The sequence below is a fragment of the Janthinobacterium sp. TPC_1 genome (genome assembly GCF_056037845.1).
The window spans coordinates 1,882,389-2,113,074 of sequence record NZ_CP195157.1; the positions used below are offsets into that span (position 1 = coordinate 1,882,389).

173 protein-coding genes, 5 tRNA genes, 40 pseudogenes and 2 riboswitches (2 of these 220 only partly in view) are annotated in these 230,686 nt (G+C 62.0%); of the genes and pseudogenes, 160 read left to right on the plus strand and 58 right to left on the minus strand.

Features of this window, described 5'->3' with window-relative positions; translation table 11 throughout:
- The 4 genes and pseudogenes from gspE to ACQVLG_RS09240 form a co-directional block, all read left to right on the plus strand.
- Nucleotides 1-205: pseudogene (gene gspE, locus ACQVLG_RS09225) on the plus strand (type II secretion system ATPase GspE) (it extends 1,222 nt beyond the left edge of the window).
- Nucleotides 206-215: 10 nt separating this feature from the next.
- A pseudogene (gspF, locus tag ACQVLG_RS09230) lies at nucleotides 216-1,441 on the plus strand (type II secretion system inner membrane protein GspF).
- A gap of 19 nt (nucleotides 1,442-1,460) precedes the next feature.
- Nucleotides 1,461-2,021 carry a type II secretion system protein N gene (locus ACQVLG_RS09235; protein ID WP_230540273.1) on the plus strand — a complete coding sequence of 187 codons (561 nt, stop codon included), beginning with the start codon at nucleotides 1,461-1,463 and terminating at the stop codon, nucleotides 2,019-2,021.
- Between the two features lie 58 nt (nucleotides 2,022-2,079).
- Nucleotides 2,080-3,447 carry a patatin-like phospholipase family protein gene (locus ACQVLG_RS09240; protein ID WP_474294135.1) on the plus strand — a complete coding sequence of 456 codons (1,368 nt, stop codon included), beginning with the start codon at nucleotides 2,080-2,082 and terminating at the stop codon, nucleotides 3,445-3,447.
- Between the two features lie 862 nt (nucleotides 3,448-4,309).
- Here the strand turns inward: ACQVLG_RS09240 and ACQVLG_RS09245 are convergent.
- Nucleotides 4,310-5,095 (minus strand): helix-turn-helix domain-containing protein, encoded by a 786-nt coding sequence (locus ACQVLG_RS09245; protein ID WP_230540275.1) that lies wholly within the window; start codon nucleotides 5,093-5,095, stop codon nucleotides 4,310-4,312.
- 167 nt (nucleotides 5,096-5,262) lie between these two features.
- On the opposite strand from ACQVLG_RS09245, the gene ACQVLG_RS09250 reads away from it, so the two are divergent.
- Nucleotides 5,263-5,877, plus strand: a complete 615-nt coding sequence (locus ACQVLG_RS09250) for an outer membrane protein (RefSeq protein WP_474294137.1) — start codon at nucleotides 5,263-5,265, stop codon at nucleotides 5,875-5,877.
- A 67-nt stretch (nucleotides 5,878-5,944) separates the two neighbouring features.
- On the opposite strand, the gene ACQVLG_RS09255 is transcribed toward ACQVLG_RS09250, so the two are convergent.
- From ACQVLG_RS09255 to ACQVLG_RS09290, 8 genes and pseudogenes are all read right to left on the minus strand, one after another.
- A complete protein-coding gene (locus ACQVLG_RS09255; protein ID WP_034753063.1) occupies nucleotides 5,945-6,139 on the minus strand; it encodes a hypothetical protein in 195 nt (64 codons plus the stop codon).
- A gap of 15 nt (nucleotides 6,140-6,154) precedes the next feature.
- Nucleotides 6,155-7,510 (minus strand): ATP-dependent protease ATPase subunit HslU, encoded by a 1,356-nt coding sequence (gene hslU, locus ACQVLG_RS09260; protein WP_329958059.1) that lies wholly within the window; start codon nucleotides 7,508-7,510, stop codon nucleotides 6,155-6,157.
- 46 nt (nucleotides 7,511-7,556) lie between these two features.
- Nucleotides 7,557-8,093, minus strand: a complete 537-nt coding sequence (gene hslV, locus ACQVLG_RS09265; RefSeq protein ID WP_010394217.1) for an ATP-dependent protease subunit HslV — start codon at nucleotides 8,091-8,093, stop codon at nucleotides 7,557-7,559.
- A gap of 222 nt (nucleotides 8,094-8,315) precedes the next feature.
- Nucleotides 8,316-8,769 (minus strand): annotated as a pseudogene (dksA, locus tag ACQVLG_RS09270) (RNA polymerase-binding protein DksA).
- Between the two features lie 482 nt (nucleotides 8,770-9,251).
- Nucleotides 9,252-10,340, minus strand: coding sequence for a CobW family GTP-binding protein (locus ACQVLG_RS09275; protein WP_474294140.1), 1,089 nt, complete (start codon nucleotides 10,338-10,340; stop codon nucleotides 9,252-9,254).
- Between the two features lie 137 nt (nucleotides 10,341-10,477).
- A pseudogene (locus ACQVLG_RS09280) lies at nucleotides 10,478-11,424 on the minus strand (tyrosine recombinase XerC).
- Between the two features lie 7 nt (nucleotides 11,425-11,431).
- Entirely contained in the window at nucleotides 11,432-12,109 is a 678-nt protein-coding gene (locus tag ACQVLG_RS09285) for a DUF484 family protein (RefSeq protein ID WP_230540281.1), read from the minus strand.
- A 179-nt stretch (nucleotides 12,110-12,288) separates the two neighbouring features.
- On the minus strand, nucleotides 12,289-13,323 hold the full coding sequence (locus ACQVLG_RS09290; RefSeq protein WP_230540282.1) for a porin: 1,035 nt from the start codon (nucleotides 13,321-13,323) through the stop codon (nucleotides 12,289-12,291).
- Between the two features lie 415 nt (nucleotides 13,324-13,738).
- Here ACQVLG_RS09290 and ACQVLG_RS09295 point away from each other — a divergent pair, with 415 nt between their 5' ends.
- Nucleotides 13,739-15,250 carry a tetratricopeptide repeat protein gene (locus ACQVLG_RS09295; RefSeq protein WP_474294143.1) on the plus strand — a complete coding sequence of 504 codons (1,512 nt, stop codon included), beginning with the start codon at nucleotides 13,739-13,741 and terminating at the stop codon, nucleotides 15,248-15,250.
- Between the two features lie 8 nt (nucleotides 15,251-15,258).
- Here ACQVLG_RS09295 and dapF read toward each other — a convergent pair whose 3' ends face one another.
- The 3 genes from dapF to ACQVLG_RS09310 are packed head-to-tail and all read right to left on the minus strand — an operon-like array spanning nucleotide 15,259 to nucleotide 17,875.
- Nucleotides 15,259-16,122 carry a diaminopimelate epimerase gene (gene dapF, locus ACQVLG_RS09300; protein ID WP_230540284.1) on the minus strand — a complete coding sequence of 288 codons (864 nt, stop codon included), beginning with the start codon at nucleotides 16,120-16,122 and terminating at the stop codon, nucleotides 15,259-15,261.
- 11 nt (nucleotides 16,123-16,133) lie between these two features.
- A complete protein-coding gene (locus ACQVLG_RS09305) occupies nucleotides 16,134-17,009 on the minus strand; it encodes an LpxL/LpxP family acyltransferase (protein WP_230540285.1) in 876 nt (291 codons plus the stop codon).
- Nucleotides 17,006-17,875, minus strand: coding sequence for a lysophospholipid acyltransferase family protein (locus ACQVLG_RS09310; RefSeq protein ID WP_474294146.1), 870 nt, complete (start codon nucleotides 17,873-17,875; stop codon nucleotides 17,006-17,008). The genes ACQVLG_RS09305 and ACQVLG_RS09310 overlap by 4 nt, the downstream gene beginning before the upstream one ends.
- A 188-nt stretch (nucleotides 17,876-18,063) precedes the next feature.
- On the opposite strand from ACQVLG_RS09310, the gene metK reads away from it, so the two are divergent.
- From metK to metF, 4 genes and pseudogenes are all read left to right on the plus strand, one after another.
- On the plus strand, nucleotides 18,064-19,230 hold the full coding sequence (metK, locus tag ACQVLG_RS09315; protein WP_474294148.1) for a methionine adenosyltransferase: 1,167 nt from the start codon (nucleotides 18,064-18,066) through the stop codon (nucleotides 19,228-19,230).
- A 122-nt stretch (nucleotides 19,231-19,352) separates the two neighbouring features.
- Nucleotides 19,353-19,421: riboswitch (S-adenosyl-L-homocysteine riboswitch) on the plus strand.
- 24 nt (nucleotides 19,422-19,445) lie between these two features.
- A pseudogene (ahcY, locus tag ACQVLG_RS09320) lies at nucleotides 19,446-20,869 on the plus strand (adenosylhomocysteinase).
- Nucleotides 20,870-20,950: 81 nt separating this feature from the next.
- Complete coding sequence (locus ACQVLG_RS09325; protein ID WP_034783534.1) at nucleotides 20,951-21,307, plus strand: phage holin family protein; 357 nt, start codon at nucleotides 20,951-20,953, stop codon at nucleotides 21,305-21,307.
- Nucleotides 21,294-22,124, plus strand: a complete 831-nt coding sequence (metF, locus tag ACQVLG_RS09330) for a methylenetetrahydrofolate reductase [NAD(P)H] (RefSeq protein WP_474294150.1) — start codon at nucleotides 21,294-21,296, stop codon at nucleotides 22,122-22,124. Before ACQVLG_RS09325 ends, metF begins: the two co-directional genes overlap by 14 nt.
- Nucleotides 22,125-22,138: 14 nt before the next feature.
- On the opposite strand, the gene ACQVLG_RS09335 is transcribed toward metF, so the two are convergent.
- Complete coding sequence (locus ACQVLG_RS09335) at nucleotides 22,139-22,666, minus strand: 5-formyltetrahydrofolate cyclo-ligase (RefSeq protein ID WP_474294152.1); 528 nt, start codon at nucleotides 22,664-22,666, stop codon at nucleotides 22,139-22,141.
- A gap of 104 nt (nucleotides 22,667-22,770) precedes the next feature.
- Here ACQVLG_RS09335 and ACQVLG_RS09340 point away from each other — a divergent pair.
- From ACQVLG_RS09340 to ACQVLG_RS09355, 4 genes and pseudogenes are all read left to right on the plus strand, one after another.
- Nucleotides 22,771-24,755, plus strand: a pseudogene (locus tag ACQVLG_RS09340) (lytic transglycosylase domain-containing protein).
- Nucleotides 24,756-24,777: 22 nt separating this feature from the next.
- Entirely contained in the window at nucleotides 24,778-25,494 is a 717-nt protein-coding gene (locus ACQVLG_RS09345; protein WP_230540290.1) for a glutathione S-transferase family protein, read from the plus strand.
- Nucleotides 25,495-25,506: 12 nt separating this feature from the next.
- Nucleotides 25,507-26,604, plus strand: a pseudogene (locus ACQVLG_RS09350) (tRNA nucleotidyltransferase/poly(A) polymerase-related protein).
- An 87-nt stretch (nucleotides 26,605-26,691) separates the two neighbouring features.
- Entirely contained in the window at nucleotides 26,692-27,402 is a 711-nt protein-coding gene (locus ACQVLG_RS09355) for a GNAT family N-acetyltransferase (RefSeq protein ID WP_230540292.1), read from the plus strand.
- On the opposite strand, the gene ACQVLG_RS09360 is transcribed toward ACQVLG_RS09355, so the two are convergent.
- Nucleotides 27,403-27,927, minus strand: coding sequence for an Lrp/AsnC family transcriptional regulator (locus ACQVLG_RS09360; RefSeq protein WP_034753092.1), 525 nt, complete (start codon nucleotides 27,925-27,927; stop codon nucleotides 27,403-27,405).
- 125 nt (nucleotides 27,928-28,052) lie between these two features.
- Between ACQVLG_RS09360 and hppD the strand changes: the two genes are divergently transcribed.
- From hppD to kefC, 16 genes and pseudogenes are all read left to right on the plus strand, one after another.
- The gene (gene hppD / locus ACQVLG_RS09365; protein WP_230540293.1) at nucleotides 28,053-29,180 is read left to right on the plus strand and encodes a 4-hydroxyphenylpyruvate dioxygenase; all 1,128 of its coding nucleotides are present in this window, start codon (nucleotides 28,053-28,055) and stop codon (nucleotides 29,178-29,180) included.
- A gap of 195 nt (nucleotides 29,181-29,375) precedes the next feature.
- Nucleotides 29,376-32,968, plus strand: a pseudogene (locus ACQVLG_RS09370) (indolepyruvate ferredoxin oxidoreductase family protein).
- 124 nt (nucleotides 32,969-33,092) lie between these two features.
- The gene (locus ACQVLG_RS09375; protein WP_474294155.1) at nucleotides 33,093-34,253 is read left to right on the plus strand and encodes a S41 family peptidase; all 1,161 of its coding nucleotides are present in this window, start codon (nucleotides 33,093-33,095) and stop codon (nucleotides 34,251-34,253) included.
- Nucleotides 34,223-34,591: a hypothetical protein gene (locus tag ACQVLG_RS09380; RefSeq protein ID WP_474294157.1), complete on the plus strand. Its 369-nt coding sequence runs from the start codon at nucleotides 34,223-34,225 to the stop codon at nucleotides 34,589-34,591. Before ACQVLG_RS09375 ends, ACQVLG_RS09380 begins: the two co-directional genes overlap by 31 nt.
- Before the next feature lie 163 nt (nucleotides 34,592-34,754).
- A complete protein-coding gene (locus ACQVLG_RS09385) occupies nucleotides 34,755-35,981 on the plus strand; it encodes a TonB-dependent receptor plug domain-containing protein (protein WP_474294159.1) in 1,227 nt (408 codons plus the stop codon).
- Nucleotides 35,890-37,476 (plus strand): TonB-dependent receptor, encoded by a 1,587-nt coding sequence (locus ACQVLG_RS09390; RefSeq protein WP_474295591.1) that lies wholly within the window; start codon nucleotides 35,890-35,892, stop codon nucleotides 37,474-37,476. The genes ACQVLG_RS09385 and ACQVLG_RS09390 overlap by 92 nt, the downstream gene beginning before the upstream one ends.
- Nucleotides 37,477-37,603: 127 nt before the next feature.
- The gene (locus tag ACQVLG_RS09395) at nucleotides 37,604-38,737 is read left to right on the plus strand and encodes a M14 family metallopeptidase (RefSeq protein WP_474294160.1); all 1,134 of its coding nucleotides are present in this window, start codon (nucleotides 37,604-37,606) and stop codon (nucleotides 38,735-38,737) included.
- A complete protein-coding gene (locus tag ACQVLG_RS09400; protein WP_474294162.1) occupies nucleotides 38,683-39,180 on the plus strand; it encodes a hypothetical protein in 498 nt (165 codons plus the stop codon). Before ACQVLG_RS09395 ends, ACQVLG_RS09400 begins: the two co-directional genes overlap by 55 nt.
- A 17-nt stretch (nucleotides 39,181-39,197) precedes the next feature.
- Nucleotides 39,198-39,434: a hypothetical protein gene (locus ACQVLG_RS09405; protein ID WP_474294164.1), complete on the plus strand. Its 237-nt coding sequence runs from the start codon at nucleotides 39,198-39,200 to the stop codon at nucleotides 39,432-39,434.
- Between the two features lie 125 nt (nucleotides 39,435-39,559).
- A complete protein-coding gene (locus ACQVLG_RS09410) occupies nucleotides 39,560-40,645 on the plus strand; it encodes an ankyrin repeat domain-containing protein (protein WP_474294166.1) in 1,086 nt (361 codons plus the stop codon).
- Nucleotides 40,646-40,754: 109 nt separating this feature from the next.
- Nucleotides 40,755-41,912: pseudogene (locus tag ACQVLG_RS09415) on the plus strand (MGDG synthase family glycosyltransferase).
- A pseudogene (locus tag ACQVLG_RS09420) lies at nucleotides 41,909-42,393 on the plus strand (hypothetical protein). Before ACQVLG_RS09415 ends, ACQVLG_RS09420 begins: the two co-directional pseudogenes overlap by 4 nt.
- Nucleotides 42,390-42,974, plus strand: a complete 585-nt coding sequence (locus ACQVLG_RS09425) for a dual specificity protein phosphatase family protein (protein ID WP_474294168.1) — start codon at nucleotides 42,390-42,392, stop codon at nucleotides 42,972-42,974. The pseudogene ACQVLG_RS09420 and the gene ACQVLG_RS09425 overlap by 4 nt, the downstream one beginning before the upstream one ends.
- A complete protein-coding gene (locus tag ACQVLG_RS09430; protein ID WP_474294170.1) occupies nucleotides 42,971-43,276 on the plus strand; it encodes an SRPBCC family protein in 306 nt (101 codons plus the stop codon). The genes ACQVLG_RS09425 and ACQVLG_RS09430 overlap by 4 nt, the downstream gene beginning before the upstream one ends.
- Nucleotides 43,277-43,278: 2 nt before the next feature.
- The gene (locus tag ACQVLG_RS09435; RefSeq protein WP_474294172.1) at nucleotides 43,279-43,554 is read left to right on the plus strand and encodes a hypothetical protein; all 276 of its coding nucleotides are present in this window, start codon (nucleotides 43,279-43,281) and stop codon (nucleotides 43,552-43,554) included.
- 84 nt (nucleotides 43,555-43,638) lie between these two features.
- Nucleotides 43,639-45,462 carry a glutathione-regulated potassium-efflux system protein KefC gene (kefC, locus tag ACQVLG_RS09440; RefSeq protein ID WP_474294174.1) on the plus strand — a complete coding sequence of 608 codons (1,824 nt, stop codon included), beginning with the start codon at nucleotides 43,639-43,641 and terminating at the stop codon, nucleotides 45,460-45,462.
- 19 nt (nucleotides 45,463-45,481) lie between these two features.
- Here the strand turns inward: kefC and ACQVLG_RS09445 are convergent, their stop codons facing one another.
- The 5 genes from ACQVLG_RS09445 to ACQVLG_RS09465 all read right to left on the minus strand — a co-directional run bounded on the left by ACQVLG_RS09445 (nucleotide 45,482) and on the right by ACQVLG_RS09465 (nucleotide 49,764).
- Nucleotides 45,482-45,634 (minus strand): hypothetical protein, encoded by a 153-nt coding sequence (locus ACQVLG_RS09445; RefSeq protein ID WP_474294176.1) that lies wholly within the window; start codon nucleotides 45,632-45,634, stop codon nucleotides 45,482-45,484.
- A gap of 2 nt (nucleotides 45,635-45,636) precedes the next feature.
- Nucleotides 45,637-47,361: a M3 family oligoendopeptidase gene (locus tag ACQVLG_RS09450; protein WP_474294178.1), complete on the minus strand. Its 1,725-nt coding sequence runs from the start codon at nucleotides 47,359-47,361 to the stop codon at nucleotides 45,637-45,639.
- Nucleotides 47,362-47,555: 194 nt separating this feature from the next.
- The gene (ttcA, locus tag ACQVLG_RS09455) at nucleotides 47,556-48,518 is read right to left on the minus strand and encodes a tRNA 2-thiocytidine(32) synthetase TtcA (protein ID WP_474295593.1); all 963 of its coding nucleotides are present in this window, start codon (nucleotides 48,516-48,518) and stop codon (nucleotides 47,556-47,558) included.
- A 5-nt stretch (nucleotides 48,519-48,523) separates the two neighbouring features.
- On the minus strand, nucleotides 48,524-48,922 hold the full coding sequence (locus tag ACQVLG_RS09460) for a dihydroneopterin aldolase (RefSeq protein WP_230540306.1): 399 nt from the start codon (nucleotides 48,920-48,922) through the stop codon (nucleotides 48,524-48,526).
- Nucleotides 48,923-48,975: 53 nt separating this feature from the next.
- The gene (locus tag ACQVLG_RS09465; RefSeq protein ID WP_474294180.1) at nucleotides 48,976-49,764 is read right to left on the minus strand and encodes an SDR family oxidoreductase; all 789 of its coding nucleotides are present in this window, start codon (nucleotides 49,762-49,764) and stop codon (nucleotides 48,976-48,978) included.
- Nucleotides 49,765-49,838: 74 nt separating this feature from the next.
- On the opposite strand from ACQVLG_RS09465, the gene ACQVLG_RS09470 reads away from it, so the two are divergent.
- The 17 genes and pseudogenes from ACQVLG_RS09470 to rpoC all read left to right on the plus strand — a co-directional run bounded on the left by ACQVLG_RS09470 (nucleotide 49,839) and on the right by rpoC (nucleotide 69,954).
- A complete protein-coding gene (locus tag ACQVLG_RS09470; protein ID WP_474294182.1) occupies nucleotides 49,839-50,990 on the plus strand; it encodes a class I SAM-dependent methyltransferase in 1,152 nt (383 codons plus the stop codon).
- Nucleotides 50,991-51,139: 149 nt separating this feature from the next.
- Nucleotides 51,140-52,231, plus strand: coding sequence for a J domain-containing protein (locus tag ACQVLG_RS09475; protein WP_474294184.1), 1,092 nt, complete (start codon nucleotides 51,140-51,142; stop codon nucleotides 52,229-52,231).
- A 63-nt stretch (nucleotides 52,232-52,294) separates the two neighbouring features.
- Nucleotides 52,295-53,890 (plus strand): DUF3369 domain-containing protein, encoded by a 1,596-nt coding sequence (locus ACQVLG_RS09480; RefSeq protein ID WP_230540310.1) that lies wholly within the window; start codon nucleotides 52,295-52,297, stop codon nucleotides 53,888-53,890.
- Between the two features lie 133 nt (nucleotides 53,891-54,023).
- Nucleotides 54,024-55,673: a response regulator gene (locus ACQVLG_RS09485; protein ID WP_474294187.1), complete on the plus strand. Its 1,650-nt coding sequence runs from the start codon at nucleotides 54,024-54,026 to the stop codon at nucleotides 55,671-55,673.
- Nucleotides 55,674-55,905: 232 nt separating this feature from the next.
- Nucleotides 55,906-55,990 (plus strand) — tRNA-Tyr (locus ACQVLG_RS09490).
- A gap of 60 nt (nucleotides 55,991-56,050) precedes the next feature.
- A tRNA-Gly gene (locus tag ACQVLG_RS09495) sits at nucleotides 56,051-56,124 on the plus strand.
- Nucleotides 56,125-56,167: 43 nt separating this feature from the next.
- Nucleotides 56,168-56,242, plus strand: a tRNA-Thr gene (locus tag ACQVLG_RS09500).
- Between the two features lie 88 nt (nucleotides 56,243-56,330).
- Nucleotides 56,331-57,521, plus strand: coding sequence for an elongation factor Tu (gene tuf / locus ACQVLG_RS09505; RefSeq protein ID WP_077398776.1), 1,191 nt, complete (start codon nucleotides 56,331-56,333; stop codon nucleotides 57,519-57,521).
- 66 nt (nucleotides 57,522-57,587) lie between these two features.
- Nucleotides 57,588-57,663 (plus strand) — tRNA-Trp (locus ACQVLG_RS09510).
- Between the two features lie 32 nt (nucleotides 57,664-57,695).
- A complete protein-coding gene (gene secE / locus ACQVLG_RS09515; RefSeq protein ID WP_010394308.1) occupies nucleotides 57,696-58,079 on the plus strand; it encodes a preprotein translocase subunit SecE in 384 nt (127 codons plus the stop codon).
- Complete coding sequence (gene nusG / locus ACQVLG_RS09520; protein WP_034753130.1) at nucleotides 58,079-58,705, plus strand: transcription termination/antitermination protein NusG; 627 nt, start codon at nucleotides 58,079-58,081, stop codon at nucleotides 58,703-58,705. Before secE ends, nusG begins: the two co-directional genes overlap by 1 nt.
- 114 nt (nucleotides 58,706-58,819) lie before the next feature.
- Nucleotides 58,820-59,254, plus strand: coding sequence for a 50S ribosomal protein L11 (gene rplK, locus ACQVLG_RS09525; RefSeq protein ID WP_034753131.1), 435 nt, complete (start codon nucleotides 58,820-58,822; stop codon nucleotides 59,252-59,254).
- The gene (gene rplA / locus ACQVLG_RS09530) at nucleotides 59,254-59,949 is read left to right on the plus strand and encodes a 50S ribosomal protein L1 (protein ID WP_034753134.1); all 696 of its coding nucleotides are present in this window, start codon (nucleotides 59,254-59,256) and stop codon (nucleotides 59,947-59,949) included. The genes rplK and rplA overlap by 1 nt, the downstream gene beginning before the upstream one ends.
- 320 nt (nucleotides 59,950-60,269) lie before the next feature.
- On the plus strand, nucleotides 60,270-60,842 hold the full coding sequence (gene rplJ, locus ACQVLG_RS09535) for a 50S ribosomal protein L10 (RefSeq protein ID WP_474294191.1): 573 nt from the start codon (nucleotides 60,270-60,272) through the stop codon (nucleotides 60,840-60,842).
- A 33-nt stretch (nucleotides 60,843-60,875) separates the two neighbouring features.
- Nucleotides 60,876-61,247, plus strand: a complete 372-nt coding sequence (gene rplL, locus ACQVLG_RS09540; protein ID WP_070223390.1) for a 50S ribosomal protein L7/L12 — start codon at nucleotides 60,876-60,878, stop codon at nucleotides 61,245-61,247.
- Between the two features lie 241 nt (nucleotides 61,248-61,488).
- Nucleotides 61,489-65,600 (plus strand): annotated as a pseudogene (gene rpoB / locus ACQVLG_RS09545) (DNA-directed RNA polymerase subunit beta).
- Between the two features lie 112 nt (nucleotides 65,601-65,712).
- A pseudogene (gene rpoC / locus ACQVLG_RS09550) lies at nucleotides 65,713-69,954 on the plus strand (DNA-directed RNA polymerase subunit beta').
- A 70-nt stretch (nucleotides 69,955-70,024) separates the two neighbouring features.
- Here the strand turns inward: rpoC and ACQVLG_RS09555 are convergent.
- Entirely contained in the window at nucleotides 70,025-71,470 is a 1,446-nt protein-coding gene (locus ACQVLG_RS09555) for an FAD-dependent oxidoreductase (RefSeq protein ID WP_474294193.1), read from the minus strand.
- Nucleotides 71,471-71,544: 74 nt separating this feature from the next.
- Here ACQVLG_RS09555 and ACQVLG_RS09560 point away from each other — a divergent pair, with 74 nt between their 5' ends.
- The 3 genes from ACQVLG_RS09560 (at nucleotide 71,545) to ACQVLG_RS09570 (ending at nucleotide 74,016) form a co-directional block, all read left to right on the plus strand.
- Complete coding sequence (locus ACQVLG_RS09560; RefSeq protein ID WP_268994090.1) at nucleotides 71,545-72,195, plus strand: TetR/AcrR family transcriptional regulator C-terminal domain-containing protein; 651 nt, start codon at nucleotides 71,545-71,547, stop codon at nucleotides 72,193-72,195.
- A gap of 203 nt (nucleotides 72,196-72,398) precedes the next feature.
- Entirely contained in the window at nucleotides 72,399-73,100 is a 702-nt protein-coding gene (locus ACQVLG_RS09565) for an ArsR family transcriptional regulator (protein WP_230542351.1), read from the plus strand.
- Nucleotides 73,101-73,176: 76 nt separating this feature from the next.
- On the plus strand, nucleotides 73,177-74,016 hold the full coding sequence (locus ACQVLG_RS09570; RefSeq protein ID WP_230542357.1) for an HDOD domain-containing protein: 840 nt from the start codon (nucleotides 73,177-73,179) through the stop codon (nucleotides 74,014-74,016).
- A gap of 71 nt (nucleotides 74,017-74,087) precedes the next feature.
- On the opposite strand, the pseudogene ACQVLG_RS09575 reads toward ACQVLG_RS09570, so the two are convergent.
- The 4 genes and pseudogenes from ACQVLG_RS09575 to ACQVLG_RS09590 all read right to left on the minus strand — a co-directional run bounded on the left by ACQVLG_RS09575 (nucleotide 74,088) and on the right by ACQVLG_RS09590 (nucleotide 78,686).
- Nucleotides 74,088-75,916 (minus strand): annotated as a pseudogene (locus tag ACQVLG_RS09575) (DUF885 domain-containing protein).
- Between the two features lie 223 nt (nucleotides 75,917-76,139).
- Nucleotides 76,140-77,153 carry a M48 family metallopeptidase gene (locus ACQVLG_RS09580; RefSeq protein WP_474294196.1) on the minus strand — a complete coding sequence of 338 codons (1,014 nt, stop codon included), beginning with the start codon at nucleotides 77,151-77,153 and terminating at the stop codon, nucleotides 76,140-76,142.
- Entirely contained in the window at nucleotides 77,150-78,316 is a 1,167-nt protein-coding gene (locus ACQVLG_RS09585) for an HPP family protein (RefSeq protein ID WP_474294198.1), read from the minus strand. The genes ACQVLG_RS09580 and ACQVLG_RS09585 overlap by 4 nt, the downstream gene beginning before the upstream one ends.
- A 79-nt stretch (nucleotides 78,317-78,395) precedes the next feature.
- Nucleotides 78,396-78,686, minus strand: coding sequence for a DUF3349 domain-containing protein (locus tag ACQVLG_RS09590; RefSeq protein WP_474295595.1), 291 nt, complete (start codon nucleotides 78,684-78,686; stop codon nucleotides 78,396-78,398).
- Between the two features lie 165 nt (nucleotides 78,687-78,851).
- Here ACQVLG_RS09590 and ACQVLG_RS09595 point away from each other — a divergent pair, with 165 nt between their 5' ends.
- Nucleotides 78,852-79,364: a thioredoxin family protein gene (locus ACQVLG_RS09595; protein WP_474294200.1), complete on the plus strand. Its 513-nt coding sequence runs from the start codon at nucleotides 78,852-78,854 to the stop codon at nucleotides 79,362-79,364.
- 5 nt (nucleotides 79,365-79,369) lie between these two features.
- Here ACQVLG_RS09595 and ACQVLG_RS09600 read toward each other — a convergent pair whose 3' ends face one another.
- Both ACQVLG_RS09600 and ACQVLG_RS09605 read right to left on the minus strand, forming a co-directional pair.
- Nucleotides 79,370-81,394, minus strand: coding sequence for a methyl-accepting chemotaxis protein (locus ACQVLG_RS09600; RefSeq protein ID WP_474294202.1), 2,025 nt, complete (start codon nucleotides 81,392-81,394; stop codon nucleotides 79,370-79,372).
- A gap of 197 nt (nucleotides 81,395-81,591) precedes the next feature.
- Nucleotides 81,592-82,089, minus strand: a complete 498-nt coding sequence (locus ACQVLG_RS09605) for an Lrp/AsnC family transcriptional regulator (protein ID WP_230542345.1) — start codon at nucleotides 82,087-82,089, stop codon at nucleotides 81,592-81,594.
- 167 nt (nucleotides 82,090-82,256) lie between these two features.
- Between ACQVLG_RS09605 and ACQVLG_RS09610 the strand changes: the two genes are divergently transcribed.
- Complete coding sequence (locus tag ACQVLG_RS09610; protein WP_474294204.1) at nucleotides 82,257-84,296, plus strand: aminotransferase class V-fold PLP-dependent enzyme; 2,040 nt, start codon at nucleotides 82,257-82,259, stop codon at nucleotides 84,294-84,296.
- Nucleotides 84,297-84,690: 394 nt separating this feature from the next.
- Nucleotides 84,691-93,317 (plus strand): annotated as a pseudogene (locus ACQVLG_RS09615) (glycoside hydrolase family 94 protein).
- On the opposite strand, the gene ACQVLG_RS09620 reads toward ACQVLG_RS09615, so the two are convergent.
- Nucleotides 93,314-93,517, minus strand: coding sequence for a hypothetical protein (locus ACQVLG_RS09620; RefSeq protein WP_230542343.1), 204 nt, complete (start codon nucleotides 93,515-93,517; stop codon nucleotides 93,314-93,316). The pseudogene ACQVLG_RS09615 and the gene ACQVLG_RS09620 overlap by 4 nt on opposite strands.
- Nucleotides 93,518-93,630: 113 nt before the next feature.
- Nucleotides 93,631-94,206: a TMEM165/GDT1 family protein gene (locus tag ACQVLG_RS09625; protein WP_474294207.1), complete on the minus strand. Its 576-nt coding sequence runs from the start codon at nucleotides 94,204-94,206 to the stop codon at nucleotides 93,631-93,633.
- A gap of 21 nt (nucleotides 94,207-94,227) precedes the next feature.
- Nucleotides 94,228-94,397: riboswitch (yybP-ykoY riboswitch) on the minus strand.
- A gap of 145 nt (nucleotides 94,398-94,542) precedes the next feature.
- Here ACQVLG_RS09625 and ACQVLG_RS09630 point away from each other — a divergent pair.
- From ACQVLG_RS09630 to ACQVLG_RS09640, 3 genes are all read left to right on the plus strand, one after another.
- On the plus strand, nucleotides 94,543-96,942 hold the full coding sequence (locus ACQVLG_RS09630; RefSeq protein WP_474294209.1) for a M1 family metallopeptidase: 2,400 nt from the start codon (nucleotides 94,543-94,545) through the stop codon (nucleotides 96,940-96,942).
- A 118-nt stretch (nucleotides 96,943-97,060) separates the two neighbouring features.
- Nucleotides 97,061-98,920, plus strand: a complete 1,860-nt coding sequence (locus ACQVLG_RS09635; RefSeq protein WP_474294211.1) for a M1 family metallopeptidase — start codon at nucleotides 97,061-97,063, stop codon at nucleotides 98,918-98,920.
- 22 nt (nucleotides 98,921-98,942) lie between these two features.
- Complete coding sequence (locus ACQVLG_RS09640) at nucleotides 98,943-100,580, plus strand: serine hydrolase (protein ID WP_474294213.1); 1,638 nt, start codon at nucleotides 98,943-98,945, stop codon at nucleotides 100,578-100,580.
- Between the two features lie 45 nt (nucleotides 100,581-100,625).
- Here ACQVLG_RS09640 and ACQVLG_RS09645 read toward each other — a convergent pair whose 3' ends face one another.
- Nucleotides 100,626-101,453: a class I SAM-dependent methyltransferase gene (locus ACQVLG_RS09645; protein WP_474294215.1), complete on the minus strand. Its 828-nt coding sequence runs from the start codon at nucleotides 101,451-101,453 to the stop codon at nucleotides 100,626-100,628.
- Between the two features lie 88 nt (nucleotides 101,454-101,541).
- Nucleotides 101,542-102,198: a pyridoxamine 5'-phosphate oxidase family protein gene (locus tag ACQVLG_RS09650; protein ID WP_230542335.1), complete on the minus strand. Its 657-nt coding sequence runs from the start codon at nucleotides 102,196-102,198 to the stop codon at nucleotides 101,542-101,544.
- Between the two features lie 105 nt (nucleotides 102,199-102,303).
- Between ACQVLG_RS09650 and pdxR the strand changes: the two genes are divergently transcribed.
- Nucleotides 102,304-103,809 carry a MocR-like pyridoxine biosynthesis transcription factor PdxR gene (gene pdxR, locus ACQVLG_RS09655; protein WP_474294218.1) on the plus strand — a complete coding sequence of 502 codons (1,506 nt, stop codon included), beginning with the start codon at nucleotides 102,304-102,306 and terminating at the stop codon, nucleotides 103,807-103,809.
- Between the two features lie 31 nt (nucleotides 103,810-103,840).
- On the plus strand, nucleotides 103,841-104,449 hold the full coding sequence (locus ACQVLG_RS09660; protein ID WP_474294220.1) for a hypothetical protein: 609 nt from the start codon (nucleotides 103,841-103,843) through the stop codon (nucleotides 104,447-104,449).
- 29 nt (nucleotides 104,450-104,478) lie between these two features.
- Here ACQVLG_RS09660 and ACQVLG_RS09665 read toward each other — a convergent pair whose 3' ends face one another.
- The 9 genes from ACQVLG_RS09665 to ACQVLG_RS09705 all read right to left on the minus strand — a co-directional run bounded on the left by ACQVLG_RS09665 (nucleotide 104,479) and on the right by ACQVLG_RS09705 (nucleotide 113,403).
- Nucleotides 104,479-105,258 (minus strand): spermine/spermidine synthase domain-containing protein, encoded by a 780-nt coding sequence (locus tag ACQVLG_RS09665; RefSeq protein ID WP_230542332.1) that lies wholly within the window; start codon nucleotides 105,256-105,258, stop codon nucleotides 104,479-104,481.
- Between the two features lie 59 nt (nucleotides 105,259-105,317).
- Nucleotides 105,318-105,842, minus strand: a complete 525-nt coding sequence (locus ACQVLG_RS09670) for an FxDxF family PEP-CTERM protein (RefSeq protein WP_230542331.1) — start codon at nucleotides 105,840-105,842, stop codon at nucleotides 105,318-105,320.
- A 238-nt stretch (nucleotides 105,843-106,080) separates the two neighbouring features.
- Nucleotides 106,081-107,397: a sensor histidine kinase gene (locus ACQVLG_RS09675; protein WP_474294223.1), complete on the minus strand. Its 1,317-nt coding sequence runs from the start codon at nucleotides 107,395-107,397 to the stop codon at nucleotides 106,081-106,083.
- 14 nt (nucleotides 107,398-107,411) lie between these two features.
- Nucleotides 107,412-108,758 (minus strand): sigma-54-dependent transcriptional regulator, encoded by a 1,347-nt coding sequence (locus tag ACQVLG_RS09680; RefSeq protein ID WP_474294225.1) that lies wholly within the window; start codon nucleotides 108,756-108,758, stop codon nucleotides 107,412-107,414.
- Between the two features lie 28 nt (nucleotides 108,759-108,786).
- Nucleotides 108,787-109,698, minus strand: coding sequence for an ABC transporter permease (locus ACQVLG_RS09685; RefSeq protein ID WP_474294227.1), 912 nt, complete (start codon nucleotides 109,696-109,698; stop codon nucleotides 108,787-108,789).
- Nucleotides 109,629-110,027 (minus strand): hypothetical protein, encoded by a 399-nt coding sequence (locus ACQVLG_RS09690; RefSeq protein WP_474294229.1) that lies wholly within the window; start codon nucleotides 110,025-110,027, stop codon nucleotides 109,629-109,631. Before ACQVLG_RS09690 ends, ACQVLG_RS09685 begins: the two co-directional genes overlap by 70 nt.
- A 28-nt stretch (nucleotides 110,028-110,055) precedes the next feature.
- Nucleotides 110,056-111,378 carry an ABC transporter permease gene (locus ACQVLG_RS09695; RefSeq protein WP_230542327.1) on the minus strand — a complete coding sequence of 441 codons (1,323 nt, stop codon included), beginning with the start codon at nucleotides 111,376-111,378 and terminating at the stop codon, nucleotides 110,056-110,058.
- Nucleotides 111,379-111,387: 9 nt separating this feature from the next.
- Complete coding sequence (locus ACQVLG_RS09700; protein WP_474294232.1) at nucleotides 111,388-112,104, minus strand: ABC transporter ATP-binding protein; 717 nt, start codon at nucleotides 112,102-112,104, stop codon at nucleotides 111,388-111,390.
- 33 nt (nucleotides 112,105-112,137) lie between these two features.
- A complete protein-coding gene (locus tag ACQVLG_RS09705) occupies nucleotides 112,138-113,403 on the minus strand; it encodes an efflux RND transporter periplasmic adaptor subunit (protein ID WP_474294234.1) in 1,266 nt (421 codons plus the stop codon).
- Between the two features lie 222 nt (nucleotides 113,404-113,625).
- On the opposite strand from ACQVLG_RS09705, the gene ACQVLG_RS09710 reads away from it, so the two are divergent.
- From ACQVLG_RS09710 to ACQVLG_RS09720, 3 genes are read left to right on the plus strand one after another with little or no spacing between them, the layout of a single operon-like run.
- Nucleotides 113,626-114,309, plus strand: a complete 684-nt coding sequence (locus ACQVLG_RS09710) for a hypothetical protein (protein WP_474294236.1) — start codon at nucleotides 113,626-113,628, stop codon at nucleotides 114,307-114,309.
- Nucleotides 114,192-114,878 (plus strand): hypothetical protein, encoded by a 687-nt coding sequence (locus ACQVLG_RS09715; protein ID WP_474294238.1) that lies wholly within the window; start codon nucleotides 114,192-114,194, stop codon nucleotides 114,876-114,878. Before ACQVLG_RS09710 ends, ACQVLG_RS09715 begins: the two co-directional genes overlap by 118 nt.
- Complete coding sequence (locus ACQVLG_RS09720; RefSeq protein WP_474294240.1) at nucleotides 114,869-115,219, plus strand: P-loop NTPase family protein; 351 nt, start codon at nucleotides 114,869-114,871, stop codon at nucleotides 115,217-115,219. Before ACQVLG_RS09715 ends, ACQVLG_RS09720 begins: the two co-directional genes overlap by 10 nt.
- A gap of 9 nt (nucleotides 115,220-115,228) precedes the next feature.
- Here ACQVLG_RS09720 and ACQVLG_RS09725 read toward each other — a convergent pair whose 3' ends face one another.
- Nucleotides 115,229-117,142, minus strand: a complete 1,914-nt coding sequence (locus ACQVLG_RS09725) for a phosphoethanolamine transferase (protein WP_474294242.1) — start codon at nucleotides 117,140-117,142, stop codon at nucleotides 115,229-115,231.
- Nucleotides 117,143-117,567: 425 nt separating this feature from the next.
- Here ACQVLG_RS09725 and rpsL point away from each other — a divergent pair, with 425 nt between their 5' ends.
- From rpsL to dsbD, 39 genes and pseudogenes are all read left to right on the plus strand, one after another.
- A complete protein-coding gene (gene rpsL, locus ACQVLG_RS09730; RefSeq protein WP_010394376.1) occupies nucleotides 117,568-117,951 on the plus strand; it encodes a 30S ribosomal protein S12 in 384 nt (127 codons plus the stop codon).
- A 152-nt stretch (nucleotides 117,952-118,103) separates the two neighbouring features.
- The gene (rpsG, locus tag ACQVLG_RS09735) at nucleotides 118,104-118,577 is read left to right on the plus strand and encodes a 30S ribosomal protein S7 (protein WP_474294244.1); all 474 of its coding nucleotides are present in this window, start codon (nucleotides 118,104-118,106) and stop codon (nucleotides 118,575-118,577) included.
- Between the two features lie 108 nt (nucleotides 118,578-118,685).
- A pseudogene (fusA, locus tag ACQVLG_RS09740) lies at nucleotides 118,686-120,790 on the plus strand (elongation factor G).
- 72 nt (nucleotides 120,791-120,862) lie between these two features.
- Nucleotides 120,863-122,052: pseudogene (gene tuf / locus ACQVLG_RS09745) on the plus strand (elongation factor Tu).
- A gap of 179 nt (nucleotides 122,053-122,231) precedes the next feature.
- Nucleotides 122,232-122,549 (plus strand): 30S ribosomal protein S10, encoded by a 318-nt coding sequence (gene rpsJ, locus ACQVLG_RS09750; protein ID WP_010394389.1) that lies wholly within the window; start codon nucleotides 122,232-122,234, stop codon nucleotides 122,547-122,549.
- 144 nt (nucleotides 122,550-122,693) lie between these two features.
- The gene (locus tag ACQVLG_RS09755; RefSeq protein WP_474294247.1) at nucleotides 122,694-123,539 is read left to right on the plus strand and encodes a DUF817 domain-containing protein; all 846 of its coding nucleotides are present in this window, start codon (nucleotides 122,694-122,696) and stop codon (nucleotides 123,537-123,539) included.
- A 137-nt stretch (nucleotides 123,540-123,676) separates the two neighbouring features.
- Nucleotides 123,677-124,419: pseudogene (gene creB / locus ACQVLG_RS09760) on the plus strand (two-component system response regulator CreB).
- Nucleotides 124,416-125,837: a two-component system sensor histidine kinase CreC gene (creC, locus tag ACQVLG_RS09765; protein WP_474294249.1), complete on the plus strand. Its 1,422-nt coding sequence runs from the start codon at nucleotides 124,416-124,418 to the stop codon at nucleotides 125,835-125,837. The pseudogene creB and the gene creC overlap by 4 nt, the downstream one beginning before the upstream one ends.
- Before the next feature lie 86 nt (nucleotides 125,838-125,923).
- Entirely contained in the window at nucleotides 125,924-127,312 is a 1,389-nt protein-coding gene (gene creD, locus ACQVLG_RS09770; protein WP_474294251.1) for a cell envelope integrity protein CreD, read from the plus strand.
- Between the two features lie 221 nt (nucleotides 127,313-127,533).
- A complete protein-coding gene (locus ACQVLG_RS09775) occupies nucleotides 127,534-127,920 on the plus strand; it encodes a hypothetical protein (protein ID WP_474294253.1) in 387 nt (128 codons plus the stop codon).
- A gap of 174 nt (nucleotides 127,921-128,094) precedes the next feature.
- Nucleotides 128,095-128,750, plus strand: a pseudogene (gene rplC / locus ACQVLG_RS09780) (50S ribosomal protein L3).
- A 3-nt stretch (nucleotides 128,751-128,753) separates the two neighbouring features.
- Entirely contained in the window at nucleotides 128,754-129,374 is a 621-nt protein-coding gene (rplD, locus tag ACQVLG_RS09785) for a 50S ribosomal protein L4 (protein WP_034753197.1), read from the plus strand.
- On the plus strand, nucleotides 129,371-129,688 hold the full coding sequence (gene rplW, locus ACQVLG_RS09790) for a 50S ribosomal protein L23 (protein ID WP_010394398.1): 318 nt from the start codon (nucleotides 129,371-129,373) through the stop codon (nucleotides 129,686-129,688). The genes rplD and rplW overlap by 4 nt, the downstream gene beginning before the upstream one ends.
- A pseudogene (gene rplB / locus ACQVLG_RS09795) lies at nucleotides 129,688-130,514 on the plus strand (50S ribosomal protein L2). Before rplW ends, rplB begins: the two are co-directional and overlap by 1 nt.
- Before the next feature lie 10 nt (nucleotides 130,515-130,524).
- Nucleotides 130,525-130,800, plus strand: a complete 276-nt coding sequence (rpsS, locus tag ACQVLG_RS09800; RefSeq protein ID WP_008444295.1) for a 30S ribosomal protein S19 — start codon at nucleotides 130,525-130,527, stop codon at nucleotides 130,798-130,800.
- The gene (gene rplV, locus ACQVLG_RS09805) at nucleotides 130,797-131,129 is read left to right on the plus strand and encodes a 50S ribosomal protein L22 (protein ID WP_170840583.1); all 333 of its coding nucleotides are present in this window, start codon (nucleotides 130,797-130,799) and stop codon (nucleotides 131,127-131,129) included. The genes rpsS and rplV overlap by 4 nt, the downstream gene beginning before the upstream one ends.
- A gap of 9 nt (nucleotides 131,130-131,138) precedes the next feature.
- A pseudogene (gene rpsC / locus ACQVLG_RS09810) lies at nucleotides 131,139-131,961 on the plus strand (30S ribosomal protein S3).
- Nucleotides 131,962-131,963: 2 nt separating this feature from the next.
- Complete coding sequence (gene rplP / locus ACQVLG_RS09815; RefSeq protein ID WP_034753201.1) at nucleotides 131,964-132,383, plus strand: 50S ribosomal protein L16; 420 nt, start codon at nucleotides 131,964-131,966, stop codon at nucleotides 132,381-132,383.
- Nucleotides 132,384-132,395: 12 nt separating this feature from the next.
- Entirely contained in the window at nucleotides 132,396-132,587 is a 192-nt protein-coding gene (gene rpmC / locus ACQVLG_RS09820) for a 50S ribosomal protein L29 (RefSeq protein ID WP_010394412.1), read from the plus strand.
- Nucleotides 132,584-132,856, plus strand: a complete 273-nt coding sequence (gene rpsQ / locus ACQVLG_RS09825; protein ID WP_010394415.1) for a 30S ribosomal protein S17 — start codon at nucleotides 132,584-132,586, stop codon at nucleotides 132,854-132,856. Before rpmC ends, rpsQ begins: the two co-directional genes overlap by 4 nt.
- A 253-nt stretch (nucleotides 132,857-133,109) precedes the next feature.
- Nucleotides 133,110-133,478 (plus strand): 50S ribosomal protein L14, encoded by a 369-nt coding sequence (gene rplN / locus ACQVLG_RS09830; protein WP_008444317.1) that lies wholly within the window; start codon nucleotides 133,110-133,112, stop codon nucleotides 133,476-133,478.
- Between the two features lie 9 nt (nucleotides 133,479-133,487).
- Nucleotides 133,488-133,802, plus strand: a complete 315-nt coding sequence (rplX, locus tag ACQVLG_RS09835; RefSeq protein ID WP_034753204.1) for a 50S ribosomal protein L24 — start codon at nucleotides 133,488-133,490, stop codon at nucleotides 133,800-133,802.
- A gap of 6 nt (nucleotides 133,803-133,808) precedes the next feature.
- Nucleotides 133,809-134,348 carry a 50S ribosomal protein L5 gene (gene rplE / locus ACQVLG_RS09840; protein WP_010394421.1) on the plus strand — a complete coding sequence of 180 codons (540 nt, stop codon included), beginning with the start codon at nucleotides 133,809-133,811 and terminating at the stop codon, nucleotides 134,346-134,348.
- 2 nt (nucleotides 134,349-134,350) lie between these two features.
- A complete protein-coding gene (gene rpsN, locus ACQVLG_RS09845; RefSeq protein WP_010394423.1) occupies nucleotides 134,351-134,656 on the plus strand; it encodes a 30S ribosomal protein S14 in 306 nt (101 codons plus the stop codon).
- A 14-nt stretch (nucleotides 134,657-134,670) separates the two neighbouring features.
- The gene (gene rpsH / locus ACQVLG_RS09850) at nucleotides 134,671-135,066 is read left to right on the plus strand and encodes a 30S ribosomal protein S8 (RefSeq protein ID WP_034753208.1); all 396 of its coding nucleotides are present in this window, start codon (nucleotides 134,671-134,673) and stop codon (nucleotides 135,064-135,066) included.
- Between the two features lie 10 nt (nucleotides 135,067-135,076).
- Nucleotides 135,077-135,610: a 50S ribosomal protein L6 gene (rplF, locus tag ACQVLG_RS09855; protein WP_034778281.1), complete on the plus strand. Its 534-nt coding sequence runs from the start codon at nucleotides 135,077-135,079 to the stop codon at nucleotides 135,608-135,610.
- A 13-nt stretch (nucleotides 135,611-135,623) separates the two neighbouring features.
- Nucleotides 135,624-135,985 (plus strand): annotated as a pseudogene (gene rplR, locus ACQVLG_RS09860) (50S ribosomal protein L18).
- 9 nt (nucleotides 135,986-135,994) lie between these two features.
- A complete protein-coding gene (gene rpsE, locus ACQVLG_RS09865; RefSeq protein ID WP_010394433.1) occupies nucleotides 135,995-136,513 on the plus strand; it encodes a 30S ribosomal protein S5 in 519 nt (172 codons plus the stop codon).
- 10 nt (nucleotides 136,514-136,523) lie between these two features.
- A complete protein-coding gene (gene rpmD / locus ACQVLG_RS09870) occupies nucleotides 136,524-136,703 on the plus strand; it encodes a 50S ribosomal protein L30 (protein WP_010394435.1) in 180 nt (59 codons plus the stop codon).
- Nucleotides 136,704-136,733: 30 nt separating this feature from the next.
- Nucleotides 136,734-137,165 (plus strand): 50S ribosomal protein L15, encoded by a 432-nt coding sequence (rplO, locus tag ACQVLG_RS09875; protein ID WP_034753211.1) that lies wholly within the window; start codon nucleotides 136,734-136,736, stop codon nucleotides 137,163-137,165.
- A gap of 32 nt (nucleotides 137,166-137,197) precedes the next feature.
- Nucleotides 137,198-138,534: pseudogene (secY, locus tag ACQVLG_RS09880) on the plus strand (preprotein translocase subunit SecY).
- Nucleotides 138,535-138,552: 18 nt separating this feature from the next.
- Nucleotides 138,553-138,771: a translation initiation factor IF-1 gene (infA, locus tag ACQVLG_RS09885; RefSeq protein WP_005663428.1), complete on the plus strand. Its 219-nt coding sequence runs from the start codon at nucleotides 138,553-138,555 to the stop codon at nucleotides 138,769-138,771.
- 42 nt (nucleotides 138,772-138,813) lie between these two features.
- Nucleotides 138,814-138,927 carry a 50S ribosomal protein L36 gene (rpmJ, locus tag ACQVLG_RS09890; RefSeq protein WP_010394471.1) on the plus strand — a complete coding sequence of 38 codons (114 nt, stop codon included), beginning with the start codon at nucleotides 138,814-138,816 and terminating at the stop codon, nucleotides 138,925-138,927.
- Nucleotides 138,928-138,941: 14 nt separating this feature from the next.
- Entirely contained in the window at nucleotides 138,942-139,307 is a 366-nt protein-coding gene (rpsM, locus tag ACQVLG_RS09895) for a 30S ribosomal protein S13 (protein WP_046681666.1), read from the plus strand.
- A gap of 17 nt (nucleotides 139,308-139,324) precedes the next feature.
- On the plus strand, nucleotides 139,325-139,729 hold the full coding sequence (gene rpsK, locus ACQVLG_RS09900) for a 30S ribosomal protein S11 (protein WP_010394475.1): 405 nt from the start codon (nucleotides 139,325-139,327) through the stop codon (nucleotides 139,727-139,729).
- Between the two features lie 258 nt (nucleotides 139,730-139,987).
- Nucleotides 139,988-140,610, plus strand: a pseudogene (gene rpsD, locus ACQVLG_RS09905) (30S ribosomal protein S4).
- Nucleotides 140,611-140,722: 112 nt separating this feature from the next.
- Nucleotides 140,723-141,699, plus strand: a pseudogene (locus ACQVLG_RS09910) (DNA-directed RNA polymerase subunit alpha).
- A gap of 138 nt (nucleotides 141,700-141,837) precedes the next feature.
- Entirely contained in the window at nucleotides 141,838-142,230 is a 393-nt protein-coding gene (gene rplQ / locus ACQVLG_RS09915; RefSeq protein WP_034753219.1) for a 50S ribosomal protein L17, read from the plus strand.
- Between the two features lie 245 nt (nucleotides 142,231-142,475).
- Nucleotides 142,476-144,342, plus strand: a pseudogene (gene dsbD, locus ACQVLG_RS09920) (protein-disulfide reductase DsbD).
- Nucleotides 144,343-144,413: 71 nt separating this feature from the next.
- Here the strand turns inward: dsbD and ACQVLG_RS09925 are convergent.
- The gene (locus tag ACQVLG_RS09925; RefSeq protein WP_474294263.1) at nucleotides 144,414-144,947 is read right to left on the minus strand and encodes a Spy/CpxP family protein refolding chaperone; all 534 of its coding nucleotides are present in this window, start codon (nucleotides 144,945-144,947) and stop codon (nucleotides 144,414-144,416) included.
- Nucleotides 144,948-145,133: 186 nt separating this feature from the next.
- Here ACQVLG_RS09925 and ACQVLG_RS09930 point away from each other — a divergent pair.
- The 5 genes and pseudogenes from ACQVLG_RS09930 to ACQVLG_RS09950 all read left to right on the plus strand — a co-directional run bounded on the left by ACQVLG_RS09930 (nucleotide 145,134) and on the right by ACQVLG_RS09950 (nucleotide 152,762).
- Nucleotides 145,134-145,864: pseudogene (locus ACQVLG_RS09930) on the plus strand (response regulator).
- Complete coding sequence (locus ACQVLG_RS09935; protein ID WP_230541250.1) at nucleotides 145,861-147,219, plus strand: ATP-binding protein; 1,359 nt, start codon at nucleotides 145,861-145,863, stop codon at nucleotides 147,217-147,219. Before ACQVLG_RS09930 ends, ACQVLG_RS09935 begins: the two are co-directional and overlap by 4 nt.
- 87 nt (nucleotides 147,220-147,306) lie before the next feature.
- A pseudogene (locus ACQVLG_RS09940) lies at nucleotides 147,307-148,410 on the plus strand (efflux RND transporter periplasmic adaptor subunit); the annotation flags it as partial.
- 69 nt (nucleotides 148,411-148,479) lie between these two features.
- On the plus strand, nucleotides 148,480-151,590 hold the full coding sequence (locus tag ACQVLG_RS09945; RefSeq protein ID WP_474295597.1) for an efflux RND transporter permease subunit: 3,111 nt from the start codon (nucleotides 148,480-148,482) through the stop codon (nucleotides 151,588-151,590).
- 353 nt (nucleotides 151,591-151,943) lie between these two features.
- Nucleotides 151,944-152,762, plus strand: a complete 819-nt coding sequence (locus ACQVLG_RS09950) for a hypothetical protein (protein WP_474294265.1) — start codon at nucleotides 151,944-151,946, stop codon at nucleotides 152,760-152,762.
- A gap of 69 nt (nucleotides 152,763-152,831) precedes the next feature.
- On the opposite strand, the gene yihA is transcribed toward ACQVLG_RS09950, so the two are convergent.
- Complete coding sequence (yihA, locus tag ACQVLG_RS09955; RefSeq protein ID WP_230541254.1) at nucleotides 152,832-153,569, minus strand: ribosome biogenesis GTP-binding protein YihA/YsxC; 738 nt, start codon at nucleotides 153,567-153,569, stop codon at nucleotides 152,832-152,834.
- Nucleotides 153,570-153,755: 186 nt separating this feature from the next.
- Here yihA and ACQVLG_RS09960 point away from each other — a divergent pair.
- The 5 genes and pseudogenes from ACQVLG_RS09960 (at nucleotide 153,756) to ACQVLG_RS09980 (ending at nucleotide 159,644) form a co-directional block, all read left to right on the plus strand.
- A pseudogene (locus tag ACQVLG_RS09960) lies at nucleotides 153,756-154,425 on the plus strand (c-type cytochrome).
- A 185-nt stretch (nucleotides 154,426-154,610) separates the two neighbouring features.
- Nucleotides 154,611-156,715: pseudogene (locus ACQVLG_RS09965) on the plus strand (cytochrome c biogenesis protein ResB).
- Between the two features lie 64 nt (nucleotides 156,716-156,779).
- Nucleotides 156,780-157,930 (plus strand): annotated as a pseudogene (gene ccsB, locus ACQVLG_RS09970) (c-type cytochrome biogenesis protein CcsB).
- Between the two features lie 72 nt (nucleotides 157,931-158,002).
- Nucleotides 158,003-158,981, plus strand: a pseudogene (gene msrP / locus ACQVLG_RS09975) (protein-methionine-sulfoxide reductase catalytic subunit MsrP).
- Between the two features lie 9 nt (nucleotides 158,982-158,990).
- Nucleotides 158,991-159,644: a protein-methionine-sulfoxide reductase heme-binding subunit MsrQ gene (locus ACQVLG_RS09980; RefSeq protein WP_474294268.1), complete on the plus strand. Its 654-nt coding sequence runs from the start codon at nucleotides 158,991-158,993 to the stop codon at nucleotides 159,642-159,644.
- 13 nt (nucleotides 159,645-159,657) lie between these two features.
- On the opposite strand, the gene lptM is transcribed toward ACQVLG_RS09980, so the two are convergent.
- Complete coding sequence (gene lptM / locus ACQVLG_RS09985) at nucleotides 159,658-159,864, minus strand: LPS translocon maturation chaperone LptM (RefSeq protein ID WP_474294270.1); 207 nt, start codon at nucleotides 159,862-159,864, stop codon at nucleotides 159,658-159,660.
- On the opposite strand from lptM, the gene cyaY reads away from it, so the two are divergent.
- The gene (gene cyaY, locus ACQVLG_RS09990; protein ID WP_092802037.1) at nucleotides 159,863-160,192 is read left to right on the plus strand and encodes an iron donor protein CyaY; all 330 of its coding nucleotides are present in this window, start codon (nucleotides 159,863-159,865) and stop codon (nucleotides 160,190-160,192) included. The two genes, lptM and cyaY, sit on opposite strands and share 2 nt — an antisense overlap.
- Before the next feature lie 5 nt (nucleotides 160,193-160,197).
- Here cyaY and ACQVLG_RS09995 read toward each other — a convergent pair whose 3' ends face one another.
- Entirely contained in the window at nucleotides 160,198-162,609 is a 2,412-nt protein-coding gene (locus tag ACQVLG_RS09995) for a penicillin-binding protein 1A (RefSeq protein WP_474294272.1), read from the minus strand.
- 302 nt (nucleotides 162,610-162,911) lie between these two features.
- Between ACQVLG_RS09995 and ACQVLG_RS10000 the strand changes: the two genes are divergently transcribed.
- From ACQVLG_RS10000 to ACQVLG_RS10060, 13 genes and pseudogenes are all read left to right on the plus strand, one after another.
- On the plus strand, nucleotides 162,912-163,052 hold the full coding sequence (locus ACQVLG_RS10000; RefSeq protein WP_474294274.1) for a hypothetical protein: 141 nt from the start codon (nucleotides 162,912-162,914) through the stop codon (nucleotides 163,050-163,052).
- Nucleotides 163,052-163,144: pseudogene (locus ACQVLG_RS10005) on the plus strand (hypothetical protein); the annotation flags it as partial. The gene ACQVLG_RS10000 and the pseudogene ACQVLG_RS10005, both read left to right, overlap by 1 nt.
- Nucleotides 163,145-163,175: 31 nt before the next feature.
- Nucleotides 163,176-163,544, plus strand: coding sequence for a pilus assembly protein PilM (gene pilM, locus ACQVLG_RS10010; protein ID WP_474294276.1), 369 nt, complete (start codon nucleotides 163,176-163,178; stop codon nucleotides 163,542-163,544).
- Nucleotides 163,541-164,101 (plus strand): PilN domain-containing protein, encoded by a 561-nt coding sequence (locus ACQVLG_RS10015; RefSeq protein WP_474294278.1) that lies wholly within the window; start codon nucleotides 163,541-163,543, stop codon nucleotides 164,099-164,101. The genes pilM and ACQVLG_RS10015 overlap by 4 nt, the downstream gene beginning before the upstream one ends.
- A gap of 15 nt (nucleotides 164,102-164,116) precedes the next feature.
- Nucleotides 164,117-165,148 (plus strand): pilus assembly protein PilP, encoded by a 1,032-nt coding sequence (locus tag ACQVLG_RS10020; RefSeq protein ID WP_474294280.1) that lies wholly within the window; start codon nucleotides 164,117-164,119, stop codon nucleotides 165,146-165,148.
- A 92-nt stretch (nucleotides 165,149-165,240) separates the two neighbouring features.
- Nucleotides 165,241-166,566, plus strand: a pseudogene (locus ACQVLG_RS10025) (type IV pilus secretin PilQ); the annotation flags it as partial.
- 112 nt (nucleotides 166,567-166,678) lie between these two features.
- Nucleotides 166,679-168,247 carry an Ig-like domain-containing protein gene (locus ACQVLG_RS10030; protein WP_474294282.1) on the plus strand — a complete coding sequence of 523 codons (1,569 nt, stop codon included), beginning with the start codon at nucleotides 166,679-166,681 and terminating at the stop codon, nucleotides 168,245-168,247.
- A gap of 413 nt (nucleotides 168,248-168,660) precedes the next feature.
- On the plus strand, nucleotides 168,661-170,280 hold the full coding sequence (gene aroKB / locus ACQVLG_RS10035) for a bifunctional shikimate kinase/3-dehydroquinate synthase AroKB (RefSeq protein ID WP_474294284.1): 1,620 nt from the start codon (nucleotides 168,661-168,663) through the stop codon (nucleotides 170,278-170,280).
- Between the two features lies 1 nt (nucleotide 170,281).
- Nucleotides 170,282-171,418 (plus strand): deoxyguanosinetriphosphate triphosphohydrolase, encoded by a 1,137-nt coding sequence (locus ACQVLG_RS10040; protein WP_474294286.1) that lies wholly within the window; start codon nucleotides 170,282-170,284, stop codon nucleotides 171,416-171,418.
- A 145-nt stretch (nucleotides 171,419-171,563) separates the two neighbouring features.
- Nucleotides 171,564-172,274 carry a sulfate reduction electron transfer complex DsrMKJOP subunit DsrO gene (gene dsrO, locus ACQVLG_RS10045; protein ID WP_086139026.1) on the plus strand — a complete coding sequence of 237 codons (711 nt, stop codon included), beginning with the start codon at nucleotides 171,564-171,566 and terminating at the stop codon, nucleotides 172,272-172,274.
- Nucleotides 172,275-172,277: 3 nt separating this feature from the next.
- Nucleotides 172,278-173,402 carry an NrfD/PsrC family molybdoenzyme membrane anchor subunit gene (gene nrfD, locus ACQVLG_RS10050; protein ID WP_474294288.1) on the plus strand — a complete coding sequence of 375 codons (1,125 nt, stop codon included), beginning with the start codon at nucleotides 172,278-172,280 and terminating at the stop codon, nucleotides 173,400-173,402.
- On the plus strand, nucleotides 173,399-173,854 hold the full coding sequence (locus tag ACQVLG_RS10055) for a hypothetical protein (RefSeq protein ID WP_474294290.1): 456 nt from the start codon (nucleotides 173,399-173,401) through the stop codon (nucleotides 173,852-173,854). The genes nrfD and ACQVLG_RS10055 overlap by 4 nt, the downstream gene beginning before the upstream one ends.
- A complete protein-coding gene (locus tag ACQVLG_RS10060) occupies nucleotides 173,746-176,622 on the plus strand; it encodes a molybdopterin dinucleotide binding domain-containing protein (protein WP_474294292.1) in 2,877 nt (958 codons plus the stop codon). The genes ACQVLG_RS10055 and ACQVLG_RS10060 overlap by 109 nt, the downstream gene beginning before the upstream one ends.
- Here ACQVLG_RS10060 and ACQVLG_RS10065 read toward each other — a convergent pair.
- The 6 genes from ACQVLG_RS10065 to mutM are packed head-to-tail and all read right to left on the minus strand — an operon-like array spanning nucleotide 176,619 to nucleotide 182,998.
- Nucleotides 176,619-177,242, minus strand: coding sequence for a response regulator transcription factor (locus ACQVLG_RS10065; RefSeq protein ID WP_070292342.1), 624 nt, complete (start codon nucleotides 177,240-177,242; stop codon nucleotides 176,619-176,621). The genes ACQVLG_RS10060 and ACQVLG_RS10065 overlap by 4 nt on opposite strands.
- Entirely contained in the window at nucleotides 177,239-178,672 is a 1,434-nt protein-coding gene (locus tag ACQVLG_RS10070; protein WP_474294294.1) for a sensor histidine kinase, read from the minus strand. The genes ACQVLG_RS10065 and ACQVLG_RS10070 overlap by 4 nt, the downstream gene beginning before the upstream one ends.
- Nucleotides 178,618-179,040 carry a hypothetical protein gene (locus ACQVLG_RS10075; protein ID WP_474294296.1) on the minus strand — a complete coding sequence of 141 codons (423 nt, stop codon included), beginning with the start codon at nucleotides 179,038-179,040 and terminating at the stop codon, nucleotides 178,618-178,620. The genes ACQVLG_RS10070 and ACQVLG_RS10075 overlap by 55 nt, the downstream gene beginning before the upstream one ends.
- Nucleotides 179,040-180,203: an A/G-specific adenine glycosylase gene (gene mutY / locus ACQVLG_RS10080; protein WP_474294298.1), complete on the minus strand. Its 1,164-nt coding sequence runs from the start codon at nucleotides 180,201-180,203 to the stop codon at nucleotides 179,040-179,042. Before mutY ends, ACQVLG_RS10075 begins: the two co-directional genes overlap by 1 nt.
- Nucleotides 180,204-180,237: 34 nt before the next feature.
- The gene (locus tag ACQVLG_RS10085; RefSeq protein WP_474294300.1) at nucleotides 180,238-182,139 is read right to left on the minus strand and encodes a dynamin family protein; all 1,902 of its coding nucleotides are present in this window, start codon (nucleotides 182,137-182,139) and stop codon (nucleotides 180,238-180,240) included.
- A gap of 22 nt (nucleotides 182,140-182,161) precedes the next feature.
- Nucleotides 182,162-182,998: a bifunctional DNA-formamidopyrimidine glycosylase/DNA-(apurinic or apyrimidinic site) lyase gene (gene mutM, locus ACQVLG_RS10090; protein WP_474294302.1), complete on the minus strand. Its 837-nt coding sequence runs from the start codon at nucleotides 182,996-182,998 to the stop codon at nucleotides 182,162-182,164.
- 167 nt (nucleotides 182,999-183,165) lie between these two features.
- On the opposite strand from mutM, the pseudogene ACQVLG_RS10095 reads away from it, so the two are divergent.
- From ACQVLG_RS10095 to ACQVLG_RS10195, 21 genes and pseudogenes are all read left to right on the plus strand, one after another.
- A pseudogene (locus ACQVLG_RS10095) lies at nucleotides 183,166-184,926 on the plus strand (tetratricopeptide repeat protein).
- Nucleotides 184,927-184,987: 61 nt separating this feature from the next.
- Nucleotides 184,988-185,638: an outer membrane lipoprotein LolB gene (locus ACQVLG_RS10100; protein ID WP_474294304.1), complete on the plus strand. Its 651-nt coding sequence runs from the start codon at nucleotides 184,988-184,990 to the stop codon at nucleotides 185,636-185,638.
- A pseudogene (gene ispE, locus ACQVLG_RS10105) lies at nucleotides 185,635-186,518 on the plus strand (4-(cytidine 5'-diphospho)-2-C-methyl-D-erythritol kinase). The gene ACQVLG_RS10100 and the pseudogene ispE overlap by 4 nt, the downstream one beginning before the upstream one ends.
- A gap of 78 nt (nucleotides 186,519-186,596) precedes the next feature.
- Nucleotides 186,597-186,673, plus strand: a tRNA-Gln gene (locus ACQVLG_RS10110).
- 151 nt (nucleotides 186,674-186,824) lie between these two features.
- Nucleotides 186,825-187,775, plus strand: coding sequence for a ribose-phosphate pyrophosphokinase (locus ACQVLG_RS10115; RefSeq protein ID WP_034753270.1), 951 nt, complete (start codon nucleotides 186,825-186,827; stop codon nucleotides 187,773-187,775).
- Between the two features lie 164 nt (nucleotides 187,776-187,939).
- Nucleotides 187,940-188,549, plus strand: a pseudogene (locus ACQVLG_RS10120) (50S ribosomal protein L25/general stress protein Ctc).
- 114 nt (nucleotides 188,550-188,663) lie between these two features.
- The gene (gene pth, locus ACQVLG_RS10125; protein ID WP_076565268.1) at nucleotides 188,664-189,248 is read left to right on the plus strand and encodes an aminoacyl-tRNA hydrolase; all 585 of its coding nucleotides are present in this window, start codon (nucleotides 188,664-188,666) and stop codon (nucleotides 189,246-189,248) included.
- Nucleotides 189,249-189,464: 216 nt separating this feature from the next.
- Nucleotides 189,465-190,556: a redox-regulated ATPase YchF gene (gene ychF, locus ACQVLG_RS10130; protein WP_086145737.1), complete on the plus strand. Its 1,092-nt coding sequence runs from the start codon at nucleotides 189,465-189,467 to the stop codon at nucleotides 190,554-190,556.
- A gap of 110 nt (nucleotides 190,557-190,666) precedes the next feature.
- The gene (locus ACQVLG_RS10135; RefSeq protein ID WP_474294307.1) at nucleotides 190,667-191,590 is read left to right on the plus strand and encodes a glycosyltransferase family 2 protein; all 924 of its coding nucleotides are present in this window, start codon (nucleotides 190,667-190,669) and stop codon (nucleotides 191,588-191,590) included.
- 100 nt (nucleotides 191,591-191,690) lie between these two features.
- Complete coding sequence (locus ACQVLG_RS10140) at nucleotides 191,691-192,197, plus strand: dTDP-4-dehydrorhamnose 3,5-epimerase family protein (RefSeq protein ID WP_474294309.1); 507 nt, start codon at nucleotides 191,691-191,693, stop codon at nucleotides 192,195-192,197.
- Between the two features lie 21 nt (nucleotides 192,198-192,218).
- Nucleotides 192,219-193,631, plus strand: a complete 1,413-nt coding sequence (locus ACQVLG_RS10145; protein WP_474294311.1) for a lipopolysaccharide biosynthesis protein — start codon at nucleotides 192,219-192,221, stop codon at nucleotides 193,629-193,631.
- A 109-nt stretch (nucleotides 193,632-193,740) separates the two neighbouring features.
- Nucleotides 193,741-194,262: a sigma-70 family RNA polymerase sigma factor gene (locus ACQVLG_RS10150; RefSeq protein WP_474294313.1), complete on the plus strand. Its 522-nt coding sequence runs from the start codon at nucleotides 193,741-193,743 to the stop codon at nucleotides 194,260-194,262.
- 51 nt (nucleotides 194,263-194,313) lie between these two features.
- Nucleotides 194,314-195,246 carry a FecR domain-containing protein gene (locus ACQVLG_RS10155; RefSeq protein WP_474295599.1) on the plus strand — a complete coding sequence of 311 codons (933 nt, stop codon included), beginning with the start codon at nucleotides 194,314-194,316 and terminating at the stop codon, nucleotides 195,244-195,246.
- A 180-nt stretch (nucleotides 195,247-195,426) separates the two neighbouring features.
- Entirely contained in the window at nucleotides 195,427-197,115 is a 1,689-nt protein-coding gene (locus ACQVLG_RS10160; RefSeq protein ID WP_474294315.1) for an ABC transporter ATP-binding protein, read from the plus strand.
- Nucleotides 197,109-198,882: pseudogene (locus tag ACQVLG_RS10165) on the plus strand (ABC transporter ATP-binding protein). Before ACQVLG_RS10160 ends, ACQVLG_RS10165 begins: the two are co-directional and overlap by 7 nt.
- A 16-nt stretch (nucleotides 198,883-198,898) precedes the next feature.
- Complete coding sequence (locus tag ACQVLG_RS10170) at nucleotides 198,899-199,855, plus strand: ABC transporter permease (protein ID WP_474295601.1); 957 nt, start codon at nucleotides 198,899-198,901, stop codon at nucleotides 199,853-199,855.
- Nucleotides 199,852-200,802, plus strand: a complete 951-nt coding sequence (locus ACQVLG_RS10175) for an iron chelate uptake ABC transporter family permease subunit (RefSeq protein WP_474294317.1) — start codon at nucleotides 199,852-199,854, stop codon at nucleotides 200,800-200,802. Before ACQVLG_RS10170 ends, ACQVLG_RS10175 begins: the two co-directional genes overlap by 4 nt.
- A complete protein-coding gene (locus ACQVLG_RS10180; RefSeq protein WP_474294319.1) occupies nucleotides 200,799-201,569 on the plus strand; it encodes an iron ABC transporter ATP-binding protein in 771 nt (256 codons plus the stop codon). The genes ACQVLG_RS10175 and ACQVLG_RS10180 overlap by 4 nt, the downstream gene beginning before the upstream one ends.
- A gap of 1 nt (nucleotide 201,570) precedes the next feature.
- The gene (locus tag ACQVLG_RS10185; protein ID WP_474294321.1) at nucleotides 201,571-202,545 is read left to right on the plus strand and encodes a siderophore ABC transporter substrate-binding protein; all 975 of its coding nucleotides are present in this window, start codon (nucleotides 201,571-201,573) and stop codon (nucleotides 202,543-202,545) included.
- A 104-nt stretch (nucleotides 202,546-202,649) separates the two neighbouring features.
- On the plus strand, nucleotides 202,650-205,097 hold the full coding sequence (locus ACQVLG_RS10190) for a TonB-dependent siderophore receptor (protein ID WP_474294323.1): 2,448 nt from the start codon (nucleotides 202,650-202,652) through the stop codon (nucleotides 205,095-205,097).
- Nucleotides 205,098-205,393: 296 nt separating this feature from the next.
- Nucleotides 205,394-206,074 (plus strand): class I SAM-dependent methyltransferase, encoded by a 681-nt coding sequence (locus ACQVLG_RS10195; RefSeq protein WP_474294325.1) that lies wholly within the window; start codon nucleotides 205,394-205,396, stop codon nucleotides 206,072-206,074.
- A gap of 193 nt (nucleotides 206,075-206,267) precedes the next feature.
- Here ACQVLG_RS10195 and ACQVLG_RS10200 read toward each other — a convergent pair whose 3' ends face one another.
- Together ACQVLG_RS10200 and ACQVLG_RS10205 are read right to left on the minus strand one after the other, a co-directional pair.
- Entirely contained in the window at nucleotides 206,268-207,098 is an 831-nt protein-coding gene (locus ACQVLG_RS10200; protein WP_474294327.1) for a MipA/OmpV family protein, read from the minus strand.
- A gap of 15 nt (nucleotides 207,099-207,113) precedes the next feature.
- On the minus strand, nucleotides 207,114-207,608 hold the full coding sequence (locus ACQVLG_RS10205; protein WP_474294329.1) for a hypothetical protein: 495 nt from the start codon (nucleotides 207,606-207,608) through the stop codon (nucleotides 207,114-207,116).
- Between the two features lie 187 nt (nucleotides 207,609-207,795).
- On the opposite strand from ACQVLG_RS10205, the gene ACQVLG_RS10210 reads away from it, so the two are divergent.
- The 3 genes from ACQVLG_RS10210 (at nucleotide 207,796) to ACQVLG_RS10220 (ending at nucleotide 211,004) form a co-directional block, all read left to right on the plus strand.
- The gene (locus tag ACQVLG_RS10210; RefSeq protein WP_230541438.1) at nucleotides 207,796-208,836 is read left to right on the plus strand and encodes a type II asparaginase; all 1,041 of its coding nucleotides are present in this window, start codon (nucleotides 207,796-207,798) and stop codon (nucleotides 208,834-208,836) included.
- A gap of 121 nt (nucleotides 208,837-208,957) precedes the next feature.
- The gene (locus ACQVLG_RS10215) at nucleotides 208,958-209,809 is read left to right on the plus strand and encodes an MOSC domain-containing protein (RefSeq protein ID WP_230541289.1); all 852 of its coding nucleotides are present in this window, start codon (nucleotides 208,958-208,960) and stop codon (nucleotides 209,807-209,809) included.
- Between the two features lie 34 nt (nucleotides 209,810-209,843).
- Nucleotides 209,844-211,004 carry a GGDEF domain-containing protein gene (locus tag ACQVLG_RS10220; RefSeq protein ID WP_474294331.1) on the plus strand — a complete coding sequence of 387 codons (1,161 nt, stop codon included), beginning with the start codon at nucleotides 209,844-209,846 and terminating at the stop codon, nucleotides 211,002-211,004.
- Here ACQVLG_RS10220 and ACQVLG_RS10225 read toward each other — a convergent pair.
- Nucleotides 211,005-212,989, minus strand: a pseudogene (locus tag ACQVLG_RS10225) (cation:proton antiporter domain-containing protein).
- A 108-nt stretch (nucleotides 212,990-213,097) separates the two neighbouring features.
- Here ACQVLG_RS10225 and ACQVLG_RS10230 point away from each other — a divergent pair.
- The 8 genes from ACQVLG_RS10230 to ACQVLG_RS10265 all read left to right on the plus strand — a co-directional run bounded on the left by ACQVLG_RS10230 (nucleotide 213,098) and on the right by ACQVLG_RS10265 (nucleotide 219,788).
- Complete coding sequence (locus ACQVLG_RS10230) at nucleotides 213,098-214,108, plus strand: KpsF/GutQ family sugar-phosphate isomerase (protein ID WP_474294333.1); 1,011 nt, start codon at nucleotides 213,098-213,100, stop codon at nucleotides 214,106-214,108.
- Nucleotides 214,108-214,641, plus strand: coding sequence for a KdsC family phosphatase (locus ACQVLG_RS10235; protein WP_070221654.1), 534 nt, complete (start codon nucleotides 214,108-214,110; stop codon nucleotides 214,639-214,641). Before ACQVLG_RS10230 ends, ACQVLG_RS10235 begins: the two co-directional genes overlap by 1 nt.
- A 45-nt stretch (nucleotides 214,642-214,686) precedes the next feature.
- The gene (gene lptC / locus ACQVLG_RS10240) at nucleotides 214,687-215,298 is read left to right on the plus strand and encodes an LPS export ABC transporter periplasmic protein LptC (protein WP_230541293.1); all 612 of its coding nucleotides are present in this window, start codon (nucleotides 214,687-214,689) and stop codon (nucleotides 215,296-215,298) included.
- A gap of 25 nt (nucleotides 215,299-215,323) precedes the next feature.
- Complete coding sequence (gene lptA, locus ACQVLG_RS10245; protein WP_230541294.1) at nucleotides 215,324-215,905, plus strand: lipopolysaccharide transport periplasmic protein LptA; 582 nt, start codon at nucleotides 215,324-215,326, stop codon at nucleotides 215,903-215,905.
- On the plus strand, nucleotides 215,905-216,660 hold the full coding sequence (gene lptB / locus ACQVLG_RS10250; RefSeq protein ID WP_034753325.1) for an LPS export ABC transporter ATP-binding protein: 756 nt from the start codon (nucleotides 215,905-215,907) through the stop codon (nucleotides 216,658-216,660). Before lptA ends, lptB begins: the two co-directional genes overlap by 1 nt.
- A gap of 4 nt (nucleotides 216,661-216,664) precedes the next feature.
- Nucleotides 216,665-218,143 carry an RNA polymerase factor sigma-54 gene (locus ACQVLG_RS10255; RefSeq protein WP_474294336.1) on the plus strand — a complete coding sequence of 493 codons (1,479 nt, stop codon included), beginning with the start codon at nucleotides 216,665-216,667 and terminating at the stop codon, nucleotides 218,141-218,143.
- Between the two features lie 69 nt (nucleotides 218,144-218,212).
- A complete protein-coding gene (gene hpf, locus ACQVLG_RS10260; protein WP_035824124.1) occupies nucleotides 218,213-218,575 on the plus strand; it encodes a ribosome hibernation-promoting factor, HPF/YfiA family in 363 nt (120 codons plus the stop codon).
- Between the two features lie 127 nt (nucleotides 218,576-218,702).
- A complete protein-coding gene (locus ACQVLG_RS10265; RefSeq protein ID WP_474294339.1) occupies nucleotides 218,703-219,788 on the plus strand; it encodes a 3-hydroxyisobutyryl-CoA hydrolase in 1,086 nt (361 codons plus the stop codon).
- Here ACQVLG_RS10265 and rapZ read toward each other — a convergent pair whose 3' ends face one another.
- From rapZ to ilvA, 5 genes and pseudogenes are all read right to left on the minus strand, one after another.
- On the minus strand, nucleotides 219,789-220,652 hold the full coding sequence (rapZ, locus tag ACQVLG_RS10270) for an RNase adapter RapZ (protein ID WP_139092210.1): 864 nt from the start codon (nucleotides 220,650-220,652) through the stop codon (nucleotides 219,789-219,791).
- Nucleotides 220,653-220,936: 284 nt separating this feature from the next.
- Nucleotides 220,937-221,872, minus strand: coding sequence for an HPr(Ser) kinase/phosphatase (gene hprK, locus ACQVLG_RS10275; RefSeq protein WP_034753337.1), 936 nt, complete (start codon nucleotides 221,870-221,872; stop codon nucleotides 220,937-220,939).
- A 36-nt stretch (nucleotides 221,873-221,908) separates the two neighbouring features.
- Nucleotides 221,909-222,391: a PTS sugar transporter subunit IIA gene (locus tag ACQVLG_RS10280; RefSeq protein ID WP_034753339.1), complete on the minus strand. Its 483-nt coding sequence runs from the start codon at nucleotides 222,389-222,391 to the stop codon at nucleotides 221,909-221,911.
- A 343-nt stretch (nucleotides 222,392-222,734) separates the two neighbouring features.
- Nucleotides 222,735-223,578, minus strand: a pseudogene (queF, locus tag ACQVLG_RS10285) (NADPH-dependent 7-cyano-7-deazaguanine reductase QueF).
- A gap of 78 nt (nucleotides 223,579-223,656) precedes the next feature.
- Entirely contained in the window at nucleotides 223,657-225,192 is a 1,536-nt protein-coding gene (ilvA, locus tag ACQVLG_RS10290) for a threonine ammonia-lyase, biosynthetic (protein WP_230541297.1), read from the minus strand.
- A 201-nt stretch (nucleotides 225,193-225,393) separates the two neighbouring features.
- Here ilvA and ACQVLG_RS10295 point away from each other — a divergent pair, with 201 nt between their 5' ends.
- From ACQVLG_RS10295 to ACQVLG_RS10310, 4 genes and pseudogenes are all read left to right on the plus strand, one after another.
- Complete coding sequence (locus ACQVLG_RS10295) at nucleotides 225,394-225,885, plus strand: YqaA family protein (protein ID WP_092718393.1); 492 nt, start codon at nucleotides 225,394-225,396, stop codon at nucleotides 225,883-225,885.
- A gap of 257 nt (nucleotides 225,886-226,142) precedes the next feature.
- Nucleotides 226,143-230,185: pseudogene (locus ACQVLG_RS10300) on the plus strand (DUF3683 domain-containing protein).
- Nucleotides 230,182-230,634 (plus strand): HIT family protein, encoded by a 453-nt coding sequence (locus tag ACQVLG_RS10305; RefSeq protein WP_474294342.1) that lies wholly within the window; start codon nucleotides 230,182-230,184, stop codon nucleotides 230,632-230,634. Before ACQVLG_RS10300 ends, ACQVLG_RS10305 begins: the two are co-directional and overlap by 4 nt.
- 9 nt (nucleotides 230,635-230,643) lie before the next feature.
- Nucleotides 230,644-230,686 carry the start of a gamma-butyrobetaine hydroxylase family protein gene (locus ACQVLG_RS10310; protein ID WP_474294344.1) on the plus strand. It continues 407 nt past the right edge of the window, so only the first 43 of its 450 coding nucleotides appear in the window; the start codon lies at nucleotides 230,644-230,646; its stop codon lies beyond the right edge, outside the window.

Sequence of the window (230,686 nt, forward strand, 5' to 3'; positions counted from 1 at the left end):
GGGCTACCAGGGGCGCGTCGGCGTGTACGAGTTGCTGCGCACGACGGAGCAGATCCGCGCGCAGATCCACAACCGGGCGTCGGAGGCGGAAGTGCGCGCCGCGGCCCTGCAGGACGGCATGACGAGCATGCGCGACGACGGCGAACGCTGGCTGCGCGACGGCACCACCACGCAAGCCGAGTTGCTGCGCGTGACCAAAGACTAGGCCCGCCACCATGCCCGCATTCCGCTATGAAGCCGTCGACGCCCAGGGGGCTACCCGCAAGGGCGTGCTCAATGCCGACAGTCCCCGTTCCGCGCGCGCCGAATTGCGCGTGCAAGGCCTGGTGCCGCTGGCCGTCGAGCCGATTGCCGCGCAGGTCGACGCCGCCGGCGTCACCAGGCGGCGCGGCTTCGGCGAGCGCCTGTCGAGCACCGAGCTGGCCCTGTTTACGCGCCAGCTGGCCAGTTTGCTCGAAGCGGGCCTGCCGCTGGAGCAGGCATTTTCCGCGCTGCTGGAACAGGCCGAGCGGCCCTACCTGCGCGACCTGATCGCCTCGATCCGTTCGGAAGTGATCGGCGGCGCCGCATTTTCCGACGTGCTGGCGCGCCATCCGCGCGATTTCGCGGAAATCTACCGGGCGCTGGTGGCGTCGGGCGAACAGATCGGCCATCTGTCGCGCGTGCTGTCGCGCCTGGCCGACTATATCGAGCGGCGCAACGCGCTGGTGCAGAAGGTCAAGCTGGCCTTTACGTATCCGGCCATCGTCACGGTGGTGGCGTTTTCCATCGTCATTTTCCTGCTCACCTACGTGGTGCCGCAGATCGTCTCCGTGTTCGCCAATACCAAGCAAAAGCTGCCCATGCTCACCGTGATCATGCTGGCGCTGTCGGACTTCGTGCGCAACTACGGCATCGTCGTGGCCATCGCCATCGCCGGCGCCTGGTTCGCCTGGCGCCGCGCCTTGCAGCAGCCGGCGCTGAAGCGGCGCTGGCATACTTGGCTGTTGACGGCGCCCCTGTACGGCAAGTTCGAGCGCAGCCTGAATACGGCGCGCTTTGCCAGCACCCTGGCCATTACCACGGGATCCGGCGTGCCGATTCTGCGCGCGCTCGACACCAGCCGCGACACCTTGACCAACGTGGCGATGCAGGAACTGGTACAGGAAGCCAGCGGCGCCGTGCGCGAGGGCGTGAGCCTGGCCTGGCGCGCGCGCTGTCGGCGCAAAAGCACTTTCCGCCGATGCTGATCCACATGATACGCGCCGGCGAAATCACGGGCGAGCTGCCGGCCATGCTGGAACGCGCCGCCAGCGCGCAGGAGCAGGACCTGGAGCGCCGCACGCTGACCATCGCCGGCCTGCTGGAGCCGGCCCTGATCCTGGCCATGGGCGTGGTGGTGCTGCTGATCGTGCTGGCCGTGCTGATGCCGATTATCGAGATTAATCAGCTGGTGCGTTAAGAGAAATATCAAGGAAACCATGAAGCGTTTGCCCCACTTTGTAAGTCTGCTCGCCGTCGTGGCGCTGTCCGTCTCGCTGGCCTACTGGGCCATGCAGCTGTTCAAGGCGCCGCAACGCCCCATCAATCCTCCCCCCGTGCCGGTGGTGCAGGATGCCAGCGTGGAGGCGGGCGCCTCGCTGTTCGGCGGCCAGGTCAGCGTGGCCACGGCCAGCAACTACCAGCTCAAGGGCGTGGTCGCCGCCGGCAATGGCCGCGGCAGCGTGGCCATTATCTCGACCGATGGCAAGCCCTCCGTGGCGCTGCCCGAAGGCGCCGAGGTGGTGCCCGGCGTGACGGTGCTGGAAGTGCATGCGCGCCACGTGCTGCTGCGCGATGGCGGCGTGAGCAAGCGCATCGACCTGGTGGCCGACGACAAGGCGCTGGCTTTGCCGGGGCAGGTGTCCGCCACCCCAATGCCGGCCGCGGCCCCCGCGCCGGCAACGAACCTGGTGCCGCCGCCGCTGCCGATGGAGCAGCAGCGTCCGGCGGCCATGATGCCGGCGCCGCAGGTGAGCAGCGTGCCGCCGCCGTCGAATTAAGGCCGTTCTTATCGTATTTTGCCGGTGGCGCCGTGCCGCCATCGCTACAGGAGTCTTCATGTTCTCGATCCGTGCCGTCCTGGCGGGCTGCGTGGCGGCGCTGTGCGCCTTGCCGCCGGCTGCCGCAGCCGACGTTCCCGCCGTCACCGCCGCCACCACCTCCACCTCCGCTGCCGTCCCCGCGCCCGCGCGCCCGCGCATCGCGCTGGTGCTGTCGGGCGGCGGCGCGCGCGGCCTGGCGCACATCGGCGTGCTGAAAGTGCTCAAGGAGCTGCATGTGCCGATCGACATGGTGGTCGGCACCAGCATGGGCGGCGTGGTGGGCGGCGCGTATGCGGCCGGCGCTTCCGTGGCGGACCTGGAAAAGATGGCGCGCGAGACGAATTGGGCGCGCGTGGTGGCCGACCGGCCGCCGCGCGACGAACTGGCGTTCCGCCGCCGCGAGGAAGATTTATTGCTGCCGTCGCGCATCGAATTTGGCACCAGCCGCAACGGCATTTCTACGCCGCCGGCCGCGGCCAGCAACGCGGCGCTGGAAATGGCGCTGAACCGCCTGTTGCCGGCCGGCATGCGCGACCGCCCCGCCAGCCAGCTGCCGCTGCCCTTCCGCTCAGTGGCGTCCGACCTGGTCAATGGCGAGCTGGTGGAACTGGTCGACACGCCCTTGTTCCTGTCGATGCGTGCCTCGCTGGCCGTGCCGGGCGTGTTCGCCCCCGTGCGCGTCAACAACCGCCTGGTGGTCGACGGGGGCCTGGTGCGCAACCTGCCCGTCGACATGGCGCGCGCCATGGGCGCCGACATCATCATCGCCGTCAACGTGGGCACGCCGCTGGCGCCGGAAAAAGAGCTGGGCAGCGCCATCGGCGTGGCGCAGCAGATGCTGCAGATTCTCACGGAGCAGAACGTGCAGCGCTCGCTCAAGGAGCTGCGGCCGCAGGACATCCTGGTGGCGCCGGATTTGACGGGCGTCAGTTTCCTCGACTTCGAAAACTATGCGCGCGCCATGCGCGCCGGTGAACAGGCGGCGCAGGCGCTGGCCGCCCGCCTGGCGCCGCTGGCCCTGCCGCCGGAACAGTATGCGGCGCGCGAGGAGCTGCGCCTGGCGGCGCCGGCGCTGCTGGACGTGGCCTTGCCTTGCCGCTTACGCGCCTGGCCGTGGAGAGCGAAGGCGATATCAATCCGCGCATCCTGCAGGCGCAATCGGGCCTGGTGGAAGGGCAGGCCGTCAGCCAGGAAGATGTGCTCAAGGCGGCGGCCAGGCTGTATGGCCGCGGCGACGTGGCGCGCGTGGAGACGGAAGTGGTCGATGCCGGCGACCAGCGCGCCGTCACCATCAAGGCGGTCGAGGCGCCGTGGGCCAGCAGCCGCCTGCGCGTGGGCCTGGAAATGGCCAGCGATTTCAGGGACAGCAATACCTTTGCCCTGAAGCTGCTGCACGTGCGCTCGAATCTGAACAGCTGGGGCGGCGAATTGCGCAGCATGGTGCAGATCGGCACGGCGCGCAACTTCGGGGTGCAGTACTGGCAGCCGCTGGGCGCCGGCAACCCATGGTATATCGCGCCATCGCTGCAGTACACTTCCCAGGCGGTCGATCTGTTCGACAAGGGACGGCGCAATGCGCGCGTCGCCTACAGCGGCCAGGGCGCAAGCCTGGTGCTGGGGCGCCAGTTCGGTTTTTGGGGCGATCTGCAGTTCGGCATCACGCGCAGCGAAGTCAAGGCGGACGTCAGCATCCCCGCCGACCCGAGCTACCCCAAGGAGCGGGCGCTGGGCACCAACCAGTTCGTCCAGTTCCGCGTTGATACGCTCGATTCGCCCGGCTTCCCCACGCGCGGCGTGCTGTTCGACGCTACCTGGACGCGCTCCGCGACCACCGGGACGGGCGAGTCGGGTCTGGGGCGTTCCGCCATCACGGGCTTGAAGGCGTTCGGCAGCGGCAACTGGGCCGGCCACGTGTATGGCGAATGGGCGCGCGCGCAACGGGGCGAGGCACCGCTTAGCCTGGGGGGCTTCTTGCGCCTGTCCGGCACGCAGTTCGAGTCGGTGACGGGGCGCAGCGTGGCCCTGGCGCGCTTCGTGATGGCGCGCCGCATCGGCTCCCTGCCCAGCACCCTGGGTGGCGCCGTGCGGGCCGGCTTTTCGCTGGAAATGGGCGGCGGCTTCGATCAGAGCGAGCGCTGGAAAGCCACCAAGTTCACGCAGGCCAGCAGCGCCTTCATTTCCGTCGATACGCGCTTCGGCCCCGTGTACGTGGCCTCGGGCGCATCGAAGGGCGGCGAGAGTACGCTTTACCTGTTCCTGGGCCCCGTCTGGTAAGGAGCGCCCGGCGCGGCGGGGGCCGTGCTGCGGCGCAGGGCCGTGAAGGCGGCAAATTCCCATGAGCGAAAGCCCAGCAGCAGGGTAAAGCCGTCGCGCTCGACTGGAGCCAGGCGCCGGTCGTTCTGATGCAGGCGCGCCAGTTCCTCGGCCAGCTGGCGGATCTTCTGCACCAGCTCCTGCGCGCTCGACAGCGACAGGCGCGCGGGGATGCACATCAGGGTTTCACCGGCGCCGTCAAAATGCCCGCTGAAATAATCGGCCACCACGTGTTCGCGGAAGTACAGCTGCACGGGACCGTCGGCCAGCCAGTGGAAGGCGTTCGAGACGCGCAGGCTGTAGCGGTTCAGCGGCTTGAGTTCGATCAAGCCCAGGCGGTCCAGTTCGGCCAGGCAGCCGATGCATTCGGCCTGCGTCAGCGCATACGTTTCCACCACCTGCTCCAGGCTCCAGTGGCCCAGGCAGCAGATCGCCACCAGCAGCAGGCGTGGATGCGCCACCAGCGACTTTTCCTGCACCAGGGTGAGCGTGTCGGCATGCGGCGTGATGTCGGCCGCGCCGCGCAGCACGTCTTCCATGGCGATGCCGGAAGCCTTGCAGATCAGGGCCAGGCGCGACAGCGACATGTCGTGCTGGCCAAACATGCGCTTGACGCTCGACTCGCTCATGGCGATGCGTTCGGCCAGCACCTTATAGGTGATGCCGGCGGCGCGCAGTTGGGTGCGCAGCACGCGCAAAACCAGTTCAGGTGAACTCACGGGATATCCTTTTTTACAAGTTTGGTAGCGGATGACGGTACCGAATGTAGCCCTTAACGGCACTTTGCACAAGGTGATAGTACTTCCCGGCAAAAGAGATGACACTCCCGCTTGTGGCTCGCACGGCGCGCTACAACCAGGCATTCATCCACTTGTAGAGGTTATCCATGTTCTCCAAATTTCATTTTCCAGCAGCGCTGCTGGCGCTGGCCGCCATCGCTCCTCTGCATGCCGCGGCGGCCGAACCGGCGCCGGGCCCCTTCTATGCGGGCGCCAGCTATGGCTTTCGCGCCAGCAGCGGCCTCGATTGCGTGCCAGGACAAGGCGCTTGCGACAAAAGCAGCAAGCGTAACGGCAAGGCCTACCTGGGTTACAGTTTCGACGCGCTGCCGTTTCAGGGCGGCGTGGCCCTGCCTTCGGTTGAGCTGGTGGGGTATCTGGGCGGGGAAGTCAAATCCGGCTTCGACACGGGCGCCGGCAAGGTTGCCGGCCGCGGCAAGTTCAGCGGCCTCGGCATGCAAGGCGTGCTCGCCTACCAGTTCGACGCCTTCAGCCTGAGCGGACGCGCCGGTGCGGCCTACACACAGGGCAAGGTCGACTATCTGGGTGGCGGTTCGGACAAAAAGGACAAGATCGGCTTGATCTATGGCGTCGGCGCGGCGTATGCGCTGAACCGGAACTGGTCGCTGCACCTGGACTGGGACCGCGTGCCGGTCAAGTACAGCAGCAAGCAAACGACCAAGGTCGACATGTTTTCGCTGGGCGCGTCCTACCGTTTCTAAGGGGATGATGCTGCGGCACAGAGTGGCCTGATGGCGGACGCCCCGGAACGGGGTGTCCGCGGGCGGCCTATTTGTCCGTTTCTACTTTCAACAGCAGTTTCGCCAGCAGGCGTTTTTCCTGCTGGCGCTGGCCGGACACGGTCTTTACGTGCGCCCCGGCGGCGCGCTGCAGGGCGGCCGTGGCGACCGGGTTGCGCGGTTTTTGCGAGGGTTCGACGCGGAACTGCATTTTCTGCCGCGTCGCCAAGGCCTTGTTTGCCATCGGTTTCCTCCCTGATTACAGCACGTAGCGCGACAGGTCCTCGTTGACCGACAGCGCTTCCAGGCGTTCGTTGACGTACGCGGCATCGATCACCAGCACATTTTCCGTCGTGCTGCTGCCTTCGCTGGCCGTAAACGACACTTCTTCCAGCAGTTTTTCCATCACCGTGTGCAGCCGGCGCGCGCCGATGTTTTCCGTGCGCTCGTTCACCGAGTAGGCGATTTCCGCCAGGCGCGTGATGCCTTCCGGCGCGAATTGCAGTTTCAGGTTTTCCGTCGCCAGCAGGGCTTCGTACTGCATCGTCAGGCAGGCGTCGGTGCTCGTCAGAATGCGCTCGAAATCCGAGATCGACAGCGATTCCAACTCCACGCGGATGGGGAAGCGCCCTTGCAGTTCCGGGATCAGGTCCGACGGTTTCGACAGGTGGAAGGCGCCCGAGGCGATGAACAGGATGTGGTCCGTGCGGATCATGCCATATTTCGTGTTGACGGTCGTGCCCTCGACCAGCGGCAGCAGGTCGCGCTGCACGCCGGCGCGCGAGACGTCGGCGCCGCCGGATTCCGAGCGCGAGGCGATCTTGTCGATTTCATCAAGGAAGACGATGCCGTTCTGCTCGACGTTCTGGATGGCCTTCTGTTTCAGTTCATCTTCGTTGAGCAGCTTGGCCGCTTCTTCCTCGACCAGCAATTTGAGCGCTTCGCGGATCTTGACCTTGCGCGCCTTCTTGCGCTGCCCGCCCACGCCCGAGAACATGGACTTGATCTGCTCCGTCATTTCTTCCATGCCCGGCGGCGCCATGATTTCCATCTGCGGACCCGCCTCGGCCAGCTCGATCTCGATTTCCTTGTCATCGAGCTCGCCCTGGCGCAAGCGCTTGCGGAAGGTCTGGCGCGTGCTGTCGCCGCTGCCGCCCGTGTCCACGGCCGCCGCCGTATTCGGCGTGAAGCCGAAGTCGCGCGCCGGCGGCACGAGGATGTCGATCACGCGGTCTTCGGCCGCATCTTCGGCGCGTGCGCGCACCTTTTTCATTTCCAGCGCGCGCGTCTGCTTGATGCCGATGTCGATCAGGTCGCGGATGATGGTGTCGACGTCGCGGCCCACATAACCGACTTCGGTAAATTTGGTCGCTTCGATCTTGATGAACGGCGCCTCGGCCAGCTTGGCCAGGCGGCGCGCGATTTCCGTCTTGCCGACGCCCGTGGGGCCGATCATGAGGATGTTCTTGGGCGTGATTTCATGGCGCAGGGGCTCGGCCACCTGCTGGCGGCGCCAGCGGTTGCGCAGGGCGATGGCGACGGCGCGCTTGGCCTTGGCCTGGCCCACCACGTGTTTGTCGAGTTCGGTGACGATTTCCGACGGGGTCATGTTCATGATCATAGTTGGCTTTCTGTATTCTTTGCTTGGGCGCGCTTGGCGCTTAATCGAGAGTCTCGATAATGTGCGACATGTTGGTATAAATGCACAGCTCGGCGGCGATGGTCAGCGATTTCTTGACCACTTCGGCCGGCGACAAGTCCGTGTTTTCCTGCAGCGCCTTGGCGGCCGACTGGGCATAGGTGCCGCCCGAGCCGATGGCGCCGATGCCGTCTTCCGGTTCCAGCACGTCGCCATTGCCCGTGATGACCAGGGTCGACTCGCTGTCGGCCACCAGCAGCATCGCTTCCAGGCGGCGCAGCACGCGGTCGGTGCGCCAGTCCTTGGCCAGTTCGACGGAGGCGCGCAGCAGATTGCCCTGGTGTTTTTCCAGCTTGCCTTCAAAGCGGTCGAGCAGGGTGAATGCGTCGGCGGTGCCGCCGGCAAAGCCGACCAGGACCTTGCCCTGATACAACTTACGCACTTTGCGGGCCGTGCCCTTCATGACGATGTTGCCCAGCGTGACCTGGCCGTCGCCGCCCAGGGCGACTTGCTTGCCGCGCCGGACGCAGAGGATGGTGGTGCCGTGAAATTGTTCCATAGTGACCTCAAAAGATTCGTGCCGATGCGTGCAAGGCCATGCGATTGCGCGCCCATGCCTCAAAAGTGGGGATGGAAAAGGCAATTGCAAGCGGCACTTGCCGTTGCCGTGCTCGCTTCAGTGTAGTCGGCGCGGGACGAAAAAAAAGCACGCAACCGAAGGTCGCGTGCTTTTTTATTCGCCATCGCGGGCCGCCGGGGCGGCCGCGCAAGGGGAGGGCGATCAGTCGCCGTACAGCTTTTGCTTCAGTTCGCGCCGTTGCTGGGCTTCCAGCGACAGGGTGGCGGTCGGACGGGCGATCAGGCGCGGGATGCCGATAGGCTCGCCCGTTTCTTCGCACCAGCCATAGTCGCCGGCGTCGATGCTGGCGATCGATTGCTGCACTTTCTTCAGCAATTTGCGCTCGCGGTCGCGCGTGCGCAGTTCCAGCGCATGCTCTTCCTCGATGGTGGCGCGGTCGGCCGGATCCGGTACGAGCACGGTTTCACGCAAGTGTTCCGTGGTTTCGCCGGCGTTTTTCAGCAGGTCTTTCTCGAGCTGCTGCAGGCGCGCCTTGAAGAATGCCAGTTGTGCCGGATTCATGTAGTCATCTTCGCTCATGGCCGCGAATTTGCTCTTCGCTGATGAGAGGGATGTCTTGGTTGGCGGCCGGGGTCGATTTATTAGTTTTGGTCATAACTTCGCTTACCTTCGATACGACAGAGTTTTCAAATTGATCAGTTGATGCGGCGATGCCGAGCAACTGTACAGGTTCCGCTGGGCATTGCTGTCCGGATGTACTGCGTGCGACCTTGGCTTGCCGGCGGCGGCCAGGACTACCGGCCGGCTATATTTGCCATGTTGATAACTTTTTACCGCTCTATGCCAGTCGCGCTCTGCGCGCGACAACGGGCGTGTTGGGTGGATCGGTTGCATGCCTGGCATGCGGCCAGCGGCAGTTTGCCAGCATTTCATGACAGGCGAACGACATGGGCCGTTTTCGTCGCTGATTTTGGCACGCTTTGCCTTATATTGCCATCCCGATTTGTTGACTAGCCGATCAGAAACGGCCACTTGTTGGTTTATACCAGCAAGATCGGTGTCGGACAGCGGGAAAGCGTGCTTAACTTTCCCTTTTGTTTCTGCTTTGCAACGGATACTTTGCAAAACCCGGCTAGTTTATACCAAACATTGTTCGAGTCCGCGAATAAAAATGTCTTTTGGTAGATTCTTGCCAATAAATACCATTTTGCTGCCGCGCACTTCATTCTCGCCCCATTTGGCGCCCAGGTCGCTGCCCATCAACTGATGCACGCCCTGGAACACCACCTTGCGCTCGGCGCCCTGCATCAGCAGCACACCCTTGTAGCGCAGCATGCGCGGGCCATACACTTGCACCAGGCCGCCGAGGAACTCATCGAGCTTGGCGCTGTCGAATGGTTGCGTGCTCTTGAAAACAAAGGCGGCGATATCGTCGCTGTGCTGCGCATGGTGATGGTCGGCATGGCCGCAATCGGTGGCGCAGGCTTCGCTGTGCTCATGTGCGTGTTCATGGCCGTGCTCATGCGCATGGTCGTGCGCATGGTCGTGATCATGCACGTGCGCCGTTTCCGTCGCCAGGAAATCCGGGTCCAGTTCCAGCTTTTCATTCAGGTTGAAACCGCGGATGTCGAGCACCTCGGCCAGCGGCGCGCGGCCAAAATCGACCTTGCCGATGGGGGCGCGGGGATTGATGCGTTTCAAACGGCGCGTCAGGGCGGCCACGTCGTCTTCACTGACGAGGTCAGTTTTCGACAGCAGCAGCTTGTCGGCGAAGCCCACTTGCCGCTGCGCTTCCTCGTATTCGTCTAGTTGTTTCATGGCATGACGGGCATCGACCACCGTGAGAATGGCGTCGAGCATGTAGTGGCTGCCCACTTCTTCGTCGACAAAGAAGGTTTGCGCCACGGGGCCGGGATTGGCCAGGCCCGTCGTTTCGATGACGACGCGGTCGAACGCCAGCAGGCCGGCGTCGCGCTTGCGCGCCAGTTCCGTGAGGCCCACGATCAGGTCGCCGCGCACGGTGCAGCAGATGCAGCCGTTGTTCATTTCGATGATGTGTTCGTTGCTGTCCTGCACCAGGATCTCGTTATCGATGTTTTCCTGGCCAAACTCGTTTTCGATCACGGCGATGCGCATGCCATGCTCTTCCCGCAGTATGCGGTTGAGCAAGGTGGTTTTGCCGGCGCCCAGGAAACCGGTGAGGATGGTGGTTGGAATCAGTGCCATGAGATGCCTATGCTGTAATCGGTGGTGCCGCCGCGCAAGCGGAAGAATGCGGACGATTATGCCGGAATTTTGCAAAAGCTTGCAAATGCGCGCCCATCCGCTTGATATGGATCAGGCCGGCCAACGGGCGCGGCTGTCTACTTCACCTTGGCGCGCGGGTGCGCCTGGTCGTACACGTGCGCCAGGTGCTGGAAATCGAGGGCCGTGTAGACCTGGGTCGAGGTGATGCTGGAGTGGCCCAGCATTTCCTGCACGGCGCGCAGGTCGCCCGACGATTGCAGCACGTGCGAGGCGAACGAGTGGCGCAGCACGTGCGGGTGCACATTCGCGGGAATTTCCGTCGCCAGCGCGTGCGCTTCAGGCGCAGCTGCAGCACGCGCGGCGAGATGCGCGTGCCGCGCGTGCTTAAAAACAAGGCAGCGCTGCCATCGGCCGCTGGCGGGCGCACGGCCAGCCAGGCGGTCAAGGCCACGAGGGCCGCCTTGCCGACGGGCACCTTGCGCATCTTGCTGCCCTTGCCCGTGACGATGACTTCGAAGCTGGCCATGTCGAGCCAGCCCAGCGAGGCGGGCTGGCCGCCGTCGGCCTTGCAGTAGTGGGTATCCAGGCTGGTCAGCTCGGAAACGCGCAAGCCGCTCGAATACAGCAGTTCGAACATGGCGCGGTTGCACAGTTGTTCCGGCTCGGCCGCGCCTTGCTGGTGTTGCGCGGGCGCCACGAGGCGCACGGCATCGTCCACCGACAGGGCTTTGGGCAAGGTCTTGGCCCGCTTGGGGGCGCGGATGCCGTCGACGGGATTGGCGTCGAGCGCCGTTTCACCGCTGAGCCAGTTGTAAAAGCCGCGCCACGACGACAGCTTGCGGGCGATCGAACGCGGATCCAGGCCGCCAGCATGCAGCTTGGCCGTGTAGCGGCGCACGTCGTTGTGCGCCAGCGCCGTCCAGGGCGTATTGCCGCTCAGTTCCAGCAAGGAGCGCAAGTCGCGCCCGTAGGCGTCCAGCGTGTGGGGCGACAGCTTGCGCTGCGTGGCCAGCTGGGCCAGGTAGGCGTCGAGCCACTCGGCCTTGCCGCGCGCCGCATGCATGGCTGATTCAGGCCGGCGAACCGGCGCGTAGCGCGGCCAGGGCGGCGCTGGCCGTTGCGCCGATGTGCACGAGGAAATCGGTGCCCATGCTGGAGGTAAAGCGTTCGCTGTCGGGCGAACCGAGCACCAGCAAGCCGAAGGTGCCCGTGGTATTCGGGGCGCGCAGGGCGATCATGACGGTCGATTCGATTTTATCCGCCTGCAGCCAGTGCACGGCTTCGAAATCGCGGTTGCTGCCGCAGTACGGCGCTTGCAGGCTGTTGGCGAACATGCGCACGTCGGCAGTGACATCTTCCGTGAACCAGCCGTTGGCGTGTTCCGGCAGCACTTGCCACAGGCGCAGGCTGACGTAGGGCACGTCGAAATTGCTTTGCAGGGCGTCGACCAGCACGCGCGGCATGTCCGCATCGTTGCGTACTTGCAGCATGGCCTGGTTCCAGCCGTGGAACTTGCTGGCGATGTCGCCATTTTCCTCGGCCAGGCGGCTCAGCTTGGACATGCGCAGTTCCAGCGCCTTGTACTTGTCGCGCATCACTTCCATCTGCCGCTCCTGCAGCGAGATGGTGCGTCCCGTCAGCGGGCTGCTCAGCTTGACCTCGCCGAGCAGCGCGGTATGCTCTTCGAAGAACGTCGGGTGCTCGCTCAGGTACTGGGCGACGGTGCTGGAATCGAGTGTGGCGGTCATTGAGAATATCTGTCAGTGAAAGTTGAACGCTTCATTCTAACCGAGAGTGCGGTGGCACAGGCGCAAAGGGCGTTGCGCTTGTGCATTTTCCGCGCGCCCATGAAAAAAGCGGCATGGTTGCCCATGCCGCTTTGCATTCCTTGCTCAGCAATCACCCTTGGAGGGTGACGTGCGGGGCATTAGAAGTTGTGGTGTACGCCCAGACCGATGTAGGTGATCGACGTTGCCGCCTTGCGGTTCGAGATGTCCGCGTACAGGTAGGTGCGCTTCGACAGGTTGTAGTCGTAGCCCAGCGATGCTTGCTTGGTTTTGGTCACGCCATCCGGCGTTTTTTGACCGTAGCCGGCGCGAACCTTGCCTGGGCCGACGTCGTAGTTGGCGCCAACCAGCCATGCCTTGGTATCCGTGTTGATGATCTTGAAGTTGCTGTCATCCTGATGCTGGTACGACGCCATCAGTTTCAGTTCCGTTACCGGATTGAACGATGCGGCAACCGACCACAGCTTGGCTTGCAAGCCATTGCGCTCATACGCGGCCATACCGGCGAACTGGCCGTAGTTGTACGTGGCGGAGACCGAGTATGGATTCGACGCTGGCACGGCATTGGCAGCCACCGGGTAGTTGTTGGCTGGTGGCGTGGCCGCTGGTCCAGGGAATGCTGGATTGTTATTGGCTTCCTTGGCGGCGACAGTGGCGTTGAACTGGAAGCCGCTGAACACTGGCGAGTTATAGAACACGGCGTTCGAGAAGCGGTTACGCGAATTGCCGGCTGCGCTCAGCGGATCGCTGCTGTAGGCGGCCACCGTGATGTCGGTCTGGAAACCGGCTGGCGTAGGCATGCCCGACCATGGTTCGAACGCGGTGCTCGATTCCTGGAAGGCGGTCAGGCCACGGCCCAGACGCACGGTACCGAAGTTGCCTTGCAGGCCGACGCGGCTTTGGCCCTGGAACAGCGGACGGGAGTTGCTTTCCAGCGTACCCGTGTCGGATTCATAGCGAATTTCCAGTTGGAAAATAGCTTTCAATCCATTGCCCAGATCTTCCGTGCCCTTGAAGCCCAGTTTGTTGTTGTCGCGCTTGGTGACAGCGGTGGTCGAACCAGTCGACTTGCCCAGGCCAGCATCGACCGTGCCGTAGATTTGGACGGACGACTGCGCTTGTGCGGTTGCGGCAAAGGCGCCGAAGAGTGCGAGGGCAACGAGTGATTTTTTCATGTCTTATTCCCTATTAAAAGTGAGTTCCGTCCGAGATCCGAGCAGATTGAAATGCGCTAACTGTCGCGTTTCGATGAATGAACCTTAATTCGTCGGCGCGCAAGACGTGCGGGATTGGTCAAATATGCGTGAAAAGATTGGTGAAAAGCGTCATAAATCCACAGCCCTGTTGTATTTTTGTAACGCGGGGTTTTTGCCGATGCGGCGCCGAGGGCACGCGTTTTCCCATCGCCACGGTAGCGGCGCCTTGCCATATTGGCGTGTCCGGGCCAGGACATTGTTGCGTTGAATCAAGTTCTTGAGGCGGCTTTGGCGGATTTATGACACAAGGACGTTACACTAAGGGACGGCCTGCATGGATGGGCCTGGAGACGGCTCACTATTATTAGACTCATTGACTCAATATCGAGAATCGATGGCAAATCGCGAAACATTAGGATTGATCAAGGGCGCACGTGCTGGCGATGTCGCTTGCCAGCTGGCATTGGGACGCGTGTACCTGTTTGGACAGGGTGTGCCGCAGAGCCTGCCGACCGCCTTGCACTGGCTGGCGCGGGCGGCCCAGGAGGATAGCGAGGAAGCATGCTTGCTGATCGGCACGCATGTGCCGTTCGAAGTGGCGCAACCGGCAGCCAAGGCGCTGATTCCCTATTACGCCCAGGCGTTCGATGCGGGCCTGGTGCAGGCGGGCCTGGTGCTGGCGCAACTGGTGCTGGGCAATGCGGCCAGCACCAGTTGCGAGACCGTGCGGGCCAAGGCGCGCGTGGCGCTGGACGCCGCCGTGCGTGCCGGCTTGCCCGATGCGCAATGGTTGCTATCCATGCAAGAAGGGTGGTCCGCCGCCTCGCGGCCGGACGCCACCCCTGCTGGCGAGCCCCCCCTCGATGGCGACGCGCCGCTGCATGCCTGGCTGGAGCAGGCCTGGAGCCAGGGCAACCATGCGGGCTTCCTGTCGCAAGGCTTGCCGCTGGCGCGCGAACTGCTGCAGCGCCAGGCGGCGGCCGGTGCGCGCACGATCGCCCTCGACGCGCAGCAGGTGCGCTTGCTGTCGCGTTGTGCCCAGGCATTGGCGCCTGGCGGCGATGCCGAAGGCTGGCAATGCTGCGAGCTGGCCGCGCATGGCGGCGACCGCGCGGCGCAGCTGGAGCTGGGACTTGGCTATGCGCGCATGGATGCGCATGGCCAGCGCCTGGCCACGCGCAATGGCGCGGCCAATTTCAAGCGGGCCGTGCGCTGGCTGACGCAGGCCGGCGAGCAGGGCCTGGCCGAAGCCTGGTTCGTGCTGTCGCGCATCTACACGAAACCGGAATTTTCCCAGCGTAATGTGGTCGAAGCCCATTCCTGCCTGGAGCGTGCCGCCGACCTGGGGCATGGCCCGGCCCAGCTCGAGTGCGGCATGCATGCCTGGCGTAATCGCCGCGACGGCGTCAACAACGATGTGCGCGCCGCGTACTGGCTGCTGCAGGCGCAGGCGCAGGGCAGCCGTGAAGCGGAGGCGGCGCTGGCGCGCATTGCGCCGCGCGGTGAAGCGGGCGACTGGGGCCAGTGCGCCGCCGTGCAGGCCGATGGGCACTTGCGGCAATGGAGCCAGAGCCAGAGCCACCCCCTGCTGGCGGCGCGGCTGGAGCTGGCGCGCTGCTTTCACCTGTCGCGTGCCGAGGCGCTGCTGCTCGATATCCATGCGGCCGACCAGGGGCATTGTCTGTTGATCGATATCAGCGCCACGCATGGGCGCGGCAAGCGGCGCCTGGTGTTGATCCGCACGGCGCAGGAGCGCCAGCTGCTCGATCAGGTGGTGCGCCTGTTCGAGCGCGTCGATTGCGGCGTGACGGGGCCGGAAGGCAATTACCGGCAGCGTTTGTACCGCCTGAAGTGCTACCTGGCGGAAATTGATGTCGCGCAGGAACAGCAGTTCCTGGCCGCCTGACTCATTCCTTACAGCTCGATCGTGCCTTCGAACACGGTCACTGCCGGGCCCGTCATCAGGACGGGATGGCCGGGGCCTTGCCAGGCGATCGACAGTTCGCCGCCGCGCGCGCTGATGCGCACGGGGGAATCGAGCACGCCGCGCAGGATGCCGGCCACGGCGGCGGCGCAGGCGCCCGTGCCGCAAGCGAGCGTTTCGCCCGCGCCCCGTTCAAACACGCGCAGTTTCACGTGCTGGCGGTTGACGACCTGCATGTAGCCGGCGTTGACGCGGCGGGGAAAGCGCGGGTGGTGCTCGATGCGTGGGCCCGTCACTTCCAGGTCTTGCGCATCGACATCGTCGACCACTTGCACGGCATGCGGGTTGCCCATCGAAACGACGGACACCAGCACGGGGGCGTTGTCGCCCGGCAACGCCAGATCCAGCGGCCACAAGGTGTCAGTTCCCTGTGCCACGCCAGCCAGGCCGCTGGCGTCGAACGGCACCAGCGCGGGTTCGAGCACGGGCGCGCCCATGTCGACCGTGATGCTGCCATCGAGCTCCAGGCGCGGAGAAATGACACCGGCCATGGTTTCCACGCGGATGCTGGCCTTGCTTGACAAGCCTTTTTCGCTGACGAACTTGACGAAAGCGCGCGCGCCATTGCCGCACTGTTCCACTTCGCCGCCGTCATTGTTATAGATGCGGTAGCGGAAGTCGCAGCCGGGCAGGCGCGGTTTTTCCACCACGAGGATCTGGTCGGCGCCGATGCCGAAACGGCGGTCGGCCAGGCGCTGCCACTGGGCCGGCGTGAAGTCGACATCCTGATTGATGGCGTCGATGACGATGAAATCGTTGCCCGCGCCATGCATTTTGGTAAATTGAAGTTTCATGGTCTGCCGTATCACTTGTGCTGGTTGTAGAACGATGCTTCGCCTTCCGGACGCGTCTTGAAGCGTTTATGCGTCCAGAAATACTCGGCCGGCGCTTCGCGCACGCGCTCTTCGATGAATTCGTTCATGCGGCGCGTGGCGGCCGTGATGTCGTCGCCCGGATAATCGTCCCACGCCGGGTAATAGGTCACCTTCCAGCCCTGGTAATTGGGCAAAAAGGTGGCGATGACGGGAATCACCTGCGCCTTGGCGGCCAGCGCCAGGCGCGCCGTGGCCGTCAGGGTGGCGGCGGGCACGCCGAAGAAGGGCACGAATTCCGCATCCTTCTCGCCGAAATCCATGTCCGGCAGCATAAAGTAGGGCAAGCCGTCGCGCAGCGCGCGCAGAATCGTCTTGATGCCGTCCTGGCGCGTAAACAGCTTGGGCGGCTTGAAGCGCGAGCGGCCGTTGCGCAGGGCCTGGTCGAAGGCGGCGTTCTTTTGCTGCACGTACATTGACGAGGCGGAAATTTCCATGGCCGTGGCGGCGCCGGCCACGTCGAGGCAGACGAAGTGCGGGCACAGCAAAATGGTCGGCTTGGCGGCGATCTGCTGGCCCGGGAAGGCGGGCACCTTTTTGATCAGGCGGTTCAGGCGCGCTTCCGGTGCCCACCACAGGATGCTGCGTTCCCACACGCTGCGCGAATACGCCTGGAAATGCTGGCGCGCCAGCGCCACGCGTTGTTTTTCCGTCAGTTCCGGCATGCACAGGCGCAGATTCGTCAGGGCGATCTTGCGCCGCGTGGGCATGGCGATGAACAGCACGCTGCCGACGGCCACGCCGAAGCGGCCGAGGATGGGCAGGGGCAGCCAGTGCAGCAGCCACATGAAGGCGATCAGCAGTCTCATGCCTGCTCCTTGGCGGCTTCGGGTGTCGCTGGCGTGGGCGGCGGCGCACCGCGCGGCACCTTGTAGCGATTGTAGCTCCACAGGTATTGCGCGGGGCTGCGCGCGATCAATTGTTCCATGGCTGCATTGATGGTGCGCGCCTGCTCGGCCGAGGTGCTGTCGAGGGGCTCGGTGAACGGCACGAAATGCACGACGTAGCCGCGTCCGCCCGGCAGGCGTTCCGCGTAGGTGATGATGACTTCGGCGCCGCCCATCTGCGCCAGTTTGGCGGGCAGGGTCATGGTGTAGGCGGGGCGGCCGAAGAAATCGGCCCACACGCCTTCGCCCTCCTGCGGCACCTGGTCGGGCAGCAGGCCGATCGGTTGTCCCTTTTTCAGGCATTTGGCAAAGATGCGCACGCCCGACATATTGGCCGGCGCCAGCATCAGGTTTTCGCGCGCGCGCGCGCCTTCGATCAGCGGTTTTAATGCGGCGCGCTTGGGCGGGCGGTACATCACGGTAAGCGGCGTGCGCAGGGCGATTTGCTGGGCGACGATTTCAAAGCAGCCCAGGTGCGGTGTCAGGAAGACAATGCCGCGGCCGTGCTGCAGCGCTTTTTCCACCAGTTCCCAGTTTTCTACCGTGGCATGGCGCGCCACGCGCTCGGCTGGCGCGCACCAGATGAAGGGCAGTTCCAGCACGCTCTTGCCCGCTTCGGCCACGGCCGTGTGCAAGTGTTGCGAAAACCCCGCACCTTGCATGTTCTCGCGCATGCGGCGGCGGTAGGACGGGGAAATGGCGTAAATCACCCAGCCGAGCGCAGCGCCAAGGCCATGTAGAACGGGCAGGGGAAAAATGGACAAGAAGCGGAAAATTGGGACTAACATGTGTAAGCTGTTTCCAGGAATGGCGTGTTGCCGTGCCAAAATTTTTTAAGAAGCGTAAAATACCACGTATGCAGTAACCGCTGAGTTAATAGACAACTTGCGATGCGGAATATAAATATCGCTAAAGCGTCGCAGGCAAAATCCTCTTTACTGCGACAGAACATTCACATAGTAAACAGGAGCTTGCAATGTCAAACGACTATCTCTTCACTTCCGAATCCGTCTCGGAAGGCCATCCCGACAAGGTTGCCGATCAAATTTCAGACGCCATCCTTGACGCCATCCTGGCCCAGGATCCAGCCGCCCGCGTGGCTGCCGAAACCCTGTGCAACACGGGTCTGGTCGTGCTGGCGGGCGAGATTACCACTCACGCCAATGTGGATTATATTCAAGTTGCGCGCGAAACCATCAAACGCATCGGTTACGACAACACGGAATACGGCATCGACTACAAGGGTTGCGCCGTGCTGGTGGCCTACGACAAGCAGTCGCCGGACATCGCGCAAGGCGTCGATGAAGGTGCGGGGATTGACCTGGATCAAGGCGCTGGCGATCAGGGCCTGATGTTCGGCTACGCCTGCGATGAAACGGCCGAGCTGATGCCTGCCGCCATCCACTACGCGCACCGCCTGGTCGAGCGCCAGTCGCAACTGCGCAAGGATGGCCGTTTGCCATGGCTGCGTCCGGATGCGAAATCGCAAGTGACGCTGCGCTACGTCGATGGCCGTCCCGTCGGCGTGCACACGGTCGTGCTGTCGACCCAGCATGCGCCGGAAATTTCGCACAAGCAGATCGAAGAAGCCGTCATCGAGGAAATCATCAAGCCCATCCTGCCGCGCGAATGGCTGACGGATACCAAATTCCTCGTCAACCCGACGGGCCGTTTCGTCATCGGCGGTCCGCAAGGCGATTGCGGCTTGACCGGGCGCAAGATCATTGTCGACACCTACGGTGGCGCAGCGCCGCACGGCGGCGGCGCGTTCTCGGGCAAGGACCCGTCGAAAGTCGACCGTTCGGCAGCCTACGCGGCCCGCTACGTGGCGAAAAATATCGTCGCCGCCGGCCTGGCGCGCCAATGCCAGGTGCAGGTCAGCTACGCCATCGGCGTGGCCAAGCCGATCAACATCACCGTCTACACGGAAGGCACGGGCGTGATTCCCGACGCGGAAATCGCCAAGCTGGTGCTGGCGCACTTTGATTTGCGTCCAAAAGGCATCGTGCAAATGCTCGATCTGCTGCGCCCGATCTACCAGAAGAGCGCCGCCTACGGCCATTTCGGCCGCGAAGAGCCGGAATTCACGTGGGAACGCACGGACAAGGTCGCCCTGCTGCGCGACGCCGCCGGCCTGAAATAATCGAGCCCGCTTGCTGAATGAGCGCCCCGGCCGCCAGGCTGCGGGCGCTTTTTTTATATGTTGTTAGTTGGCAATGCATGCCGAACAGGCTGGCGCGTACGGCTTGACAATGTTAAAATCCCGTGTCCGAGGAGCGTTGCGACGAAGAAATTCGCCAGGCTCGGAATATCCTGCAACCGCGCTCACGTACCTTTTTCAACTGAAAGGAGGGCGTGATGAACGCCGTACTCAAATCGCAACACGACTACACCATCGCCGATATCACTCTGGCCGCATGGGGCGACAAAGAAATCAAGATTGCTGAAACGGAAATGCCTGGCCTGATGGCCATCCGCGAAGAATTCGCGGCAGCGCAGCCATTGAAGGGCGCGCGCATCACCGGTTCCATCCACATGACCATCCAGACCGCCGTGCTGATCCAGACCCTGGAAGCACTGGGCGCGCAAGTGCGTTGGGCATCGTGCAACATTTACTCCACGCAAGATCACGCCGCCGCCGCCATCGCTGCCGCCGGCACGCCCGTGTTCGCCGTCAAGGGCGAGTCGCTGGACGACTACTGGGAATACACGCACCGCATCTTCGAATGGCCGAACGTGGACGGCAAGGCTGTCTACTCGAACATGATCCTCGACGATGGCGGCGATGCTACCCTGCTGCTGCACCTGGGCGTGCGCGCGGAAACCGACTTGTCGGTGCTGGCGAACCCCGGTTCGGAAGAAGAAATCTGCCTGTTCAACTCGATCAAGAAGCACTTGCTGGCCGACCCGACCTGGTACTCGAAGCGTTTGCCGGAAATCCTGGGCGTGACGGAAGAAACGACGACCGGCGTGCACCGCCTGTATCAGATGCACAAGGAAGGTAAGCTGGCTTTCCCTGCGATCAACGTCAACGATTCCGTCACGAAATCGAAATTCGACAACCTGTACGGCTGCCGCGAATCCCTGGTCGATGGCATCAAGCGCCCACCGACGTGATGATCGCCGGTAAAGTAGCCGTCATCGCCGGTTACGGTGACGTGGGCAAGGGTTCTGCCCAAGCCATGCGCGCCCTGTCGGCGCAAGTGTGGGTGACGGAAGTCGACCCGATCTGCGCACTGCAGGCGGCGATGGAAGGCTACCGCGTCGTGACCATGGATTACGCCTGCGAACACGGCGACATCTTTGTTACCTGCACCGGCAACTACCATATCCTGACGCACGACCACCTGACGCGCATGAAAGACCAGGCCATCGTCTGCAACATTGGTCACTTTGACAATGAAATCGACGTTGCTTCGTTGAAACAATACGAGTGGGAAAACATCAAGCCGCAAGTCGACCACATCATCTTCCCGTCGGGCCGCCGCATCATCCTGCTGGCCGAAGGCCGTCTGGTCAACCTCGGTTGCGGCACGGGCCACCCGTCGTACGTGATGAGCTCGTCGTTTGCCAACCAGACGATCGCCCAGATCGAGCTGTACGCGAACACGGCCAACTACCCGGTCGGCGTGTACACCCTGCCAAAACACCTGGATGAAAAAGTCGCTCGCCTGCAACTCAAAAAGTTGAATGCGCAACTGACGGAACTGACGCAAGAGCAAGCCGACTACATCGGCGTGCGCACGGAAGGTCCATACAAGCCAGAGCACTACCGTTATTAATCGGTAGTCCGGGGCTGTAACTCACCCTCTGAGGGCCGGCGCCTGCCGCCGGCCTGACCCTACTTTTGACAGGCTAGAGAAATGCGCTTGCTACTGATTTGGTTTATCAATGCGGCAGCCCTGTTTGCCGTCCCTTATTTGATGCACTCGGTGACGATGAGCAGCGGCTGGACCGCGCTGCTGGCCGCTGCCGTGCTGGGGCTGGTCAATGCGCTGATCCGTCCTTTGCTGATCCTCTTGACCCTGCCCGTGACGTTCCTGTCGCTGGGCCTGTTCATTTTGATCATCAACGGCTTCCTGTTCTGGCTGGTGGCGCAGGTGATCGATGGTTTCCATGTCGCCAGTTTCTGGTCTGCCGTGGGCGGTGCCATTCTGTACAGCATCATTTCCTGGGCCCTGTCGACCTTACTTTTGAGTAACGACGATGGAAAAGCATAACTTCAGTATTGAGTTTTTCCCGCCGAAAACCCCGGAAGGGGCGGAAAAGCTGCGCGCCACGCGTATTAAATTGTCTGAATTGCATCCGAAGTATTTCTCGGTGACGTTTGGCGCGGGCGGCACGACGCAGCAGGGCACGCTGGACACCGTGCGCGAGATCCTGGCGGCCGGCGAACAAGCCGCACCGCACTTGTCTTGTGTGGGCGGCTCGCGCGAATCGATCCGCGCCGTGCTGGGTGAGTTCAAGGCGGCCGGCGTGAACCGCATCGTGGCCTTGCGCGGCGACTTGCCGAGCGGCTACGGCGCCTCGGGCGAGTTCCGCTACGCTAACGAGCTGGTGGAATTCATCCGCGCCGAGACGGGCGACCATTTTCATATCGAAGTGGCCGCCTATCCGGAAGTGCATCCGCAAGCCCGTTCGCCGCAGGACGACTTGAACGCGTTCGCGCGCAAGGTGCAGGCCGGTGCCAATGCCGCCATCACCCAGTACTTCTACAATGCCGACGCGTATTTCCAGTTTGTCGAGCAGACGCAGAAGATGGGCATCAACGTGCCTATCGTGGCCGGTATCATGCCGATCACGAACTACACGCAGCTGATGCGCTTTTCGGACATGTGCGGCGCGGAAATTCCACGCTGGGTGCGTCTGAAACTGGCCAGCTTCGGCGACGACAGCGCGTCCATCAAGGCGTTTGGCCTGGACGTGGTGACGGGCTTGTGCGAGCGCTTGCTGGAAGGCGGCGCGCCAGGCTTGCATTTCTATAGCATGAACCAGGCGGCGCCAACGACCGCCTTATGGCAGCGCCTGGTGAAATAAACCGTCCTGACTTGTCAGAACAGATCGCCCTCGGTCACGATGTGATCGAGGGCGATGTCGTATTCGCCGTTGGGAAAACTTGCCGCCAGGCAGCCGTATGCCACGCCCACGGTCACGGGCCGCGGCGCGTGTTCCAGGGTGCGGTCGTAATAGCCGCCGCCGTAGCCGAGGCGAAAACGTTCCTGGTTAAAACCCAGGCAGGGCACGAGCAGGGTGGCGGGTGCCGGACGCAGGCGCAATTGCGCTGGCACGGCCACGCCCATGCCATCCTTGACCATGGACTCGCCCGGTGTCCAGTCGGAAAATGCCAGCGGCGCATGCTTTTCCAGCACCACGGGCAAGCTCAATTGCACGCCGCGCGCGGCCAGCTGCGCATACGCGCCGTGCAAGTCCGGTTCGCCATGCAGGGGCCAGTACACGCCCAGTTCCTCGACGTTTTTCTGCGCGCACCAGTCCAGCAGGCGCTGCGCGATAGCCGCATCCCATCCCGCGCGCGTGGCGTCGGGCAGGGCGCGGCGGGCCGCCAGCAGGGCCTTGCGCAAGCCGGCTTTATCCTGTGGCGCAATGGGTGGCCGTGTAGCCGGATCGCATGTTATTCTAGGGTCGCTATTCATATCACCATCAAGTTAAGATTGAGAGTCGTACATTGATTTCCCCACTGAAATGGATTGCCGGCACGATGCTGTGTGTTGCATCGGCCTTGTCTCCCCTGGCCGCCCTGGCCCAGGTATCCACTACCGCAACGCCTGCCGTCCCCGACACGCGCAGCGAGGACGATGCCTTCCTGCTGCTGCGCGACGCCGCGCGCAAGGATGACGCCGAAAAAGCCGACTTTTATGCGGGGCGCCTGACGAATTACCAGATTCCATCGTATGTTGACTATTATCGGCTGAAACCGCGCATCAAACTGCTGACCGAGGCGCAATTTCGCGATTACCTGAACCGCTACAAGGGCAGCGCCATCGCCGACCGCTTCCGCAACGACTGGCTGCTGGAGCTGGGCCGCAAGCGCGACTGGGTCGTGTTTGACGAGCAATACCCGCAATTCGCCCTCGACGACGACGACGATACCCAGCTCAAGTGCTATGCGCTGATGTCGCGCGCGGCCAAGGGGCAGAACGTGGCGGCCGAGGCGCGCAACCTGCTGGTGTCGCCGCCCGGCTATGGCGAAGCGTGCGGCAGCCTGATCGCGGCATTGGCGCAAAACGGCCAATTCGACACGAATGACCTGTGGGCGCAGATCCGCCTGGCGGGCCAGACCAATGCCACGGGGCCGGCGCGCCGCATCGCGCTGCTGCTGAGCGCCTCCGACGCGAAGATGGCGCAAGCGATCGACTTGCCGGCGCTGGTGCTGGCCAAGGGGCCCGGTCTAAGTCGCGCCGACCACGAGATGTACCTGGTGGCTGTCGGCCGCATGGCGAAAAGCACCTTGAAACTGGGCGTGGTGGCCTTGCAAAAAGCCAGCGGGCAGTTGACGCCGCAGGAACAGGCCATCGGCTGGGCCAGCCTGGCCTTGCAGGCGTCGTATTCGCTGGCGCCGGAAGCATTTGAATATTGGCAAAAAACCAATGGGCACCGTTGACCCAGGAGCAGATGCAGTGGAAAACGCGCATTGCCTTGCGCGAAGGCAACTGGCCCCAGGTGAAAGCGGCGATCCAGGCCATGCCGGCCTCGCTGCGCGCGGACCCCACCTGGGTGTACTGGCTGGCGCGCGCGCAGCAGGCGGAAACGCCGGGCCGCCCGAATGCGCAAGCCGACACCCTGTACCGCACGATTGCCGACCAGTCGAATTTCTATGGCTTGCTGGCCAATGAAGAGCTGGGCAACCATCTGGTGTTGCCGCCGCCGGGCCAGCCCGTCACGCCGGCGGAAATTGCCGCCATGGCCGCCAATCCGGGGCTGCAGCGGGCCTTGAAATTCTTCAACATGCGCCTGCGCTTCGAAGGCACGCGCGAGTGGAACTGGGAATTGCGTTCAATGACGGACAGGCAACATCTGGCGGCCGCGGAATTTGCGCGCCAGAACAATGTGCTCGACCGCATGGTCAACACGTCCGACCGCACGCGCCTGGAAGTGGACTACACGCAGCGCTATCCGACGCCGCACGACGACGTCATGCATCCGGCCACGCAAACCCTGGGTCTCGACAAGGCCTGGGTGTACGGCCTGATCCGCCAGGAATCGCGCTTCATCATGGATGCGCAGTCGCACGTGGGCGCGTCCGGTTTGATGCAGGTCATGCCATCGACGGCCCGTTATGTCGCCAAGAAGATCGGTTTGACTGATTTCGTCACGGAAACCTTGAGCGACGTGCGCACCAATGTCTTGCTGGGCACGAATTACCTGAACATGGTGCTTGGCGGCCTCGACGGTTCGCAAGTGCTGGCCAGCGCCGCCTACAACGCGGGGCCGGGGCGCCTGCGCATCTGGCGCGCCACCATGACGCGGCCGCTGGAAGGCGCCATCTTCGCCGAGATCATTCCGTACACGGAAACGCGCGGCTACGTGAAAAACGTGATGGCCAACGCCACGTATTACGCGGCCCTGTTCGAGAAGAGCCCGCAATCGCTGAAAGCGCGCCTGGGCACCGTGGGACCGAAAAACAGCGCCATCGCGGCCGATTTGCCATAACTTAATGAATTGATACCCGACCATGCAAACGACCATCCTTGACCCCAGCCTGACGCAAGCCCTGGCCGCCGCCCGCGAGCCAGGTTTGACCCTGATCATCGGCAACAAGAATTACTCGTCGTGGTCGATGCGCCCGTGGGTGGCCATGACGGCCTTCGGCATCCCGTTCCAGGAAGTGCGCGTGCTGCTCGACCAGCAGGACACGGCGACGAAAATCGCTGAATATTCGGCCTGCGGCCGGGTTCCCGTGCTGCTGGCGGGCGAGATCACGATCTGGGACAGCCTGGCCATCTGCGAATACCTGGCCGAGCAGTTTCCCGATAAACACATGTGGCCGCAAGACGTGGCCGCGCGCGCCATGGCGCGTTGTATCTGCGCGGAAATGCATTCCGGCTTTACCGGCTTGCGCACGGACATGTCGATGAATATCAAGGCGAAGCTGCCGGGCCGTGGCCGCACGGCCGCCGCGCAGGCGGACATCGGCCGCATCAGTGAAATCTGGGAAGAGTGCCTGTCCCGCTTTGGCCACCACCAGTTCCTGTTTGGCGAGTTTTCCATCGCCGACGCGTATTTCGCCCCCGTCGTCATGCGTTTCCGCACGTATGGCGTGAGCCTGGCGCCGGCGCTGAACGCATATTGCGAGCGCGTGCAGGCGCATCCGGCCGTGGCCCGCTGGATCGCGGAAGCGCTGGCGGAGACGGAAGTTGCAGCCAAGCATGACGCGGAACTGCCTGATTAAGAAAAGAGTGTTATGAAGATATACACGGTCGGTGGCGCGGTGCGCGACCAACTGCTGGGCTTGCCCGTGAAGGACCACGACCACGTCGTCGTGGGCGCCACGCCCGAAGACATGCTGCGCCAGGGCTTCCGGCCCGTCGGCAAGGATTTCCCCGTGTTTTTGCACCCGAAGACGCAGGAAGAATACGCCTTGGCCCGCACGGAAACGCAAGACGGCCCCCGGCTACCGGGGCTTTGTTTTCCACACGGCGCCCGACGTCACCCTGGAAGACGACCTGGTGCGGCGCGATCTGACCATCAACGCCATCGCCCGGGCCGAGGATGGGACGTTGACCGACCCGTTCGGCGGCATTCAGGATATCCAGAGTAAAATCTTCCGCCATGTTTCCGATGCGTTCGGCGAAGACCCCGTGCGCATCTTGCGCCTGGCCCGCTTTGCCGCCCGTTTTCATACTTTCACTGTCGCGCCCGCCACCATGGAACTGATGCGCCGGATGGTGGCTGATGGCGAAGTCGACGCCCTGGTGGCCGAGCGCGTGTGGCAGGAAGTGGCCAAGGGGCTGATGGAAAGCCATCCTGCGCGCATGCTGACGGTGCTGCACGAGTGCGGTGCGCTGGCGCGCATCATGGGCGAAATCACCATCAGCGAGCGCTTGCTGCAGGTCATCGACCATGCGGCCGCGCAAGGTCTTGACTTGCCCTGCGCTTCGCCGCCTTGATGCTGCATTTGAGCAAGGATGCCATCGAGCAGCTGAGCGAGCGCCTGCGCGTGCCCAACGAGTGCCGCGAACTGGCCGTCATGGCGGCGCGCGAGCTGGACCATATCAATGGCGCGCTGGACTTGGGCGCCGAAGCCGTGGTGAGCTTGTGCGAACGCTGTGACGGACTGCGCAAGCCGCAGCGCTTCGCGCAACTGCTGCAGGCAGTGGCTTGCGACGGACTGGTCGCCGGCGACTTTCTCCAGGCGGCGCGGCTGCAGGGCGGGCTGGACGCGGCGCGCGGCGTGAATGCGGGCGCGCTGGCGCAAGGCTGCACGGAGCCGAAACGCATCCCTGAAGTCATCCATGCGGCGCGGGTGGCGGCCGTGGCGGCCTTCCTGGCCCAGGCTTGAATGGCGGGAATAAGCTACAATGGCGCCATGATGTTGCACTGCACAATAACGGCCTGACGTGCCGCAGCACCGCCCCCAGGAGTCGACGTGACCTTACCCAAGCTGTTTCAAAACCCGTTTCGCCGCTGGCTCAGCCGTAGCGGCGGCGGGCGTCCGACCGTGCTCGTCAAGCAGTTGCATGAGCGCGACCGGCGCCGCATGATGAAGCATTTTTTGTCGCTCGAGAAAAGCGACCGCTTGCTGCGCTTCGGCAGCGCCTTGCCTGATGAGCTCGTGGCCCAGTACGTGCAAAAGATGGACTTCTCGCGCGACATGATTTATGGCGTCTACAACAGCTTGTTCAAGCTGGTGGGCGTGGGGCATCTGGCGTTCGCGCCGAAGGACCAGTCGCCGGCGAAAAGTATCGTCACGGACAAGGAGCAGGTGGCGGAGTTTGGCGTGTCCGTGTCGAAATCCATGCGCGGCATGGGCGTCGGCTCGAAACTGTTCGAGCGGGCGGCAATTCACTGCCGCAACAACGATGTCGATACCCTGTACATGCATTGTTTGTCGTCGAACAAGACGATGATGCATATCGCCAAGAAAGCGGGCATGGAAATCCAGCGCGACTATGGCGAAGCTGATGCTTATCTGAAACTATTGCCGCCGAACCCGACCAGCATGCTGCAGGAAGCCGTGCAGGAGCAGTTCGCCATGTTCGACTACACGTTCAAGGCGAATGCGCGCGCCGCGTACAAACTGTTCGAGCGCTTGCCGGGGCGCAAGAAGCCGGCGCCACCCCCGCCGCCGGCCGACTGATTACAGCAGGGGCAGGGCCGTCGTATCCTTGATGCGCTGCAAGGCGAAGCTCGATTTGACGTCCAGCACGGCCGGGTGGCGCAGCAGGGTCGCCATCATGAAGCGCGAGAAATGCTCCATGTCTTCCACGTGCACGCGCAACAGATAATCCATCTCGCCTGTCATCGCATAGCAAGCCACCACTTCCGGCCATTGCGCCACCGCCACGGCGAAGTCCGCGCGCGGCGACGTGTTCGTCACCAGATTCGGCGCCAGCACGCGCGCCGTGCTGTGCGCCGTGGCGTCGCTGTGCTTTTCCAGCCGCACGTTGACATAGGCGAGCAAGCCCAGGCCGATCTTTTCCGGATCCAGCAGGGCCACATACTGGCGGATCACGCCCGCTTCTTCCAGCCGTTTGACGCGGCGCAAGCATGGCGACGGCGACAGGCTGACCTGCTCGGCCACGTCCTGATTCGACAGGCGGCCATCGGCCTGCAGGACGGCGAGGATCTTGCGATCCGTTTTATCCAGCGTAATTTTGCTCATGCTACCTCCGGTGGTTCTTGTTTCACGCAATATTATTGCGCAAATCATGATTGTTCGGGAGATCTTTGGCATTTAATGCCCACAGACCGCGCCTATACTGTGCGCTACTTCTTGGAGGAGACATCATGCAATTTCAGCCTTGGGATAACCCGATGGGTACCGATGGTTTCGAGTTCGTCGAGTATGCAGCACCAGACCCAAAAGCATTGGGCAAGCTGTTCGAGAACATGGGATTCACGGCCATCGCGCGCCACCGCCACAAAGATGTGACCCTGTACCGTCAGGGCGACATCAATTTCATCATCAATGCCGAACAAGATTCGTTCGCGCAGCGTTTTGCCCGCCATCACGGCCCGTCCGTGTGCGCCATCGCCATCCGCGTCGACGACGCGGCTTTCGTGTATCGCCGCGCGCTGGAACTGGGCGCCTGGGGTTTCGACAATAAAACCGGTCCGATGGAGCTGAATATCCCCGCCATCAAGGGCGTGGGCGATTCCCTGCTGTATTTCGTCGACCGCTGGCGCGGCAAGGGCGCCGACAAGCCAAACGCGGCCGCACCGGGCGGCATCGGCGACATCAGCATCTATGACGTCGATTTCGTCGCCATTCCCGGCGCCGTCGCCAACCCGGTCGGCCATGGCCTGACCTACATCGACCACCTGACGCACAATGTGCACCGCGGCCGCATGAAGGAATGGGCGAGCTTCTATGAAAGCCTGTTCAACTTCCGCGAAGTGCGCTATTTCGACATTGAAGGCAAGTTGACGGGCCTCAAATCGAAAGCCATGACTTCGCCATGCGGCAAGATCCGCATCCCGATCAATGAATCGTCGGATGACAAGTCGCAGATCGCCGAATACCTGGACCAGTACCATGGCGAAGGCATCCAGCATATCGCCCTGGGCACGGACAATATCTACGCCTCCGTGCAAGGCATGCGCGATACGGGTATCGATTTCCAGGACACGATTGAAACTTACTATGAGCTGGTCAACCGCCGCCTGCCGAACCACGGCGAGCAGCTGGAAGAACTGCGCCGCCTGCGCATCCTGATCGATGGCCACAGCACGGAAACGGAACGCGAACTGCTGCTGCAAATCTTCACGCAGACGGTGATCGGCCCGATCTTCTTCGAGATCATCCAGCGCAAGGGCGACCAGGGCTTCGGCGAAGGCAACTTCCGCGCCCTGTTCGAGTCGATCGAGCTGGACCAGATCAAGCGCGGCGTGCTGAAAGATACGAACGCGGCATAAGTATTGTGCTGTAGCAAATAGTAGTAAAAGAGTATCAGCCCGGGAGTGCAGCGCAGCAAAGAACTGCGCGCCTTCCTGTGGTAGTCTACGACAAACAAGTCATTTTTCCGCACCGGCATGCTCACAAAGCGCGGCCGGTACGTGTGAGTTCAACCGACTTTGCACGCGTAGCATAGAGAATAATGGAGACAAGTAATGAATGCACCAATCAAGGGCTCGAGTCTTGAGCCGGGCGCGCACGCGTCCGAAATTTCCCTGAACGACAAATACACGCTCGAGCGTGGCCGCGCCTTCATGACGGGCACGCAAGCGCTGATCCGCCTGCCCATGCTGCAGCGCGAGCGCGACCTGAAAGCTGGCCTGAATACGGCCGGCTACATCACCGGTTACCGCGGTTCGCCGGTGACGTCCGTCGACATGACGGCGATCAAGGCAAAAAAGTACCTCGATGAACACCACGTCAAGTTCCACCCGGGCCTGAACGAAGACCTGGCCGCCACGGCCGTCTGGGGCACGCAGCAGACGAATCTGTTCGAAGACGCCAAATACGACGGCGTGTTCGGCATGTGGTACGGCAAGGGCCCCGGCGTCGACCGCTGCGGCGACGTCTTCAAGCACGCGAATAACGCCGGTTCCGCCAAGCACGGCGGCGTGCTGGTGCTGGCCGGCGACGACCATGCGGCGAAATCCTCGTCCACGGCGCACCAGTCCGACCATATCCTGAACGCCTGCGGCATCCCCGTGCTGTACCCGTCGTCGGTGCAGGAATACATCGATTACGGCTTGCACGCCTGGGCCATGAGCCGCTACACGGGCCTGTGGGTGTCGATGAAATGCGTGACCGACATCATCGAGTCGGGCGCCGCCGTCGATTTCGACCCGGACCGCGTGCAGATCACCTTGCCGACGGACTTCGAGATGCCTGCCGGCGGCTTGAACATCCGCTGGCCCGACACGGTGCTGGAACAAGAAGTCCGCATGAACAGCTACAAATGGTATGCGGCGCTGGCGTATGCGCGTGCCAACAAGCTCAATAAAATCATCTGGGACAGCCCGAAGGCGCGCATCGGCATCATCACGGCCGGCAAATCGTATCTGGACACGCGCCAGGCGCTGGCGGATCTCGGCATCGACGAGCAGACGGCGTCCGACATCGGCATCCGCCTGTACAAGATCGGCATGACCTGGCCGCTGGAAGCGGACGGCGTGCATGAATTCGCCAAGGGCCTCGACGAGATCCTCGTGGTGGAAGAAAAGCGGCAAATCCTTGAATATGCGCTGAAGGAAGAGCTGTACAACCTCAAGGACGGCGAGCGTCCGCGCGTGGTCGGGAAGTTCGACGACACGGGCGAGTGGAGCAACCAGAAGGGCACGGGACACGGCGACTGGCTGCTGCCGGCCACATATGAACTGAACCCGGCGATGATCGCCCGCGCCATCGCCAGCCGCATTTCGCGCTACTACGCGGGCCACCCCGTCGAGCAGCGCGTGAAGGAACGCATCGCCTACCTGGAAGCGAAGGAAAACGTCCTCAAGGCCATCAGCGTGAAACCCGATCCGCAAAAGGACCGCACGCCGTTCTTCTGCTCCGGCTGCCCGCACAACAGCTCGACCAAGGTGCCGGAAGGCTCGCGCGCGCTGGCCGGCATCGGCTGCCACTACATGGTGCTGTGGATGGACCGCGAAACGTCGACCTTTACCCACATGGGCGCCGAAGGCGTCACCTGGGTGGGGCAGGCGCCGTTCACGAATGAAAAGCACGTGTTTACCAACCTCGGCGACGGCACGTATTTCCACTCGGGCATCCTTGCCATCCGCGCGGCCGTCTCGGCCAAGGTGAACATCACTTATAAAATTCTGTTCAACGATGCGGTGGCCATGACGGGCGGCCAGGAATTCGACGGGCCTTTGTCTCCGGCCATCATTTCGCGCCAGATCGCCGCCGAAGGCGTCGGTCCCATCATCGTCGTCACGGACGAACCGGAAAAATACCCGGACGATTACGCCTGGGCCGAAGGCGTCACCGTGCGCCACCGTTCGGAACTGATGGATGTGCAGCGCGAACTGCGCGACATGCCCGGCGTGTCGGCCATGATCTACGACCAGACCTGCGCCTCGGAAAAACGCCGCCGCCGGAAACGCAATGAATACCCGGATCCGGCCAAGCGCGCCGTCATCAACGAAGCCGTCTGCGAAGGCTGCGGCGACTGCTCCGTGCAATCGAACTGCCTGTCGGTGGAACCGCTGGAAACGGAACTGGGGCGCAAGCGCCAGATCAACCAGTCGTCCTGCAACAAGGATTTCTCGTGCACGACGGGTTTCTGCCCGAGTTTCGTGACGGTGGAAGGCGGAGGCCTGAAAAAGCCGAAGAAGGCGGCTGCCGCCGACAAGGACGCGCCAGCCGCGCCAGCCTTGCCGACACCGCAGATTCCCTCGACGGCCGAACCGTTCGGCATCCTCGTCACCGGCATCGGCGGCACGGGTGTCGTCACCGTCGGCCAGATCCTGCCATGGGCGGCGCACGTGGAAGGCAAGGGCTGTTCCGTGCTGGACATGAGCGGCCTGGCGCAAAAGGGCGGCCCGGTGATGTCGCACGTGCGCCTGGCGGATCGCCAGGAAGATATCCACTCGACGCGCGTCGGCACGGGGGCGGCCGACCTGGTGATCGGCTGCGACCTGATCGTCACGGCCAGCCGCGACGCCCTGTCGCGCATGGGAGAGGGCCGCAGCTGGGCCATGATCAACTCGACCAGCTCGTCCACGGCCGCCTTCGTGAAGAACCCCGACTGGCAGTTCCCCGGCGCTTCCGCGCGCATGGAAATCGAAAAGGCCTGCGGTACGGATCACGTCGATTTCATCGACGCGGGCCAGATCGCCACGGCGTTGATGGGCGACTCCATCGCGACGAATATGTTCATGCTCGGTTATGCCTGGCAAAAGGGCAAGGTGCCGTTGAGCGAAGCGTCCATCATGAAGGCCATCGACCTGAACAACGTCTCGGTGGCGTTCAACAAGGCCGCCTTCAACTGGGGCCGCGCCGGCGCCCACGACACGGCCAGCCTGGTGCGCATGACGACGCCAGCCAAGGTGGTGGAATTCAAGCGCATCGACACGCTCGACGACATCATCGAAAAACGCGTGGCCCTGCTGACGGCCTACCAGGACCGCGCGTATGCGCAGCAATACCTGGACTTCGTCGGACTGGTGCGCGCCGCCGAAAGCGCCCTGAACGGCCCGCACTTGCGCCTGACGGAAGCCGTGGCCCGCTACTTCTACAAGCTGATGGCCTACAAGGACGAGTACGAAGTGGCGCGCCTGTACACGGACGGCGCCTTCCAGGCGAAGATTGCAACCATGTTCGAGGGCGACATCAAGCTCAAGTTCCATCTGGCGCCGCCGATCATGGCGAAAACGGATGCCCAGGGCCATCTGATCAAGAAGGAATATGGCCCGTGGATGCTGAAGGCGTTCGGCGTGCTGGCCAAAATGAAAGGCTTGCGCGGCACGGCTTCGACGTATTCGGCCATACGGCCGAGCGCAAGATGGAGCGCGCGCTGATTCTGGAGTACCGCGCGACGGTGGGCGGCTTGTTGCCGAAGCTGACGACGGCCAAGCTGGCGCAAGCCGTGGCCATTGCCAGCATCCCGGAAGACATCCGCGGCTATGGCCACGTGAAGGAGCGTCATTTGAAGGCGGCAAAAGAGAAGGAAGCGAGTCTCTTGATCGCCTTCAACGCGCCGACGCCGTTGCCGCCCGTCGTGGCGGCACCCGTGGCGGCCACCGTGTGATGGGGTGAACGCCTCGCTGTAGCAATGGCGCCTGCGGGCGCCATTTTTTTCGTGTCAAAGAAAACAACGCCTGTTTGCAAAACGCATTATAATTTTCTGATAATTTCTTTTCGGAAAGTTTGTCATGCCTTCCCTGCGCTTTTCCGCCCTGGCGGTTCCTCTCGTATTGTTGTTGAGTGCCTGCGGCGGAGGAGGCGGCGGCAGCGATAGCGCGTCCGTTGTGCCGCCCGTGACGCAGACGGACCCGACGGCGCTGGTCGCTGCCTCCACGGTGGCGAACCGCTGCGCCGTGCCGCGCAGTGGCAGCGGCATCGATAAGCCGGGAACCTTGCTCAATGAACAGACGTGGGTGCGCAGCTGGATTGATGAAACGTATCTGTGGTACCGCGAAGTGCCGACCACGTACTTGCCGCAAAGCTTTGCCACGCCCATCGCCTATTTCGACGTGCTGAAGACAACGGCCACGACGGCGTCCGGCAAGCCCAAGGACCAGTTCCATTTCACCTTGCCGACGGCAGAGTGGGAGGCGGCGCAGAATGGTATCGAACTGGGCTACGGCATGCTGCTGGCGGTAACGCGCACGACGCCGCCGCGCAAGGCCGTGGTCACGATCGTCGAGCCGGGCTCGCCGGCGGCGCTGGCGGGTTTGCAGCGCGGCGACGTGCTGCAAACCATCGATGGCGTCGATTTCGTCCATGCTCCCGACACGGCCAGCGTGCAGATCATCAACGCCGGCCTGTTCCCCAAGGCGCAAGGCACGCACGCGCTGGGATTCAGCCGCAACGGCGCGCCCCTGTCCGTGAGCCTGACGGCGGTCGACGTGAGCACCAGCGCCGTGCAGAACGAGCGCATTATCGATACGCCCACGGGCAAGGTGGGCTATCTGACCTTCAATACGCACAACAACGTGGCCGAGCGCCAACTGGTCGAGACCATGGGCCGCTTCCAGGCGGCCGGCATCAGCGACCTGGTGCTTGACGTGCGCTACAACGGTGGCGGCTACCTCGATGTTGCCAGCGAACTCGCCTACATGATTGCTGGCCCGCAAGTTACTGCCGGCAAGACTTTCGAGCAGGTGCTCTTCAATGACAAGACGCGGCCGGAAGCGCCCGTGCCCTTCCATGCGCAAAGCCAGGGCTTTCCCGCCCCGAATCCCCTGCCCAAGGGCACGCCTTTGCCCTCGCTGGGTCTCAAGCGCGTGACCTTGCTGACGACGGGAATACCTGCTCCGCCAGCGAGGCCATCATCAATGGCTTGCGCGGCGTGGACGTGCAGGTCAACCTGATCGGCGGCACGACGTGCGGCAAGCCCTACGGTTTCTATCCTGCACCGAATTGCGGCACCACCTATTTCGCCGTGCAGTTCCAGGGCGTCAATGCCAAGGGCTTTGGCGACTTTGCCGATGGCATGGCACCGACCTGCGACGTGACGGACGACTACCAGCATCAGCTGGGCGACCCGTCCGAAGGCATGCTGGCGGCGGCGCTGCGCTACCGCAGCAGCGGCAGCTGCACGCCGGCCATGGGCGCGACCAGGCTGTTGAGTGCGATGGAAAGTCCCGCCGACACGGTCACGCACCTGCTGCGGCCATCCCACAAGGAAATTGCCATCATGCGCCGTTAGCGCGCATGTTCCTGCCATGCGCTAGCCGGCGTGCCTGGCGGTTTCCTGCTCAAAAATCTTTCTATATAACAATTTTGATATATAGAAAGATGAATCGATTCGTTCTGGAATGACTGGCATTTTGCTATCTTCCCGCTTTTCTCCCACCTTGAGAAGCGCAACGATGTCGAAACAGTTCAAGTTAACCCCGCTCAGCCTTGGCGTACTGGCCATCCTGGGCGGCACCGCATGGCAGGCGCACGCGCAAACGCACGCGCCCGCAGCGGATCAGCAGGCTGCGGCCACCCCGCCAGCCGTCGTGGTCACCGGTTCGCGCATTCCCCGCGCCAGCCTGGAAGGTCCGTCTTCCGTCACCATCCTGACCGGCGATGAAATCACCAAGCAGGGCTACAAGAACGTCTTCGACGCGCTGACCAGCCAGGTGCAGAACAGCGGCTTTACGCAGGGCGAGGATTACGGCAATACCTTTACGCCGTCGGCCAATACCATCAGCCTGCGCGGCCTGGGCCCGAACCACACCTTGATCCTGCTGAACGGCCGCCGTCTGGCCGACTTCCCCATCGCCTATGACGGCGCGGTCAACTTCACCAACCTGGCGAACATCCCGTCGAGCATCGTCGACCGCATCGAAATTCTCAACGGCGGCGCCTCGGCCATCTATGGCTCGGACGCGATTGCCGGCGTGGTCAACGTGATCCTGAAAAAACAGGCGGAAGGCTTCGATATCAACGTCAAGGTCGGCGGCACCTCGCGCGGCGGCGCCGGCAACCAGCGCGTGCAGCTGACGGGCGGCGGCAATTTCGACAAGCTGCATACCCTGTTCAGCGTGGAACTGAGCGAACGCGACCCGCTGTGGAGCATGGACCGCGACTTCATGACCAGCCGCTCCGGCGTGCCGACGACGATCGCCGCGCGCCGCACCCTGGCGAAAGGCGGGGCCGGCAGCTATGTCGACCTGGGCGACACTTGCAGCCAGTTCGGCGACATGTTCGGCGGCAGCGTCAGCAAGTACACGGCGAAAAACGGCAGCTATTGCGCCAGCCCGAAAGCCCGCCCGACCTTCTGGACCACGCAGACCAAGAACAGCAGCCAGAGACGTGTTCGGCAGTGCCAACTACGAGCTCGATGCCGACACCACCCTGTTTGCCGATGTCCTGATTGGCAAGAACAAGACCGTCAACAATACGCGCGGCCCGTCGTGGACCTCGGCTTCGTTGAACGGCAATTCCTTCCTGAACCAGAACAGCGGCGCCTACGAAGAGTGGACGCGCTTTATCTCGCCCGAGGAAATCGGCGGCGTGCAACGCTACAACCGCAGCTGGGACGACCTGGCCACGGCCATTTCGCTGGGCGCCAAGGGCCGCATTCCGGGCAGCGCCTGGCAATATGAGGCCAACTACAATGCCTCGGTTTACACGAGCGAAGCCCACCGGCCGCAATTGCGCTCGAACATCGACAGCTTCTTCCTGGGACCGAAGCTGGGCACGGATGCGAAGGGCGTGGCCATCTACGCCCCCGATCCCGCGCGCCTGTCGCAGCGCCTGACGCCGGCCGAATTCGACAGCATCAGCGGCTACAGCGACAGCAAGGACAAGGCCTGGACGAATACCCTCAGCCTGGCCACGAATGGCGACCTGTTCCAGCTGCCTGCCGGTACGGTGAAAATCGCCACGATTGCCGAAGCGAGCAAGCAGGGCTTCAGCAATGAACCCGATGCGCGCATCGACCAGGGCTATTTCAACGTCGCCACCGGTTCGGGCGCCACGGCCGGCACCCGTTCGCGCTATGCGCTGGGCGCGGAGTTGAATGTGCCGCTGCATGAAAAGCTGACCGCTACCGTCGCCGGCCGCTACGACCGCTACAGCTTTGCCGGCCGCAAGGAAGGCAAGTTGACGTACAACGCCGGTCTGGAATTGCGCCCGGCACCGGACCTGCTGTTCCGCGCCAACTACGCCACCAGCTTCCGCGCGCCGGACATGAACTACATCTACCAGTCCCGCAGCAAAGGCTATTATGCGAGCACCACCGATTACTATCGTTGCGACGCCGCCGGACAAGCCATCGACGGCTGCGAATATGCCAACAAGTCGCCTGGCGCCGATTACGTGCAGAACGGCAGCCGCGACCTGCAGTCGGAAAAGGGCAAGTCCTTCGGCGTGGGCGCCGTCTGGTCGCCGAGTGCCAATTTCGACGTCTCGGTCGACTACTGGAACATCAAGATCGACGACCTGGTGACGAATCTGGACGCCGACAAGCTGCTGCGCGATGAATCCGATTGCCGCCTGGGCAAGGCCGACATCGGCTCGCCGACCTGCGTCGATACCCTGGGCCGCATCGAACGCTATGCGGCCAATGCCTTGAACAAGGCCGGCGAGATCAAGACCATCACCGTCAACCCGATCAACGCGGCCAAGCAAAGCAGCAGCGGCATCGACGTCAGCCTGAAGTATTTGCTGCGCACGACGGACTATGGCCGCTTTGCCTTCAAGGCCAACTACGCCCGGGTGCTGAGCAAGAAATCGCAGCAATTCGCCGGCGATGCAGAGACCGACGAAACCAGGTCGATGACGAACAGGGATTGGCCCGACAAGCTGAACCTGAGCGTCAACTGGGCTGCGGGCGACTGGTCGAACACCTTGCTGGTGGCCCGCTACGGCAAGATACCGAACGGTGCAGGGAAAGCCTATCTGACGCCGACGGCGCTGGCCAACGTCAGCAGCGTGTACCGCATCAGCGACCGCGCCACCGTCTCACTGATCGTCAACAACGTGTTCGACAAGATCAAGCGCGACACCAGCAACGGCTGGCCGTACTACCCGACTGGCAACTACAGCCCGCAAGGACGCCAGGGATGGATCGAATTTAACTACCATTTTGGTACATAAATCGCACTTGCCTGAGCACTGCCGGAGCAGCCAACGCTGTTCCGGCTTTTTTATTTTCCGGCGCGTTTTTTTACGTGACCACCACTCTATAATTGCCCGCTTGTTCTCTCTCGATGGAGTTTGACCCATGCTACGCCACGCCCTGCTGTCTGCCGCCTTGTTGTCCCTGTTTTCTGCCCATGTACATGCCGCCCCGGTCCTGACGCGGTGGGTGGCCGAGCGCTCGGGCTTTTTGAATACGGGCCGCTATGCGGAAGTGGAAACCTTGTGCCGCCAGTTCCAGGCGCGCTATCCGAAGCAGGTGCGCTGCATCGAATTTGGCCGCACGCCGGAAAACCGCCCCATGCTGGCGCTGGCCGTCTCCAGTACGGGCGCCCTGACGCCGGCCGAAGCGGCGCGCCGCAAGCTGCCCGTGCTGCTGGTACAGGGCGGCATCCATGCGGGCGAAATCGATGGCAAGGATGCCGGCTTCCTGGCCTTGCGCGAAGTATTGGAGGGCAAGGCGGCGCCCGGCGCGCTGGATAAACAGGTGCTGCTGTTCGTCCCCGTCTTCAATGTCGACGGCCATGAGCGCTTCGGCCAGTGGAACCGTCCGAACCAGCGCGGCCCCGTGGAAATGGGCTGGCGCAGCACGGCGCAAAACTATAATCTGAACCGCGAATACATGAAGGCCGATACGCCCGAGATGCAGCACATGCTGGCGCTGGTGAACGCCTGGGATCCGCTGGCCTATGTCGATCTGCACGTCACCGATGGCGCCCAGTTCGAACCCGATATCTCGATCCAGGTCGAACCCGTGCATGCGGGCGATGCGGCCCTGCGCGTGGCGGGAACGGCGCTGCGCGATCAGGTCCTGGCCGACCTGGCCAGGCAGGGCTCCGATCCGAAACCGTTTTATATTTCGTTTGCCGAGAACGACAACCCGCAATCGGGTTTTGTCGATTCGGCGCCGAATCCCCGCTTCTCGCATGGCTATTTCCAGCTGCGCAACCGCTTCGGCATGCTGGTGGAAACCCATTCGTGGAAGGATTATCCGACCCGCGTGCGCATCACGCGCAACACCATCGTCTCGCTGCTGTCGCAAGTGGCGCAGCATGGCGCGCAGTGGCGGCAAACGGCGCTCGAGGCGGACGCGCGCGCCGCGCAGCTGGCCGGCGCCACCTTGCCGCTCACGTATAAAACGACGGACAAGAGCCGCATGATCGCGTGTTTCGTGGCTACGCCTACACGCGCACGCCGTCCGAGGTGTCGGGCGCGCTGATGACGCGCTACGATGAGACCACGCCGCAGATCTGGAACGTGCCGCTGCGCGACGAGGTCGTGCCCGACTTGCAATTGGCCGCGCCGCAGGCCGGCTACCTGGTGCCGGCAGCGCAGGCGCAGATGGTGGCGGCCAAGCTGCGCCAGCATGGCGTGTCGTACCAGGTGCTGGCCACCGCGCCCGGCAAGCTGCCGGTCGAAACCTTCCGCGCCACGCAGGTGAAATTCGGCGCGCAGTCGTTCGAAGGGCGCCAGACGGCGGCCGTGCAGGGCGCGTGGCAGAAAGAGGCGCGCGTGGTCGAGGCGGGCGCGCTGTACGTGCCCGTCAACCAGGCCAAGGCGCGCCTGGTGGTGGCCCTGCTCGAGCCGCGCGCGCCCGATTCCCTGCTGGCCTGGGGCAGTTTCAATACGGCCTTCGAGCGCAAGGAATACATGGAAGAATAAGAATACGTGCCGAAGACGTGGCCCGTGCGCAGCTGGCGGCCGATCCGGCGCTGGCGGCGCAGTTCCACGAAAAGCTGGCCAGCGACCCCGCGTTTGCAAAAAGCCCGGCCGCGCGCCTGGAATTCTTCGCCCGGCGCCACGCCTCGTGGGATGAGCGGCTGAACCTGTATCCGGTGCTGCGCACGGATGTCGTGCCGGCCGGCCTGGCATCGCCGCCTGCGCGCGCACTGCAGTTGTCAAATCGCGCAGATTAATCGAAAGAAAATGCTATTCTCCGCACGATGAGGACGCCGCCACCACGAGCAGAGACGAGAGATGGGTAACAACACACTGTACAAGCAGCACCGGGAAGCGTTTTTTTTTTCGTCTCTGCGACGCCGTGGGCGAGAATCAGGTGGAGCAGGTGCGCAGCCTGCTCCAGGCCACGCCGCTGCTCTCGACCTTGCGCCGCTACAACATGGATGACGGCGAATCGCTGCTGCATCTGGCCGCGGCCAGCGGCAGCCGCGAGGTTTGCGCCCTGCTCGTGTCGCTGGGCATGGATATCGATTTGCCGTTGCCCGGTTACCGCAACCATACGCCGCTGGGCGAGGCGGCCGGCCATGGCCACGTCGATACCTGCCGCTGGCTGCTCGAGCATGGCGCCGCCGTCGACGGCTTGCCGGACAATATACTGTCGCCGCTGGACAGCGCCTGCGTGGACGGCCATCAGGACGTGGTTGCCTTGCTGCTGCAGCGGGGCGCCAATCCGAACCGCCTGCATACGCGCTGGAATCAGGCGCCGGTCGATATCGCCGCCGGCTGGGGCTTTCCCGCCATCGTCCAGATGCTCGCTGCCGCCGGCGGCGTCAGCATATTCGATGTGCCGCGGCAAGCGGCCGCCTCGCCGCAGGATGCCATCCGCACCTTCATGCACAACAGCGCCGGCTGGGTACTGCCGGCCGTGTTCAGCCCGGACAGCGGCGACGCGCGCTTTTCGCTGGGGATCAGCTGCATCGATGGCAAGCGCGAGTTCAAGCTGCTGTTTACGGCCGGCCTGTTCCAGCAAGCGCCGATGACCGAACTGGCCGTCTGCCTGCCGACGCGCTGGCCGCTGACCGTCCACGGCTTTGCGGCGTGCAGCCCATGGCGCTTTCCCGTCGACCTGCTGGCGCGGCTGGGACGGCGTACCCTCGACCAGGCCAGTGTGGCGGCGGGCGGCTTGCTGCGGCGCGATGATCCGGACCTGGCGGACCTGGCGTGGCCGGACGGCGTCGATGCGCTGCTGGCCATCGACAAGCGCTGGAACCCGGAACCGGAGGAAGAAGACATTGCCGACGATGACAAGGTCACCATCTATCTGCTGGTGCCGGTGACGTTCACGAAAAAAGGCGCGCCCGCCGCCAGCGCCTTGGCGGCCTTGATGGAGCGCAAGCTCAAAGGCAACTGGAAAGCGTCGGCCTTGCCGTTTGCCATCCCACGCTAAGGCGCACGGCAGTGACAGATGCGCACGATCAACCGGATTCAATTGCGGAAAAATGTTATTCTTTCATCTTCCGCGCCTGCGGCCAGCTGTTCCATTCACCGGTTTCCCCATGACAGAAAAAAAACAGAAAAAGATTCTCTTGTTGAGCGTTTCGGCCGGCGCCGGCCATCTGCGCGCCGCGCAAGCCATCGAGGCATATGCCGGCCTGGAGCAGCACGCCATCGCCAGCCATCTCGATGTGATGGATTTTGTGCCCCCCGCGTTCCGCAAGCTGTACACGGATTTCTATATCAAGCTGGTCAACAAGGCGCCCGCGCTGTGGGGCTATCTGTACCATGCCAGCCACGACGCGCCGCGCGACAGCTCGATGCAGCGATTGCGCCGCGCCGTCGAGCGCCTCAACACGCGCGCGCTGATGGCGCAAATCGCCGCCTTCCAGCCCGACGCCATCATCTGCACGCATTTCCTGCCGGCCGAACTGCTGTCGCGCGCATTGCGCCAGCACCAGCTGTCCTGCCCCGTGTGGGTGCAGGTCACGGATTTTGATTTGCACCGCACCGCATGTGGGTGCATGAACAGATGCAGGGCTATTTCGCCGCCACCGACGAAGTGGCGTTCCGCATGCGCCACGAAGGCATTCCCGCCGACCGCATCCACGTGACGGGCATCCCCATCATGCCCGCCTTTGCGCAGGTGCCCGACTGCGCGCGGTGCGCGCAGGCGTTTGGCCTCGACCCGCGGCGCACGACGATCCTGCTGATGGGCGGCGGGGCGGGACTGGGCAGCCTCGATACCATCGCCGCGCGCCTGCTGGCGCTGGATGGCGACTTCCAGCTGATCGTGCTGGCGGGGAAAAACGCCGCCGCGCTGGCGGCGCTGCAGGCATTGGCCGGCCAGTACCCGGGCCGCCTGCTGGCGCAAGGCTTTACCAGCGAAGTCGAGCGCCTGATGGCGTGCGCCGACCTGGTGATCACCAAGCCGGGCGGACTGACCACCTCGGAATGCCTGGCGCTGGGCTTGCCCATGATCGTCAACTCGCCGATTCCGGGACAGAAGAGCGCGCAATGCCGACTATCTGCTGGAACAGGGCGTGGCCCTGAAGGCATTCGATGCAGTCACCCTGGAATACCGCGTGCGCCTGTTGCTCGATCATCCGCAGCAGTTGCAAGCCATGCGCGCGAAAGCGCTGGCGCTGGGCCGTCCGCGCGCCGCCAGCGACGTGCTGGCGCAGGTGCTGGCGCCGAGCGTGACGCCGGAGCCGGCGTGACGGGCGCCGTGGCAAAACCCTGGCAGATCGCCCTGACGCTGGCCTGGGTGGCCCTGCTGGGACTGTTTTTTGCGCAGGTGGAAATCCAGATCGAAGGCGCGGCCGGCTGGGCCGCCAACCTGCCCACCTGGCGCATCGAAAGCCATTGGCTGCTCGATATCTTCTGGGGCGGGCGGCCGATGACCGGCTACCATGCCTGGGTGTTTCCCTTCATTGCCCTGTTCTTCCATTTCCCCATGATCTTCCTGGCGCAATGGTCGCTGCGCCTCGAGTGCCGCGCCATCGGCTGCATCATCTGCTGTTCTGGATCATCGAGGATTATCTGTGGTTCGTGCTCAATCCCGCCTATGGCGTGGCGCACTTCAATCCGGCCCACATTGCCTGGCACAAGCACTGGCTGTGGTGGGCGCCGACCGACTACTGGGTATCGCTGCTGCTGGCTGGCGTGCTGCTGTGGTTTTCATACAAAAGGAAGTCATGACCTTATCGCCCTTGCCGCATCTTTTGCTGCTATTCCTGGCCCTGGCGGCCGGTTCCGCCGGCGCGCAGGCGCCCGTGGCGCCCGAGCGCAATGCCGAGTGGGCGACGCCGCTGCCGCACGTGTCCAACCTGCACCAGGTCACCCCCGTCCTGTTCCGCAGCGCAAAGCTCGACAGCGCCGACGTGGCGCAATTGCAGGCGCTGGGCGTGAAGACGGTGATTAGCCTGCGTTCCTTCCACTCCGACACGCAGGTGCTCGATGGCAGCGGCATCCGCGCCGTCCGCATTCCCATCAATACCTGGGCCATCCGCGACAAGCATGTGATCGAGACCATGCGCAGCATCCGCGCCGCCGAACAGCAGGGACCCGTGCTGCTGCATTGCCTGCACGGCGCCGACCGCACGGGCATGATGGCCGCCATGTACCGCATGCTGTACCAGGGCTGGCCGCGCGAGAAGGCGATCGACGAGTTGAAGAACGGCGGCTACGGCTATCACGCCGTGTGGAAGAATATCGAAAGCTACCTCAAGCGCGTCGACGTGGCGGCGCTGCGCGCGCAGATCGACGGAGAAAAACCATGAAGACCCTGCTGTGCGCACTGGCCGCCTGTTCCGCCTGCTATCCGCTGGCCGTCCTGGCGGCCACGCCTGCGCTCGATCTGCGCGATGTCAGCAAAGCCGGCATGCCCGGCAAGACCTTTGCCGCCACGACCAGCATGCCGGCGAGCGTGGCCACCGTCTGCGCGGCCATCCAGGATTTCGCCGGCTATCCGCAGTTCATGCCGAACGTGGACAAGATCAAGGTGACGGCCGCGGCGGCGGCGCCTCGCTGGTCAACGTCACGCTCAAGCTGCCGATGGGAAAAATCAAGCAATACCGCCTGAGAATGACGCCCAAGGTGCTCGACGCCAGTTGCAGCCTGGCCTGGAAGCTGGTGCCGATGGAGGGACTGAAGGTGGAGGACACCATCGCCGACACCAGCGGCTACTGGCAGCTGTCGCCGGATCCGCTCGATGCGGGCGCTGCCGCCGTCAAGTATCAGGTGTACACGGATCCAGGCCCGGTGCCGATGGGCCTGGGCTGGATCGTCGACAGCATGAGCCGCGACAGCATCCCGAAAATGTTCGACGCGCTGCGCGCGCGGGTGGCCGCGCGCAAATAGCCGGCGTGGCGGAGCAGCCACTTCACGCGGGCGCGCCACTTCAGGCATGATGTCGTTTCATCCACACATCCGCCCGGAATCCGCATGGAACACCACAGCTTTCTCATCAACATACTGTTTTACCTGGTGGCGGCCATCATCATGGTGCCGCTGGCCAAGCGCCTGGGCATGGGCGCCGTGCTCGGCTACCTGGTGGCCGGCGTCGTCATCGGACCGTGGGGCCTGGGCCTGATCAAGAATGTCGAGGTGATCCTCAGCTTTTCCGAATTCGGCGTGGTGCTGCTGCTGTTTTTGATCGGCCTGGAGCTCGAGCCCAAGCGTCTGTGGCTGCTGCGCCGTCCGATTTTCGGCTGGGGCGGGGCGCAGGTGGGCGTCGTCAGCGCGGGACTGTGCGCCGTGGCCATGGCCTTCGGCGTGGACTGGCGCACGGCGCTGGTCGGTGCGCTGGGGCTGTCGCTGTCGTCGACGGCCATCGTGCTGGCCACCCTGGGCGAACGCAAATTAATGAGCACGCCGGCCGGTTCCGCCGGTTTTTCCATCTTGCTGTTCCAGGATATCGCCGCCATTCCCATGATCGCGCTGGTGCCGCTGCTCGGTGGCCTGGTCACGCATAGCGGCGAACCGGGCTGGCTGCGCGTGGCCAAGCTGGCCGCCGTGCTGGCCGCTCTGGTGATCGGCGGACGTTTTCTGGTCAACCCCATCCTGCGCTTCATCGCCAAGACGGACTTGCGCGAAATCTTCACGGCGTTTGCCCTGCTGCTGGTGATCGCCATCTGCGTGCTGATGGAATCGGTGGGCTTGTCGATGGCGCTGGGCACCTTCATGGCGGGCGTGCTGCTGGCCGACTCTGAATACCGCCATGAGCTCATTTCCGACCTGGAACCGTTCAAGGGGCTGTTATTGGGCCTGTTCTTCATCGCCGTCGGCATGTCCGTCGATTTCGGCGTGCTGCGCGCCCAGCCGCTGCTGATCCTGGCCCTGGTGGCGGGGCTGCTGGTGGTGAAAATCGGCTTGCTGTACCTGCTGTCGAAGTTTGTCGACATTCCCCGCGGCCAGCAGCTGTTCTTTGCGCTGCTGCTGTCGCAGGGTGGCGAATTCGCTTTCGTCGTGTTTGCCGCCGCCGAGGCTGCGCATGTGTTTGCGCCGCAGACGGCAGCGCTGCTGGTCGTGGTGGTGACCCTGTCGATGGTGGCCACGCCCTTGCTGCTGCTGGCGCACGACAAATTCGTCGCGCCGCGCCTGCAGGGCGACAAGAAGCGCCGTCCCGACGACCATATCGAGGCGCAGGACAACCCCATCGTCATTGCCGGCTTCGGCCGTTTTGGCCAGATCATCGGCCGCCTGCTGGCGGCCAACAAGATCGGCGTGACGGTGCTCGATCATGACCCGGACCAGATCGAGCTGCTGCGCAAGTTCGGTTTTAAAGTGTTTTATGGCGACGCCACGCGCGTCGATTTGCTGGTGGCGGCCGGCATCGAGAAGGCGAGGGCCCTGGTGATCGCCATCGACAATGTGGACGACAGCCTGGCCCTGGTCGACGCCGTGCGCCTGCGCCTGCCCGAACTGACGATACTGGCGCGCGCGCGCAACGTCACGCATTACTATGAATTGATGAAGCGCGGCGTGACCCTGATCGAGCGCGAGACGTTTGCCGCGGCCTTGCTGCTGGGCGAGCAGACCTTGCAGCAGGTGGGCTTCAGCGCGGAGCGGGCGCAGCGCGCGGCCGGCATCTTCGGCCGGCATAACCTGAAAACTTTGCTGGAAGTGGCGCCGCACTTCCAGGACCAGCAAAAAGTCATGTCCCTCACGCGCCAGGCGCGCGAGGAGCTGGAAGACATGTTCGAGAGCGATGCGGCGGCGTTTGCGGCAGCAGAGACGGGAAAGCCGGCATCGGACACTCTGGCCTGACGCCGGCCTGCGCAGGCGCTTATTTCCCCCGTCGGCTCTCAATCGCCTCGATCTGGTCCATGATGCCGTTCATGCGCGCCGCCAGCGCCTGGTACGGTTTCGGCGAGGCCAGGTCGACGCCGGCCGCCTTCACCAGATCATACGGATAGGCCGAGCCGCCTGCGCTGAGCATCTTCAGGTAGGCGGCCAGGGCGCCCGGTTCCTTGTCGAGGATGCGCTGCGCGAAATCCTGCGCCGCCGCGCGATCGAGGTGGCGTACTGGAACACATAGTAGCCGTGATAGAAATGCGGCACATACGCCCATTCCAGCGCGTAGGCGGGATCGATGCTCATGACGCCCTGCGCTTCGCCGTGGTAGCGCTTGAGGATGCCGGCATAGATGGCCGTGATCTCTTCGCCCGTCAGCGATTCTCCTTTATCCACTTTGCCGTGGATGGCCGCTTCGAATTCGGCGAACATGGCCTGGCGGAAGAAGGTGCCGCGCAGGTTTTCCAGCGCCGCGCCCAGGTACAGCAGGCGCTCGTCGTCATCCCTGGCCTGCTTCAGGCGCGCGTCGAGCAGCAGCGCCTCGTTCGTCGTCGAGGCGATTTCCGCTACAAAAATACTGTACGGCGCATAGATCGACGGCTGCGCCTTGTTGGCCAGCACCGAGTGCATGGCGTGGCCCCATTCGTGCGTCAGCGTGCTGACGGCTTCGTAGTTGTCCGTGTAGTTGAGCAGCACGAACGGGTGCACGTCGTACGCGTCGCCATTCATGTAGGCGCCCGCCACCTTGCGCGGGCGCGGGTACACGTCCATCCAGCGCGCCTCCACGGCGGCGCCCAGCGCTTTCACATACTCGGGGCCCAGCGGCGCGACGGAATCGAGCATCATCTGCTTGCCGTCGGCCAGTGGGAAGCTGCGTTCGCTTTTCAGCAGCGGTGGGTAGATGTCGTAGTACGCCAGGTCCTTGATGCCCAGCATGCGCGCGCGCAGCTTGAAGTAGCGGTGCAGGGTGGGCAGGTTGGCGTTGGTTTGCGCGATCAGGGTCTGGTAGACGGCCGGCGGCAGATGGTCGGCGTCGAGCGCGGCGCTTTGCGAATCGGGGTAATGGCGCACTTTCGCGTACGCGGCATCTGTCTTCAGCTGGCCGTACAGGGTTTCGCCGAACGTGCGTTCATACTCTTTCCACTTGCCGAAGAAGGCGTCGAACACCCGCTTGCGGTCGGCGCGGTTGTCGTCGCCCCGGTATTTCGTGTAGGCCGCCTGGTCGAGGCGCACTTCCTTGCCATCCGATAGTTTGATGGTCGGCCACGGGATTTCCGCATTGGCCAGGGTGCGGTAGATGCTGGCGGCCGAGCTTGTTGCCAGGCCGAACTGCGCCACCAGTTGTTCGCCTGCCGCATCGAGCGTGTGCGGCGCGCTGCGCAGCATGTTACTCAACTGAAAGCGGTACAACTGTAGCCCCTTGTCTTGCGCCAGCATGGCATCGATGCGCCTGGCGCCCAGGGCGAGGATTTCCGGCTGCAGGAAGGTGCTTGCCTGGCTGAACTCGTTGCCCAGCAGGGCGGCGCGCTGGTTCAGCTGGTTGCCCTTGCTGTCGCCCGTATCCTGGTCGTAGTACTGTGCCGCATAGGTGGTGAGCGTGTTGACGCGCTTGCGCGCCTCGGCGTACAGGTCCAGGCAGCTTTTCAGGCGGGCCGGCGAGGTTTTCAACTGCCCCTTGCAAGCGCCCAGTTGCTGCAACTGGGCCGACAGCTTTTTCGCGTCGGCGTCGAAGGCGGCATCGTTCTGATACAGCGCCGCCAGGTCCCAGCGGTCGGCCTGGCGGTCGGCGGGTGCGGGAGCGGCGAAGGCGGTGGCAAGGCCGAGGGCCAGCAGGGAGAACAGCAGGGGGCGCTTGAGCGCGGATGGCGTCATGGTTCATTCCAGTGAGGTTGTCGGAAGAATGCGTGCTGACCGCCGGGCAGGAATGCGCGCGTGACACATCGCGTACCGGCAGAGCTGACTACGGTACATCAAATGGACGCAGGGGGAAAGAGGGCGGATGCCGCCACCTGGGCGGTGGCGGCGAAACAACATGGGCTTACAGCAGCGGATTACAGCGCAGCGGATTACAGCGGTTGCAGCGCGATGGTGCCGAACGTGGTCGGCGTCGAGCATGGCTCTTCGTCGAAGGCGATGTCGCCCATGGGGTTGGCCACGCCGTCCGCCTTCAAATCCTTGAAGCCGAACAGTTTCGGATCCATCAAATGCGATGGCGCCACGTTCGACAGGGCCGAGAAGATGCTTTCCACGCGACCGGGGAACTTCTTGTCCCATTCGCGCATCAAGCCCTTGATCTGCTTGCGCTGCAGGTTTTCCTGCGAACCGCACAGGTCGCACGGGATGATGGGGAAGCCCTTGACTTCCGCATAGCGCTGCGTGTCCTCTTCCTTCACGTACGCCATCGGGCGGATGACGATGTGCTTGCCGTCGTCCGATTGCAGCTTGGCCGGCATGCCTTTCAGTTTGCCGCCGAAGAACATATTCAGGAAGAATGTTTCCAAAATATCATCACGGTGGTGGCCCAGGGCGATCTTGTTGGCGCCCAGCTCGTCTGCCACGCGGTACAGGATGCCGCGGCGCAGGCGCGAGCACAGCGAGCAAGTCGTCTTGCCTTCCGGGATCAGGCGCTTGACGATACTGTAGGTATCCTGGTTTTCGATGTGGAAGGCCACGCCCAGTTCCGTCAGGTAGGCGGGCAGGATTTCCGGCGGGAAGTTCGGCTGCTTCTGGTCCAGGTTGACGGCGACGATATCAAAATGAATCGGCGCGCGTTCGCGCAAGGTCATCAAAATGTCCAGCAGGGCATAGCTGTCCTTGCCGCCGGACAGGCAGACCATCACCTTGTCGCCGTCTTCGATCATATTGAAGTCGCCGATGGCTTGCCCCACCAGGCGGCACAGGCGCTTGTGCAGCTTGTTGTTTTCCAGGGCGATCTTTTCCGCCTTCTTGCGCGCCAGTTTCTGCGCTTCCGCGTTGGCCGGGAATTCCACAGCCGTCGTCGCCGTTTCCAGCACGGCGGTGTTGCTCATGTTGTTCATACTTCATCCTTGATCTTGAATACTTCCACGCCCACGCCTTCGCAGTCGGGGTACACGTCCGGTTTCATCGACGAAACGCGCGCGGCGCGCACGCGCGGGTGGGCCAGCATGGCGGCGAGCACATCGTCGACCAGGCTTTCCTGCAGCTGCACGTGGCCTTGGGCCATGCGTTTGGCGATGGTTTCACGCATGAAGTCGTAGTCGACCACTTCTTCCAGCTGGTCATCCTTGGGCGTCGACAGGGCCAGGGGAATGTACAGGTCGACGTTGATGAGGACGCGCTGCTCGCCCTTTTTTTCGAAGTCGTAGACGCCGATGTTGATGAGGACTTCGTAATTGCGCAGGAACAGCCGGCGGCAGTCAAGCAGGCGAGGGTGGGACAGGGCGGACGACATAGTTTTACCTTTTAGGGAATGCTGGAATGCTGGTTGTTTGGCAGGGCTGCTGATTATTTGGTCAAAAACATGACGTCGCGCGGCAAACCGATCAAATGCTGGCCGCCATCGACCAGCAAGGTCGTGCCCGTCAGCGCGCGCGCGCGCGCCACGTAACAGACGCTGTCGGCCACATCCTCGGGCGTGCTGGAGCGTCCCAGCGGCGTGTTTTCATGCGCCTTGGCAAAGTTCGCTGCCGTCTGCTCGCCGGAGACCATGGTGATGCCGGGGGCAATGCCCACCACGCGCACTTTCGGCGCCAGCGCCTGGGCCAGCATGGTGGTCGCCGACAGCAGCGCCGCCTTGGACAGGGTGTACGACAAAAAATCAGGATTGAGATTGTACAGTTTTTGGTCCAGCAAGTTGATGACCACGGCTTGCCCGCCGCTTGGGGTGGCCTGGTACAGCGCTTGCGCCAGCAGGATGGGGGCGGCCAGGTTGGCGTGCATGTGGGCGTCCAGGGCGGCGACGGAAAAATCGCCCGCATTGTCGTATTCAAACAACGATGCGTTGTTGACCACGCAAGTGACGGGTCCCAGCGCCGCTTGTGCCTGCGGCAACAGCTGGCGCACGGCGTCTTCCTGCGCCAGGTCGCAGGCGAACGCTTGCGCGCGGCGGCCCAGCGCCGTGATGTCCGCTACCAGGCTGTGCGCTTCCTCGCGCGAGTCGCGGTAATGGACGGCGATATCCCAGCCGTCGCGTGCCAGGCCCAGCGCGATGGCGCGGCCGATGCGGCGCGCGGCGCCCGTGACGAGGGCGACGCGGGGAGTGCTGTCGAAGGGCGTTGTCGTTGCTTCTGTCATGTCTCTGCTATGGTTGAGATATTCGGTGGACGCCGCACTGGCGGCATGCGCCGCCGATTCGCTACAATGCGGATATGTCTCTTCCCGCACCCGATAGCGACGCGCTGGCCGCGTCCCATGCCTTGCAGCACCAGATTGCCGCCGAAATCGCGCGCAATGACGGCGCCATTCCCTTTGTCCGCTTCATGGAGCTGGCGCTGTATGCGCCTGACCTCGGCTATTACAGCGGCGGCGCCGCCAAGCTGGGCAAAGATGGCGATTTTACAACCGCGCCGGAGATATCTCCCCTGTTCGGCGCCACCCTGGCCCATGTGGCAGCCGCTATTATGGCGCAAACGGCCCCGCGCATCCTCGAATTCGGCGCCGGCACGGGCAAGCTGGCCGTTGACATCCTGACGGAAGCGGCGAATGCCGGCATTCACGTGGAACAGTATGCGATCGTCGAATTGTCCGGCGAATTGCGCGCGCGCCAGGAGCTGGCGCTGGCCGCCTTCCCGCAAGTGGTGTGGCTCGACGGTTTCCCCGACAGTTTTGACGGCGCCGTGTTCGGCAATGAAGTGCTGGACGCCATGCCCGTCAACCTGATCAGCAAGACGCCCGCCGGCTGGTGCGAGCTCGACGTCAGCATCGCCGACGGCCAGTTCGTCTTTGTCGAACGCCCGGCCAGTGCCGAGGTGGCCGCGCAGATCGCCGCCCAGGTGCCGGAGGCCGATGCCTTGCCGGTCGGCTATGTCAGCGAAATCCACGGCGTCGCCTGCGGCTTCATGCGTTCGCTGGCGCGCATGCTGACCGCTGGCCAGGGCGGCGCGGCCGTGCTGTTCGACTATGGCTTCCCTGCGCACGAGTATTACCTGGATTTGCGCGCCACGGGTACCCTGATGTGCCATTACCGCCATCATGCCCACGCGGAACCGTTTTATTTGCCCGGCTTGCAGGACATCACGGCCCACGTCGATTTCACGGCCATGGCGGTGGCGGCGCAGGATGCGGGCCTTGATGTGCTCGCGTATATGAACCAGGCGTCCTTCCTGCTGGGCGCCGGGCTTGGCGACTTGCTGCTGCGCACCGATCCGCAGCAGGTCAAGACCTATTTGCCGCAAGCCAGCGCCGTGCAAAAGCTGGTCTCGCCGGCCGAGATGGGGGAATTGTTCAAGGTGCTGGTGGTGGGGCACCGCGTGGAGTTGCCGGAAGCGCTGTTGTCCAGCGACCGCAGTCACCGCCTGTAAGCGCCTGCAATATCAAGGCAGGGCAGTGCCGCCCTGCAATTTCCTGTCTGCCGGTGGTTATTATCTTGTCATATCGTATATGATGACCGACACAGCACGGTTCCATCCTGCAAGAACCCGTCGCCGCGCACCGATTTCAAGATAGAACGATGGGAAAGATACATACACACTATGACAACCTGAAGGTGGCGCGCCTGGCGCCGCAGGAAGTCATACGTGCCGCGTACAAAGCCCTCAGCCAGAAATACCATCCCGACAAGAATCCCGGCGACGAAAAGGCCGCCCGCATCATGGCCATCCTCAACAGCGCCTATGGCACCTTGTCCGATCCACAACGCCGCAAGGAACACGACGAGTGGATCGCCGCCGAGGAGTGGGAAATCGAATGGCTGGAAAGCACCCACCAGGAAGAAGGCAAGAGCCGCGATGGCCGCGCGAAAGGCCATGCCCAGCCGCATGAGCAGGCCTGGGCGCAGGATGTGCCGCCGACGAAGGGCAAGCCGCGGCGCGGCCAGCAGCCCGTCTGGCGCAACTGGCGCTGGTGGCTGAGTCTGTTTGTCTGCCTGCTGCTGGGCTGGCTGGGCGCCTTGCTGATGCTCGATACGTCTCAGCCCGTGCCTGCCGCGCTGGCGTCGGCCTGGAGCGGCCTGGCCCGCGATGGCGCCAAGCCCCATGCGGAAGCGGCCACGCCAGCGGCCAGTGCCGCGTCGTCGTCGAAAGGCGAGGCCGTGGCAGTCGATAGCTGGGCCGTGGGCAAGCCGTATGCGCCCGAGCCTCAGCAAGCGAAGACGCCCGAGATCCGGGTGCTGGCCCTGTCCCAGCTGAGCCTGAAAGCCATCCAGCCTCCCTGCGATGGCGCAAGCAAGGCCGAGTCTGCATCGCTGGTGGCGCCGAATGGCGAGCCCTGGCCGGCGCATTCCGGCTATGTCGATGGATTCCCGATCGGTAACAAGGGCGAGGAACTGGCCGTGAGCATCGATAACGGCGGCAATGCGGCGCCCGTGTTCGTCAAGCTGTATGACATGGAGCGGCGCTCGAACGTGCGCTACCTGTATATCCTCGCGTACGACAAGCTGCTGGTGGAGCAGCTCAGCGCGGGCAAGTATGAAGTGCGCTACCAGGCCGTCGGGCCAGGCCAGGACAATTGTGGCGGCACGACGCGCGGCGGTGCGTCGGCAACAGCGCCGGCGCCGGCCGCCGGCGAAGGCGGTACGCAGAATCCTGTTGTAAGCAGCATCTAATCTGATTATGCTTGATATGCGTCAACGCAGCGTCCACATCGACCTTATCCCTTAGGAGTACTCATGACCGACCTCAAAGCCGATGCAGATGATAACTGGCTGCTCGACGAGGATGAGCCGGTGGCCAGTCCTGCCGGGCTGGCCGCGCCCGAGCAGCGCCTGTGGCGTGTCCTGATCGTCGATGACGACGTCGATGTGCATGCGGTCACGCGGCTGGCGCTGCGCAATGTCAGTTTCAAGGGGCGCGAACTGGAACTGTTTTCCGCCTACAGCGGCCGCGAAGCGTATGACATCCTGCGCGACACGCCCGATATCGCGCTGGTGCTGCTCGACGTGGTGATGGAAACGGATGACGCGGGCCTGATCCTGGCCAAGCGCATCCGCGCCGACCTGAACAACTCCATCGTGCGCGTCGTGCTGCGCACGGGCCAGCCGGGCCAGGCGCCCGAGCAGCGCGTCATCATCGAATACGACATCAACGATTACAAGGCCAAGACGGAGCTGACAACGCAAAAGTTGTTTACCACCGTCATCTCGGCCCTGCGCGCCTACGAGAGCCTGATGATGCTCGAGCGTAGCCGCATCGGCCTGGGCAAGATCCTGGCCGGCGCCACCAATCTGTACCAGATTCATTCGCTGCGCGAATTCGCTTCCGGCGTGCTGAACCAGGTCAGCGCCATTCTCGATGTGGGCGCCGACGGCGTGCTGTGCCTGATGCAGGGCGGCGCCGGGCGGCCCGAAGTGGTGGCTGCCACGGGCACGTATGCCGTGCTGGCCGAGGCCGAAGCCATGCCGGCCGACCACGCGCTCACGCCCACGATCGACAAGGCGTTCGCGGAAAAGCGCAGCCAGTTCGAGCATCCAGCCAATGTGCTGTTCATCCATACGGAAGGCAACCGCGAGCTGGCCATCTCCGTCACGCCGCCGTGGCCGCTGGCGCAGATCCAGCGCGATTTGCTGGAAGTGTTTTGCCAGCGCATCGCGGCCGCCTTCGACAATCTGTACATGTTCGGCCAGCTGCGCAAGGCGCAGGAAGCGACCGTGGTGGCGCTGGCCGACCTGGCCGAGTTCCGCGACAGCGACACGGGCGGCCACGTGCGGCGCGTGCAGCTCTTGTCCGACGCCATCGCCCGCCGCATGCAGCAGCGCGGCGTGTATGCCGACGAGCTGACGCCGCAACTGCTCGACATGATCGGCCTGGCCAGCATCCTGCACGACGTGGGCAAGGTGGCCACGCCGGACGCCGTGCTGTTGAAGCCGGGCAAGCATACGGATGAGGAGCGGGCGCAGATGCAGCAGCATGCCGGCGTCGGGCGCACCATCCTCGAGCGGGCCGCCAACATGGTCGACGGCGTCAGCTACCTGACGTATGGCGCGCAGATCGCCGGCGGCCACCACGAGCATTTCGACGGCGCCGGTTATCCGAACGGCCTGAAAGGCCGCGATATACCGATCTCTGCGCGCATCGTTGCCGTGGTCGACGTGTTCGACGCCTTGCTGCACGAGCGGCCGTACAAGGAACCGTGGCCGTATCCGCAGGTGCGCGAATACATCGAGCAGCGCAGCGGCAGCCAGTTCGATCCGGAAGTGGTGACGGCGTTGCTGGACCTGATCGACCATGAGCCGCAACTGTGGCATCCGGAGCGCGCCACCGCGTGAGCTGCCGCTTCGTTGGCGTTTTTCGGCGCGGCCCCATTCCCTTGCGCGCTGCGCCGTCATATACTCGGCTGCCTCATGCTGGCCGGCGCCACGCACCAGTGTGGCGCGCCGCGGAGTTTTCGGACATCACGACATGAAAGAACTCAAGGGACTCAGCGCACTGATCATCGAGCCGCATCCGGGCATGCGCGCCAGCCTGCACAATATGCTCAACCTGTGCGGCCTGGCGAAGATCGATGACGCAGCCAGTTCGGGCCAGGCGATCCGCATGCTGGGCAGCAAATCGTATGACCTGATCCTGTGCGAATACGACCTCGACGGCGGGCAGGATGGCCAGCAGATGCTGGAAGACTTGCGCCACCACAAATTGATGCACGCATCGACCATGTTCTTCATGGTCACGGGCGAAGGCAGCTTCGCCAAGGTGGTCAGCGCCGTCGAGCTGTTGCCCACCGATTACATCCTTAAGCCTTTCACCGCTGACAACATGCTCGAACGCATCGGCCGCGCGCTGGACAAGCGCAATGCCTTCGTGCCCGTGTATGAACTGATCGACGTGGGCAATGAGCGCGCGGCGATTGCCGCCTGCGCCGAGGGCGCCAGCCTGTATCCCCGTTATGCCACGGATTTCCTGCGCCTGCGCGCGGAACTGCATCTGCTGCTGGGCGAGGCGGCCGACGCCGAGCCGATCTATGCCGCCCTGTATGAGGCCAAGTCGATTGGCTGGGCGCGCCTGGGGCAGGCGAAGACGCAATTCCTGCTGGGTGAATACGCGGCGGCGCAGGGCACGCTGGAGGGGCTGCTGGAAAACAACAACAAGCGTTTTCTCGACGCGTATGACTGGCTGGCGCGCACGCATCTGGCGCAAGGCAAGCCGCAACTGGCGCAAGCGGCCCTGAGCGAGGCGGTGGCCCTGTCGCCGCATGCCGTGCGCCGCTTGCGCCGCCTGGGCGAGGCGGCCCTGGCGGCCGATGATATCGACATGGCGGAAAAATCCCTCAAATTGGTGGTCAGCAAGGCCAAATATTCGGAATTCCGCGATCCGGAAGACCATGTGCGCCTGGTGCAGACCCTTGTGCGCAAAGGCGACCCGTTGCAGGCGGGCGCCGTGATCCGCGACCTCGACAAGTCGATGGGCGGGCAAAAGAATGCGGAACTGTGCAGCGCCCTGTGCAGCGCCATGCTGCATGCGCATACGGGTAACGCCGAGCGTCTGCAGCAATCGCTGGACGCTGCCCTGGCCGCCAACCGCCACAGCGTGGGCGGCTCGAATACGCTGAAAACCGAACTGGCGCGCCACTGCCTGGCGCATGGGCGCGAGGATGGCGCCGCCGAGGTGATGCGCGAAGTCATGCGCAATGCGCCCGACAGCGCCGCCATGACGCGTGCCATGGCCGTGTTCGAGCAGGCGGGGCGCGACGAGCTGGCCAAGGCGCTGGCGCGGCAAAGCCGCCAGGAAGTGGCCGACATGGTGGCGGCCGGTGCGGCGAAGGCGGGCGAGGGCGATTTCCGCGGCGCTGTCGATCTGATGGGCGAGGCCGTCACGCGCCTGCCCGACAATCCGCAAGTGGTCTTCAATGCGGCCGTGGCCGTGCTGAAATGCCTGGAGCACGAAGGCTGGGATGAGCGCATGGGGCAGCAGGCGCTGACGTTTATCGCCGGCGTGCGCCGCCTGGACCCGCGCAACCCGAAATTGCCCGTGCTGTCGGGTCTGCATCAGCAGTTGTTGCGTAAATATAAGCCCTTGGGCAACTCCTGGATGCATCCGCCGGATTCAAGGTGAAAGGGAAAATGCGGGGCAAATGACGGAAAAATGCGGCTTGGCGGTAGGGGTGATAAAAAAAATGCGAAAAAAGTCGACTTTTTCGCGCCAACCCTTGCACTTTCTCAAATCGGGAGCTTATAATCACGCCCCGAAGCAGCCAACTTCTTCTTTATACGCAAATGCAGCAGTCAGGCATCAGTAAATAAGGTTGACAGTTGTGAGTAGATGCTTCATACTCTGCGGTTCCCGCGGAGGGGTGGCCGAGTGGTTAAAGGCGACAGACTGTAAATCTGTTCTCTATGAGTACGCTGGTTCGAATCCAGCCCCCTCCACCAAGTTTTTGCAAGGAAAACTGGGTAGTAGCAAGTAAGTGAAGATAAAGTGAACGATACCTCGCGGGTGTAGCTCAATGGTAGAGCAGAAGCCTTCCAAGCTTACGACGAGGGTTCGATTCCCTTCACCCGCTCCAGTTTCCGTTCAGATGCTTGATGCATCGCATGCAACAAATTACAGCCCTTGTAGCTCAGTGGTAGAGCACTCCCTTGGTAAGGGAGAGGCCACGTGTTCGATCCACGTCAAGGGCACCAGAATTCGCAGCAGGCAGCACAGAAGCAATTCAAACCAGACCGTCGGGCGTGTGCCTGAGCAATCTAATCAAATCATTAGGAGTTCAAAATGGCAAAAGGTAAATTCGAACGGACCAAGCCGCACGTCAACGTCGGCACCATCGGCCACGTCGACCACGGTAAAACCACGCTGACCGCTGCAATCGCAACGGTTCTGTCGAAGAAATTCGGCGGCGAAGCTAAAGCATACGACCAGATCGATGCGGCTCCAGAAGAAAAAGCGCGCGGTATCACGATTAACACCGCCCACGTCGAGTACGAAACGGAAACCCGTCACTACGCACACGTTGACTGCCCAGGCCACGCCGATTACATCAAGAACATGATTACCGGTGCTGCACAGATGGACGGCGCGATCCTGGTGTGCTCCGCAGCTGACGGCCCAATGCCACAGACCCGCGAACACATCCTGCTGGCCCGCCAAGTTGGCGTTCCATACATCATCGTGTTCCTGAATAAGTGCGACCTGGTCGACGACGCAGAGCTGCTGGAACTGGTTGAAATGGAAGTGCGCGAGCTGTTGTCGAAGTACGAATTCCCAGGCGACGACCTGCCAATCATCAAAGGTTCGGCACGTATGGCGCTGGAAGGCAAAGAGGGCGAAATGGGCGTTGACGCAGTGCTGCGTCTGGCCGATGCGCTGGATGCTTACATTCCAACGCCAGAGCGCGCTGTTGACGGTGCGTTCCTGATGCCAGTAGAAGACGTGTTCTCGATCTCGGGTCGCGGTACCGTTGTGACCGGTCGTATCGAGCGCGGCATTGTTAAAGTCGGCGAAGAGATCGAAATCGTCGGTATCACCGATACCGTCAAAACGACTTGCACCGGCGTGGAAATGTTCCGCAAGCTGCTGGACCAAGGTCAAGCAGGCGACAACGTTGGTCTGCTGCTGCGCGGCACCAAGCGTGAAGACGTGCAACGTGGTCAAGTTCTGGCCAAGCCAGGTTCGATCAAGCCGCATGCGCACTTCACTGGCGAGATCTATGTTCTGTCGAAAGACGAAGGCGGCCGTCATACGCCATTCTTCAACAACTATCGTCCACAGTTCTACTTCCGTACGACGGACGTGACTGGTTCAATCGAGTTGCCAGCAGACAAAGAAATGGTCATGCCAGGCGATAACGTGTCGATCACCGTCAAGCTGATCAACCCGATCGCGATGGAAGAAGGTCTGCGCTTCGCTATCCGCGAAGGCGGCCGTACCGTCGGCGCCGGCGTGGTTGCAAAAATCATCGCATAAGGAAATGTTATGCTTCCACCCGGGGCGTCCTGGGTGGTAGAATAGCACTCCTCGAAAGTTTTACGTAGGGACGTAGCTCAATTGGCAGAGCGTCGGTCTCCAAAACCGAAGGTTGGGGGTTCGATGCCCTCCGTCCCTGCCACCGTCAAGGTGCAGGGCACCGAAAGTAGAAAAATGTCAAATCAATCCGTGCAAACCGTTAGCACGTCGAGTGACAAGATAAAAGTCGCGCTGGCAATAGTAGCTGCGATTGCAGGAGTAGTCGGGTTTTATTACCTGGCAGGCCAACCAGCTCTGGTGCGTGCAAGCGCGCTTGTGGCTGGTTTGGTTATTGCTGTTGCGCTCTTGTATGTCTCGACGACCGGCCGTGAATTTCTCAATTTCGCCAAAGAAGCTGTGCGCGAAACCAAGAAAGTCGTTTGGCCTACCCGCAAAGAAGCCACGCAGATTACTGCGATCGTGTTTGCCTTTGTGCTGGTCATGGCGATTTTCCTGTGGGGCACGGATAAATTGCTCGAGTTTTTGTTGTATGACGTAATTCTGGGTTGGAAAAAATAATGAGCGAAAATGTGCATGATGAAGCGGCGGACGAGTCCGTTCCGGGCGACGCTCCGGTAGCGGACACTGGTGCAGCGCTGAGCGTGCCAGTGAGCAGCAAGCGCTGGTATGTCGTGCATGCTTATTCCGGCATGGAAAAAAGCGTCATGCGCGCACTGACCGAGCGCATCGAGCGCGCGGGCATGCAAGACCAGTTCGGCCAGATCCTGGTGCCGATCGAAGAAGTTGTCGAAGTCAAGAATGGCGTGAAGTCCGTCACCGAGCGTCGTTTCTATCCTGGCTATGTGCTGGTTGAAATGGAAATGACGGACGAGAGCTGGCACTTGGTCAAGAACACCAGCAAGGTTACCGGTTTCATCGGTGGCAAGTCGAACAAGCCGACGCCGATCTCCGCGCGCGAAATCGACGGCATCATGAAGCAGATGCAAGAGGGTGTCGAGAAGCCCCGTCCAAAAACCTTGTACGAAGTGGGTGAGCAGGTACGTATCAAGGATGGTCCGTTCACCGATTTCAACGGCAATGTCGAAGAAGTCAATTACGAGAAATCCAAAGTGCGCGTCTCGGTCACCATTTTCGGTCGCGCTACCCCGGTAGAGCTCGAATTCGGCCAGGTCGAAAAAGTTTAAGTTGTATCAGCGCCACCAGGAGCGCCGCAGCGGTCTCAGCGAAATCCGGTCAGAGGAGCCCCGCCAGGGTAGGATCGGCGGGGCGCTACTACTCAATCCAAGATAGGAGCCATCATGGCAAAGAAAATCATTGGTTTTATCAAGCTGCAAGTGCCAGCTGGTAAAGCAAACCCATCCCCACCAATCGGTCCAGCTCTGGGTCAACGTGGTCTGAACATCATGGAATTCTGCAAGGCCTTCAATGCACAGACCCAAGGTCTGGAGCCAGGCATGCCGATTCCAGTCGTGATCACCGCATTTGCGGACAAGTCCTTCACGTTCGTGATGAAGACGCCTCCAGCAACCTACCTGATCAAAAAAGCTGCTGCGATCACCAAAGGTTCGCCGAAGCCACATACCGACAAAGTCGGTACGCTGACCCGCGCACAAGCTGAAGAAATCGCTAAATTGAAAACCCCTGATCTGACCGCTGCCGACATGGATGCTGCTGTACGCACCATCGCTGGTTCCGCTCGTTCGATTGGTATCACGGTGGAAGGTGTTGTATAATGGCTAAGTTATCCAAACGTATCAAGGCTTTGAAAGCCAAAGTCGACCGTACCAAAGTGTACGCTTTCGACAACGCTGTCGCTCTGATCAAAGAGTGCGCAACGGCCAAGTTCAATGAATCGATCGACGTATCGGTACAACTGGGTGTTGATCCTAAGAAATCCGACCAAGTGGTGCGCGGCTCCGTCGTTCTGCCAGCTGGTACCGGCAAAACCGTACGCGTGGCAGTATTCGCGTCGGGCGAAAAAGCGGAAGCTGCCAAAGCAGCTGGCGCCGACATCGTTGGTATGGAAGACCTGGCTGAGCAGATCAAAGCCGGCGACATGCCTTTCGACATCGTTATCGCTTCGCCAGATACCATGCGTATCGTTGGTACCCTGGGTCAGATCCTGGGCCCACGCGGCATGATGCCTAACCCGAAAGTCGGCACTGTTACTCCTGACGTCGCTACCGCCGTGAAAAACGCGAAAGCCGGTCAAGTTCAGTACCGTACCGACAAATCCGGTATCATCCACGCTACCATCGGCCGTAAATCGTTCGCTGACGCAGATCTGAAATCGAATCTGGTCGCACTGATCGACGCACTGAACAAAGCCAAGCCAGCATCGAGCAAAGGCGTGTACCTGCGCAAAGTTTCGCTGTCGTCGACCATGGGCGCTGGCGTCCGTGTTGACCAGGCTAGCCTGGCAGCTTAAGTAACAGAATCAAGTCCTGTAGCGCCTTCGGGCGCTGCGGGCGCATCTTTGGGCTGTCTGCCCGGTGTCCGCACCAGGCAGGCAGACAATCAAAGACCGTTGGGCCGACTGCGATCGCACATGCAGAAGGTTAATAGGCTTGCCGGCAACGGCAAGTGCCCAACGCAGATGGTGTACCCGAACAAGTTTTGTAGTCCTCATGCTGCGTGAATCCATCCGCTCAGTTTAGTACTTCTTGACTTCGGACGCCGTGTTCGAACCGATGCAAGGCGCTCAACCACTCGGTTGTGATTGCCGAACATCATTTAAGGAGGTTGACCGTGAGTCTCAATCTGAATGACAAAAAGGCCGTCGTCGCCGAAGTTTCCGCACAAGTAGCAAATGCGCAAACGATCGTCGTGGCCGAATATCGTGGCATCCAGGTTGGTCACTTGACGCAACTGCGTGCTAAAGCGCGTGCCCAAGGCGTGTACCTGCGTGTGTTGAAAAACACTCTGGCTCGTCGCTCCGTTGAAGGTACCGCATTCGCCAGCCTGGCAGATGCCATGACCGGCCCGTTGATCTACTCGATCTCGGCCGATGCCGTTGCAGCAGCTAAAGTCATCGCTGACTTCGCTAAAACCAACGACAAACTGGTCATCAAAGCAGGTAACTACGCAGGCAAGCCGCTGGATACAGCTGCTGTCACCGCGTTGGCGAGCATTCCTAGCCGTGAAGTCCTCATTTCGCAGTTGTTGGGCGTTATGCTGCTCCGGTTTCGGGCTTTGCACGTGGTCTGGCTGCCCTGGCAGCGAAAAAAGGCGAAGGCGCCGAAGCTCCTGCAGAAGCAGCAGCAGAAGAAGCCCCAGCAGCCGCTTAATTGCGCGCGCTTTTTTCTCTCAGTACCAATCTGATGTAACTAACGTAATAAATTTAGGAGTTTCAAAATGGCAATTAGCAAAGACGATATCCTGGAAGCAGTTAGCGCCATGTCCGTAATGGACCTGAACGACCTGGTTAAAGCATTCGAAGAAAAATTCGGCGTGTCCGCAGCAGCGATGGCTTCGGCCGGTCCTGCAGCAGGCCCAGCAGCAGCTGCTGAAGAGCAAACCGAGTTCAACGTTGTTCTGGACACCTTCGGCGCAAACAAAGTTGGCGTCATTAAAGCAGTTCGCGAAATCACCGGCCTGGGCTTGAAAGAAGCTAAAGACCTGGTCGATGGCGCACCAAAAACTGTAAAAGAAGCAGTGTCGAAAGCTGACGCTGAAGCTGCAGTGAAGAAACTGGTTGAAGCCGGCGCAACCGCTTCGATGAAGTAATATCTGTACTGGCGTCAGTTAGCGCCCGAGTCAAAGTCTGAGGTTTCCCCTCGCAAGGGGGGAAATCCGACTTTGGCTCCTTTGTCGTCTGCATCGTATTTGTCATGTAGTTGTAGCAGTTTTTATTCGATTCAATCCGGAAAGCAGAGCCTTGAGGTTTCGTCTGTGTCACACGCAGCGGTGCAAACGAACACTTGCAAAACCTGAATTTTCTATCCTTTCTGTCACTCACGGAGTGTCCATGCACTACTCATTTACTGAGAAGAAACGCATTCGCAAATCATTCGCGAAGCGCGCCAACGTTCACCACGTTCCGTTCCTGCTGGCGACCCAGCTCGAGTCTTATCATAGCTTCTTGCAAGAGGACATAGCACCGTCCGGCCGCAAGAATGATGGCCTGCAGTCGGCTTTCACCTCGATTTTCCCTATCGTGTCGCACAATGGTTTTGCGCGTCTCGAATTCTTGTCGTACGTTCTGGGCGATCCTGCCTTTGACGTCAAAGAATGTCAACAACGTGGCCTGACGTTCGCGTCGCCGCTGCGCGCGAAAGTGCGCCTGGTGATCCTGGACAAGGAATCGCCAACCAAGCCCGTCGTCAAAGAGATGAAGGAACAGGAAGTCTACATGGGCGAATTGCCGCTCATGACGACCACCGGTTCGTTCGTCATCAACGGCACGGAGCGGGTTATCGTTTCCCAGTTGCACCGTTCGCCTGGCGTGTTCTTCGAGCACGACCGCGGCAAGACTCACTCGTCCGGCAAGCTGCTGTTCTCCGCGCGTATCATTCCTTACCGCGGTTCGTGGCTGGACTTCGAGTTCGACCCGAAAGACATCCTGTTCTTCCGCGTCGACCGCCGCCGCAAGATGCCCGTGACGATTTTGCTCAAAGCAATCGGCATGTCGCATGAGCAAATCCTGGCAAACTTCTTCGTCTTCGACAATTTCAACCTGCGCTCCGAAGGCGCGGAAATGGAATTCGTCTCCGAGCGTCTGCGCGGCGAAGTGGCGCGTTTCGACATCGTCGACAAGTCGGGCAAGACCCTGGTGCTGAAAGACAAGCGTATCAACGCGAAACACGTGCGTGATATCGAAGCTGCCGGCATCAAGCACATTTCCGTACCGGAAGACTACCTGCTGGGCCGCGTATTGGCGAAGAACATCGTCGATGGCGACACCGGCGAAGTCGTCGCTTCCGCGAACGATGAGCTGACGGAAGATTTGTTGGGCCGCCTGCGCGATGCCAACATCTCCGAAATCCAAACGTTATACACCAACGACCTGGATCAGGGCGCCTACATCTCGCAAACCCTGCGTATCGACGACACCGCCGATCAAATGGCGGCGAAAGTGGCGATCTACCGCATGATGCGTCCAGGCGAGCCGCCAACGGAAGACTCCGTTGAAGCGCTGTTCAATGGCCTGTTCTACAACTCGGATCGCTACGACCTGTCGGCCGTGGGCCGCATGAAGTTCAACCGCCGCATTGGCCGCGATGAACTGACCGGCGCCATGACCCTGTCGAACGAAGACGTGCTGGCCGTGATCAAGATCCTGGTGGAACTGCGCAATGGCCGCGGCGAAGTCGACGATATCGATCACCTGGGTAACCGTCGCGTACGTTGCGTGGGCGAACTGGCCGAGAATCAATTCCGCGCCGGCCTGGTGCGTGTTGAGCGCGCCGTCAAGGAACGCCTCGGCCAAGCCGAAGCGGACAACCTGATGCCGCACGACCTGATCAACTCGAAGCCGATTTCGGCCGCGATTCGCGAGTTCTTCGGTTCGTCCCAGCTGTCGCAGTTTATGGACCAAACCAATCCTCTGTCGGAAATTACCCACAAGCGCCGCGTATCGGCTCTAGGACCCGGCGGTCTGACACGCGAACGCGCCGGCTTTGAAGTGCGCGACGTGCATCCGACCCACTACGGCCGCGTCTGCCCGATCGAGACACCGGAAGGTCCGAACATTGGTCTGATCAACTCGCTGGCTCTGTACGCCCGCCTGAATGAATACGGCTTCCTGGAAACCCCGTACCGCAAGGTCGAAGGCTCCAAGATTACCGATCAGATCGACTACCTGTCCGCCATCGAAGAAGGCCGCTACATCATCGCCCAGGCGAATGCGACCATCAACGACGAAGGCATGCTGTCCGATGAACTGGTCTCGGCCCGTGAAGCCGGCGAAACCATCCTGGTATCCCCAGAGCGCATCCAGTACATGGACGTGGCGCCGGGCCAGATCGTTTCCGTCGCTGCCTCGCTGATTCCGTTCCTCGAACACGATGATGCGAACCGTGCATTGATGGGCGCCAACATGCAACGCCAGGCTGTGCCTTGCTTGCGTCCGGAAAAAGCGCTGGTCGGTACCGGTATCGAACGCACCGTTGCGGTCGACTCGGGCACCACCGTGCAAGCCCTGCGTGGCGGTATCGTCGATTACATCGATGCGGGCCGTGTCGTGATTCGCGTCAACGATGACGAAGCGCAAGCTGGTGAAGTGGGCGTCGACATCTACAACCTGATCAAGTACACCCGTTCGAACCAGAACACCAACATCAACCAGCGTCCTATCGTGCAAGTGGGCGACCGTGTTGCCAAGCGCGACGTGATCGCCGACGGCGCATCGACCGACCTGGGTGAATTGGCGCTGGGCCAGAACATGACCGTGGCCTTTATGCCATGGAATGGTCTGAACTTCGAAGATTCGATCCTGATCTCGGAAAACGTCGTCAAGGACGACCGCTACACCTCGATTCACATCGAAGAGTTGTCGGTGGTGGCCCGTGACACGAAACTGGGCGCGGAAGAAATTACGCGCGACATCTCGAACCTGGCTGAAAACCAGCTGGCTCGTCTGGATGAGTCCGGTATCGTCTACATCGGCGCGGAAGTGCAAGCGGGCGACACCCTGGTCGGTAAAGTGACGCCAAAAGGCGAAACCCAGCTGACCCCGAAGAGAAGCTGCTGCGCGCGATCTTCGGCGAAAAAGCGTCGGACGTGAAAGACACCTCGCTGCGCGTGCCTTCGGGCATGATCGGTACCGTGATCGACGTGCAAGTCTTCACCCGTGAAGGCATCGTGCGCGACAAGCGTGCCCAGCAAATTATCGATGACGAACTGAAACGCTTCCGTCTGGACTTGAACGACCAGATGCGTATCGTGGAAGGCGATGCCTTCCAGCGTCTGGAAAAAATGCTGATCGGCAAAGTCGTCAACGGCGGCCCGAAAAAGCTGGCCAAAGGCGCCAAGATCACCAAGGAATACCTGGCCGATCTGGACAAATACCACTGGTTCGACATCCGCCCTGCGGACGACGATGCCGCGGTAGCGCTGGAAGCGATCAAGGAATCGATCAACGAGAAGCGTCACCAGTTCGACTTGGCCTTCGAAGAGAAGCGCAAGAAACTGACGCAAGGCGATGGCGATGAGCTGCAACCAGGCGTGCAAAAAATGGTCAAGGTCTACCTGGCCGTGAAACGCCGCCTGCAGTCGGGCGACAAGATGGCAGGTCGCCACGGTAACAAGGGTGTGGTTTCCCGTATTGTTCCTGTGGAAGACATGCCATACATGGCCGACGGCACGCCAGCCGACGTTGTGCTGAACCCGCTGGGCGTTCCTTCGCGGATGAACGTTGGTCAGATTCTCGAGACGCACTTGGGCTGGGCTGCCAAGGGTCTGGGTATCCGCATCGGCGAAATGCTGAAGGCGCAAACCAAGGTCGAACAAGTGCGCAAGTACCTGACGACGATCTACAACGACAACGGCCGCGCGGAAGAGCTGGACAACTTCGACGACGAAGAAATCATGAAGCTGGCGGAAAACCTGAAAAAAGGTGTTCCGTTCGCCACGCCAGTGTTCGATGGCGCGAATGAAGAAGAGATCCGCCGCATGCTGGACCTGGCGTATCCGGACGACATCGCCAAGAACCTGGGCATGACCGCGTCGAAAAACCAGGTGACCATGTATGACGGTCGCACCGGTGAAGCGTTCGAGCGCAAGGTTACTGTCGGCGTCATGCACATGCTGAAACTGCATCACTTGGTCGATGACAAGATGCATGCGCGTTCGACCGGTCCTTACTCGCTGGTGACGCAACAGCCACTGGGCGGTAAAGCCCAGTTCGGTGGTCAGCGTTTCGGTGAGATGGAAGTCTGGGCACTGGAAGCGTATGGCGCGTCGTATGTCTTGCAAGAGATGTTGACCGTCAAGTCCGATGACGTGAATGGCCGTACCAAAGTGTACGAGAACCTCGTCAAGGGCGACCACGTGATCGATGCCGGCATGCCGGAATCGTTCAACGTGCTGGTCAAGGAAATCCGTTCGCTGGGTATCGATATCGACCTCGAACGCAACTAAACGACAGCACCCTGTCATTTGGTTTGGGAAACACAAAGCCCGGCTGGGAAACCACGCCGGGCAATGTAGTCTCAGGAATATAGAAATTTAATAATCACCTCTGGAGTGATACATGAAAGCACTGCTCGATCTATTCAAGCAAGTACAGACCAACGAGACCTTCGATGCAATCAAGATCGGTCTCGCTTCGCCTGAGAAAATCCGTTCGTGGTCCTACGGCGAAGTCAAGAAGCCGGAAACCATCAACTACCGTACCTTCAAGCCTGAGCGCGACGGCCTGTTCTGCGCCAAGATCTTTGGCCCGATCAAGGATTACGAATGCCTGTGCGGCAAGTACAAGCGCCTGAAACACCGCGGCGTGATCTGCGAAAAGTGCGGCGTCGAAGTCACCTTGGCCAAGGTGCGCCGCGAGCGCATGGGCCACATCGAACTGGCTTCGCCTACCGCGCACATCTGGTTCCTGAAGTCGCTGCCGTCGCGTCTGGGCATGGTCCTGGACATGACCCTGCGGGACATCGAACGCGTGCTGTACTTTGAAGCATACGTCGTGACCGATCCAGGCATGACCCCGCTGAAGAAGTGCCAGATCATGTCGGAAGACGACTACGCCGCCAAGTACGAAGAGTACGGCGACGACTTTACCGCCTTCATGGGCGCCGAAGGTATCCGTGAACTGCTGCGCTCGATCGACATCCACCGCGATGCCGAAACTCTGCGCGTGGAACTGAAGGAATCGAAATCCGAAGCCAAGATCAAGAAATACGCCAAACGCCTGAAAGTGCTGGAAGCGTTCCAACGTTCGGGCATCAAGCCTGACTGGATGATCATGGAAGTGCTGCCAGTGCTGCCGCCGGAACTGCGTCCGCTGGTACCGCTGGACGGTGGCCGTTTCGCGACCTCGGATCTGAACGATCTGTATCGCCGCGTCATCAACCGTAACAACCGTCTGAAACGCCTGATGGAGCTGCGCGCTCCAGAGATCATCACGCGCAACGAAAAGCGCATGCTGCAAGAAGCGGTCGATTCGCTGCTGGACAACGGCCGTCGCGGCAAAGCGATGACCGGCGCCAACAAGCGTCCGCTGAAGTCCTTGGCCGAGATGATCAAGGGCAAGGGCGGCCGTTTCCGTCAGAACTTGCTGGGCAAACGCGTCGATTACTCCGGTCGTTCGGTCATCGTCGTGGGCCCACAATTGAAACTGCATCAGTGCGGCTTGCCGAAACTGATGGCGCTGGAACTGTTCAAGCCATTCATTTTCAATAAACTGGAACTGATGGGTCTGGCAACCACGATCAAGGCAGCGAAAAAGCTGGTCGAGATCCAGGAACCGGTCGTATGGGACATCCTGGAAGACGTGATCCGTGAACATCCGATCATGTTGAACCGCGCACCGACCTTGCACCGTCTGGGTATCCAGGCGTTCGAGCCAGTCCTGATTGAAGGCAAGGCCATCCAGCTGCACCCGCTCGTCTGCGCCGCATTCAACGCCGACTTTGACGGTGACCAAATGGCGGTCCACGTTCCTCTGTCGATCGAAGCGCAGATGGAAGCACGCACCCTGATGCTGGCATCGAACAACATCCTGTTCCCATCGAACGGCGAACCATCGATCGTGCCTTCCCAGGATATCGTGCTGGGTCTGTACTACGCGACCCGCGAAGCGATCAATGCGAAGAACGAAGGGATGATGTTCCCTGACGTGTCGGAAGTGATCCGCGCCTACGATAACAAGGAAGTCGAACTGACGACCCGCGTCACCGTGCGTATTACCGAATACCCGAAAAACGCCGAAACGGGCGAATTCGAGAAAACGGTAACGCGTTACGAAACGACGATCGGCCGTGCGATCCTGTCGGAAATTCTGCCGAAAGGCCTGCCGTTCTCCGTCCTGAACCGCGCGCTGAAAAAGAAAGAAATTTCCAAGCTGATCAACACGTCGTTCCGCAAGTGCGGCCTGCGCGCCACCGTGGTGTTTGCAGACAAACTGATGCAATCGGGTTTCCGCCTGGCGACACGCGCCGGTATCTCGATCTGTGTCGACGACATGCTGGTACCGCCGCAAAAAGTCACCCTGATCGCGACGGCCGAATCGGAAGTCAAGCAGATCGAACAGCAATACGCCTCGGGTCTCGTGACCGCCGGCGAGCGTTACAACAAGGTCGTCGATATCTGGGGCAAGACCTCGGATGAAGTCGGCAAGGCCATGATGGACCAGCTGAAAGTCGAAGACGTAGTGCGCCGCGACGGCACCCAGTCGACGCAAGAATCGTTCAACGCCATTTACATGATGGCCGACTCCGGCGCGCGCGGTTCCGCAGCCCAGATTCGCCAGTTGGCCGGTATGCGTGGTCTGATGGCGAAACCGGATGGTTCGATTATCGAAACGCCGATTACCGCGAACTTCCGCGAAGGTCTGAACGTGTTGCAGTACTTCATTTCGACCCACGGTGCGCGTAAAGGTCTGGCCGATACGGCGCTGAAAACGGCGAACTCCGGTTACCTGACGCGTCGTCTGGTCGACGTGACGCAAGACTTGGTGGTGATCGAGGACGATTGCGGCACCATGAACGGTACCGTCATGAAGGCCCTGTCGAAGGTGGTGAAGTCATCGAACCGTTGCGCGACCGTATCCTCGGCCGCGTCGTGGTGCATGACGTCGTCAACCCTGAAACCCAGGAAACCCTGTATGACGCCGGCACCCTGATGGATGAAGACATGGTCGAAGAGATCGAGCGTCTGTCCATCGATGAAGTCAAGGTCCGCACGCCACTGACTTGCGACACGCGCTTCGGCCTGTGCGCCAAGTGCTATGGCCGCGACCTGGGCCGCGGCATGCTGGTCAACGCGGGCGAAGCCGTCGGTGTGGTGGCAGCGCAGTCGATTGGTGAACCGGGTACCCAGCTGACCATGCGTACGTTCCACATTGGTGGTGCGGCATCGCGTGCGGCAGTGGCATCGTCGGTGGAAGCCAAGTCGAACGGTACCATCCGCTTCACGGCAACCATGCGTTACGTGACGAACGGCAAGGGCGCGCAAATCGTCATTTCCCGTTCCGGCGAAGTGCTGATCACCGACGACCATGGCCGTGAGCGTGTGAGCGTCATAAAGTACCGTACGGCGCGACCCTGATCGTCAAGGACGGCATGGTCATCAAGGCCGGTACGGCCCTGGCAACGTGGGATCCGCTGACCCGTCCGATCATTACCGAATACGCCGGTCAAGTGCGTTTCGAGAACGTCGAAGAAGGCGTCACCGTGGCCCGTCAGGTCGACGAAGTGACTGGTCTGTCCACCTTGGTGGCGATCGATGCGAAACGTCGCGGTTCGCTGACCAAGACCCTGCGTCCGCAAGTCAAGCTGATCAACGACGCGAACGAAGAAGTCAAGATCGCCGGCACCGAACACTCGGTGGCGATCGGCTTCCAGGTCGGCGCGTTGATCATGGTCAAGGACGGTCAACAGGTATCGGTGGGTGAAGTGCTGGCACGTATCCCGACCGAATCGCAAAAAACGCGCGATATTACCGGTGGTCTGCCACGCGTTGCTGAACTGTTCGAGGCGCGCTCGCCGAAAGATGCCGGTATGCTGGCGGAAGTCACGGGTACGGTTGCGTTCGGTAAAGAAACCAAGGGCAAGCAGCGTCTGGAAATCACGGACATGGACGGCAACAAGCATGAGTTCTTGATCACCAAGGACAAACAAGTGCTGGTGCATGACGGCCAGGTCGTGAACAAGGGCGAGATGATCGTGGACGGCCCGGCCGATCCGCAAGACATCCTGCGCCTGCTGGGTATCGAAGCGCTGGCACGTTACATCGTCGACGAAGTGCAGGACGTGTACCGTCTGCAAGGCGTGAAGATCAATGACAAGCACATCGAAGTAATCGTGCGCCAGATGCTGCGCCGCGTGCAGATCGTCAATGCCGGCGACACCAACTACATCGTTGGCGAGCAGGTAGAGCGTTCGGAACTGCTGGACGAGAACGATCGCGTAACGTCGGAGAACAAGATTCCTGCGACCTACGAGAACGTCTTGCTGGGTATTACCAAGGCATCGCTGTCGACCGATTCGTTCATCTCGGCCGCATCGTTCAGGAAACCACCCGCGTACTGACCGAAGCGGCGATCATGGGCAAGCGCGATGGTCTGCGCGGCCTGAAAGAGAACGTCATCGTCGGCCGCCTGATTCCTGGCGGTACGGGCCTGGCCTTCCACCGCGCACGCAAAGAGAAAGAAGCGTGGGAAGTGGAAGAGCGTCAAGCACTGCTGCTGGCCGAGAAAGCCTCGATGGCCGGCGAAGCTGCCGAAGCGCTGCAGGATATCGAGACCCAGCAACACCACGGCGACGAAGCGTAATCTACGCTGCCAGCTGACAAAAACGGCACCTTCGGGTGCCGTTTTTTTTTTTTGTCTTGAGATAAGTCAATCAGACCGCGTGGTCCGCGTAGCCGTCGGGCCGGATCAGCAGGCTTTTGATGCCGGCCAGTTGCGGGCAGCCGGGTTTGATCGTCAACGAAGTAAGCCAGGCCACATCGAAACGATACGGCTGTGCCGCGTGGGCGACATCGCCAACGGCCAGCTGCAGCCATTTTCCTGCGTGCAGCAGTTCATGGATACCGACGGCCGTGCCGTCGGCCAGGCGCAGCAGCCAGTCGGGCACGCGCTGGCCGCTCCAGTCTGCGTTGCCGGTGCTGGCGTCAGAGGCCAGCGGGACGGGATAGCGCACGCCAAAGCCGGACAACTCGCTGGCCAGCGAACGGTTCACGTCCGGCTGCGCCAGCATGTCGCTGATGCTGGCGCGCAGGGCCAGGGTGCGTTCGTCAAAACGCGTCAGCATGGCTGTTTGCGCGAGCGTATTGTGCTGCAAGGACACGCCAACGGGATGGCGCTCCGCATGGTAGCTGTCGAGCAGGCTGTCCGGTGCATAGCCCTTGAGTACGCCTGCCAGCTTCCAGCCCAGGTTCATCGCGTCCTGCATACCCACGTTCATGCCCTGGCCACCAGCCGGCATGTGGATGTGGGCGGCATCGCCGGCCAGGAAGATGCGGCCCTGGCGGTAGCGCCGCGCCAGCCGTGTTTCGTCGCTGAAGCGCGACAACCAACTGGCGTCATGCAGGCCGAAATCGTAGTCCGCGATGGCCGTGCTGGCCTGCGACAATTCCTCCATGGTGGCCGGTTCCGCTGCCACGGCTTGGGGATGGCGCGCATTCATGGCGATGACGCGGTGGCGGCCATGCCCCAGCGGCACGATCATCAGGCTGCCCGCTGCGTTCGTCAGAGACAGCATGGGTGAGGCGGGCGGATGACGCAGCTGTACATCGCCCATGAGCATGCTGCAGGTGGCCGCGACGCCGTCGAAGGCGATGCCCGCCTGCTGGCGCACGAGGCTGCGACCGCCATCGGCGCCGACCAGGTAACGGGCACGCAGGCAAAACGGGGCGCCGTCGAGCGTGCCGGCCACCGTGACGCCATCAGCATCCTGCTGTGTCTGCTCAACGAGCGCGCCGCGAACAATCGCCACGCCATCTTCCAGCAATTGCTCTTCCAGCAGGCGCTCCGTCGTGCTTTGTGGCAGGAACAAGGTGTAGGGATGGGGCGTGTCGAAGCCGGAAAAGTCGAGCCGGGTATCGAGGCCCGCATAATGGCCGCTGGAAAAGGACGTGCCCAGCGCGACAAAGCGCCGGTCCAGACCCCGCAAGCCCAGCATTTCCAAGGTGCGTCCATGGATGGTCAGCGCGCGCGAATGCGCGCTGCGTTGCGGCCGCCGCTCCAGGACGGCCACGCGGATGCCGGCCAGGCGCAATTCGCAGGCCAGGGTCAGGCCGACGGGGCCGGCTCCCACGATGATGACTTCGATATCGCTATTGTGCATGTCACTCTCAATCTAACGTTGTTAGTCTGTGTAAAATGGTAAACTAACGGCGTTAGAGTTTCAAGGAAAAAGAAATGAAAATTCAACGCGACGCCGTGGTGGCCAGGGCGCTCGAGCTGCTGGACGAAGTGGGTATCGAGGGCTTGACCATGCGTCGCCTGGCCGACGCGATGAGCATCAAGGCCGCTTCGTTGTACTGGCATTTTGCGAACAAGCAGGCTTTGCTCGATGGCATGGCCGACGTGCTGATCGAAGACGTGGCAAGGAACGTCGATGGGGATGCTGGCTGGGAATCGCGGCTGCGCCAGGTGGCGGCGCAAATGCGCGCGGCTTTATCCGCCCGCCGCGATGGTGTGCGCGTCTTTGGCGGCACCTATGTGATATCGGAAAACGTGTTTCGCGTCGCCGAAGCTTTAATCGGCCCCATGCGTGCAGCTGGGGCATCGGAGAAACTGGCCAGCTGGAGCGCATTTACGCTGCTATATTATGTGCTCGGGTTTGTCATGGAAGCGCAAGGCACGGGACCGGGAAGCGCTGCCATGAATGCCTTATCGAACCGGCGTGCCGATTTCGCCGCCATGGCGGCCGACCGTTATCCACACGTTCTCGCTTCTATGGATGCCATTTTTAATGCGGAAATCGACGATCGTTTTAATGCGGGACTTGATTTGATTATGATCGGTTTGCAGGAAAAAATTAAAATGAATCAAGGTATATATAGTTAATCCATCGGGCATCTGGATACCGTTATTGTCGAATATATTCAAATACATTCATTCTTTCCCGCGTATTTTACTGTTGCCTTGTCCACCTTGTAGTAAGCACTCACATTGACCTCCCTCATCGGCACCATTGCGAATCGTGCCGTGGCCTGTCCTGCCATGCCGGCTACAGCCGGCATGGCCCGCACGGGTCCGCGGCCGCACACGTGTTGCGCAAATACCCGCCATGGACGTACAACGCTAATTATCAGTTTATTCATGCTAAGATCTGGCGCATGATAGCCCAAGCCCTGTTTACTCCCGCCCAGCAGAAACTGCTGGGCTTGCTCTTTGTCCGCGTGAATGAAGGCTTTCACTTGAACGAGATCATGCGCTTGACGGGGCTGGGCAGCGCGTCGGCGCAGCGGGAACTGCGCCGGCTGCATGAGTCCGGCCTGATCACGTCGGAGCGGATCGGCAATGTGCGGCGCTTCTGGCCCAACAAGGAAAGCCTCGTGTATCCGGAGTTGAGCGGACTGGTGCAGAAAACCTTTGGCATCGTCGGCGTCCTCAGTGGCACCCTGGCGCCCTTGCGCGCCCAGTTGCACCTGGCATTCGTGTCGGGCGCCACGGCGAAGGGACAGGACCTGCCTGGCAGCGCCATCGATTTGTTGCTGGTGGGCGAAGAAGCCAACTATGGCGACCTGTTAACGGGATTGGCCCCGGCCGAGCGAACCTTAAGGCGTAAAATCAATCCCAATCTCTATACGCTGGCCGATTATCGCCGGCGGTTGCGGGAAGGCCAGCCATTTCTGCTGCAGGTATTACAGCAGCCGAAGTTGTTTGTCATCGGTGATGAATCGCTATTGCATGCGCTGGCATTGCCAGATTCTTCAATGCAGGCGAATGGCATGCCATCTATATTCTAAAGGCCGGGTCTGGCATTCGATTTCAGATACATGAAATTGATGGCTAGAAAAATATCTGAGGCGGATTGATCGTATGATGAATAAACTGCAGGCTTTCGGTTTAATTGTTTCCCAGGCAGTGCGGGGAGAATTAAGCTTCCCCACGAGTGTTAATTCCGCGCTGCAATTGCAATTGGCATTGGCGGAGCCGGACTGCCATATCGACCACGCGATCAAACTGGTACTGGCCGAGCCCCTGCTGGCGGCGCGCACCGTGGCCTTGGCCAATTCGGCCGTGTACAGCCGCGGCGATGCGGCGCCCGTGACCAGCGTGCGCGCGGCCGTCATGCGCATGGGTTACCGTAACCTGTACGCGCTGGTGGCGGCCATGGTGGTGCGCCAGTTCGGCAGCAAGATCATCGATCCCATCCTGCGCCAGAAGGCGACGCAGCTGTGGGAGCACACTGCCCACGTGGCGGCGCTGGCGCACGTACTTGCCCGCCGCGTGACGCACATCGATGCCGATACGGCGCTGTTTGCCGGTATCGTGCATGAGGTGGGTGGTTTTTATCTTTTGTCGCGCGCCGATGAGTTTCCCGGTTTGCTCGATGACGATGCCGATCACTGGATGGAATCGGCCGAGGAAATCATTTCGCGCGAAGTCATGAAGAAGCTGCTGATTCCGCAAGCCGTCAGCGAAGCCATCGAAGGCTTGCGCGATGGCTTGCTGTCCATCCCGCCCGATTCCCTGCTCGATACCTTGTTGTTGGCCAAGCAATTGTCGCCCGTACCGTCGCCGTTGCAGGCGACATACGTGGAAATGCTCACGCCCTCCGATTCCGTCATCGATTTCATTATCGATAACGAGACCTTGCAAAGCATCCTGGCCGAATCGGCTGAGGAAGTGCGGTCGATGAGCGCGGCGCTGCTGGTGTAGCCGGCAACGCCAGCGGCAAAAAAAACGGCAGCCCGTTCAGGAGCTGCCGTTTTGTTTTCAGGCGCCGCCGTTTACTTCTGCTGCGCGATCCAGCGATCGACCTTGGCTTCCAGCAGTTTCAGGGGCAGGGTGCCGTCGCCGAGTACCACTTCGTGGAATTTCGGCAAGCTGAACTTGTCGCCCCCAACGCCTGCTGGGCGCGCTGGCGCAGTTCGACGATTTTCAGCGAGCCGATCTTGTAGCCCAGGGCCTGGCCTGGCCACGCCATGTAGCGTTCCGTTTCGCTTTTCGCCACGGCGTCATAGCCGAGGGTGTCGCGCATGTACTTGATGGTCTGCTCGCGCGTCCAGCCCTTGGTGTGCAAGCCCGTGTCGACCACCAGGCGCACGGCGCGCAGCATCTCGTCGTTCAAATGGCCGAAATACTGGGCCGGATCGTCGAACAGGCCCATTTCCTTGCCCAGCGTTTCCGCATACAGGGCCCAGCCTTCCGTGAAGGCATTGTTGCCGCCGAAACGGCGGAAGTTTGGCAAAGCCATCTCTTGCACCAGCGCCAGGTGGAAATGGTGGCCCGGCTTGCCTTCGTGCAGGAACAGGGTGGTCATGCCCGTATCGCCATACAGTTTCGGATCCGTGACGACGGACCAGAATACGCCAGGGCGCGAACCGTCGGCGGCCCGGTGCGGTGCCGTGTAGTGGTCGGCGGCCGTGTCGCGGCTCAGTTCAGGTTCCAGGCGCAAGTCCAGCGGCGCTTTCGGCACCAGGGTGAACAGGGCGGGCAATTTGCTGTCGAGCAGCACGTTCAGCTGGCGGTAGACGTCGAGCACTTCCTGTTCCGTCTTGAACGGGCGGAATTTCTCCTGCTGCGACACCCAAACGGGCAAGCCGGCGGCCGGGCCGTTGTAGCCCATCTTCGGGCCGACGATCGCATATTGTTCCTGGATGCGCGCCACTTCGCGCAAGCCGATGGCATGGATCTGCTCCGGCTTCAAGTCCGTGGTGGTACTGCCGGCCACGCGCGCCTGGTACCAGGCGGCGCCATCGGGCAGGGCGCTCCAGCCGCTGCTCGTGCGGCTGGCCGGCAGGTAATCGCGTTCCATGAAGGTGGCCAGGCGCTGCAGGGCCGGCATCAGCTTGGTTGCGATGATGGCGGTGTAGGTTTGCGTCAGGCGTGCCTTGTCGGCCGCCGAAAAGCCGGCGGGCAAGTTCTTGATGGGCGTGTAATACACGCTGTCCTGCGGCGTGGCGCTGACGAGCTTCTTGAATTGCGGCAGGGCCGATTCCGTCAGCGCCTTCGGCAGCACGATGCCCTTTTGCATGCCGACTTGCATGTTGGCGATGGCCTGGTCTATCCAGCCCGGCAACTGGCTGATACGGCTCAGGTAAGCGTCATACTCCTTGACCGTGGTCAAAGGCTGCGATGCTTCGCCGCCCGCATAATTGGCCAGGGTGACGGGCATGCTGTCCATCTGGTTGAGTGGCAGCAGGTATTCGGGGAAGCGCTCGAAGCTCAGGGCCGTCGCCAGTTCATAGTCGAGGATATCGTAGTTGATCTGGTCCTGGTGCGACAGCTGCGCGCGGGCAATGCTGCGCAGGGTCTTTTGGTACTGGCGGTACAGCGCAAATTGTTTGGCGCGCGCGGCGGGCACGATAGCTGAACCGATCTGGTCGTCAAAACGGTTGTCGCCGCTCTCGGTGGCGTTGATCGGCTCGAAACGGGCCAGCGCATCGTAGTACTGGTCGGCCAGCACTTGCAGCTGCTGCTTCGCCTTGGGCGCACTGACGGCTGGTGCAGCGGCCGCCTGGGCAGCAGGCTGGGCCGCTTGCGCCATGGGCGCATGGGCGAGCAACAGGGAAATGGCCAGGGTGCCGAGGGTGCCGGCGGCAAAACGATGCTTCATGCGCGATGTCCTTTGTAAGGAGGGAATGAACGGAGGCGTTGCGGGTCGGGGTGGCCGGTCGCGAAGGAGCAGCCGGGGCGTAAGCATACGCCATTGCCCAGCGTGCTTGGATAAATTGTGCGGGAGAAACGTTGCTATTTTGCCGTAGGCGGCAGGGCCGCTTTCATGGCTTGCCAGTGGCTGCTGGTCAAGGGCAGGCAGGCGGGGCAGGGCGTGGCGGCGATCAGGCTGCGGAGCTGTTGCGCGCGCGCCGCCGTTTGCGGGTGTGAGGAAATCCATCCATCCGGGGCACCTTGGCCTGCTCCTTGTCATCGAGCTTCTGGAAAAAGCGCAACATGCCGTCGGGACGGATTTGCGCGCGCTGCAAGGCAAGCAAACCCAGACGATCCGCCTCCTCTTCCATGTCGCGGCTGAAATACAGGGTACCGGCCTGGTGCGCCAGCATGGCGGCCACGGCGCTGATATCGCCGATGGTCAGGCCCACCAGGGCGCCCCAGCCCAGGCTGCTGATCATTTGCCGCAGCGAATGGCGCTGCTCCACGTGCTGCACTTCATGCGCGAGCACGCCAGCCAGTTCGCCCGGATCCCCCGCCTGGCGCAGCAAGCCCGTATGCACGACGATGATGCCGCCCGGCATGGCAAACGCGTTGACCGTGTCGTCCTGCTTGACCAGCCAGCGGTACTGGTAGCGGGAACCGGCCGTCAGCTTGCCGCCGATGTCCTGCACCGTCTGCTGCGCCGCACCATTTTCGGTGATGCCGCCTTGCGCGCGCACTTGCGCCAGGGAAGTTTCGCCCAGCTGCTTCTCTGTCGACAACGGTATCAGTCCCGCCAGCGCGCCGATGGCGTTGCCACCTTGCCACCACAGCAGGGCCGCCGCGACGATGGCCGCGCCCGTCAAACCGGCCAGCCAGCCCGACACTTGCCGCCGGTTGCGCTGGCGTTCGCCCCACAGGCGCTGCAATTGCGGCTGCAGCGCCGCCGGTGCTTCTTTTAATACGATGGCGATGTCGTCCGCTGTCAGCGGCTTGAGCGACGCTTGCCGGCCTTGGCCGTCGAGCCAGTTCAGGAACAGTTCCGGTCCATCGACACCGCCCACGCTGACGACCAGCTGCGCCACATCGACTTCATGGCCGGGCGCATCGATGGCCAGCTGGCTGCCGAAAAAATGCGCGCTGACGGGCGTGCCCGCCGGGCCGCCCTCGGGGCCGCTCAGCAGTGCCTGGAAGGGCATCATGCGGCGGCCTCGGCAAAGCGGCTTTCGTACAGGGCCGCCATCAGGTCGGACTGGCTGATGATGCCGGCCAGGCGCTGTTCATCGTCGAGGACGGGAATGTGGTGATAGCCGGCGTCGGCCATCAGGGGCACGAGGTCGATGATGGGCGTGCCCAGGCGGGCCGTATGCGGCGACGCCGTCATCAGCTGTCCCACCACCTCCGGCTTGTCGCTGTGGGACAGGCCGCTGCGCTGCAGCAAGCCGCGCAGGCGCTGGCGCATGCCCTGGTAATCGTCGAGGCCGCCATGGCGCAGGAAATCCGTCTGCGTGATGATGCCGATAACGCGGCGCGCCCGGTTGACAACGGGCAGGGCGCCTACATCGTGCTCGCGCATGGTGCGCCAGGCAACATCGAGCGGCGTGCCGAACTCCACGCTGAGCACATCCTTCGACATGATGTCGGCACAGGTGACGACGCCGAAGCGGCGCTGGTAGGCGCGCATTTCCGTTTGCAGGAAGATCGCCTGCAAATCGTCGCGGCTGATGTCGAGCACTTCACTGTGCTGGCGCAAGACGGCATCGAGGTCATCCGGTGAAAAGCCCAGGCGGTTGCTGGGCACGTCATCCCTGGTGGCGTGCGGATGCGGCGCCACCAGTTGCTGGACGTGCGGGTAGCGGCGTCCCGTCAGGTTGTTGTACAGCACGGCGCAAGCGACCAGCACGGCGGAATTGAACAGCACGGTGATGAAGACGAATTCAAAGCCGGCCGCATGCACGCTGGCGCCGCCGATGACGGTGGTGAGCGCCACGGCGCCGCCCGGCGGATGCAGACAGCGCAGGGCAAACATGGCGCCGATGGCCAGGCAGGCGGCCAGCGCCGCCACGCCCACGCTGGATCCGAACCATTTGACGCAGGCCATGCCGACAAGGCCGGAGACGACATTGCCGCCCACCACGGACCACGGTTGCGCCAGCGGGCTGGCCGGCAGGCAGAACAGCAGTACGGCCGAGGCGCCCATGGGCGCGATCAGGTAGACGCTGGCGCTGTCGGGAGCCAGCAGAAAATGGCAGATCAGGCCCGTCAGCAGCAAGCCGCAGATGGCGCCCGCGCAGGCGCGCAATTGTTCGCGGCGGCTACCGTTGTTCGGTTGTGGCAACCAGCGTGCCAGGAAAGAAGTCGTCATGGGGAGGGCGCGTTCGGGCCGCGTTGCTCTGTGTGAGCCCGATATTATCCCATGCGTTCCATTTCGCTGCCTGCGGGTACTAATCGTCGGCGCAGACGGCCTGCAAGCCGTGCCGCGTCAGCAGCGCCCTGGCGGCTGCGATGGTGGACGGCGCCGGCTTGCTGCTGGCGCAGGCATAGATGTCATTGAGGACCGTCGCCGCATCTTTGCCCGTGACGGCGGCCATCAGCTCGGCCAGGTTACGGTCGGAAAAGTGTTCATATAGCAGGGCCAGCACGGCGAAATACGCCGTGTCTGGCATGCCGCCGGGATAGCCGCTGCGCAGCATGCGCGCGGCACCGGACAGTGTTGGGGGCAGGGTATCTGGCATGCTCAAGCGGCTTCTCCTGGGTGGTGCTCTGATACGTGCTTATATGTTTTCCGCATAAGCACAGTGCAATTAAATGGTGGATATTTCCTACAAGCAGGCATATTCTAGACAATCACGCCCGCTGGCAGCTGTTCAGCTGGCTTCACGATTTCACAGGAGCCCCGCATGCGCCTTTCCCGTTTCGTTTCCCTTCTCTTTGCCAGCCTGCTGCTTGCCGGTACCGCCATTGCCGCCGCCCCCACACCGGCCAACCCGGTCGCCACGCCGCATCTGCCCTACAACGCGGCGGCCGACGCCAAGGCCGACGTGGCCCGCGCGCTGGCCGAGGCCAAGGCGGCGCACGTGCCTGTCTTGCTGATCTTTGGCGCTAACTGGTGCGAAGATTGCCGTGCGCTCGACAAGGCATTGAAGGAAGGCAAGAACGCCGAGCTGATGGAACAGCAGTTCAAGGTCGTCAAGGTTGACGTGGGTAACTTCGACCATAACCTGGATGTGGCGCAAGCCTATGGCAATCCGCTCAAGAAAGGCATTCCGGCCGCCGTGCTCGTATCGAGCGACAACAACCAGGTGCTGTACGCCACCAAGGGCGGCGAACTGGCGAACGCGCGCCGCATGAGCGAGAGCGGCATTTATGATTTCTTCAAGCAAGCGGCCAGCGTCAAGTCGCCTGCCATTTAATTGCCTTAGAATTCTTCCCACTCAGTGCCGGCCGCTGCCTTGCGACTGGGGGCAGGGGCGGGCTTGGCCGGCGCCGCAGGTTTGGCCGCAAGCCTGACCATGGGCCGGGCTGGCTTGCCAGGGGCCGCTGGCGCCGGGCGCGGTGCGGCAGCGTGGCCTGACTCGTCCAGTGTGAATACGCTGACCACCAGCGCCAGTTTGCCGGCCTGATCCTGCAAGGATTGCGCGGCGGCCGCCGCTTCTTCCACGAGTGCCGCATTTTGCTGGGTTGCGTCATCCATCTGCGTGACCGTGGCATTGACTTGCGCGATGCCCTGGCTCTGCTCCTGGCTGGCTGAGGCGATTTCTCCCATCAGGTCGGCGACTCTTTGAACAGAGACGACGATGTCCTGCATGGTGGCGCCGGCCGAGTCGACCAGCTTGCTGCCGGCTTCCACCTTGCTGCCCGAGTCGACGATCAAGTCCTTGATTTCCTTGGCCGCCTGGCTTGACCGTTGTGCCAGGTTGCGCACTTCTGTGGCTACCACGGCAAAGCCGCGGCCCTGCTCTCCCGCGCGGGCCGCCTCGACCGCCGCGTTCAGGGCGAGAATATTGGTTTGAAAGGCAATGCCGTCGATCACGCCGATAATGTCCGCGATCTTGCGCGAACTTTCCGTAATCTCGCTCATCGTCTGCACTACTTGACCGACCACCTCGCCCCCCTTGACGGCGTGGCTCGAGGCTGACACCACCAGCTGATTCGCTTGACGCGCGTTGTCCGCGTTCTGTTTCACGGTCGACGTCAGTTCTTCCATGGCCGCCGCCGTTTCTTCCAGGCTCGATGCCTGGGCTTCCGTACGCGCCGACAGGTCCAGGTTGCCAGACGCGATCTGGCTCGATGCACCGGCAATGGCCTCGGTACTGTCGCGAACTTCGCGTATCGTCACGTTCAGCGACGCAACGAAACGGTTGAAGGCGGCGGCCAGCGCACCGACCTCGTCTTCCGATTCGACGGGCATGCGGCGGCTCAGGTCGCCGTTCCCGCTGGCAATCTCGCTGAGCATGTCGGCCGCCCGTGCGACGGGGGCGGCGATGGCGCGGCTGATGACATAAATGATGAGCAGGGCGATGCCGCCACCGACCAGTCCGGCGATCAGGGCGGCAAGTAGGGCCGAGCGCGTGACATTGCCCAGCACTTCCGCTTCCGGCACTTCGGCCATCACGTACAAATTCAATTCCGGCACGAATGAGGCGGCCACAAGCTGCTTGCCGCTGGGCGCCGCATAGCTGGCATACGTGTATTTGTTGCCTGTCAGCAGAGTCTTGCTCAGTGCTTCATTGAAGCCGGGCAAGTCCTTCACCTGATGCTTGCCGTCGGCCAAGGCCGGGTCGCGGTGGATCAGCAGGCTGCCATCGGCACGCACCAGGTAGACATGGCCGGTCTGGCCGACCTTGTAGCTGCGGATGGTCTCGGCCATGGCGTCGACGCTCAAGCCCATGCCTGCAATGACGGCCTTGCCACCGGCCGTCTGGCCCCGCGCATTCAGGAACAGCATGAAGCTGCCCGAGGCTGGATCGCGGTCCAGATTGATCGTGTGCTGTTTGTTTTCGTCGAGCATGCTGAAAAACCAGTGATCGGCTGGCTGTTGCTTGTCCAGCGTGCGGATCAGGCCCGCATCGGTCATGTACCGGGACGCAGTTTGCGAACTCCAGCTGACGACGGCCGCCTTGTTTTTTTCCTTGATCATCTTCGCGTAGCGCTGAAAAGTGGCCAAGCCGCTGTCCGCCAGGTCCGCGTCTTCCCAGTCCTGCAGAAAGACATCATTGGCCATCGTTTGCACCACCGATAACGGTTGGCTGATCTGGCGCAGCACATCGTTGCGGATTTCTCCCACCTGGGCCGGCAGTTCCTGGCCGACGACGCGCTCGCGCACGTAATCGCTGCTCATGCGCACGCTGAGGAACGATGAAATGCCCATGAAAAGCAGCAGGCACAAACCCATGCTGAACATCAGTTTCTTTTGAATGGAGAGGTGGCGAAGCAGATGCATGGACGACCCTGGGAATGGGCCCGCGCGACCGGCAGAGGTTGCTAGAAAGGCACGGGCAAGTGCGCAGTATAGCGACGGATAAGGGCAATATAGTGGAGGTATGCCGTATTTAATGTGGTTGTGTTGCTGTGTGGCAACGATTGTAAGGTGTTAACATGCGTGCTTTTCATGTACACCGGCACGGGGTGGAAAAACGTTCAGGCAGGTAAGCCGTGGGCGATCAATTCCAGCGGCAATTCCGTGCTGCACTTGATTTGTTCCATGGAAAAAGCGGACGACACGCCCGTCAGCTGCACGGCCTTGATGAGCTTTTTATAGAAGGTGTCATATCCCTTGATATCGGTGGTGACGACTTTCAGCAGATAGTCGATGTCGCCGCTCATGCGGTGAAATTCCTGTACCTCGGGCAAGACGATCACGGCGGCGGCGAAGCGGCGCAGCCATTTTTCGTCATGCTGGCCCGTGCGCACGCTGACGAAGACGGTCACGGGCAGCCCCACTTTTTGCCGGTTGACGATGGCCACGCGGCTTTCGATATACCCCTCTTCCTCCAGCCGTTTCACGCGTTTCCAGCACGGCGTGCTGGACAACCCTATTTTCTCGCTGAGGGAGGCGATCGACAGGGTACCGTCCTGCTGCAGGGCGGCGAGGATGGCGCAGTCGAATTTGTCGAGCGAGACGTTTGGTGAATTCATTTTGGTATTCCGGTTTTTATGGCATGAACATGCTGCATAGTACCGTGTTTGCAGTGTCTTTTGGCATATCTTCACGGGGGTGGGCCGGTAAACTATCGATGTGTTCCAGCCGCTTGTGCGGTGCCCTTTTAACTGCGCCCTTTTTATCCAATACTCGGACTGCCATCATGAAAGAAATTTACCTCGACAGCAACGCCACCACTTGCGTGCTGCCTGCCGCCGTTGCCGCCGCCCGGCAAGCGATGGAGCAGGGCTATGGCAATCCCAGCAGCACCCACGCCACGGGATTGCAGGCCAAGGCCATGATGGATGGCGTGCGCCGGCGCGCCGGCGGCCTGCTGGGCGTGGGCGACGGCCGTCTGATGTTCAATAGCGGCGCCACCGAGGGCATCCAGACGGCGGTGCTGTCGGCCCTGTGTGCGCTGCGCGAACGGCGCGACGCGGGCAAGCACATCGGCAGCTTGCTGCTGTATGGCGCGACCGAGCACAAGGCCGTGCCGGAAAGCCTGGCGCACTGGAACCGGCTCTTGGGCCTGAACCTGGAAGTGCGCAAGCTGCCCGTCGATGCGCAGGGGCGCCACGACTTGCAGGCGCTCGATGCGCTGATCGGCGACACGGCCATGCTGTGCACGATGGCGGCCAACAATGAAACGGGCGTCATCAGCGATTTGTCGGCCATCGCGCAGCTGCTGCAGGAACGCGGTGCCGATGCCTACTGGATGGTTGATTGCGTGCAGGCGCTGGGCAAGCTGAAACTGAACCTGGCCGCCACGCGCATCGATTACGCGCCGTTTTCCGGCCACAAGCTGTATGCGCCTAAGGGCATCGGCATGCTGTACGTGCGCGCCGGCGCGCCGTTTACACCACTGATGATGGGCGGCGGCCAGGAAGCGGGCCTGCGCTCGGGCACGGAAAACATGGCTGGCATCGCCGCGCTGGGCGCCGTGCTGGCCGCGCTGGACGATGGCAAGACCTTCCGCAGCCACGCCGACCTGGGCGCTTTCCGCGAGCAGCTGGTGGCCAGCCTGGAACGTGCTTTCCCCGGCATCGTGTTCAATATGCCGTTGAACCTGTCGCTGCCGACGACGCTCAATTTTTCCGTGCCGGGCCTGTCCTCGAAAGAGCTGCTGGACCTGTTCGACGCGGCGCGCGTGCGCGTCAGCTCGGGCAGCGCCTGTTCCGCCGCCAAGGCGCTGCCCAGCTATGTGCTGGAAGCGATGCACGTGCCGCAATGGCGCGCGAGTTCCGCCATCCGCTTGTCGTTCGGCCCGCTGATCGATGCGGCGACGGTTAGCGCCGCCTGCGCGCGCATCGAGCACTGCGGCGAAGCGCTGCGCAGCAGCTGTCTGCTGCCGTCGGCGCTGGCGCCATCGCCGCAGGACGGCGCGCAGGACGGCATAATCCAGCTGAGCGTCGACGGCCAGTGCACCTGGCTGCTCAGCGACGCCACCAGCGCCAGTTGCGTCGTCATCGATCCTGCCGCCGCGCTCGTGCCGCGCCTGGCCGCCTTCATCCGCTGCCAGCACCTGGCCCTGCGCGCCATCGTGCACACGACGGCCCCTGGCGACCATGGCGCCGCGCGCCTGGCGCTGCTGCAGGAACTGGAGATCGAGCAAGTGGGCCGCGTCGATATCGATGGCGAACTGCCGCTGGGCCAGCAGCGCCTGCGCCGCATCGAGTGCGGCGACACCCATGTGTACCTGCTGGAGCAGCGCTTCGCCTTTGTCGGCGCACTGGCGCCGCACGCCATTGCGGCCCTGCTGGAGGCCGGCCTCGTGACGCCGGACACCGTGCTGTGTGCCTCAAGCGATGACAACAGCGTCTGCAGTACCGTGCGCGCCGTGCGCGATGGCGTGACTCCCGCCGCCGAACTGCAACTGGACGCGGCTGGCTTGCCGGCCTTTCTGCGCCAGCATCCGGACGCCATCCTCGTCGACGTGCGCGAGGCGTATGAACATGCGGCTTGCGCCGGAACCGTGTTCGAGGGCTGCGCCGTGCACAGCGTACCGCTGAGCCGCCTGGCGGGACAGGTCGGCGCGTGGCTGCGGGAGCCACAGTGTCCGCTGGTGTTTTTCTGCCGCAGCGGCAACCGCAGCGCGCGCGCCGCGGCCTGCCTGCGCCGTCTGGGTCATGGCGCGGCGTGGCAACTCAGCGGCGGCATGGCGATGGCGGACGCGCCGCGCCGCGCGCTGGATATTGCGGCCTGAGCCGAGATAAAGTTTCATCCTTGAAATCTTGCCCCGTATCATCATTGGTGCGGGGCAATTCATTCGTTTCCTTACGGCATTTTTATACCTGCCAGCCTCCTAATTTCTTGGCCGACATGTCGCCAAAGCGCCAGCTATGTACGCTAGCGCACGGTCTTGCCCGCGTCGCCCCCCTACGATGAAGTTCAGAAAATCTCCCTATACCCTGAGATTCGTCGCAACGCTCCGGCGCTTCGCTTTCCGTCTTCGCCAGTGTCCGATCGTGTTCTTCCAGACTGGGCCAGCGTGACGGTGGCCGCTGGCTGCTTGCGCGCACCTAGCGAGGCCCAAGTTGAAAGAGTACACAGCAGTAGTCACGCAACAGATCAAGGAACAGGTTTCCAAATTCAAGGAAATCTTCCGCGATCATTCCCTGGCACAAGATACGTTTGACGCCGCGCGCGACGATGCCTTGCCCCTGCGTTCCGAGTTGTTCAGCGCCATGCAGATGGCCGCCCACGGCAAGCACGTGGCCGCTGGCCATGCGGTGGGCAAGCACCATGGCCGCGACCGCCTGTTGGCGCGCCTGGCCGACAATGCGGCCCTGATCACGGCCACCGTCAACGAGTTAACGGCCACGGTGAAAAGCGGACGGCAGGTTACGCCCGCCTCGGAATGGCTGCTGGATAATTTTTACCTGATCGAAGAGCAAATCCGCACCACGCGGCGCCACCTGCCGAAGAACTACAGCAAGGAATTGCCACGGTTGAGTTCCGGCGTGGACGCGGGTTGTCCGCGCGTGTACAAGATCGCGCTGGAAATCATCTCGCACGGCGATGGCAGGGTCGACCTGGAAAACCTGTGCCATTTCATCGAGGCTTACCAGGACGTGGCCACCTTGACCCTGGGCGAATTGTGGGCCGTGCCCATCATCATGCTGCGCTTGGCCCTGATCGAAAACCTGCGCCGCGTCGCCGTGCGCGTGGCCGACGACCGCATGCAGCGCGACCTGGCCAATACCTGGGCCGACCAGATGACGGACATCGCCGAGCGCAATCCCAGCGGCTTGATCCTGCTGGTGGCCGACATGGCGCGCTCGAATCCGCCGATGACCAGCGCCTTCGTGGCCGAATTGTCGCGCCGCCTGCAGGGACAGAGTTCTTCGCTGACCCTGGCGCTGTCGTGGCTGACGCACAAGCTGGCCGAGTCGGGCCTCACCATCGAGCAGCAGATCCAGTCCGAGATCGGGCAACAGGCGGCCGACCAGGTATCGATCGCCAACAGCATCGGCAGCCTGCGTTTTCTCGGCACCATGGATTGGCAGGAATTCGTCGAGACCATGAGCGTGGTCGAGCAAACCCTGCGCCTGGACCCTGCCGGCACCTATGGCTTGATGGATTTCGCCACGCGCGACAGCTACCGCCACGCCATCGAACGCATCGCCAGGCGCAGCGCGCGCAGCGAAGTGGACGTGGCCGAGATGGTGGTGCAGCTGGCGCACACGCACGGCAACGGCAATGACGCGCGCCGCGGCCATATCGGCTTTTATTTGGTCGGGCGCGGCGTGCTGGTGCTGGAAAAGCAGGCCGGTGCGAAGCTGCCCTTCATCGAGGCGCTGCAGCATACGGCGCGCGCCGCGCCGCTGGCCGTCTATCTGGGCGCGATCTCGTTCCTGACCCTGGCGACGAGCGCCTTGCTGCTCGAGCGCGCCGTGCGCCATGGCCTGCAGGGCTGGCCCCTGGCGGCGCTGGGCGCGCTGGCGCTGCTGGGTAGCAGCCAACTGGCCGTCGCCGTGGTGAACTGGCTGGCAACCCTGATGACGTCGCCGCATCCGCTGCCGCGCATGGATTACCAGTCCGGCATTCCGTCCGATGCGCGCGGCATCGTCGTGGTGCCGACGCTGATCTACAGCCCGGAAAACGTGGCGACCCTATGCGAGGCGCTCGAAGTGCGTTATCTCGCCAACCGCGATCCGAACCTGCGTTTTTGCCTGCTGACGGATTTTGTCGACGCCGATGCGCAAACGATGCCCGGCGACGAGGCCCTGCTGCGCCAGGCGCAGGAGACCATCCGTGGCTTGAATGAGAAATACCGCGTGGAAGGCGCCGAATTCAAGGACAACGGCGACCCGGCCGACCCGGAAGAGCTGGGCCATGCGGGGCCGTTCCTGCTGCTGCACCGTCCGCGCCTGTGGAATTCGCAACAGAATGCGTGGATGGGGCAGGAGCGCAAGCGCGGCAAATTGTCCGACCTGCACGCCTTCCTGCGCGGCGGCGCGCGCGACAGATTCTCGCTGGTGGAAGGCGATTTGCGTGGCCTGCGCACGATCAAATACGTGATCACGCTCGACACCGATACGCAGCTGCCGCGCGACGCGGCGCGCGAATTCATCGCCACCATGATGCACCCCTTGAACCGTCCCGTGCTGGACGCGGCCGGCACGCGCGTGGTGGCCGGCTACGGCATTTTGCAGCCGCGCGTGGCCGTGGCGCTGCCCAGCGCGAACGCCTCGCGCTACGAGCTGCTGTGCGGCGGCGAGCCGGGCATCGACCCGTACACGCGCACCGTCTCCGACCTGTACCAGGACGTGTTTTATGAAGGCTCGTTCATCGGCAAGGGCATCTATGACCTCGACATGTTCGAGCGCGTGCTGGGCCAGCGCTTGCCCGACAATAAAATCCTCAGCCACGACCTGCTCGAAGGCTGCTACCTGCGCGCCGGTTTGCTCAGCGACTCGCAGCTGTACGAGGAATACCCGGCCCGCTACGACGCCGACGTCAGCCGCCGCCAGCGCTGGATCCGCGGCGACTGGCAGCTGATCGGCTGGCTGCTGGGCCGTGTGCCGGGCCGCGCCGGCAAGCGCGAACGCAATCCCCTGTCGATGCTGTCGCGCTGGAAGCTGTTCGACAACCTGCGCCGCAGCGTCGTGACCGGCCACCACCCTGTCGCTGCTGCTGGTATGGGGCTTCCTGCCGCACGTGGCGTTCTGGAGCGCGGCCGTGCTGGCCATCATCTTCCTGCCGCCCGTGTTTTCGGCCTTGTACGACCTGCTGCGCAAACCGCGCGACACCCTGTGGCGCCAGCATCTGGCCGCGTTCGAGCGGCGCTGCAGCGTGCAGTTCTCGCATGCCATGCTGACCCTCGTCTTCCTGCCCTACGAGGCGTGGATCAGCATGGACGCCATCGCGCGCACGCTGTGGCGACTGGGCGTATCGCACAAGCACTTGCTCGACTGGCGCGCGTCGAACCTGCACAGTTCTTCCGGTAGTCAAGCCGACAGCTGGCGCGCCATGTGGTGCTCGCCCGCGCTGGCGCTGGCCGCCTTTGCCGCCTTGCTGGCCTGGCGTCCGACAGCCTTGCCTGCCGCCGCCGTGGTGTTGCTGCTGTGGCTGGCAGCCCCCGCCATCGCCTGGTGGATCAGCCGCCCCATCGAGCGGGCCGTGGCGCGCCTGTCTGCCGAACAGGGGCGTTTTTTGCATGGTGTGGCGCGCAAGACCTGGGCGTATTTCGATACCTTCGTCGGGCCGGACGACCACTGGCTGCCGCCCGATAACATGCAGGAGCACCCGAACCTGGTGGTGGCGCACCGCACCTCGCCGACGAATATCGGCCTGGCGTTGCTGGCTAACCTGACGGCCTACGATTTCGGGTATGTGACCCTGGGCCAGCTGATCGAGCGCAGTCGCGCCACCCTGCACAGCATGGGCGAGCTGGAACGGTTTCAGGGCCACTTCTATAACTGGTACGACACGCAAACGCTCAAGGCGCTGCAGCCGATGTACATCTCGACGGTCGACAGCGGCAACCTGGCCGGCCATCTGCTGACCTTGCAGCCGGGACTGGTGGAACTGTATGACGCCCCGATCATCGGCGCGCAGGTGGTGCAAGGCATCCGCACGACGGCGCAGGTGCTGCAGGAGTTCATTGCCGCCGAAGGCGAGGGCAAGGCCATGCGCGAGAGCATGAGCCTGCTGCAGGCGCAGGCGGCACCGGCCAACCTGGCTGAATGGCATGCTTATCTCGCCGCCGCGAATGGAGCGGCCGATGCGCTGCTGTCGCTGACCCTGCAAAGCGAGGAAGGCGAGCTGTCCATGTGGGCGGGCGCGCTGGCGCGCCAGTGCCGCGCGGCGCTGGCCGAGTTGCTGCAGCTGGCGCCGTGGGCGGCGCAGGCCGGCATCGATGCGGCATGGCTGCGCGTGCCGACCCTGCGTGAGCTGGCCAACCTGGAAGCGCCGCAAGGCCTGCCTGGCGAGCTGGCCGCCTTGCTGGTGCAGGGACGCGAACAGGCGGGCCGCCACATGCGCGACATCGCCCACGCGGCGGGCCAGGCGCGCGACTTCGCGCAGATCGAATACGGCTTCCTGTACAACCCTTCGACCAAACTGCTGGCCATCGGCTACAACGTCAGCGAACGGCGCCTGGATCCCAGCTACTACGATTTGCTCGCTTCCGAAGTGCGCCTGGCCAGCTTCATCGCCATCGCCCAGGGGCAGTTGCCGCAGGAGCACTGGTTCGCCCTGGGCCGCCAGCTGTGTATGGTGGCGGGACAGCCCGTGCTGCTGTCGTGGAGCGGTTCCATGTTCGAGTACCTGATGCCGCTGCTGGTGATGCCGAACTACCCGAATACCCTGCTCGACCAGACCTACCACTCCGTCATCGAGGCGCAGATCGACTATGGCCGCCAGCGCGACGTGCCGTGGGGGATTTCCGAATCCGGCTACAACACCGTCGACGCCAGCCTGAACTACCAGTACCGCGCCTTCGGCGTGCCGGGCCTGGGCTTGAAGCGCGGCCTGGCCGACGACCTGGTGGTGGCGCCGTATGCCAGCATGATGGGGCTGATGGTGCAGCCGGAAGCGTCGTGCCAGAACCTGCAGCGCATGCAGGCGGCCGGCTACATGGGCCGCTACGGTTTTTTCGAAGCCGTCGATTCACCACGGCGCGTTTGCCGCGCGGGCAGAGCAGCGCCGTTATCCGCTCGTTCATGGTGCACCATCAGGGCATGGGCTTTCTGGCTCTCAGCTACCTGCTGCATGACCGCCCGATGCAGCGCCGCTTCGAGTCCGATCCGCTGCTGCAATCGGCCTTGCTGGTGCTGCAGGAACGCACGCCGCAGGCCGGTGCGTTTTACTCGAACACGGCCGAACTGGCGGTGCTGCGCAGCGGCGCGCCCGAGCAGGCCATGCCGATGCGCATCCTCACGCAGGCCAACAGTGCCGTACCCGAAACGCAGCTGCTGTCGAATGGCCGCTACCACGTCATGGTGAGCAATGCGGGTGGCAGCTACAGCCGCTGGAAAGACCTGTCCGTGACGCGCTGGCGCGAGGACAGCACGCGCGATAACTGGGGCAATTTCTGCTACCTGCGCGACCTCGACGACGGTGAAGTCTGGTCCACCACATACCAGCCGACCCTGGCCGAACCGAAGAAATATGAAGTGATCTTTTCGGAAGGCCGGGCCGAGTTCCGCCGCGCCGACCATGGCCTCGACCTGTACACGGAAATCGTCGTCTCGCCCGAGGACGACATCGAAATCCGGCGCACCCGCATCAGCAATAATTCGAACCGCCAGCGGCGTATCGAGATCACCAGTTTTGCCGAAGTGGTGATGGCGCCGGCGGCCGCCGACGCGGCCCATCCCGCGTTCAGCAAGCTGTTCGTGCAGACGGAAATCCTCGCGCCTGAAAATGCGATTTTATGCACGCGCCGGCCCCGCTCAAAAGATGAGCAGATGCCGTGGCTGCTGCATGTGATGACGGTGCACGATATCGACCAGTATGCCGTATCGTTCGAGACGGACCGCGCGCGCTTCATCGGCCGTGGCAACACGGCGCAGCTGCCGCAGGCGCTGCAGGAAGACGGTCCGCTCGGTGGCGGGCACGGTTCCGTGCTCGACCCCATCGTGGCCATCCGCTACGTCATCACGCTCGAACCCGACCAGGCCGTCACCATCGACAGCGTGACCGGCATGGTGGAGCAGCGCGAGGCGGCCCTGCACCTGATCGATAAATACCAGGACCGCCATCTGGCCGACCGCGTCTTCGAACTGGCCTGGACGCACAGCCAGGTGGTGCTGCGCCAGTTGAACGCCAGCGAAGCCGATGCGCAGTTGTATGCGCGCCTGGCCAATGCCGTGATTTATCCGAATGCGTCCCTGCGCGCCGAAGCCAGCATCCTGATCAAGAACCAGCGCGGCCAGTCGGGCCTGTGGGCGTATGCCATCTCGGGCGACCTGCCCATCGTGCTGCTGCAGATACGCGATGTGGCCAATATCGAACTGGCGCGCCAGATGGTGCAGGCGCATGCCTACTGGCGCCTGAAAGGGTTGGTGGTCGACCTGGTGATCTGGTACGAAGAGCAGTCGGGCTACCGCCAACTGCTGCACGACCAGATCATGGGCTTGATCGCCTCGGGCATCGACGCGCAGGCAATCGACCGCCCGGGCGGCATCTTCGTGCGCCTGGCCGAGCAGATCGCCAATGAAGACCGCATCTTGCTGCAATCGGTGGCGCGCGCCATCATCAGCGACTTGCGCGGCACCCTGGCCGAACAGGTCAAGCGTCCTCAGAGCCCCGTGCTGCGCATGCCGCCGCTGCTGCAGGACCCGGCGCGCGAGCATGGCGGCGTGCCGCACAGGGCGCCGCAGCGCGAGCTGATCCTGGAAAATGGCCTCGGCGGTTTCACGCCCGATGGGCGCGAATACGTGATTACCACGGCAGAAGGCAGGCAGACGCCGGCGCCGTGGTCGAACGTGCTGGCCAATGCACAATTCGGCACGGTGGTATCGGAAGCTGGCCAGGCATATACGTGGAGCGAGAATGCGCATGAATTCCGCCTCACGCCATGGCAGAACGACCCCGTGTCCGACCTGTCGGGCGAAGCGTTCTATGTGCGCGACGAGCAGACCGGCCAGTTCTGGTCGCCTTCGTCCCTGCCCGCGCGCGGCAGCGGCGACTACGTGACGCGCCACGGTTTCGGCTACAGCATTTTTGAACACAGCGAGGGCGGCATCGCCACGGAATTGTGCACTTATGTGGCGCTCGATGCGGCCGTCAAATACTCGGTGATCAAGGTGCGCAACGACAGCGGCGTGCCGCGCCGCCTGTCCGTCACCGGTTACGTGGAATGGGTGATGGCCGACCTGCACGCCAAGTCCGGCATGCACGTGGCCACCGAAGTCGATACGATCAGTGGCGCCCTGTTTGCGCGCAATAACTACAACACGGAGTTTTCCGGCCGCGTCGGCTTTTTCAATACGGACGCCAGCATCCGTTCCATCACCTGCGACCGCAATGAATTCATCGGCCGCAACGGCAGCCTGGCGCAGCCGGCTGCGTTGCGCCGCGTGCGCCTGTCCGGCAAGGCGGGCACGGGACTCGATCCGTGCGCGGCGATCCAGGTGCCGTTCGAGCTGCAGCCGGGGCAGGAGCGCGAAATCGTCTTCCTGCTCGGCGTGGGCGGGCGCCGCAATGCCGACGCCAGCACCATGGTACAGCGCCATGCGGGCAAGGATGCGGCCCGCAGTGCGCTCGACGCGGTGCGCGCGCACTGGGAAAGCACCCTGGGGGCCGTGCGCATCGAAACACCCGACCCGTCGCTGGACGTGATCGCCAATGGCTGGCTGATGTACCAGACCATCGCCTGCCGTTTGTGGGCGCGCAGCGGCTATTACCAGTCGGGCGGCGCCTACGGTTTCCGCGACCAGCTGCAAGACGCGATGGCCATGATCCACACGGCGCCGCAGCTGCTGCGTGGCCACTTGCTGCTGTGCGCCGCGCACCAGTTTGTCGAAGGCGACGTGCAGCACTGGTGGCATCCGCCGTCGGACCGGGGCGTGCGCACGCATTGCTCCGACGATTACCTGTGGCTGCCGCTGGCCGCCTGCCGCTACGTGATCGCCACGGGCGACGTCAACGTGCTGTCGGAAGTGGCCCCTTCATCGAGGGCCGCGCCGTCAAGCCGGAAGAGGATTCGTATTACGACCTGCCTGTGCGCTCGGGCGAGTCGGCCGACCTGTACGAGCATTGCGTGCGCGCCATCCGCCATGGCCTGCGCCTGGGCGTGCACGGTTTGCCGCTGATCGGTTCCTGCGACTGGAATGACGGCATGGACAAGGTGGGCGAGCATGGCAAGGGCGAGAGCGTGTGGCTGGCCTTCTTCCTGTACGAAGTGCTGCAGCGCTTCGTCGAAGTGGCCGTGCTGCGCGGCGACGCGGCTTTCGCCCAGTTCTGCCGTGACGAAGCCGTGAAACTGGCGGCCAATGTCGAGGAACACGCGTGGGATGGCGAGTGGTACCGGCGCGCGTATTTCGACGACGGCACGCCATTGGGATCGCACACGAACGAGGAATGCCAGATCGATTCCATTTCGCAAAGCTGGGGCGTGCTGTCGGGCGCCGCCAGCAAGGAGCGGGTCGCCGGCGCCATGCGCCAGGTCGATGCGCGCCTCGTGCGCCGCGACTCCGGGGTGATCCAGCTGCTCGATCCGCCGTTCGACAAGTCCGACCTCAATCCCGGCTATATCCGTGGCTACGTGCCGGGCGTGCGCGAGAACGGCGGGCAGTACACGCATGCGGCCATCTGGACGGCGATGGCGTTCGCCCGCATGGGCGATGGCGACAAGGCGTGGGAGCTGCTGCGCATGATCAATCCCGTGCGCCATGGCGTCGACGCGCAGGCGGTGGCGCGCTACAAGGTGGAACCGTACGTGGTGACGGCCGACGTGTATGCCGTGGCGCCACACGTGGGGCGCGGTGGCTGGAGCTGGTACACGGGGTCGTCGGGCTGGCTGTACCGGCTGATCGTCGAATCCCTGCTCGGTCTGACGCGGGAAGCGAACGTGCTGCGTCTGGCGCCGGCCATGCCGGCCGAATGGCGCACGTTCAAGCTGCATTACCGTTTCGGCGCCAGCAGCTATGCCATCACGGTGGAACAGGCGCAAGGGCGGCCGGGAGGACTGTCGCTCGATGGCGTGGCGCAGGAAGGCAACAGCATCGCCCTGCGCGACGAGGGCCGCGAGTATGTGGTGCTATTGCTGGTCTAGTCTTGCCACGTGTCGTGTTCGGGACGGCGCCGTCCGAGCAGCAGGATCAGGCCGGCGCCCAGCAGCAACAGGTCGCGTGTGCGTACTTCGGGCGCAGATTGCGTTGCCGCATGGTGGTTCATGGGTGACGCCGTGGCGGCGGGGAGCAGGCAGGTACAGGCGGCCAGGCACAGCGCCGCCATCTTTCCGTTCAAATGCATACATTCCTCAAAAAAGCGCGCTGGCCGTTCGGGATCAGCGCGCCAGTGTTCATGTCGCCGACATTGTAATTATGAACATTAACATTGTAAATGAGAAATTATTTGAGGTTGCCTCAGAAGCCCAGAGCCGCGCCCGCCCCCAGCAGGGTGGCCACGCCCAGTACGGCAAAGATCAAGGCGGCGATGCCATGCACCAGGCGCAGCGGGACGCGGTTGGCGATCCTGTCGCCCAGGTAGACGGCCGGCACGTTGGCCAGCATCATGCCGAAGGTGGTGCCCAGCACGACGGAAACGATGTCGTGGTAGCGCGCTGCCAGCGCCACGGTCGCCACCTGCGTCTTGTCGCCCATTTCCGCCATGAAGAAGGCGATCAGGGTGGTCAGGAAGACGCCATACCTGGCCAGCTTCGTCTCGTCTTCATCGAGCTTGTCGGGAATCAGGGTCCAGGCGGCCATGGCCAAAAAGGAGACGCCCAGCACCCAGCGCAGCACGTCCGGGCCCAGCATGCCGGTGATCCAGGCGCCGACGGCGGCGGCAAACGCGTGGTTGGCGACGGTGGCGACGAAAATGGCCAGCACGATGGGTAACGGTTTGCGGAATTTGGCGGCCAGCAGAAAGGCCAGGAGTTGGGTTTTGTCGCCGATTTCAGCGAGACCGACGATGCCGGTGGAGATGAGGAATGCTTCCATGAGATTGCAAGAGGTACGCGGGCCGGACGAATTAACCAATGATCCACGGGCGACTCCGGCCCATGCGGCCGCCCTGGATCAATGGTCTCGTCAAGTTCTGCAACCACCTGCACCATGGCCTGCGGGCCAATTATGTTGATACAGGTTCCCGCGGCAGGACCGCGGGACGACTACTCCCCAATGTTCGAGGCGCATCATACGCCAATGCCCGTGCCGGCGCCAGTGCCGCCGGGGCATGGCACTGGCTGGTGTGTGGGACTTCCACAACAATGAGCGATTTGCAAACAGACTCGACTTAGAATGCAGTCTGTCCACGACTCCCAGATGGAATGCGCCATGCCGGTCCTTGTCCGCTTGCTTGCCTTGTGCCTGACCTTGTTTGCTCCCTTGCCCGGCCTGTGCGCCGCCGCGCCCTTCGACGACAAGTTCCGCCAGCTGGAAGAATTGCTGCCCACGCCGAACAGCTACCGCACGGCGTCCGGCGCGCCCCCGGGCACGCTACTACTGCAGCAGCAGCGTGCCGATTACGTGATCCGCGCCACGCTCGATGAGGCCCGGCGCGCCATCACGGCCAGCGAACAGATCACCTATCACAACCGCTCGCCCGACAGCCTCGCGTATCTGTGGCTGCAGCTGGACCAGAATGGCTTGCGCCAGGATGCCGACCAGCGCCGCGTTCTGAGCGCGCCGTCGCGCCAGGCCTGGCTGAGCGGCAACGAAGACGAAGCGCTGAAATTCGAAGACTTGCGCGCCCTCCATGCTGGGCGCGAATTTGACGGAGGCTTCCAGCTCACCGCCGTGAAAGCGGCCAGCGGCAAGCCGCTGCCGCATGTCGTCAACCAGACCATGCTGCGCATCGATTTGCCGGTGGCGCTGGCGCCCGGCCAGAGCATCACGTTCAATATCGACTGGTCGTATCGGATCAATGACCAGAAGGTGCTCGTCGAGCGCTCCGGCTATGAGTATTTTGAAGACGACAAGAACACGATTTTTCAGATCGCGCAGTGGTTCCCCCGCATGGCTGCGTATTACGACGCCGTTGGCTGGCAGCACAAGCAGTTCCTCGGCTCCGGCGAATTCACCTTGGAGTTTGGCGACTACGAGCTGTACCTGACGGTGCCGGGCGACCACGTGGTGGCCGCCACGGGTGAGCTGCAGAATCCTGCGGCCGTGTTGAGCACGGCGCAGCGCGAACGCCTGGCGCGGGCAAAAACCAGCGCTGCGCCGCTGCTGGTGGTCACGCCCGCCGAGGCGCTGGCGGCGGAAAAAGGCAAGCCAACGGGGATGAAAACCTGGCACTTCAAGGCGGCCAATGTGCGCGACGTGGCGTGGGCCTCGAGCCGCAAGTTCATCTGGGATGCGCAGGGACTGGACAGCGGCGGCAAGCGCGTGATGGCCATGTCCTACTATCCGAACGAGGGCAATCCGCTGTGGCAGCAGTACAGCACGCGCGCCGTCGTGCACGCGATCGAGCAGTACAACAAGTACAGTTTCGACTATCCGTATCCGAATGCGATTTCCGTCAACGGCGCCGTGGGCGGCATGGAGTATCCGATGATTGCGTTCAATGGCGGGCGTCCCGTGAAGGACAAGAAGACGGGGGAACTTACGTATTCGAAGACGGCCAAATATGACCTGATCGGCGTGATCATCCATGAAGTGGGCCACAATTATTTCCCCATGATCGTCAACTCGGACGAGCGCCAGTGGACGTGGATGGACGAGGGTCTCAACTCCTTCCTGCAGTACCTGGCCGAGCAGGCGTGGGAAGAGCATTTCCCGTCCTGGAATGGCGAGCCGCGCAAGATCGTCGACTACATGCGCAGCCAGAATCAGGTGCCCATCATGACCAATTCCGAGTCCCTGCTGCAGTTCACGGCGAACGCCTACGATAAGCCGGCCACGGCCCTCAACATCCTGCGCGAAACCATCCTCGGGCGCGAACTGTTCGACTTCGCCTTCAAGCAGTACGCCTTGCGCTGGAAGTTCAAGCGCCCGACGCCGGCCGATTTTTTCCGCACCATGGAAGACGCTTCCGGCACGGACCTGGACTGGTTCTGGCGCGGCTGGTTCTATACCACCGATGCGGTCGACATCAGCATCGACGGCATCAGCGAATATGGCGTGAGCACGAAGAATCCGGAAACGGAAAAGGCGTGGAAGAAGGCGCAGAAGGCGGCGCAGCCCATCTCGATCTCGGACCAGCGCAACAAGGCGCTGCCGAAGAAGGTCGACATCGATCCGGCGCTGAAGGATTTCTATAACCGTCACGATGAATTCACGGTCACCAACAAGGACCGCAACAGCTATGCGGAAGAGCAGGAAACGCTGGAACCATGGGAGCGAAAACTGCTGGAGCAGCGCAACATGGGCAAGCATCTGTACCTGGTTGATTTTTCGAATCTCGGCGGCCTGGTGATGCCGCTGATCCTGGAAATCGAACTGAAAAGCGGCAAGAAGATCATCGAACGGGTGCCGGCCGAAGTGTGGCGCTACGCGCCGCACAAGATCAGCAAGGTGATCATCACGGACGAGCCGATGGTGGGGCTGGTGCAGGACCCGTACTGGGAGACGGCCGACATCGACACCAGCAACAACGCCTGGCCGAGAAAAATCACGCCGTCGCGCCTGGAACTGTTCAAGCTGGACCGCGACAAGAACAACCTGATGAAGGATTTGAATACGCCGCTGAAGGCGCCCGAGGCCAAGGCCGAAGTCCGGCCAGATACGAAATAGGTAAACAGCGCCGGCCCGCCCGGCGCTTTTTTCTGCCGGCCTGCGCCGGAAGTGCTATTCTGCGCGACGCCCCGGCGCACACGGACCGGGGCTTTCGCAAATCATTCAAAAGACGACCATGCAAACTTTGACCTTCCTGCGCGCGCTGGGCTGTGCGCTACTTTGCCAGGTGACCCTGGCCGCGCACGCCGATCCCCTCAGCTATGCGCGCTACGACCAGGTGCGCACGCGCGACCTGCAGCTGGACCTGAAAGCCGATTTCAAGCAAAAGACCCTTTCCGGCTATGCCGAGCTGTCCTTGAACTGGATCGACCCGGCGGCACGCACCCTGGTGCTCGATACGCGCGATCTGTCGATCGCGAAAGTGCAGGTGCAGGACAAGCGCGGCGCATGGCAGATGGCGCCGTATCAGCTGGACAAGGCCGATCCGGAAAAGGGTCAGGCGCTGCGTATCACCACCACGGGCCAGCCGGGCAAGGTGCGCGTCTACTATCACACGGCACCAAACGCCATCGCGCTGCAGTGGCTCACGCCGCAGCAAACCATGTCGGGCAAGCTGCCTTTCATGTTCAGCCAGTCGCAAAGCATTAACGCCCGCTCGTGGGTGCCGTCGCAGGATACGCCGGCCGTGCGTTTTACCTACAGCGCGCGCATCGATGCGCCAGCGGGCATGCGCGTCGTGATGAGCGCCGAGAATGACGAGAAGGCGACGGGCAAGGGCGGCTGGAAATTCAGGATGCCGCAGCCGATTCCATCGTACCTGCTGGCCATTGCCATCGGCGAACTGGAAGTGCGCAAGCTCGGTCCCCGCTCCGCCGTGTATGCCGAGCCACCGCGTATCAAGGCGGCCGAATATGAGCTGGCCGATACGGAAAAGATGATTCAGGCAGCCGAGGCGCTGTATGGCCCGTATGGATGGGGACGCTACGACATGATCGTGCTGCCGCCATCGTTCCCCTACGGCGGCATGGAAAACCCGCGCCTGACCTTCCTCACGCCGACCATGATCGCGGGCGACCGCAGCCTGGTCGACCTGATCGCGCATGAACTGGCCCACTCGTGGTCGGGCAACCTGGTCACCAACGCCTCGTGGAAGCACATGTGGCTCAACGAAGGTTTCACCACCTATGTCACCACGCGCATCGTCGAGCAGTTGTATGGCAGCGAAGTGGCGCAGATGGGCGTGCAGGTCGACCAGGAAGAACTGGCCGCCTCGATCAAGGAACTGCCGGCGGCGAAAACGGCGCTGATCACGCGCGATGCGGACGCCAATCCGGCGGAAACGTATACGGACGACGGCATCATCTACCCGAAAGGCGCCTGGTTTCTGGCCACCATGGAGCGCCGTGCCGGCCGCGCCGTGTTCGATCCTTTCCTGCGCGGCTGGTTCGACCAGCACGCGTTCCAGAGCGTGACGACGGAGCAGTTCATCGCCTACCTGCGCAAGAACCTGCTGGCGCAGCATCCGGACGTGATGCCGCCAGCGGAACTCGATGAATGGCTGTATGGCACGGGCGTGCCGGCCAGCGCGCAGCGCGTCGTCTCGCCGCGCCTGGCGCTGCTCGACCAGCACCGCGACGCCTGGCTCAAAGGCGAGCTGGCGACCAAGGACCTGGGCATGGACAAGTGGATCGCCATCGAGTCGATGCATTTCCTGAACGACATCAACAACAAGGCCAGCGCGGCGCAATTGCGAGAGCTGGACCAGGCGTATGGCGTGGGCAAGAGCGGCAACAATGAAGTGGCCTACCGCTTCTACCTGGCCTCCGTGAACGCCGGCTACGACGTGCGCCAGCCCTTGCAGGCATTCCTGCTGAGCGTGGGCCGCCAGAAGTTCGTCGTGCCGCTGTACAGCGCCTTGATGAAGACGCCGCAAGGCCATGCCTGGGCCAAGGACGTGTATGCGCAGGCGCGCGAACGCTACCACCCGGTGACGCAGGAAAGCGTCGATAAATTGATGGCCGCGCAAGCGCATTGAACCTTCTCTGGATATCCTGACCATGCATACCCTGAACCGTCTCGCCGCCGCCATCGTGCTGGCGTTTTCCAGCATCGCCGTGCCAGCGCTGGCAGCCGATGCAGTAGCCGTCGTCGCAGCAGCGCCCGCGCCCGCGCCGGCCTTCGATCTTGAGCGCGACGTGGCCACCGCCCTGAAAGTGTTCGACGTGCCCGGCATGGCGATTGCCATCGTCAAGGATGGCAAGGTCGTCACCGCCAGGGGCTTTGGCGTGCGCAAGCTGGGCGAACCGGCCGCCGTCGATGCGCAGACCCTGTTCGAAGTGGCATCGAATTCGAAGGGTTTTACGGCCGCCGCGCTGGCCATGCTGGTCGACGAGGGCAAGCTGGCCTGGGACGATCCGGTTACGAAGCACCTGCCCGGCTTCCAGATGCACGATTCCTACGTGACGGGCGCCATGACCATCCGCGATTTGCTGACGCACCGCAGCGGCCTGGGGCTGGGCGCCGGCGACTTGCTGTGGTGGCCCACCACCACGTTCAGCACCGACGAGATCATCGAGAAGCTGCGCTACATCCGTCCGGCCACGAGTTTTCGCAACAGCTATGCCTACGATAACCTGCTGTACATCGTGGCCGGCAAGATCATCGCCGATAAGGCGGGGAAAAGCTGGGGCGAGGCCATGCACGAACGCATCCTGGCACCGCTGGGCATGACGGGCACCACCACCAGCCTGGCCGAGAATGCGGGCAAGCCCGACGTCGCCAGTGCGCACAGCAAGATCGACGGCAAGATCGCCGCCGTCAAGTCGATGCCCGTGCCGAACGCCGTGGGCGCCGTCGGCATCAACACGAATGCGGAAGACATCGCCAAGTGGATGATGGTGCTGCTCGATGGCGGCAAGATCGCCGGCGTGCAGGGCAAGGATGGCAAGGAAGCGCGCCTGTTCAGTGAAAAGCAGGGCCGCGAGATGTGGACGGCGCAGACGCCGATCAAGATTGCCGAGCCGAAGCCGGCGCTGGCCGCGACGAAACCGAACTTCAGCGCATATGGCCTGGGCTTCCAGCTGCGCGACTACAAGGGCATGAAGGTCGCCATGCACGGCGGCGCGCTGCAGGGATTTTATTCGCGCGTGGTGATGGTGCCGGAAGCGAAACTGGGCGTGGCCATCCTCACCAATGCGGAAAATGGCGGTTCGATGACGGCGCTGCAATGGCGCATCCTCGACCATTACCTGCAGGTGGCGCCGTCGGACTGGCTGGCGCTGGTGGCCAAGGTGGAGCAGGACCAGCATGCGGAAGAAGTGAAAAAGCAGGGCAAGGCGTCGAGCGCGCGCGCGGCGAAATCGCAGCCGTCGCTGCCGCTGGCGGCGTATGACGGCGAGTATGAAGACGCCTGGTACGGCAAGGTCGTGATCAAGCCGGAAGGGAAAAAACATATCCTCAGTTTTACGCGCACGCCGGACCTGACGGGCGAGCTGGAACACTGGCAGCACGACACCTTCATCGTGCGCTGGAAAGAGCGCAACTTCAATGCCGACGCCTACGTGACGTTTTCGCTCAATCCCGATGGCAGCATCGACAGGGTAAAAATGGTGCCCGTGTCGGCCGAGACGGACTTCAGCTACGATTTTCAGGACTTGAGCCTGGTGCCGGTGAAGCCGAAGGAAGCAACGAAATAAAGCGGTAGGTCGGGTTAGCGCGCAGCGCGTAACCCGACACTCTCACTATGGCTTGACGAACTTCAAGGTCATGCGGTCGCTCTCGCCGATGGCCGTGTACTTGTCGCGCTCCACATCCTTGTTGGCGTAGGTGGGCGGCAGGGCCCAGACGCCGCCCTGGTGGTCGGCCTTGTCCTTCGGATTGGCGTTGATCTCCGATTTGGCCGCCAGCTTGAAGCCTGCGCCTTCGGCCAGCTTGATCACGTACGCTTCGTGCATGTAGCCGCTGCTGGCCGTGGCATCCTGCACCTTGCTGGCGGGCAGGCGGTGCTCGACGACGCCGAACACGCCGCCCGGTTTCAGGCTGTCATACACTTGCTTGAACAGGATTTGCATGCCTTCGTCGCCGATCGGTATCCAGTTGTGGATATTGCGGAAGGTAAGCACCATGTCGGCCGTGCCCTTGGGCGCGATGCGGTAGGTGGTGGGCGGGGCGAAGGCGCCGATTTGCACCTTGCCGAAAGCGGCCGGGTTGGCGTCGAGTTTTTGCTGGAAGCGCGCCGCGCCACGGCGTGCGCCTTCGCTGGCGGACTGCGGGTCGTTGCCGGCCGCGATCAGCTTGCCATGCTCGCGCAGGTAGGGCGCGAGGATCTCCGTGTACCAGCCGCCGCCCGGCGCCAGTTCCACCACCGTCATGCTCGGCTTGATGCCGAAGAACGTCAGCGTTTCATACGGGTGGCGGGCGCCATCGCGCGTGACGTTGGCCGGCGTGCGCGCACTGCCGGCAATGGCCGCCTTCAGGGCCGCATCGCCCGTGTTGGCTGCCAGCGCCGCGCCGCTGCCGCCGCAGGCCAGCATGGCCGTCAGGGCCGCGGCCAGGGATACTCGCTTCATCATCATATGCTCCATGCGTGATTGGATCGGTTGGTGAATTGGTGGCGATCGCCATCAATGCCGATCATCGGGCAAGCACGCCGGACGGTCAAGCGGATTCCGTGCTCCAGGCGGCGGCATACGCGGGCAGGTCGCTGGTGTTGAGCGCATCGGCGATGGCCGCGCCACGGCCGTGCGTAAACGGCAGTTCGCCCGTCCAGACGGCATGCGCCATGTCGCCAGCGTCGTCCAGCGGGCCCCCTTTGCGCTGCTTGACGGCGCATTCCTCGAGCGCGATGCGCAGCACTGTGGTGGCCGCGTATTCCTTGGCGCTGCCGCCGCGCACGTGCGCCAGGCGTCCCGGCGCCAGCTTTTCCATCAGCGCATCCATGGCCGCATGCTGCTGGCCGATATCGCTTACTTTCTTGAACTGCCCATAGATCATCGCCGAGCGGTAGTTCATCGTGTGGTTGAAGGCGGAGCGCGCCAGCACCAGAGCGTCGAGATGGGTCACCGTCACGCAGACGTCGCTATCCTGCAGGCGCTTGAGCATGCGGCTGCCGTTCGAGCCATGGATGTACAGGTGGCCGTCAATGCGCCAGCAGGCGGTCGGGATGCAATGGCTGCCCTTGTCGTCGTGGAAGGCGATATGGCACAGGTAGGCGGCATCGAGGATGGCGTGCACGGTGGCTTGCTCGTAGCTGGCCAGTTCGGCGACGCGGCGCACGCGGGTACGGGGGCTGGGAGGCAGGGCGGTAGCGGTCATGGCGGAAGTCCGGTTGGTTGAAGAAGCAGGCCGCACTATAATCGGCATCTGGCCCTGAAAAAAGATCCAGACCTGATGAATAATTTGGAGCCACAAAGGAGGCGCATGGATTTTGCCTTGCTGTTGGGCGCGTTCGAGCGCACGCACCGCGAGCGGGGCTGGCCGCGCCAGCGCCTGTTGCATGAATGCCTGCGCGCGGCGATCCGCGGCGGCCAGCTGGCGCCCGGCACGCGGCTGGCCGCCACGCGCGTACTGGCGGCCGAACTGGGCGTGGCGCGCAATACCGTGTTGTACGCCTACGAGCAGCTGGCCAGCGAAGGGTTTGTTTTGCCGGACCGGCGCGGCACCGTCGTCGCTGGCAGCGCTGGTGCGGCGTTGGCGCCGCCGACCGAAGGTAACGAGGATGGCCTGTCGCGCCGCGCCCGGCATTTGCGCGGGGTGGGGGGGCAGGATGTGAATGCGGCGCTGGTGTTTCCCGCTGACGCCATGGGGGCGTTCGCGCCCGGCGTGCCGGCGCTCGATGAATTTCCGCTGGCGCAGTGGCGGCGCATGCTGGACCGCGCGTGGCGCGCGCTGACGCCGCGCCAGCTCAATTATGGCGACCCTGCCGGCGAGCCGCAGCTGCGCATGGCCATCGCCGATCATTTGCGCGCCGCGCGCGGTGTCGTCTGCGAGGCGGGCCAGGTGTTCATCACGGACGGCACGCAAAGCAGTCTCGATGTCTGCCTGCGCGCCTTTGCCGACCAGGGCGATACCTTGTGGATCGAGCATCCCGGCTATGGCGGCGCGCTGGCGGCGGGCCGTGGCGCCGGCTTGCAGGTGACGGGCATCGCCGTCGACATGGAAGGCATCGCGCCGACGGATCAAGACTGGCGCGATACGCCGCCGCGCCTGATCTATACCACGCCGTCGCACCAGTATCCGACGGGCAGCGTGCTCAGTCCCGCGCGCCGCATGGCGCTGCTTGAACACGCGCGCGCGGCGGGTGCCCTGATCATCGAAGACGATTACGACAGCGAATTTCGCCATGGCGGGCCGCCCCTGGCTGCCATGCAGGGACTGGTGGCCGACGCGCCCGTCGTGTATCTGGGCACCTTCAGCAAGACCATGTTTCCCGCTTTGCGCCTGGCCTTTATCGTCGTGCCGGCGGCGCTGGCCAGGGCCTTCGCGCAGATGCAGGCACAGGGCGCCGCACGGGGGCGCGTGGCCGAACAGCTGGCGCTGGCCGAGTTCCTGCGCAGCGGCCTGTTTGCGCGCCACGTGCGCCGCATGCGCAGGCTGTATCGGCAGCGCCGCGACGCCTTGAGCGAGGCCCTGCAGCGCCATGCGTGCGCGGGCGCGGCCATCCATGGCGGCACGGCCGGCATGCACCTGGCGCTGCGTTTTCACGATAGCGCATGGGATGACCTGGCACTGAGCCGCCGCGCCGCGCAGGACGGCATCGTGGCGCTGGCGCTGTCGGCGCACGGCACGGGGGACGGGGCGGGCTGGAACGGTTTTCTGCTCGGTTATGCGCAGGTGCCGGCCGAGAACATGGATGGCCTGGCGCGCCGCCTGGGCGCAGTGCTTGCGCAAGCTGGCGCGGCTGGACAGGCGAAGTTGGCACAATAGGCTTTTGCCAAGCCGCGGAAGAGGACTGCCCATGATACTGAGCTGGAAAGCCCCGATTTATTACAATGACAAACTCACCGGTTCCTACGACAAGGAACGTGGGTCGTATGAGACGGCTGGCTCGAACTTCGACTACCTGAACCTGCTACAGGGGGCGCCTTTCCCGCCCGGCATGGACAAGCCACCCGTGCATTTTGTCTGTCCCAGGGAGCGGCTATTGAAATATGACTGTCTGTGGCTGCCCGGCGAGGTGCCGCTGGTCTCGGCCCGCCTGGCTGAGTTCCTCGCCGGCGCCGCCGGCCAGGACATGCAATTGCTCGCCCCCGCCTGCATCATGGCGGGCGGTGAAGCGGTGGAGCAGCCGTTTTACATCGTGAATGCGACGCAACATATACAGGCGGTGGTGGACCTCGAGCGTTCAGTCGCGGAAAAGGATGACAAGGGCAACATCATCTACTTCACGAGCAGGTTTTTCCGCGACGATGCAATGGCGCCCAGGCAGATCGCCAGGGATGCGCAATCGGGCGACCTGTTGATTTCCAGCCAGCTCGCTGGCCTGATGACGGCCGCGCGCTTCAAGGGCGACAGGAAGCTGGGATTTTATCGCGCCGAAGGAAGATGGGAAGAGGTTCCTGAATGAGATCGCACGGGCGCCGCGCCTGATGGGGTTTAATGTTGGTCCTGCATCCACTGCTTCAAGCCGTTGACCCAGTTCTTGGCGGGCAGGTTGAACTGTTTCTTGATGGTAGCGGCGCGTTCATATAAATCGCTGAAGTCGAGCGATGGCGATTTTTTGAAGGCCAGCACGACGATGTTTTCATCTTCCATTTCCGGCACCCAGACGACGGCGTCGAACACCAGTTCCATCGCCTGCAAGTTCTTGTCGTAGTTGGGGAAGTCGCCGAAGACATTCGTGCACATGATGCCGTCGTCCGTCAGGCAGTCATAGCAAGCCTGGTAGAACTCGGGCGTGTCGAGCACGGGGCCGCGCGCATCCTCGTCGTACAGATCCACTTGCAGCGCATCGACCGTGCCGTGGTTGGCGGGGTCGAGCACGAAGTCGAGCGCATTCATTTCGCGCACGTCCAGGCGCGCGTCGTTCGGCGGCAGTGCAAACTGGGCGCCGCAGATGGCGATCACGTTTGGATTGAGTTCGATGGCCGTGACCGTGGCGTCGGGAAAGCGGCGGTAGCTGAATTTGGTCAGCGCGGCACTGCCCAGGCCCAGTTGCACGATGCGTTTTGGCTGCGTCTTGAACAGCATCCACATCATCATCATCTGCACGTATTCGAGTTCGATGGCATCGGGTTTATCCAGGCGCATGGCGCCTTGCACCCACTTGGTACCCAGGTGCAGGTAGCGGATGCCGCGGTGCTCGGTGGTGGTGGCTGGCGGGTGTCCAGGGTGGCTGAAAGCGGTGTGGCTGGTGGAGGTAAAGTCGGTCGTCATGGCGGCAGTTTAGCAGCCAGCTGAAAAAAAGACGCCGCAGCGTCTTTTGGGAGGGGAGCTCAAGATTGCTTGCGGCGTCGCGCCAGGAAGCCCAGTACGCCCAGGCCAGCCAGCAGCATGCCATACGTTTCCGGTTCGGGAACCGGGGCCAGGTTCAGGTTGAAGGTGCCGCCATAGCTGCCGCCATTGCTGCTGCCCATGACAGTGAGAACCATGGGACCGTTGAACAGCAGACTGGTTTGTGCCAGTATTTCGCCCTGGGCATAGCCAAAGACGGTGGGGCCGCCAAAGCCCGTCAGGGCGATGCCGTTCAGGTTGGCTCCGCTGAAGTTGATGGCGGAAGCGTCGCTGCCCGTGACCGACAGGTTGGCCAGGAAGGCTTGCGCGGTCGAGCCGAAAGTCGCATCGGGTGTGAAGGTGAAGGTGTCGGTAAAGTCGCCGAGCGGATTGGGCGTGGCGTTGAAGCCGCCCGTCCACAGGTTGCCGGTGGTGTTGGTCAGGTCCACGTTGTACGCTGTTGCCTGCGCTACGCCGATGGAAGCCGCGCTCAAGAGTGCTACTGCGATGAGTGATTTCAGTTTCATGTTTATCCCCGCGAAAAAACGATTAATGTTTCAAAAAAACCGTACCGCTCAGATAAATTATCGCCAGGATATTTCATTGTCAATGAGCTATTTTTATATCATTGTGCAAACTTAAATAGCTTATTTCTAACACACGGGCATGGTGCTCGCGATGTTGCAATATTAAAAACTCTAATTATCAATATAATACCGAAAAATAATTGCGCAGTATGTGATGGAAAAATCGTTGCGCCAGTAACTAATTTCTGTCCAGCAAGGGAAGAATCAGTGTCACCGCCAGGCCGCCACCCTCGCGGTTGGCCAGCGTGATGCGTCCGCCATGCGCTTCGGCGATTTCGCGCGCCAGGGCCAGGCCCAGTCCCGTGCCGCTGCGCTTGGTGGAATAAAACGGCACCAGCGCGTTTTCCAGCACGGCGCCGCTCATGCCCGGACCTCGGTCGCGCACTTCGATGCGCAACTGCCCTTGTGCCTGGCTGAGGTGCAGGCCGATATGTTCTTCCCGAGAGCCTGATTCCAGCGCATTCTTGAGCAGGTTCAGCAGCGCCTGCTGCATTTGCGCCGCATCGAACACGGCCGCCTGCGCGGGCGGCGGGCCGTCGAGCGTGAAGGCCGCTTGCGAGGCCAGGCTGGCGAGGAAGGGCTGCCATTCGCATGGCGCCAGGCGCGGCGCGGGCAGCTTGGCAAAGCGCGCATAGCCGAGGATGAAAGTTTCCAGATGGCGCGTGCGCTCTTCGATGGTGGCGAGGATTTGCGGCAGGCGTTCCGTCTGGCCGCGGCGCACCAGCTCGGCGCCGGAATGGGCCAGCGAGGCCAGTGGCGCCAGCGAGTTGTTGAGCTCATGGCTGATGACGCGGATGACTTTTTTCCAGGTCTGCACTTCCTGGCGCCGCAGCTCCAGCGTCAGCTGGCGCAGCAGCAGCAGCTCGTGCTTGCGCCCGTTCAGGCTGAAGCTGCGCCGCGCGAGGTGATACACCTCTTCCTGTTCCCCTTCGCCGCTGGTAAACAAACCGTCGTTGCGGCGCGCGAGCGCTTCGGCCAGGGCCGGTGCAGCCTCGCGCACGATGTCGGCCAGGTGGTGTCCCTCGAGCCGGCGGCCGTGGTGCAGCAGCTGGCGCGCGGCCAGATTGGCGTAGACGATGGCGCTGCCTTCGGCCACCAGCAGCATGGCCACCGGCGTGTTCTGCACCATGGTGTCGAGCAGCAGTTCGCGCTGTACCAGGTCCAGGCGCTGCTTGCGCAGCACGTCGCCGAGCGCATTGTGGGCCGCCACCAGGTCGGCCAGTTCATCGTTCTGCGGCCAGCGCAGGCTGAAGCCGAAGTCGCCGTCCTGGTAGCTGGCCACCGTGCCGCTCAAGGCGCGAAACAGCGACAGCATCGCCTGCAGTTGCGCGCGGATGGTAATGACGGCCACCGGCAGCACGCACAGCAGGGTAGCCGCCAGCACCAGCAGCGGCTGGCCTGGCAAAAAATGCGCGAGCAGCAGCGCGATGACGATGCCCAGCACCAGCAAGGTGACGATCAGCGCCGTCCAGCGCGTGAGCAGGGAGAGGCGCATGCGACGGTAGGCCATCAGCCGCGCGCAATGCCCAGGCGCTCCATGCGCCGGTACAGTGCCTGGCGCGACAGCCCCAGTTCCTGCGCCGCCTGCGCCACCACGCCCTGCGCGCGCGCCAGGGCGGCGGTGACGCTGTCGCGGTCCGGTTCCGTGCCGGCGCCATCCTGTAGCGTGCGCGGCGCCGTCGCCAGCGGCAAGCCGAGTTCCTCCGCGCGGATCACCTTACCTGCCGCCAGCAGGCTGGCGCGCTGCATGACGTTTTTCAGTTCGCGCACATTGCCTGGCCAGCCGTGCGCCAGCAAGGTAGCCTGGGCCTGGGCGTCCAGCGTGTTTTCGCTGCCCAGGAAGTGGCGCGCCAGCACCAGAATGTCGGCCGGGCGCTGGGCCAGCGGCGGCAGGCGCAGTTCGATCACGTTCAGGCGGTAGAACAGGTCTTCGCGAAACGTGCCGGCCTTGATCATCGCGGGCAGGTCGGCGTTGCTGGCGCTGATGACGCGCACTTTCACTTGCCGCTCGCGGTTCGAACCGAGGCGCTCGAAGCGTCCCGTTTCCAGCACGCGCAGCAGTTTCATTTGTCCGGCCAGCGGCAGGTTGCCGATCTCGTCGAGGAACAAGGTGCCGCCATCGGCCGCGTCGAACTTGCCGTCGCGCGCACGGGTGATGCCGGTGTAGGCGCCCGCCTCGGCGCCGAACAGTTCCGCTTCGATCAGCTCCACGGGAACGGCGCCGCAATTGAGCACCACGAAGGGACCGCCGGCAACCTGGGAATTGGCTTGCACGATGGCGGCGATGCGCTCCTTGCCGCTGCCGTTCGGCCCCGAAATGAGCACGGGCACGTCGGCCCGCGCCACCTGGCACGCCAGGTGCACGACTCGTTCCGTGGCCGGGTCTTGCCACACCATGCCGCGCAAGTCGAAATCGTGTTCCAGGACGTGGCGCTGGCGCTGTTCTGCCACCACGCGCTGGCGCAGCGCGCGGTTGGCCTGCCCCAGTTCCAGCAGGTTCTGCACGGAAGCGATCAGGCGCCGGTCATCCCATGGCTTGGCCAGGTAGTCGGCCGCGCCGGACTTGATCAGGTCGACCGCCGCGTCGAGCTGGGTCCATGCCGTCAGCAGGATCACGGGCAGGTCCGGGTAGCGCGCGCGGATGGCGTGGAACAGCGCGCCGCCTTCCTCGCCCGAGGTGGTGTCGGCCGTGAAGTTCATGTCCTGCACCACCAGGTCGATGGCGTGGCGCTCGAGCAGGCGCAGGCCTTCCTCGGGCGAGGCGGCGCGCACGGCGTCGATTTCGTGCAGGGAGAACAGCACGTCGAGCGCGATGGCCACGGCGGCATTGTCGTCAATAATCAGTACGGTAGGCATGCGCGCAGCATATCACTCAGGTGCCGGCTCAGGTACTGCGGGTGGCAGTGGCGGGCGAAATACTGGCCGCGCGCCATGCCGGGCCGTACACGGCGCCCACGCCCAGCAGCCAGAACACGAGCGCACCGGCCAGCAGATACGCGGGCGGCAGGCGCGCCATTTCCAGCTGGCTTACCAGCAGCTGGTTCAAGCCCAGTGCCAGCAGCACGCCGCACGCCACGCCGACGCTGGTGATCATGAAATTCTCCGTCAAAAAATAGCGCAGGATGTCGATGCGGCGGGCGCCCAGCGCGCGCCGCACGCCGATCTGCTTCCTGCGCTGCGTCACCCACAGGCTGGCAATGCCGACGATGCCGCTGGCCGTCACCAGCAGCAGCAGGGTCGAGACGCTGATCAGCATCCAGGACAGGCCCTGGTCGGCCCGGTAGCGCGCCTTGCGATGCTGTTCCAGGGTGTCGGTGGTTACCAGCAGCCGGTCCGTGCTGGAAGTGCGGATGGCCTGTTCCGCCTCCTGCATCAGGCGGTCACGCTGGCCAGGTTCTGCCCGCACGGCGTACATCAGCAGGCCGCGCCCGCCCGTCAGGCGCGCCGGCAGCAGGGCCGAGTATTCGCCGCGTGGCTTGGTTTGCGCTCCCTGGGTCTGCAGCCGCTCGACGACGCCTACCACGCGCAGTTCCGGGTCGTCCGAGCCGGTGCCCTGGTACAGCGTCTTGCCGACAAAGCTGGCCTCGCCGGGCCAGATCTTTTGCGCCGCCGCCCGCGTCAGTATCAGCACCTTGGGAGAACTTTCATCGACGTCTTCGTTGATCTCGGGCACCTCGTCGGGCCGAAAATCGCGCCCTTCGACCAATTGCAAGCCATACGTTCTGATCAGCGAATCGGGACTGACATAGGTGGACACTTCGGCGCTGGCCGAGGCTTGGCTGCGCTTGGCCGACATGCTGGTGATGTGACCGGAGAGCGTGACAGCACCGCCTGAGACGTTTGCGCCACCGACATCACGCCCGGCATTGCGCGCAGCAGTGCCGCCTGGCGCTTTTGCTCGGATAGCTGGCGCTCATGGCTGCCTCGGTTGAGGTTCTGGATATTGACGTAAAAAACGTCGTTTTCAGCGGCCACGCCGCTGGGCCGCGCGGCGACGGCCTGGCGTACGTTGACGATATACAGGGCGTTGGCCAGGATGGCCAGGCTGATCGCGACCTGCACCGCCACCAGGATGGCGCCGGTTTTGCTGCGCATCAGCGCCGACAGGATGGGACGGATTTCCATGCTGGACCTCATGTTGGGGAAAAGGGTTTCATTGGGATTTGAGCTGGATCGCCGGCGTCACCTGGCAGGCGCGCCAGGTGGGCAGCAGACCGGCGAGCAGGGCGGCCAGCACCGACATCGAAAACGTCAGCAGCAGCATCGGTATGTCCATGTGCGCGACGGTGCCCAGGTCTTCCGATTGCTTGCTGACCACGGCCAGCGCGCCAAACGCCAACAGCAAGCCCAGCACGCCGCCGGCCAGACCGATCACCGTGGTCTCGATCAGGAACTGGCTGAAGATGTCGCGCCGGGTGGCACCCAGCGCGCGGCGGATACCCACCTCGCTGGCACGCACTGAGAATTTTGCCAGCAAGAGACCGATGGTATTGACCAGGCACAGCAGCAAAAAGCCGAACGCCAGCCAGGCCGCCAGCTTGTTGTCGTTGTCGACTACCTGCAAAAAGCTCATCCATTCGTTCAGGTCGTACAGGCGGTTCGGGGCGTTGCGTTTCATCCGTCCCAGCTTGCGCTGCTCGCCCGCATAGGCATCCAGGTACTGCTGCAACTGGCCACGCTCGCCGCTGCTGGCCATTTCGAACCAGAACTGCAGCCAGGTGCAGCCCGAAGCGAGCCTGCCCTGGTAGCCGGGTGCGTTATTGTCGCCGTTGCAGCTCATGCCGCCATCGTGCTCGGTTTCGTGGCGGATGGCGCTGGCAAACGGGATGAAAAATTCATCCTCCGGGCCGAATGCGCCCTTGCTGCCGATGATGTGATGGGCGCGTGGCACCACATCCCAGGTGGCCAGCACGCCCGTCACCATGTAGGGCCGGCCAAGCACCGTCACGCGCTGGCCGACCGGATTGGTGCTGCCGACCAGCTTTTCGGACAGCGCGCGGCTCAGCACGATCACGTCGGCGCCGCTGGCGTCGTCGGCTTCGCTCCATGGCTGGCCGTACAGGAACGGCGGCTCGAACATGGCAAAGAAGTCGCGCGTGGGCGCCATACCCTGCGCATTGAAGACGCCGATATCCTTACGCAATGGTTCGACCGGGCCGGCCACGCCGTACATGACGGTGCGGCGCACGCCGATTTTGCTGCGCATGAAATTGCGCGCGTCGATATAGCTTATCTGCGACTGCGAAAAGTTGGGCTTATCACCGGGGACATAGCCTTTCAAGGGCAGGATGTCGATTATCGGCACGAACAGGCGGTCGCTCTTGTGCGGCAGCGGATCGCCCGACATGGCGTGCAGGATGGTGACGGTGGACACGCTGGCGGCCACGCCGACGGCCAGGGTCAGCACCATCAGCGCCGTCAGGGCGCGGTTGCGGCGCAGGCTGCGCAGGCCCAGCGTGAAATAGTAGCGGAACATGGTCTCTCCTTACGCGGTCACGGCGTGCTGCGGCCTGGCCGACAGCGAGGCGCGGTGCTGCACCAGGTCCGACACCTGGCCGTCGATGATGTGCACATTGCGCTGGCTGCGCAGCGCCAGTTCCGGATCGTGCGTGACCATCAGGATGGTGGTGCCCTGCGCATTGATGTCTTCCAGCAGTTCCATCACGCCGCGCGCCATCTGCGTGTCCAGGTTGCCCGTCGGTTCATCGGCCAGCAGCAGCTTGGGGGATCCTGCCAGCGCGCGTGCGATCGCCACGCGCTGCTGCTGGCCGCCCGACAATTCAGCCGGATAGTGTTTCATGCGGGAGGCCAGGCCCACCTTGGCCAGCGCCTCCTCGATGCGCTCCTTGCGTTCGGCGCGGTTGAAACCCCGGTAGCGCAGCGGCACGTCGACATTGTCGAACAGCGACAGGTCGGGGATCAGATTAAAACCCTGGAAGATGAAGCCCAGCTTTTCATTGCGCAGGCGCGAGCGGGCATTGTCGTCCATGCCCCTGACGTTGACGCCGTCGAGGATGTATTCGCCGTCGGTGAATTCCTCGAGCAGGCCGGCGATGTTCAGAAAGCTCGTCTTGCCCGAGCCCGACGGCCCCGTGACGGTGACGAATTCACCTTGTTGCACATGGATGTCGAAGCCGCGCAGCGCGTGGGTTTCGATCATGTGGGTGCGGTAGACTTTGCTCAGGTTTTGCATGCGCAGCATGGGGGCCTCTCAGGATATAAGTTGAATGATGTGTCAGTTGAGCGAGACGCGGGCGGCGTTCTCGAAGTTTTCCGTGCCGGCGACGACCACCTTGTCGCCCAGCTTCAAGCCGTCCAGGATTTCCACGGCCGCCACGCTGGTCGCGCCCAGCTTGATCGGCGTGCGCATCGCCACGCCATCGCGCACGACGTAGGCGAAACGGCCGCCTTCGGCTTCGACGAAGGAGCCGCGCACCAGCATCAGCACATTCGGTTTTTCATCGATCAGCAGGCGCGCCGCCACGCGCTGATTCTGGCGCAGGCCGGGCGGCTGTTCGCCGTTGAAGCGCACGCGCGCCAGGACCTGGTTTTTCACCACTTCCGGCGACAGCGCCGAGAGTTTTCCCGTTGCCTTGATGGCGCCAGTTTCGATTTCCGCACTCATGCCCAGGCCGATGTCGGCCACATACGTTTCCGGTACCTCGAGTTCGACTTCCAGCTGCGACAGGTCGACCAGGGTCATCAGCGCCGTATTGGCTTGCACCACGCTGCGGTTGGCTACCGACAGGGTGCCGATGAAGCCATTCACGGGGGCGCGCACGGTCAGCTCGTCGACCCGGCGCTGGGCGTTGTCGCGAACGAGGCGCTGGCGTTCGAGCTCATTGCTTTTCGTTTTCAGGGCCAGGGTCACGTCTTCGCTTTCCAGGCCTGCCGCCTGCGAAGCGTGCTTGCTGCGGATAGCGGCCGAATTCAAGGCATCCCTGGCCTTCTGGTAATCGATCTTGGCGATGATGCCCACCTGCGCCACGCTCTCATAGCGCTCGAGCGTGCGCTGGGCGGACAGGCGCTCGATCTCGGCCGTGTCGGCTTCGCGGCGCGCCAGCAGTTTCTGCTTCTTGGCCAGGATCTGCTGGCGCGCCACTTCCGCTTCCAGCTGCTGCACGCTCGATTGTTCGCGCTTGAGGGCGTCGGACAGGTCAGGGGACTCCAGCACGGCCAGGATGTCGCCCTTTTTCACCGTGTCGCCCGCCTTCGCTTTCAGCGTGACGGTGGCCACCGTCGTCGAGTACAGGGTGGGGCTGATCGAGGCGACGACGCGGCCGGTGACGGCCGCGTCGCGGATCAGGGTGCCGCGCGTGACGTCGGCGATGCGCAGGCGGCTGCTGTTGACGGAATGCTCGCTGTTGCGCCAGCCGGCAACGACCGCGATGGCGGTGCCGATGACGATGAAGGCGCCGGCCAGCAGCAGGGCGCGTCGCTTGTGGCGCTGGCCCGGCGGGGCGGACAGTACGGCGTCTTGGGAGGAGGTATCGCGGATCATGGTCGGGTCTCGTGAAGGATGACTTTTCTAACGCACGATTCATGCCAGTGATTAAGTCGTTGATTTGAATGGGAAAAAATTCTGGCGTCCGGCTGTCCGCCGTGTCCGCGCCGTCCAGCGGGTGTCCGCGCATGCATTGATCTTGATAATCTGGCAATCGACCTGATCTGTGCTTGGCAGTGATGGCGCGCGGCGCCATGCTGGTCACCTTTCTGGAGCATGATGCCTGCCTCGCCCCCCAAGCCTTCCTCGTTAGCCAGTTTGAAACGCTGGCTGCGCCAGTTCGCCAGCCTGCCCGAGCCGGCCGAATTCGATTATCCGTTTGCCCGCAGCGACATCGCCATGCTGCAGCAGGTCGAGGGCGGCCTGCTGCAACTCGATGGCCAGACCTGGAACGAGATGCTGCTCGATGACTACCATGCGCAGCTTGCCGCGCAGACCAGCATCATTGGCCAGCAGCGATTGCATCAGCGCCTGGCGAGCGGCACGGCAGACGTCGCTTCGCGCGCGCGCATCGCGGCCTTGCTGGTGGCGCCAGCACAGCAGGCGGTGATCGAGCAAGCCATGCTGCCGCTGCGCACGGCGGACGTGGAAGTGGCGGCGCTGCTGTGTGGCGTAGCGCCGCCAGCACCACCGTGGTGGAGCCGCTGGCTGCTGCTGCCGACACTGGCGCTGTTGGTGTCGCTGTTGGCCGCGTGGCTGTTTGCGCCGCTGGCATGGGCCGTCGCGGTGCCCATCTGGCTCTTGCTGATGGCCTTGCAGATGCGCTTTCACGACCGTTGCAAACCGTGGGAGCGCAGCGTCTTTACCTGCAGCAGCAGATACTGCTGGTGCATGGCCGCCTGGGCGCGCTCGATACTGCGTTCACGGCGCAGCTGCGAGAAGGTGGGCGGGCTGCCGGCGTGATCAACCGCCAGATCACGCCAGTACGCTGGATCAAGATGATTCCCCTGCTGAGCGAATATGACGACTGGCTCATGCTGGGCAATATCCGGCGCTACTTTCACAGCCTGCGCGTGGTGCGGCGCGAACGCGCCTTCCTGCGCCAGAGTTTCCTGCTGCTGGCCGACCTGGAGGCGGACCTGGCCCTGGCGCGCCACCTGCGCGGTCGCGAAGAGTTTTGCTGGGCGCAGGAAAGCGATGCGCGGCAGTTGTCACTCGATGCCATGGTGCATCCGCTGCTGGACGGCGCCGTGCCGCTGTCGTTGTATATCGATGGCCGCGGCGCCTTCATCTCGGGCCAGAATGCCATCGGCAAGAGTACCTTGCTGCGCGGCGTGGGCCTTAATCTGATCAGCGCGCGCGCCTTTGTTTTTGCTATGCGCAGGCGGCCCGGGTGCCCATGCTGCCCCTGTATTCGAGCATGCAGAATGAAGACTCGCTCGATGGCGGCGAAAGTTTATACATCGCCGAGCTGCGTCGCGCGCGCGAATTGCTGGCGCTGGCCGAGGAGGGGACGCCAGCCTTGTTCCTGATCGATGAAATCTTCCGCGGCACGAACCACCTTGAATCCGTGGCGGCGGCGGCCGCCGTGCTGCACAGCCTGGCCGCAGACCACCTGGTGATCGTCTCGTCGCATAACCTGGTGCTGGGACCCTTGCTGGAAGACTGCCTGGCGCCGTGGTGCGTGCGCCGCGATGAGCGGGGCGCGTTGCTGCTGGCGCCCGGCGTGTTGCAAGCCACCAACGGCATCGCCCTGCTGGCGCAGCGCGGTTTTGACGCCGGCATCGCAGACAAGGCCGGGCGCGTCTTCGACTGGCTCAGCACGCACATGGCGCAACCGGCCGATTGTCGCGGCGTGCTGGAACGGGCCTGAGGGCCGCGCTTATTTGTCCTGCTTTTCCGGCGTGCTCTTGTCGATTACTTCGCGGCAATCGCCGCGGATGATGGCGTTGTCGTAGTTGGTCCAGCCGTAGCTGTCGACGTAGCGCTTGTGCTGCTTGAAGCGGGGGCTGGCGATGCTCCATTCGGGTTGTTCGCCGGCAAAGCGGATGTCGCCCAGGTCAAGCAGGGTGTGGAACATGTTTTCCGTCGACAGGCGCGCCTTCTGATGGCGCTGCAGCTGCGTCACCTTGTCCGGATAGTGCTGCTGGAATTGCGGTGAATACCAGACGAAGGCGGGCACGTGGAATTCGAACTGCGTGTTGTGGCCGTGGAAGGCCAGGCGGCAGGTGCCGTCGTACAGGGTCTGGCCGTGGTCGGCCACGTAGACGAGCGAGCTGCGCAGGGCCGTGCGCTGGCCATCGTCCTTCAGCATGCCGATCACGTTCGACAGGAACCAGTCCGTGTACAGGATGGAGCTGTCGTAGCTGTTGTTGTTCAGCTGCGGCTTGATGGCCGTGTCCGTGTAGACGGGCTTGTCGACGCCGAACAACGATGGCTGCCACTTGTCGAACGCCTTCGGATAGCGCTGGCTGTAGTTCCAGTGGCTGCCCAGTGTGTGCAGCACGATGAGCTTTTTCGGCGCCGGGTCGGCCAGCGCGTTCCTGAACGGGTCGAACAGGATCTGGTCGAAGTTCGAGTTGTTGGTAAAGCCGCCCAGGTTCAGGAATTGCACCACGTCCGCTTCCTTGGCAAATACGGACACGGGCGTGTCGAACTGGCCGAACGAAATCTGGTTCGACAGCCAGTAGGTCTTGAAGCCCGCTTCCTTGTAGGCCGTGAGGAAGGATTTTTCCGAGAAGCCATCCTTGAGGCTTTGCGTGGCCGGCTTGCGCGAGATGATGACGGGCACGGACAGGCGCGTGGCGGAAACGGCCGTGATGACGTCGGCCAGCGGCACCAGGTTGCTTTCCTGTTTCAGCAGGGGATTGGTGTCGCGTTCGTAGCCGTTCAGGCTCCAGCGGTCGTAGCGCGACGATTCGCCGATCACCATCACCACCACTTCCGGGTGGGGATCGGGCTGTTGCTGGTGCGCGCCGAAACGGAAGCTGCTGCTTTTCTGTCCCAGCTCGGCAAGGTACCGACGTTCCTTGTAGAAATCGAAGCCGCGCGCGGCCAGGCCGAAGGGCCAGGAATTGCTGATGGTATCGAAGGCGTAGGGCAGGCGCGTCCAGTGGGGCAGGCTGGGCCAGCCCAGGCCCGTCTCGTCGGCACCGGCGATGCTGGCGTTCTCCGGCTTGCTGCCCTCCTCGTCTTCCTCTGCCGTGTCGTCGTCGGCCGAACTGGCGTCGCCGAAGCCAGAGGCGCCCGCCTTGCCGCTGGCCTTGGCGGACGCGGTGGCGCTGTGCAGCACCTTGGCCTCGAAACCGAATTCGTAGCCATACCACCAGAAGCCGCCCAGCAGGATCAGCAGTACGAAGGCGGCTGGGCGCGTCTTGCCGCGCCAGTCGAGGTCGCGCGTGCGCGTGGCCGCATACCAACTCAGGGCGCACCAGGCGATCACACCGAGCATGACGGCGCCCATCAGCCATACCTTTTGCCCGAGGAATTCCATCGCTTCCTTGGGGCTGGTTTCGAAGATGATGCCCAGGTGGTGCGTGGAAATGCCCTGGCCATAGAAGATGAACAGGTAGATTTCCGTCGGCAGGGCGAGGAAGGCGGGCACCAGCAGCCAGTGGAAGTAGGCGGGGCGCTTGAATACGCTCCAGACGGCCAGCCAGGCCAGCAGCTCGAAGGTGAGCATTTGCCAGGGATGCTCGAGCGCGCGTCCCAGCAGTGCGGGGATGAAGGGCACGGCCGTCAGCAAGGCATACGTCAGGAGCAGGAACAGATTGGCGGGGCGAAGCAAGGAGCGCATAGGGAAGGGCAGCGAAAAATGTCCGCTATTATCAATCCTTTTGTTGTCTTGCGGTCATACAAGAATGCGTGCGTCCGCTACTTGGCCGCAGGGAAAGAGTGTCAAATCATCAAGCGCCATGCGGCGGCGGCATCCGCGCGGAGCGGCTAAAGATTAGTCAAAATGCCACAAAAGTGCCGCTTTTTTGCCTTTTTTTATAGCAAAAAGCGGTAAACTGATTGACCCCCTGTAACACAAGGTCTAAACTAGCGAGTTCTCGATTTTATTCTGCTCATCGTTTACGTATTGCTTGGCATTTCATGGCCGCTCCTTATCGAGTGGCTGCGGGCGCCTCCGGTGCGCAGGAGATGAAAGCGGGACGAGGTTTTAGTCGCCGGGCATCTTGCCCGGGTTATTAATCGTAGTTTTTTGTTGGATTTATAACGATGCCAACCATCAATCAATTGATTCGCAATCCACGCGTCGCTTTGACCGTGAAGAGCAAATCGCCGGCGCTGGAAAACAGCCCGCAAAAACGTGGCGTCTGCACACGTGTTTACACCACGACTCCAAAGAAGCCTAACTCGGCTCTGCGTAAAGTCGCTAAAGTTCGCCTGACCAATGGTTTCGAAGTCATTTCGTACATTGGCGGTGAAGGCCATAACCTGCAAGAGCATAGTGTTGTGCTGTTGCGCGGCGGCCGCGTCAAGGATTTGCCGGGTGTGCGTTACCACATGGTTCGCGGTGCCCTGGATACCCAAGGCGTTAAAGACCGTAAGCAATCGCGTTCGAAGTACGGTACCAAGCGCGCTAAAGCAGGCAAGAAGTAATAAGTTGTACGCAGCAAACCCAAGTTTCGCTCAGTGGCAACTAGCTAAGTGAATGTAGTCGACCGCATCTGGTCGAGTAAGTGGAAGGCTATGATGGTCGTCCGCGAGTGTGCGAAGAACGCGCGCTCAACTGAAGATTGAAAGGAATTGATATGCCACGTCGTCGTGAAGTACCCAAGCGCGAAATTTTGCCAGATCCAAAATTCGGCAACACTGATGTCGCTAAATTTGTAAACGTGCTGATGCTGTCCGGTAAGAAATCGGTTGCAGAAGAAAACATCATCTACGGTGCTTTCGAGCACATCGCAGCAAAATCGGGTAAAGATCCACTCGAAGTTTTTGCTACCGCAATCAACAACGCCAAGCCGCTGGTTGAGGTGAAATCCCGTCGCGTCGGTGGTGCAAACTACCAGGTGCCGGTCGAAGTTCGCCCAGTCCGTCGTATGGCTCTGTCCATGCGTTGGTTGCGTGAAGCTGCTAACAAGCGCAGCGAAAAATCGATGCCACAACGCCTCGGCGGTGAGCTGATGGAAGCGGCTGAAAGCCGCGGCGGCGCGATGAAAAAACGCGACGAAGTCCATCGTATGGCTGAAGCGAACAAAGCGTTCTCGCATTTCCGCTTCTAATATAAAGCCAGCTACCGCAAGGCGGCTGTCAAGCATCTGTTGTTCGAGGCCGGGCTCATTTTTGCAAAAAAATGCTGCTCGGTTTTGTCCATTCATTTAGGATTAATTATGGCCCGCAAGACCCCCATTGAGCGCTATCGTAATATCGGTATCTCCGCTCACATCGATGCAGGTAAGACGACCACGACCGAGCGCGTCCTGTTCTACACAGGCGTGAACCACAAGCTGGGCGAAGTCCATGATGGCGCTGCCACCACCGACTGGATGGCACAAGAGCAAGAGCGCGGTATCACGATTACCTCGGCTGCTGTTACGTGCTTCTGGAAAGGCATGGCTAACAATTTCCCAGCTCACCACATCAACATCATCGACACCCCAGGCCACGTTGACTTCACCATTGAAGTGGAACGTTCGATGCGCGTGTTGGATGGCGCCTGCATGGTTTACTGTGCAGTCGGCGGCGTGCAGCCACAATCGGAAACGGTATGGCGTCAGGCTAACAAATACAAAGTGCCACGTCTGGCCTTCGTGAACAAGATGGACCGTACCGGCGCCAACTTCTTCAAGGTCTACGATCAGATGCGTTCGCGCCTGAAAGCCAACCCAGTACCTATTCAGATGCCTATCGGCGCTGAAGACCTCTTTACCGGTGTTATCGATCTGGTCAAGATGAAAGCCGTTATCTGGGACGACGCTTCGCAAGGTATGAAGTTTGAATACGGCGAAATTCCTGCGAACCTGGCCGCTGAAGCTGCCAAGTGGCGCGAGAACATGGTTGAAGCCGCTGCTGAAGCGTCGGAAGACCTGATGAACAAGTACCTGGAAGAAGGCGACCTCTCGGAAGAAGAGATCAAGGCTGCCCTGCGTCAGCGTACCATCGCCAGCGAAATCGTTCCAATGTTGTGCGGTACCGCCTTTAAAAACAAGGGTGTACAAGCCATGTTGGACGCGGTCATCGAGTACCTGCCATCGCCAATCGACATTCCACCTGTCCCAGGTCTGGACGAGGACGAGCAGCCGGTCGAACGCGCAGCTGACGACAACGAGAAATTCTCGGCGCTGGCATTCAAGATCGCAACCGATCCGTTCGTCGGTCAGTTGTGCTTCATCCGTTGCTACTCGGGTACCCTGAATTCGGGCGACTGGTATTGAACTCCGTGAAGCAGAAGAAAGAGCGTATCGGCCGTATCGTGCAGATGCAGGCGAACGAACGCGAAGAAATCAAGGAAATGCGCGCTGGCGACATTGCCGCCGTTGTGGGTCTGAAAGACACCACCACGGGCGATACGCTTTGCGACGACAAGGCAAGCGTGGTTCTGGAGCGCATGGTCTTCCCTGAGCCGGTGATTTCGCAAGCGGTTGAGCCAAAAACCAAGGCCGACCAGGAAAAAATGGGCCTGGCGCTGAACCGTCTGGCAGCAGAAGATCCGTCGTTCCGCGTGCGTACCGATGAAGAATCGGGCCAGACCATCATCGCCGGTATGGGCGAGTTGCATCTGGACATTATCGTTGACCGCATGAAGCGCGAATTCAACGTTGAAGCCACCGTCGGCAAGCCACAAGTGGCTTACCGCGAAACGATCCGTAAAGTGTGCGAAGAGTCGGAAGGCAAATTCGTCAAGCAATCGGGTGGTCGTGGTCAATACGGTCACGTGGTTCTGAAGATCGAGCCGCAAGAACCGGGCAAGGGCTTCGAATTCGTTGACGCGATCAAGGGCGGTACCGTTCCTCGCGAATACATCCCTGCAGTTGAAAAAGGTGTGCGCGACACGCTGACTTCGGGCGTGATGGCTGGCTACCCAGTTGTTGACGTGAAAGTCACGCTGTTCTTCGGTTCGTACCATGATGTTGACTCGAACGAAAATGCATTCCGCATGGCCGCTTCGATGGCATTCAAAGATGGCTGCCGCAAAGCATCGCCAGTCATCCTGGAGCCGATGATGGCCGTGGAAGTGGAAACGCCGGAAGACTACGCCGGTACCGTGATGGGCGATCTGTCGTCGCGTCGCGGCATGGTGCAAGGCATGGATGAAATTGCTGGTGGTGGCGGCAAGATCATCAAGGCCGAAGTACCTCTGTCGGAAATGTTCGGCTACGCTACGTCGTTGCGTTCGTCGACCCAAGGTCGTGCGACTTACACGATGGAATTCAAGCACTATGCTGAAGCACCTAAGCATGTGACTGAAGCAATCGTAAGCTCCAAAGCTAAGTAATAGAAGTTCCGGGCCGGCTTTCACGAGAATGCCGGTCCCTACATTTAAATCATTGTTCTAAGGAAGAATAAAATGGCAAAAGGTAAATTCGAACGGACCAAGCCGCACGTCAACGTCGGCACCATCGGCCACGTCGACCACGGTAAAACCACGCTGACCGCTGCAATCGCAACGGTTCTGTCGAAGAAATTCGGCGGCGAAGCTAAAGCATACGACCAGATCGATGCGGCTCCAGAAGAAAAAGCGCGCGGCATCACGATTAACACCGCCCACGTCGAGTACGAAACGGAAACCCGTCACTACGCACACGTTGACTGCCCAGGCCACGCCGATTACATCAAGAACATGATTACCGGTGCCGCGCAGATGGACGGCGCGATCCTGGTGTGCTCCGCAGCTGACGGCCCAATGCCACAGACCCGCGAACACATCTGCTGGCCCGCCAAGTTGGCGTTCCATACATCATCGTGTTCCTGAACAAGTGCGACCTGGTCGACGACGCAGAGCTGCTGGAACTGGTTGAAATGGAAGTGCGCGAGCTGTTGTCGAAGTACGAATTCCCAGGCGACGACCTGCCAATCATCAAAGGTTCGGCACGTATGGCGCTGGAAGGCAAAGAAGGCGAAATGGGCGTTGACGCAGTGCTGCGTCTGGCCGATGCGCTGGATGCTTACATCCCAACGCCAGAGCGCGCTGTTGACGGTGCGTTCCTGATGCCAGTAGAAGACGTGTTCTCGATCTCGGGTCGCGGTACCGTTGTGACCGGTCGTATCGAGCGCGGCATTGTTAAAGTCGGCGAAGAGATCGAAATCGTCGGTATTACCGATACCGTCAAAACGACTTGCACCGGCGTGGAAATGTTCCGCAAGCTGCTGGACCAAGGTCAAGCAGGCGACAACGTTGGTCTGCTGCTGCGCGGCACCAAGCGTGAAGACGTGCAACGTGGTCAAGTTCTGGCCAAGCCAGGTTCGATCAAGCCGCATGCGCACTTCACCGGCGAGATCTATGTTCTGTCGAAAGACGAAGGCGGCCGTCATACGCCATTCTTCAACAACTATCGTCCACAGTTCTACTTCCGTACGACGGACGTGACTGGTTCGATCGAGTTGCCAGCAGACAAAGAAATGGTCATGCCAGGCGATAACGTGTCGATCACCGTCAAGCTGATCAACCCGATCGCGATGGAAGAAGGTCTGCGCTTCGCTATCCGCGAAGGCGGCCGTACCGTCGGCGCTGGTGTTGTTGCAAAAATCATCGCTTAATTATTAGGCGACTATAAAAGAAGAAGCGTCGTCGCCCGGCGCCCTTCTTTTTATTCAACTGCCGGGGTTGGCAAGCATTTTGGTGCTATCATGTCGACCCTGACGGTTGTTGCGTCAGAAATTCCCGTATGACCTCATTGCCGTGCAAACCGCGCGGTTCGTTTTTTTAAGGAAATATCATGTCGGCACCAAACCAAAAAATCCGTATCCGCCTGAAGGCTTTCGATTACAAATTGATCGACCAGTCCGCTCTGGAAATCGTTGAAACCGCGAAGCGCACCGGCGCTGTCGTCAAAGGCCCAGTACCACTGCCTACCCGTATTCAACGTTTCGACGTGCTGCGTTCCCCGCACGTCAACAAAACTTCGCGTGATCAGTTCGAGATCCGTACGCACCAACGCCTGATGGACATCGTTGACCCAACGGACAAAACCGTTGACGCGCTGATGAAGCTGGACCTGCCAGCTGGTGTTGATGTCGAAATCAAACTGCAATAATCGTTTTTAAGAAGGCCGGCGGGGTATCCCGCTGCCTGATGATGGGGCCGGGCCCGCTCACGATCGTGAGTGCGCCCGGCCCCATTGCTTTTGTGCCGTGCAAAATCGCTTTACAGTGCCGCGGCCGGCCGATAAAGTTGCTGCATGCTTAACGCCATCGATACCCACCTGTTGAATGCCACTCCCCGTCATCGCTTGCGCGGCTGGCCGCGCTTCCTGACCGAGTTCCTGTATTTCGGCATCAAGGAGGCGAGGTCCTGCCTGTTCGTGGGGCTGTTTTTTGCTGCCGTCTTCCTGGTGCCGCGCACAGGCCTGTTCGGCCTGCCGCGCTATGACGTGCTGCTGCTGGTGGCGCTGGCGATCCAGGCCGCGATGGTCTGGAGCGGGCTGGAAACGTGGGATGAGTTGAAAGCCATCTGCCTGTTTCATGGAGTCGGCTTCGCACTCGAGGTCTTCAAGGTATCGGGCACGATCCAGTCGTGGAGCTATCCCGACTTTGCCTACAGCAAGGTGCTTGGCGTGCCCCTGTTTTCCGGCTTCATGTACGCCGCCGTCGGCAGCTACATCATCCAGACCTGGCGCCTGCTCGACATGCGGATCCGCCACCATCCGCCGTACTGGATGGCAGTGCTGATCGCGCTGCTGATCTACGCCAACTTCTTCACCCATCACTACATCGGCGACTATCGCTGGTACCTGGCCGCCTGCGCGCTAGGCTTGTATGCGCGCACCACCGTGGTGTTCCGCCCGCTCGACCGCGACCGCAGCATGCCCTTGCTGCTCGGTTTCGTGCTGGTCGGCTTCTTCATCTGGCTGGCCGAAAACATCAGCACCTTCTGGGGCGTGTGGCGCTATCCCAACCAGCTTGGCGCGTGGTCGGTCGTGCACGTCAGCAAATGGAGTTCATGGTCGCTGCTGGTGGTGATGACGTTCACCATCGTGGCCCACCTCAAGCACATCAAGGCCAGCATCCACGTCGCCCAGCCTTAGGCGCTCCTGTTGCGGGCTGGCCGCCACGGCTTCAAGGCGATTGCCGCACGCCGCCAGCGCGCGGACAGGCGCGCGATTGACGCCGCTTGCGTGCTTCAGTGATACTCCAGGCTTGTCCATTAATGTGTGCCGCCGCCATGTCCAAGACTGTCCTGATCGTGGAAGATGAACAGGCGATTGCCGACGACAGCATCGCCTATGCCTTGCGCACGGACGGCTTTACGCCGTGCCATGTGATGTTGGGCGAGCAAGCCCTGGCCGCGCTGCGCCCGCTCTCCGGCGAGGCCGCGCCCATGCCCGTTCTGGTGGTGCTCGACGTGGGCTTGCCCGACATGAGCGGGCTGGAAGTGTGCCGCCGGCTGCGCCAGTTTTCCGAGGTGCCGGTGATCTTCCTGACGGCCCGCAGCGATGAGATCGACCGCATCGTCGGCCTGGAAATCGGCGCCGACGATTACGTCACCAAACCGTTTTCGCCACGCGAACTGGTGGCCCGCATCCGCGTCATCCTGCGCCGCGCAGGCATCGCGCCAGCGCCCCGCGAGACGGGCATGACGATAGCCGCGCCTGTTGCCGCGGCCGCGCCGGCACCGGCGCGCTTCGAGTTGCGCGCGCTCGAGGCGCGCGTGCTGTTCCACGGCCAGCCGCTGGAGCTGACCCGCTATGAATACCTGTTTGCTGAAGACCCCTGCTCGAACATCCGGGCCACGTGCTGTCGCGCGCGCAGCTGATGCAGCGCGTGTGGAGCGGGGCGCCCGACACGCTTGAGCGCACGGTCGATGCGCACGTCAAGTCGCTGCGCGCCAAGCTGCGCGCCGTCGATGCGCAGGTCGACCCCATCCACACCCACCGTGGCCTCGGCTACAGCCTGGCCGGCGCATGAGGATCGGCCTGCGCATCCTGCTCGGCTACTTCCTGATCGTCGGCCTGGCGGCGTGGTTCCTGCTCAACGTGTTCATGGAGCAAGTCAAGCCGGGCGTGCGTTCGACTCTGGAAGATACCCTGGTCGACACCTCGCAGCTGCTGGCCAGCCTGGTGGCGCCTGATCTGAAGGCGGGCACGCTGGCGCAGTCGCCCGTGGCCGAACGCATGCAGGATTACGCACGCCATGGCGTGGACGTCAATATCAATGGCGTGCGCAAGCGCACGCTCGACTACCGCATCACCATTACGGACCGGCACGGCATCGTGCTGTTCGATTCCAGCGGGCGCGACGTGGGGCGCGACTATTCGCGCTGGAATGACGTGTATCTCACCTTGCAGGGCAAGTATGGCGCGCGCAGCACGCGCAGCCAGCCTGACGACGAGATGTCGACGGTGATGCACGTGGCCGCGCCGATTCGCGACGGCAATGAGGTGATCGGCGTGCTGACGGTGGCCAAGCCGAATGCCAGTGTGCAAGCGTTTGTCGAGCGCAGTCAGCGCAAGATCCTGCAGCGCGGCGCCGTGCTGCTGCTGCTGTCGCTGCTGATCGGCCTGGCGTTCGCCTGGTGGCTGCACCATGCGCTGGGCAAGCTGATGAACTATATCGGCGAGGTGGAAGCGGGGCGCAAGGTGGCGCTGCCGGCGTTGGGCGAGAACGAGATCGGTACCCTGGGGCGGGCGCTGGAAGCGATGCGCACGCGCCTGGAAGGCAAGGAATATGTGGAGCAGCTGATGCATACCCTGGCGCATGAATTGAAAAGCCCGATCGCCGCCATCCAGGCCTCGGCCGAGCTGCTGCAGGAAGACATGCCGCCGGCAGAGCGCCGCCAGTTCCTCGCCAGTATTCTGGAGCAGAATGCGCGCCAGCGGCAATTGATCGACAAGCTGCTGGCCCTCGTGCGCGTGGAGAAGCAGCAGCGCCTGGAGCACCCCGAGCGCATCGCGCTGGCTCCCCTGCTGGCGCAAGTGGCGCAGGATGCGGCCGCCACGCTGGCGGTGCGCGGCGTGCGCCTGCAGCTGCAGTGCGAAGCGTTGAGCGTGGCCGGCGATGCCCTGCTGCTGCGTCAGGCGCTGGGCAATCTGCTCGACAACGCGGCCGGCTTTGCGCCGCCGGGCAGCGGCATCGACCTGACGGCGCGGCGCCTGGGTAGCCAGGTGGAAATTGCCGTGCGCGACCGCGGTGAGGGCATCCCCGCGTATGCGATTGAGCGCGTCTTCGAGCGCTTCTATTCCCTGCCGCGCCCGAGCGCCGGCAAGAGCACGGGTCTGGGCCTGCCCTTCGTGCGCGAGGTGGCCTCGCTGCATGGCGGCACGGTCGAAGTGTTCAATCATGCGGACGGTGGCGCCTGCGCGCGCCTGTGCCTGGCGTTGGTGTAGCACACTTTATTTGCCGGCTTCACACAGACTGCATCGTCAGCGCATACAGCTTTTTTACACTGGCGTCCTTACTTCAAGGATGCGCCATGCAAAAAACTCTGTTAGTCAAAGCGTTGATCGTGTTCGGCCTGATGCTGCTGATCGGCCTGCCTTTGCTGATGATTCAGGAAACGATCAAGGAGCGGATGGAATTCCGCCAGGAAGCCGTCAACAGCATCGCCGCCGATTCCGTGCGCGAACAAACCATCATCGGTCCCATCCTGGTGATTCCCTACACGGAGCAGTACGAAGAGCGCGTGGAGGTGGCCAAGGGCGATGACAAGGAAGCGAAATCGGCGGTGCGCACGGAGTTGCTGCGCCGCACGGTGCAGCGCCGTCTGCTTGTCTACCCAAACAATTTACTGCTCAGCGGTAACATCGAGACGGACCGCCGTTACCGCGGCATCCACCAGGTGCTGGTCTACAGCGGTCAGCACGCCTTCAAGGGCGACTTCACGGTGCCGGCCAGCAGCCAGTTGCCGCGCAAGTCGCCGGAATCGCGCGTGACCCTGGGGGCGCCGTTTGTGGCCCTGTCCATCGAGGATGTGCGCGGTATCCGTAATATTCCGAAAATCGACTGGGGCGGCCAGAAGATCGAGTTCGAGCAGGGGACCGGCCTGTTCGCCTTCCGCAGCGGCTTGCATGCGCCGCTGGGCGCCATGCCTCTGGCGGCGCCGCAGCAGGTGCGCTTCAGCTTTGACCTGGGCCTCGATGGCATCGAACGCCAGCATTTCGTGCCGGTGGCGAAAAACAGTCAGATCAGCATCAAGTCTAACTGGCCCCATCCGCAGTTTGGCGGGCGCTTCCTGCCGTCGCCGAAATTCCGCCAGATCAACGCCGATGGCTTTCAGGTCGAGTGGAGCATCTCCTCGCTGGCCACCAATGCGCAAACGCAGCTGAGCACGATCGAGGGTGAATTCAAGGTGCCCGACAGCGCGCCGCTGGGCCAGATCGACCGCTTCAGCGTGGGCTTCATCGAGCCGGTGAACGTGTACTCGCAATCGGATCGCGCTACCAAATATGGCTTGCTGTTCGTGGCGCTGACCTTTGCCGCCTTCTTCATCTTCGAAATTTTGAAGAGCCTGCCGATCCACCCGGTGCAGTATCTGCTGGTGGGGTTGTCGCTGGTGATCTTCTTCCTGCTGCTGGTGGGCTTGGCCGAGCACATCGCCTTCCTGGCCGCCTACCTGATCGCCAGCGCCGCCTGTATCGTGCTGACCAGCTTTTATCTGGTGCACGTGTTGCACAACGCCTGGCGCGGCATCGGCTTCGGCGTGGGGCTGACCATGCTGTATGGCGCCCTGTATGGCTTGCTGAGCTCGGAAAACAATGCGCTGGTGATGGGTAGCAGCATCCTGCTGTTCGCCGTGCTGGCCGCGATCATGGTGGCGACGCGCAAGGTGGACTGGTATCAGATTGGCAAGGGCACCCAATAGTCCACTGGCGCAATCGCGTGGCGCATGAAAACATTGCCGATTTTGTAAATAAGTGGTTTTAAGTTGGTATTGTTTACGGTACTCTTTGGTATTGATTGCCGAGAAGCACGAAACTACGTGCGGCGGCGCAGCGGCGTAGTAGGGCGGCGACAGGCAGGATGGCTTGCCGCCGCTTGGCAAGACCTTCCATCCCCACTGATAAAAAACCTGGAGACAGTACCATGATCAAGAAACTGGCTTTTTTCCTCTTCGCCTGCAGCCTGAGCGGCAGTTATGCCTATGCCACGAGTGCTGAATTGCAGCAATGCTATTACGGTTGCTGGCAAAAGGTTGTCAGCTGCACCGGTGGCGGCGGCCTGGGCGGAAGCAGTCCGATCTGCCAGATGATTCTCGATACCTGCACCGCCAGCTGCGCGATCGCACGTACGGCGGCTAAGGCGGCAAGTCCGGCAGTGCCTGTCCGGCGTGCCGGCGCGGCGCTGTTTGGCGGCCGGAAGCATGCGGCGCGAGCAGGGCGGCAAGCCCCTCTCGCGCCGTTTCTCTTCATGGCGCCGTCCCGCATGGATGGCCTTCGCGCACTGCTTTCCCTCTCAATTTCCCTGCCCTGACAACTCCCGCAGGGGCGTCGCGCAACACTTTGACATACCTCGTGTTAACTTGTTGCGTCAAGGGTTTTTGTGCTATATACTAGCCGGCTTCGGTATGGATTCGTCTTTTTTGAGTCCTACGTTACTTTGTAGTTAAACAAGCCCCGCCCAATCGCAGGTGGGAATGGAGAAAAAATGAGCCTAGGCCTTCTCGGTCGCAAGGTTGGTATGATGCGCATTTTCACGGATGAAGGGGATTCGATTCCTGTCACCGTGTTGGACGTATCGAACAACCGTGTTGCGCAAATCAAAACCCCTGAAACAGAGGCTACTCCGCTGTTCAGGTCGCATTCGGTCAACGTCGCGCTTCCCGCGTGACCAAAGCTGTTGCTGGTCATCACGCTAAAGCTGGTGTTGAAGCCGGTACTCTGTTGAAAGAGTTCCGTGTCGACGCTGCCAAAGCCGCTGAACTGAAAGCTGGCGATGTTGTCGCTGCTTCCCTGTTCGAAGTCGGTCAAAAGATCGACGTGCAAGGCGTTACCATCGGTAAAGGCTATGCAGGCGTTATCAAACGTTACCACTTCGCTTCTGGCCGTGCAACGCACGGTAACTCGCGTTCGCATAACGTTCCAGGTTCCATCGGTATGGCACAAGATCCAGGTCGCGTTTTCCCTGGTAAGCGCATGACCGGTCATCTGGGTGACGTTAACCGTACGATCCAGAACCTCGTGATCGCCCGTATCGATGCCGACCGTCAGCTGTTGCTGGTCAAAGGCGCGATTCCAGGTGCGAAAAATGGCCAGGTAGTTGTCTCGCCAGCCATCAAAACCAAAGCCAAGAAGGGAGCTTAAACGATGGAACTCAAGCTTCTGAATGCGCAAGGTCAAGCCGCCTCGAACGTTGCTGCAGCCGATACGATTTTCGGCCGTGACTACAATGAAGCGCTGATCCACCAAGTCGTCATCGCTTATCAAGCGAATGCACGTAGTGGTAACCGCAAGCAAAAAGACCGTGAAGAAGTTCACCACACGACGAAAAAGCCATGGCGCCAAAAAGGTACCGGCCGCGCTCGTGCTGGTATGTCGTCGTCGCCACTGTGGCGCGGCGGTGGTCGGATTTTCCCGAACTCGCCTGACGAAAACTTCACCCACAAAGTGAACAAAAAGATGTATCGCGCAGGTATCTGCTCGATCCTGTCGCAGCTGGCTCGCGAAGAGCGCCTGATCGTCATCGACGATCTGACGATCGACGCGCCAAAAACCAAGCTGCTGTCGCAAAAATTGAACGGCCTGGGCTTTGATTCGGTTCTGATCATCACCGACGTTCTGAACGAAAACCTGGAACTGGCATCGCGCAACCTGCCTAACGTACTCGTCGTTGAGCCACGTCACGCAGACCCGATGTCCCTGGTGTTCTACAAGAAGATCCTGGTCACCAAAGCTGCATTGGCCAAGATTGAGGAGATGCTGGCATGAGCGCGATTTTGAAACATAGCGAAGAACGCTTGATGAAGGTGCTGTTGGCGCCCGTGATTTCCGAAAAGGCCACCATGGTCGCGGAAAAGAACGAGCAAATTGTATTCCGCGTATTGCCGGATGCAACCAAGCCTGAAATCAAGGCAGCGGTCGAACTGCTGTTCAAGGTTGAAGTTCTGTCCGTGCAAACTGCAAACCGCGAAGGTAAGCAAAAACGCACCGGCAAGTTCAACGGTCGTCGTAACCATACCAAGCGTGCTTTCGTGTGCCTGAAGCCTGGCCAGGAAATCAACTTCTCCGAGGAGGCTGCATAATGGCACTCGTTAAGATGAAACCAACCTCGCCAGGCCGTCGCGGCATGGTGAAGGTGGTGAATGCCGACCTGTACAAAGGTCGTCCGTTCGCTGCCCTGGTTGAAAAGAAATCCAAGACCGCTGGTCGTAACAACAACGGTCACATCACCACCCGTCATATCGGTGGTGGTCACAAGCAACACTACCGCTTGATCGACTTCAAGCGCACCAAAGATGGTATTCCAGCGAAAGTGGAACGTATCGAATACGATCCAAACCGCACCGCGAATATCGCTCTGTTGTGCTACGCCGACGGCGAACGTCACTACATCATCGCAACCAAAGGCATGGCCGTTGGCGACAGCGTGATGAACGGTTCGGAAGCACCGATCAAATCGGGTAACTGCTTGCCAATCCGTAACATCCCAGTCGGTACCGTGATGCATTGCGTTGAAATGCTGCCAGGTAAAGGTGCCCAAATGGCACGTACCGCCGGCGCTGGCGTTGTGCTGATGGCTCGTGAAGGTACCTACGCTCAAGTGCGTCTGCGCTCGGTGAAGTACGTCGCGTGCACATCGAGTGCCGTGCTACGGTTGGTGAAGTCGGCAATGCCGAGCACAGCCTGCGTAAAATCGGTAAGGCTGGCGCGATGCGCTGGCGCGGTGTTCGTCCTACCGTTCGCGGTGTGGTCATGAACCCGGTCGATCACCCGCACGGTGGTGGTGAAGGTAAAACAGCAGCTGGTCGTCATCCAGTTTCGCCTTGGGGCCAACAGACTAAGGGTAAGAAGACACGCAGCAACAAGCGTACTACTTCCATGATCGTCTCGCGCCGCGGCAAGAAATAAGGGGTAGCACATGACACGTTCATTGAAAAAAGGGCCGTTCTGTGACGCCCACCTGGTGAAAAAAGTTGAAGCCGCGCAAGCAGCCAAAGACAAAAAGCCAATCAAAACCTGGTCGCGTCGTTCGACAATCATGCCTGACTTTATCGGCCTGACGATCGCGGTGCATAACGGCAAGCTGCACGTGCCGGTTTATGTTTCCGAAAACATGGTTGGTCACAAGCTCGGCGAATTCGCACTGACCCGTACGTTCAAGGGCCATGCAGCTGACAAAAAGGCTAAGAAATAATGGAAACTAAAGCTATCCTCAAAGGTGTGCGCCTGTCGGACCAAAAGGGCCGCCTGGTTGCTGACCTGATCCGTGGCAAGAAAGTTGACGCTGCACTCAACATCTTGCAATTCAGCCCGAAAAAAGGTGCTGCGATCATCAAACGCGTTCTGGAATCCGCTATTGCGAATGCCGAGCACAATGATGGTGCGGACATCGACGAATTGTTCGTGAAAACGATCTACGTCGAAAAGGGCCCGGTCCTGAAGCGCTTCACCGCGCGTGCAAAAGGCCGTGGCGACCGTATTTCGAAACAATCCTGTCACGTTTACGTGACTGTCGGTAACTAAGGAGCCACGATGGGTCAGAAAATTCATCCAACCGGTTTCCGTCTGGCGGTCACCCGTAACTGGGCTTCGCGCTGGTATGCAGGCAACGGTTTTCGCTGCCATGCTGAACGAAGACTTGAAAGCACGTGCTTACCTGAAAAAGAAGCTGAAGAACGCTTCCGTTGGTCGCATCGTTATCGAGCGCCCAGCCAAGAACGCGCGCTTCACGATCTACAGCTCGCGTCCAGGCGTGGTCATTGGTAAAAAAGGCGAAGACATCGAAGTACTGAAGTCGGCGTTGACCAAGATCATGGGCGTACCTGTTCACGTGAACATCGAAGAAATTCGCAAGCCTGAAATCGACTCGCAACTGATCGCCGATTCGATCTCGCAGCAGCTGGAAAAACGGATCATGTTCCGCCGCGCCATGAAGCGTGCAATGCAAAATGCAATGCGCCTGGGTGCTCTCGGTATCAAGATCATGTCGTCCGGCCGTCTGAACGGTATCGAAATCGCGCGTAAAGAGTGGTACCGCGAAGGCCGCGTGCCTCTGCATACCCTGCGCGCCGATATCGACTACGGTACCAGCGAAGCGTCGACCACCTACGGCATCATCGGTGTCAAGGTGTGGGTATACAAAGGTGACCGCGCGCCGAACGGCGATGCACCAGTCATCGATACCCCAGCTGACGAGAAGAAAAGCCGCGGCCCACGCCGTGACGATGGCAAGCCAGCTGGCCGTCCACGTCCAGCCGGTGCCGGTGCGAAACCATCCACAGCACCAGGTGCACGTGTGCGTACCGCCGCTAAACCGGCCGCCGCAGCAGCACCAGCTGAGAAAGCAGGAGAATAATCATGCTGCAACCAGCACGCAGAAAGTATCGTAAAGAGCAGAAAGGCCGTAATACCGGTATTTCGCACAGCCGCGGCACCGCCGTGTCGTTTGGCGAATTCGGTCTGAAGGCAGTTGCGCGCGGTCGTATCACTGCGCGTCAAATTGAAGCGGCGCGTCGTGCAATGACGCGTCACATCAAGCGCGGTGGCCGTATCTGGATCCGTATTTTCCCGGACAAACCGATTTCGAACAAACCGGCTGAAGTCCGTATGGGTAACGGTAAAGGTAATCCTGAGTACTACGTCGCTGAAATTCAGCCAGGCAAAGTACTGTACGAAATGGATGGCGTTGATGAAGCGCTGGCACGGGAAGCATTCCGTCTTGCCGCCGCTAAACTGCCACTGGCGACGACGTTTGTCATCCGCCAAGTCGGCCAATAATTGGAGTTGTATATGAAAGCATCTGAACTCCGCGGCAAGGACCAGCCAGCTCTGCAAAAAGAGCTGAATGACCTGTTGAAGGCACAGTTCGGCCTGCGCATGCAAATCGCTACGCAGCAGCTGAGCAACACTTCGCAGCTCAAGAAGGTACGCCGCGATATCGCGCGTGTGAAGACGGTAATGAATCTGAAGGAAGCCAAATGAACGAACCAGTGAAACAGTCGCTCAAGCGCACGCTGATCGGTAAAGTGGTTTCGGACAAGATGGACAAGACCGTTACCGTTCTGATCGAGCGCCACGTAAAACATCCTTTGTATGGCAAGATCATCATGCGTTCGAACAAGTATCACGCGCATGACGAGACCAACCAAGTCAAGGCCGGTGACACGGTTGAGATCCAGGAAGGTCGCCCGATCTCCAAAACGAAGGCATGGACGGTGACACGTGTGGTTCAAGCCGCACCAACCGTTTAAATAAAAACCACCGTTTCGGCGGTGGCTTTTAATTAGTACTTGCAGGCCCGCAAATTGTATGTAATACTTGCGGGCTTCGTTCATGTAACGCCGCAAAGTGTCTGGCCACAGACAGTAGCATTCGCGGTCAGTTGATGTATGAAGGTCATGCACCCAAACAGTGAAGCCCAGCAGGGCGGCTCTGGCGGGACCAAGACTGACCGTGGGTCTACATTGTGTGGATTCTTCGGCTTAAGTTGGGAAAGAGAATACTATGATTCAAACTGAAAGCCGGCTCGAAGTGGCTGACAATACCGGTGCCAAAGAAGTAATGTGCATCAAGGTATTGGGCGGCTCCAAGCGCCGTTATGCTGGCATTGGCGATGTGATCAAGGTAACCGTTAAGGTTGCTGCGCCACGTGGCCGTGTCAAAAAAGGTGAAATTTATAACGCCGTGGTTGTGCGCACCGCTAAAGGTGTTCGCCGCCAAGACGGTTCCCTGGTGAAGTTCGACGGCAACGCCGCCGTTCTGTTGAACGCCAAGCTGGAACCGATCGGTACCCGTATTTTTGGACCTGTCACGCGCGAACTGCGCACTGAGAAGTTCATGAAAATCGTGTCCCTGGCACCGGAAGTCCTGTAAGGAGTCGTAATGGATAAGATTCGTAAAAACGACGAAGTCATCGTTCTGACCGGGAAAGACAAGGGCAAACGTGGTGTGGTACAGCAGCGTATCGATGCTGAACATATCGTGGTTGACGGCATTAACATCGCTAAAAAAGCGACTAAGCCAAACCCGATGACTGGCGTAACTGGTGGTATCGTCGATAAGACCATGCCAATTCACGTGTCCAACGTTGCATTGTTTAATGCAGCGACTGGCAAGGCAGATCGCGTGGGTTTCAAAGAAGTGGACGGCAAGAAAGTCCGCATCTTTAAATCCTCCGGCGAAGTAGTGAAGGCTTAAGAAATCATGGCACGTCTCCAAGAATTCTATAAAGAAAAAGTCGTTGCCGACCTGACCAGCAAGTTTGGTTACAAGTCGGTAATGGAAGTTCCACGCCTGACCAAGATCACCCTGAACATGGGTGTTGGTGAGGCTATCGCGGATAAAAAAGTTCTCGAGCACGCAGTTGCTGACTTGACCAAGATCGCCGGCCAGAAGCCAGTGACCACCAAGTCCCGCAAAGCGATCGCAGGCTTCAAAATCCGTGAAGGTTACCCGATCGGTACGATGGTCACCCTGCGCGGCGCTCGCATGTACGAGTTCCTGGATCGCTTCATTACCGTGGCTCTGCCGCGCGTACGCGATTTCCGTGGTGTGAACGGCCGTGCATTTGATGGTCGTGGCAACTACAACATCGGTGTCAAGGAACAGATCATTTTCCCTGAAATCGAATACGACAAGATTGACGCGTTGCGCGGTATGAATATCAGCATCACGACAACCGCTAAGACCGATGACGAAGCCAAAGCTTTGCTCGCCGCCTTTAAATTCCCTTTCAGGAACTGATCATGGCCAAACTGTCACTGATTAATCGTGAGATCAAGCGTGCTGACCTGGTGGCGAAATTCGCCCCTAAGCGCGAAGCTCTCAAGGCCATCGTCGATGACCAATCGAAATCGGAAGAAGAGCGCTACGAAGCTCGCCTGAAATTGCAGGCGCTGCCACGTAACTCGAACCCGACGCGTCAACGTAACCGTTGCGCCATCACTGGTCGTCCGCGCGGCACATTCCGTAAATTCGGTCTGGGTCGTATCAAGCTCCGTGAATTCGCCATGCGTGGTGAAATTCCGGGTATGACAAAAGCAAGCTGGTAATAGGAGAATATGCAATGAGTATGAGCGATCCTATCGCCGATATGCTGACCCGCATTCGCAATGCACAAGGCGTGCAAAAGACGACCGTGGCCATGCCATCGTCGAAAGTCAAAATTGCGATTGCCAGCGTCCTGAAGGACGAGGGTTACATTGAAGATTTCGCTGTTGCCGAAGCTGGTGGCAAAGCGGAACTGAAAATCGGTTTGAAGTATTATGTTGGCCGTCCCGTCATTGAGCGCTTGGAGCGCGTGTCCCGTCCGGGTCTGCGCGTCTACAAGGGTAAAGACGAGATCCCTGTTGTGATGAATGGCTTGGGTGTGGCGATCGTGTCGACTCCGCAAGGCGTCATGACTGACCGCAAAGCACGCGCTACCGGTGTCGGCGGCGAAGTTATTTGCTACGTGGCTTAAGGAGTTACACATGTCTCGAGTAGCTAAAATGCCTATCGTAGTGCCAGCTGGCGCCGAAGTCGCCATCTCCGCACAAGCGATCACCGTAAAAGGCCCGCTGGGCGTACTTTCCCAGGCCCTCACCGGTCAGGTCAAAGTGGAAAACAATGCAGGAACCCTGAGTTTCGACGTGGCGAACGACAGCCGCGAAGCCAATGCCATGTCCGGCACGCTGCGCGCACTGGTCAACAACATGGTTGTTGGCGTCACCAAGGGTTTCGAGAAAAAGCTGAACCTGGTAGGCGTGGGTTACAAGGCGCAAGCTCAAGGCGACAAGTTGAATCTGTCCCTGGGTTTCTCGCACCCTGTAGTGCATGACATGCCAGCTGGCGTTACCTGCGCAACACCAACCCCGACCGAGATCCTGATTAAAGGTATCGACCGTCAACAGGTTGGCCAGGTAGCCGCTGAAGTTCGTGCTTACCGCGCTCCTGAGCCTTATAAAGGCAAGGGCGTTCGCTATGCGGACGAAGTGGTTAAGCTTAAAGAAACCAAGAAGAAGTAATTAGGGGCTGACGATGGATAAGAAAGAATCACGGCTTCGCCGCGGACGCCAAACCCGCATCAAGATTGCGGAATTGAAAGTAAATCGCTTGTCGGTGCATCGCACCACCTGCACATTTACGCCAACCTGATCAGCCCGGACGCTAAAGTCCTGGTTTCGGCCTCGACGGCTGAAGCGGAAGTTCGCGCTGAACTGGCAGGCCAATCCGGCAAAGGCGGCAATGCCGCTGCTGCAGCCTTGATCGGCAAGCGCGTCGCTGAAAAAGCGTTGAAAGCAGGAATTACCGAAGTTGCGTTCGACCGCTCCGGTTTCCGTTACCACGGCCGTGTGAAAGCGTTGGCAGAAGCCGCACGCGAAGCCGGTCTGAAGTTCTAAGGATCAATCATGGCAAAAATGCAAGCAAAAATGCAAAGCGACAAGCCGGATGATGGCATGCGCGAAAAAATGATCGCGATCAACCGCGTGACCAAAGTGGTCAAGGGTGGTCGTATCATGGGTTTCGCCGCGCTGACCGTAGTTGGTGATGGCGATGGCCGCGTCGGCATGGGCAAGGGCAAATCGAAAGAAGTGCCAGTTGGCGTGCAGAAGGCAATGGAAGAAGCCCGTCGCAACCTGATCAAAGTACCGCTCAAAAACGGCACCTTGCATCACACGGTTGTTGGTCGTCACGGCGCCTCCAAGGTCCTGATGAACCCAGCTAAGCCTGGTACTGGCGTTATCGCTGGTGGCGCAATGCGCGCTATCTTCGAAGTGATGGGCGTGACGGACGTGGTGGCGAAATCCACCGGTTCGAACAACCCATACAACCTGGTACGCGCTACGCTGGACGGCCTGTCGAAAATGAGCACTGCTTCCGATATCGCTGCCAAACGCGGCAAGTCGGTCGAAGACATTCTGGCTTAAGGTGGACAAAATGACAAACACAGTCAAAGTGCAATTGGTCAAGGGCTTGATCGGTACGCGCGAATCGCATCGCGCTACCGTGCGCGGTCTGGGTCTGCGTCGTGTAAATTCGGTTTCCGAATTGCAAGACACCCCATCCGTACGCGGCATGATCAATAAAGTATCGTATCTCGTTAAAGTTGTCGGGTAAGCCTTCGGGCTTACACGAACGGAGCAAATCATGGAATTGAATACTATTGCACCAGCCGAAGGCGCTAAGCACTACAAGCGTCGCGTCGGTCGCGGTATCGGCTCCGGCCTGGGTAAAACCTCGGGTCGTGGTCACAAAGGTCAGAAATCGCGTTCGGGCGGCTTTCATAAAGTCGGTTTCGAAGGCGGTCAGATGCCTCTGCAACGCCGTCTGCCTAAGCGCGGTTTCAAATCGATGCACGCAACCTTCAAAGCTGAAGTGCGCCTGTCCGATCTGAACAACCTGGCTGTTGGCGATGTCGACATTCTGGTCTTGAAGCAAGCTGGCGTTCTGGGCGTGTTGGCCCGTGACGTGCGCGTGATCTTGTCCGGCGAAATCACCAAAGCGGTGAATTTGAAGGGCTTGAAAGTGTCCGCTGGCGCGAAAGCAGCCATCGAAGCAGCCGGCGGCTCGGTAGCCTGAGTTGACCGCTAACAGCTTGATCGGAGCGAAAATTGGCGACTAATCCACAACTTGCTAAAAGTGCAGCGGCCGGTTTCCCTTGGGGACGGCTCTGGTTTTTGCTTGGCGCATTGGTGGTTTATCGTATCGGTGCTCACGTCCCGGTTCCCGGGATTGACCCGACACAATTAGCCTCGCTGTTCAAGGAGCACGAAGGCGGCGTCCTGGGCATGTTCAACATGTTCTCGGGCGGTGCCTTGTCTCGTTTTACAGTGTTTGCGCTGGGTATCATGCCTTATATCTCGGCCTCGATCATCATGCAATTGCTGTCGATCGTGTCACCGCAGATGGAAGCGTTGAAAAAAGAAGGCGAAGCAGGTCGTCGCAAGATCACCCAGTACACCCGGTATTTCACGGTTGCCCTGGCACTGTTCCAAGCGTTAGGCATTGCAGTCGCACTGGAGTCGCAAGCTGGTCTGGTGTTGGAACCTGGTCTTGCATTCCGCTTCGTGACGGTCGTCACTTTGTTGACCGGAACAATGTTTTTGATGTGGTTGGGTGAGCAAATTATTACCGAGCGTGGCTTGGGGAATGGCATCTCGATCATCATTTTTGCCGGGATTGCAGCAGGTCTGCCGTCGGCGTTGGGTGGCTTGTTCACTCAGGTGTCGAATGGTTCGATCGGCAGCTTCAGCGCGATTTTCATCGTGATTCTGGTAGCACTGGTAACGTACTTCGTTGTATTCGTCGAACGTGGTCAGCGCAAAATATTGGTCAATTACGCGAAGCGCCAGGTAGGCAACAAGATTTATGGCGGTCAAACCAGCCATTTGCCGTTGAAGCTGAACATGGCCGGCGTGATCCCGCCGATCTTTGCTTCTTCGATCATCTTGTTCCCGGCCACTATCGTGGACTGGTTTTCAAAGGGCGCCGACAACGCTAACCCTGCGGTGCGGTTCTTGAAAGATTTGGCAGCATCGATGGGGCCTGGTGAGCCTATCCATGCGCTGTTGTACGCAGTGGCGATCGTGTTTTTCTGTTTCTTCTATACAGCGCTGGTATTTAACACAAGGAAACAGCGGATAACTTGAAGAAAAGCGGTGCGTTCATTCCCGGGATCCGTCCAGGCGAGCAGACAGCCCGTTACATCGACAAGATCCTGACACGCTTGACACTTGCCGGCGCAGTCTACATCACCCTGGTGTGTTTATTGCCGGAATTTATGCAAGCCCAGTGGAAAGTACCATTCTATTTCGGCGGTACTTCTTTATTGATTATTGTAGTTGTCACCATGGATTTCATGGCGCAAGTACAGAACTACGTGATGTCGCAGCAATATGATTCGCTGCTGCGCAAAGCAAATTTCAAGGGCGGAATTCCGACGCGTTAAGCGCGGTAAACATACCGAATGGCAAAAGACGACGTCATACAGATGCAGGGCGAGATTCTTGAGAATCTCCCAAATGCAACATTTCGAGTGAAGCTGGAGAACGGACACGTGGTGCTCGGGCATATTTCAGGTAAAATGCGGATGAACTATATTCGCATTCTCCCTGGAGACAAGGTGACGGTGGAGTTAACGCCGTACGACCTGAGCCGAGCCCGCATTGTGTTCCGTACCAAGTAACACACTGAATCAAACCAAAGAAGCGAAAGAAAGAGCCCAAAAATGAAAGTTCTCGCATCAGTCAAGCGGATCTGCCGCAACTGCAAGATCATCAAGCGCAAAGGCGTAGTCCGCGTTATCTGCGTGGAACCACGTCACAAGCAGCGTCAAGGTTAATCGAGGAATAACAAATGGCACGTATTGCAGGGGTTAATATCCCAAATCATCAGCATACCGTTATCGGCCTGACGGCCATCTACGGTGTGGGCCGTCCACGCGCAGAGAAAATCTGTGCATCGACCGGTGTAGCAACCAACAAAAAGATCAAAGATCTGGATGACAGCGAACTGGAAAAACTGCGCGATGAAGTAGGTAAATTCATCGTCGAAGGCGATCTGCGTCGTGAACTGTCCATGAACATCAAGCGTTTGATGGATCTGGGTTGCTACCGCGGCATGCGTCATCGTAAGGGTCTGCCTTGCCGTGGCCAGCGTACGCGTACGAACGCACGTACCCGCAAGGGACCGCGTAAAGCCGCTCAATCGCTGAAAAAATAATCCGCTAGGGAATAATTATGGCTAAGTCGCAAAATAACGCCGCATCAGCACGCGTGCGTAAAAAAGTTAAAAAGAACGTCGCTGAAGGCATCGCGCATGTCCACGCTTCGTTCAATAACACCATCATTACCATCACCGATCGTCAAGGCAATGCCTTGTCGTGGGCTACCTCCGGCGGTGCAGGCTTCAAGGGTTCGCGTAAATCGACCCCGTTCGCAGCGCAGGTCGCCGCGGAAGCTGCTGGTAAAGTGGCTGTTGAGTGTGGCGTGAAGAACTTGGAAGTACGTATCAAGGGCCCAGGTCCTGGTCGTGAATCCGCCGTTCGCGCGCTGAACAACCTGGGCATCAAGATCACCGAGATCCAGGACGTGACGCCGGTACCGCACAACGGTTGCCGTCCACCGAAACGTCGTCGTATCTAAGATAGTGTTGCAGAGGGCGCTTCGGCGCCAGCTGCTTTGCTGTCTGTTGTAACTCAGTACAGTTGTGTGAAAACGCTGGAGCAGGGAGCCGGAAACGGTTATACTGCCCGGCTGTTCTTGCCTGTCAAATCCTGTTTGACGGGTTTTTCGTTTTCAGCCACCGTCTGATTGAAACCAAATCAGACTAGCGCCTAACCGCATCAGTGTGTTTGATCATGCATGTGGCTGGGGCGTTATCATTTAAAAAAAGGAAGTATCGTGGCACGTTATATCGGACCTAAAGCAAAACTTTCCCGCCGTGAAGGTACAGACCTGTTCCTGAAGAGCGCACGTCGCTCGCTGGACAGCAAGTGCAAACTGGACGTCAAGCCAGGCCAGCACGGTGTCAAATCCGGCGCCCGCACCTCGGACTACGGTAACCAACTGCGCGAAAAGCAAAAAGTCAAGCGCATGTACGGCGTGCTGGAACGTCAATTCCGCCGTACTTCGCTGAAGCAGACCGTCGTAAAGGCAACACCGGCGAAACGCTGTTGAAGTTGCTGGAAACGCGTCTGGACAACGTTTGCTACCGCATGGGCTTTGGCTCGACCCGCGCTGAAGCGCGTCAATTGGTCAGCCACAAAGCGTTCACCGTGAACGGTATCGTTGTGAACATCGCTTCGTATTCGGTCAAAGTTGGCGACATCATCGCTGTTCGTGAAAAATCGAAAAAGCAAGTGCGTATCGTTGAAGCACTGTCGCTGGCCGAACAAGTTGGCATGCCTAGCTGGGTTTCGGTTGATGCCAAGAAAATGGAAGGTACCTTCAAGTCCCTGCCAGAGCGTAACGAAATCGCTAACGACGTCAACGAATCGCTGATCGTCGAGCTGTACTCGCGTTAATAGTAGTCAGTAGCAAGATCTCCGCCCACTTTGCTTTTGTAAAGTGGGCGTTTCACTAATGCCATCAGCCTTATCGGTGTAATGAGCCGAGGGTATTTGAAAAGGACATTTCATGCAAAACAGTTTGTTGAAGCCACGTATTATCGATGTTGAAGCTCTCGGTGCAGGTCACGCCAAGGTCGTGATGGAACCGTTCGAGCGCGGCTATGGCCACACATTGGGTAACGCGTTGCGCCGCGTTCTGCTGTCGTCGATGGTGGGCTACGCGCCGACCGAAGTGACGATCGCTGGCGTCGTCCACGAATATTCTTCCCTCGATGGCGTGCAAGAAGACGTCGTCGATCTGTTGCTGAACTTGAAGGGTGTGGTTTTCAAAGTCCACAACCGCGATTCGGTAACCCTGACCCTGAAAAAAGAAGGCGAAGGCGCGATCCTGGCCTCCGACATCGACCTGCCGCATGACGTCGAACTGATCAACCCTGACCACGTGATCGCCCACCTGACCGCTGGTGGCAAGCTGGACATGCAGATCAAGGTTGAAAAAGGCCGCGGCTACGTTCCTGGTAACGTGCGTCGCCTGTCGGAAGACACGAACAAGACATCGGCCGCATCATTCTCGATGCATCGTTCTCGCCAGTGCGCCGTGTATCGTACTTCGTTGAATCGGCCCGCGTTGAACAGCGTACCGACCTGGACAAGCTGATCATCAACATCGAAACCAACGGCGTGATCTCGCCGGAAGAAGCGATCCGCCAGTCGGCCCGCGTCCTGGTGGACCAGTTGAACGTGTTCGCTGCCCTGGAAGGCACGGAAGCCGCCGCCGAAGCGCCATCGCGCGCTCCGCTGGTCGATCCTATCCTGTTGCGTCCGGTCGACGACCTGGAGTTGACCGTGCGTTCGGCGAACTGCCTGAAAGCGGAAAACATCTACTACATCGGCGACCTGATCCAACGTTCGGAAAACGAACTGCTGAAAACGCCAAACCTGGGCCGCAAGTCCCTGAACGAAATCAAGGAAGTGCTGGCATCGCGCGGCTTGACCTTGGGCATGAAGCTGGAAAACTGGCCGCCTGCCGGCCTGGAAAAGTAATTCGTAGTTGTAGCAAACTGCCTGGGACAGGTGTCCCAGGCTTTTATTTTGTAGTACCAAACCGGTCCGCGGCTAGTCGGGGTTTCCCGCCCAGCCGATCGAAGAACTGGATTTAAACACTCACCGAAAGGATTTATCATGCGTCACGGTCACGGCCTCCGTAAACTGAATCGTACCTCGTCCCACCGTCTGGCAATGCTGCGCAACATGACAGTATCGCTGCTGCGTCACGAAGCGATCAAGACCACCCTGCCAAAAGCAAAAGAACTGCGCCGCGTTGTTGAGCCAATTCTGACCCTGGGCAAAACCGACTCCCTGGCAAACAAGCGTCTGGCCTTCAACCGCCTGCGCGACCGCGAAATGGTCGTCAAGCTGTTCGCTGAACTGGGCCCACGTTTTGCCAACCGTAACGGTGGTTATGTGCGTATCCTGAAAATGGGTTTCCGCGTCGGCGATAACGCTCCTATGGCGTTCGTTGAACTGATGGATCGTCCAGATACGACCGAAGCAGTTGAAGTTGCTGGCGAGTAATCCCAGTAATTGCATCTAAGAAAGCCAGGCCTAGCCTGGCTTTTTTGTTTTCTGCTGCAGCTATCCTTGCTGCGGTGTACTATTCTTCTTTCGCGCCGGCCCGGCACATGCGCTGCCTGCTCCGCGCGTCCTCCGTCGAATGGTCGAAAAGGTAGTTCATGTCCCGTTTCCCCTCCAGCGCCTCCGCGCGCGCCGCTCCCCTGCATCAACTGCTGATCTGGTTTGCCACCTGTTTGCTGCTGGCCATGGCCGTCTTCGGCGCCAGTCACGCCCGCGCCGACGATGAATTCCTCGATCCCGAGCTGGCCTTCAAATTTTCCGCCCGCATGCAGGACCCGTCCACCATCGCCGTCACCTATGTGATCGCCGATGGCTACTATATGTACCACGAGCGCTTCAAGTTCGAGGCCGTGGGCGCCAAGTTAGGCACGCCCGTGTATCCGGCTGGCAAGGTCAAGTTCGACGACACCTTCCAGAAGAATGTGGAAACTTTCCGCAAGACCCTGACCATCACCATTCCCGTGGAAGCGGCCGGCGCGTTCACCTTGAAGGCGACGGGACAGGGCTGCTCCGACAAGGGCCTGTGCTATGCGCCGCAGGATGCGACAGCCAAGCTGGTGGGCGGTGGCGGCGGCCAGAGCATGGCGCCCGGCACGGGCCTGCCGTCGAAGTTCGCCTTGCCGGCCGCGCCCGCAGTCGACACGGCGGCGATCAACGGTCCGCAGGCGCAGGCCTCGCCCGGCGTGTCCGTGCTGAGCATCCCCCAGGCGGAGATCACCAGCACGCCCGAGCCGGCCGCGGCGGCGCCCGTGGCGGCAAGTCCCGCGCCCGCGCAAAGCGAGATGGGCAAGATCGAGGCGGCCTTGAAGGGCGGCAAGCTTCTCGTCATCGTGCCGCTGTTCATGTTGTTGGGCCTGGGGCTGGCGTTTACACCGTGCGTGCTGCCGATGGTGCCGATTTTGTCGTCGATCATCATCGGCGATGGCGCCAAGGTCAGCCGCTCGCGCGGCTTGCTGCTGTCGCTGACCTACGCGCTGGGCATGGCCATCGTCTATACGGCGCTGGGCGTGGCGGCCGGTCTGGCGGGCGAAGGCCTGGCGGCCCAGCTGCAAAATCCGTGGGTGCTGGGCTTCTTTGCCCTGCTGATGGCGGGCCTGGCGCTGTCGATGTTCGGTTTTTATGAACTGCAAGTGCCGGCTTTCCTGCAAGGAAAATTGACGTCCGTGTCGAACCAGCAATCGTCGGGCCGCCTGGCGGGCGTGTTCGTCATGGGTGCCATTTCCGCCCTGATCGTGGGACCCTGCGTGGCCGCGCCGCTGGCTGGCGCCTTGCTGTACATCAGCCAGACGCGCGACGTCGTCATTGGCGGCGGCGCGCTGTTTGCCATGGCGGTGGGCATGAGCGTGCCGCTGCTGCTGGTGGGCGTCTCCGCCGGCACCTTGCTGCCCCGTGCCGGCGCGTGGATGGATGCCGTCAAACGCTTCTTTTGGCGTGCTGCAGCTGGGCGTGGCCTGGTGGCTGGTCTCGCCCGTGCTGCCGGGCGCCGTGCAAATGCTGGGCTGGACGGTCCTGCTCGTCGGCTATGGCATGTATTTGCTGGTGGGCAAGAGCGGCGCGCAACACGCCTGGGTGGCCAAGGCCTTCGGCCTCGTGTTTGCCGTGCTGGGCGCGATGCAGCTGGTGGGCGTGGCCAGCGGCGGCCGCGACCCGCTGGCGCCGCTGGCCCACCTCGGTGGCGGCCAGGTCCACGCGCAACCGTTTACGCGCGTAAAGACCGTGGCGCAGCTCGATGCGGCGCTGGCGCAGCTGGGTGGCAAGCCGGCCTTGCTGGACTTTTATGCGGACTGGTGCGTGTCGTGCATCGAGATGGAAAAACTGACCTTCGTCGATCCCGCCGTGCGCGAGAAGATGGGGCAAGCCGTGCTGCTGCAAGTGGACGTGACGGCCAATGATGCGGACGACAAAGCCATGCTGAAACGTTTCCAGCTGTTTGGCCCGCCGGGCATCATCATGTTCAATCCGCAGGGGCAGGAAATCGCCCAGTCGCGCGTGATCGGCTTCCAGAATGCATCGACGTTCCTGACTTCCTTGCGCAAGCTCGACGGACAGTAAGCGTTTACTTGTCTGATCGATAAGAAAAAGCCTGCAATGCAGGCTTTTTCTGTTTCTGCGCCAGCTACAACTTAGCCGGCTTTCGGATGCTGCTGCATGCCGTGGTGGCTACCGCGCATGCCACCGTGCTTGCCGCCAGGCACGCTATCGTCAAACACTTTCTTTTGTTCCGGCGTCAGCACGGCGTAGAAGGTTTTCAGCGAGGCCAGGCGGCTTTCCTGGGCCGCGATGCGTTCCTTCGACATGGCGATCCATTGCTCCATGCGTTCCGGTGCCGACAGCTTGGCCATCGCTTCGCGCTTGGCCCTCCAGTCGCCCATCGGCTTTTTCGGCGCGTTGGCGGCCGTGAACGTGGCCCAGGCCGGTTCCTGCGCGGCCGTCAGCTTCAGCTTGTCATGCAGGCGCGCCTGGTACTTGGCCATGCGCTCGGCCGGGTTGCCTGCGCGGTGCTGGCCGCGCTGGCCTTCATGTTGCATCTTGGTGCTGGCGGCAGGCGCGCTGGCGGCCGCTTCCTGGGCGTGGACGGTCAGCGATGCCGCACCCATGCCGAGTACGCTCATGGCGATGATCAAATTCTTGCGCAAGGTTGTCATTGAGGCGTTCATCTGGATTCCTTTGTAAAAGTGAGGGATGTGCATGTTGCAGCACATGAATCCATGTTGGACGCCCCATGTTTCCCCGAAGTGTCCGCTGCCAGACAGTTTGTATCTATATGTTTCTTCGGGTCTCCTATATACAAGACGATACAAATGCGTTGTGCAAGGGCGGGGGAAGTGGGGATAATTCGTATTATGGAACCCACTTCTACAATTCTCATCGTCGACGATGACCGCGATATCCGCAGCTTGCTGGCGGACTACCTGGAAACGAACGCCTACCGCACCCTGGGCGCGGCAGATGGCACGGCCATGTGGAAAATCCTCGATGAAACGCGGCCCGACCTGATCGTGCTCGACTTGAACCTGCCTGGCGACGATGGGCTGACCCTGTGCCGCAAGCTGCGCGCCCAATCGACCGTGCCGGTGATCATGTTGACGGCGCGCAATGAGCCGCTGGACCGTATCCTGGGCCTGGAAATGGGCGCCGACGATTACTTGCCGAAACCGTTCGAGCCGCGTGAATTGCTGGCGCGCATACGCAGCGTGCTGCGCCGCAGCCACGCCATGCCGTCGAACGTGCCTTCTGACAAGGCGCAGCAAATCCGTTTTTCCGGCTGGACCCTGGACCTCACGGCACGCCACCTGCTCAACCCCAGCGGCCTGGTGATCATGTTGTCGGGCGCCGAGTTCCGTTTGCTGCGCGTGTTCCTGGAACACCCGAACCGCGTGCTGAACCGCGACCAGTTGCTGAACCTGACGCAGGGGCGCGCGACGCCGACCCGTTCGACCGCTCGATCGATATCCAGATCAGCCGCCTGCGGCAAAAGCTCGGTGAAGATGCCCGCTTGCCGCAAATCATCAAAACCGTGCGCAACGGCGGCTACGTGCTGGCCGGCCAGGTCAATGTGGAGCCGCACGCGTGAAGGCCTTCCTGGGATCGATGACGGGCCGCGTCTTCATGTTTTTGCTGATCGGTATCGTCGCTTCGGCCGCATTGACGCAGTGGCTGGCCGTGGGCGAACGCCAGCGTGCCATCGAGCAATACCGCGACTACCACGCCGTGGAGCGGGCAGAACAACTGGTGATGGCGGCCGACGTGGTGCCGCTGGCCTCGCGCGCCGCCTATCTGAAAGTGGCCAACAAAGGCAGCGTGCGCCTGGAACTGCGTCCCGAGAAGGAACATACGCCCGGTGCGCCGACGGAATTTTCCACCGCCCTGCAAGCCAAGCTGGGCGAGGGTTTCAAGGTCAGCGCGCTGGCCGAACGCCCGGAAGCCTGTGTCAAGCCGCGCCAGTCGCCGGGCATGTTTTCCGCCAAGCCATGGGGCGGCACCTGCGAAAACCTCGACGTGCGCATGCAGGACGGTCACGTGCTGCGCCTGATGGTCTTGCCGCCGCGCCAGCAGCCGCCGTTCAATGAACACAACGACTGGATGACCCTGCTGCCATTCTTGATTAGCATCGCCATCCTCGCCTACCTGGTCACGCGCATGACCATGCGCCCGCTGAAACAGCTGGCGCAGGCGGCAAAAGACCTGGGCAACGACATCAACCATCCGCCGCTGACCCTGTCGGGCGCCAGCGAAATCCGCCAGGCCAGCGCCGCCTTCAATGCCATGCAGGCGCGCATCCGCCAGCATATTTCCCAGCGTACACAGATGCTGGCTGCCATCACGCATGACTTGCAGACGCCGCTGACGCGCTTGCGCCTGCGTCTGGAAAAAGTGGCGGATACGGAATTGTACGACCGCCTGGTGGGCGACTTGTCGGCCATGCAAAGCATGGTCAAGGAAGGGCTGGACCTGGCCCGCTCGATGGATAGCACGGAAGCGATGCAGGCGCTCGATCTCGATTCCCTGCTCGATAGCGTCTGCTCCGACGCGGCCGATGCCGGTCAGAAAGTCACCCTCAGTGGACAGGCAGGCATGGCCTTGATGGCGCGCCCGATCGCCATGCGGCGCTGCCTGGTGAATTTGATCGACAATGCCGTCAAATACGGCCTGTACGCGCAGGTGACCGTCGAGCGCATTGCCGGCGCGGCGCGCATCCGCATCCGCGACGGGGGGCCAGGCATTGCGCCCGATCAGCTGGCCAAGGTATTCGAACCGTTTTACCGCATCGAGACTTCGCGCTCGCGCGAATCGGGCGGCACGGGCCTGGGCCTGACCATCGCGCGCAATATTGCCGAGCAGCATGGCGCCACGGTTTCACTGCTCAATCATGCTGACGGTGGACTGGAAGTCACCCTTATCGTGCCAGAGTATTACGCTGGAAAGTGATCATTTCCATGCGACAATATTGTGCTTTATGCTCCCTGGCAACTACCTTCAACCTGCAGCCCTGCGCTGCGACAGCGTGACAGAACAATGAAAAAGACTAGTCTGGCAATCCTCGTGGGTGCGGCCCTGTGTATCGGTGGCGGCATCTGGTATTTCAAGCATCAGTCCGGCGCAGCGACCGGTGGGCAGGAGGGTAAAGGGGGCAAGGGCGGGCAGGCGCCGACGACGGTGAGCGTGGTCGCGCCGCTGCGCCAGGATGTGCCGATGGTGCTGCAAGCCAATGGCAGCGTCATGCCCATCAGCAGTGTCGACCTGCACCCGCAGACGACCAGCACGATTACCAAAGTGCATATCCGCGAAGGGCAGTTCGTCAGGCAGGGCGAGCTGATGTTCACGCTCGATGCGCGCAGCGAGCACGCGAATGTTGACAAGGCGCAAGCGCAGGTGCTGCGCGACCGCGCCTCGGTGCAGGACCTCGAACGCCAGCTCAAGCGCAACCAGGATTTGCTGAGCAAGAATTTTATCGCCCAGGGCGCCGTGGATACCCTGCAAAGCCAGCTCGACGCGGCACGCGCCTTGCTGGCCGCCGACCAGGCTGCCTTGCGTGCCGCCCAGGTCGATTCCAGCTACACGGTCCTGCGCGCGCCGCAGAGCGGCCGCGTGGGTGCCATCAATGTGTATCCGGGCAGCCTGGTGCAGCCGGCTACTTCGCTGACCAGCATCACCCAGCTCGACCCCATCGACGTGTCGTTCACCTTGCCGGAAAGCAGCCTGTCGGGCTTGCTGGCGGCGCAGAAGGCGGGCGAGGTGCCCGTCACGGCGCTGCTGTCGGACGCGGGCGGCAAGCAGCTCGATGGCAAACTGAACTTTATCGACAATGCCGTCGATCCCGCCACGGGCGTGATCAAGGTCAAGGCCCGTTTCAACAATGGCGGCACCGACCTGTGGCCTGGCCAGTACGTGAATACGCAGCTGACCGTGCGCACCCTCAAGGATGCGCTCGTCATTCCGCAAAACGCCATCATCACGAGTACCACCGGCACGTTCGTGTACTCGATGGAGGCGGACAACACAGCCAGGATGCGCAAGATTGCCCGCGTGTATGCATTCGGACCGAGCGCCGTCGTCACCGGCCTGGCAGGCGATGAAAAAGTCATCGTCGATGGCAAGCAGAACTTGCGCCCAGGCAGCAAGGTGCGCCTGGCGGAAAAAAAAACACAAGGCCGCCGATGGCGCCGCCGCAGCGCAGGGCAAGCCAGCATGAACCTGTCCGAACTGAGCATCCGCCGCCCCGTCATGGTGGTGCTGCTGTCCCTCTCCATCATCCTGGCCGGCGTGCTGGCCTACCTGCAAATTCCCGTGGCGGCCTTGCCGAGCTACAACACGCCCGTCATCAACGTCAGCGCCGACCTGGCTGGCGCCAGCCCGGAAACCATGGCCTCGTCGGTGGCCTTGCCGCTGGAAAAACAGTTTTCCACCATTTCCGGCCTCAGCCTGATCACGTCCACGAGTACCCTGGGCAATACCTCGCTGACCCTGGAATTTGACGCCAGCATCAATGTCAACGAGGCGGCCGTCGATGTGCAGGCGGCCCTGCTGCGCGCGCAGCGACAGTTGCCGACGGAAATGACGGATTTGCCGTCTTACCGCAAGGTCAATCCGGCTGATGCGCCGGTGCTGTTCATCCAGATGACGTCGCCCTCGCTGAACTTGTCGGATCTCAATGATTATGCGGAAAACCTGATCGCCCCGAGCCTGTCGACCTTGCCCGGCGTCGCCCAGGTCATCGTCAATGGCCAGAAACGCTTCGCCGTGCGCGTGCGTGCCCGTGCCGACCTGATGAATGCGCGCAACCTGACGATGGACGAACTGGCTGTTGCCTTGCGCACCTCGAATACGAATTCCCCGCTGGGCATTCTTGACGGTCCGAGCCAGACCCTGACCATCCAGGGCAATCCGCAAATGATGAAAGCGGCCGATTTTGCCGAACTGATCGTCGCCAGCCGCAATGGCCAGCCTGTGCGCCTGAAAGACGTGGCCGAGGTGGAAGACAGCTTTCAATCGATCAAGGCCGTCGGCAGTTTCAATGGCGAGCGCTCGATCAGTCTGATGGTGCAGCGCCAGCCGGACGCCAATACCGTGCAAGTGGTCGATGGCGTGCGCCGTTTGCTGCCGGGCTTCAAGGAGCAATTGCCGCAGTCGATACAGATCAGCCTGGTTAACGATCGCTCGCTGTCGATCCGCGAAGCCATCCACGACGTCAATTTGACCCTGGCCCTGACCGTGGTGCTGGTGGTGCTGGTGATCTTTTTGTTCCTGCACCGCGCGGCCGCCACCTTCATTCCGGCCGTCACCATGCCGATTTCCCTGCTCGGCGCCCTGGCCCTGCTGTACTGGCTCGGCTACAGCCTCGACAACGTTTCCCTGCTGGGCATTACCCTGGCCGTGGGCCTCGTCGTCGACGATGCCATCGTGGTGCTGGAAAACATCGTGCGCCATATCGAGATGGGCAAGAAACCGATACGCGCGGCGCTGGAAGGGGCGAAAGAGATGGGCTTTACCATCATCTCGATTTCCGTCTCGCTGGTGGCCGTGTTTATCCCCATCTTCTTCATGCCGGGCGTGATCGGTTTGCTGTTCCACGAGTTCGCCGTGGTCGTTTCGCTGGCCGTGCTGGTGTCCGCCGTCGTGTCGCTGACCCTGGTGCCGATGCTGGCCAGCCGCTTCCTGCCGGCCGACTCGCGCGAGCACAATGACAGCGACCCCAGCCATGGCGAGAAAACCTTTATCGGCCGCCATTTCGAAGCCGGTTTCACGAAATTGCGCAACGGCTATGTGCATCTGCTCGACAAGGCCCTGGCGCACCGCAACGTGGTGCTGTTCGTTGCCGTGTGCACCTTTGCGCTGACGGTGCTGCTGTACGCGACCATTCCCAAAGGTTTCTTCCCCGAGGAAGACCTGGGCCAGATCCAGGTGAATACGGAAGCGTCGGAAGATATTTCCTCCGCGGCATTGCAGGATTTGCAAGCCCGCGTGGCGGCCGTGCTCATGGCGGACCCCAGCGTGCAGGATGTGACCTCGTTCGTCGGCGGCGGCAACACGGGGCGCATGTTCATGGTCTTGAAACCGCGCAGCGAGCGGCCGAAAATGCCGGTGGTGCTGGAAAACCTGCGCCGCGCCACGAGCGCCGTGCCCGGCATGGCCGTGTATTTCCGGCCCGTGCAAAACTTGCAGCTGGGCGGGCGCCAGAGCAAGAGCCGCTACCAGTACACCTTGCAAAGCGTGAGCCCCGACGCGCTGAATGACTGGGCGGAAAAGTTTATTGCCGGCATGCGCACCGATCCGGCCTTCCGCGACGTCACCAGCGATTCGCAAATCAAGGGCTTGCAGGCGTCGCTCAGGATCGACCGCGACAAGGCCAATCTGCTGGGCGTGCAAATGTCCGACATCCGCACGGCCCTGTACAGCGCCTTTGGCGAGCGGCAAGTGTCGACCATCTATTCCTCGGCCGCCAGCTATTATGTGATCCTGGAAGCGGCCACGGCGGACCGCCAGTATGACGATGCGCTCACGCGCGTCTCCGTGCGCAGCAAGACGGGCGAGCTGGTCAAACTATCAAGTATTGCCTATGTGGAACGCACGATCGGCCCCACCTCCGTGAATCACCAGGGGCAGTTGCAAGCCGTCACCATCGCCTTCAACCTGGCGCCGGACGTGCCGCTGGGTATCGCCACGGGAAGGATCGATGCGATGGCCAAGGACATGAGCTTGCCGGCCTCCATCATCACGCGCTACGGCGGCGATGCTGCCGTGTTCCAGAGCTCGCAGTCGAGCCAGATCATTCTCATCATTGCCGCGCTGGCCGTGATCTATGTGCTGCTCGGCGTGCTGTATGAAAGCTACATCCACCCGCTGACCATCCTGGCCGGCTTGCCGTCCGCGGCCGTGGGGGCGCTATTGACCCTGCGCCTGTTCGGCATGGACCTGACCATGATCGCCATCATCGGCATTTTGATGCTGATCGGCATCGTCAAGAAAAACGCCATCATGATGATCGACTTTGCCCTGCATGCGCAGCGCAACGACGGACTGGCGCCGGCGGAGGCCATCCGCCAGGCTTGCATCCTGCGTTTTCGTCCCATCATGATGACCACGGCGGCGGCCTTGATGGGCGCCTTGCCGATTGCCCTGGGCCTGGGCGCCGGTGCCGAGCTGCGCCAGCCGCTGGGCCTGGCCGTGGTCGGTGGCTTGCTTTTCTCGCAAGTCATTACCTTGTTCATCACGCCCGTCATCTATTTGTTCCTCGACAAGTACAGCGGCACGGGACCGTTGACGGATGAGCAACTGGTGGCGCTCGACAACAAGGCCTGAGCCGCCACACGGCCACCACCGGCGCCCCGTTCCTCTGTGAATGCGGCGCCGGTCTTGTATGGACGGTGATACATACGGTAACAACCGTCAAGAGACGGCTCGGGTACCCTAGCTTGCGCTGCAAGGAATACCGCTATCCTGTACGCTTCGGGTTGGAAATGCCGGGGAAGTGTTCCCAAAAGCAAGGGACTCTGGCACTATGGCTGCCCTGTAAGATTATTTTTGTTGCTACACAGAAAGCACGATTCATTTTGCATGACACGACCCATTTGATGGCTGCCGATTCCGATGTTTGCCCCACCTGCGGGCAAGTCATCCAGCCACCACCGGCCTACGGGTCCAGGACCAGCACCATGCGCAAGGTGGCGCTCGGCGTGTCCGTCTTGCTGCACGTGCTGCTGGCCGCGTATGTCCTGCTGCGCAGCGACACCATCGAAAAGATTCCGCCGCCGAAGAAGGAAAGCGCGATGGTCTACATTGCGCCCCTGAAGGACAAGCCGCAACCGAAGCCGCAGCCCAAGCCCACACCCAAGCCCACGCCGAAACCGAAGGACACGAAAGTGGCCAAGGTGAAACCACCGCCGGCGCCGAGCAAGCGCGTGGTCACAAAAGACGTGCCGCGCGACAAGCCAAAACTGGAAACATTTACGCCGCCGCTGGTGTCGAAAGTGCCGTTGCCGCCGCCGCCCGCCGAAGACATGAGTGCGATGATCGAGCAGCGCCGCAAGCAGCGTCAGGCGCAAAATCCCGCGCCGCCGGCCGAGGAAAGCGAAAACGACCGCGCCATGCGCGTGGCCAAGGCGAATATCGCCGGCGCGCAGGGACGCAATTCCGGCAGCGACCGCGAGGATTCGGGCGGCGTGTTTTCTATCGTCAACCAGACCTCGTTCAGCGCGGAAGTCAAGTTCAAGGGCTGGAATGGCAACTTCAAGCGCAACTGGCTGAAGCAGGAAAAAGTGGAGCTGGGCAATGAGCCCGATATCGAAACGGCCATCCTGAAGAAGATGATCCAGCTGATCCGTGCCGAAAAGCCCGGCGATTTCGTGTGGGAATCACGCCGCCTGGGACGCAACGTCAACCTCAGCGCCCGCGTGGAAGACACGGCTGAGCTGATGGCTTTCCTGCGCCAGGAATTCTTTTCCGAGAAGCGCCCAGGGCCGGGACGGCGCTAAACGTCCAGCGCAATAAAAAAGGCTGCACCGTGTGAACGGGCAGCCTTTTTTACGCAGCGTTGATCTTGATCAAGCCGGTTTGTCCGCTTCCGGCTCGACGTCGTCTTCCATCTCGATCAAGTCGACCATCTGGGCCGCGCCGTCTTCGCTGATGCCGGCCAGTTCCATGATCTTGTCATTGGCTTCGTCGATGCCGACTCTTTTCAGGGCCGAGAACAGTTGCACGGTGAACGGGAAGCCGACGCCGTCTTCATCCACGTAGCTGTCGAGCTTGGCTTTCGCCTGGCGCAGCGCGTTGACCGATTCATTGCGGTTCAGCTTATCGACTTTCGTCAGGATGCAGTGAATTGGTTTACCCGTCGGGGCGAACCATTCCAGCATCTGGATGTCCAGGTCGGTGAAGGGACGGCGCGAATCCATGATCAGGATCAAGCCCGCCAATTGCTCGCGGCGCTGCACGTAGTCGCCCAGCAGGCGCTGCCAGTGCAATTTGGCCGAGCCCGATACTTCCGCGTAGCCGTAGCCCGGCAAGTCGACCAGCAGGCATTCGATCTCTTCGACGATGGTGGCATCCTTGCGGTGCTGCGCCACGTGGGCGCCGCCGATGGAGAAGTAGTTGATGTGCTGGGTACGGCCAGGTGTCTTGGAGGCGAACGCCAAGCCTTTCTGATTACACAAGATGTTGATGGCGGTCGATTTACCGGCATTGGAGCGGCCGGCAAAGGCGATTTCCGGCACCGTGGTATCGGGCAGGTCACGCAATTGGTTGACGGTCGTAAAGAAGCGGGCTTGCCAGAGTTTTGACATGGGAGTAGTAAAGCAACAAAAGGGAGCGATAAGGGAGCGATAACGCCAAGAAGCTATTGTACAATAAGGGGTTGTTTATTGTTGCCGGCGTAGCAGCGATGCGGCTTGCGGCCCTGAAAATAAAGCAAAAATCCACAGGGCGCGGCAATGTCCACCACTAATTTCTCACTGTCTCAGGGTGCCTGAATGAATCGTGCGTTTTCACCGTTTATCAAATCCATGCTGCTCGCTTTGCTGGCTGTATCGGCAACTGCTTCCGCGGTCGAAGCACCGAAACCGGCCGTCAAGGCCGATGCCGCCAAGGGCGCTACCCTGTACGCCGATGGCGATGCGGCGCGCGGCTTGCCTGCCTGCGTCTCCTGCCATGGCGCGGCCGGCAATTCGACCATCACGGTCAATCCGAAGCTGGCCGGCCAGCACGAAAGCTATATCTACAAGCAACTGGTCGACTTCACCACGCCGGAGCGCAGCCAGCCCGTCATGACGACGTACGCGAAGATGCTCAGCGACGCCGACAAGAAGAATATCGCCGCCTACCTGGGCGCGCAGGTGTCCAAGCCGGGTGCCGCGAAAAACAAGGATACGATCGACCTGGGCAAGAAAATCTACCGTGGTGGCATTGCTTCCAAGCAAGTTGCCGCCTGCGCCATGTCATGGCGCGACGGGCAATGGCATTCCCGTCCAGTATCCGCGCATCGCCGGCCAGCACCAGGATTACACGGTGGCCCAGCTGACCATGTTCCGCAGCACCAAGGCTGATGCCCGCAAGAACAGCGCGCAAATGCACACCATCGCCGCCCGCATGTCGGATGACGAGATTGCCGCCGTGGCCGATTACATCGCCGGCCTGAAGTAAGTTTTCATATTGGCAAGCGATTGCCAGGCGCAGCAGCGCGCATGAACAAGGGCGGCCGTCTCCACAGGCTGCCCTTTTTCATGGCAGGGGCCAAACAGGAGTATGCTGCCGCCTTGCGCGGAGAAACTATCTGCTCCATGCCTACATTTTCTTGAAGATTGCATATTCCGTATGAGTATCCACGTATGAGCACTGGCACGACTGGAATCGAGTTAAAGACCCAACGCCGCAGCCTGGCTGAATTCGTCGAGCTGGTCTCGTCGATGCGCTTTGCCATCAGCCTGCTGACCCTGATCGCCGTCGCCTCCATCATCGGCACCGTGCTCAAGCAAAACGAGCCCATGCCCAATTATGTGAACCAGTTCGGTCCGTTCTGGTTCGCCGTCTTCGACAAGCTGAGCCTGTATTCCGTGTATTCGGCCTGGTGGTTCCTCGTCATCATGGGTTTTCTGGTCGCCTCGACCTCGCTGTGCATCGTGCGCAATGCGCCGAAGATGCTCAAGGACATGCGCAGCTGGCGCGAAACCGTGCGCGAGCAATCGCTGCGCAATTTCCACCACAAGCTGGAATGGCAGGCGCCGCTGCCGCGCGCCGTGCTGGCGCAGCAGATGGTGATGCGCCTGAAAGACGCCGGCTACGGGGCCAAGGTCGTCGAGAAGGACAACGCCACCCTGGTGGCGGCCAAGCGGGGCGCCGCCAATAAATGGGGCTATATCTTTGCCCATGGCGCCATCGTCATCATTTGCGTGGGCGGCTTGCTCGATTCGGAAATGCCGATCCGCGTACAGCAATTTCTTTGGCAAGACGCCGTTTTCCGGCGTTTTCCGGCAGCGGCGTGATCGCCGATATTCCCGCCCAGCACCGTTTGAGCCTGTCGAATCCTACTTTCCGCGGCAATACCATGATCCCGGAAGGCTCGTCGAGCAACACGGCCATCATTCCCCAGGCCGATGGCGTGCTGATCCAGGATCTGCCCATCACCATCCTGCTGAAGAAATTCCACATCGATTTCTATAGCACGGGCATGCCCAAGCTGTTCGCCAGCGATGTGGTCGTCACCGACCATGCAACGGGAGAAAGTTTCCCCGCGACCATCAAAGTCAACCAGCCGCTGCTGTACAAGGGCCTGGCCCTGTACCAGTCCAGCTTTGAAGATGGCGGCAGCAAGCTCAAGTTGACTGGTTTTCCCATGACGGGCAAGACGACGAAACGCTTCGATATCGGCGGCGAAGTGGGCGGCAGCACGCCGCTCGAGCGCAGCGACGGCAATTCCTACACGGTGGAATGGTCGGGTTTCCGTCCGTTTAACGTGGAAAACCTCAGCGCGGGCCAGGATGCGCGCGCCGTCAGCAAGGCGGAAAGTTTCAACGATAAATTCGCCGTCGGCCTCGATAAACGCCTCGGGTCGGCCGCGAAGAACGCGCATAACAAGGATCTCAAGAACGTCGGTCCCTCGGTGCAATACAAATTGCGCGACAAGACGGGCCAGGCGCGCGAGTACCAGAATTACATGCAGCCCGTCACGGTCGATGGCACGACGGTGTTTCTGGCCGGCATGCGTGTCAACCCCAGCGACCCGTTCAGCTATCTGCGCATTCCCGCCGATGACAATTACAGTGTGAACGAATGGATGCGTTTGCGTGCCGCGCTGCAAGATCCCGCGCTGCGCCAGCAGGCTGCCGCACGCTATGCGGCGCGCGCCATGCCGCAGGCGAACGCGGAAGCCTTGCGCGGCCAGTTGCAGGAATCGGCGGCGAAAAGCCTGGGTATCTTTGCCGGCAATGGACAAGAGGGCGGTTTCCTCGCCATTTCGCGTTTCCTGGAGAAAGTTCCGACGGCCGAGCAAGAAAAAGCGGCCGATATCTTCATGAAAATCTTGAATGGCAGCCTGTGGGACTTGTGGCAGGCGGCGCGCGCCCAGGATGGCTTGAAAGCCATCGAGGCCGATGACAAGCACGGCCGCTTCCTGCAGCTGGCCACGAATGCGCTGTCCGACAGCTTCTTCTATGGCGCGCCCGTGTATCTGCAACTCGACGAGTTTACGGAGATCAAGGCGTCCGTGCTGCAAGTGACGCGTTCGCCGGGCAAGAGCGTGGTCTACCTCGGTTGCCTGTTCCTCGTGATCGGCGTATTTTCCATGTTTTATATCCGCGAGCGCCGCCTGTGGGTGTGGATCAAGGATGGCGAGGGCGGCAGCGAAGCCCTGATGGCCATGAGCACGCAACGCAAGACCCTGGATTTTGAAAAAGAATTTGAGACTTTGAAGGCAAAGCTGCCGCAATCGGCGTAAGCTGCGCTGAGTTGGATTGGCTGAGTTTCGGGACGCTTGCGCGTCGCCGGGAATGGAGAAAATGATGGAATTGGCAAACAAGCAAATATATACGCAGGAACCAGGATTTTTCAAGCGCCTGAGCCTGATCGATTGGCTGTATGGCGCCGGCTTGCTGGCCGCCTCGCTGTTCGGCCTGATGCGCTTTGGCGCCTTCATGGATATCTACGAAAAAGCCATCCTGCTGGCCGCGGCGCCCACGTTCGCGTGGCTGGGCTGGTACTGGAAGCCCGTGCGCTGGCTGATCCCGCTGGCGGCCGTGCTGTCGCTGTTCGCCATCGAACTGTACGCGGGCCATCTGGACATGGCGAACCAGAAATTCTTCCTGAAATACATCTTGTCGAGCCAGTCCGCCATCCTGTGGATGGGCACCCTGTTCGTGCTGTCGACCCTGTTCTACTGGATCGGCCTGGTGGCGCGCTCGGAATTCGGCTCGTCCGTCGGCTCCCTGCTGTGCTGGGCCGGCGTGGTGCTGGGCCTGACGGGCATGCTGGTGCGCTGGTACGAGTCTTACCTGATCGGCGCCGACGTGGGCCACATTCCCGTGTCGAACCTGTATGAAGTGTTCATCCTGTTTTCCTTGATCACGGCCATGTTCTACCTGTATTACGAGCAGCACTACGCGACGCGCCAGCTGGGCGCCTTCGTCATGCTGGTCATTTCGGCGGCCGTCGTGTTCCTGATGTGGTACACGGTCACGCGCGACGCGGCCGAAATCCAGCCGCTGGTGCCGGCCCTGCAAAGCTGGTGGATGAAGATCCACGTACCCGCCAACTTCATCGGCTACGGCACCTTCGCCCTGTCGGCCATGGTGGCGGCGGCCTACCTGCTCAAATCGAGCGGCTACCTGGTCGACCGCCTGCCGTCGCTGGAAGTGCTCGACGACGTCATGTACAAGGCCATTTCCGTCGGCTTCGCCTTCTTCACAGTAGCGACCATCCTGGGCGCCCTGTGGGCGGCCGAAGCATGGGCGGCTACTGGTCGTGGGACCCGAAAGAAACGTGGGCGCTGATCGTCTGGCTCAACTATGCAGCCTGGCTGCACATGCGCCTGATGACGGGCTTGCGCGGCCGCGTCGCCTCGTGGTGGGCGCTGGTGGGCTTGCTGGTGACGACGTTTGCCTTCCTGGGCGTGAATATGTTTCTCTCCGGCCTGCATTCTTACGGCAAGCTTTAATGACAGAAGCGTCATGAACGGCCCGGGAAAACTGGTGTAAGGTACAAATCATCACCTTTTCCCGGAGCCGCCATGTTGATCAAGCGCAGTCCCAACGGCATTGAGTTGCCGTATTCTTCCGAAATCACGCCGCGCGCCGTGTTTGAATCGCGCCGCAGCTTCATCAAGCAAATCGCCCTGGGCTCCGTGTCCAGCGCGGCCTTGCTGGAAATGGCCAGCCGCGAAGCGTTCGCGCAAGGCACCAATCCCAAGCTGGCTGCCAAGCTCAATCCTGCCTATTCGGCGCTGGACAAGCCAGACGGCCTATAAAGACGCCACCAGCTACAACAATTTCTACGAATTCGGCACGGACAAGAGCGACCCGGCGCAAAACGCGGGCACCCTGCGCACGCGGCCGTGGACCGTCAGTATCGAAGGTGAAGTCAGGAAGCCCATGACGCTCGATCTGGACGCCCTGTTGAAGCTGGCGCCGCTGGAAGAGCGCGTGTACCGGCTGCGCTGCGTGGAAGGCTGGTCGATGGTGATTCCGTGGGTTGGTTATTCCTTCTCGGAAATCATCAAGAAGGTCGAGCCGACGGGCAATGCCAAGTATGTGGAATTCATCACCCTGGCCGACAAGAAGCAGATGCCGGGCGTGGGCAGCCGCGTGTTGCAGTGGCCCTATACGGAAGGCTTGCGCATCGATGAAGCGAACCATCCGCTGGCGCTGTTGACCCTGGGCATGTATGGCGAAACCTTGCCGAACCAGAATGGCGCGCCCGTGCGCATGGTCTTGCCGTGGAAATATGGTTTTAAATCCGCCAAATCCATCGTCAAGATCCGTTTCGTCAAGGAACAGCCGCGCACATCCTGGAACCTGTCGGCGCCGTCCGAATACGGTTTTTATTCCAACGTGAACCCGAACGTCGATCATCCGCGCTGGTCGCAGGCGTCCGAGCGGCGCATCGGCGAAGACGGCTTTCTCGCGCGCAAGCGCAAGACCCTGATGTTCAACGGCTACAACGATGTTGCTTCCTTGTATGCGGGCATGGATCTGAAGAAGTTCTTTTAAGGAAAGACCATGGCCCTCAACCCCACGCCGAGACAATTGTCGCTCCTCAAAAGCCTGGTTTTTCTGCTGGCGCTGCTGCCGTTTGCGCGCATGGTCTGGCTCACGTACACGGGGCAACTGGTGGAGCCGCTGGAATTCATCACGCGCGGCACGGGCGACTGGACCCTGTATTTTATCTGCATCAGCCTGGCGGTGACGCCCTTGCGCCGCTTCACGCAATGGAATTGGCTGATCAAGCTGCGGCGCATGCTGGGCCTGTTCGCGTTTTTCTACGCGGCGCTGCACTTCACCACGTTTTTATGGTTCGATCACTTTTTTGATGTGCAGGAAATGTGGAAGGATGTGCTCAAGCGGCCATTCATCACGGTGGGTTTTATTGCCTTCGTGCTGCTGATTCCGCTGGCCGTGACGAGCACGAACGGCATGGTGAAACGCCTGGGGGGCAAGCGCTGGCAGTGGCTGCACCGGTTGATCTATGTCATCGCCCCGCTCGGTATCTTGCACTTCTGGTGGATGAAGGCGGGCAAGCACAATTTCGCGCAACCGATCCTGTTTGGCAGTATCGTCGCGCTATTGCTGTTAATGCGTGTGTATTTTTTCTGGAGCAAGCGCGTCAAAAATGCCAGGGCGGCGAATGCCGCCACCCCGGTGCGCTCCGTTTAGGTCGCCGGCACGATCACCGGTGGCGGCGGCACGGGCGCAGGTTCGACGGGGCCTTTGGCCGGTGCGCCCTTGGCCGCTGCGGCTTGGGCAGGTACAGGGGGCCGGGCTGGCCGCAGCCGGCCAGGACGCTAGAAACCACAATGGCGGTGCCGATATAAAACGCTGAGGATGACTTCACGATTAGAATCACGGTTTGATTAAGATCTTTGGAGTGTAGCATGAGCGAATCGGAATTCCTGGCCCTGGCTGAAGCCACCCTGACCCAGATCGAGGCGGCGCTGGACCGGCTGAACGATGAAGACGTGCTCGACGTCGAATGCAGCCGCAGCGGCAATGTGCTGGAGATCGAATTCATCGATAACGGCACGAAAATCATCGTCAACAGCCAGGCCCCCATGCGCGAAATGTGGGTGGCCGCCCGTTCCGGTGGTTTTCATTACAAACGCGTGGGCGACGAATGGATCAACACGCGCGACGGTTCGGAACTGTTTGCGGCCTTGTCCAGCATGGCCAGCGAGCAGGCGGGTGCGCCGGTGGTATTGAAGTAATTGTTTTAGCCGCGCGCAATCAAAAAGGGCAGCCTCTTCAGGCTGCCCTTTTTTGCATCAAACGATCTTAAAACAACTCGTTCTTGACGGCTTCCTTGGCTTTTTTTTTCTTCCTCCGGCGTACCGCGCGCCGCGCCTTCCAGGCTGCCTACGCCCGTGCCCGGTGGATTTTCCGCATAGTAATACTCGTCGCCAACATGGATCAGGCCTTCCGGCACGGCGCGTTCCTCGACGGGAATGCTCTTCAATGCCTTGGCCATATAGTTGATCCAGATCGGCAAGGCCAGGCCGCCGCCCGTTTCTCGGTTACCCAGGTTGCGCGGCTGGTCGTAGCCGATCCAGGCGATGCCCACCAGCTTGGCCTGGTAGCCGGCGAACCAGGCGTCGATGGAATCGTTGGTCGTGCCCGTCTTGCCGGCCAGGTCAGGGCGCTTCAATGCCATGGCTTTATTTGCCGTACCGAAGCGCACGACGTCGTTGAGCATGCTGTTCATCATGAAGGCATTGCGCTCATCGATGACGCGGTTGGCTTCCTCGCCCGCCAGGTCCGGCTTGGCTTGCGACAACACATTGCCGTCGCTGTCGGTCACCTTGGCAATCAGATACGGGTTGATCTTGTAGCCGCCGTTGGCGAACACGGCATACGCGCCCGCCATCTGCAGTGGCGTCACGTTGCCGGCGCCCAGGGCCAGGGTCAGGTACGGCGGGTTCTTGTCCGCATCAAAGCCGAAGCGCGTCGCGTATTCCTGGCCATACTTGGCGCCGATCTTGTGCAGGATGCGGATGGAAATCATGTTCTTCGATTTCATCAGACCCTTGCGCATGGTCATCGGACCGTCGTACTTGCTGTCGTAGTTCTTCGGTTCCCACGCCTGGCCGCCCGTCTGGCCCGCGTCGAACGAGATCGGCGCATCGTTGATGATGGTGGCCGGCGACAGGCCCCGTTCCAGCGAAGCGGAATAGATGAAGGGCTTGAAGGCCGAACCGGGCTGGCGCCACGCCTGCGTGACGTGGTTGAACTTGTTGCGGTTGTAATCGAAGCCGCCCACCATGGCGCGGATGGCGCCGTCGGTGGTGCTGGCCGAGACGAAGGCCGATTGCACTTCCGGCATCTGCGTCAAGACCCAGGTGTTGCCTTCCTGCATGACGCGGATCACGGCGCCGCGCTTGATGCGGCGGTTCGGCGCCGCTTTTTCCGACAGCCAGGCCGCGCCAAAGGTCAGGCCGGGGCCGGTAATGGTGATTTCCTCGCCGGCCGAGGTGACGGCCTGGATGGACTTGGGCGACGCCTGCAGCACCATGGCGGCGATGATGTCATCGCTGTCCGGGTGGTCGGCCAGTTCCGTCTCGATCGCGTCATCGGCTTCGGCCTTGGTTTTCGGAATCTCGATATATGCCTCCGGGCCGCGGTAGCCGTGGCGTTTCTCGTAATCCATCACGCCCTTGCGCAAGGCGATGTAGGCGGCGTCCTGGTCGGCCTTGGTGATGGTGGTGTAGACGTTCAGGCCGCGCGTGTAGGTGTCTTCCTTGAATTGCTCGTAGACAAGCTGACGCGCCATTTCCGACACGTATTCCGCGTGCACGCCGAAGGCGCTGCTATCGGTTTTCACTTTCAGCTCTTCATTCTTGGCTTCCGTGTACTGCTCTGGCGTGATGTAGCCCAGCTGCGCCATGCGCTGCAGGATGTATTGCTGGCGCATGCGCGCGCGCTTCGGATTGACGACGGGGTTGTAGGCCGATGGCGCCTTCGGCAAGCCAGCCAGCATGGCCGCTTCGGCCACGGTGAGGTCCTGGATATTCTTGCCGAAATAGATTTGCGCGGCCGACGCGAAGCCGTAGGCGCGCTGTCCCAGATAAATCTGGTTCATATACACTTCGAGGATCTGGTCCTTGCTGAGGTTTTTCTCGATCTTCCACGCCAGCAATACTTCATACGCCTTGCGTTTCAGGGTCTGTTCGCTGGACAGGAAGAAATTGCGCGCCACCTGCTGCGTGATGGTCGACGCGCCTTGCTTGGCGCCGCCCGTCAGATTGTGCAGGGCCGCGCGCGTGATACCGAGGTAATCAACGCCGCCATGCTCATAGAAGCGGTCATCCTCGATGGCCAGCACGGCTTTCTTCATGACATCGGGAATATCCTTGATGTGCACCATGTTGCGCCGTTCCTCGCCGAATTCACCGATCAGCACACTGTCGGACGTGAACACGCGCAGCGGCATCTTGGGCTTGTAATCGGTCAAGGTATCGAGCGCCGGCAGGTTCGGATAGGCCATGGCCAAGCCAAAGACCACCAGCAAGACGCCGACGATGCCCAGGCCCAGCAGCGATACCAGGGCCATCAGCAGAAAACGTTTGGGTTTGCTGCCCTTGGTGGGCGGCTTCGAGCCAGCGGAGCCAGCGGAGTTTGAAGATGTCATGCGTCGTATGTCTTTCGGTTAATTATGCCGGCCAATTATAAGCGAGCTTGCCGGGGTGGCAGCGCGCCGTGGCGCTTGCCCGGGGGCAGTGTCGAAACTTGCCGATACTCTATATAAGCGTGTATGGGCCCGCTGGCAACCAGGATTTGGTAACAATTATTCTGCGCCAGATCACGGCCGGGCCAGATAGGCGCCGCGTACCGCAGACTCCGGCGTGAAATCCATTTACAAGCCAGCGCTGCCAGGACTAGGCTTTCGAATGGCAGGAACTCCTCCCACGCTGACGTTTCTCTATGAAAAACATGTCTATCAGCAATTTTTTTGGCGCCGGCTTGCTGGGCGTCGACATCGCGGACGATGCCGTGCGCGTGGTCGAGTTGCGGCGCGGCGGGGAAAACTGTCGTGCCGGCATTGCGGCAGCGCCGCACTGGCTGCTGGAATAATGCTTGAAGGCAGTGTCGAAGATCTGCCGGGCCTGGCCGATGCCCTGCGCCAGGCCCACCGCGACAGCGGCAGCGGCTGCACGCGGGTGGCGCTGGCCATGCCGGCCACGGCCCTGATCACGCATGCGATCCGCTTGCCCGCAGGATTGCCGGAGGAACAGCTGGAAATCCTCGTGGGAACTGGACGCGGCGCAATACATGCCGTTTGCGCTGGAAGATGCCAGCCTGGATTTTGTCACTCTCGGCCCCGCGCCGCCGCTGGCCGGCACGACAGGCAAGGAGGTCGACGTGCTGCTGGTGGCGGCGCGGCGCGCCACCGTGCAGCGCCGTCTCGATGCGGCCACGGCGGCGGGTTTGCAGGCCGTGGTCATGGATAGCGAGGCGCTGGCCCTGCAGGCGGCGCTCGCGCACGGTGGCTGGCAAGCCTTGCCCGATGGTGGCGTGGCGTACCAGTTGGCCTGGGGCCTGGCCTTGCACCGGTACGCCCGATGAAAGTCCGCACGCAAGTGCTGTGCATCAACCTTGTGCCGTATCGCCAGGCGGCACGCCGCAGGCGTATTCAGCTGCTGCTGTGGCAACTGGCGGGTGGGGCGTTGCTGGGCTTGCTAGTGGCCCTGGCGGCAGGGGCTTGGCTACAGCACCAGCTCGACGCGCAGCTGCGCCGCCAGGAGGGCTGGCGCAGTGCCATGCAGCAAGTCGAGGTCGTCCTTGCCGCCGGCAAGCGGGTGCAGGGCGAGACGGCGGCACTGCTGCTGCGCCAGCAGGCCATCGCCAATTTGCAAGAGCAACGCAATGCCTGGGTCCGCATGCTGGACGCGCTGGCGCGCGCGATGCCGGCTGGCGTGGCCTTGCACAGTGTGCGCCAGGAAACGGCGATGGTGCGCTTGCAAGGGCATGCCGTTTCGCAGGAAAAGGTCGCGGCACTATTGTTGGCGCTGGCGCAGGCCGCGCCCTGGTCCCAGCCGGAAGTGCTTGAAGTGCGCGGCGCGGCAGATGGCGCCGTGGAATGGACGATACGGCTGGCGTTGGCACCCGCCGGGCAATCTTAGTCGTGGAGGTTGATCATGCTGAGCTTGAAGACCGCGTCGCTGTGGCCGCTACCCGCGCGCCTCGCTTGCGCCACCCTGGCCGGTTCGCTGGTGGCGGCCCTGCTGCACCTTGCTTGGCTCGATGGCCTGTTGGCGGCCGTGCAGGCGGGGCAAGGCGAGGAGGCCCGCCTGCACGCCGCTTATTTGTCGGCGCAGGCCAGGGCGAAGCAGTTGCCGCAGTGGCGCGCGCAGCAGCGCCAGGCCGGCGCCGAGCTTGCCCTCCTGGAACAGCAATTGCCCGACCAGCAGGCGATGGCGGTGCTGTTGACGGATATCAATGCCGCAGGCCAGTCGCGCGGCTTGCAATTTTCGCTGTTCAAGCCCGGCGCGGCCCAGCCGCAAGCACCGTATGTTGCCTTGCCGATCGCCATACAGTTGCGCGGCAGCTATCATGCCATGGGCGCGCTGCTGGCGGATCTGGCGCGCTTGCCGCGCATCGTCACGGTGCATGAGCTGGCCTTGAACCTCGGCAAGGATCGCTTGCTGACCCTGGATGCCGTGCTGCACGCGTATCGCTTGCCCGAAGCGGGAGAACGGGCGGCGCAAGCGGCTTTGGTGCCCAAGGCAGGCACGCCTGTAGCCGTAGCGGCATGGCGCCCGCTTGCCGCTGTCACGCCGCATCCCTATGAGGCGGCCGCGCTGGCCGATCCCTTCAATGCATTGCCGCCAGCGCCCGCGCCGGGTCAGCGGGGCAACGTGGCGGGGCCCGACCCGCGCCGCGTGCGTGAACCGCTGGAAAGCGTGGCCTTGCCTGCCATCAGCATGGTGGGCAGCGTGCAGCAGGACGGGCGCCTGAACGCGCTGCTGCTGGCGGGCCAGCGCGTGTACCGGGTGGCGGTGGGCCAGTATCTGGGGCAAGACCACGGTGTGGTGACGGAGATCAGCGAACAGGCGGTGCAGTACCGTGAATTGCTGCGCGAGGCGGATGGCCCGTGGCGCGAGCGGCGCGGCAGCCTGGCCTTGCAGGTGGCGGGGACGAAAGCCAGCCTGCCCGAGGCGGCGCCATGAGGCCGCGCCGCATGCTCCTGGCCGTCATGCTGTGTCTGCATGCCTGCGGCCTTGCCCAGGAGGCGGTGGTGCACGTGTCGGCCCCGCGCCCTTACGCGGGCGAGAAGATCTCCGTCGATTTCCAGAACGTGGGCGTGCGCGCGGCCCTGCACATCCTGGCTGATGCCTCCGGGCAAAACATCATCGCCAGCGACAGCGTGGCGGGCAATGTGACGCTGCGCCTGCACGACTTGCCGTGGGACCAGGCGCTCGACGTGCTGTTGCAGGCCAAGGGCCTGGACATGCGGCGCAACGGCAACGTGCTGTGGATCGCGCCGCGCGAGGAAATGCTGGCGCGCGAAAAGCTGGAGCTCGAAACGCGCGCGCAGATTGCCGAACTCGAACCTTTGCAATCGGCCATCTTCCAGCTCAATTACCAGAAGGCCGAAGCGTTCCGCAGCGTGTTCGGCCTCGATGCTGGGGAAGGGCGCAGCCGGCTGCTGTCGCGCCGTGGCAGCGTGCTCATCGAGCCGCGCACGAACCAGCTGTTCGTGACGGACGTGCCGGCGCGCCTGGAGCAGATCCGGCAACTGATCGCCAAGACAGATATTGCGACGCGGCAAGTGATGATCGAGGCGCGCATCGTCGAGGCGAACGACAGTTTCAGCCGCAACCTCGGTGCGCGCCTGGGTTTTACGGACCAGCGCCTGGCGGCGGGCCAGCTGCCCGGTTTTTCCCTGGGCGGCAGCGGGCGCCGCGCGGCCATCGGCGGCACGTATCAGGGCGTGGGCGAGGCGACGGGGCAAACGGTGGCGGGCAGCGGCGCCTTCGTGCCGAACACGCAATTCGTCAACTTGCCGGCCGCCAGCATCAACGGCTTGCAGCCGGCCAGCTTCGCCCTGAGCCTGTTTTCGGCGGCCGCCAACCGCTTTTTGAATCTGGAACTGTCCGCGCTGGAAGCGGACGGCAGGGGCAAGATTATTTCCAGCCCCCGCGTGGTGACGGCCGACAAGGTGCTGGCGCTGATCGAGCAGGGCATCGAGCTGCCGTATCAGGTGGCCACCAGCAGCGGCGCCACGTCGATCACGTTTCGCAAGGCGAATTTGCGCCTGGAAGTGACGCCGCAGATTACGCCGGACGGCAACGTGGTGCTGGAAGTGGACGTCAACAAGGATAGCGTGGGCCAGGAAACGCGCTCCGGCTTCGCCATCGACACCAAGCACGTGCGCACGCAAGTGATGGTGGAAGACGGCGGCACGGTGGTACTGGGCGGCATTTATCAGCAATCGGAACGGGGCACGGACAGCAAGGTGCCAATTCTTGGCGACATCCCCGTGTTCGGTGTTTTTTTCCGCAGCACGGGCCGCAGTCAAGAAAAAACGGAACTGATGGTGTTTATTACGCCGAAAATAGTGGCAGATCGGCCAGCAACACGTTAATGTCACATCTTTACGTTTAAGTAACAATGCAAACGAAAGCGGACTGATGGCGACTATGCGGAATGTATCTTGTGGCAACACTTATTGGAGTCGGGTATTGAATTGGCTGGTCTTGCTGGCGCTGGCAACCTTGCTGGCCGCGTGTGGCGGCGGTGGCGGTGATCCGACCATCGATGGCGGCAGCAGTGGCGGCACGACCGGTGGCGTGGCCGCGACGGTCATGGTGAGCCTGTTGAACGCGGCTGGCCAGCCCAGCAATGCATTGAGCAGCACGACGCCGCTGACGGCCAAGGCGTTGGTGACCGATTTGAACGGGAAACCGATCAGCGACGTGTTGGTGGCATTCTCGACTGACAATACCATGGCAGTGATGTCACCATCGGTAGGGACGGCACTGACCGATGCGACAGGTACGGCCAGCGTAACGCTGCGTCCTTTCAGTCTGTCGGCCAGCGGCGCCGCCACATTGCGGGCGACCACGACGGCCAATGGTGCCGTTGCGAGCAGCCAGATCAATTATGTGCTGGGAGCCACCGACCTGAGTGCGGCGAACATGCGGTTTTCGCCCGCCAGCATCCCGGCCTATGGCACCACCAACGTCACGGTTGATGTCATGGCTGGTACCAGCCTGTACACGGGATCAGGCCAGACGGTCAATTTCAGTTCGACTTGCGTGGCGGCCGGCAAGGCTAGCGTGACCAGTGGCGTGCCGGTCGTCAATGGCAAGGCCACAGCTGTTTTCCGCGACCTGGGTTGCAATGACTACGATATGGTCAATGCCACAGTGCCGGGCAGCGCTTCCATGTATCACGCGACGCTGCCGATCGGCCGCGTCGCGCCGGCATCGGTACAATTTTCCAGCGTCAGTCCGGTCGGCAAATCGATCGTGATTCAAGGGCAGGGCGGCATAGCGCGCACGGAAATGGCTACGCTCACTTTCCGCGTATTCGATACTTTCAACAAACCGCTGGTCGGCCAGGAAGTGACGTTTTCGTTGTTGAACGGCCCTGGCATGACGCTCAATAAAGTGAAAGACACGACGGATGCCAATGGTGACGTCATCACCACCGTGAATTCCGGCACCACCCCGACCACCTTCCGTGTCAAGGCCAGCCTGGCCTCTGGCATTTCCACCTTGTCCGATTCCATCCTGGTAACGACGGGTTTGCCAGTGCAAACGGCGTTTTCGCTCAGCTCCGTCAAGTCCAGCGTGGAAGGCTGGTCGTATGACAGCCCCTTAGGCACCCCTGCCACGACCGTCACTATCTTGCTGGCAGACCAAGCTGGCAACCCTGTTCCTGACGGCACGCCGGTGGTATTTCAGAGCAATTTGGGCGCCATCGGCTCGTCCAGCATGGGCGGCTGCACTACCATGAATGGCGGCTGCTCGGTCGACTTCCGCAGCCAGAACCCGCGTGTGGCGACCAATCCACCTGTCACACCCTGTAATGATGTCAGCAATGGCGGCACGGCCGACAGCCTGTGGCCCGGTCTTGCTACCGTCTGCGCCAGCACTTCGGACGGCAGCAAGACGTTGTTCGCGAAGATCGCCATCTTCCTGAGCGGCAGCCGTCCCGAAAATGTCATGCTGTTCGATCAGTCGGCCCAGGTAAGCCTGGATCGCAGCACCTATGATCTTGGAAGCGTTTCAGCTGCTGCAGTGCGCGTCAATTCAGCTTGAGATTCAGCGATTTGCATCAAAACCCCATGCCCTCCGGGACCACGGTCGCGATCACGAATATGATCAATGGCGTTGGATCCATCACTCCGGACAGCATACAAAATATCTATCCGCACAACACGCTTGGCGTGGATGACCGTACTGGAGGCAACATTCAAGGTAACCAGGGAGGCCGGCATGCCGTTACAATTAACAGCCTGACGCCGACAAATTGTGTAGCGAATGTGGTCAGCACGTTTAATGTAACAGTGACGACGCCGCTGGGTAACGCCACCAGTTACCCGTTTAGACTGACATTCTCCTGTCCTTGACGTAAGGGGAAACGGGCGCCGTAGAGGCGGCGCCTGCTTATTTTCTGATTGATATAAAAAGTGTCCGAAATTTCCAACAGTAATATCTTTCTTGTCGGCCTCATGGGCGCAGGCAAAACCACGATCGGGCGCATCCTGGCCCGCAAGCTGGGCTTGCGCTTTGTCGATTCCGACCACGAAATCGAGGCACGCACGGGAGCGACCATCCCGTGGATCTTCGAAATCGAGGGCGAGGCCAGCTTTCGCCGGCGCGAGGCCGAGGTCATCCGCGACCTGAGCGCCCAGGAAGGCATCGTCATGGCCACCGGCGGCGGGGCGATCCTCAACGCCGACAGCCGCGCCTACCTGAAGGAGCGGGGCACGGTCGTCTACCTGCGCGCCAGCGTCAGCAACATCCTGGCGCGCACCAGCCACGACAAGAACCGCCCCCTGCTGCAGACGGCGGACCCGCGCAAAAAGCTCGAGGAATTGACGGCGCAGCGCGAGCCCCATTACATGGAGGTGGCCGACATTGTGATCGACACGGGCCGTCCTAACGTACAATCGATGGTTCAGACCATCCTGATGCAGCTGGCCAGCCTCGAATGCGAGGCCTCGCCCAACTGCGTCATTCATGCAGAGCCTTCGATGAACGAGCAATCCAAAATGTTGTTGAGCGTAGACCTCGACGAACGCAGTTATCCGATCGCCATCGGTCCCGGCCTGCTGGCCGACGCCGATGCGCTGCTGCGCCATATCAGCGGCCACAAGGTGGCCATCGTCACCAACACCACCGTCGCGCCCCTGTACCTGGGCCGCCTGCAGGCGGCGCTGGCCAGCGATGGCCGCGAAGTGATCAGCATCGTCTTACCGGACGGTGAAGAATATAAGAACTGGGCCAGCCTGATGCAGATCTTCGACGCGCTGCTGGCCAATAAATGCGACCGCAAGACCACCCTGGTGGCGCTGGGCGGCGGCGTGATCGGCGACCTGACCGGCTATGCGGCCGCCAGTTACATGCGCGGCATCGGCTTCGTGCAGGTGCCCACCACCCTGCTGGCGCAGGTCGATTCCTCCGTCGGCGGCAAGACGGGCATCAACCACCCGCTGGGCAAGAACATGATCGGCGCCTTCTACCAGCCGCGCGCCGTGATCGCCGACACCTCGACCCTGGAAACCTTGCCCGCGCGCGAGCTGTCGGCCGGCCTGGCCGAAGTGATCAAGCATGGCGCCATCATCGATGCCGCCTTCTTCGACTGGATCGAGGCGAACATGGCCAAGCTGATGGCGCGCGACAAGGGGGCTTTGGCGTATGCGATTGCCCGCTCGTGCGAAATCAAGGCCGACGTGGTGCGCCAGGACGAACGCGAAGGCGGCTTGCGCGCCATCCTGAACTTCGGCCACACCTTCGGCCACGCCATCGAGGCGGGCCTCGGCTACGGCCACTGGCTGCACGGCGAAGCCGTCGGCTGCGGCATGGTGATGGCGGCCGACCTATCCTGCCGCATGGGCTATATCGACCAGGCGGCCGTGGAGCGCGTGCGCAAACTCGTCGCCGCCGCCGGCCTGCCCGTCAAGGCGCCCGACCTCGGTGTCGACCGCTGGCTGGAACTGATGGAAGTGGACAAGAAGAACGAGGGCGGCGCCATCAAGTTCATCCTGTTGAAACCCTTGGGCAGCCCGTGCATCACGTCCGCGCCGCACGAACTGGTGCTCGCTACCCTGGCCGCCGGAGTGCAATAACATGCTGCCCGAAGACTTCCTAGCCCCCTACGCAGCCCATTCGGCACAGGGGCAGGGACGTCGCTTTGCCGAAGCGGCGCACGCCTCGCGCAGCCAGTTCCAGCGCGACCGCGACCGCATCATCCATTCCTCGGCCTTCCGCCGCCTCGAATACAAGACCCAGGTTTTCCTCAATCACGAGGGAGACCTGTTCCGCACGCGCCTGACGCACAGCCTGGAAGTGGCGCAGGTGGGCCGCTCCATCGCGCGCAACCTGCGCCTGAACGAAGACCTGGTCGAAGCCATCGCGCTTGCGCATGACCTGGGCCACACGCCGTTCGGCCACGTGGGCCAGGACGTGCTCAACGAGTGCATGTGGGAGCACGGCGGCTTCGAGCACAACCTGCAAAGCCTGCGCGTGGTCGATACCCTGGAAGAGCATTACGGCGCGTTCGATGGCCTGAACCTGATGTTCGAGACGCGCGAAGGCATATTAAAACACTGCTCGCTGGCGCATGCGCGCGAGCTGGGGCCGGTGGCCCAGCGCTTCATCGACCGCACGCAACCGACACTGGAAGCGCAGCTGACCAACCTGGCCGATGAAATCGCCTACAACAGCCACGATATCGACGACGGCCTGCGCTCGGGCCTGATCACCATCGCGCAGCTGGAAGAGGTGGAATTCTTCGGCCGCCTGTGGCGCGACGTGCAGCAGGCGTTCCCGGGCCTGTCCGGCCGGCGCGCCATCTACGAGACCCTGCGCCGGCTGATCACGGCCCTGGCCGACGATCTCATCGTCACGTCGACGGCCCTGATTGCGGACGCCGTTCCCCGCGACGTCAGCGAAGTGCGCACCAGCCCTCCGCTGATCCGTTTTTCGGACGCCATGCGCAAGGATGCGACGGAGCTGAAACGCTTTTTAAGGGCGAACCTGTACCGTCACTACCAGGTCAACCGCATGCGCGTGAAGGCGAGCCGCATCGTGCGCGAACTGTACGACAGCTTCATGGCCGAACCGGCGCTGCTGCCGCCCGACTATCAGCTCAAGGATGGCGACGTCACGCAGCAGGCGCGCAAGATCGCCGACTACATCGCAGGCATGACGGACCGCTACGCGATCCGCGAGCACCGCCGGCTGTATTCGCTCGACGAGCTGTAGGCGTATTACTCCGCATTCTCTCGCCTGTCAATTGGCATGATCATCTAGGTTCCCGCACTATCACCCCAATACCCCCGTAGCGCCTTCTTTTCTATCATGGCAGCAAGTCAACAAGGGCTTGCCGCCCATAGTCAAGGAGAGTGTCATGATCGAATCGCGCCGCAGTTTCTTGCGCGCCTTGCCAGCCGTAACCATCGGGGCGGCCATCGCACCGCTGCCAGGCAAGGCCGCCACCAGGGGCGAAGGCGGCCAGCGCTGGGCGATGGTGGTCGATGTGCAGAAGTGCATCGGCTGCCAGGCTTGCACGGTCTCCTGCATCATGGAAAACGCCGTCCCGGAAAACAGCTTCCGCACCGTCGTCTCGACCTATGAAGTCAAGGAAGAAAACCGCTGCGGCACCTACATGCTGCCGCGCCTGTGCAACCACTGCGCCAATCCTCCCTGCATCCCCGTTTGTCCCGTGGGCGCCACTTTCCAGCGCAAGGATGGCGTCGTCGTCGTCGACGGCGACCGCTGCGTGGGCTGCGCCTACTGCGTGCAAGCCTGCCCGTACGACGCGCGCTTCATCAACCACGAGACGGGCAAGGCCGACAAATGCACGTTCTGCGCGCACCGCGTCGACGAAGGCTTGCTGCCGGCCTGCGTGGAAACCTGCGTGGGCGGCGCGCGCATCTTCGGCGACCTGAATGATCCGGAAAGCATGGTGCACCAGCTGCTGACCGAGAACAAGGTGAAGGTGCTCAAACCCGAGCAGGGCACCCAGCCCCACGTGTTTTACCTGGGATTGGACACGCGCTTCGCCGGCCACGTCGAAGGCGAAGCGACTCTTTGGCAACCGAGCAAACACGGGAAATAAACCATGGACAGCCACATCACCGAAATTCTCAACGTCACGCGCGAAGCGGCATGGCTGCCGTGGGCGGTGCAGTATTTTTTCCTCATCGGCCTCAGTTACGGCAGCTTCATGCTGACCTTGCCGTACTTCGTCTTCGGCCGCAAGGCGTATGAACGCCTGGGACGCATCGCGTTGCTGGCGTCCCTCGTTTGCGGCATGACGGCGCCCGTGGCGCTGCTGGCCGACCTGCACGGACCGGGGCGCTTCTACCATTTCTATATTTACTTCCAGCCGCAGTCGTGGATGTCGTGGGGCTCGTTTTTCATTCCCCTGTATCTGGGCTGCTTGATGCTGTACGCGTGGCTGGCGCTGCGCGTGGACTTCGCCGCGCGGGGGCTGGGCCAGGACCGTCTGGCCTTTGCCTACCGCCTGCTGGGACGTGGCGGCGCCGCATCGCGCAAGGCCATCGTCACCGCCGCCGCCTTCACCTTGCTGGCCGCCTTCGTGGTGGGCCTGTACACGGGCATGGAAGTGATGGTGGTGCGCGCCCGTCCGCTGTGGTTTACGCCTTTCCTGCCGGCGCAATTTGCCGCCACGGCCTTTGTCGGAGCGGTGGGCCTGGCGCTGCTGTTCAACCGCTTCCTGCCGGGCCGCGACCAGGCGCTGGAAGTGTCCTTGAACCGCGCGCTGGCCCTGTCGCTGGCGCTGGTGCTGGCGCTGGGCGGCGGCTGGCTGTTCGTGAGTCTCTCCGGCGTGAGCGCCAGCCACAGCATGGCCTTTACCCAGGTAGCGGGCATGCCGCAATGGCAGTTCACGGCAGTGTGGGCGGTGCTGTCGTCCATCGTGCCGATGGCGCTGGCCATCTGGCGCCCGGCCACGAGTGGCCTGGCCAATGGCCTGATCGCGCTGCACAGCGCCTGGATGATGCGCTGGACGATTTTCATCGGCGGCCAGAACATCCCAAAGACGGGCGGGCCTGTACGACTACCACCTGCCGATGGGGAACGACGGCTTGATGGGGATTATCGGCACGGCGGGCCTGTGGATCGCGCTGCTGTTGCTGATGCTGGAATTTTTGCCATGGGCCGGACGCGTCGTCGCTGCACGCGGCCGTCCCGCCATGGCCACGCACTGAGGAGTCAAAAATGAACGAACGTACACACAACGACGACCGCAACGACGTCCCTGACGATGAAAACGAAAAGCGCCGCAAGCTGCTGCGCTACGGCGCCATCGGCGGCGGCCTGGCCGCCTTTGCCGCCAGCTTTTCCACCACGGCCGGCCGCATGGTCGACCACGCGCTGGGCAAGGACAAACCCGTACAGCGCTTGCACGGCAATTCGCTGGCGCCCGAGTTTTCCGTCGACACGGCCACCGGCAAGCTGACGCTCAATCCGGACCAGCAGGTCAGCTACACCATGTGCATGGGCTGCACCACGTTCTGCGGCGTGCGCGTGCGCCTGGATAAAAAAAAAGCGGCAAGGTCTTGCGCGTGGCGGGCAATCCCTACAGCCCCCTGTCGGCCGACCCGGCGCTGCCCTATCAAACCTCGATACGCGACAGCTTTGTCTCGCTGTCACGCTTCCAGGAAAAGGGCTTAAAGGGACGTTCCACCGCTTGCGGCCGCGGCAACGGGGTGCTGGAACAGATGGAGTCGCCGTTCCGCGTGCTGGCGCCCATGAAGCGCGTGGGACCGCGCGGCGGCGGCCAGTGGGAGCCGATCGCCTTCGATCAGCTGGTGAAGGAAGTGACGGAAGGCGGCGACCTGTTTGGCGAAGGCCATGTGCAGGGTCTGCGCGCCTTGCGCGAGCTGGAAAGACCGATCGATCCGGCGCAGCCGGAACTGGGTCCGCAAGTGAACCAGGTGGGCCTGATGTGCAGCACCGACGATGGCCGCCTGGCGTTCGGCACGCGCTTTTTCAAGCAGTCGTACGGCAGTCTGAACCTGGTCAACCATGGCTCGTATTGCGGCGGTGCTTACCGCAGCGGCTCGGGCGCCATGTTCGGCGACATGAAGAAAATGCCGCACGCAAAAGTGGATCTGGAAAACACGGAATTTTGCATTTTCGTCGGCACGGCGCCCGGCAATGCGGGCAATCCGTTCAAGCGCCAGGGCACGCTGATCGCCAAGGCCCGCTCGGGCAAGCGCGAATTCAGCTACGTCGTCGTCGACCCCGTGCTGACGAATGCGGACAGCCTGGCCGCGGGCGACCGCAGCCGCTGGGTGCCGATCAAGCCGGGCACGGATGGCGCGCTGGCCATGGCGATGATACGCTGGATCATCGAGCACGAACGCTATGACCGCAACTTCCTGGTGCAGCCGAACCTGAAGGTGGCGGAAGCGGCAGGCGAAGCCGCCTGGTGCAACGCCACGCATCTGATCATCAGCGAAAAAGGCCATCCGCGCGACGGCCGCTATCTGCGCGCATCGGACATCGGCGCGGTGGAGCTGGCGGAAGAGGAACGCTACAAGGATGGCGACGCGTTCTGCGTGATCGACGCGGCCACGCAAGCGATCATGCCGCACAACGCCGCCAAGGGCGAGGCGCGCCTGTTCTTTGACGGCCCGCTGGAGGTGGCGGGCGCGCCGCTGCACCTGAAGACGGCCATGACGATGCTGAACGAAGAAGCGCAGCGCCACAGCATGGATGACTATTCCAGCGCCTGCGGCATCCCGCTTGACGTCATCGAAGGCCTGGCGCGGGAACTGACCAGCCATGGCAAGCGCGCCGCCGTCAATGCGCACGGCGGCATGATGTCGGGCGCCGGCTTTTATAACGCGTACGCGCTGGTCATGCTCAATACCCTGATCGGCAACTTGAACCGCAAGGGCGGCACCCTCGTCAACGGCGGCAGCTTCAAGGATGCGGGCCCCGGCCCGCGCTACAACCTCGAGAGTTTCGACGGCGAGATCAAGGCGGCCGGCATGCCCATCGGGCGCAACGTACCGTATGAAAAAACCTCGGAATTCAAGCTGAAGAAGGAAGCGGGCAAGGCCTATCCGGCCAAGGCGCCGTGGTATCCGAACGCGCCCGCGCTGGCCACCGAATGGCTTACCAGCGCCATGAACGGCTATCCCTACACCTTGAAGGCGCTGATCCTGTGGAGCTGCAATCCCGTGTACGGCATCACGGGGCTGCGCGCGCAGATCGGCAAGGAACTGGCCGATCCGAAGAAGATTCCCCTGATCGTCGCCATCGACCCCTTCATCAATGAAAGCTCGGCGTTTGCCGACTACCTGCTGCCCGATACCTTGCTGTATGAAAGCTGGGGCTGGGCCGGCGCCTGGGGCGGCATGCCCGTCAAAATGAGCACGGCGCGCTGGCCCGTGGTCGAACCGCGCGTGCAAAAGACGCCGGACGGCCAGACCATCTGCATGGAATCGTTCTTCATTGCGCTGGCAAAAACGATGGCCTTGCCCGGCTTCGGCCCGGAAGCCCTGCAAGACATGGAGGGCCGGCGCTTCCCCCTGCAGCGCGCGGAAGACTGGTATCTGCGCGGCGGCGCCAACATCGCCTGGCAGGGCAAGACGGGCGTGCCGGAGGCGAGCGACGACGACATCGCGCTGTCCGGTGTGGCGCGCATCCGCCCCGAACTGGAGCGCACCCTGAAGCCGGAAGAGTGGCGCAAGGTGGCCTTCATGCTGGCGCGGGGAGGGCGCTACCAGAGCTATGGCGAGATGTTCGGCCTGCGCCTGCCGCCGCCAGCGAATGCCAAGGCACCGGCGGCTGCCGCACCGGTCGTCGACGAGACGCCGTACCCGCAGGACTGGTCCACGCACCGCTACCTGAAACCGATGATGCTGTACAACGAGGGGCTGGGCGTGAGCAAGAACAGCTTGAGCGGCAAGCGCTTTCCCGGCACGCCCGCGTGGAGGGTGGCGGCTTTCGCCGACGGCACGCCCGTGCGCAAAACCTACCCGGCCAGCGAATGGCCGTTCGAGTTGATCAGTTTTAAATCGGCGCTGCAAAACTCGTACAGCATCGGTGCGCGGCGCTTGCGCGGCATCCATCCGGACAACCCCGTCGCCGTGCATCCCGACGATGCGGCGCGTCTGAAGCTGGAGAATGGCGACCAGATTTACCTGGAAACGCCGGGCGGCAGAGCCAGGGCCACGGTGATGCTGCGCCATGGCGTGCAGCGGGGCGTGATCGCCGTCGAGCACGGCTTCGGCCACAAGGAGCACGGCGCGCGCGCCCACCGCATCGGCAAGCTGCGCCAGCCCGATGAACCGGCCATCGGCGCGGGCATCAACCTGAACGACCTGGGGCTGACGGACCCGAGCCGCGGCGACAAGAACGTGTTCGTCGATCCCGTCTCGGGCACGTCGGTGCGGCAGGGGCTGCCGGCGCGCATCGTGCGGGCCTAGATTTGTCCGCCCGCCATCAGCAGCCGGGCTACCTCGGCTGCTGAATGCAGGCCCAGTTTTTCCATCGCGTTATGGCGGTGCACCTGCACCGTCTTGTCGCTGATACCCAGTTCGCGGGCGATGACTTTCGAGGCCTTGCCTTCGGCCATCAGCAGCGCCACTTCGCGCTCGCGCGCGGTGAGCCGGGCCAGCGCCGTTTGCGCCGTATTCGCGCTGGCGGCGCTGCGGCTTTCTTCCACGCTGCGGGCCACGGCCCGGCTGACGGCATCGAGCAGCACCTGATCCTTGCAGGGTTTTTCCAAAAAATCGCAGGCGCCCGCCTTCATCGTCTGCACGGCCATGGCCAGGTCGCCGTGGCCGCTGAGGAAAATCACGGGCAGCGATATGGCGTGTCCGGTCCTGTTATTCAACTCCTGCTGCAGTTCCAGCCCGCTCATCAGCGGCATGCGCACGTCGAGCAGCAGGCAGCCCGGCACATGGCCATCGTAGCGCTGCAGGAAGTCGCGCGCCGATTCGAACGTCTGCACTTGCCAGCCGGCCGAATCGAACAGATAGGCCAGCGAGCGGCGCATGGCGGCGTCGTCGTCGACGACAAAGATGATCGCATCGCTTTCGTTCATGGTGTTTCCTTATCTGCTTCCATATGCGTATCTTCGGGGAGGCGGAACCAGACCGTCAAGCCTGGCGCATCGGCGTTGGCATGGGCCGACAGGCTGCCGCCGAACGACTCGATGATGCTTTTGCTGAGTGACATGCCCAGCCCCAGGCCTTCGGCCTTGGTGGTAAAAAACGGTTCGAACAGGCGCGCCATTTGCGCCGCATCGAGGCCGCAGCCGGCGTCGCGCACGGCCACCGTGCAGGCGCCGTTCTCCCGGTGCAGCAGCACGCCGATCGGGTGCTGCGGATGGTCGTTTTCCACCTGCGCGTCGAGCGCATTTTTCAATAAATTGAGCAGCACCTGCTGCACTTGCTGCGGGTCGGCCAGCACGCGCGGTGCCGCACTGACCGCCTCGTGGCGCCAGCTGATGTTCGCTTGCGGATGGGCCGCGCGGAACAGCGATACCGCTTGCTCCACGGCGTCGGCCAGGGCGAAGGCCGTGCTGTGCGCGGGACGCTTTTGCGCCATCGCGCGGATGTGGCGGATGATGGCGCCGGCGCGCTCGCTTTGCGTGGCGATTTCCTGCGCGCCATCGAGCAGGGGCGCCGCATCGAGCCGCCCCGCCGTGATGCGGCGCGCCATGCCGCGCGCGAAATTGCCGATGGCCGCCAGCGGCTGGTTCAATTCGTGCGCGATGGCGCTGGCCATCTCGCCCAGGATGGCCAGGCGCGCCGTGTGGTCGAGCGTGGCCTGGCGCTGGCGCGCCTGTTCCTCCAGCGCGCGCTGCTGGTGCTGGGCCGCGCGCAATTGCTCCGTGCGCCGGCTGACCAGGTATTCCACGCGCACCGTATGCACGGCCCAGGCCACCAGCAAGGCCAGTACCAGCAGCATCCAGCCCCAGTAGCGGCGCAGGGCCGTCTCGAACGTCAGCTTGTTCAAATAGGCGTAGGGGCCGATGCGCAGTTCGCGGAACAGTTCATCGACGATCTGGTAATCGCTGGGCACCGTCCAGCTGTAGCCTTCGCTGGTGCGCGGCATGGCCAGCAGGGCCTGCGCCACTTTTTTCGCCAGCGCTGGCGGCGTCTGGCGCAGGGCCACGAAGGGCCAGTCCGGATACAGCCGCGATGAGCTGGCGCAGCGAAAACCGGGAATCGGGCGCGTGGTGATCACGCGCAGTTCCTCGGCCCGCACTTCGCCGCTTGCCACCATCTGTTCCAGCAAACAGGTGCGCACAATGCCGGCATCCATGTGGCCCGCGCGCACGGCCTCGACGATCTGCTGCGAGGGGAAACCGCTGTAGCGCAGGCTGGCAAAATCGTGCGTGGGATCGATGCCCGCTTCCTGCAGTTCGCGCGCGGCGATCTGGTAGCCGCCAAACGCATCGGGCGCCACCGCCATCACGTTCTTGCCCGCCAGGTCGGCCAGGTCGTGCAGCGGCGACGCGCTGCGCACGACGATGGCCGAGCCGATGGCCTGGCGCGGCGAGTCCGTCCACGGCGACTCAGCGTGGCGATGCGGCTGGCGCCGTCGCTGTGTTCGAGCGCCACGTAGTGGCCGCTGCTGGTGATGGCAAAGGCGATGGCCTGCGACTGCACGGCGCGCGTCAGGCCCGCCTGGTCGTAGTCGGCCAGGATGAAACGGATGCCGGGAATGCTCGCCTGCAGGTGGCGCGTCACGTACGACCAGTCCTGCTGCACGGCGTCGCCGCCCTTGTAGGCCAGCACGCCTATTCTCACCTCTGGCACTTCCGGCAGTTCGTCAGCCGCCTGCGCGCCGTGCAGACACAGCGCCGCCAGCGCGAACAGTAAAAAACGCCGCACTAGAACATGCTGCGCTGCGCCGAACGCGCATCGCCGAACAGATCCAGCAGCAGTTTCTTGATCGGTGCGGGCAGCGGCGCATCGGCGATCTTCGCACCGTCGTACCAGACGTGCGTCGCTTCCCCTGCCAGCGCCAAGCGGCGTGCCAGGGTGATGCGGCAGGGGACGATGTGCAGCTTGTAGTGGGTAAACATGTGCACGATGGGCAGCAAGCGCTCCTGCGTTTCGATTGCGCCGAACGGCGCCACGGCGCGCGCCAGCGCCTCCTGGCTTATCTCGCGCGGTGCGTCTTCATCTGCCAGCATATGGCCGTCGAGTTCGGGCAGCGACAGCAGGCCGCCCCAGATACCGGAACCGGGGCGTTGCTCCAGCAGCACCTGGCCGTCGTCGATGATAGCCAGCATGACGGCGTGTTTTTCCGGGCTGGTTTTCTTCGGTTTGCGTACTGGCAGATCCTTGGTGCGGCCGGTGGCGTAGGCCACGCAGCGCGGCTGCAGCGGGCAGCGGCCGCAATCGGGGCTGCTGCGCGTGCACAGGGTGGCGCCGAAGTCCATCAGGCCCTGCGTGTAGGCTTCGATACCGGTTTCAGGCAGCAGCGCCTCGGCGCGGCGCCACATGGCTTCCTCGACCCGTTTTTCGCCGGGATAGGCATCGATACCGAAGGTGCGCGCAAACACGCGCTTGACGTTGCCGTCCATGATGGCCGCGCGGGTGCCGCTGGAAAACGCGGAGATGGCGGCCGCCGTCGAGCGGCCGATGCCGGGCAGGTCGGCCAGTAGCAGCGGGTCGCTGGGGAACACGCCGTCATACTCGGCCACCACGCGCTGCGCGCACTTGTGCAGGTTGCGCGCCCGCGTGTAGTAACCGAGGCCGCTCCACTGCGCCATCACGTCTTCCACCGGCGCGCCAGCGAGGTCGCGCAGGGTGGGGAAGCGTTCGAGGAAGCGCGCGTAGTAGCCGAGTACGGCCGTCACCTGCGTTTGCTGCAGCATGATTTCGGACAGCCAGATCAGGTAGGCGTCGCGCGTGTTTTGCCATGGCAGCGCGTGGCGGCCATGCTGCTTTTGCCAGGCGATGACGGTGGCGGAAAAAGTCGGGTCGATATAGTCTTCCAGGGGTGCCGCGCCCGTGGCGGGCGAGAGCGGATGCAGCAGACGTTTCATGCAGGATTCCAGTGTTGTATTCAGTGCGTAGGGTTCATGCGGCGCTGGCTGCGCGCAAGGCGGCCAGCAATTGCGCCAGCTGCGCCTTGTCGCGTTCGAGCGCCGCCAGGCTGGCCTCGAAGCCGGCGATTTTCTGTTCCAGACTGCCCGTGGCGTCGTGGATGCGCTGGATCGAGGCAAAGCGCAGTTTCAGCTGTTCCTTGTACTCGACGATCTGCGCCTCGAGCGGCGCCATGATGACTTTCAGCCAGGCGCTGGCGTCGTCGTTGGCGTTGGTGAAACTGCGGCGCACGCGCGAGGCGATGGTGTCGAAGAATTTTTCCATCAGCACGACCCGGCTGGTGGTCAGCAGGGTCGCCGTGCCAAACTGTTTGTGGTAGACGGCTTCGATGTCGGCGATCTCCTGGCGGTAGCGGGCCAGCGAAAAGGGCATCGGCAAGGCCAGCGCCAGGCCATGTTCGGAGGCGAATTTGCGGTACATCACGTTCATCATTTCCGTGATCTCGGCCGTCTTGCCTTCCGAGCGGTCGAGGTTCTGGCCGATGCGCTCGAAATACTGGCGCACGGCTTCGCGCAGGCCCGTGAAAAAGCGGCTGCGCTGCATGGCGGCGCGCACGCCGTCGATATCGTCGCGCACGATGTCCATGCCCAGGCTCGTGTACAGTTCCGTCGACAGGCGGGTAAATACGGCGCGCGTGGCCTGCAGCTTGAACAGGCTGCTGTCGAATTCCTTCTTCTCGATATCGACGCGCCGCATCATGTGCGCGATCACGCTCTGGTTCTTGCCGCGCAGGCTGTGCAGCTCGTGCAGCTGCTCGGCGATGCCGCGCGCGCGGGCCGCCGCCTGTACCTGCTGCGCCGCTTCGATGGCGTCCAGGTCGAACGCCAGCTGGCGCCGGATGATGTCCTTGCGCGCGGGGATCAGCTCCTCGAACAGGGCCGTCTCCAGCGCCTGCAGGCGGCTCTTTTCCAGCAGCGCCGCATCGTGGTTGATCTTGCCCACCAGGGCCTTCTGCGCCGAGACGGGAAACACCTGGCCCGCGTCCAGCGTCAACAGGTGCGCCACGCTGGCCTGCTGGCGTTCGATCGCCTGCGCCACCTCGGCATCGCCCCGCAATTCATCCCACATGCTGTCGATCTTGTTGAGCACCACCAGGCGCCCCGCACCGGCGCCGATATGGTTGCGCCAGACCTCGATGTCGCTGCGCGTGACGCCCGTGTCGGCCGCCAGGATGAACAGCACCGCGTGCGCATTCGGGATCAGGTTCAGGGTCAGTTCCGGTTCCGTGCCGATGGCGTTCAGGCCGGGCGTGTCGAGGATCACCAGGCCCTGTTTCAGCAGCGGATGGGGGAAGTTGATGATGGCGTGGCGCCACATGGAGATTTCCACCTGGCCGTCTTCGTCGAGCATGGCGGGAGCGTCGGCGTCGTCGGCGTCGTACAGGCCGTAGCGCGCCGCTTCTTCCACGCTGACTTTTTTCGTCAGGCTGACCTGGCGGATGGCTTCCTGCATGTCGTCGCCCGCCTCGATATTCAGGGGCAGGACGGTCCAGGCGGCGGGCAGGTCGCGGTAGTCGCTGGTTGACAGGTTCTGCGCGCGCGTCTCGATGGGCAGCAGCCGGATCGATGGCGGCCAGGCGGCGTCGTACAGCAGCTCGGTGGGACACATGGTCGTGCGGCCCGCGCCCGAGGGCAGGATGCGCTGGCCATAGCCGGCAAAGAAGATGGCGTTGATCAGCTCGGATTTGCCGCGCGAGAATTCCGCCACGAAGGCGACAGATAAACGGTCATCGAGCAGGCGGGAGCCACAGCGCGCCAGGCGTAGCGCGGAGGCGCCGTCGACCAGGCCCGCCGCGCTGGCGGCTTGCCGGTAAGCCTGCAAGGCGGCCTGCACGTCCTGGCGCCATGCGCTGTATTGTTCCAAGTCTCTGACCATCTGGCTCCCTCTGTGAGTGTGCTTACTTTTGACAATTCACGCAGTAGAACGTGGAACGCTGTCCCTGCACGATTTGCCGGACCGGCGCGCCGCAGACGCGGCAGGGCTTGCCCGCGCGGTTGTACGTGAAATACGTCTGCTGGAAGTAGCCGGACTGGCCGTTCACGCCGATGAAGTCGCGCAGGGTGCTGCCGCCTTGCATGATGGCTTCGGCCAGCACGTCGCGGATCGCCTGCGCCAGTTTCTCATAGCGGGCCAGGCCGATGCGCCGGGCCGGCGTCTTCGGGTTGATCCCCGCGCGGAACAGGCTTTCGGAACAATAGATATTGCCCACGCCGACGACGAGGTCGCCCGCCATCAGCACCTGCTTGATGTTGGTGCTCTTGTTGCGCGTTTTTTCGAACAGCAGCTGGCCCGTGAAGCCGCCTTCCAGCGGTTCCGTGCCCAGGCCGCGCAGCAGCGCGTGGCCGTCCAGCGGGCCATCGGCCTCGTCGTGCCACAGCACGGCGCCGAAGCGGCGCGGGTCCGTCATGCGCAGCACCTGGCTGCCGCCGTCCGCGTCCTCCACGACGAGGTCGAAATGGTCGTGCTTTTGCGCCTGCGTCCCCGTCGGCAGCACGCGCAAGTGGCCCGACATGCCCAGGTGGATGATCAGGGTGCCGTGGCGGAAGTGGATCAGCAGGTATTTGCCGCGCCGCCCCGTCAGGCCGATGGTTTGCCCCGACAATTGTTCGCCCAGGGCAGGGGGGAAGGGCCAGCGCAGGCCGTCGCGGCGCAGCACGACGGCGCGCACGGCGCGCCCTTCGATGTGGGGCGCGACACCGCGCCGTGTGACTTCGACTTCTGGCAATTCTGGCATAGGACTCGAATGGTGGAAAACCGGGTAAAAAACAGGCGGCTTGCGGGCCGAGGGCTGGCTCTGGCACGCTACGCCGACGCGACGTATATATTTCGTTACATACGTGAAGTACGCGATAGCCGCGTTGGGCGTAGAATCAAACTTTGCCGTTTAGCCAGGATCAGCCTTTGAAAAACGCTTTCGCCATTGTAACCTTGTCCGCCCTGATGGCCACGCATGCCATGGCGCAGACGCCTGTTGCCCCTGCCGATGCCGCGGCCAGCCCTTCTGCGGCCGCGCCCGCCGCGCCGCAGGAGCCGGACGGCTTGCCCAAGGTCGAGTTGAGCAGCGATTTGCTGTACAAGCTGACGAAGGCTGAAATGGAATTCAAGAGCGGCCAGTGGCAAGGGCCGTACGTGACGATGATGGTGGCGGCGCAGCAGACGCGCGATCCACGCCTGGCGCGGCGCGCTTCCGAAATGGCACTGGCCGCCAAGCAGGGCGGCGAGGCGCTGGCGGCCATCCGCCTGTGGCGCGAGCTGGCGCCCGACTCGGACGAGGCGACGCAGTTCTTCCTCGGTTTCGTCGTCCTGACGGACAAGATCGAGGAAGCGGAACCGATTTTTGCCGAACGCCTGGCCAATGCGCCGGCGGGCGCACGGGGCGTGGCCCTCTTCCAGATGCAGCAGATTTTGTCGCGCTCGAATGACAAGCTGTACGCCTATTCGATGCTGACGCGCCTGTGCAGCCTTACCTGGACATGTTCGAAGCGCATCTGGTGCTGGCGCAGGGCGCCTTGTCGCTCGGCGAGCGTGACCGCGCCATCGGTGAAGCGAACAAGGCGCTGGCGATCAAGCCCAACTCCGAGCTGGCCGCGCTGACCCTGGCGCAGGTGACGGGCGAGCCCGAGGCGGCGGGCAAGGTGCTGGCCGCTTTCCTGCAAAAGAATCCGGACGCCGTCGAAGTGCGCGGCGCATACGCGCGCCTGCTGGTCGAACAAAAACAGCTGGAGCCGGCGCGCGAGCAGTTCCAGCTGCTGCTGAAAAGCGCGCCCGATAACCTGGGCGCCCTGTACGCGCTCGGTATCGTGGCGCTGCAGCTGGAAGACACCAAGGGCGCGGAGCAGTATTTCAAGCGCTTCCTGGCCGTGCTCGACAAATCCCCCGGCGACACGCGCGATCCATTCAAGGCCCTGATGATTTTGTCGCAGATCGCCGAGACGCGCGGCGACACGGCCGGCGCCCATCGCCTGGCTGGACAAGGTCGACAACAGCGCATCAAGCGGTTATGTCGAGGCGCGCTTGCGGCGCGCCCAGCTGATCGCCCGTGGCGGCAATCTCGATGCGGCGCGCAAGGCGCTGACGGAAATCGAAACGGATGATCCGGCAAGCCAGGCGCAGGTGCTGCTGGTCGACGCGCAGTTCCTGCGCGACGCTGGCTACGTGCAAAGCGCGTACACGGTGCTGGAAAACGCCTTGCTGCGCTTCCCCGACAATCCGGAGCTGCTGTACGACTATGCCTTGCTGGCCGAGCGTCTCGACAAGCTGGACCTGATGGAGGCCAGCCTGCGCCGCGTGATGGCGCTGGCGCCCGACAACCAGCATGCATATAACGCCCTGGGCTACTCGCTGGCCGAACGCGGCATCCGCCTGCAGGAAGCCCATGCGCTGATCGAAAAAGCCTTGCGGATGGCGCCGGGCGACCCTTTCATCATGGACAGCATGGGCTGGGTGCAGTTCCGCATGGGCAACCTGGCCGCCGCGGAAAACGCGCTGCGCCGCGCCTATGCCGTGCGCAGCGATCCGGAAATCGCCGTCCACCTGGGCGAAGTGCTGTGGCAGAAGGGCGACAAGGCCGAAGCGCAAAAGCTGTGGCGCGAGGCGCAAGGCAAGGACCCGAAAAACGACGCGCTGAAAAGCACTTTGGCGCGCCTGAATGTCAGTCTGTGATTGAATCGATTAACTCAACTATAAAAAACCAGCGCCATGGCGCTGGTTTTTCCTTGTGCCCATGTTAAAAAAACTCCTCCCCCTGGCTCTCGTCTGCCTGTCCCTCTCGGCCTGCTCGACCCTGAGCTCCCCATTCTCGTCCGGCGCCGCGCCATCCGCTACTACCGTCGCGCCCTACCGCGAACAGGTGGAGCTGACGGGCCGCCTGAACGTCGTGTACCAGAAGGATGACAAGCCCGAATCGGCCACCGTCAATTTCAACTGGCAGCAGACGGCGCAGCGCACGGACGTGACCCTGTATACGCCCGTCGGCAGCACGCTGGCGACGATCGCCGTCACGCCGCAAGAGGCCGTGCTGACGCAGAGCGGCAAGGCGCCGCGCAGCGCGCCCGACGTCGATACTCTGAGCGCGCAGCTGCTGGGCTGGTCCCTGCCCGTGTCGGGCTTGCGCGACTGGCTGCAAGGCTATGCCGTGGGCGCCGATGGCAAGCATTTCATCGCTTCGCCGGCCAACGACAGCGTGACGACCAAAGATGGCTGGCGCTTGCGCTATGTGTCGTGGCAAGAAATAGGGCAAAATGCGGCCGACAATACACCGGGCGCCTTGCCCCAACCGCGGCGTATCGATGCCGAACGCAATGCCAGCGCGCAGGCCGATGCCGTCTCGCTGCGCATCGTGCTCGATCCCGCCCCATCGGCTCAAGCACAATGACGTTGACGACCCTGAACAATTGCCCGGCTCCGGCCAAGCTGAACCTCTTTTTGCACGTCAACGGCCGCCGCGCCGATGGTACCATCTGCTGCAGACGGTGTTCCAGTTGCTCGACCATGGCGACACCCTGCACTTCGCGCTACGCGACGACACGGCGATTGTCCGCGTGACGGAGCTGGCTGGCGTGCCGCAGGAGCAGGACCTGATCATCCGCGCCGCCAGGCTGCTGCAGGCCGACGTGCTGCGCCGCACGGGCGCCTTGCCGCGCGGCGTCGATATCGCCATCGACAAGGTGCTGCCCATGGGCGGCGGCCTCGGCGGCGGCTCGTCCGATGCGGCCACGGCGCTGATGGCGCTGAACCGTTTGTGGCAGGCCGGCTTGACGCGCGAGGAACTGATGGCGCTGGGCTTGCCGCTGGGCGCCGATATCCCGTTTTTCATCTTTGGCGAAAACGCCTTTGCCGAAGGCGTGGGCGAGGCCTTGCAGCCAGTCGCCACGCCCGCATGCTGGTATGTGGTGATCGAGCCGGGCGTGCAAGTGCCCACCGCCGCAATTTTTTGCGCGGAAGGCTTGACGAGGAATACCGAACCCGTCACAATAGCGGACTTTTCCAGGTGCCTCGCAGAAGGAAACGATGCGGGCGGGTTTGGAAAGAATGATTTACAGCAAGTAGCATGTAGTCTTTTCAAGCCGGTAGCAGATGCGGTAGAATGGCTGGGTGCTTACGGTGAAGCCAGGATGACTGGTTCCGGTGCTTGTGTGTTTAGTGCGTTTGGCAGTCAGGAAGAAGCGGATGCGGTGCTCAGCAATGTGCCACCAGTCTGGATCGCCTGGAAGGCAAAAGCGCTGAATCGCCACCCGATGCTCACCATGTTGTAAAGAGCAAAAAAAGATTTTGCTTAGCGTCAAAAAGTCGGTATAATACTGGCCAACATGACGGCAAGCAGTCAGTAACGTAGGGGAATCGCCAAGCTGGTTAAGGCACTGGATTTTGATTCCAGCATGCGAAGGTTCGAATCCTTCTTCCCCTGCCACCATTTCACCGTAGTCTGTCGATGCGAAGTTGGCGTCCAGTGCGGGAAAAAAGCAGATATGCCGCCACGCGGCATATTCTAAACAATGACTGACCGGGCCTATGCCCGGTTAGTGCTTTTCAAGACTTCTATATCACCTCTTGGGACTCCCATGGCTTACGAAAACCTGATGGTTTTTACCGGCAACGCGAATCCAGCGTTGGCAGAGGGGGTCGCAAAAAACCTCGGCATCCCTCTCGGTAAAGCAAACGTTTCGAAATTCTCCGACGGCGAAGTAATGGTCGAGATTAACGAAAACGTGCGCGGCAAGGATGTTTTTGTTTTGCAATCCACCTGTGCTCCAACCAACGACAGTCTGATGGAAATCATGCTGATGGTTGATGCCTTGAAACGTGCTTCCGCCGGCCGCATCACTGCCGCGATTCCTTACTTCGGCTACGCCCGCCAAGACCGTCGTCCACGCTCCGCGCGTGTGGCGATTTCGGCCAAGGTGGTGGCGAACATGCTGGAAGAAGCCGGTGTCGAGCGCGTCCTGATCATGGACTTGCACGCTGACCAGATTCAAGGTTTCTTCGATATCCCAGTCGACAATATTTACGCTTCGCCAATTTTGCTGGGCGACCTGCAAAAGAAAAACTACCAGGATCTGCTGGTGGTGTCGCCGGACGTCGGCGGTGTGGTACGTGCGCGCGCCCTGGCCAAACGCCTGGGCTGCGACCTGGCCATCATCGACAAGCGTCGTCCAAAAGCGAACGTGTCCGAAGTGATGAACATCATCGGTGAAGTCGAAGGCCGCAACTGCGTGATCATGGATGACATGGTCGACACGGCAGGCACCCTGACCAAGGCTGCCGAAGTGCTCAAAGAGCGTGGCGCGAAAAAAGTCGTGGCGTATTGCACGCACGCGGTGCTGTCGGGCCCGGCGATCGACCGTATTTCGGCCTCGCCACTCGATGAGCTGGTCGTGACCGATACGATCCCCCTGTCCGAAGCGGCCCTGGCCTGCGGCAAGATCCGTCAATTGACGTGCGCGCCGTTGCTGGCCGAGACGTTCAAACGCATCATCAAGGGTGATTCGGTTATCTCGCTGTTTATTGACTAAATAGCGTAGTAGTAAAAGACGTAATGCCTGCGGCGCGACCGGCTTTTTGCCTGTTGCGCCGCAGTGTTTTAGTTTTCGGGGTGTTTTCACCCATTTTCGAGGATTCCTGGTCGCGGGAGTCCTCATAACACAAGGCGCAAGCCTTGTTCTTCTTGGAGTTTCACATGAAAGTTATCGCATTTAAACGCGAATTGCAAGGTTCCGGAGCGAGCCGCCGCCTGCGCATTTCCGGCCAAACCCCTGGTATCGTCTACGGTGGCGCTGAAGCCCCAGTGCTGATCTCGCTGGATCACAACGCCCTGTACCACGCGTTGAAAAAAGAAGTGTTCCACTCGTCGATCCTGGATCTGGAAATCGACGGCGTTTCCCAGCAAGTTCTGCTGCGCGACTTCCAAGTCCACGCATACAAACAACTGGTTTCTGCACGCTGACTTCCAGCGCGTTGACGCTAAGCAAGCTATCCACGTGAAAGTGGCGCTGCACTTCGTAAACGCTGACGTTTCCCCAGCAGTCAAACTGCACGGCGCGACCATCAGCCACGTAGCCAACGAAATCGAAGTTTCGTGCCTGCCAGGCCAACTGCCAGAATTCATCAACGTTGACCTGTCGAACATCGACGTCGGTCACTCGCTGCACGTCGGCGACCTGGTCCTGCCAGCTGGCGTGACCGCTGTCACCCACGGCGCCAACCTGACCATCGCTACCGCTTCGGTACCGGCCGGCCACGTTGCTGCTGAAGCCGCTGCTGCTGAAGTTGTTGCTGACAAGAAGTAATTCTGCCGCCGCAGCAATGCGGTAGTCGCAAGGAAAAACCCGCCTGGTTCGTCCCGGCGGGTTTTTTTCTGCCCGTTTTCACCGATAATACGTTTTTACACTGCAGACATCGCCATGCCCATACGCCTGATCGTCGGCCTCGGCAACCCGGGACCCGAATACGAACAAACCCGCCACAATGCCGGCTTCTGGCTGGTGGACAACCTTGCCAACAGCTTGCCTGGCACGCGCTTGCAGCGCGATTCGCGCTATAACGCCATGCTGGCCAAGACCTCCATCGGCGGCAAGGAAGTCTGGCTGCTCGAACCGCTGACCTTCATGAACCGCTCGGGCCAGTCCGTGGGCGCGCTGGCGCGCTTTTTCAAGATCGCTGCCGATGAAGTGCTCGTCGTGCACGATGAGCTGGACTTGATGCCCGGCATCGCGCGTCTGAAGAAGGGCGGCTCGGCCGGCGGCCACAATGGCTTGAAAGACATCACGGCCGCGCTGGGCACGCAGGATTACTGGCGCTTGCGCCTGGGCATCGGCCACCCGCGCACCCTGAGCCTGCAGCAGCAGGTGGCCGATTTCGTCCTGCACCGCCCGCGCCGCGAAGACCAGGAGCTGATCGAGCAAGCGATAGAAAAATCCTTGCAGGTCATGCCGCAGATCGTCGAAGGCAAGTTCGAGGCGGCGACCATGAAACTGCATACGGCCTGAGAACAGGGCCTGATGGCGTCATGATGCGGCCGTTTTGGCGTCATTTGCCCATCATCGGGCTTTTGAAGCGCGCGCGACACGGGTACAATTGACCCCTTGAAATGCAGCACACGCACTATCCCCGGAAAAGGGCGCACCATCGACGCCGTTTTCCCTAACAGCACGGCAAGCACGCCGATAGACGGCGCCATGTGCTTTGATTATTAAAGGTTTTCCATGAGTCTCCAATGCGGTATCGTCGGCTTGCCGAACGTCGGCAAGTCCACCCTGTTCAATGCACTGACGAAAGCCGGCATTCCGGCTGAAAACTATCCGTTCTGCACCATCGAGCCGAACGTCGGCGTCGTCGAAGTGCCGGATCCGCGCATGGATGCGCTGGCCGCCATCGTCAAGCCGGAACGCATGGTCAATGCCATCGTGGAATTCGTCGATATCGCCGGCCTGGTGGCCGGTGCATCGAAGGGCGAGGGCCTGGGCAACCAGTTCCTGTCGCACATCCGCGAGACGGACGCCATCGTCAACGTCGTGCGCTGCTTCGAAGATGACAACGTAATCCACGTGGCCGGCAAGATCAATCCGCTCGACGATATCGAAGTCATCCAGACCGAACTGGCGCTGGCCGACATGGGTACCGTGGAAAAAGCCATCCACCGCGAAAACAAGAAAGCCCGCTCGGGCGACAAGGACGCGGCCAAGCTGCTGGCCATCATGGAACGCATGATGCCTTACCTGAACGACGCCAAGCCGGTGCGCGCCATGGGCCTGGACGCCGACGAAATGGAACTGATCAAGCCTTTGTGCCTGATCACGGCCAAGCCGGCCATGTTCGTGGCCAACGTCTCCGACTCGGGTTTCACCAATAATCCGCTGCTGGATCAACTGACGGCGTATGCGCAATCGCAAAACGCCCCTATCGTCGCCATCTGCGCGGCGCTGGAAGCGGAAATCGCCGATCTGGACGACGCCGACAAGGGCGCTTTCCTGGCCGACATGGGCATGGAAGAGCCGGGTCTGGACCGTCTGATCCGCGCCGGCTACAAGCTGCTGGGCCTGCAAACCTACTTCACGGCGGGCGTGAAGGAAGTGCGCGCCTGGACCATCCCTGTGGGCGCCACGGCGCCGCAGGCGGCGGGCGTAATCCACACCGACTTCGAACGCGGCTTCATCCGCGCGCAAACCATTGCCTATGACGACTTCATCGCCTACAAGGGCGAAGCGGGCGCCAAGGAAGCGGGCAAGATGCGCGCCGAAGGCAAGGAATACGTGGTCAAGGATGGCGACGTGCTGAACTTCCTGTTCAACGTCTAAGGACAGATGCTTGCTGGCGAGCGCCAGCAAGCTATTGCATTTGTCCATTGCGAAATGCCGCTCAATGTATTTGGGCGGCATTTTTTTGTCTGTGATGTGAAAGGCCTGTTATGGCGTCAGAGAAACAACCGCTCGTTTCCATTGTCATGGCCACGTATAACCGGAGCAATATCCTCGGCTATGCGATTCAATCGGCACTCGCCAGTACCTTGCAGGACTGGGAACTGATTATCGTCGGCGATTGCTGCACCGACGATACCGCCGAGGTGGTCGCCGCGTTCGGTGACGCGCGTATCCGCTTTGTGAATCTGGAGGTCAATTACGGCGAGCAGACGGGACCCAACAATCTCGGCATCAGCCTGGCGCGTGGCACCTATCTGGCATTCCTGAACCACGATGACCTGTGGTTGCCTGATCATTTGCAAAGCAGTATCGATGTCCTCGAACGCACCGGCGCTGACCTGGTCTTTGATCAAGGGCTGGTGATCCAGTCAACCTGGAATCATATCGTGGGTGCCTTGGCTGGCGAGTTGCAACCATATCGGCCATGGATGGATGTCCCAGCCAGCCTGTGGGTCATGCGGCGCGAGCTGGCCCTGCAGACAGGGCCATGGCAGCCATCATGGGAATTACGCTGCTGGCCATCGCAAGCCTGGCTGCATCGCGCCTATCGCGCTGGACGGCAACTGATTGCGAATCCGCGCTTGGGCGCCATCCTGATCCAGTCTGGCGGGCGCAGCAATTCTTATCTGGACCGCCAGCACAGCGAGCATGATTATTGGTGGAAGCAAATGCAGAACCAGGCGAACATTCTGCACGTGGTTGCAGCACTTTATGGCGCGCGTATCCATGAAAGGCACATCTCGCCCTCCCATTGTGCCGTGGATACCTTGAAGGCGCTGGCACGGCGTATCTTTTTACGGCTGGGATTATGGCCGCCACAACCGAGTTATTGGTTCAAGCATTGGCGCAAGGGATCGTTTTTACGTGAATTGCGCCGCCGCCGGGGATTGAATGACATGCCGCGGCGATAGATAATACCGTTGCAATACATAAGAGCATTTTTATAAAAATTTCTAGGGGTAGATCTGGTGGCTGAGAAAGATAACTGGTTGTTGGCTGGCGCGAAACAGGATGGCGAAAAGCATTACCAAGGAATGGAAGCCGAAGGCGCCTGCCTTGATCGATGGCGTGATCTTTCAGGAAATCAAGCCTGTCTTGACGGCATACGGCAGCCTGACCGAAATTTTCCGTACTGAATGGGTGCCCGATGCGGCGCAGATCGGCCAGATATTCGCCTCGACCCTGGAGCCGGGCGGACTGAGCGCCTGGCATGCGCATGCCATCACGACGGACCGCCTGTTCGTGGCGGCGGGCCAGATGCGCGTGGTGCTGTACGACGCGCGCGAGGATTCGCCGACCTTTGGCATGCTCAACGAATTCAAGCTGGGCACCAAGCGTCCCGGCCTGCTCGTCGTGCCGCCGCGTGTCTGGCATGGCGTGCAGAATTACTGCGGCTCGCCTGCCATCCTCGTCAATGCGGTGGACCATGCGTATCGCTATGATGCGCCGGACCACTGGCGCGTGCCGGCCGATTCGGACACGGTGCCGTATCGCTTCTCCAACGACAGGCATGGCTGAGATGCCCGGGCCGGCTGAACGATGCGCCTGACTCGTCTCGCGGGTTTTTCAGCCGGCCCCATTTTGTCGCTGCTGTGCAGCCTTGCCACCGTGCCTGCCGTGGCCTGGCTGTTTCCGCCAGCCGACATCGGCAAGCTGGATTTCTTCATGACCGCCTGCACGGTGGCCGGTTTGTTGCTGTCGCTGGGGCTGGACAAGGCCTTCCTGCATGAATACCACTACAGCACGAGTCGTAGCGGCTTGCTGAAAGCATGTTTGCTGCCGGCCGTGCTGCTCGCGCCCGTGGCCCTGGCCGTGATACTCGTGTTTGCGGCGCCGGTAGCGCAACTGTTATTTGATGTGGCGCAACCTGCATTGGCCATCCTGTTCGCTGCCGGCATGCTGAGCGCCCTGGCCAATCGCCTGATCGCGCAGCTCTTTCGCATGCAGGAGCGCGCCTGGGTATTCGGCCTGGCGCAGGTATTGCCGAAAATGTCGCTGCTGTTGCTGCTGCCTGTACTGTGGTGGGATCCGCAGCGCAATTTCGTGCACCTGGCGAGCCTGGTCGTGGTCACCACCTGGCTGGTCACCTTATGGCTGTTGTGGCATGCACGCGTATCGCTGGCGCAGGCCTGGCGCGCCGCCGTGGACCGGGTGCTGCTGCTGCGCCTGCTTTCCGAGGCGGGGCCACTGCTCGTGAGCGGGATTTTTTATATGTTCATGTTGTCGGCCGGCATGGGCTTGCTGCGTTTCTTTGCCGGCTTTGACGAGCTCGGTATTTATGCGCTGGCCATGCGCGTGGCCGCCGGGGCCTGGCTGGTGCAGTCGATTTTTACGATCGTCTGGATACCGCAAGTACACAAATGGGCCGCGGCCGGCGGCGACCTGTCGAATATTGTCGCCATTTGCCGCCATGCGCAAGCCATCGTCGTAGTGGGATTTTGCCTGGCGGGCGCCCTGGCCTGGCTGATCGGTTGGGTCTTGCCTCCCAACTACCATGGCGTTGCGTACCTGGCGGTGGCCGCCGTGGGCCAGCCGCTGCTGTATGCCCTGGCGGAAGTGAGCGGCGTCGGCATCAATCTGGCCCGCCGTCCTTCACTCTCCATCGCCGCCTTCGCGGCAGGCTTGCTGACGACGTTGCTGGCGGGCGCCGTGCTGGTGCCGCGCTGTGGCGCCACGGGCGCCGCCGTGTCGCAACTGCTGGGTTTTCTCGTGTATTTTGTCGTCAAGACGGAACTGGGCATGCGCGTCTGGCGTCCGCTGCCGCGCCGCTCGCTCTACCTGAGCGCTTTCCTGCTGTCGCTGCTGGCAGCGGGCCACGCGTTCTTTGCCCAGCGCCTGGGGGCGCTTGCTCCGCTGGCGTGGGGCGCGCTGCTCGCTGCCGCACTGTACATCTACAGGCCTTCGCTGCGGGCCGCTTTCAGGCTGTTCAAGCCCGCCCGGCAGCAGGGCTGACAGCGGGCCGTATTGCGCTTTCCTTGTGACTCCGCGTACAATGAGAATAATTCTCATTTATAAATCGATGCGCCTGTTCTTGCCGGCCGTTGGCGACAGGAAGGGTATCGTGAGCACCGCCGAGTCAGCGCTTCATCAGCAAGTCAGTAGTCTGTACACCGATCACCATCAGTGGTTGCGTGGCTTGTTGCGGCGCAAGCTGGGCAATGCCTTCGATGCTGCCGACCTGGCGCACGACGTGTACCTGCACCTGATGAAGACGGGGCGCATGCCGCCGGCCGGGGAATCGCGCCGCCACTTGACGCAGATTGCCAACGGCATGGTCATCGACCTGTACAGGCGCCGCCAGATTGAGACGGCCTACCTGGACGTGCTGGCCCTGGTGCCCGAAGCGCTGGCGCCGTCCGAGGAAGAGCGCGCGCTGGTGATCGAGGCGCTGACGGAAATCGACGCCGTGCTGCACCAGTTGCCCGCCAAGGCGCGCAAAGCCTTGCTGATGTGCAAGCTGGACGGCCTCAGCTACCGCGACATTGCCGCCGAACTGCAGGTATCCGTCTCGTCCGTGGAAAATACATACATCGCCGCCGGCTTGCTGGCCTGCTACCAGGCCCTGCACGGGCAGGGCGGCTGAACCGTGGAAGTGGTGATTGCACCCGCCATCGTGCAGCAGGCGGCCCAGTGGATGGCGCGCCTGTGGTCTGACGACGCCAGCGACGAGGACCGGGCCGATTGCGCCCGCTGGCGCGCCGCCCATCCGCACCACGACCTCGCCTGGCAGCGCCTGCAGGCGTTCGAAGGCAAGCTGCACAGCGTGCCGCGCGACGCGGCCCGGCACGCGCTGCGCGAACCGGCACCGGCCGCCTACCTGAACCGCCGCCAAGCCCTGAAACTGCTGTCCGTGCTGCTGCCCGTGGGCGGCATGCTGTATGCGGCGCGCGGCACGGACGCCTGGCAAGCGGCCACGGCCGGCCACGGCACGGGGACGGGCGAAGTCCGCGAGATTACCTTGCCTGACGGTACGCGCGTGATGCTCGCTTCCGCTTCCGCCATCGACGTGCGCTTCGATGCCAGTGAGCGCCTGCTGATCCTGCGCAGCGGCGAAATCCTCGTCACCACGGCCCACGATCCCGATCCGGCGCAGCGGCCGTTCCGCGTGCAGGGCCGCCACGGCACGGTGCGGGCGCTCGGTACGCGTTTTACTTTACGACAAGACGAACACACGTCGCACGTGGCCGTGTTCGAGGGCGCCGTCGAAGTGCGCCTCGCGCATGCGCCGGGCCACGCCGTGGGCATTGCCACGGGCTACGGCGCCGTTTTTTCGGCCGACATCGTGCAGTCGGCCGCTCCCGTGCCGGCCAGCGCAGCGGCCTGGACCAAGGGCGTGCTGGTGGCCGACAACATGCGCCTCGATGCCTTGCTCGCGGAACTGGCCCGCTACCGGCCCGGTCTGCTGCGCTGCGATCCGGCCGTGGCCGGCTTGACGGTCAACGGGGTGTTTTCCCTGCGCGACACGGACCGCGCGCTGCACAACCTGGCGCTGGCCTTGCCCGTGCAAATCCTGGCGCGCACGCGCTATTGGGTCACGGTGCAAGCCATGCCCCAGGCCGCTGCCTGACAATTTCGCGGGGCCGATTGAGGGTTTTGCATTCTCGTTCGGGATATAGGGTAAGAGCCACCCTTATCCATTGAACTTATGCACGTTTTTCCCCGTTGTTCCCATGAGTAGCCCAAGCCCCAAGCCGGCCCCATCAGCCGGATACTGCGTCCCATCCGCGGGCGCCTGATCGTTGCCGCCGTGCTGGCCGGCACGGGTTCCATGCTGACCCTGGTGCCGCTGGCGGGCATCGCGCACATCGCCAACATCGCGCTGAACCCTGCGCTGGCGCAAGGTGATCTCTGGCCCACCATCATCGCCAGCGTCGCTAGCCTGTTCCTCGGCATGGCGCTGATGTCGCTGGGCGAGCTGGCCGCGCACCTGGCCGACAACCGCCTCACCCATCAACTGCGCCTGCAAGCCATGCAGCGCCTGGGGCAAGTGCCGCTGGGCTGGTTCACCGGCCGGGCCTCGGGCGAAGTCAAGCAGGCGATGCAGGACGACATCAACACCCTGCACAGCCTCACCGCCCACTTTTATACGACGACGGGGCGCGCCGTGGGCGCCATCGCCAGCTCCGTCATTTACCTGTTCGCCATGGACTGGCGCCTGGCCCTCGTCGCGATCTTGCCGTTTCCCGGTTTTTTCCTGTTCTTCGGCCGGGCCATGAAGGCCAGCAGCGGCAATATGGCGCAATTCGTCGCCGGCATGGGGCGCATCAACAATGCCGTGGTGGAGTTCGTCAACGGCATTCCCGTGGTCAAGGCCTTCGGCGTCACGGGACGCGCGCACGGCAGTTACCGCGCGGCCGTCGACTCTTTTGCCGATGCATTTTCTGCCTTCACGCGCCCGCTGGTCGGTTCGATGGCCAATGCCAACGCGCTGATCGCGCCCGTCGCCGTGCTGGGCGTGGTGGTGCTTGCCGGCACCGTGTTCGTGGCGCTGGGAGCGATGGCGCCCGTGGATATCCTGCCGTTCGCCCTCGTGGCGCCCGGCATTTCCGCGCCGATGCTGCTGCTCCACTATCTGACCCACGACCTCAATAACGCCACCGGTGCTGCCCAGCGCGTGCTGGCCTTGCTCGATACGCCCGTGCTGGCGCAGCCGGCGCCGGATGAGCAACAGTTGCCCAACGGCACCGAGATTCGCATGGAGAACGTGGGCTATGCCTACGACGGGCAGAACAAGGTGTTGTCAGGCATCAACCTGACCTTGCGCCCTGGCACGGTGACGGCCATCGTCGGCGCTTCCGGTTCCGGCAAGTCGACCCTGGCGCGGCTGCTGCTGCGCTTTTTCGACCCGACCGAAGGGCGCATCACGCTCGGCGGCGTCGATTTGCGGCATATCGCCACGCCCGAGCTGTACCGGCGCATCGGCTTCGTGCTGCAGGACGTGCGGCTGATCCACGCCAGCGTGCGCGAAAACATCGGGCTGGGCAGGCCATCGGCCAGCTTGCAGGAAATTGAAGAGGCGGCGCGCCTGGCGAACATCCACGAACGCATCCTGGCCTTGCCGCGCGGCTACGATTCCATCATCGGCGAGGATGCGCAACTGTCCGGCGGCGAGCTGCAGCGCGTGAGCATCGCCCGCGCCGTGCTGCTCGACCCGTCCGTGCTGGTGCTCGACGAAGCGACGGCCGCGGCCGATGCGGAAAACGAAGTGGCGATCCAGGATGCGCTGTCGCGCTTTACCCGGGGCCGCACCCTGCTGGTGATCGCGCACCGGCTCGACACCATCATGCACGCCGACCACATTATCGTCGTCGAGAACGGCGCCATCGCCGAGCAGGGCAGCCATGCCGGATTGCTCGCAGACAAGGGCCGCTATGCGCGATTGTGGACGCTGGGCGGCTATCAGGATTCCCCGGAAGAAACGGTGCTGCCATGCTGAAGACATTCATACAATTGCTGGGCGACGATGCGCCCGTGTTCCGCCGCTACTGTGCCATGGCGCTCGCGTATGGCGTACTCAGCGGCTTGACGATCACGGCGCTGGTGCTGGCCCTGGGCCGGCTGCTGGGCGGCGACGCAGGCGGCGCGGCCCTGTGGCTGCTGGTGCTGCTGGCCGGACTGGTCGCCTGCTGGGCCTGGCGGCGCCAGGTGGAAAAAGCCGGCGTGCGCGTGGGCGTGACGGTGCTGCAAGGGGCGCGCCAGCGCCTGGGCGACCATGTGGCGCGCCTGCCCGTCGGCTGGTTCACGCCGGACAACACGGCAAAACTGGGCCACCTCATCACGCAAGGCATGATGAACGTGGCGCAACTGCCCGCCCACGTACTGACGCCCGTCATCTGCGGCGCCGTTACGCCCGTGGTGCTGCTGGCCGCGCTGTTCGCGCTGCACTGGCAACTGGGCGTGATGGCGCTGCTGGCACTGCCCCTCCTGGCGGGCGCCTTGCGGCTCACGGCGCACCTAGGCCAGCGCGCCGACGACGCCTATCACCACCATTTTGCCCAGACCAGCCAGCGGCTGGTTGAGTTTGCGCAAGCGCAATCGGTTTTGCGCGCTTTCCATGGTAACGGCGATGGTGGCGGTACGCGTTTCCTGCAGCAAGCCATCGATGGGCAGCGCCACGCGGGCACGCGGCTGATTTATCTGTCGGCGCTGTCGTCGGTGCTCAACGCCTGGGCCGTGCAAGCGATCTTTGCCGCCCTGCTGGCTGCCGCCGCGCTGTGGCTCGATAGCCGCCTTGGCGGTGCGCTTGAAACGGCAGAAGCCATCGCCGTCATCGTGGCACTGCTGCTGGTGGTGCGTTTTGTCGACCCGCTGCAGGAAGTGGCCAGCTACGGCGAAGTGCTGCGCGGCGCGCGCGGCCCGCTCGATGCGGCGCGCGATATTTTCGCCGTGCAGCCGCTGCCGGAAGCAGGCAGGCCGCAGGCGCCGCGCGATGGCGCGGTCGAGCTGCGCAAGGTGCACTTCCGCTATGCACAGGATCAGCCCGACGTATTGACGGATATCAATCTGCAGATTGCGCCCGGCAGCATGCAGCATGACGGCGCTGATCGGCGCTTCCGGTTCCGGCAAGACGACCCTGGTGCGCCTGATCGCGCGCTTCTTCGACGCCAGTCAGGGTAGCGTGCTGGTGGGCGGCGTCGACGTGCGGCACATGTCCAGCGAACAATTGGCGGGGCAGATCAGCCAGATCTTCCAGGACAGTTATCTGTTCCAGGGCAGCATCGGCGACAACATCCGCCTCGGCAAGCCGGACGCGACCGATGCCGAGGTGCTGGACGCGGTGCGCCAGGCGGGCGTGGCCGAGATCATCGCCCGCCTGCCGCAGGGGCTCGATACCCTGGTCGGCGAGGGTGGCGCGCGCCTGTCCGGCGGCGAACGCCAGCGCATCGCGATTGCCCGCGCGCTGGTCAAGGATGCGCCGATTTTGCTGGTCGACGAGGCGACGGCCGCGCTCGACGCGGAAAACCAGGCCGCCATCGCCGAGGCGCTGGCGCGGCTGCGCGGCAAGCGCACGGTGATCGTCATCGCCCACCAGCTGTCGACGGTGGCCATGGCCGACCAGATCGTCGTGCTCGACGGCGGCACGCTCCGCGAGCAGGGCGCGCCAGCCACCTTGCGGGCACAGGGCGGCCTGTATGCGCATTTCCTGGCCCAGCGCCAGGCGGCCAAGGGCTGGCGCATCGCCTCCGCCGCACGGCAGCCTTGAACGGGATGACGATTTGATACAGGCGCGTCTGTTTTTCGTCTTCCTGCTGCTGTGTACGGCTTCGCTGCTGGTCGGTGCGCGGCAGATGGAGTGGGCGCAGCTGTTTGCACTGTCAGACGCGCTGTCAGATGATACGTGGCTGACCCTGACGGCCAGCCGGCTGCCCCGCCTGGCGGCGCTGGTGCTGACGGGCGTGGGCCTGTCCGTGTGCGGCGTCATTCTGCAGCACATCGTGCGCAACAAATTCGTCGAACCGGCCACTTCGGGCGGCCTCGACGCGGCCAAGCTGGGCATTCTCGTGTCGCTGACGGTAGTTCCCGCAGCGGGCACGGCGGGCAAGATGGCGTTCGCGCTGGCCTTCTGCCTTGCTGCCAGCCTCGTGTATGTGGCCTTGATCCGCCGCATCCGTTTCAAGAACACGATTCTGGTTCCCGTGATCGGCCTCGTGTATGGCGGCGTGCTCAGCGCCGTGGCCGAGTTTTATGCCTACCGCAACAACATCCTGCAAAGCATGCAGGGCTGGCTGCTCGGCGATTTCTCGAAAATCGTCCAGGGCAACTATGAAATCATTTATCTGATCTTGCCCATCGTTGCCCTCACGTATCTGTACGCGCAGCGCTTTACCGTGCTGGGGCTGGGAGAAGGCATGGCTACCAGTCTGGGCCTGAACTATGGCGCCACGGTGGCGCTGGGCCTGATGCTGGTGGCCGTCACGGTGGCCGCTACGGTGATCACGGTAGGGGCGATCCCGTTTGTCGGCCTGGCCATCCCGAACCTGGTGGCTTTGCGCTACGGCGATAACCTGGGCCGCACCTTGCCCTCGTCGCGCTGGGCTGGGCGCGCTTCGCTGCTGCTGGCCTGCGACATCGCCGGGCGCTTGCTGATCTACCCGTTCGAGGTGCCGATCGGCCTGACGGCGGGCGGCGCGGGCGGCCTGCTGTTCCTCATATTGATCATTCGGGGGCGGCGATGAGGCGGCTATTTAATCTGCGGACGCTGTGGCTGGCCGTCGCCATCCTGGCGCTGATTTTTCTTTGCGTTGGCGCAAACTTCGACGTCGATTACATCATTCCGAAGCGCCTGGCGCGGCTGGCCGCCATCGCCATCGGCGGCGTCTGCGTGGCCGTGTCTTCGATTGTTTTCCAGACCATCGCCGGCAACCGCATCCTGACGCCGGCCGTCATGGGCTACGAAGCCGTGTATCTGCTGCTGCAATCGCTGCTGGTCCTCGTCATGGGCATGCACAGCGTGGTGCTGCTGGGACCGACCGGCAATTTCGTCGTGTCCATCGCGCTGATGCTCGCGTATTCCTGGGCCATCCATTACTGGCTGTTTCGTGATGGCAAGAACAACGTGTATTTCCTCTTGCTGCTGGGATTCGTGCTGACGATGGTGATCGGCAGGTTCACCCAATTCATCCAGCTGCGCATCAGTCCCGGCGAATTTGCCATTTTGCAGGGATTCAGCCAGGCCTCGTTCAACAAGGCGCAGCCCGCGCAGTTGCTGACCTCGGCCCTGCTGGCTGGCGCCGCCTGCGTGGCCGTGCTGAAGACCTTGCCGGCGCTCGACGTGCTGGCGCTGGGGCGCGAACAGGCGATCTCGCTCGGTGTCGACTACCGGCGCATGGTGCAGCTGCAGCTGGCGCTGATCGCCGTGCTGGTGGCTGTGTCGACGAGCTTGCTGGGGCCGACGGCCTTCATGGGTATCTTTGTGGCCAACACGACGTATGCCCTGGCCCGCACGGCGCGCCACCGCGTCACCTTGCCGCTGGGCTGCGCCATCGCCATCGCCATCTTCCTTGCCGCCCAGTTGCTGGTCGAGCACGTTTTCAATTACCGGACCACGGTCGGCATCCTCGTCAACCTCGTGTGCGGCGCGTATTTCCTCGCGCTCATGGTCCGCACCCGGGGCACTGCATGATCCAAGTCAAACAGATTGAAAAAAGCTACGGCGCCAGGCGCGTGCTGGACAATGTCAGCGCGCAGTTTCCCAAGGGAAAAGTGACGTCCTTGATCGGCCCCAACGGCGCTGGCAAGACCACCTTGCTGATGCTCATCGCGCGCCTGCAGGAAGCGAATGGCGGCGAGATTGCGATAGACGGACGCCGCATCGCCGATATCCGCATCGGCGACTATGCGCGGCAAGTGGCCACGCTGCGCCAGGCGCCCGATTTTCATTTGCGCCTGACGGTGGAGGAACTGGTCGCCTTCGGCCGCTTCCCTTACAGCCGAGGTAACCTGACGCCGCAGGACCGGCTAGCCATCGATGACGCCATCGCCTTTCTGTCGCTGGAATCGCTACGCACCGCCTACGTCGACGAGCTGAGCGGCGGCCAGCGCCAGATGGCCTTCCTGGCCATGACGATTGCCCAGCAGACGGATATTTTGCTGCTCGACGAGCCGCTCAACAACCTCGACATGAAACACGCCGTGCAGATCATGCGCGCGCTGCGCCGCCTGTGCGACGAGCAGGGCCGCACCGTGATCCTGGTGATCCACGACATCAATTTCGCCGCCAATTACTCGGACCACATCGTTGCCATGCAGGCCGGCGCCGTGCGCTTTTCCGGCCCTGCGCACGAGGTCGTCACCGAGGAACGTTTGCGCGCGCTGTACGACATCGATTTCCACATCGTGCGCAACGAGCGCGGCTGTGTCTGCAATTACTTTACCCCCACAGGAGCTTGAGATGATCTGCAACAAACCCCGTCTGGCGCTGGCCATGCTGCTTGCCGCCATGGCCGTCTTGCAAGGCTGCCGCGAGAAAGCACCGCCGGCGCCTGCCGCTACCGCCTCGCAGCCGGCGTTTGCTCCCATCACCATCGTCCATAAACTGGGTACGACGGTGATTGCGCAGCGTCCGCAGAGGGTGGCCGTGCTCGACATGAATGAAGTCGATTTCCTCGACCAGCTGGGCGTGCCCGTGGCCGGCATGGTGAAGGATTACGTGCCGCACTTTCTTACCCGCTACAAGGATGACGAGGCCATCCGCGATCTGGGCGCCATCGTGCAGCCGAATCTCGAACATATCCACGCGCTCCAGCCGGACCTGGTGCTGATGACCTCGATCCAGGCCAACCATTACAAGGATTTGAGCCAGATTGCGCCCACGGTGCATTTCGACGTGGATTACCAGAACAGCGAGAGCAAGCACATCGACGTAGTGAAGGAGCACTTGCTGACACTGGGGCGCATCTTTGGCAAGGAAGATATTGCTCGCCAGAAGGCGCAGGAGCTGGACGACAAGGTGGCGGCCGCGCGCAAGGTGACGCAGGAGCGTCCCGAGAGGGCGCTCATCGTGCTGCACAACAACGGCGCCTTCAGCGCGTTCGGCGTGCAGTCGCGCTATGGTTTTGTTTTCGACGCGCTGGGCGTGAAACCAGCCAGCTCGGCCATCGAGGCGGGCTTGCATGGCCAGCCCATATCCAGCGAGTTCATCCAGCAAGCCAATCCCGACATCATTTATGTAGTGGACCGCACGGCCGTGATGGAACACCGTCCCGTCATGACGGCCGAGCAGATGGCCAATCCGCTGTTGCGCCAGACCAATGCCTGGAAGAGCGGCCGCGTCGTCTTCGTCGATGCGGATGCCTGGTACATCACGGCGGCCAGCGTGACGTCGCTGAAACGGGTGATCGACGATGTGCTCAAGGGCTATCAATAATCAGCATATTTCGTAATGAGTCGCATTTGCATTGAGGGTTTTGCCTTTTCGTTCGGGAGATAGGGTGAGAACAAGCAATCACCCCCTCTGAAAGGATTTACTTTATGACCCAACGCATGGCAACGCGCCATCTTCCCGCCTTGAACCTGAGCCGTATCGCCACCGCCGTGCAACTGGCGCTCATCACGGGCTTGACCGTGGGGGCGCTGGGCGTGGCAGCCCCCACAGCCTACGCGCAAGCGGCGCAGGTCCGCCAGGCGTTCAGCGTGCCGGCGGGAACTCTGGGGCTGGCGCTCAACACCTTTGCCGCCGAGGCGGGGATCGAACTGACGGTCGAGGCTAGCCTGCTGCAAGGCAAGAACAGTGCCGGCCTGTCCGGCAGTTACAGCGTGCCTGAAGGCTTTTACGAATTGCTGCGCGGACACGGTTTACAAGCCGTGCGCGAGGGCAACGGCAGCTACACGCTGCGCCGCGAACCGGCACACAGCACCGCGGCAGAAGCGGCCGCGACCATGCCTGCCGTGACGGTGTGGGGCAAGGGCAACGCGGTGACGGAGGCGTACGCAGGCGGGCAGGTGGCGTCCGGCGGCCGCGTGGGATTTCTAGGCGACAAGGATTTCATGGAAACCCCGTTCAACACCATCAGCTATACGGATACATTCATCGAAGACCGGCAGGCGCGCGACATCACCGACGTGATTTCCGCCACCGATCCTACCGTCTTCAGCAGCGGCATGACGGGCATCATCGGCGAGAATTATTCGATACGGGGCTTCAGTTCGAATATCGGCGACGTTGCGTTTGGCGGACTGTACGGTATCTCGCCGTATTACCGCACGTCGCCCGAAATGTTCGAACGCATCGAGGTGCTGAAAGGGCCATCGGCCTTGCTCAATGGCATGCCTCCGGGCGGCTCGGTGGGCGGCAGCATCAATCTCGTGCCCAAGCGCGCGGGCGATGCGCCGCTGGCGCGCGTGACGGCGTCGTATATGTCGGACTCTCAGTTCGGTGGACATGTTGATCTGGGTCAGCGTTTTGGCGAAAATAAACAGTTCGGTATCCGCATCAACGGCGTCTACCGCGATGGCGACGGCGCCATCGAGCATCAGAAAAAGAAAACCCAACTGGTTTCCGTGGGCCTGGACTGGCGCGGCAACGGTGCGCGCCTGTCCGCTGACCTGTACCATAGCGAGGACCGCGCCGACGGCTTGAACCGGGGCGTCAACCTGGCTGCCGGTTTGCCCGTGCCGCGTCCGCCGAAACCGGAGACGCTGCTCAATCCCAGCTGGGCGTTTTACGATACCAAGGACAAGGGCGCCATGCTGCGTGGCGAGCTGGACGTGAACGCGCAGGTGATGGCGTATGCCGCCGTGGGCGCCAGCCGGGCCGACTATCAGTCGACGGGCGCGTACCTGATCCAGGTGTTTAACACGGCTGGCGACTACCGCACCAATCTTGCCGACCTGGGATTTGACGTGGAGAAACAGTCGGCGGAAGCAGGCTTGCGGGGCAAGCTGCGCACGGGCGATATCGGCCATCAATGGGCCGTCAACGCCACGTATTACCACCACACGGACAAGCAGTACGGTCGCAGGAATACCCTGGCGAAAGATTGGATCACGAATATCTACCACCCCGTCTGGGGACCTGCGACGCGCTTCGATGCGCCGCAAATTTCCAAGGCGGAATTGCGCCTGGCCAGCGTCGGCCTGGTCGATACGCTTTCCTTTGCGCAAGACACCGTGCAGCTGACGGTGGGCTTGCGCCGCCAGGAAGTGCTCAGCGATAACTTCAACATCCAGACGGGGGCGCGTACCTCGCGCTATGACGAAGGCGCCACCACGCCGGCCGTCGCCCTGCTGGTCAAGGCGAGCAAGACGGTTTCCCTGTACGGCAATTACATCGAAGGCTTGAGCCAGGGCGCCACGGCGCCGTTGACGGCGGCCAATTCGGGCGAAGTCTTTGCGCCGTACAAGTCCAAGCAGGCGGAATTGGGCGTCAAGGTCGACCTGGGCGAATTCGCGCATACGCTCAGCGTGTATGAAATCAAACGCCCCAGCAGCTATGTCGATCCCGTCAGCAATGTCTTTTCCTTCGGCGGCGAGCAGCGCAATCGCGGCGTCGACTGGGGTTTCTTCGGCTCGCCCCTGCGCGACGTGCGCCTGATGGGCGGTATCGCCTATGTCGATCCGGTCTTGAGCAAGACCGTGGGCGGCGCCAACCAGGGCAAGCAGGCAACGGGCGTGCCCAGGCTGCAGGCGAAGCTGGGCGTCGAGTGGGATGCGCCCGCCATTCCCGGCGTGACCCTGACGGCGAATGCGACGGCGGCATCGAAGCAATACATCAATGCCGACAACTCGCTGTCCGTACCGGGCCGCAGCGTATTTGACCTGGGCGCCCGCTATGCCACCCGTGCGGCCGGCCGGCCGTTGACCGTGCGCGCCAGCGTGAGCAACGTGGGCAACAAGGCGTATTGGGCGCTGCCGCAATGGACCCGCCTGGGGCTGGGCGCGCCGCGCACGGTCATGCTGTCGGCAACGGTGGATTTCTGAAGGCCGTTCGCCACACCAGCTGAGCGGGCATGCCCTGCCTGTGCAGGGCATGCCCGTTATGGGAGGTCGGCGCACGTTCACGTCGGGTTCCAGCCTGAAAAATACCGCTATCACAGCTGATAAATATCAACGCCTGAAAGCGCGCAGCACCAGGATCGGTGTTAATATTTTCCGAATGTTTATGAAAAAATCATATCTGTAAAGTGTGCATGCGAAGCAATACGCCATTTTGCAGGAACCGATATCGTTGGGATTTGGCTGCTCGCAGCCAGGCACAAGACTTCAAAGGGCTAGCCATGGTGATGACTTCCTTAGCGCAAACGCAATGCCAGATATTTTTGGAGGGGGAGGGCGATCGCTGGTTTGACCGCAATCGATCCACCTTGAACCAGCAGAAGTCATTCTACGAGAATGAAACGATCAAGCGCGTCCTGGCCAATCATCGTGACCGTATCGGGCATATCCTGGAAATCGGCTGTGGCAACGGCGTCAAACTGGCGGATCTCTGCCAGTTTTTTGCGGCGCAGGGGCATGGCATCGATCCCTCCGTCGAGGCAGTGCGCGAAGGCATGGATAAATTTCCTAATATTAACGTTCAATTGGACGTCTCGATCGCGTCGCACATTCCGCACGGCGATGCCAGCATGGATCTCGTATATTTCGGCTTTTGCCTGTATCTGGTCGATCGCACGGAAATTCTCAAGGCTGTTGCCGAGGCTGACCGGGTATTGAAGAGTGGCGGGTTTCTTGCCATCCTGGACTTTGATCCAGGCTATCGCCATAAGCGGGCCTATCATCACAAGCCTGGCATTTTTTCCTACAAAACCTCGTATGCGGATTTCTTTACTGCCAGCGGTCATTATTATCTGGTCGCCAAAGACAGCTTTTCCCATAGCGAGCATTCTTTTTCGCTGGATAGTGATGAGCGAGTGTCGATCAGCATCCTTTACAAGGAACCAGATGCTTATCCTGGCTAGCCGCTTGGGCGCGCCCTTGTTCAGTACGCATCACCACTTCGCTGTGTAATGCATTGGCGTTGTCGGCGGTGACCAGTTGGCAGAGCTTATCGATGCTTCTGGCGCCAACGATAAGGCGTAGCAGAGCAAGAGATTGGATCTCAGTTTGTCGGCGGGTATCGCGTCATGTGCTAGCACGAATAGTGTATTTTTGTCAGTCCTGACTGCGTGCCAGGCTGTCCGAGCGCTGCCATGTCCACATCAGGCCGATGCCGGCCGAGGTGCCGCTGTTCTGGCGCAACAGGGGGCTGGCGCGGTTGGCGGCGCCTGTGTAATTGTCGTAGCGAAAAAAGGCAAAGGCGCGCCAGTCCCGGCGCAGCCGGTAAGAGCCGCTCAGGCCCAGTCGCGTGAGCATCAGCCCGCTTTTCGCCGCATACGCCGGGCGTTCCGGGGTGGCGAAGGCGGGGTCGACGCCATACAAGTAATCGTTGATGGCGGCATTGCCCAGTACGGCGCCCAGGCTGGCATCGACATGCCAGGCCTGCTGCTCGCCTTGCAGCGCGTACACGAGGCGCGGTTCGAACGTGGCGCCCTGGCGGCGCAGGCCGCCGCGCGCTTCGATGACGGCGCGCAGGGGCAGCTCCAGGCCCAGGCGGCTGTGCTGCGTCGGTTCGGCCAGCTTGATTTTCAGGCGCGGACCAAATTCCACCAGGGTGCCCAGGTCCGGCATGCCGCGCCGGGCGGGTACGTCGCTGGACCTGGCCGGCAGCGACAGGGCGAAACCCACATCGAACTCCACCCGCTCCGTGTCGAGCAGGCGCGCGCCCACGCCGGAGCGGTCGGCGCGCAAGACTTCCCCGCGATAAATCAGATAGGGCAGGGCCAGGCTACGCGTCGAGCGCTCGCTGGCGCCCGGATAGGCGGGCGTGACGGCCGCGCCGCCGAAGACGCCCGCTTCCCATAGGGGTAGCGCTGGCTCTGCGGCGCACGCGGACGCCACGGCGAAGAGGGGAGATAGGGCCAGCAGCGTGCGTGTCACCCGCATCGGCATCCCCTTGTGCTAGGGCGGCGTGCCGCAATGCTTGCCGACCGGCAGCGATTCCCGGTCGGCAAAGGCGCCCAGCGCCCCCGATTGAGGCCCGCCCAGTTCATTGCGCACTGCCAGGGCTTCCGTCGCCTTGCCCTGGCGTTCATATTGGTCGATCAGCGCCTTGTAGCTGAGGGCGCTCGAGTATTCGCTCTTCTTTGCCAGCGCGATGGCCTGGCGGAAATGAAATGCGGCCGCATCGTAGCTGCAAGCCCCGCTGGCGGCGCGTCCCGCCTGGTGATGCAGCCGCGCCTGCCAAGCGAAGTCGCCCCGGCCCAGTTCGACATTGTCGACGGCCGCCTCGTAGCTGCGCATGGCCTGCGCCCAGTCGCCCTGGCTGGCCGCCTCGCGCGCGAATTGCTCCTGCTGCGCCGCCATGCGCAGTTCGCTTTGCGTGGAGCAGGCATTGAGCGCCATCAAGATCAGCGGCAGGATGAGGCAAGAGCGGAAGGACAGGAGTGTGGACATGGCGCCACTGTAGCGCAAACAAGGGCGCGCACGTTTGCGCGATACGCATGAATTGGGGATTTACCCGCGCATGGATGACATATAATTTGCACACGACGTTGTTATTTTTGACAGTACACTTCACGGGAGCACCATGTTTTCACGCAAATTCCATTCTTGTGCACAGCTGATGCTGGCTACCTTGCTGATGGGCTTTATCGCCGCTGCCCCTGCACGCGCGCAGCAAGCCGCCGTCAAATTGCCGAATGTGGTGATCCTGGCCACAGGCGGCACCATTGCCGGCAGCGGGGCCGACAGCACCACCACCGTTGGTTACACCTCGGCCACCGTGGGCGTCGAGCGCCTGATCGCGGCCGTGCCGGAACTCAAGAAAGTGGCGAATGTCAAAGGCGAGCAAGTGTTCCAGATCGCCAGCGAAAGCATGGGCAATAGCCACTGGCTGGCCCTGGCCAAACGCATCAACGTGCTGCTGGCCTCGAACGACGTCGATGGCGTGGTCGTCACGCACGGCACCGATACCATCGAGGAAACGGCGTATTTCCTGAACCTCACCGTGAAAAGCCACAAGCCGGTCGTCGTGGTGGGCGCCATGCGTCCGTCGACCGCCATCTCGGCGGACGGCCCCATCAACCTGTACAACGCCGTGATGCTGGCCGGCAGCAAGGAAGCCGTCGGCAAGGGCGTGCTGGTGGCCTTGAACGACCAGATCAACGCCGCGCGCGAAGTGACCAAGACGAATACGTCCACCACCGACACCTTCAAGTCGCCGGAACTGGGCATGCTCGGCTACATCCAGGGCAGCAAGGCCTTCTTTTACCGCCAGTCGACGCGCAAGCACACCTTGGAAGCGGAATTTGACATCAGCAAGCTCGATGCCCTGCCGCAAGTGGACATCGTGTATGGCTACGCCAACATGAACCGTGTCGGCATGGACGCCTTCATTGCCGCCGGCGCCAAGGGCATCATCCACGCGGGCGTGGGCGATGGCAGCGTGGCCGCGCAAATGAAGCCGGCTCTGGTGGAAGCGCGCCAGAAGGGCGTGCTGATCGTGCGTTCGAGCCGCGTTGGCCAGGGCATCGTGGCGCGCAATGGCGAAGCGAACGACGATGAACTCGACAGTGTCGTGTCCGACACCCTGAACCCGCAAAAAGCCCGCATCCTGCTGATGCTGGCCTTGACCAAAACCAACAGTACGCAAGAAATCCAGCGTATTTTCTACACGTATTGATCCTTGTCGCGCCAGGCCAGCCTCATCGGCTGAGCCTGGCCGATTTACGCTTGCCCGCTTTGCTGCCATACTTCGTTTCTGAATAACTTTCTGGCAGAAGCGGCAACACTGTCCCTGGTTCATGGCTATCCTGTCCGACATCATCCTGTATCCCATCAAATCGTGCGCCGGCATTCATTTGCGCGAGGCGGTCCTGACGCGTTCAGGGCTGATGAGCGAGCACGTGTTCGACCGCGAGTGGATGGTGGTCGACCCGCAGGGCCGCTTCCTGACCCAGCGCGAACATCCGCGCATGGCGCTCATCGTGCCATCCATCAAGGCCACCACCCTGGAATTGCGCGCGCCGGGCATGCTGCGGCTGGAAATCGAGCTGGGCTTGCCCCATCCGCAACTGTCACCGATGCTGGAAGTGCAAGTGTGGGACGATACCGTGCGCGCCTACGATTGCGACGAGGTCACGGCCACCTGGTTCAGTCAGGCCATCGGCGTGCCGTGCCGCCTGGCGCGCTTTCACCCGGACGTGGTGCGCGCCACCAGCACCACATGGACGGACGGCGTGGCCGCCTCGACCATGTTTGCCGATGGCTACCCGGTGCTGATCGCCGGCAGCGCCTCGCTGGCCGACGTCAATGACAAGCTGCGCGCCGCCGGTCGAGAGCCTCTGCCGATGAACCGTTTCCGCCCGAACCTGGTCATCGGCGATATCGGCGCCTTCGAGGAAGACTACGCCGAGTTCCTGCAATTCGGCGCGACGACCTTGAAACCCGTCAAGCCGTGTTCGCGCTGCCCGATTCCGTCGGTGGACCAGGCCACGGGCGTGCCCGGGCCGGATCCGCTCGACGTCATGCATGGCTACCGCGCCAAGCCCGAGCTCGACGGCGCCATCTGCTTCGGCATGAATGCCATTGTCACGGATGGCGGCGATGAGCGTATTGTGGTGGGGCAGGACATCGGTTTCGAACTGGCATTTTAAGCATGGCGCCCGCACACAAGGGTTTAAGGTTTCTATGAATCAAGCAATACCGCCGGATCCGCGCATTGCCAGCCTCGAAGCCGAAAACCAGGCCTTGCGCGCGCGCATGGCTTTCCTGCTGGAACAGGTCGAGCGCAACCACGACATCATGTGCCGCCACCAGGCGTTCGACCTGGAAATCGTCGGCGCGTCCACGTTTCCCGAACTGATAGGCACCATCTTTCGCACCTTGCCCGTGATTTCCGACCTCGACGGCGTGACCTTGAGCCTGCTTGATGAGGATGACGATATCGTGCTGGTGATGGAAAAGCTGGGCGTCGATTTCAGCATCTTTCCGCAGTTGCTGTTCGTGCATCAAGTGACGGACCTGGGGTTTGCCCCGCCGGGGCCCGTGGCCGAGGGGGAAGCGGCCTTGCCGCCGCTGCCGCTGCTGGGGGCCTTCGATGCGGCCGTGCATGGCCCGCGTTTTCCGGGCATCGACGCTCCCTTGCGCAGCGTGGCGCTGGTGCCCTTGCTGCGCAACAAGCGCCTGATTGGCAGCCTGAACCTGGCCAGCAGCGACGTGACGCGCTTTACGCCCGCGCTGGGCACGGATTTCATCAAGCACATGGCGTCCATCATCGCCATCTGCCTGGAAAACGTGATCAGCAATGAAATGCTGAAATACATCGGCTTGACCGATTCCCTGACGGGCGTCTACAACCGGCGCTATATCGACCGCCGGCTGCTGGAAGAAATCGCCCGCGCGCGGCGCCAGAATTATTGTATCTCATGCATGTATATCGATATCGACCATTTTAAATCGGTCAATGACACGCATGGCCACCAGGGCGGCGACGAGGTGCTGCGCGAAGTGGCGACGCGCATCCGCACGGAGTTGCGCCGCTCGGACGCGCTGGGACGCTTCGGCGGCGAGGAATTCGTCGTCCTGCTGATCGACGCCGACCTCGACAGCGCGACCTTTGTTGCCGAACGCATCCGTGCCAGCATTGCCGGCACCATGTTTGACTTGCCGGGCAGCGCGCAGGCGTGGGTCAGCGTGTCGATCGGCGTGGCCAGCCTGGAAGCGGACGCGGCGCTGCTCCCCATCGAAACGGTGGCGCAGCAACTGGTGGCGCATGCCGACCAGGCCCTGTACCAGGCCAAGGCGGGCGGGCGCAACAAGGTCGTCAGCTGGCAGGCGCAGATCGAATAGTTATTTTAATAGCAGGGTTTCCGCTTTGGCCACGGCGTCGGCCGTACCGCGCAGCACCACCACGTCGCCGCTGGCCAGCTGCGTTTCGGGGGTGACGTCGAGGCTGCCGCGGCCGCGGCGGATGGCCGTCACAAACGCGCCGCAGCCGGCCACGTCGATCGCACTCAAGGGCAAGTCCACGCAGTGCGCGTCCTCGCTGACGGTGACCGTATGCAGGCGTTCCAGCTCGGCATCGTCGCCCGCATCGCTGGTGCCGTGGAAATAGCCGCGCAAGGATGCATAGCGCTCCTCGCGCGCGGCCTGCACCCGGTGCACCACGCGGCGCAGGGGCACGCCCATCATGATCAGGGCGTGCGAAGCGAGCATCAAACTGCCTTCCATCAATTCCGGCACCACTTCGGCCGCGCCCGCCTTTTTCAACTGGTCGAGGTCGGTATCGTCGTGGCTGCGCACGATGACGGGCAAGGTCGGTGCCATTTCTTTGAGCAAATGCAATAACTTCAGTGCTGACGCGGTATTCGCATACGTGATCACCACGGCGCTGGCACGGTAGATACCGGCCGCCACCAGGCTTTCGCGCCGGCCCGCATCGCCATACGAGACGTGGGCGCCGGCCAGCTGCGCTTCCTGCACCCGTTCCGGATCCAGGTCCAGCGCGTGGTATTCGATCTTTTCTTCCGCCAGCAGGGCAGGGTGGCCAGGCTTTGCCCGCTGCGGCCAAAACCGGCGATCAGCACGTGTTTCTGCGAAGCCATGGTGCGCGTGGCGATCTTGGTCAGCGCCAGCGATTGCATCATCCAGTCGTTGGCGGCCAGTTTCATGACGATGGCGTCCGATTTGGCGATGAGGAAGGGCGCCACCAGCATCGACAGCACCATCGAGGCCAGCACCACCTGCACGACGAACGGGTCCATCAACTTGATGCCGCCAGCCAGGTTCAGCAGCACGAAGCCGAACTCGCCCGCCTGCGCTAGTCCCAGTCCCGTGCGCAGGGCCACGCCATTGCTGGAGCCGAACAGCCGCGCCAGGCCCGCGATGAGGGCGAATTTCAGCAGCACGGGGCCGCACAGCAGCAGCAGGACCAGCCACCAGTTGTCGAGCACGACGCGGATATTGAGCAGCATGCCGACGGTGATGAAGAACAGGCCCAGCAGTACATCGCGGAACGGTTTGATATCTTCTTCCACCTGGTGCTTGAATTCCGTCTCGGAAATGAGCATGCCGGCAACAAACGCGCCCAGGGCCAGCGACAGCCCGGCCCGCTCCGTGATCCAGGCCGCGCCCAGGGTGATCAGCAGCAGGTTGAGCATGAACAATTCCTGTGAACGGCGCTTGGCGACGATGGTCAGCCAGCCGCGCACCATCTTCTGGCCGATAAACAGCAGCAAGATAAGCACGACCAGGGCCTTGCCGCCGGCCCAGGCCAGGGTTTCGGCCAGGTTGTCCGAATCGCGCGTGAGGGCGGGAATGAGGATCAGCAGGGGCACCACGGCCAGGTCCTGGAACAGCAGGATGCCGATGATCTTGCGGCCGTGTTCGCTTTCGAGTTCCAGCCGCTCCGTGAGCATTTTCGAGACGATGGCCGTCGACGACATGGCCAGCGCGCCACCCAGGGCGAACGCGGCTTGCCAGCTCAGGTGGATGTAGGCGGACAGATAACGGGCGACGAACCAGCCGAAGACGACCGTGGCGATGATGGTGGTGGCCACCTGCGCCATGCCGAGGCCGAAGACGATGCGCCGCATGGCGAGGAATTTCGGAAGAGAAAATTCGAGCCCGATGGAAAACATCAGGAAGACGACGCCGAACTCGGCCAGGGTATGGCTGGCCTCGTTTTCCGCCGCCAGGCCCAGCGCATGGGGGCCGATGACGATGCCAACGGCCAGGTAGCCCAGCATGGGCGGCAAATGCAACATTCTGAAAGCGACCACGCCCAGCACGGCGCTGCCGAGTAACATCAGGGTCAGTTCAAGCGAGGAAAACATGGGTTGCCCGGTGCGGTCAATGGAAATCGTTGTTTGTTGTGACTGGCAAGTTTTTTGCTTTCCTAATTCGTTTATACTTTGGGCATGAGTGTAACCCATGAAAAAACAATGCTGAAAGCTTTTGATCGAATTGACATGCAAGCGACGACCGAGCGCGCCGTCGCGCTGGCCCGCACCACCTTGCAGATCGAGTCCGACGCCATCGTTGCGCTGCACGCGCGCCTGGCCACGGACGACAGCGTGGGCCGCGCCGTGGCGATGTTGCTGCAGTGCAAAGGAAGAGTCGTCGTCTCCGGCATCGGCAAGTCCGGCCATATCGCGCGCAAGATTGCCGCCACCCTCGCTTCCACCGGCACGCCGGCCCTGTTTGTGCATCCGGCCGAAGCGGCCCATGGCGACCTGGGCATGGTCACCTCGGAAGATGCTTTTATTGCAATATCGTACTCCGGCGAATCGTCGGAACTGATGGCCATCATGCCCGTCGTCAAGCGCATGGGCGGCGTGCTCATTTCCATGACGGGCAAGCCGAATTCCAGCCTGGCCCAGCTGGCCGACGTGCACCTGGATATTTCCGTCGAGAAAGAAGCCTGTCCGCTGAACCTGGCGCCGACGGCCAGCACCACCGTCACCCTGGCCTTGGGCGACGCGATCGCCGTGGCCTTGCTCGACTTGCGCGGCTTCAAGGAAGAAGATTTTGCCCGCTCGCACCCGGGCGGCGCCCTGGGCCGCCGCCTGCTCACGCACGTGCATGACGTCATGCGCAGCGGCGATCGGGTGCCGAAGGTGCCGGTGGAAGCCTCGCTGCTGCAGGCGCTGGAAGAAATGACGAAGAAGGGCATGGGCATGACGGCCGTCGTCGATGCGGACAACCGTCCCGTGGGCGTGTTTACGGATGGCGACTTGCGCCGCATGTTCGAGCGCGTGCAGGATTTCACGCAGGTGGCGATCCGCGACGTCATGCATGCGCAGCCGCGCAGCATCGCGCCCGAGCGCCTGGCCGTCGATGCCGTGGCCGTGATGGAGCAGTTCCGCATCAACCAGATGCTGGTCGTCGATGCCGACGGCAAGCTGGTGGGCGCCCTGCATATCCATGATCTGACGCAAGCGAAGGTGATCTGATGGAGAGCGTGGCGGACAACCTGGCGCGCGCGGCCAAGGTCAAACTGATGATCTTTGACGTCGATGGCGTGCTCACCGACGGCAGCCTGCATTTCGGCCCCGATGGCGAAATGATGAAAACGTTTAATGTGTATGATGGCCTGGGCATCAAGCTGCTGCAGGAATCGGGCGTGCAGACGGCCATCATCAGCGCGCGCCGCTCGGCCATCACGGCACGCCGGGCGCAAGACCTGGGTATTACCCACGTGCACCAGGGCGGCCACGACAAGCTGACGCCGTTTCGCGAACTGCTGGCGCTGACGGGCTTGACGGAAGAGCAATGCGGCTATATCGGCGACGATGTCATCGATGCGCCCATCCTGCGCCGCGTGGGCTTTGCCGTCAGCGTGCCGGGCGGGCGTCCGGAAGCGCAGGGCCTGGCGCACCATGTGACGCAGGCCGGCGGCGGCCGCGGCGCGGTGCGCGAGATCTGCGAATTCCTGCTGCGCGCCCAGGACAACTATGCGCGCGTGATGGCGCCGTTCCTGGAGTGAGGTGCCGTGCCTCGCCGCCAGTGACCTTTGAAAGAGTGAAGCCCTATGCGTAAGCCAGGAGGCGCCCATCGCTGGCGCATGATTTTTACCGTGCTGGGCGCGGTCGTCGTCGCGCTGGGCAGCTTCTGGCTGCTCGAAGTGATGAACAAGAATGGCCAGGACATCACGGCCAGCAAGCATCTGGATGAACCCGACTATTTCATTACCAATTTCAGTCTGGTGCGCATGGACTTGACGGGTAAGCCCAGTTATATCGTCTCGGGCACCAAGCTCACGCATTATCCGCTCGACGATTCGTCCGATATCGACCAGCCCTTCGTGCGCAAGCTCACGCCAGGCATGCCGCCGCTGAACATGAATGCGGAACTGGCGCATATCGACCAGGACAATACCCGGCTGCAACTGCACCGCAATGTCGTGATCGACCGCGCGGCCAGTCCGAAGGCGCAGAACCTGACGGTCAGGACGGAGGCGCTGACGGTGTTCCCGGATGAGGAAAGAATGGAAACGGACGTGCCGGTCGATATCCTGACGGGCGCCTCGCGCATCAATGGCATCGGCATGAAGGCCAATAATGCCACCGGCGTGGTGGAAGTGCAGAATGCGCTGCGCATGGTCCTCCCGCCGAAACCGCGCCCGGCCGCGGCGGCAAAATGACAGAATGAAACAAGGAAACCATACTATGAAGAAGATCTTGCTGTTGAGCGTATTTTCCCTGGCCATGATAGGGGGGGCGCATGCCGAGAAGGCCGATTCCGAGAAGGAAGCCGTCATCACGGCACGTAGCGGCCACGTCGATGACGTCAAGCAGGTGCGTACCCTGACGGGCGACGTCGTGCTGGTCAAGGGGACCCTGACCATGAAGGCGGGCCGGGCCCTGATCACGGAAGATCCGCAAGGCTACCAGTTCATCACCTTCTGGGCCGATCCCGGCAAGCTGGCCACCTTCCGCCAGAAGCGCGATGGCGCGGGCGACCTGTGGGTCGAAGGCGAAGCGGAGCGCGTGGAATACAACAACAAGACGGAAGTGGTGAAACTGTTTTCCAGGGCCAAGCTGACGCGCCTGGAAGGCACGAAAGTGACCGACGTGGCCAATGGCGCCTTCATCTCGTATGACAGCCGCAAGGAAGTGTTTGCGATGGAAAATTCCGACAGCGGCACCAGCACCCCCGATGGCGGCAGCGTGCGCATGGTGATCCAGCCGAAGAACAAGGCGCCGGCGGCGGAGAAAGCGCCGGCTACGCCCGCGCCAGGAAAGAAATAATGGACAATACCCGTTGCGGCAGCACCCTGATCGTTCGCGGGCTGCAAAAAACCTATGGCAAGCGCCAAGTCGTGCATGATGTCTCGCTGCAAGTCGAATGCGGCGAAGTGGTGGGTCTGCTGGGGCCGAACGGCGCCGGCAAGACGACTTCGTTCTACATGATCGTCGGCCTGGTGCCGTCGGACGGCGGCAGCATCGATATCAGCGGCGTGGACATTTCCAGCCTGCCGATCCACCGCCGCGCGCAGATGGGCCTGTCCTACCTGCCGCAGGAAGCGTCCGTGTTCCGCAAGCTGACGGTGGAAGACAATATCCGCGCCGTGCTGGAAATCCAGACCGTCGAAGGCCGTCCCCTGAAGAAGGCCGAGATCGAGGAGCGCCTGGATAAACTGCTGGCCGACTTGCAGATTGAAAAGCTGCGCGAGAACCAGGCCCTGTCCCTGTCCGGCGGCGAGCGCCGCCGCGTGGAAATCGCCCGCGCGCTGGCCACCGACCCGCGTTTCGTGCTGCTCGACGAACCGTTTGCCGGCGTGGATCCGATCGCCGTGATCGAAATCCAGCGCATCGTGCGTTTCTTGAAGGAGCGCAATATCGGCGTGCTGATTACCGATCATAATGTGCGCGAGACGCTGGGTATTTGCGACCGTGCCTACATCATCAACCAGGGCTCGGTGCTGGCGTCGGGACGCCCCGACGACATCATCGCGAACGAGTCGGTACGCCGGGTCTATCTGGGCGAACACTTCCGCATGTGAGCCAATGAAACAATCATTGCAGCTGCGCACGTCGCAGCACCTGGCACTGACGCCGCAGTTGCAGCAATCGATACGCCTGCTGCAATTATCCACCCTGGAATTGCACCAGGAACTCGAGCAGCTGCTGACGGACAATCCCTTGCTCGAACGCCTCGACGATCCGCTCGACCGTTCGCTGCGCCTGCTGTCCGACGGCGCCCTGAGTTCCACGGCCGCGCCGGCCGAAGCGCCGCCCCAGCCGCCAGGCCAGGAGGCGCCCGCCGCACCGGCCGAAGCGGACGGGTTTGACGGCGAGGCGGGCGAGGGCCCGGCCGCCGCGGAGGGCGGCGACAGCGACTGGAGCGAGGCGAGCCGGGGCAAGGCGCCCGACGATGAAGATTCGCGTCCGCAACTGGAGGCCCATCACTGCACCCTGCGCGAGCACCTGATGGAGCAGATGCGCGTGACGGTGCTTGAATTGCGCGACCGCGCGCTGGTCGAGCTGATCATCGATGCGCTCGACGACAATGGCTACCTGGAAGAGTCGCTCGACGACATCCTGGCGCGCCTGCCGGAAGAGCTGGAAATCGACGCTGACGAGATGCGCACGGCCTTGTCGCTGCTGCAAAGTTTCGATCCGCCGGGCGTGGGCGCGCGCAATGCGTCCGAATGCCTGGCGCTGCAAATCAGGCGCTTGCCGCACGTCGCCATGGTGACGCGGCGCATGGCCCTCGTCATCGTGGAAAAGCACCTGGCCTGGTTTGCCCAGCGCGATTTCAACAAGCTGAAAAAAGCCCTCGATTGCGACGATGAAGACTTGCGCGAGGCGCAGACGGTGATTCGCCAGTGTAATCCGCACCCGGGCGCCGTGTTCGCCTCGGACGTGTCCGATTACGTGGTGCCCGACGTCGTCGTCAAGCGCGCGCGCAATGGCTGGCAAGTCACCCTGAACAACGACGTCATGCCGCGCCTGCGCGTCAACGCCATGTACGCCAACTTGCTCAAGCAGGGCAAGGGCGAGGGCGCCATGGGCGCGCAGTTGCAGGAGGCCAAGTGGCTGATCAAGAATATGCGCCAGCGCTTCGATACCATCCTGCGCGTGGCACAGGCGATAGTAGAAAGACAAAAGAACTTTTTCTCGCATGGGGCCGTTGCCATGCGCCCCCTTGTGCTCCGTGAAATAGCTGATACACTGGGTTTACACGAGAGTACTATCTCGCGGGTAACAACTCAAAAGTACATGCTGACCCCGCACGGCATGTTCGAGTTGAAATATTTCTTTGGTAGCCATGTCGCCACCGAAGCGGGGGGGGAAGCGTCATCGACGGCGATACGGGCATTGATCGTGCAACTGACAGGAGCAGAAGACCCTAAAAATCCTTTATCCGACAGTAAGATTGCGGACATGCTGGGGGAACAAGGCATGGTGATTGCGCGACGTACTGTTGCCAAATACCGGGAAGCGTTGAAAATTCCGCCAGTGAGCCTGCGTAAGTGTTTGTAAGTTTTTTTCGGTTCCTCTGCGGGCCGGATAGGATGGACCGCACGAACCCGATCATCTTTAGGAGTGTGTATGAATCTCACCATCAGCGGACATCATCTCGAAGTGACACCAGCCATCCGTGAATACGTACAAACGAAGCTGGAGCGCGTGAAACGTCATTTCGATCAAGTTATCGATATTGCCGTGATTCTGACCGTGGATAACCTCAAAGAGAAAGAAAAACGTCAAAAGGCCGAAGTCAACCTGCGTCTGAGTGGCAAAACTGTCTATGTGGAAAGCCTGGCACACGACTTGTATGCCGCAATCGATACCCTGATCGACAAGCTCGATAGGCAAGTGATGAAATACAAAACCAAAGTGCAAGGGCACGGTAAAGAGGCGATCAAGCATCTGCCAGACAACTCAGAGGAAGACGCCGTCGTCGCCGTCTAAGGCCACCGGCTTCCCCCAGTTGTGATCAACTAAGGGCGCACATTGCGCCCTTTTTTGCGTCCTGCGGGAAGCAATATCCGTGGTGAAAGCGCTAGAATGCGCCATCCTCACTTCTTTCCTGCCTGCCATGAGCGACTTCGTCCAGACCTCCATCCGCAACCGCACGGGCCACATCGTGCTCGACCGCCCGAAAGCCTTGAACTCCCTGTCGCTGGAGATGGTGCGCACCCTGAGCGCTGCCTTGCTGGCCTGGCGCGACGATCCGCAGGTGGACGCCGTGGTGATCCGCTCCAGCAGCGAAAAGGCCCTGTGCGCCGGCGGCGATATCCGTTTCTTTTACGATGCGGGCCTGGCCACGCCGCAAGGCGGCAGCGCCCTGCTGGAAGATTTCTTTACGGAAGAATACGCGTTAAATCATGTCATTCACTTTTATCCGAAACCGTATATCGCCGTGATGGACGGCGTGGTGATGGGCGGCGGCATGGGCGTGGCGCAAGCCGGGCCCGGCAACCAGTTGCGCATCGTCACGGGCCGCACGCGCATGGCCATGCCGGAAGTCAATATTGGCCTGTTCCCCGACGTGGGCGGCAGTTACTTTCTTTCCCGCCTGGCGGGCCGGCTGGGCCTGTACCTGGGCTTGACGGGCCTGACCATCGGTGCGGCCGATGCCCTGTACACGGGCCTGGCCGATGTGTATCTGCCCGAGGCGCAGATGGGGGCGCTGCTGGCCCTGTTCGACTCGACGCCGGGCGAGGCCTTGCCGGTGGCCATCAAGGCGCTGGCGGCGCCGTTCCAGGCCGAGGCGGGCGCGGCTTCCCTGGCCACGGCGCGCGCGGCGCTGGACCGCCACTTCGGCGCGGGTTCGGTGGCCGCCATCATGGCCTCGCTGGCGCAGGACCACAGCGCGTTCGCCGCGAAGGCCCTGGCGGCCATGCGCCTGCGCTCGCCCTTGATGATGTCGGTGACCCTGGAATTGCTGCAGCGGGGCGCCCACCTGGGCGTGGCCGACTGCCTGCGCATGGAGCGCACGCTGGTGCGCCACAATTTCGCGCATGGCGAAGTGCTCGAGGGCGTGCGCGCGCTGGTGGTCGACAAGGACAATGCGCCGCGCTGGAACCCCTCAACCCTGGACGAGGTCGATGCCAGCATGGTGGCGCGTTTCTTTGCCCCCGTGTGGCCGGCGCAAGCGCATCCGCTGCGCCACCTCGACTGATTAAGAACGCTCGCGGTGGCGCAGCACGACCCGCTCGTTGGGGCCGAAATACTGCGCCAGCCGCTCCGCCATGTACACGGAGCGGTGCTGGCCGCCCGTGCAGCCGAGGGCCACCGTCAGGTAGCTGCGGTTGTCGGACTTGAATGACGGCAACCATTTCTCGATGAAGGCGCGGATGTCGGCCAGCAGTTCCAGCGCGCTCGGCTGGGCGTCGAGGAAGGCGATCACGGGAGCGTCGCGTCCGTCGAGCGGGCGCAGCGCCAGGTCGTAATACGGATTCGGCAGGGCCCGCACGTCGAAGACGAAATCGGCATCGAGCGGCACGCCCAGCTTGAAGGCGAACGATTCGAAGAACAGGGTCAGCGGCGCGCGTTCGGAGGCGACGATATCCTTGATCCAGGCGCGCAGTTTGTTCGCGCTCAGTTCCGAGGTATCGATCACATGGCCCAATTGCTCGATGGCCGACAGGCGTTCGCGCTCTTCGGAGATGCATTCGATCAGGGTGCGGCGGCTGGCCGGATTCTGGTTCGGGCGCAATTCGTGCGACAGAGGGTGGCTGCGCCGCGTTTCCGAGAAGCGCGCCACCAGCGAATGCGTGGTGGCTGTCAGGAACATGACCTTGACGTCGTGCCCCTGGTCGCGCAGCAGCGCCACATTGTGCGGCAAGCTGACGAGCGACTCGGCGCTGCGCGCATCGACGGCCACGGCCAGCTGCGGCGTGCCTTCGTCAAGCAGGGTTTGCACCAGGCTGGGCAGCAAGGCTGGCGGCAGGTTGTCGACACAATAGTAGCCGGTATCTTCCAGCACATTGAGCGCGACGGATTTACCGGAGCCGGATATTCCGGTGATAAGGACGATATGCATAGCCCGATCATACAATAAAGACCGGCGCTGCGCTCCCGAGGCAATGATCTTTACAAATTATTGCAATTTGGACTGTAGTATTTCTTTGCTGCACGCGCCAACAATGTTGTCGGATTAGCGGGGCCGCCGAGGTGGGGCCTTGCCCCACCTCGGCGGCCCCGCTAATCCGACCTGCGTTGTTAATCGCCGCTCATGGCGAGGCGTTGGTGGAGCAGGGGTTTCGGAGAGCCTTGCTCTCCGCCTGCGTAACGGTTCACCCATGCATGGGTGAACTCCTTGCAACGCTAATCGCCACTCATGGCGAGGCGTTGCCGCTCCATGAACTCCTGCAGGGTATCGATGCCGCGCAGCTGCAGAATCGTATTGCGCACGGCCGCTTCCAGCAGCACGGCGATGTTGCGGCCGGCGGCGACGGGGATGACGACCTTGCGCACGGGCAAGCCCAGCACGTCTTCCGTGGGGAACAGGAAGGGCAGGCGCTCGACTTCCTCTTCCAGCGCGTTGCGGCGCACCAGGTGCACGATCAGTTTCAGGCGCATCTTGCGGCGCACGGCCGTTTCGCCAAAGATGGCCTTGATATCGAGCAAACCCAGCCCCCGCACTTCCAGCAGGTTTTGCAGCAGGGGCGGGCAGCGGCCTTCGATCATATTCGGCGCGATGCGCGAAAATTCGACGGCGTCGTCGGCCACCAGGCCGTGGCTGCGCGAAATCAGCTCCAGCCCCAGCTCGCTCTTGCCCAGGCCCGAATCGCCCGTGATCAGCACGCCCACGCCCAGCACGTCCATGAACACGCCATGCATGATGATGCGCTGCGCCAGTTTTTTCGACAGGTAGACGCGCAGGAAGTCGATCACTTGCGCGGCCGGCAGCGGGGTCGAGAACAGGGGGATATTTTGCTCGTCGCAGATGGCGAGAATGTCGGGCGGCGTTTCCAGCCCTTGCGCGATGATCAGCGCGGGCGGACCGCCGGCGATCAGTTCGCCGATCACGTGGGTGCGCGTGTTGACCTTCAGGCGCTGATAGTAATTGATTTCCTGGTGGCCAAAGACCTGGATGCGGCCCGGATGGATCAGGTTCAAGTGGCCCACCTGGTCGGCGGCCGACGAGACGTCGCCCGAGATCAGGCGCTCGCCGCCGGGGAAGCCGGCGAACCAGCCCAGTTGCAGACTTTCACGATTGTCGTCGTACAGGCGTTGTATCGTCAGCGGCGTTTGCAACATGGCAGTCTTCTTCAGGAGTGGAGGAATACCTGAAGTTTAACCCGCCGCTTGCAGACTGGGTTGCCAATTGACGATGCGCGAATGCACGGATTTCGGTTCGGGATCCGTGGCCAATGCCGTGCGGAAGGCGTCATCGGAAAACATTTCGGCGATTTCCGACAGGATTTCCAGATGTTGCTGGGTGACATGATCGGGAATCAGCAGGAAAAACAGCAGATTGACGGGCTTGCCATCGGGCGATTCGAACGGAATCGGCTCGGCCAGGCGCACGAAGGCGCCCAGCGGCGATTTCAGGGTTTTGCTGCCCTTGACCCGCCCATGCGGCACGGCCACGCCATGGCCCAGGCCCGTCGAGCCCAGGCGTTCTCGGGCAAACAGATTGTCCGAGACGGTAGAGCGGGCGATGCCGTAATTGTTTTCGAAGATCAGGCCGGCTTGCTCGAAAGCGCGCTTCTTGCTGGAGACTTCCAGGTCCAGGAGGACGTTTTCGAGGGATAAGATTTTGCTAAGATTAGTCATGACACTCAATGAAATGGTGCAATGCGCAGAGGGCTTGCGAGCCGAATTATAGGCCTGTTTTCGCGGCCTGTAACGCCAATTCTCAACAGTATACGCCCGCTGCGGGCGCAGTGGGCGCTACAGCCCACGTGGTCATCATTTTAGCAAAAAAATAACATCGGCGCGTATCGGCTATTTCTTGATTAAAAACACGCGGTGCGCCGGTTTTTCCGCCGCCGAATGCCGATTTTCCGATTTTTCAGCGTCTTTGACATGCTCTGCGGCACTACTGCAACGTTGTTTTAAAACACAGCCAACATTCCTGTTGGCATGGTTTTGGGGTGTTGCGCGGTGTTGCCTAGCGTTACTGGCGCGCATTGCGCAGATTGCCCGGCATCGCCCCGGTGCTGAAGTTGCTGCGCCAAGGATTGATATCGAGGCCGCCGCGGCGCGTATAGCGCGCATACACGGACAGCTTTTGCGGCTTGCATTGACGCAAGATGTCGACAAAGATGCGCTCCACGCATTGCTCGTGGAATTCATTGTGTTCGCGGAAACCGATCAGGTAGCGCAGCAGGCTTTCCTGGTCGATCTGCGGTCCCGCATACTCGATCTGCACGCTGCCCCAGTCGGGCTGGCCCGTCACCAGGCAATTCGATTTGAGCAAGTGCGAGACGAGTTTTTCTTCCACCGGCGCATCATCGAACGCCGCCTTCAAGAGCAGCGGCGAGGGTGTGTATTGCGTGATTTCCAGGTCCAGGCGGTCCAGCAGCACACCGTCGAATTCGCCCATTTTGAGCTTGCCGAAATCTTCCTGCAAAGGTCAGTTCCACTTGCACGGGCGCGCCGAAACCGTTCGATAAATCCTGTTTGAGCAAGATCAACAGCGCTTCCGGGCTGTCCAGTTTGGTCTGGTTGAAGGAGTTCAGGTACAGCTTGAACGACTTCGATTCGATGATGTTGGGCGAATCGGCCGGCGCGCTGACCTTGGCAATCGCCACCTGCGGCTTGCCGCGCTGGTTCAGCCACGACAGTTCATAGGCGTTCCAGATATCGAGGCCGAAAAACGGTAATGTACCGTGCAGTTCCAGCTCGTCGCGCTTGCCCTGGCGCGGAATGGGAAACAGCAATTCCGGCGCGTAATCGGTGCGGTAGGCGGAGCTTTTGCCCAGGGGAGATTGTTCGGCGAGGTCGTTGGTGGTGGTCATGGTCGTGTGGCGTGAATTCGGTCAAGCACGCATGGTAGCCTATTTCACCCCAGTGCAATACCGGGGTGAATTCGCTATTTAGCCCAAGAACAGTTTGTAGACGGGATTACTGCTCTCATCCCAATAACGGTAGCCCAGGGTATCGAGGAAGCGGGCGAATTCTCCCATTTCATCGGGCGGCACTTGCAGGCCGATCAGGATGCGGCCCACGTCGCCGCCCTGGCTGCGGTAATGACACAGGGAAATATTCCAGTTCGGCGCCATGCTGTCGAGGAAGCGCATCAGCGCACCGGGGCGTTCGGGGAATTCGAAGCGGTACAGCAGCTCGTCCTGCGCCAGCCGGCTCTTGCCGCCCACCAGGTGGCGGATGTGCGACTTGGCCAGTTCGTCGTGCGTCAGGTCCAGCGTCTTGAATTCGTGTTCCTCGAAGGTCTTCGCCAGCACGCTTGATTCATGCCTGTCGGCAATTTGAATGCCGACGAACACGTGTGCGGCTTTTTCATCGCTGATGCGGTAGTTAAATTCCGTCACGTTGCGCGCGCCGATGAGCGAGCAGAAGCGCTTGAAGCTGCCCCGCTGTTCGCGCATGGTGACGGCAAACACGGCTTCGCGGAATTCGCCCAGCTCGGCCCGTTCCGCGACGAAGCGCAAACGGTCGAAATTCATGTTCGCGCCGCTGGCGATGGTGATCAATGTTTCATTGTTGACGGGGTGCTTGGTCAGGCTGGCCCGTTCCACATAGGCCTTGGCGCCGGCGATGGCCAGCGCGCCGGACGGCTCCAGGATGCTGCGCGTATCCGTAAACACATCCTTGATGGCGGCGCAGATGGCGTCCGTGTCGACCGTGATGATTTCATCGACATACGCCTGCACCAGGCGGAAGGTTTCCTCGCCGGCCAGGCGCACGGCCGTGCCGTCGGCAAACAGGCCCACGTCGTTCAGGGTCACGCGCTCGCCGGCCTTCAGCGAGCGGGCCATGGCGTTCGAATCGACGCTTTGCACGCCGATGATCTTGATGTCGGGGCGAATCTGTTTTACGTAAGCAGCAATGCCGGCGATCAAGCCGCCGCCGCCGATGGGCGCGAAGATGGCGTGGATGGGGCCGGCGTGCTGGCGCAGGATTTCCATGCCGATCGTGCCCTGGCCGGCGATCACGTCCGGATCGTCGAACGGGTGCACGAAGGTCAGCTTCTGTTCCTTTTCCAGCGTCAGCGCATGGTTGTAGGCATCCGTGTACGACTCGCCGTGCAGCACCACTTCCACGTTGACGCCGCCGCGCCCCTTGACCGCCTCGACCTTCACCAGCGGCGTGGTGGTCGGCATGACGATGACGGCACGGCAACCCATGCGCGCGGCCGACAGGGCCACGCCCTGGGCATGGTTGCCGGCCGAGGCGCAAATCACGCCGCGCTTGCGGTCCGCTTCGCTGAGCTTGGACATCTTGTTGTAGGCGCCACGAATCTTGAAGCTGAACACGCTTTGCATGTCTTCGCGCTTGAAGTAAATCTGGTTGTTCAGGCGCTGCGACAGGGCAGGGGCCAGTTCCAGCGGCGTTTCGGTGGCGACGTCATAGACGCGGGCGGTCAGGATTTTCTTGAGGTAGTCGATGTTCATAGTCTGCAAGCAAGTGATTCTGGGCCAGAAAGGGTCTGGAGCGTGTCGGGCGATAGTGGCTGCGCCGCGGCGGATAGCCTGGCGACAATAATGCTCTGTGGAACTAGGGGCCGGTGGGCCCTTGCTGGTCGGCGCGGATTGTGCGGCGCGCAAGCTGCTCTTCATTATAATGGAGAGCCTTACCGCATCGCGAAGTGTTCCATGATCGAATCCGCAATCGCCTGGCTGCTGCAGCTGATCGCAGCGCCGGAAGTCGGGCTGACATCGGTCTTTCTGATCAGCTTTATTTCCGCCACCCTCTTGCCGCTCGGCTCGGAGCCGGCCGTGTTTGCCGTCATCAAGGCCAATCCCGCCCTGTTCTGGGCCGCCATCGGCGTCGCCACGCTGGGCAATACCCTGGGCGGCATCGTCGACTACTGGATGGGTTACCGGGCCAAGCAGGCGTTCGCCAAGGAGCGCGACACGCGCTGGTTCCGCTGGCTGGCCCGCTATGGCGCCAAGACCATGCTGCTGGCCTGGCTGCCCATCGTGGGCGACCCCCTGTGCACCCTGGCCGGCTGGCTCAAGCTGCCATTCTGGCCCAGCGTGGCCTACATGGCCGTCGGCAAATGCGCGCGCTATCTTACGATGACGGGCTTGCTGCTCTACGTCCCCGATGGCGTATGGCACCGGATTGGCCAGATGCTGGCCTGAATGGGGCTGCTACAACGCCCGTTTGCCCCATTTTTGGGCAGGTTGATAGTTTGCAGGCAGCCGTGATTCTTGGCATTTTTGCTTAAAAAAGACAGTCATTCTGGTTTTTTATTCATGCAAAGGAAGACTTTTCCATATTTGCTATGGTAGCGGATGAGGTGCTTAAACCTTGGGCGGCATAAGGCTGTTCCCGCATGGTGCGGCGCAATAAGATAAAATGGGTCTTTAGGGTCCAGTCCACATCGTCACCACACTCCATGAACGCTCCCGCACATATCCAAGCTTTACTGGCAGAAACGCCGAATGGTCCCGCAGCAAGCCGCCTGCGCGAAATCCCGTATAACTACACGTCGTTTTCCGATCGCGAGATCGTCATACGCCTGTTGGGAGAGGACTCCTGGCGCCTGCTCGACGAGCTGCGCGGCGCCCGCCAGACGGGCCGTTCGGCCCGCATGCTGTACGAGGTGCTGGGCGACATCTGGGTCGTGCGCCGCAACCCGTATCTGCAGGATGACTTGCTCGACAACCCGAAGCGTCGCCAGGGCTTGATCGACGCCCTGCATCACCGCCTGGCCGAAGTCGACAAGCGCCGCCTGTCCATCGATGCGGCCGGCGGCGACGCTGCCGCCAGCGGTGAAGCGCCGGAAGTGGCGCAGGCGCGCAGCCATAACGTGGAACTGCTGCTCAAAGCTGCCAGCAAGGCCGTGGCCGACTTTGGCGACGAATTCCGCCAGACCTATGATTTGCGCAAGCGCACGGTCAAGGTGCTGGGCCGCTACACGGAAAAGCACAATGTGCGCTTCGATGGCATGACGCGCGTGTCGCACGTGACGGACGCCACCGACTGGCGCGTGGAATACCCGTTCGTCGTGCTCACGCCCGACACGGAAGAGGAAATGGCCGGCCTGGTCAAGGGCTGCATCGAGCTGGGGCTGACCATCATCCCGCGCGGCGGCGGCACCGGTTATACGGGCGGCGCGATTCCATTGACGCCGATGTCGGCCGTCATCAACACGGAAAAGCTGATCACCCTGGGCGCCGTCGAAATGACGGTCTTGCCGGGATTGAGCCACGAATACGCGACCATCCATTCGGGCGCGGGCGTGATCACGAATAAAGTATCGGAAGCGGCGGAAAAGGCCGGTTTCGTCTTCGCCGTCGACCCGACGTCCGCGCACGCTTCTTGCATCGGCGGCAACGTCGCCATGAATGCGGGCGGCAAGAAAGCCGTGCTGTGGGGCACGGCGCTGGACAACCTGGCCTCGTGGCGCATGGTCGACCCGAACGGCGACTGGCTCGACGTCACGCGCCTCGACCATAACCTGGGCAAGATCCACGATATCGCACTGGCACGCTTCCAGCTGGAATGGCGCCACCCGAGCACGCGCGACGCCACAAAACCGAACGCACCGTTCAAGACGGAAATACTGGAAATTCCCGGCCGCAAGTTCCGCAAGGAGGGCCTGGGCAAGGACGTCACCGATAAATTCCTCGCCGGCTTGCCGGGCATCCAGAAGGAAGGCTGCGACGGCCTGATCACGTCGGCGCGCTGGATTTTGCACAAGATGCCGAAATTCGCCCGTACCGTCTGCCTGGAATTCTTTGGCCAGGCGCGCGACGCGATCCCGTCGATCGTGGAAATCAAGGATTACCTGGATGGCTTGCCGGCCAAGGGCGAGCAATACACGAGTATCCGCCTGGCGGGCCTGGAACACCTGGACGAGCGCTACCTGCGCGCCGTCGGCTACGCCACCAAGTCGAAGCGGGGCGTGCTGCCGAAGATGGCCCTGTTCGGCGACATCGTCGGCGACGATGAAAACGCCGTCGCGCAGGCGGCGTCGGAAGTGGTGCGCATCGCCAACACCCGCGTGGGCGAAGGTTTTGTGGCCGTCAGCCCCGAAGCGCGCAAGAAATTCTGGCTCGACCGTGCCCGCACGGCGGCGATTGCCAAGCACACCAACGCCTTTAAAATCAATGAAGACGTCGTGATCCCGCTCAACCGCATGGGCGAATACACGGATGGTATCGAACGCATCAATATCGAGCTGTCGATCAAGAATAAACTGCAACTGGCGGACGCCCTCAGCGAATTCTTTGCCAAGGGCAATTTGCCTGTAGGTAAGAGCGACGATGCGTCGGACGACCGCGTCGACGACGCTGAAATGCTGGGCGACCGCGCCGAGCAGGCGCAGCAGTTGCTGGCGCAAGTCACGGCGCGCTGGACCTATCTGCTGGCCCAGCTGGACCGCCCGCTGGCGGACGTGAAGGGCGAATTGGCCGAACTGGGCATGGAGCGCCTGTTGCCCGTGTTCGATGCGCGGCTGGAAACGCAACCAGCCGCGACCCTGTTCGACGTGGTACAGGACCGCACCGTGCGCGTGACCTGGAAGCAGGAAATCCGCGCCCAGCTGCGCCAGATCTTCAACGGCGCCGCCTTCAAACTGATCCTCGACGAAGCGACGGCGATTCACGCGCGCATTTTGCGTAGCCGCGTGTTTGTCGCGCTGCACATGCATGCGGGCGATGGCAACGTGCACACGAACTTGCCCGTCAACTCGGACAATTACGAAATGCTGCAGGATGCCCACGAAGCCGTGGGCCGCATCATGATCCTGGCCCGCTCGCTGAACGGCGTCATTTCCGGCGAGCACGGTATCGGCATCACCAAGCTGGAATTTTTGACGGAAGAAGAAATCGGCGACTTCCGCAGCTACAAGCAGCGCATCGATCCGGAAGGCCGTTTCAACAAGGGCAAGCTGCTGAACCTGCCGGGCATGGGCGCCGACTTGCGCAATGCCTACACGCCATCGTTCGGCCTGATGGGGCACGAGTCCTTGATCATGCAGCAAAGCGATATCGGCGCCATCGCCGACAGCGTCAAGGATTGCTTGCGCTGCGGCAAGTGCAAGCCCGTGTGCTCGACCCACGTGCCGCGCGCCAACTTGCTGTATTCGCCGCGCGACAAGATCTTGGCGACTTCGTCCCTGATCGAAGCCTTCCTGTACGAAGAGCAGACGCGCCGCGGTATTTCCATCAAGCATTGGGAAGAGTTCGAAGACGTGGCTGACCACTGCACGGTCTGCCATAAATGCGTGACGCCTTGCCCCGTGAACATCGACTTCGGCGACGTGTCGATGAACATGCGCAACTTGCTGCGCAAGATGGACAAGAAGAGCTTCAATCCGGGCACCAAGGCAACGATGATGTTCCTCAACGCCACCGATCCCGTGACCATCAACGCCACGCGCAAGGTCATGATCGGCTGGGGTTACAAGGCGCAGCGCCTGGGCCATGATTTGTGTTGAAGAAATTTGCCAAGAAGCAAACCAAGGCGCCGCCGCCATCGACGGGCAAGCCGCCCGTCAAGGCGCAGGTGATCCATTTTATTAACAAAAAGATGCCGGGCAACCTGCCGAAGAAATCGGCGCGCGCGCTGCTCGACATCGAAGACGACAAGGTCATTCCGATCATCCGCAATCCGAAGACGACCACGGCCGATACGGAAGCCGTGTTCTACTTCCCCGGCTGCGGTTCGGAACGTTTGTTCTCGCAAGTGGGTCTGGCCACGCAGGCGATGCTGTGGGAAGTGGGCGTGCAGACGGTCTTGCCGCCTGGCTACCTGTGCTGCGGTTATCCGCAGCGGGGCGCGGGCGAGTTCGACAAGGCCGAGAAGATGATGACGGACAACCGCGTCCTGTTCCACCGCATGGCCAACACGCTCAATTACCTGGACATCAAGACGGTGCTGGTGTCCTGCGGCACCTGCTATGACCAGCTGGCAACGTATCAGTTTGAAAAGATTTTCCCCGGCTGCCGCATCATGGATATCCATGAGTATTTGCTGGAGAAAAACGTCAAGCTGGAAGGCGTGAACGGCACGCGCTATATGTACCACGAGCCATGCCACAATCCGATGAAGCTGCAGGAATCGGGCAAGACCATCAATTCCCTGATCAGCACGGTAGACAACGTGAAGATCGAGAAGAATGACCGTTGCTGCGGCGAATCGGGTTCCCTGGCCGTCACGCGTCCCGATATTTCCACGCAAGTGCGTTTCCGCAAGGAAGAAGAGATGGTCAAGGGCGCCGACAAGCTGCGCGGCGACGGTTTTACCGGCGACGTGAAAATCCTCACCAGCTGCCCGTCGTGCCTGCAAGGCTTGTCGCGCTACAATGACGATTCGGGCACGACGGCCGACTACATCGTCGTCGAGATCGCCAAACACTTGCTGGGAGAGAACTGGATGCCGGATTACGTGAAACGCGCCAATGACGGCGGCATCGAACGGGTGCTGGTGTGACGTCTTCGACCTGCGATCTGTGCAGCTTGCTCGATGGCTTTGCCAAGAAGCAGGGCTGTGAGGTCTTGCTGTGGCGCAGCGAACGTTTGTCCGTGGTGGCCGTCGACGACCCTGCATATCCCGGCTTTTGCCGCGTGATCTGGAACAAACACGTGAAGGAAATGACGGATTTGACGCCAGGCGAGCGCAATTACGTCATGGAAGTCGTGTGGCAAGTCGAGTTGGCCGTGCGGGAAGTGATGCAGCCGGAAAAGGTCAACGTGGCCAGTTTCGGCAACATGACGCCGCACGTGCACTGGCACGTGATCCCCCGCTACCGCGACGATGCGCATTTCCCGAATCCCAGCTGGGCGGTGGTGCAGCGCGAGACGGCGCCCGAGGTGCTGGCCGCGCGCCGCGCCCTGTTGCCGGCCTTGCGCACCGCCATCCTTCAACGTTTATCCGCATAAAGTATTGTCATGACTGAAAAAACAGCAACACCGCAACCGACCGGCTTGACCG

What these genes read in the sequence shown, in the direction of transcription:
- ACQVLG_RS10175 (WP_474294317.1), top strand. Translation starts at nt 199,852, where the DNA reads ATGAGGCGGCTATTTAATCTGCGGACGCTGTGGCTGGCCGTCGCCATC.
- pdxR (WP_474294218.1), top strand. Translation starts at nt 102,304, where the DNA reads ATGGATTTTGCCTTGCTGTTGGGCGCGTTCGAGCGCACGCACCGCGAG.
- ACQVLG_RS09705 (WP_474294234.1), bottom strand. Translation starts at nt 113,403, where the DNA reads ATGATCCGCGATACCTCCTCCCAAGACGCCGTACTGTCCGCCCCGCCG.
- ACQVLG_RS09250 (WP_474294137.1), top strand. Translation starts at nt 5,263, where the DNA reads ATGTTCTCCAAATTTCATTTTCCAGCAGCGCTGCTGGCGCTGGCCGCC.
- dapF (WP_230540284.1), bottom strand. Translation starts at nt 16,122, where the DNA reads ATGAAACTTCAATTTACCAAAATGCATGGCGCGGGCAACGATTTCATC.
- hslU (WP_329958059.1), bottom strand. Translation starts at nt 7,510, where the DNA reads ATGAACATGACCCCGTCGGAAATCGTCACCGAACTCGACAAACACGTG.
- ACQVLG_RS09635 (WP_474294211.1), top strand. Translation starts at nt 97,061, where the DNA reads ATGCAAACTTTGACCTTCCTGCGCGCGCTGGGCTGTGCGCTACTTTGC.
- ACQVLG_RS09755 (WP_474294247.1), top strand. Translation starts at nt 122,694, where the DNA reads ATGCTTAACGCCATCGATACCCACCTGTTGAATGCCACTCCCCGTCAT.
- ACQVLG_RS10115 (WP_034753270.1), top strand. Translation starts at nt 186,825, where the DNA reads ATGGCTTACGAAAACCTGATGGTTTTTACCGGCAACGCGAATCCAGCG.
- ACQVLG_RS09395 (WP_474294160.1), top strand. Translation starts at nt 37,604, where the DNA reads ATGCTACGCCACGCCCTGCTGTCTGCCGCCTTGTTGTCCCTGTTTTCT.
- rplK (WP_034753131.1), top strand. Translation starts at nt 58,820, where the DNA reads ATGGCAAAGAAAATCATTGGTTTTATCAAGCTGCAAGTGCCAGCTGGT.
- rplQ (WP_034753219.1), top strand. Translation starts at nt 141,838, where the DNA reads ATGCGTCACGGTCACGGCCTCCGTAAACTGAATCGTACCTCGTCCCAC.
- rpmJ (WP_010394471.1), top strand. Translation starts at nt 138,814, where the DNA reads ATGAAAGTTCTCGCATCAGTCAAGCGGATCTGCCGCAACTGCAAGATC.
- rpsQ (WP_010394415.1), top strand. Translation starts at nt 132,584, where the DNA reads ATGAACGAACCAGTGAAACAGTCGCTCAAGCGCACGCTGATCGGTAAA.
- rplF (WP_034778281.1), top strand. Translation starts at nt 135,077, where the DNA reads ATGTCTCGAGTAGCTAAAATGCCTATCGTAGTGCCAGCTGGCGCCGAA.
- ACQVLG_RS09460 (WP_230540306.1), bottom strand. Translation starts at nt 48,922, where the DNA reads ATGTCGTCCGCCCTGTCCCACCCTCGCCTGCTTGACTGCCGCCGGCTG.
- cyaY (WP_092802037.1), top strand. Translation starts at nt 159,863, where the DNA reads ATGAGCGAATCGGAATTCCTGGCCCTGGCTGAAGCCACCCTGACCCAG.
- rplE (WP_010394421.1), top strand. Translation starts at nt 133,809, where the DNA reads ATGGCACGTCTCCAAGAATTCTATAAAGAAAAAGTCGTTGCCGACCTG.
- yihA (WP_230541254.1), bottom strand. Translation starts at nt 153,569, where the DNA reads ATGTCAAAACTCTGGCAAGCCCGCTTCTTTACGACCGTCAACCAATTG.
- ACQVLG_RS09950 (WP_474294265.1), top strand. Translation starts at nt 151,944, where the DNA reads ATGCGCAAGGTGGCGCTCGGCGTGTCCGTCTTGCTGCACGTGCTGCTG.
- infA (WP_005663428.1), top strand. Translation starts at nt 138,553, where the DNA reads ATGGCAAAAGACGACGTCATACAGATGCAGGGCGAGATTCTTGAGAAT.
- ACQVLG_RS09290 (WP_230540282.1), bottom strand. Translation starts at nt 13,323, where the DNA reads ATGAAAAAATCACTCGTTGCCCTCGCACTCTTCGGCGCCTTTGCCGCA.
- metF (WP_474294150.1), top strand. Translation starts at nt 21,294, where the DNA reads ATGGAAAAGCATAACTTCAGTATTGAGTTTTTCCCGCCGAAAACCCCG.
- ACQVLG_RS09255 (WP_034753063.1), bottom strand. Translation starts at nt 6,139, where the DNA reads ATGGCAAACAAGGCCTTGGCGACGCGGCAGAAAATGCAGTTCCGCGTC.
- rpsL (WP_010394376.1), top strand. Translation starts at nt 117,568, where the DNA reads ATGCCAACCATCAATCAATTGATTCGCAATCCACGCGTCGCTTTGACC.
- ACQVLG_RS09465 (WP_474294180.1), bottom strand. Translation starts at nt 49,764, where the DNA reads ATGACAGAAGCAACGACAACGCCCTTCGACAGCACTCCCCGCGTCGCC.
- creD (WP_474294251.1), top strand. Translation starts at nt 125,924, where the DNA reads ATGCAAAAAACTCTGTTAGTCAAAGCGTTGATCGTGTTCGGCCTGATG.
- ACQVLG_RS10000 (WP_474294274.1), top strand. Translation starts at nt 162,912, where the DNA reads ATGTCTATCAGCAATTTTTTTGGCGCCGGCTTGCTGGGCGTCGACATC.
- rpsN (WP_010394423.1), top strand. Translation starts at nt 134,351, where the DNA reads ATGGCCAAACTGTCACTGATTAATCGTGAGATCAAGCGTGCTGACCTG.
- ACQVLG_RS09945 (WP_474295597.1), top strand. Translation starts at nt 148,480, where the DNA reads ATGAACCTGTCCGAACTGAGCATCCGCCGCCCCGTCATGGTGGTGCTG.
- ACQVLG_RS10205 (WP_474294329.1), bottom strand. Translation starts at nt 207,608, where the DNA reads ATGTCCACACTCCTGTCCTTCCGCTCTTGCCTCATCCTGCCGCTGATC.
- ACQVLG_RS09345 (WP_230540290.1), top strand. Translation starts at nt 24,778, where the DNA reads ATGCAAACGACCATCCTTGACCCCAGCCTGACGCAAGCCCTGGCCGCC.
- ACQVLG_RS09375 (WP_474294155.1), top strand. Translation starts at nt 33,093, where the DNA reads ATGCCTTCCCTGCGCTTTTCCGCCCTGGCGGTTCCTCTCGTATTGTTG.
- ACQVLG_RS09650 (WP_230542335.1), bottom strand. Translation starts at nt 102,198, where the DNA reads ATGACCGCTACCGCCCTGCCTCCCAGCCCCCGTACCCGCGTGCGCCGC.
- ACQVLG_RS09560 (WP_268994090.1), top strand. Translation starts at nt 71,545, where the DNA reads ATGAAAATTCAACGCGACGCCGTGGTGGCCAGGGCGCTCGAGCTGCTG.
- rplN (WP_008444317.1), top strand. Translation starts at nt 133,110, where the DNA reads ATGATTCAAACTGAAAGCCGGCTCGAAGTGGCTGACAATACCGGTGCC.
- ACQVLG_RS10040 (WP_474294286.1), top strand. Translation starts at nt 170,282, where the DNA reads ATGCTGCCCGAAGACTTCCTAGCCCCCTACGCAGCCCATTCGGCACAG.
- ACQVLG_RS09235 (WP_230540273.1), top strand. Translation starts at nt 1,461, where the DNA reads ATGAAGCGTTTGCCCCACTTTGTAAGTCTGCTCGCCGTCGTGGCGCTG.
- ACQVLG_RS09605 (WP_230542345.1), bottom strand. Translation starts at nt 82,089, where the DNA reads ATGAATTCACCAAACGTCTCGCTCGACAAATTCGACTGCGCCATCCTC.
- ACQVLG_RS09310 (WP_474294146.1), bottom strand. Translation starts at nt 17,875, where the DNA reads ATGTTAGTCCCAATTTTCCGCTTCTTGTCCATTTTTCCCCTGCCCGTT.
- pth (WP_076565268.1), top strand. Translation starts at nt 188,664, where the DNA reads ATGCCCATACGCCTGATCGTCGGCCTCGGCAACCCGGGACCCGAATAC.
- ACQVLG_RS09775 (WP_474294253.1), top strand. Translation starts at nt 127,534, where the DNA reads ATGATCAAGAAACTGGCTTTTTTCCTCTTCGCCTGCAGCCTGAGCGGC.
- rpsG (WP_474294244.1), top strand. Translation starts at nt 118,104, where the DNA reads ATGCCACGTCGTCGTGAAGTACCCAAGCGCGAAATTTTGCCAGATCCA.
- lptM (WP_474294270.1), bottom strand. Translation starts at nt 159,864, where the DNA reads ATGCTACACTCCAAAGATCTTAATCAAACCGTGATTCTAATCGTGAAG.
- ACQVLG_RS10015 (WP_474294278.1), top strand. Translation starts at nt 163,541, where the DNA reads ATGAAAGTCCGCACGCAAGTGCTGTGCATCAACCTTGTGCCGTATCGC.
- ACQVLG_RS10140 (WP_474294309.1), top strand. Translation starts at nt 191,691, where the DNA reads ATGGCGAAAAGCATTACCAAGGAATGGAAGCCGAAGGCGCCTGCCTTG.
- ACQVLG_RS09240 (WP_474294135.1), top strand. Translation starts at nt 2,080, where the DNA reads ATGTTCTCGATCCGTGCCGTCCTGGCGGGCTGCGTGGCGGCGCTGTGC.
- nusG (WP_034753130.1), top strand. Translation starts at nt 58,079, where the DNA reads ATGAGCGAAAATGTGCATGATGAAGCGGCGGACGAGTCCGTTCCGGGC.
- ACQVLG_RS09625 (WP_474294207.1), bottom strand. Translation starts at nt 94,206, where the DNA reads ATGGAAGCATTCCTCATCTCCACCGGCATCGTCGGTCTCGCTGAAATC.
- dsrO (WP_086139026.1), top strand. Translation starts at nt 171,564, where the DNA reads ATGATCGAATCGCGCCGCAGTTTCTTGCGCGCCTTGCCAGCCGTAACC.
- ACQVLG_RS09305 (WP_230540285.1), bottom strand. Translation starts at nt 17,009, where the DNA reads ATGAGACTGCTGATCGCCTTCATGTGGCTGCTGCACTGGCTGCCCCTG.
- ACQVLG_RS09295 (WP_474294143.1), top strand. Translation starts at nt 13,739, where the DNA reads ATGGCAAATCGCGAAACATTAGGATTGATCAAGGGCGCACGTGCTGGC.
- ACQVLG_RS09685 (WP_474294227.1), bottom strand. Translation starts at nt 109,698, where the DNA reads ATGTCGGCCAAGCGCAGCCAAGCCTCGGCCAGCGCCGAAGTGTCCACC.
- lptB (WP_034753325.1), top strand. Translation starts at nt 215,905, where the DNA reads ATGGACAATACCCGTTGCGGCAGCACCCTGATCGTTCGCGGGCTGCAA.
- ACQVLG_RS09385 (WP_474294159.1), top strand. Translation starts at nt 34,755, where the DNA reads ATGTCGAAACAGTTCAAGTTAACCCCGCTCAGCCTTGGCGTACTGGCC.
- ACQVLG_RS09725 (WP_474294242.1), bottom strand. Translation starts at nt 117,142, where the DNA reads ATGCGCTCCTTGCTTCGCCCCGCCAATCTGTTCCTGCTCCTGACGTAT.
- ACQVLG_RS09585 (WP_474294198.1), bottom strand. Translation starts at nt 78,316, where the DNA reads ATGACGACTTCTTTCCTGGCACGCTGGTTGCCACAACCGAACAACGGT.
- ACQVLG_RS09630 (WP_474294209.1), top strand. Translation starts at nt 94,543, where the DNA reads ATGCCGGTCCTTGTCCGCTTGCTTGCCTTGTGCCTGACCTTGTTTGCT.
- ACQVLG_RS10235 (WP_070221654.1), top strand. Translation starts at nt 214,108, where the DNA reads ATGGAGAGCGTGGCGGACAACCTGGCGCGCGCGGCCAAGGTCAAACTG.
- ychF (WP_086145737.1), top strand. Translation starts at nt 189,465, where the DNA reads ATGAGTCTCCAATGCGGTATCGTCGGCTTGCCGAACGTCGGCAAGTCC.
- ACQVLG_RS09665 (WP_230542332.1), bottom strand. Translation starts at nt 105,258, where the DNA reads ATGACGACCGACTTTACCTCCACCAGCCACACCGCTTTCAGCCACCCT.
- ACQVLG_RS09675 (WP_474294223.1), bottom strand. Translation starts at nt 107,397, where the DNA reads ATGCGCCTCTCCCTGCTCACGCGCTGGACGGCGCTGATCGTCACCTTG.
- ACQVLG_RS10215 (WP_230541289.1), top strand. Translation starts at nt 208,958, where the DNA reads ATGGCTATCCTGTCCGACATCATCCTGTATCCCATCAAATCGTGCGCC.
- ACQVLG_RS09620 (WP_230542343.1), bottom strand. Translation starts at nt 93,517, where the DNA reads ATGCATTTGAACGGAAAGATGGCGGCGCTGTGCCTGGCCGCCTGTACC.
- ACQVLG_RS09590 (WP_474295595.1), bottom strand. Translation starts at nt 78,686, where the DNA reads ATGCCAGATACCCTGCCCCCAACACTGTCCGGTGCCGCGCGCATGCTG.
- ACQVLG_RS09980 (WP_474294268.1), top strand. Translation starts at nt 158,991, where the DNA reads ATGGCCCTCAACCCCACGCCGAGACAATTGTCGCTCCTCAAAAGCCTG.
- aroKB (WP_474294284.1), top strand. Translation starts at nt 168,661, where the DNA reads ATGGGCGCAGGCAAAACCACGATCGGGCGCATCCTGGCCCGCAAGCTG.
- kefC (WP_474294174.1), top strand. Translation starts at nt 43,639, where the DNA reads ATGGAACACCACAGCTTTCTCATCAACATACTGTTTTACCTGGTGGCG.
- ACQVLG_RS10055 (WP_474294290.1), top strand. Translation starts at nt 173,399, where the DNA reads ATGAACGAACGTACACACAACGACGACCGCAACGACGTCCCTGACGAT.
- ACQVLG_RS09430 (WP_474294170.1), top strand. Translation starts at nt 42,971, where the DNA reads ATGAAGACCCTGCTGTGCGCACTGGCCGCCTGTTCCGCCTGCTATCCG.
- hpf (WP_035824124.1), top strand. Translation starts at nt 218,213, where the DNA reads ATGAATCTCACCATCAGCGGACATCATCTCGAAGTGACACCAGCCATC.
- ACQVLG_RS09470 (WP_474294182.1), top strand. Translation starts at nt 49,839, where the DNA reads ATGTCTCTTCCCGCACCCGATAGCGACGCGCTGGCCGCGTCCCATGCC.
- ACQVLG_RS09445 (WP_474294176.1), bottom strand. Translation starts at nt 45,634, where the DNA reads ATGCTCAGCGCAGGCGGCTCGGCCTATCCGTATGATCTGGTGAAGGCG.
- ACQVLG_RS10185 (WP_474294321.1), top strand. Translation starts at nt 201,571, where the DNA reads ATGATCTGCAACAAACCCCGTCTGGCGCTGGCCATGCTGCTTGCCGCC.
- ACQVLG_RS09555 (WP_474294193.1), bottom strand. Translation starts at nt 71,470, where the DNA reads ATGCACAATAGCGATATCGAAGTCATCATCGTGGGAGCCGGCCCCGTC.
- tuf (WP_077398776.1), top strand. Translation starts at nt 56,331, where the DNA reads ATGGCAAAAGGTAAATTCGAACGGACCAAGCCGCACGTCAACGTCGGC.
- secE (WP_010394308.1), top strand. Translation starts at nt 57,696, where the DNA reads ATGTCAAATCAATCCGTGCAAACCGTTAGCACGTCGAGTGACAAGATA.
- ACQVLG_RS10255 (WP_474294336.1), top strand. Translation starts at nt 216,665, where the DNA reads ATGAAACAATCATTGCAGCTGCGCACGTCGCAGCACCTGGCACTGACG.
- rpsJ (WP_010394389.1), top strand. Translation starts at nt 122,232, where the DNA reads ATGTCGGCACCAAACCAAAAAATCCGTATCCGCCTGAAGGCTTTCGAT.
- ACQVLG_RS09485 (WP_474294187.1), top strand. Translation starts at nt 54,024, where the DNA reads ATGAAAGAACTCAAGGGACTCAGCGCACTGATCATCGAGCCGCATCCG.
- ACQVLG_RS10155 (WP_474295599.1), top strand. Translation starts at nt 194,314, where the DNA reads ATGGCGCGCCTGTGGTCTGACGACGCCAGCGACGAGGACCGGGCCGAT.
- lptA (WP_230541294.1), top strand. Translation starts at nt 215,324, where the DNA reads ATGAAGAAGATCTTGCTGTTGAGCGTATTTTCCCTGGCCATGATAGGG.
- lptC (WP_230541293.1), top strand. Translation starts at nt 214,687, where the DNA reads ATGCGTAAGCCAGGAGGCGCCCATCGCTGGCGCATGATTTTTACCGTG.
- ACQVLG_RS10200 (WP_474294327.1), bottom strand. Translation starts at nt 207,098, where the DNA reads ATGCGGGTGACACGCACGCTGCTGGCCCTATCTCCCCTCTTCGCCGTG.
- ACQVLG_RS09610 (WP_474294204.1), top strand. Translation starts at nt 82,257, where the DNA reads ATGAAAGAAATTTACCTCGACAGCAACGCCACCACTTGCGTGCTGCCT.
- ilvA (WP_230541297.1), bottom strand. Translation starts at nt 225,192, where the DNA reads ATGAACATCGACTACCTCAAGAAAATCCTGACCGCCCGCGTCTATGAC.
- ACQVLG_RS09640 (WP_474294213.1), top strand. Translation starts at nt 98,943, where the DNA reads ATGCATACCCTGAACCGTCTCGCCGCCGCCATCGTGCTGGCGTTTTCC.
- rpsE (WP_010394433.1), top strand. Translation starts at nt 135,995, where the DNA reads ATGGCAAAAATGCAAGCAAAAATGCAAAGCGACAAGCCGGATGATGGC.
- rplA (WP_034753134.1), top strand. Translation starts at nt 59,254, where the DNA reads ATGGCTAAGTTATCCAAACGTATCAAGGCTTTGAAAGCCAAAGTCGAC.
- ACQVLG_RS10190 (WP_474294323.1), top strand. Translation starts at nt 202,650, where the DNA reads ATGACCCAACGCATGGCAACGCGCCATCTTCCCGCCTTGAACCTGAGC.
- ACQVLG_RS09700 (WP_474294232.1), bottom strand. Translation starts at nt 112,104, where the DNA reads ATGCTGCGCATGCAAAACCTGAGCAAAGTCTACCGCACCCACATGATC.
- rpsK (WP_010394475.1), top strand. Translation starts at nt 139,325, where the DNA reads ATGGCTAAGTCGCAAAATAACGCCGCATCAGCACGCGTGCGTAAAAAA.
- rplL (WP_070223390.1), top strand. Translation starts at nt 60,876, where the DNA reads ATGGCAATTAGCAAAGACGATATCCTGGAAGCAGTTAGCGCCATGTCC.
- ACQVLG_RS10265 (WP_474294339.1), top strand. Translation starts at nt 218,703, where the DNA reads ATGAGCGACTTCGTCCAGACCTCCATCCGCAACCGCACGGGCCACATC.
- ACQVLG_RS09275 (WP_474294140.1), bottom strand. Translation starts at nt 10,340, where the DNA reads ATGGCACTGATTCCAACCACCATCCTCACCGGTTTCCTGGGCGCCGGC.
- ACQVLG_RS09450 (WP_474294178.1), bottom strand. Translation starts at nt 47,361, where the DNA reads ATGACGCCATCCGCGCTCAAGCGCCCCCTGCTGTTCTCCCTGCTGGCC.
- ACQVLG_RS09580 (WP_474294196.1), bottom strand. Translation starts at nt 77,153, where the DNA reads ATGATGCCCTTCCAGGCACTGCTGAGCGGCCCCGAGGGCGGCCCGGCG.
- ACQVLG_RS09925 (WP_474294263.1), bottom strand. Translation starts at nt 144,947, where the DNA reads ATGAACGCCTCAATGACAACCTTGCGCAAGAATTTGATCATCGCCATG.
- rplX (WP_034753204.1), top strand. Translation starts at nt 133,488, where the DNA reads ATGGATAAGATTCGTAAAAACGACGAAGTCATCGTTCTGACCGGGAAA.
- ACQVLG_RS09680 (WP_474294225.1), bottom strand. Translation starts at nt 108,758, where the DNA reads ATGCCTACCGTACTGATTATTGACGACAATGCCGCCGTGGCCATCGCG.
- rpsS (WP_008444295.1), top strand. Translation starts at nt 130,525, where the DNA reads ATGACACGTTCATTGAAAAAAGGGCCGTTCTGTGACGCCCACCTGGTG.
- pilM (WP_474294276.1), top strand. Translation starts at nt 163,176, where the DNA reads ATGCGATCCGCTTGCCCGCAGGATTGCCGGAGGAACAGCTGGAAATCC.
- ACQVLG_RS09600 (WP_474294202.1), bottom strand. Translation starts at nt 81,394, where the DNA reads ATGCATCTGCTTCGCCACCTCTCCATTCAAAAGAAACTGATGTTCAGC.
- ACQVLG_RS09670 (WP_230542331.1), bottom strand. Translation starts at nt 105,842, where the DNA reads ATGAAACTGAAATCACTCATCGCAGTAGCACTCTTGAGCGCGGCTTCC.
- hslV (WP_010394217.1), bottom strand. Translation starts at nt 8,093, where the DNA reads ATGGAACAATTTCACGGCACCACCATCCTCTGCGTCCGGCGCGGCAAG.
- ACQVLG_RS09475 (WP_474294184.1), top strand. Translation starts at nt 51,140, where the DNA reads ATGGGAAAGATACATACACACTATGACAACCTGAAGGTGGCGCGCCTG.
- ACQVLG_RS09595 (WP_474294200.1), top strand. Translation starts at nt 78,852, where the DNA reads ATGCGCCTTTCCCGTTTCGTTTCCCTTCTCTTTGCCAGCCTGCTGCTT.
- mutY (WP_474294298.1), bottom strand. Translation starts at nt 180,203, where the DNA reads ATGAAACGTCTGCTGCATCCGCTCTCGCCCGCCACGGGCGCGGCACCC.
- ACQVLG_RS10085 (WP_474294300.1), bottom strand. Translation starts at nt 182,139, where the DNA reads ATGGTCAGAGACTTGGAACAATACAGCGCATGGCGCCAGGACGTGCAG.
- rpsM (WP_046681666.1), top strand. Translation starts at nt 138,942, where the DNA reads ATGGCACGTATTGCAGGGGTTAATATCCCAAATCATCAGCATACCGTT.
- ACQVLG_RS10065 (WP_070292342.1), bottom strand. Translation starts at nt 177,242, where the DNA reads ATGAACGAAAGCGATGCGATCATCTTTGTCGTCGACGACGACGCCGCC.
- ACQVLG_RS10280 (WP_034753339.1), bottom strand. Translation starts at nt 222,391, where the DNA reads ATGACTAATCTTAGCAAAATCTTATCCCTCGAAAACGTCCTCCTGGAC.
- ACQVLG_RS09695 (WP_230542327.1), bottom strand. Translation starts at nt 111,378, where the DNA reads ATGTTCCGCTACTATTTCACGCTGGGCCTGCGCAGCCTGCGCCGCAAC.
- rplP (WP_034753201.1), top strand. Translation starts at nt 131,964, where the DNA reads ATGCTGCAACCAGCACGCAGAAAGTATCGTAAAGAGCAGAAAGGCCGT.
- ACQVLG_RS09645 (WP_474294215.1), bottom strand. Translation starts at nt 101,453, where the DNA reads ATGAAGCGAGTATCCCTGGCCGCGGCCCTGACGGCCATGCTGGCCTGC.
- ACQVLG_RS10020 (WP_474294280.1), top strand. Translation starts at nt 164,117, where the DNA reads ATGCTGAGCTTGAAGACCGCGTCGCTGTGGCCGCTACCCGCGCGCCTC.
- ACQVLG_RS10295 (WP_092718393.1), top strand. Translation starts at nt 225,394, where the DNA reads ATGATCGAATCCGCAATCGCCTGGCTGCTGCAGCTGATCGCAGCGCCG.
- ACQVLG_RS09480 (WP_230540310.1), top strand. Translation starts at nt 52,295, where the DNA reads ATGACCGACCTCAAAGCCGATGCAGATGATAACTGGCTGCTCGACGAG.
- ACQVLG_RS09360 (WP_034753092.1), bottom strand. Translation starts at nt 27,927, where the DNA reads ATGAGCAAAATTACGCTGGATAAAACGGATCGCAAGATCCTCGCCGTC.
- ACQVLG_RS10230 (WP_474294333.1), top strand. Translation starts at nt 213,098, where the DNA reads ATGCTGAAAGCTTTTGATCGAATTGACATGCAAGCGACGACCGAGCGC.
- ACQVLG_RS09435 (WP_474294172.1), top strand. Translation starts at nt 43,279, where the DNA reads ATGACGCCCAAGGTGCTCGACGCCAGTTGCAGCCTGGCCTGGAAGCTG.
- rplW (WP_010394398.1), top strand. Translation starts at nt 129,371, where the DNA reads ATGAGCGCGATTTTGAAACATAGCGAAGAACGCTTGATGAAGGTGCTG.
- hppD (WP_230540293.1), top strand. Translation starts at nt 28,053, where the DNA reads ATGCAATTTCAGCCTTGGGATAACCCGATGGGTACCGATGGTTTCGAG.
- ACQVLG_RS10180 (WP_474294319.1), top strand. Translation starts at nt 200,799, where the DNA reads ATGATCCAAGTCAAACAGATTGAAAAAAGCTACGGCGCCAGGCGCGTG.
- ACQVLG_RS10210 (WP_230541438.1), top strand. Translation starts at nt 207,796, where the DNA reads ATGGGCTTTATCGCCGCTGCCCCTGCACGCGCGCAGCAAGCCGCCGTC.
- ACQVLG_RS10135 (WP_474294307.1), top strand. Translation starts at nt 190,667, where the DNA reads ATGGCGTCAGAGAAACAACCGCTCGTTTCCATTGTCATGGCCACGTAT.
- ACQVLG_RS10195 (WP_474294325.1), top strand. Translation starts at nt 205,394, where the DNA reads ATGGTGATGACTTCCTTAGCGCAAACGCAATGCCAGATATTTTTGGAG.
- ACQVLG_RS09710 (WP_474294236.1), top strand. Translation starts at nt 113,626, where the DNA reads ATGCCTGCCTCGCCCCCCAAGCCTTCCTCGTTAGCCAGTTTGAAACGC.
- ACQVLG_RS09570 (WP_230542357.1), top strand. Translation starts at nt 73,177, where the DNA reads ATGAATAAACTGCAGGCTTTCGGTTTAATTGTTTCCCAGGCAGTGCGG.
- hprK (WP_034753337.1), bottom strand. Translation starts at nt 221,872, where the DNA reads ATGTTGCAAACGCCGCTGACGATACAACGCCTGTACGACGACAATCGT.
- rplD (WP_034753197.1), top strand. Translation starts at nt 128,754, where the DNA reads ATGGAACTCAAGCTTCTGAATGCGCAAGGTCAAGCCGCCTCGAACGTT.
- rpmC (WP_010394412.1), top strand. Translation starts at nt 132,396, where the DNA reads ATGAAAGCATCTGAACTCCGCGGCAAGGACCAGCCAGCTCTGCAAAAA.
- ACQVLG_RS09660 (WP_474294220.1), top strand. Translation starts at nt 103,841, where the DNA reads ATGATACTGAGCTGGAAAGCCCCGATTTATTACAATGACAAACTCACC.
- ACQVLG_RS09325 (WP_034783534.1), top strand. Translation starts at nt 20,951, where the DNA reads ATGCGCTTGCTACTGATTTGGTTTATCAATGCGGCAGCCCTGTTTGCC.
- ACQVLG_RS10220 (WP_474294331.1), top strand. Translation starts at nt 209,844, where the DNA reads ATGAATCAAGCAATACCGCCGGATCCGCGCATTGCCAGCCTCGAAGCC.
- nrfD (WP_474294288.1), top strand. Translation starts at nt 172,278, where the DNA reads ATGGACAGCCACATCACCGAAATTCTCAACGTCACGCGCGAAGCGGCA.
- ACQVLG_RS09995 (WP_474294272.1), bottom strand. Translation starts at nt 162,609, where the DNA reads ATGACATCTTCAAACTCCGCTGGCTCCGCTGGCTCGAAGCCGCCCACC.
- rpsH (WP_034753208.1), top strand. Translation starts at nt 134,671, where the DNA reads ATGAGTATGAGCGATCCTATCGCCGATATGCTGACCCGCATTCGCAAT.
- rpmD (WP_010394435.1), top strand. Translation starts at nt 136,524, where the DNA reads ATGACAAACACAGTCAAAGTGCAATTGGTCAAGGGCTTGATCGGTACG.
- ttcA (WP_474295593.1), bottom strand. Translation starts at nt 48,518, where the DNA reads ATGAGCAACACCGCCGTGCTGGAAACGGCGACGACGGCTGTGGAATTC.
- ACQVLG_RS09285 (WP_230540281.1), bottom strand. Translation starts at nt 12,109, where the DNA reads ATGACCGCCACACTCGATTCCAGCACCGTCGCCCAGTACCTGAGCGAG.
- ACQVLG_RS09425 (WP_474294168.1), top strand. Translation starts at nt 42,390, where the DNA reads ATGACCTTATCGCCCTTGCCGCATCTTTTGCTGCTATTCCTGGCCCTG.
- ACQVLG_RS09690 (WP_474294229.1), bottom strand. Translation starts at nt 110,027, where the DNA reads ATGGAAATCCGTCCCATCCTGTCGGCGCTGATGCGCAGCAAAACCGGC.
- creC (WP_474294249.1), top strand. Translation starts at nt 124,416, where the DNA reads ATGAGGATCGGCCTGCGCATCCTGCTCGGCTACTTCCTGATCGTCGGC.
- metK (WP_474294148.1), top strand. Translation starts at nt 18,064, where the DNA reads ATGTCAAACGACTATCTCTTCACTTCCGAATCCGTCTCGGAAGGCCAT.
- ACQVLG_RS10145 (WP_474294311.1), top strand. Translation starts at nt 192,219, where the DNA reads ATGCGCCTGACTCGTCTCGCGGGTTTTTCAGCCGGCCCCATTTTGTCG.
- mutM (WP_474294302.1), bottom strand. Translation starts at nt 182,998, where the DNA reads ATGCCAGAATTGCCAGAAGTCGAAGTCACACGGCGCGGTGTCGCGCCC.
- rplO (WP_034753211.1), top strand. Translation starts at nt 136,734, where the DNA reads ATGGAATTGAATACTATTGCACCAGCCGAAGGCGCTAAGCACTACAAG.
- rapZ (WP_139092210.1), bottom strand. Translation starts at nt 220,652, where the DNA reads ATGCATATCGTCCTTATCACCGGAATATCCGGCTCCGGTAAATCCGTC.
- ACQVLG_RS10100 (WP_474294304.1), top strand. Translation starts at nt 184,988, where the DNA reads ATGTTAAAAAAACTCCTCCCCCTGGCTCTCGTCTGCCTGTCCCTCTCG.